This window comes from Vibrio sp. SCSIO 43133, from assembly GCF_023716845.1.
GTDB lineage: Bacteria > Pseudomonadota > Gammaproteobacteria > Enterobacterales > Vibrionaceae > Vibrio > Vibrio mediterranei.
On record NZ_CP068024.1, the window covers coordinates 1,730,148 to 1,960,833 of the forward strand.

A 230,686-nucleotide genomic window follows, 5' to 3' on the forward strand; every position below is an offset into this window, starting at 1 on the left:
CATTGAACGTGCTTGGCCAACTGGTAGTCCTGCCCACTGTTTTGGTAAGCCTTGCTCATAACGAGCATGACCGGTTTCGTGGACAATTCCCATTAAAGATTGAACAAAGTCAGATTCATCGTAGCGTGTTGTGATCCTGACATCTTGAGGCACACCACCACAGAAAGGATGCGAACTGATATCCAGACGACCATGGGCAAAGTCGAACTGAAGAAGTTTCATCACTTCCAATCCAAGCGCATTTTGACCTTTGGTACTGTATGACTCTTCAGTGGTATAAACCGACTCTGTTTTTTGCTTTTCAATGACCTGTTGAGTTAATTCTGGCAACCAAGATACCAAGTCACCAAAGATTGAATCGAGTTGCTGTGAGTTTACCCCCGGTTCATAGATATCCAGCATCGCATCATAAGGAGTTAAGCCTGATTGTTCCGCTCTAATTTGGGCCTCTTCTTGCGATAGTTTCACTACCTCTTCGAAGTTTTTACAAAAGCCATCCCAATCATTGTCACCACGCTGTGTACGCCAAGCGTGTTCGCACTTGGATCCAGCAAGAGACTTTGCTTTCACTAATTCTTCTGGAACGACAGTGGTAAGCTGCCATTGTCGTTTCATTTCCCCTAAGCTGGCTCGTTGTGAAGGGTCGAGTTCGTCACTCTGAGCTTGTTCGAACCATTCTGCTAGCTGCGGCGCGGTCGATAGTTGATGGATATGAAGTGACAGTTGAGCCATAGCTTCTGAGCGAGCTTGGTTACCTCCAGATGGCATCATTGCCGCTGCATCCCAACCACATATAGCGGATAAATGGCTGAAATTAGAAATTGTTTTATAGTGTTCAACCAGTTTGTTGTAGTTTTCCATGTCTTATGACCTTTTGCGTGAACGATTGTCCTAACTTAACACTAACAAGGAGTTACGGAAAGTAGCCGATAAAATCTGGAGAGGAAATCCAAATTAACCATGGATTTTTAATCGGAGTTACCTCAGAATTCGAACTCTGATGTTTTAGAAAGATGACAGTGGACGTTATGCATATTCTTAATCTTGAAGCCTTCCTTATTGCTATTACTATTCTTACGCTAACACCGGGACTCGATACGGCGTTGGTAATTCGTAACACTTCTAGAGGTGGGTTCAATGATGGTGCAATGACCAGTTTTGGCATTTGCTTGGGACTATTTGTTCACGCAACATTCTCAGCTCTAGGTATATCAGTGATACTTACGCAGTCAGCGGAATTGTTTGCATTAGTAAAGACATTGGGGGCTGCTTATCTAATTTGGTTGGGTATCTCAAGTTTACGAGCGTTAAAATCAAATCAGGCCATAGCACTAGAGAAAGGAGAGGTGAATACCGTAGCAGCATCGCGTTCACTAAGAGAAGGATTCTTGTCTAATGTGTTGAACCCAAAAACGGCCGTATTCTACTTAGCGTTTTTACCTCAGTTTATTAACCCAGAGTACTCGCCATTTTTGCAATCATTGTTAATGGCCGCGATTCACTTTGTTATCGCTATGGTGTGGCAATGTGGACTATCGGGCATGCTTAATTCCGCTAAATCACTTCTTAACAATGGAAATTTTGTTCGTTGGATGGAAGGTACGACCGGTGCAGTACTGATCATTCTCGGTATTAAACTGTTGGTTGAAGAGCCGCCGATGAGTTCTTAGCTTTTTCCAATGAACGTTGCGCGGTATAGAATTGATTTAGTGTGACGGTAGGGGACTTCAATAGAAATTTATCGAAACACTGATAGTATGCTTTGGAGTCACTTATTTGCTTGCAGTAATTACGAGCTTCTAGATTGTGGTTGTATAGTTGAGTTTCGCTCGCAAACTCGTTGTACGAGGCGCACCCACCTAAAATCATCAAAGTTGCTACTAAAGAAATTACCTTAATCATATTCACTCTATCGCTGTTTTTGTTGTAATGAATATTACGAGTCTGCTGATAGAGTTAGTTACCATTTCATGCCATTAGTTCCACTCAACAATAAAATTTTCATATGGTAAACGTTTGGTTTCTGGTCGGGTGAATAAAAAAACACCGAGTCAATCGACTCGGTGTCCTGGTTATCGAATTCAGTAACTATATCGGCTTTTTGCCGACTCCGAAGTTCTCTTTAGGCATGAGAGTTATTTTTCCAAAGCCCAATTTCTTAAAATGATTATCGCGATAATTGCGAACAGCCTTGGTATCCGAAACGGCTTCGATTTGCTGTTCCATTCTTAAGAAATCAGAAAGGTCGATGCCCTCTGCTTCAGCGACAGCCTCATGAATATTGCGATGCTGTTGGTAAGAAAACGTCAGTGTTTTCTCTTCATTCTTGTATTCGTAAATGATGGTACGAGCCATGATTTTCTACCTGCTGATAATTTAGCGCTAGATTCTGCCTTGTAGCGGGATAATTGTCACGCTTTCGCCTGCTTTTACTGTATCGATATGTGGTGCAATCTCTATTAGGCAGTTTGCTTCACTCATCGAACGTAGAATACCCGAGCCTTGTTTCCCCGTCGTGCGAACCATTAATTGTCCTGATTCTTCATCAAGCTCGTAGAATCCTCGGCTAAACTCTGTTCTTCCCTGACGAGAGCGCAGTGGCTCAGAGGCAATGGCGACGGCTTTGTGTGGTACAAACTGTCCAACACCTTGCATCTTCTTAATCGCGGGTTCAACAAAGTTAATAAACGACACCATTACGGCGACTGGATTTCCAGGAAGTCCAAAGAAGGGTGTTCCATTAATGTCACCAAAAGCGAGAGGGCGTCCCGGGCGCATATTAATACGCCAAAAATCAACGTTACCGTGCTTTTCAAGAACGTTCTTAATAAAGTCAGCATCACCGACAGAGACACCACCTGAGGTAATAACCAAATCCGCGCTGCGACTCGCTTCAGTGATCGCATTCTCCATAACGGACTCATCATCTTCAAGAATGCCAAGATCTATAATTTCACAACCTAATTTCTGCAACATCGCCATGATGGTAAAACGATTAGAATCATAAATAGAGTGAGCACGCAGAGGCGTACCAGGGGCTTGAACTTCATCACCTGTAGAAAATACCGCGACTTTTAGGCTACGATTCACTTTTACGCTATCTAGTCCAAGTGAGGCGATCATGCCCATCTCAGGTGCCTGCAACAATGTGCCGGTATCAAATACCGATTGGTTGATCGCAAGATCTTCTCCAGCTTGACGAACATTCTGTCCGGTTTTAATACCGGCATCACCAAAGCTCACTCTATCGCCATCAACGTTAGCCTGTTCACGCATTATAACGGTATCAGCGCCAGCTGGCATTGGTGCTCCAGTCATGATTTGTACTGACTCACCAGAGCGAAGTTCTTGGTCGTAGCCATAACCTGCCATCACACACGCGACGACATTGAATTGTTTTAGTCCAGCATCGGCACCAATGATGGCATAACCGTCCATTGCTGAGTTGGTAAACGCTGGCACATTAATAGGAGACGAAATATTCTCTGCTAGCGTGCGGCCATAAGCATTGGTTAGTGGGATAGTTTCAGATGCAGACAAAGCATTTACGGCGTTAAGAATTTGCTCTTGGCCTTGTTTCACTGATAAGAAAGCGGGTGATAGCGTATCGCAGCACGCTGCCTCTTTCTTAGGGCTAGAGGTATCTGGGCTAACATAATTTAGGATGAACCTTGTGATGGCGTCTAAATCATTGATGCTCATTGTCGGTAGTGACACATCCAACTCACTATCACTAGCGATAGCAATAATATTCTCATCACTTGGGTGTAGCCAAGGTTTGCCGACTTCTTTACGGTTGAGCTCAATCTTAGGGAAAGCGATGTTCTTGCAACCTTCAACTAAAATCAAATCCAGCGCTTGATGATCAAAGCGCGTCAACAAGTATTCAAAATTTGCTTCAGCCTCAGGAGTTTCCGTCATCAATGCATGTCGATATCGAGAAGAGATCAACATTTGGCTCGCACCAGCTTTACGAAGGCGATAGCTGTCTTTTCCTGGTTTATCTACATCAAAGTTATGATGCGCATGCTTTAACACACCAATTCTTAGCCCGGTAGCGGTTAGTTTTGGAAGTAAGGCTTCCAATAATGTTGTTTTACCAGTACCGCTATAAGCAGCGAAACCCAGAAGCGGGACATTATTAATGGATTTGATGGTCATAGAGTGCTCTTCTGTGAATGCTCAATGGTTGCTGATAGTTTCGACAGCTCTTCTGGTGTATTTAGATTAACAAAACAATCGGGATTATCTGAAAAATCAACGTACTTGGTATTGCACTCTTTGTATAACAAAATGATTTTTCTATCGCCACGCTCTAAAAATGCTTCCAATTTAGGTAGAACTCGCTTGTGAAACATGGTGAAAACAGGCTGATGAAAATCGCCATCATGTGCCACAAGAATGTCGGTCGAGTCTTCGACAGCATGACAAAAACGTTCAACAATACGTTCATCAATAAACGGACTATCACATGGGACAAAGCCAACCCAGTCAGTTGACGAAGCGGCTAAGCCAGCGTGCATTCCACCAAGAGGTCCCGGATAATCTTTATACGTATCGCTAATAACGGGAGCATATCGACCATATTGGTCTACATTGCGGTTGGCGTTAATGGTAATGGATGAAGTTTGTGTGGTGAGCCGTTGTAAAACATACTCGATTAAGGGCTTACCATTAAATTCTACTAAGCCCTTGTCATTTCCGCCCATACGAGACGCTTGGCCTCCGGCGAGGATAACCCAACTAGTCTGAGTTGGATGCAACATAATCACTCTCTTGATCGGTTTGTTTTTTATCAATAATTTGTAACAGTGGAGATTCTATCAAGGTGCAGTCTTTTATCCACCATTGTTTTCGACACAACTTAGTTAACGCATTGGATTGATGGCTCGTAACTACAATACTAGAACCGTGCTTTAACAGATCCTCAGCCATGAAAACCAAACGTTCTATTGACTCCTGGTCAAGGGAAGCGCTTGGTTCGTCCATCAACAAAATAGAAGGTTTTAGAACCCAAGCGCGAGCCATAGCAACTCGCTGTTTTTCACCACCGGATAACACTGATACATGCTCGTCAGCGAGCGTTTCAAGCCCGACTAATCGCAACGCCGCAATCACTTCTGCGCGCTTATCATGAGCTTCAAGTCGCTTATGCTTAATGCCATACGCGACATTTTGATAGACCGAGCCATCAAAAAGGTAAGGGGATTGGTGAAGATAGATAACATCTTTACGACCAGAACCACCAAACAAGCGCGACATTATACTTTGGCAACTAGGAAACACCTCACCTGACGTAGGTTTTAATAAGCCAGCCAATATCTTCAGTAGTGTAGTTTTACCGACGCCATTATCGCCTTTCAAGTAGACGGCTTCGTTTGGTCCGATCGTTAACGATGGTATATGGAATAAGACACGGTCTTTGAACCGCATGGAAACCTGCTTTGCCTTAAGCTGTATTGTCATTATTGTCCCTCAAGCAGAGTCTTGAATTAATTATAGTGTTTGAAACAAAAAACGTTGAGCAAGTTAAGTTCTTAGAACGCCTTTACCACGCATTGATGACAGCATAAAGTTGAGCACTAATGCCAATACCAATAGGACTATTCCTAAGGCGACGCCTTGTGCAAAAGCTCCTTTGTGACTTTCCATAGCAATCGCTGTAGGGATATTTCTGGTAAGGCCCATGATATTGCCACCAACCATCATTGAGCAGCCCACTTCAGTTACGATTCGAGAAAAACCTGCAATCACAGCAGCCATTAACGGAAAACGCGACTCCCAAATGAGTGTCATAAGTGTTCTAAAACGAGATACACCTAATGTTACAGAGGTTTCCATTGCTCTTCGGTCGGTGCTTTGTAACGCGCCATGCATCATTGACACCAAAACTGGAAAACAGATCAATATTTGACCCACAATCATGGCTCGTTGAGTAAACAGCATTTCCCAGTCACCTAAAGGTCCCGAGCGTGATAGCAGCATATACAAAAGCAAGCCAATCACAACGGTGGGAATCGCTTGCATGGTGTTCACCAATGAGAGCAGAAACCACTTGCCGGGGAAATTGCTGTAGGCCAGAAGATATGAGGCAATAATAGCGGGCAAAACAACCAGTGATACAGCTGATATAGAGACGCTGAACGAGACGGCTACGATACGCCATAGGTCTTTATCGAGGCTAAATAGGAGGCTTAACGCCTCCATAGTGGTTTCAGTGATGCTCATTAACTGTTCGTTTTCTTCGCATCAGCGACAAACAATTGTTCGCCCATTTTACGATAGCTATTGATCATAGATTGTCCCTTATCTGATACCAACCAATCACTCAGTACGCGAGCGCCTTTGGTATTAAGAGTAGGGTAACGTTCTGGGTTTACAATAATGACTTGGTACGGGTTGAAGAGTTGCTTGTCACCTTGGAACAAGATTTCAAGGTCTAGCTTAGCTTGATAGGCAAGCCAAGTCCCTCTGTCTGTCATTGTATAGCCTTGCATTTCTGAGGCCATATTAAGTGTTGGCCCCATACCTTGACCTACAGAACGATAGCCGCCGAAGTTAGGTTCAATCTTGGTTTGTTTCCAGATTTGCAGTTCTTTTTTATGAGTACCAGAGTCATCACCTCGAGAGATAAAAATGGCGTTAGTTTTAGCGATATGCGAGAACACTTCTTCTATGGTTTTCTGATCGTGTACGTCAGCGCTGTCTTTCTCTGGTCCTACGATTACGAAGTCGTTATACATGACGCTACGCGGTTCTATGCCATAGCCGGCATCGACAAAGTTCTGTTCCGCTTTAGGAGCGTGTGTCATCACGACATCAACATCACCATTTTCTCCCATTTTCAGAGATTTACCCGTACCAGCTGCAATAATATCAACTTGATAGCCAGTATCAGTAGTAAATTCTGGGAGTAGGTAGTCTAGAAGACCTGAATGATAGGTACTGGTTGTAGTTGCGAGGCGGATGCGAGATTGGTCGGTATCTGTATTATCTGCATAAGCCGTTGCAGATAGTGCTGCTAGAGACACAGCAGAAACCATTAATCTTGAGAATGTCATAGTATTGTCCATTTTGGTTATTTTTATCATTAATCTACGTAAACGCATGATAGTTTGGTGAAGAACAACGCCACCAACACGATTCATGCACTAGATACCCTTCGTTATGTTTATGGTACCTGTTTCTATACGCGTGGTACCCATAAGCAAAGACAATGCCATAATTTCCTTAGAAAAAAAGCGGCAAAGTGCGACATTTTGCTAATATTTCTCGCAGTTAAACTACAATTAGTTTGAGCTGGGACAAAATGTCGCAATTTAACCCATGATGTTTTGTAGCAGATTGGTACACTCTGTCTCAAATAGGAACGAATACAAATATTTATGACTTTTTTTCAAACCTCTGAAATTACCAACCAATTGACGTCACCATATCTCGCATTCTCTGTACTGGTCGTTGATGATGAAGTCGGCATGCAAGCCATTCTTAAAAAAGCATTGAGTAAAGGGTTTGGACAAGTAGACACTGCAGGAAGTGTTGAAGAAGCCGAACAGCTTAGGATCAACCATCACTATGACCTTATCATTTTGGATATCAACTTACCTGGTAGGTCTGGGATTGAGTGGGAAGAAGCGTTTAACGACTTAGATCGTAAAGCCGACGTGATATTTATGACTGGTTACGCCGACTTGGAGGTCGCGATCAGTGCGTTAAAATTAGGAGCGTCTGATTTTATCCTAAAGCCCTTCAACCTAGACCAAATGCTGCAAGCCGTTAAACGCTGTATGGATAAGCGACTGGCTGAAAGAATTAATGTCGCTTTGAGTCATGACATTAGCCGACGTGTTAGTAAAGAAATTATCGGCCTTTCTGAAAAGACGAAGAACTTAAAACAGCTCATTGGTCAATTTGCGCCATCTAGAGCGTCAGTGTTGATAGAAGGTGAGTCGGGTACGGGTAAGGAGTTAGTTGCGAGAGGTATTCATACAGCCAGTAAACGCCAGGGGCCATTTGTTGCCATAAATTGTGGTGCATTAGCTCCAGAGCTATTAGAAAGTGAATTGTTTGGTCACGCCGCAGGTGCTTTTACAGGTGCTAAAAAGAATCGAGAAGGGCTTTTTCGGGTAGCCAGCGGTGGAACATTATTCCTAGATGAAATAGGTGAAATGCCTCTAGCTATGCAGGCATCGCTACTGCGTGTACTGGAGCAGAGAACGGTTAGGCCTGTGGGTACAGAAAAAGAGATCAGTATTGATGTTCGAGTCGTTGCCGCAACTAATCGCAACTTACAAGAAGAGGTCGATCAAGGGAAGTTTCGACAGGATCTTTATTACCGTTTAAATGTTTTGAAAATAGAAGTGCCGGCGTTAAGAGAACGCCTTGCTGACTTATCAGACTTGGTACCTTTCTTTACTCGATCACTTGCCAAAGAGCTTGGTGTTTCAGAACCAAAATGGGCTCATGAAGATATGCACTCTATGCAAGATTACGATTGGCCAGGTAATGTGCGTGAACTTAAGAACTTGTTAGAACGCTGCATTCTTCTCAATAAACCGCCAGCTCACTACTTTAATGAGTTAAAAGGAGCACCGGTTAACACTTCTATCACCATGTCTGTCAACGATTTGACCACGATGCCCGCGAATTCGATGATTCAAGATGGTCAGTTTGGCTACCCTAATTCATGGTCTCTAAAAGATGTCGAAAAATCTCACATTCAACAAGTGGTAGAAGCACATTCCGGCAATAAATCGGCAGCATCGCGAGATCTAGGTGTAGCACGAAAGACGTTGGAGCGTAAGTACAAAGAGTGGGACGAAGGCTGCGTAGATGAATAAATTGATGCGCCTATGGAGCAAATGGCGCTACAGAACCAAATCAATGGTTCGATACCGCCTATTGTTTTTAACGTCAGCGCCTATTTTCCTCACTCTAATCGCACTATTTGGAATAACGGCATACTGGTCTATTCACTATACATGGCAGAGTGCGCTGATCGACGTATCCGAGCGCTTGAGCATCGTGGGCGACAAAATCGATAGCTTGCAAGATGAACAATTCGACCACATCCAAGCTTTCTCTGAATCGTATGAATTTCGGACTCGCTTGAATCATATTCAAACCAATAACGAATTTGATGTGTGGGTGAGTTCCCAACGCGAGCGTTATCAACTGGACTTCTTGCGTTGGATGCCGGCCAACAAAATTAGTCAGTCAGAATACCGAAAAATGGCACAGCAACGCTCTTTCTTTGATGTGTTGTCGAGATCTGCTGCTTTTGAAATGGAACCGTCACTGGCGGAACACTCAGAAGTTTGGCAGCAAGAAAATCACGTGCTTGAGGAGCGCTCTTTGGTGAGCCGTTCTATCATCGCTGTGTTTGACGACAACAGTCACCTGTTAGGTTATTTGGATGGTGGCGTCCTGATGAACAACAACTTGGCGTTGGTGGATCGAATTCGTGACACTATTTATCCAGTGAGCAATCTTGAACGTCATATACAAGGGACGGTGACCTTGTTCTTGGACGATTTACGAATCGCGACTAATGTACCGATGGATGAGTCATACACGGGTAGACGAGCACTTGGTACCTTAGTGTCTCAAGAGGTTAGCAATGCAGTGTTAATCAAGGGAGAGAGTTGGATAGATAAAGCGTACGTTTACGACACGTGGTACATCGCTGGTTATAAGCCTATTCGTGATATCGATAATAACATTGTGGGCATTGCTTACACTGGATATCTAGTTTGGCCATTGATTAAAACTTATATCACTAATATTGGTGAGGTAAGCGTCATCATCATTGGCTTGCTATTGGTTTCGGGCTTTATTGTCTATCGTGGTGCTCGCGATCTATTTAGACCCATAGAACAGATCCACCGTGTGGTGAAAATGGTTCAGTTAGGCAAAGATGAAGAACGCATTGGTGAGTTAGGGCTGGATGATAAACACGAACTAAGTCAACTCGCTAAGCAGTTTGACAACATGCTTAATCAGCTACAGTTCCGCAATGAACAGATTCAAGAAGCGGCCCATGAACTTGAAGGTAAAGTGCATTCTCGTACCGCTAGCCTAAAAGAGAAAACGGAGCAACTTGAGTTACATATCAAGCTGCTAAACCAAACTCGAAATAAACTGGTTACCAATGAAAAGCTGGCCGCTTTAGGGGAGCTAACTGCGGGCATTGCCCATGAGATTAACAACCCAACGGCAGTTATTCTGGGTAATGTTGAGCTTATGCGCTTCGAATTGGGATCCGATGTATCTCGCGTTGAAGAAGAAATTGATGTCATATTGGCTCAAATCGACCGTATTCGAAACATTACTCGAAGTCTACTGCAATACAGTCGCCAAGGTGGTGTGCAAGATGAAGTAACATGGCAGCACGTGAACCCAATTGTGGATGAAAGCGTCACTTTGGTAAGAACTGGAGCGAAGAAACGCGACGTGGAGTTCATCGTAGACCTTAATGCGAAAACGCCAGTTGAAGTGAATAGACATCAACTCCTGCAAATACTAGTCAACCTACAAATGAATGCCATTCATGCTATGCAAGGTAAGGGGCGTTTAACCGTCTTAACAGAAGATTGGGTAGAAGCAGGGCAAAGCATCGGTTCGCTTATTCATGTTATCGATGAAGGCTGTGGCATTTCTGATGCCAATATCAAACGAATTTTCGATCCATTTTTCACCACTAAGCGAGATGGTACCGGATTAGGTCTTTCTGTATCTCAGAGTATTCTGAGTCAAACGGGAGGTGAGATCCGTGTTAAGTCGAAACTTGGTGAGGGTAGCCAGTTTACACTCTATTTGCCGCAAAAAGCAGATCATCATTTACTGGTTAGCGCATAACGTAATAAATATGAGTGGAGTATATAAAGCGTATTACCACCAAGGACGTTCCTAACGATTGCTTAAGTTCCAAAGCTAAGGGATTGGTTCTCAGATTAGACGTTCTTGTATCACAAGGTAGTAATCTAAGCTATTTACGCTATACCACTTACAAGGAAGTAAAGTTCATCATCTGTATAAACGTCATTCTTTCGCTACCATTAGAGAGGATGAGCACTTTGTCTATATGAAGAGGGAACGAGATGAAATCAATGACTTGTAGACAGCTTGGTGGGGCTTGCGATGTGGTGTTTGAAGCAGAAACATTCGAACAAATTGCTGAGTTAAGTAAGCGGCACGGGATGGAAATGTATCAGAAACAAGACCCAGCACACCTTGATGCAATGAATAAGATTCAGGCGATGATGCAAAATCCTGAGGAAATGAAAGCGTGGTATGAAGAAAAGAAACGTGAGTTTGACGCTCTGTAATATGAGAGATGCTTGTAACTATTCACAATAGATATCTCGATGTATATCGAGATATCTTTGCAAACGGTCGATGTTAATGTGGCTTGAAGCTACATACAGATAGCGACAGTTCCAGCAACCATTAAAGTGATAATGGCATACCACACAAATTGTGTTTTCTGATCCGCTACATTGATTCGAATGTAGTTAATTTCGTCTTTTGCCATTGCTTCGAAATCACTAAAGCTAACTTGAAAGTCACGGCTTGCGTTTACAACGTCGTTTTGCAATTTGTTAAACGTCGCTTCAATAAAATTCTTTGCTTCTCCCAGTGGTGCAGAAGAAAGTGCCATGCGGTCCCATACCGCCATTCTTGATTCAAACTCACTGTCACTAACACAGTTCAGCTTTAATAAATCATGTTCACGCTTGATGCGTTCTTTACCCATTTTATCGTAATTCAGATTCTGAAATTTGTTCACGACAATTACTCCAAAGGTTTCAGATAGGTAGTAAGCGTTATCACGCCTACTACCGTAACTGCCCGGAATAGTAGATAGGTCGTTGTGGCACATCAACTTGCAGTTTTTATCTAAACGACAAATTTCATTTGCTTAGTATGATCGTGCGGACGTTGTTAGCTTGACCTGACAGCGATTTGTGGTGGGTTAATACCATGCTTTTTAAATTCTTCCATAACTCTCAGAGTAATATCAGTTTCAAATAGTTTCTCGTAGGCGGTATCAACAACATACGCCTTACAAGTCAACTGAATCGCTAGATAATTGTCAGTGATGGTCTGTTTCACCAGAACGGTAACAGGTTTAGGCAGGTGAATGTAACGACTAGAGGAGGCCGCTTCTTGAATCAAGTTTCTCGCCAAGACGATATCTTCATTCATTCCAATATAGAACGGAATCACAACTTGCATATCGAGTGCACCGTAGTTTCCGCTAACCGTCACCTCATTAAGGAACTTGTTGTTTGGAATGGTAATGATGTCATCATTTAAGGTTCTCATACGCACAGAACGCAGCCCTATAGTCAAAATGTCGCCATAGTTACCTTCAAATGTGACGCGGTCACCTACTTGGAAAGGTCGGTCAATCATCACTGTTAGGCCTGCAATAAAGGAGGCTGCAAGGTCTTTCATCGCGAAACCTACCGAAACGGCAAGCGTGCCACCTATAAGGGCAAGAATGTGATCGTTAATTCTAAAGCTCAACATGAAAACTACGATACCAGCGGTCATGTAGATGAAGAATTGCAAGAAGGACTGTAGCTTTTGCAATAGCATTCGATATTGCACGAACTGACTACCAATGCTGTCCACCAAGGAGTTCATAAACTTAATCAGCAACCAAGTTGCCATTATGATGATGACACTGAGAACGACACCGGACCAACGAATCAAGGTGGCAAATTGAGTAATACTGTCCACAGAAGCTACTTCTTCATTGGCAAAGCTGACAGAAGGCAGTAATAACAAAACAATGATGTAGATAAGCTGTTTCATGTAACCTCCTATTTAACCAGCAAATGTTGGCGATCCAACACGTTAGTAATGTGTCTAAACCAGTGATCGGAAATACGAGCCTTGTCCTCTTTCCACTCTATGTAACCTCGGCTTTGAAAATAACGCAATGTGCCAATAACTTCAGAGATAGTAAGTTGGGTGCAGTCGGACACATCCTCAGGAGAAGCCGCTTCCAGTTGAACGATGGAGCGTAGTATGGCCAGCATCGGTTTTGGCATTTTATCGAGTTCTTCGGATTCAGGCGCATGAAAAAGGCGGACGACTACGGAATCGGTGTCTTTATTTCGTCGTAGTGAGAACCTAAAGAAACGCAAAGCAACCGTCGGGTTGCCATCGGAGTAATGCCACAAAATACGGTAGAAACCTTGTTTCGCTCGATCTTCTTCAGACTCACTATCGTTATCCCATTGCTTAGGCACAACAAGACCTTCAAAGCCAACCTTATGCTCGGGGCCTTGGTTAATTCGGCTATCTAACAAAGCGCCAATTTGCTCTTCTGACCATTTAGGAAGAAATGCAACCCAATCGAAAAGCAGACGCTCACCTCTGGCTCTATCAACAAATCGCCAACTAGCCTTCTCAATGGAAAACACCGCTCTATGGCTCTTTTTGGAACGACGCAGTAAATTGGTAAAGCGGATGAGATCGTTGAGTCCGCCCACCTTGGGCTTTACGAGTCTTTGGCAGTTATCAATTGCGATAAGATAATTGGTATTGCTTTTACGCAAATGACTGAGGATTTTCATTTCGCTTGCGTCTTCTTCCAATCCAATGCTTACAGCAAAGTGAATTAATAGCTGGTTATAACCTGCTAGAGGGCAGTTTACATAAACTGGCTCAGCGTTTTTTACTTTATGCAATACCTGCTTCAGAAGCCTAGTTGCCCCAACACCTCGTTCGCCAGTGATGACGCATATAGCAGGGCTATTGGTGAGCAGGTATTTTGACAGTTGTTGAAATTCATCTTTGGCGTATTCTACTAAAGGACTGAAATCATCGCCGGGTAGGACATAATCAAACGCAGAATCTCCTTTAATTCGAACTAGGTTACTGTCTGCGCTGCTACCGGTTTGTTTTGCGACCTCTATTTTAAACAGGTAGGTGAGTCCCTGATTGAATACCGTATATTGAGATAAGAGCCCAATAAGGCGGTTTTTAAGGTGATGCAGTGCAATCCATAACGTCGCGAGTGAGGTGGCGATGAGGCCGACTATAAATATATCTTTTTTACCTGTCGCCCATGTCACCCATAGTGGCTTCTCGGAGATCTTCTCTAACGAGCTAAAAACAGTATCTTTCCACATTACGATTACCGTGATGGTAATCAACGCGAACCACAAAGAAAAAAAGCTCGATATCCAGTAATAAATTGTTCCTTTGCCAAGAGTTTGAGCCGCTATTTGCAATACAAGACCCGCAACGATAAAGCTCCAAACGTAACGTCTAACAGTGGAAAGTCGTAGTGCAACGATCTCTTTACTGGTCGCGAAGCTATTGCGATGAACAAACTCCAAAATAAAGGAGATCGCAATAGAGCCTCCAAGTATCCACCAAGTAAATAACTCTAGATATGACAGTTGAGATAACACTTCGATGCTACTAAGAACACGTAAAGAGACGGTAATAGCGATCAACCAAGCAATTGCTATACTTGCACGACCAAGATACCAGATAAATCGAACCCAAATCGGTGGCTTGCCTACCACAGATGCAACATGTGATTTTAGTTGATCAAATAATCGCCTTTGATTAGTCAGCCACCACATTAGAACGCAATAAATAAAGAATACCTTGATACCTACCCAAATAACGGGGACAGGGGAGATAAATATCTCCGTCACCAGGGTCTTCAAACTTCTTAACTGAAAGAAGATAAAGTATTCGGCGTTCAGAGTGGTAATACGCCACTCTTGTTTAAACTGAGTTACGCCATCTGGACCGAACCCGGTGAGTTGATCGAATGTCTTGTCTGAGGCGAGTTCTAACAAAGTTTGTTTACTATGGCTCAAACTGTTAAGTGTGAGATATTGCGTTTCAACGTCAAACCAATGTTCGTCAGTTACATCATCGCGAAACACCGCAAGTGCTTCATCGTAAGACAAGATTTCACGATCTTGTTGATCTAACGTATAAGCGAGTAGACGTCTTACCTTATTGTTGTCTTGAGGCGTTAAGAATAACTTCGCAGGTAACGCAGCGATTTCAGTAGCCAGTGATTGGGCGTCTTCAGAGGGGACAGGATTATCGTCATCTTGGTAATCCCATCGTGCAGAGGCTGGAAAGCTAAGGCAAAGCGTTAACACTGCTATCCAGAGAGATTTATTGATCATTATTAGCACACCACTGTTCGTAACTAGTTGTAACTATTTAAATTCTTAATTTAGTGTAGTTAGCGTCGCCACACTCTGCACGTGACAGCCGATAAAAAGATAGAGAATATTGCTTCACAGCTAAAAAGATGCACGTCTAGTCACCAGAATCCTACGCATCAATAGGGCGGGAATGCAGTTGTCACTTGCATCTGAAGGCAAGAGACTGTAGGGTTGCGCAGTTTTGTTTAATCTCAAAGGTAACGCTTGTGCTATCAACCGCAAATATCACTCAACAGTTTGGTGCTAAACCACTGTTTGAAAACATTTCTATCAAGTTTGGCGAAGGTAACCGTTATGGTCTGATCGGCGCGAATGGCTGTGGTAAGTCTACATTCATGAAAATCTTGAGCGGCGAGTTGGAGCCAACAAGCGGTAACGTTTCTTACGACCCTAACGAGCGAGTAGCAAAACTAAACCAGGACCAATTCGCCTATGAAGAGTTCACGGTTGTAGACACTGTTATTATGGGTCACAAAGAACTTTGGGCCATCAAGCAAGAACGTGATCGTATTTATTCTTTGGCTGAAATGAGCGAAGAAGATGGGATGAAAGTTGCGGACCTTGAAGTTCAGTTTGCTGAGCTTGATGGTTATATGGCGGAAGCAAAAGCAGGAGAACTGCTACTTGCGGTTGGTATTCCTGAAGAACAACACTTTGGATTAATGAGTGAAGTTGCTCCAGGTTGGAAGTTGCGTGTTCTATTGGCGCAAGTGCTGTTTGCAGACCCACACATCATGCTACTTGACGAACCAACCAATAACTTGGATATGGATACGATTCGTTGGCTAGAGCAGGTACTTAACCAACGTAATTGCACCATGATTATCATTTCGCACGACCGTCACTTCTTAAACAGCGTGTGTACACATATGGCTGATTTGGATTACGGTGAGCTACGTGTTTATCCGGGTAACTATGATGAATACATGTTTGCAGCTACACAAGCTCGTGAACGTCTGTTAGCTGATAACGCTAAGAAGAAGGCTCAAATTGCTGATTTACAAACGTTTGTTTCTCGTTTCTCAGCTAACGCATCGAAAGCGAAGCAAGCAACTTCTCGTGCTAAGCAAATCGATAAGATTCAGTTAGAAGAAGTGAAAGCGTCAAGCCGTCAAAACCCATTTATCCGCTTTGATCAAGAAAAAGAGCTGTTCAGAAATGCTTTGAACGTGGAAAACCTATCTAATGGTTTTGAAGAGGTATTGTGGTCTGACTTTAACGCTATCTTTGAAGTTGGCGAGCGTGTTGCAATCATCGGTGAGAATGGTGTAGGTAAAACAACGCTACTTAACACGTTAGCCGGTGAACTTGAACCGAAAACGGGTGAGTTTAAATGGTCAGAAAATGCCAATATCGGTTACTACGCCCAAGACCATGCTCATGATTTTGAAGAAGACATGAACCTGACTGATTGGATGGGTCAGTGGCGCCAAGAAGGCGATGATGAACAAGTGGTACGTAGTTTCTTAGGACGGATGTTGTTTGGCCAGGATGATATTAAAAAGTCAGTAAAAGTGCTGTCTGGTGGTGAGCAAGGTCGTATGCTTCTAGGTAAACTTATGATGCATAAGCCGAACATGTTGTTGATGGATGAACCAACTAACCACATGGATATGGAATCTATCGAATCCTTAAACTTGGCATTAGAAAACTATAAAGGTACGCTGTTTTTCGTATCACATGACCGTCAGTTTGTATCGTCAATCGCGACACGTATTCTCGAAATCAAAGACAACAAGATCTCGGATTTCAAAGGCACATACGAAGAGTTCTTAAAAGCTCGCGGTGTTTAATCATCTAGAGTACTGACCTCAGAGTCGCAATTCCTAAGTAAAACAGGAACCTCTTATAGCGCCATTCGAACCAAACAAAAAGGAGTCCTCGGACTCCTTTTTTAATATCTCAAGCAACTATTATGCTTGCTCACCTTTCACATCAAACTCAATCTTCTCCGCCCCAGTAAACACTTGGAAGCGTAATCCCTTAGCTCGAGCAATGGTGGTAATACCAAATTGTTTAGCAAGGTCTAAGCCCATTTGAGTAACGCCAGAGCGAGATAACAGGACTGGAATACCCATCTGTGCCACTTTGATAACCATCTCTGAGGTCAAACGTCCTGTGGTGTAAAAAATCTTATCCTCACCGGTTTCTTGGTTTATCCACATTTCTCCGGCAAGTGTGTCTACGGCATTGTGTCGACCAACATCTTCCACGAATGACAGTACTTTATCTTGTTGGCAAATAGCACATCCGTGAACGGCCCCCGCTTTTTTGTAGGTGTCGTTGTAGTGCGTTAGTGCTTCTAAAGTCGCATAGATTTGAGACTGTTTTAGAGGCGTTTGCGGAACTTGATAACCTTCGAGCTGTTTCATCACATTGCCGTACATTGTGCCTTGACCACAACCTGAAGTGACGGTTTTTTTCTTCAACGCTTCGTCGAGGAAATCGGTATTTTCTTTGGTAATGACGGCAGCAGAGTGAGTTTCCCAGTCGATTATCAATGATTCAATGGCATCAGGGTCAGACAAGAAACCTTGGTTTTTCAGATACCCCAGAACTAATGAGTCTGGTCTTGAGCCAAGAGTCATAAGAGTGACGATCTCTTTCCAGTTCAGCATAACGGTAAGAGGTCGTTCACAGGCAATCTGTTTGGTTAGCTTTTCTCCATATTCGTCATAGACATCGACTTCAATGGTCTGTAGGGGATTTTCGCTTGTTCTAATAATGTTGGGTTTAACCACGCGTTTATCCTTTTTGTTGGTCGCTAGCATGAGGCTATTGGCTTGATTATTGCTAAGATTGATTAAGTAAGCAAATACCAAACGCTAAAATTAGGGACATGAAATGCATCCAGAATCACCTGAATCCATTCCTAACAAAGATTCTTTGGTAGACGGTCTGATTGTCGAGAAAAACGAGCATCAATGGCCGCTACAATTCGATCTTTCCATCGTTGAAAAACAAGTGGGTCGCTGGACGACAACACAGCGAGAACTCGATGGATTTAAATTAGAAGTTACAGATATCAGCAAGCCTCATGCCACTTTGGAGCTTTATCGCGACGAGCGTACTGATTACCGATTTAACTTGAGCTCGCAAAATCCAATGTTGTTCGTTGTTTTAGATTCACATGAGGAAACCAGTTTAACGCCAATTATGGTTACGGCTTCACAGGCAGTTGCTGGCTCATTTATGGACGGTGATTATCTTGTGTTGTCAAAACCAATACCATTACCCATTCAAGCTTGGATGGAGGCTTTCATAGGTCGTCATGGAGAGTTATTGGAAGTGAGACGTAAAAAGCGTAAAGGAGCGGGGCGTTCAAGTGGCCAGTAGTTTTCTATCACGTTGGTCGCAGCGCAAGCTCGACGAGAATAAAGACGAATTAGAGCTCGACGCATTGCCAGAAAGCAATGAAGCTGATGCGGTCGCTGAGGGTAACGCAGAGTCAGAAGTTGAGCGAGAGCAAGCAGAACATGAAGAGTGCAGTTCGGAAGGTGAAAAGTCGCTCGATTCTGAGGTTCCTGAGAAACCCGAAGAGCTTTCAGTCTCTCAATTACTGGCTAATCCAGAGGTAGATAAAGCTGTCAAAAAGGCAGCACTGCGTAAGATGTTCATGAGTCCTGAATATAATGTTGTAGATGGACTCAACGATTATGACCATGATTATTCAGCGGTAAAACCGTTGGCGTCTGATGTGGCTGAAACATTGCGTGGCTGGATAAAAAATGTGGCGGATGAGACAGAACCGCAAGAACCAGTTGCTTCAGCTCAACCTGAACAAGACCACAAAGACATCGAAACTCTACACACAGAAACTGAAGGGCAGGATGATATAGAGAAGTCTGAGGCGGATGCAGATTATTTCGACAACCAAGGTTTTGATGACCACGAACCAAATGACAAGACTTCGTAATCAATTGATTATGAGACAAAATTTACCACACAAAATATAGGTACATTTTGTCTCATAATATTTTCTCACCAAATGAGACATTTTGTCTCACGCGACATTTCTCCCTAATTTTCCCAATGGTATTTAAGCTAATTTACTAATAAATCAGTAAATTTGGCTTTTGTACGACTTGGAACAGATATTGCAGGCAGTGATATATGGTTCATATAAAACCAATAGCTATGGAGCGTCAAGACTCCTGCACTGGAAGCAAGCAATGATAAAACAACTATTACAACAATCGACGACTCAAAATGGGCGCGCCAGAAGTTTCGCGTTTGAAAATACCGTTGAATTGTCGAATCTCATACCACCCACTGTGAGTTATGAAAGTCACGGTGATACATTAATCGTTGGTCCTACTGCCATCATAACAAGTACCGCTGAGCAGCTGTCTACTATGCATTCAGTCACTTTGTTATCGACAGATGGAGAACCATCGGACAACGGTAATCTCTATTACGCCGATAGTATCGAAATTTCCGGGTTTCTCGGAACCTTCAGTGTCCACATTCAAAATAATCAATCAGCGGTTAATCTTGCTGAAGTCTCCATTGGCCGTAATGTGTTTGATGTGGTTCTGGACTTATCTCTGAATGGTTGTATGTCGGAAGAAGTGCCTGTTCCGGGTTATTATCCAGTGGGGCGCGGGTATCCTAAACTTGCTGATGCTCTGGAGGAAATACCAGGGCTAATGGGTACGTTCGATAAGCCAAAGTTCTTTCGACTTAATACGGATTTGTGCGCGCATAGCTCTCGAGGCGTTAAAGGCTGCGAGCGTTGCGTGGATGCATGTCCAGCAGGTGCATTAAGTAGTGAAGGTAATGATAAGATCGGCCATAAGATCGAAATTAACCCTTACCTTTGCCAAGGCGTTGGAACTTGTGCAACCGCTTGTCCAACCGAAGCCATTCACTATGCGCTGCCAACCCCTCAGGAGACGCAGAAGTTTATCGAACGAACACTCGCTAACTACCATAACCAAGGTGGGGAGAAAGCGATTGTCCTTATCTGCAGCTCTCGCCACGAATCTTACAACGTTATGGCCTTGAATGTCCTTCCTGACAATGTAATTCCCGTTGTTGTCGAAGAATTACCTTCTGTGGGTATAGATACTTGGTTTGCAGCCTTGGTAAATGGCGCAACACAAGTGCTGTTTGCTGCTAGTAAGCATATGCCGGAAACGATTCAAACGGTGTTAAATCGCGAAGTGGGTATGGCTCAGCAACTGCTTGATAGTTTGGGTTTGGCCCGTGAAACCATCGACATTCTTTATCTTGAGTCTTTAAGAGAAGGGCTTCCGACTCTTACTGAAGAAGACCTTGGTCTTAGACTCGGTGATATTCAAGGTGATAAAAGGGCACGTTTGTACCACGCTCTTGATGCCTTAGTAGAACAGCGCCAAGTTGAACAGAGCATCTTGCCACTACCAACGACCGCACCATACGGCACTGTAGAGTGTGCCACGGACAAATGTACGTTATGTATGGCCTGTGTGGCCGTGTGTCCAACCAAAGCATTACACAACGATGGTGATCGACCAGCCTTAGACTTTATAGAACAAGATTGTATTCAGTGTGGCATGTGTGAAAAAGCCTGTCCTGAATCTGCTTTGTCGTTAACCCAACGTATCAATTGGGACAGTGAATCCCGCCGCTCAGCTGTGGCGCTTCATGAAGAAAAAGCGGCCGAATGCCTGCGCTGCGGTAAACCATTTGCTCCTCAATCCATGATAACAATGCTACAAGATAAGTTACGCGGTCACTCACATTTTGATAATGAAGAGTCACTAAGACGTATCGCTATGTGTGAAGACTGTCGAGTGGTGGATGTGTTTGAAAGCATGGCAGAAAACCCATCTGAGCAACTGAAATACTAGGAAGAAATGTCAATGGATAACGAATACAACGAGCTTAGAAGTGACATTTATTTGCTTATCTCAACGCTTTGTCGTGGAGCACCAGAACGTGAAACGATCGATTTTCTATCGTCCTTAGAAATCGAAGTTGGGATCAATCAAATGACGGCGGCTTGGGAACTGCTTTCTAAAGCAGCTCAAAAAGCTGAAGTCAGTGCTTTAGAAGATGAATATCAAGATTTGTTTATAGGAGTAGGAAGAGGTGAAGTTGTCCCTTTCGCTTCTTGGCACCTGACAGGTTCTTTGATGGAGAAGCCTTTAGCACTAATTAGACACGACCTAAATCAACTGGGTTTGGAGCGAGATGAATCCGTCAAAGAGCCGGAAGATCATATCTCAGCAATCAGTGAAGTGATGGCGTATTTGATCAGTCAAAACCAAGAAGAGCAAGCGAAGGCGTTTTTCAATAAACACCTTTCTCCTTGGTATCAAGATTTGTGTAGACAGATTGATTGCGCAAAAAGTGCGCAGTTTTACCGAGCTGTTTCTACACTTATGGAAGCGTTTTTCGATGTGGAGCAGGTGAAATATGCTGAAAGCATAAGCTCTACGCAGACGAAAATGAAGATAGACGTTAAGAACATAACCACGAAGTAATGTCCGCGAACTAGAGATGCCATCTCACGGATAGGCATCCACTCAGGGAGCAATATATGAGCAAAGCAAAACAAAACGGCGAACAGCCACAACTTAATGAAGGTCGCAGAAATCTCTTAAAGGGGTTAACGACAGCGGCTGTAGCCGGAGCCGTAATTTCTGGCACTGCGAAAGCAGCAACAAATACTGAACTTGTTGATGTTAAGCAGGATGACCAAGACAAAAGTGGTTATCGTGAAACGCAACACGTCAAAGACTATTACGACACACTCTAGGAGCATCTCATGAAATTGACCAAACGCTCCGAGAGCGTCAGCAAAAATGAAAACAAGTTAGGTCTAAGCCGCCGAGCTTTCATGCGTAATTCATCCATTGCCGCTGGTGGTTTAGCGGCAGGTGCCTATACGTTTGCACCAGGAATGATTAAAAAAGCCGAAGCGAAAGAAGTGCCAATCGATGCGAAAACAGAAGTAAAACGTACTATCTGTTCTCACTGCTCGGTAGGTTGCGGTGTATACGCAGAAGTTCAAAATGGCGTTTGGACCGGCCAAGAACCCGCTTTTGATCACCCTTTTAACGCCGGCGGTCACTGTGCGAAAGGCGCTGCTTTGCGTGAGCACGGACATGGCGAACGTCGTCTAAAATACCCGATGGTATTGGAAGGTGGTAAGTGGAAAAAGCTCTCTTGGGACGAAGCTATCGAACAGATTGGTAACAAGGTCCTTGAAATCCGCAAAGAGTCGGGCCCTGATTCGGTTTATTGGTTGGGCAGTGCTAAGCACAACAATGAACAAGCCTATATGTTCAGAAAGATGGCATCGCTTTGGGGTACGAATAACGTCGACCACCAAGCCCGTATTTGTCACTCTACAACCGTATCAGGTGTTGCAAACACTTGGGGTTACGGTGCGATGACGAACTCTTTCAATGACATGCATAACTGTAAATCCATGCTGTTCATTGGTTCTAACCCAGCAGAAGCGCACCCTGTTGCAATGCAGCACATTCTGATCGCTAAAGAAAAGAATGGATGTAAGATTGTTGTTGCGGACCCTCGTCGAACCCGCACAGCTGCAAAATCTGATCATTTTTGCTCACTGCGTCCGGGTACCGACGTAGCGTTCATCTGGGGTATTTTGTGGCATGTCTTTGAGAACAACTGGGAAGACAAAGAGTTTATTCGCCAACGTGTATTTGGTATGGACGAAATCCGTACGGAAGTCGCGAAATGGAATCCGAAAGAAGTCGAGCGTGTAACAGGTGTGAGTGAAGCAGATGTCTACAAAGCTGCGAAGATCCTGTCTGAAAACCGTCCAGGAAGCATCATTTGGTGTATGGGTGGTACTCAACATACGACGGGTAACAACAATACTCGTGCTTACTGTGTTCTGGAGTTAGCGTTAGGTAATATTGGCCGTTCTGGCGGTGGTGCTAATATCTTCCGTGGTCACGATAACGTTCAAGGTGCAACAGACCTTGGTGTGCTATCTCATACGCTACCAGGATATTACGGTCTAGCAGACGGCTCATGGAAACACTGGGCTAAAGTATGGGACGTTGATTACGAATGGATCAAAGAACGTTTTGACCAAAACGAGTATCGCGGCAAGAAACCGATGAACAACATGGGTATTCCTGTTTCTCGTTGGATTGATGGAGTTCTTGAAAATAAAGACAACATCGAGCAAAACGATAATATTCGCGCAATGTTCTACTGGGGTCATGCGGTTAACTCGCAAACTCGTGGTGTTGAGATGCAAAAAGCAATGCAAAAGCTCGACATGATGGTTATTGTTGACCCATATCCAACACACGCTGCGGTTATGAACAACCGTACTGATGGTGTGTATCTTCTGCCAGCAACGACTCAGTTTGAAACTCACGGCTCTGTAACAGCTTCAAACCGTTCACTTCAGTGGCGTGACCAAGTCATTGAACCTTTGTTCGACTCAAAACCTGACCACGAGATCATGTACCTTCTGACTAAGAAGCTTGGTTTTGAACAGCAGTTGTTCAAGAACATTAAAGTCGAAAATAACCAGCCAAACATTGAAGACATTACTCGTGAATTCAATAAAGGCATGTGGACCATTGGCTATACCGGTCAAAGCCCAGAGCGTTTGAAACTGCATCAACAAAACTGGCATACGTTCCACAAAACTTCACTGGAAGCCGAGGGCGGTCCTATCAATGGTGAAACCTACGGTCTTCCATGGCCATGTTGGGGTACACCTGAGATGAAACACCCAGGTACTCATATTCTTTATGATACTTCGAAACCTGTGGCGCAAGGTGGTGGTAACTTCCGTGCTCGCTTTGGTGTGGAATTCGAAGGTAAGAGCTTGCTTGCAGAAGACAGCTACTCGCTAGGCTGTGAACTTGAGGATGGCTATCCAGAGTTCAGCGACAAGCTCATTAAACAATTGGGTTGGTGGGGCGATCTAACACCAGAAGAGCAAGCAGCTGCAGAAGGCAAGAACTGGAAGACCGACCTATCAGGTGGTATCCAGCGCGTCGCGATTAAGCATGGTTGCATGCCATTTGGTAATGCTAAAGCTCGTACAATTGTCTGGACGTTCCCTGACCGTGTTCCTTTACACCGTGAGCCGCTTTATACGCCAAGACGTGATCTTGTTGTTGACTACCCAACATGGGATGACAGCGAATCAATTTACCGTCTACCAACCATGTATAAGTCGATTCAGGATCAGGACAAATCGGAAGAGTATCCAATCGTACTGACTTCTGGGCGTCTGGTTGAATACGAAGGTGGTGGTGAAGAAACACGTTCAAACCCTTGGCTAGCTGAACTACAACGTGAAATGTTTGTTGAAGTTAACCCTAAAGATGCCAATGACATCGGTTTTAAAGATGGTGACATGGTATGGGTTGAAGGTGCAGAGAAAGGACGAATCAAAGTCAAGGCGATGGTGACACCTCGTGTGAAACCAGGCTTGGCGTTTATTCCTTTCCACTTCGGCGGTAAGTTCCAAGGTGAAGATCTTCGTTCTAAATACCCAGAAGGTTGTGACCCTTACGTCATAGGTGAAGCAGCGAATACTGCAACAACCTATGGTTATGATCCGGTGACTCAGATGCAAGAAACTAAAGTCACTCTCTGTAACATCACGAAAGCGTAAGGAGTCATAAAATGGCTAGAATGAAATTCCTATGTGACACCAAGCGTTGTATTGAATGTAACGGCTGTGTCACTGCATGTAAAAACGAAAACGATGATGCGCTTGAGTGGGGCATCCAACGTAGACGTGTTGTAACATTAAACGACGGCCTACCTGGTGAAAACTCAATTTCGGTTGCTTGTATGCACTGTACAGACGCGCCATGTATGGCGGTGTGTCCAGCAGACTGTTTTGAGCATACTGAAGATGGCATCGTGCTTCACAACAAAGACCTTTGTATCGGTTGTGGCTATTGCTTATTTGCATGTCCATTTGGTGCTCCGCAATTCCCGAAACAAGCAGCATTTGGCGAACGCGGTAAGATGGACAAATGTACATTCTGCGCTGGCGGTCCTGAAACAGAAGACAACTCTGAAGAGGAACGTGCAAAATACGGAGCTAACCGTATAGCAGAAGGCAAGCTGCCAATGTGTGCTGAATTGTGCTCAACAAAAGCATTGTTAGCGGGTGATGCAGAAAAAGTGTCTGATATCTTCCGTCAACGTGTTGTAGAGCGCGGTGCTAAGAATGCTGGCTGGACTGACGGCAATGATCTGGCTTACGACGCAACGAAAAGCTAATGGAGAGCTCTATGCCTATTTTGTTTAAAGAACAAGGTTTGCTTAGAAAATTGGCTCTCTCACTGCTGCCTTTATTGGCAGCAGTGATGCTTGTACTGTCGTTTGGAGTAAGAGCAGAAGAGAGTAAAAGCAATCAAGTCGTTAGAGGTGAGATGACGCAACTCGCGGGTGCGGATTATTGGCGTCATGTGAAAGAAGGGGTGGAAGGTACAACAACGTCTGCTTCTCCTGAACATGGTGTGTTAATCAGTACACCAGGGGAAACGTGGTTTATCCTCAAAGAGAAATGGATGTCACCTGCTGCAGCTGTCGCAATCTTTGGCAGCATCAGTATGGTGGTATTGATGTACTTCTTAGTTGGCCCTTTGAAACTAAGCGGGGCTCGCACCGGCAAAAAGCTACGTCGTTGGTCAAGAATGGACCGTGCTCTCCACTGGAGTATGGCGTTTACCTTTCTTACGTTGGCATTTAGTGGCTTAATGCTTGTTTATGGCAAACACTTTATGAAGCCTTATGTACCGACCGAGCTTTGGGGTTGGACGGTGTATCTTGCTAAGCAGTATCACAACTACATGGGACCAATATTCTTTATTCTGCTATTTGCTGTTCTATTTAAATGGTGGAGAAAGTCCATCTTTAATAAGACAGACATGCAATGGTTCATGAAACTTGGTGGGATGGTTGGTAAACATAAAGGTTCGCACCCATCTGCTGGATTCTCTAATGGTGGTGAAAAAGCGATTTACTGGTTGCTTATCTTCTTTGGAGCTATCGCGGCAGTGAGTGGTCTTATTCTCGATTTCCCTATCTTTGGACAAACGAGAAAAGATATGGAGCTATCTAACTTAGTTCACATGTTCTCAGCTCTTATACTGATTTGTGGATTCGTATTCCATATCTATATCGGTCTATTCGGTATGGAAGGGGCGTTAGAAGGTATGGTTACAGGTGACGTTGACGAAACTTGGGCAAAAGAACACCATGATCTTTGGTACGAGGAAATGAAGCAAGGTCAAAGTGGTGAAGGTACAGCGACGACAAACGAAGCCAAACCTGATTCCGTCAAACCAGAGCAGAAATTAACGTAAAGGGGTAGAGGACTTTATGCACCAACATCATAAAGGTATTTGGGTGGCGTATATCTTAAGTTTGTTTACGCCGTTTACTTTGTTACTGTCTGGCGTGATTGCCATCATTTATGCAGGTTACCGTTTAGACAAAGGTGAAGATAGCGAAGTAGTAAACTCTCACTATTATGGTTTAATTCGCACGTTCTTTTTAAACCTAACTTTCTTTGTTGTTTTAATCGTAACGGTAGCAACATCGAACGGGCTATTAAAAGGAGTGACTAACTACTGGTACAAAGCCAGTTGGATAGACCAAATTGCAAATATTATTCCTTACATTGGGATGTTATTTGCTGCTGTCGCGATTGTTATGTGGATCATTCGCATGTTCATGGGAATGAGCAAGCTGAATCAAAATATCGCGATGACATTTGGTAATACCGAACAGCCTATACAACACTTACCATAACGTCGAAAAGCTCCTTTTAAGGAGCTTTTCTTTTATCCCCTATTTCTTGGTATAACAACATTGCTACATAGTAGTGCGTACCATTTTGGTGCTATTTCACTATATTGGTGCGATTTTAAAGCCCGCGCGTCCTACCTTACTGATTAGCAAACATGTATTTATCCAAATATTCAATAACTTAGTGATTATCTTGTGTTTGGACAATAAGTGGAATGCTAATTGCCTTATACAACGTTCGATTTTAGCGCTCCCTATTTTGGTGTGCTTAAAGAATCAGAAGCACAGATATTGTGCATTACATGGATTGAATCGTTGCAAAGGAGTAATTAGTACATGACCACTTCGGTAGAGCAGGTACATGGAGCCGTACAAACACTAACGCAAAGCTCAGACACACTATTTTTACTATTGGGCGCCATCATGGTGTTTTTAATGCACGCAGGCTTTGCGTTCCTAGAAGTGGGAACCGTTCGCCATAAAAACCAAGTAAACGCTTTGGTAAAGATACTCGCCGATTTTGGTGTCTCGGCAATCGCTTACTTTTTTATCGGTTATTGGGTTGCATACGGGGGCACTTTCTTTGCAGATGCGGAGACATTGTCACAAGGCAACGGATATGAGCTAGTGAAGTTCTTTTTCTTACTGACATTTGCCGCAGCAATCCCCGCCATTGTTTCTGGTGGTATTGCTGAGCGAGCTCGTTTTTACCCAATTCTTCTTGCCACTTTTTTTACGGTTGGTATCGTCTATCCACTATTCGAAGGTATGATTTGGAACGGTAACTTCGGATTTCAAAACTGGTTAGAACAGAGCTTTGGCGCCGGATTTCATGACTTTGCTGGTTCAGTCGTTGTACATGGCGTTGGCGGTTGGATCGCGCTAGTCGCGGTTATCTTTTTAGGAATGCGCAAAGGACGAGTTCGTGCGGGCAAGCATACTAACTTTGCACCTTCTAATATTCCTTTCTTAGCATTAGGTGCTTGGATTCTTAGTGTCGGCTGGTTTGGCTTTAACGTGATGTCAGCGCAAACTTTGGAAGGCATCAGTGGCCTTGTTGCTATGAATTCGCTGATGGCGATGGTGGGCGGTATTTTGGCGTCGCTAATTGTCGGAAGAAATGACCCTGGCTTTATCCATAATGGTCCGTTAGCTGGTTTAGTGGCTATTTGTGCAGGTTCCGATTTGATGCATCCAATTGGCGCACTAGTTACTGGTTCAGTTGCTGGAGCATTGTTTGTTTGGGTGTTCACCTACTTACAGAATAAAACTAAGATCGACGATGTATTAGGCGTGTGGCCTTTGCATGGGCTTTGCGGCGTATGGGGTGGTATTGCTGCCGGGATATTTGGACAGCAAGCTTTGGGCGGGTTAGGGGGCGTTAGTTTCGCTTCTCAGCTTATTGGCACGGTCACGGGCGTGGTGGTTGCGGTAATCGGTGCAGGGACAGTATATGGCATTCTGGATAAAGTAGCCGGATTACGACTCTCTGAAGAAGATGAATTTAACGGAGCGGATCTGGCGATCCATAGAATATCCGCCACTAACGAAGACTAAGTACGTAAGAGCACCCGAAGAAATACTTGGGTGCTCATCATATTCCCACTATCTAACTTACTGAATCTAAGTAAATTTAGACTATGGTCTAATCCCCAAAACTACTGTTGTTATTGCTTCCGTGTTACTCTTATTAAAACAACGATAAGTCAGCACAAGGAGTGTTTATGAAGTTTCCCTATAAAAATGTTGTCGTTTTAACCGGGGCAGGTATTTCGGCAGAATCAGGAATACAGACTTTTCGTGCACAAGATGGACTTTGGGAAAATCATCGCATCGAAGATGTAGCGACCCCTGAAGGATTTGCGAGAAACCCAGAGTTAGTCCAAAGCTTCTACAATCAACGACGTCAGAAGCTTCAACAAACCGATATCCGACCTAATGCGGCTCATATTGCTCTTGGGGACCTAGAAAGGCAGTTAGAGGGGACAGTAACGGTTATCACACAAAACATCGATAACCTTCATGAGCGTGGCGGTAGTGAGAATATCATCCATATGCACGGAGAGTTGCTTCGTGCTCGCTGCTCTGAGTCAGGACAGGTCGTCGAAATGGTGAATGACATCGAAACGGGTGATTTGTGCCATTGTTGCCAGATTCCATCACAAATGCGCCCTCATATAGTTTGGTTTGGCGAAATGCCGTTAAAAATGGGTGATATCTATGCGGCATTAGAAAAAGCAGACTTGTTCATATCTATAGGTACCTCTGGGGTAGTTTATCCTGCAGCAGGTTTTGTCCATGACGCAAAAATGCATGGCGCGCATACGATTGAAATTAACTTAGAACCTAGTGCGGTTCAAAGTGAGTTTGAAGAGAAGCGCTATGGCAAGGCAAGCATAGAAGTGCCAAAACTGGTCAGAGAGATTTTAGCGTTACAGACCGAAGATAAGGCAGCTTCATAAGGTCATCGATTGTCGACTTAAATAAAAATAGCCCTCGTACTTGAGGGCTATTTTATTATTCATTGAAAAAACTGTGCTTAGTTGTCTACTTTTAGCTTTTGGAAGTACTCTTCGTACAGCGCACCAGCTTCGCCAACTTCATCTTGCCATGTACCTGAATCCATCACTTCTTGTGGTGGGAACACGTTTGGATCGTTAGCAAACTCTTTTGGAAGTAGAGGATAAGCCGTCTTAACTGGAGTCGGATAGCCAATCTCTAAAGCAATTTTCGCTGCATTTTCTGGACGCAATAAGAAGTCGATCATCTTGTGTGCAGCATCAACGTTTTTGGCACCTGAAGGGATAGCAAGACTGTCCATCCAGAAAATTGCACCTTTCTCAGGCCAAACAATATCAATTGACGCACCTTCTTGACGGGCCATGTACGCTGAACCGTTCCATAGCATGCCAAGTGACACTTCACCAGCAAGGTACGGGTTAGCAGGGAAATCAGAGTTAAACACCAAAACGTTTGGTACTAGCTTTCTTAGTTCTTCATACGCTGCTTTGATTTCGTCTGGATTTGTAGTATTCGGTGAATAACCTAATTTAGTCAATGCAATATGGAATACTTCACGAGAGTCATCCATCATCATCAACTGGCCTTCCCACTGAGGATCCCAAAGGTCATCCCAAGAGCTTACTGCTGATTTATCAAGCATGTCAGTATTGATACCAATACCGGTTGCACCCCAGATATAAGGGATTGAGTATTTGTTATCTGGATCAAAAGGTTTGTCTAAATAATTAGGATCCAAATCTTTAAAGTGAGTAAGTTTTTCTTTATCAATCTCTTGAAGCATGCCTTCTTTACGCATCTTAGACACGAAGTAGGTCGATGGTACGACAAGATCGTAACCTGAACCTTGGGTCTTTAGCTTAGCGTACATGCTTTCGTTGGATTCATAAGTAGAGTAGATGACTTTGATACCAGTTTCTTTGGTAAAGTCTTCTAGTACTTCGCTAGGAATGTATTCAGACCAGTTGTAGAAGTAAAGTTCTTCGTTGGCTGCAAACGCCGGGGTAGTGAGAAGAGTCGCCGCACAAAGTGCGCCTGCATACAATTTGCTTTTCATTACTTTTCCGTTTGTATTGGTAGACAAAGAGTCTCTAGGAGACATGACAATATAGGAAAGTAGGGGTTCCTATATTACTTTGCACGCCATCATTATTTGATGTGCATCACAACATTATATCAGTCAATGATTGAATACTCTATGTAGGAATTTACAAAAATTAAACGTTTAGAATGATATAGCAGCTCAATCATGAAAAAAGGTGGCAAATGCCACCTTTTTATCAATTTCGCTATGAGTTACTGACCAGCTTTGAGCTTCAAGAAATAATCTTCATAAACCACAGTTTTATCACCAACAGCGTCTTGCCATTCAACGCGATCTAAGTCTTCTTGAGAAGGGAATAGAGCAGGGCTGTCCTTGAACTTTTCATTTGATGCTTTAACGGCTGTTAAGTAACCAGTATCTCGAGAAATTTGTTCAGCAATTTCAGGACGCAGCAAGAAATCTATCATCTTATGAGCCGCTTCGACGTTTCTCGCTCCAGAGCTAATTGCGAAATTGTCTACCCAACCAATGCCACCTTCTTTAGGGAATACAAGCTTGATTGGAAGTCCTTCGTTTTGCGCTGCAGCGGCTGAACCGTTCCAAAGCATACCAACACCAACTTCGCCAGACATGTATGGTGCACCTGGGTTATCAGAGTTAAATACCAATACGTTTGGCATCAGTTTTTGTAATTCGGTGTACGCCTCGTCGATCTGTGCTTTATCCGTGGTGTTACCCGAGTAACCAAGTTTACGTAAAGCAATATGGAATACTTCACGAGTATCATCCATAAGCATCAATTGACCTTCTAGCTCCGGTTTCCAAAGGTCAGCCCAGCTAGTAAACTCTTCTGGGTCATACATGTCTGTATTGACGGCTAAACCTGTAATCGCAACGACGTGTGGAATAGAGTAGTCATTGTTAGGATCGTATGGCTTATCCAAGTAGTTAGAATCTAGGTTGCTGAAATTCGACAGCTTTGATTTGTCAATTTTCTGTAGCATACCTTCATCGCGCATTTTCGCCACGAAGTAGGTTGAAGGAACAACTAAGTCGTAACCCTTGTTATGCGTTTTTAGCTTTGCATATAAAGTTTCGTTCGACTCATAAGTTGAGTAGATCACTTTAATGCCAGTTTCTTTAGTAAATTGTTCTAGGATGCTGCTATTGATATACGGCCCCCAGTTCATAAATACTAATTCTTGATCATCTTTAGCACTCGCTGCTCCTGAAAGTAGAGAGAGTGCACATGCACTACCAGCTAATAAAGTAGCCCATTTTTTCATTGACGTTAGCTCCAAAACAAACGCTGCCCGAAGGCATAGATAGAAAAAGAGCAGAATGTCGACGCCATTCTGCTCCCGCAAATAAAATAGCGATTTTACTGATTTATTTCACTTTCTCTCTAGCAAGCAGTTGCGAGGCAACAACAAGAATTAGAGAGACAATTAACATAATGGTGGCCAGTGCATTCACCTCTGGCGAAATACCCACTTTTACCATTGAGTAGATCTTTAACGGTAGGATTTCGTATGTCGGGCCTGTTACAAACGAGCTGACAATAACGTCATCCAATGAAAGCGTAAATGACAACAGCCAACCAGCGGCAACAGCAGGTTTAGCAAGAGGCAGGATTATCTGTTTCAGGATTGTCCATTCACCCGCACCTAAGTCTTTCGCAGCTTCAAGCATTTTTACATCGAATCCCTTTAGTCGGCTGTAAACAGTGACAACAACAAAAGGAAGACAGAATGTAATATGCGCAATTAACAAGCTAAAGAAGCCAAGTTGTGCCCCCAATACTAGGAAAATAGCCAACAATGAGATTGCCATAACAATGTCAGGAGACATCATGACAATGAACAGCAGTCCGCTAACCGCACCTTTACCTTTAAACTGGTAACGGAAGAGGGCAACTGCGGTTAAGCTACCAATTATCGTAGCTGCAGTTGCAGAAAACACAGCCACATTAAGTGAATGCCATGCTGCCTGCATTAAGCTGTCGTTGTTGACTAAAGCGTGATACCACTTTGTTGTCCAACCTCCCCATTTCATACCAAATTTATTGGCATTGAACGAGTTGGCAATCAATACGATGATCGGTAGATATAAGAACGCATAAACTACCGACATAAAACTAAATCTAACTACGCGTCCCATTATTCTAGCTCCACTTTACGATTCAAGAGCTTGCCTGCTCGGTAGTAGGCATACAACATTACTGCCATAGCAGCGGTAAGAGCGATACTCGTCGCAGCACCAAACGGCCAATCACGTGCATTCAAAATCTGACTCTTAATAACGTTACCAATTAGTAAGTTCTTCGCACCGCCAAGTAGGTCAGCGATATAGAACATACCAAGTGCTGGCAACAGAACTAGCAAGCAGCCACCAATAATGCCAGGCATAGTGAGCGGCAAAATAACTTTCGTTAGCGTTTGCCATTTGTTAGCACCTAAATCTTTTGCAGCCTCAATGTATGTACCATCGAGTTTTTCGATTGCGGAGTAGAGCGGCAAAATCATAAATGGCAACAGAATATATACTAGGCCGATCATCACTGCTGTTTCGGTGTACATGATGCGTAGCGGTTTGTCGATAATATCTAATGCCAATAAGCTTTTGTTCAAGATACCTTGTGTACCGAGCACAATCTTCAAGCCGTAAGTACGGATCAAAGAGTTAGTCCAAAAAGGTACGATGACCAGGAACAACATAAACGGACGCCATTTCTCAGGCATCTTTGCGACGATATACGCGAACGGATAGCCAATGACTAAGCAAATCAAAGTTGCAACTATCGCCATGTAGAATGAATGGAACAACACCTTGGCATAAAGTGGGTCCAACAGTCTTGCGTAGTTGTCTAACGTAAACGTCATCTCAATGAGGTTGGCTTCGTCTCGGGTTAAGAAACTGGTGCCAATGATCATCACGTTAGGAATGAGTACAAACAGTACCAACCAGCTAACGATCAGAGTGATGATGGCGTTTTGTAAATTAAATCTCTTGCTCATCTTTTAGCACCACTTCCCAGCTCTCTACCCAAGTTACCGCCACTTTTTGACCTAACGAGTGGTCAACATCAGGATCATCTTCGTTAAAGAATTCGCTGACCATGACACGCATACTTGATTCTAGTTCGATAACTGAATCTAAAGTCATACCTTTATAAGTACGTTCTGCAACGTGACCAACGATACCTTTATTCTCAGATTCTTTGATCTCTTCAATGCGCAAATCTTCAGGACGCAAAAGAACTTGAAGCTTTTCTCCTGCTTCAAACGCTTTGTCGTAATAGACGATGCTCTCTTGACCTTCGATCTCTGCTTTGATGCGCTTGTCATCAATTCTCTCGCGAGCAATAGCGTTAAACACGTTAATTTCGCCAATGAAGCGCGCTACGAACAGGTTTTTAGGCTCTTCATAGATTTCGCGAGGCGAACCGTCTTGTTCAATCACACCATCACGCATTACGATAATACGGTCAGACATTGACAACGCTTCTTCTTGGTCGTGGGTAACGAAAATAAAGGTAATACCTAATTGACGTTGTAGCTGTTTAAGCTCGATCTGCATTTGCTTACGCAGTTTGTAATCAAGAGCAGATAACGATTCGTCGAGAAGCAATACTTTTGGTTTGTTAACAACTGCTCGAGCTATAGCGATACGCTGTTGCTGTCCACCAGATAGCTGATGCGGCTTACGTTGTGCCATCTTTTCAAGACGTACCATTTTTAGCGCTTCGAGAACACGTGGTTCAACTTCTGCGTTAGGTACTTTCTGCATGCGCAAACCAAATGCCACGTTTTCAAACACGGTCATATGAGGGAATAGGGCATAGCTCTGAAAAACGGTGTTTACATGCCTCTGTTCAGCAGGGACGTCCGTTACATCTTGGTCAGCTAGGGTAATTCGGCCATTATCAACCGTTTCAAAACCAGCAATCATTCGAAGTACGGTAGTTTTACCACAGCCCGAAGGACCCAAAATAGTGAGAAACTCACCATGATTAACGTTTAAGTTAAGATTCGCGATGATTTCCTTACCATCGAAACTTTTACTTACACCTGATAGCTGTACTACTGGTGTTCCTACTGAATGTTTAGCGTTCAACGTCTGTTTTTCTCCACCTTGGCCGAAATTTTATAATTGGCCGGTTGCTATACACATTTAAGGCGCGCATCATAATCACCAATTGAGTGAATTCAAAGCATTTTCTTACCTCGAAACAGAAAAAATTTTGCAGGTAAAACTAAAGATTATTTACCATACTAAGTTAAGAACTTACTGAGTCGAAATTTTCGCCTTATCAAGTGGTTAATTATCATCCAAAAAGACAAGAAAGCAAGGTTATAACAGTGATAATACATTGTTGTTCCCGCTATAATGGCGCAGCCTTTTCAACGAAGAAATTACACATTCGCGATGTGGATGTAACTTGGAAATACTATGAAAAACGATTTTGAAAGAGACTTCAATCTAGGTGGAAGCATTGAGCGCGCGGTGTCCGGCCAGTATGAACTTAAAGCCGGAGCGGTGTTTCAAGAAGCTTGGAAGCAAACCACCAAGCATTTTATGTCTTTCTCTCCTGCTATTATCGCACTGATTTTTGTGCAGTTAGGAATCTTCTATATAGCGCTGCAATTGCAACTTGGCGACCCGTCAGTGATCTTACAAGCGTTCCAAGATCCATCTCTTTTGAACGAACAAATTTTTCAAGCTATATTTGTCGCCAACTTCAGTTATGAAGTAGTAAGTGCACCGGTTTATGCAGGTATCTCGTTGATGGCAATGAGCCACGCTGCTGGACTCACTACAAAGCCACGTCATATTGCAAAAGGTCTGCAGTTTACTGTCCCAGTGATTATTGCAACTCTGTTTAGCCTTGTACTACAAGGGATGGTTAGTATGATCCTGCCGTTCTTGTCTATGTATTTATCGTTAGCTTTTAGCCAATCGATTCTGCTTATTTGTGAAAAGAAAGTTCCGCCATTGCAGTCGCTTTTACTTTCATTACGAGCAGTAAATAAAAAGATATTCGTACTAGCAGGAATTTACATTCTGTTAGTATTGATGTTTATTGCTGGGGCCATGTTCTACGGAATCGGTCTAATTTTTGTGTTGCCATTCTTCTTCCATGTAAAGGGAATCCTTTACCGAGAGATGTTTGGCATCAAACTGAAAATTGTGGCGTCTCAAGATGACAGCGGCTCAAATGACGACTCGGATCATCGTGATAACGATGACAATACGCCACCACCTCCGAGAAACGATGACAAGCCAAATAAGAATCCAGAGGTATTTGATGCGTAAGTCACGCAAAATTCTTTCAATTATCGCTCTCCTGTCGGGGAGCGCTTTTTTATTTTTCTATGAAAAACAGGATGACACTGAGCAACTAGATTCGACGTTAACGCCGATTTCTGAATCCAAACCTGACACAGCTACAATTACCGATACGCGTACCAAAAAGAAAACCTTCTTTGATTACTTGCGTCCGGGTGTCGAAATAGAAAATGCACGTGTACAGAAAGAGCGCAAACGATTATTGGATATGAAAACGGCTCTACAACATGAGAATTCACTAAGCTCAGAACAAATTGAGACCGCTAAACGATTAGGAAAACTGTATTCGCTCGAACCCACAGAAGTGACTTTAGAATGGCTTGAAGATATGTTGCACAGGGTCGATGTCCTTCCTGAAGCTCTTGTACTTACTCAAGCGGCAAATGAATCAGCTTGGGGCACTTCTCGATTTGCTAAAGAGGCCAATAATTACTTTGGTCAGTGGTGCTATAGCAAAGGTTGTGGGCTGGTTCCTTTACAAAGAAGTGAAGGTAAAACACACGAAGTTGCAAAGTTTGATTCCCCGCAAGGGTCAATTCATGGTTACTTTATGAACGTTAACCGTAATCGTGCTTACCAAGAATTGAGAGAGATTCGTGCCAACATAAGAGACAAAGAGCAAGATCCGCGAACGGAAGCCGCTGCATTGGAAATGACGAACGGATTATTGCGTTACTCAGAGCGAGGTGAGGCATACGTCAAAGACCTGCAAGCAATGATTCGTCATAATGAAGAATTCTGGACACAAAAACAATAACTTATGAAAGTAATAAATCTAGCCCTGTTGGGATTGGCGGCGAGTACATTTACGCTGCCTACGTTAGCTCAAGAATACATGTTTACCTACTCAAAGCTTTATTCGCAAATGAAGAATAATGCCAAAGAAGGCCATGAAGACGTGAAAGTCGGTTTTTTCTTTGTTGATGCAGACAACAAATCACTTTGTACAATCGAAAAAGCCTGGATGGAGAAAGAAGAACATTATGAAGATCTTCAAACGAGCGCTGCGAATGAATTACTCGTTCCTCTAGACAGTAATCTAAAGCAAGCCAACCCGTTGGTATTTGTACATACGCCGCAGGACAAGCGATGTGATTTCTCTATGGTAGTACTGACCAAACAGCCTTTATCGGGAGAAGTCTCTTACAGTGAAATAAACAACTTACTGCCTCAAATGCAGACTATGTTAGAAGACTTAGGTGGCATGTTTGCAAGTTGGTTTACTCCTGACGTAGAAGGAGTGACACTTGAGTTTGCATCTGACGTATCTGGCTCAATCGCTTTTTCTAATGGTAAAGTACAACCGATCGAGAATGGAAAAGCACAAGTCAAACTAGCGGATATTGGCGAAAATGGCTATATCACGCTTCCAGCACAGACACTGCGTGTACTGCCATATCTACCAGCAGCTAAATAAGCTTCTAAACATTCAATCCTCTTTACCTGAGAGGATTGAATCCTTCTTTATGCTACAAACCCACTTGTAAATCCGCTCACTACAACTCAACTTGAAACAACCATTTAATAATGGCAAAAAAGCTCGTATAATCCACGCCCCAGATAAACCCTTGATAGGAAATCCAACCGTCGACATCTGTCGGCAATGTGAGAGCCCGCGATGACCCAAATAGATACAAGAAAAGAAACCCTAGAATTCAACAAACTTCAAAAGCGCCTTAGAAGAAATGTTGGAAACGCGATCATAGATTACAACATGATAGAAGAGAACGATGTTGTAATGGCGTGTATTAGTGGTGGTAAAGACTCATTTGCGATGCTCGATATCCTGCTTAATCTTCAAAAAGCAGCGCCTATCAAGTTTGATGTTGTGGCCGTAAACTTAGATCAAAAACAGCCAGGGTTCCCTGAGCATATTTTGCCTGACTACTTCGAGACACTAAACATTCCATATTACATTGTGGATAAAGACACCTACTCAGTAGTGAAAGAGAAGATCCCTGAGGGCAAAACAACATGTGGTTTATGCTCTCGATTACGTCGCGGCACGCTATACTCTTTCGCTGAGAAGATTGGCGCAACGAAAATAGCATTGGGTCACCATTTAGATGACATTGTAGAAACCATGTTCCTAAATATGTTCCATGGTTCCCGTCTCAAAGCAATGCCACCAAAACTGCGTTCAGACGACGGTCGTAACGTTGTTATTCGTCCGTTGACGTACTGCCGTGAGAAAGATCTGATTCGCTACGCAGAGCATAAAGAGTTCCCTATTATTCCTTGTAACCTATGTGGGTCGCAAGAAAACTTACAGCGTCAATCAATCAAGGCCATGCTGATCGATTGGGATAAGAAAACTCCAGGGCGTGTAGAGAGCATCTTCAAATCGATTCAAAACGTTAGCCCAAGCCAGTTAGCTGATCGTGAATTATTTGACTTCGTCAACCTCCCACTTGATCGTGAAGGGGAACGAGAAGCTTATGACTTTAGCGAAGCGACAGTTTCTTCAACTAATATCGATGAATCGATGTTTATTGATGTGACCAATGTTTAATTACGAAATCTAATAAAGAAAGCGCCCCTCGTTAGAGGGGCGCTTTCTTTTCTGTAGTAGGCATTCTGAATTTATATCTTTATACATTCCCAATCCAGAATCATGTTAAGGATTCAATGTCCTGTTCAAGTCTATTCCTGCCTGCATAGGGGAAACGTACTTATCAGGCTTGGCTTGGGTCTAATGGGCTGATGTAACCTTCAGGTTTTAATGCCATTACGTCGCAGTTTATCTTATCAATCACATGTTCAGCCGTATTGCCGATGAACACCGCCGATAAACCCGTACGTCCAGTAGTACCAAGTATGACCATACCTGCATCAAGCTGACGTGATACATCAGGGATGATATCTTCCGGCAAGCCTTGTTCAACAATAGTATGCTCTTCTGAATAACCGTGTTTTTGTCTTAGGGCTTTCATCGCTGTCAAATGATGGCCACGAACTGCATCGGTATAGGTTGCAGGATCGAACTCAGGAAGCTCAATGGTAATATTTGCTGGGGTGACAGGGTAGGCGTTAACCAAATAACCCGTTGCGCCAAGGCGTTCAGTTAAACTATCAAGCTGTTTGACCATACAGTCATTAAGATCGATGTGGGTTGGGTTTTCAGAGCCAACATGCACTGATGCAATAATGTTAGCGTGTTCTGGCCAGTCTGAATTTTTAACCAGTAATACAGGCACTGGGCATTTTCTTAACAAATGCCAATCTGTCGGGGTGAAAATGACAGACTCTAAGATGTCGTGCTTGCGCGTCGCTTTAATGACAATATCGTGCTTCCCTTCAAACACTTCTTCTACGATGGCGACATAAGGGCGATTGTGCCAAACAACTTTTACATCGAAATCAAAACTGTCATCGATAAACGGTTTGGCAACATTGCGCATCCACTCTTCACGTTGCTGAATCACACCGCGTCGCATTGCGTCACGCTCTTCATGCGAAAGCATAGATGTCATATCGTAGGAAAAGTCGTAGATAGATAAGAAGAACGAAATATGGCTTCTGGATTTACTCTTCTTAGCAAGTTGAACCGCACGAGCAAGGGCAGGTTGCTCATCGCTATTGAGGTTCGCAACGACGAGGATTTTACTGTAAATGCTCATAGATACTCCCTACCTATTTGGGCTATAACCTAAATTAACTTTAGCGCAAATCTATGAATTTTTTTAGAAAAATCGGAGAACAGGTAGGTAGAAATTTGAAGTGGCTCATCATAGAGCCACTTTTTGAAAGGTTGTAGAGTTCTGATAAAAACGTCAGTTTACTCTTTGGTAACGCCAGCCATTTCCATCAAAGCATCGTGATCGATAATGGTAATGTATTTACCTTTTACACTTAATACTTCAGATTTTTGGAAGCGACCCAATAGGCGACTGATTGTTTCGACAGTCAGACCAAGGTAGTTACCAATGTCACCACGAGTCATAGTGAGACGGAATTCTCTAGGACTAAAGCCTCGTTGAGAAAAGCGTGTCGACAAATTATATAAGAAAGCGGCCAAACGCTCCTCTGCGTTCTTTTTAGAAAGCAGTAGAATCATTTCTTGGTCGCCTTTGATCTCGTTCGACATCAAACGCATAATTTGTTGACGAAGCTTAGGCATTTTTCCTGACAAATCATCTAGAATTTCGTAAGGAATCTCGCAAACCATTGATGTTTCAAGTGCTTGTGCAAAACTAGGGTGTTCATCACCCGTAATTGCGTCAAAACCTACAAGATCACCAGCAAGGTGGAATGCTGTAATTTGCTCGTCACCTTGTTCTGTGATGGTATAGCTCTTGATTGTGCCAGAGCGAATAGCATAGAGAGACTTAAGTTCATCACCCGCTTTAAAAAGCTCTTGGCCTTTTTGAATCGGCTTTTTACGTTCAATGATTTGGTCGAGTTGATCGAGCTCAGATTCATTCAAAGTAAAGGGGATACACAGCTGACTAATACTACAATCTTGACAATGGATGGCACAGCCACCGGACTGAATACGTTTTGCTACAGGTTTTTCAGAAATCATAACAACCTTTCACTATTTGATGTACATCAAGATTTTATCATTCATTACCCCTTAAGGGTAGCTAAAAAATCAATGATAAAACAATCATCTATTAGTTTGCGTTAAAAATCATCACCGATTCATAACCTGTATACAGGCCATATACAAGTATAGAAATCGCTGCGATATTACGGAATATGAGCGAATTTTGCAGGTTTTTTAATTTTGTTGCGCTCGTTCCAACAAGTAGCATCGCTGGCAGTGTACCTAGTCCAAACGCTAACATGGTGGCGGCGCCTCCCAATGCGCTTCCAGAAACCGCTGCCCACGTTAATGTTGAATAAACAAGTCCACAAGGCAACCAGCCCCAAAGAAAACCAAAGGGGATAGCATAGCTGCTGTGCTTTAAAGGAAGTAATTGGTTTGCGAAAGGTGAAATTCGTTTCCATAACGACTGACCCAGCTTTTCAACAATTAACAAGCCATTCCACCAACGCCCTACGTAGAAGGCAAGCAACACCATAAAGGCGGCTGCAATGATGCGCAGAATAGCAAGTGCATGATTAAACTGGGAAAGCGACGCAATCCCTGCAATCGTTCCACCTACAACACTACCTATCAATGCATAACTGATCAAACGGCCAAGATTGTAATTGACGATAAGAGTGGTAGGGGTTTTATTCGGTTGTCCGATAGAAAGGAGGGAGGCTATGCCACCACACATTCCCATGCAGTGGCCGGCGCCGAGTAAGCCGATAGTAAAGGCGCCTAAAAGATCCAATGTCACTCTTTTGAATCCTTCTTGGTATCCTTTTTCTGCTCTACATCTTCATCAAACAGAATATTGTGACCTTGTCTTTCAAGATCTTCAAACTGCTCACTCTTTACTGCCCATAGGAAGATACCAACTGCGACACAAACTAAGACAATAGCAATTGGGATCAATATGTAGATGCTTTCCATGTTACTTACCTTCTTCTTTGAGCAAGCGCAGCGAGTTTGAAACAACGATGATAGAACTCGCTGACATTCCTACTACTGCGATGTAAGGCGCGACAAGACCTGCAACCGCGAGAGGTAGGATGAGAAGATTATACCCTAAAGACCAAGCTAGGTTCTCTCTAATAATCTTTCTTGTTCTTATCGCTAACTCTCGAGCAGTCAAGATCTTATTAAGTCGGTCTCCTAGCAACACTAAATCTGCCGAAGCTTTAGCAACGTCCGTACCGCCACCCATAGCAATAGACAGGTGAGCGCCCGCCAGAGTTGGTGCATCATTAATACCATCGCCGATCATCATAGATACATCATTACTACCCAGAGATTTAAGATAGTCTAGCTTATCACTTGGTGAAGCACTGGCGACCACGTCATCGATACCCACTTCTTTTGCAACTACTTCGGCATTTGCCATCGTATCGCCAGTTAACAATGTGGTTTTTACACCTGCCGCACGCATCTTATCAATGAACTCAGCAGCTTCTTTTCGAATCGGATCTCGGTATATAAATGTCGCTACATGTTCACCATTGATAGACATATATACGCTGTTACGAGCATTATCGGTTCTACCAAGTACAAAAGAAGCATTGCCTATTTTTACTAAGGAATCACCGAAATACCCCGTCAGCCCAGAGCCGATAACGTTTTCGACGCTGTTCACCACTAATTCACGGTTTAAGTATGGTTTAAACGCGCGAGCAATAGGATGGTTGGCATGACTTTCTAGAGCGGCTGCTAACTCCAACGCTTGCTGCTCTGATAAATCACCAAACAAATTGGTTTTAGCAATTTCGATGTCGCCATGTGTCAACGTTCCCGTTTTATCGACAACAAGATGATTTACCTTACATAAGGTCTCAAAGACATGACCTCTACGAGACAAAATACCAAGAGTGCCCATTCTTGAACTAGAGCAAGTAATCGCTGTAGGAGTCGCCAGCGAAAGAGCACAAGGGCAGGTTGCAACAAGGACAGACAACATGATCCAGAATGCGTCGTCTGGCTTAGTCTGATGCCAATAGAACCATGTTCCTGCAGCGATAATTAATATAATTGCCACAAAATAGCGTGCAACGATATCGGCTATTTCAGCTATCTTGGGCTTAGTTAACTGCGCTTCATCTTGCAACCTCACAATGCTTGAGATCATGGAGTCAGCTTTGGTCGAGCGCACTTCTAAGTCGAAAGCTTCATCGCCATTCAACGTACCTGCATACACAAAGTCGTCTTTGCTTTTAACTACAGGCAGAGGTTCACCAGTCAGCATCGACTCATCGATATGAATACGACCACTTAGCACGATCCCATCTGCTGGGATATGTTCACCTGGTAGTACTTTGATCTGGTCACCGATTTGTAGTGATTTTACTGGTACTTGGTCGCCATCTAATTTGTTGGCTATCGCAGGAACAAGCTTAAGCAGGTTACCGCTTGCTGCAGCTGCCTTACGACGAGCACGCATCTCTAGATACCGTCCAACGAGCAAGAAGAAGGTGAACATAGAGATCGATTCAAAGAACACCTCACCTTTTTCTGCCACGGTAGCAACTAAACTGGCCACGTATGCAAGAATGAGAGCGATGGAGACAGGAACATCCATCCCTAGTGTTCGACCTCTAATACTTCTCCAAGCATTGATATAAAACGGTAGGGCGGAATATAGAAGAACAGGCGTTGCGAATATCAAACTGACCCATCGGAAATAGTTTTTAAATTCCGGTTCTAAATCACCAAACACCTCTAGATACAATGCCACTGCAAGCATCATAACTTGCATGGTGGCGAGGCCAGCAATACCCAGACGATATAGATACTGCTTCATGGTAGCGTGGTAAGCAGCCTCTTGTTTATCGGCCTCAAAAGGTGCTGCTTTGTAGCCTAAAGAATGGATAGAAGAGAGCAGTTGGCTGAGTTGTGTTTTGGTTTTGTCCCACTTAAGCAGAGCACGGTTGGTGGTTGTATTAACGCGAATAGACAGCACACCAGGCTCGACAGCCATACGTTTTTCTATTAACCACGCACAAGCCGCGCAGGATACACCATCAAGTGACAATGTCACCTCTTTGGTATCTTCGTTGTTCCGTACAAATTCAGCTTGTACATCTTCATTGTCATAATGAATTAGCGACCGCAATTGTTCTGGGACGAGATCGGCTTTCTCTGCCGGTGCTGTTCGATACTGATAGTAGGAGACTAATCCGCTATCCACGATGGTTTGAGCCACGCTTTCACAGCCGGGACAACACATGTCCCGTTCTGCACCTAATATGTCTACGCTGAAGTTCGTGTTGGCTGGTACATCTTCACCGCAGTGATAACACGTCTTACACATAATCTAATCTAACAACACTACATCAGTTTCAGTTGGAAAAGTGACTCGACCTTGAACCATCCACGCTTGGTCATGTGGCTGTAGTTCAACGAACCAAGGTCCTTGCACATCATGGTCCAATACAAGGCGATAAGTGCCTTTAGCATCGGCAGTTAAGAGTTTTTCAAAGTCTCTATCCGGCAGAGTACGGTGAGTAAAAGTAGCAGTGAGAGCTGGAAAGTGGGGCAGTTGACCTTTCTGAAGCGTAATCAGAATAGTGTCTCCAGCAGACGAAACCGTAGCATTTAGCCCCAATTCTTTAGCGACATTAATCTTGGTTAGATCAACGTTAATTCCCTTGCCTTTTTTATAGTAATCCTCAGCAACCAGATTGACTTTGTTGTCTAATAACAGTGAAATTCTGTAGACAGTTGCAATCACAACGATAAGCGGCAACGCGATTAGAAACCACGGCCAGAATTGTTTATACCAAGGCTTTACCATAAAAAAGTTCTCAACAGCTAACTAAGAAAGAAATTATAATTTATCTAGAAAAGACAGCCCCTTACAAGGGGCTGTTATTGAAATGTTACTTATTTGTCGGAATTACTTAGGCTCCAAACGTACGCTGAAACCAGCTGTACTTTTTCTTCACCTAGAATGTCTTTCCATGCTGGCATAACACCAGAACGACCATTCATGACTGTTTCAGTCACAGCAGCACGAGAATCACCAAATAGCCAAACTTGGTCAGTCAGATCAGGAGCACCTACAGCAGGGTTACCCTTACCGTCTGTACCGTGACACGCTGCACAGACTACAAAACGAGCTTTGCCTGCTTCTGCTTCACGTGCGTTAACTTTACGACCTGATAGGCTCAGTGTGTAGCTGACTACTTCACGAACGCCATCTTCGCCCAACGCGTCTTTCCACGCTGGCATTTGACCGATACGACCCTGCATAACAGTAGTTACGATAGCTTCTGGTTCACCACCATATAGCCACGCATCGTCCGTTAGATTAGGGAAGCCAGTTTGACCACGCGCATCTGAGCCGTGACATTGAGAGCAGTTTTGTAGGAACAAACGTTGACCTACTTTGATTGCTTCACTGTCTGCTGCGATTTCTGGGATAGGGCGCAACGCACCATCCGAAGACTTCGCTAGACGGTTGAATGCCTCACCAAAGTGAGTTTCTGCGTCATCTAGCTCTTTTGCATACTGTACAAGAGACTTGTTGCTCTGTGCAGCGGCAATCGATGCTTTTGACTCTTCAATCGAACGTACTGTTTGGTCCGAACTTTGCCAGCCTAGAAGGCCTTTATAACTACCTAGACCCGGATATAGCGCAAGGTAGATTGCTGCAAATACGAACGTACCGACGAACAAATAAGTCCACCACTTAGGCAGTGGGTTGTTTAGTTCACGAATACCATCGTACTCGTGTCCCATATCTTCGCCTTCTTCGACACCCATTTTGTCGCGAACACACCAATACAGGATAGCTGCGCAACCAAGCAACGTGCCGACAGTGATGACAATAATCCATAGACTCCAGAATGTAGTCATTACTTAGTCACTCCTTTTTCTTCGGAGGTGGGTTTTTGCTCGTCAGCGAATACTAGGTTTGCATCTTCTTCGAATCGTGATTTACGACTTTTACCGAAAGCCCACCACACAACACCGATAAAGCTCGCGAACAAAACTATGGTCCAAATACTGTGAATAGTACCGATATCCATAAGCCCCTCCTTATTTCATCGCATGGCCTAAAGATTGAAGATAAGCAATGATGGCGTCCATCTCTGTTTTACCTTCTACGTCTTTAGATGCATTTGCGATTTGCTCGTCCGTGTATGGAACACCAAATTGATTGCGGAAGATCTCAAGTTTCTTCTGCGTCAGTTTGCCATCCAGTACGTTTTCCTCAAGCCAAGGGAAGCCTGGCATGTTTGATTCTGGAACCAATTCACGAGGATCAATTAGGTGAACACGATGCCACTCATCTGAGTAACGTCCACCAACACGAGCTAGATCTGGGCCAGTACGCTTAGAACCCCATAGGAATGGGTGTTCCCAAACGCTTTCACCAGCGACAGAGTAGTGACCGTAACGCTCAGTCTCTGAACGGAATGGGCGAATCATTTGGCTGTGACAAACGTTACAACCTTCACGAATATAGATATCGCGACCTTCCATTTCTAGTGCACTGTACGCACGTAGGTTTTTCACAGGTTCAGTCGTTTGCTTTTGGAAAATCAGTGGTGTGATTTCAACAAGTGCGCCCAAGCTGATTGCGAATACGATTAGGATAGCCAGTAAGCCAACGTTACGTTCAACGACTTCATGGCGATTGTTAGAGTTTGAGCTCATTTTTAATCTCCTTAAGCCGGTTGAGGGATAGCTTTCAAGCTACCTTTCGTTGCAGTGATTGTCTTATAAGCGTTGTATGCCATTAGGAACATACCTGCTAGGAAGATGAAACCACCAATGAAACGAACGGTATAGAATGGGTAAGACGCTTGTACAGATTCTACGAAGCTGTAAGTCAGCGTACCGTCTGAGTTAACTGCACGCCACATTAGACCTTGCATTACACCTGAGATCCACATTGCTACGATGTAGAGCACCGTACCAATTGTAGCCAACCAGAAGTGAGCATTAATAAGACCTACAGAGTACATGCGCTCTTGGCCGAATAGGCGAGGGATTAGGTGGTATACCGAACCGATAGATACCATCGCAACCCAACCTAGAGCACCAGAGTGTACGTGACCGATAGTCCAGTCAGTGTAGTGAGACAATGCGTTAACTGTCTTAATAGACATCATCGGGCCTTCGAACGTTGACATACCGTAGAACGACAGAGAAACGATCAAGAAACGAAGAATTGGGTCGTAACGCAGCTTATGCCAAGCACCAGACAGCGTCATGATACCGTTGATCATACCACCCCAAGAAGGCGCGAATAGAACCAAAGACATCACCATACCTAAAGACTGAGTCCAGTCAGGTAGAGCTGTATAGTGTAGGTGGTGAGGACCAGCCCAGATATACAGAGAAACAAGCGCCCAGAAGTGAACGATCGATAGACGGTAAGAGTAAACAGGACGTTCAGCTTGCTTTGGTACGAAGTAGTACATCATACCTAAGAAACCTGCCGTAAGAAGGAAACCTACCGCGTTGTGACCATACCACCATTGAACCATCGCATCGACGGCACCAGAGTACACAGAGTAAGATTTACCCATTGATACTGGAATTGCCATACTGTTCACGATATGAAGTACCGCGACGGTAATGATGAACGCTCCAAAGAACCAGTTCGCTACATAGATATGCGATGTCTTTCGCTTGATAAGTGTTCCAAAGAACACAATCGCGTAAGATACCCATACCACTGCAATAGCGATATCGATTGGCCATTCTAATTCTGCGTATTCTTTACCAGAGGTGAAACCCAACGGTAAAGTAATTGCAGCGGCTAAAATAATTGCTTGCCATCCCCAAAAGGTGAATGCGACAAGAGGGCCCCCAAATAATCTCGTTTGACACGTACGCTGCACAACATAATAAGACGTTGCAAACAGAGCACTAGTACCAAACGCAAAGATTACCGCATTAGTATGCAAAGGACGTAAACGACTGTACGTCAACCACGGCGTATCAAAGTTGAGCTGTGGCCAAACTAATTGAGCGGCAATCAAAACACCTACTGCCATACCAACAATACCCCAAAGAATCGTCACTAAAGTGAACTGGCGTACGACGGTATAGTTGTAGACTTGTTCAAGCTGCTTTTCTTGGCTCATTAACATGCTTCCAATTTTCTAATTAACTACACTTTACTTCCAACACGACACATGTCGTAATGCTACCCAACCCTTCAGAAGAACTAACGCCTAATCAAAACGTTACTCAGCTTTCGGGATTTAACAAAAAGTAGCATTTTCAGCCAACAATAATACTTCAATTAACAAATCAAAAACAGGGTAGTAACCTTATGGTTGGTCGGGTTTTTGACCATTTATTTCAAAACTTTGAAGTTTGTTACACGGAGAACACGTAAATATGCCAGCACAGAAGTTAACAAAAGGTAGGCTTGTTCAAATTATCATCATGATGGTGGTGCTAATTGCAGCATTTACATACAGAACCATTAGCCATAAGGAGTCTAGCGAGGTTGTTTGTCAATCTTCACAACCATGTGAGGTCAAATTTCAAGACAAAAATGTCCGTTTTCTGTATCAAGATTCAACAAACACGCTCGCGGTCACAAAATCAGAAGATTTAACGATTAAAGGCTCAAAAAGTGACGGTTCAGCGTTAAATGTGACCGCCACTATGAACATAAGTAAAGATGAAATGCCGGTAACATTCGTGATCTCAGACGATAGTGATAATTCTGTTAAGGTAGATATTCTGCCAAGATAGAAATTGTGTAGTAGAGATTTTAAGTTCCCATTGCGTTCATTACTTTATCAGGCGTACCGAAGTATTTCTGAGAGCCATCTTTATCCAAAAGTAAACAATGTGTTGCGCTAGAAATTAATGTAGGCGCTACGGTTGTATAGATGACAGTTTTGTCTCTTAACACACCAGCGAACAGCTGATTAATATAAGTCGCATGTTCAATTTCAACGCCTATCAGGGGCTCATCAATCAGAATGATCTTTTGACTCATATCTGCGAGCCCTATGGCCAACCTCAACCTTTGTAGTAATCCAGAAGGTAGATGAGCAAGCTTCTCTGTATTTATATGTGTCTCTAGGCCTTGCTCAAAGAATTTCTCTAGCCCGAGCAAAGTAAAGGATCTCATCATTTGTTCTTTTGAAATTACGCCATTATGCAGGATGTAATTCGACTCCAGTGAACCTTCATAAAGATGGAGGTCAAATGGAATATAGCTAATGCCTTTTCTATATCGATAGTTGTTGAACTGTTTAATATTATAACCGTCCAGTAGCACACTGCCTTGATATCTAGGCTCCAAGCCAGCAATAAGAGTCAACAAGGTCGTCTTACCACAACCTGCTGGTCCTGAGATTGCAACTTTGCTCCCAGGGGTAATATGTAGGCTCAAGTTCGTTAGACCTGTCGTCGCACCTTGATAGCGATGAACCAAGCCACTCACCGCCACTTCACCATTAAACTGTCTAATTGGAGGACTTTTCTCAATCGACGTTTTGTCATCATCAAGTGACATCAAGGCATTAATCTGTGCAGTGGAAGATTGAATAGTTTTGAATTTAGCCAAAGAGTTGTAGATCCCCATAATTGGCCCTAGAGCTTTCCAGACTAAGATAACGGTTGCTAGCATTGCGCCAGCACTTGCTGTGCCGTCAATTACCCCTATGACTGCGGTAACAATTGCTGCCGTGCCAACGGCTTGGATTAAGCCGCCACCAATAGCTTGAATCTTAGCATTTACCTTAGCGACAAATGCAGCATCGTTGGAGCTTTGCTCATGTGCGGCTCTGAATCTAGATTGAATAACTCGCAACAAAGGTAGTCCTTGTAGGGTAGTAATGCCTCTAAGGATTTCATTCCATTGATATGACACCATCGCGTTAGCACGCGAACTTTGTGACGTTGCTTGAGTATAGATATAGCGAGCGTACAAACAGAATACGATCATAACAAAGATGCCTGCGATGACAGTCAGCGCAGCCGAGCCAGATAGAATAGTGATAGCGAGAATAAATAGCGCAACAAAAGGCAAGTCGAAATAGCTCAACGTAGATTCCGCGGTGACTAGCTTTCTGAATTGGTCGATATCTCGCAGCCTTGCTAATTGGGATGACACCCCAGCGCTGGAAGTCATTGAATAAGGCAGCCAAAGCAGTTTGGCGATGACATTTCTAGAGATATGGACAGCTAAATCTTGCCCTGATGTAGAAAGAATACGCATACGAACACGTCGAAATAAGAACTCGGCCATTGCGAGAAATATCGCAAACACTGTCAGCCAATACAGGGTCGACACAGAACTGGAAGAGAGCGCAAAATTATAGACACCCATAATAAAGAATGGCTGCAATGCACTGAGAATGTTAATGATCAAAGAAAGGAACACTAAGCTTTTGAATTCATTATTGTAGCGATAGAAAGTGTATTTCACCCAATTGCTTTTATCTTGAGTCTCAGGAGGCGGCTCTCGGAATAGCTTCGAGTATTCTGAGATGATGGTTAAAGAGAAGTTCAAACCATCTATAGGAATTGAGATAGTATTGTTGTTGCGATAATCGAATAACACCGCATTATTGCCTTCCACTTCAAGCAAGACCGCTGATAGCTTATCCAATTCAATGAAGCAAGGAAGCCTAGCCGCTTTGAGATCCTCAACGACAGCACGCTTAAACTCAGTCGTTCGGCACTGATAACCAAGCCTTGAGAGTGTTAATTCAAAGCCATGCTGGTCGTTATCACCGGGAGTAAAGGCATCGGATAAAATACTTGGTGTGCCTTCCCATTCTAAAGAAATCAATGTGTAAGCAAGACCACGTAGCAAAGGGGACTCTTGATATCTGAATTCAAACCCTTCAGCTTCAAAATCCTTTAGTCGCTGGGAAACATTATTGAAATCGACCAGTATCGTCATAAGTGAGCTCTCTCTTTAGAAAGTTTGATCGACTTCAACCCATACGATTCCGGTCGGATTTTATTACTTACGATAATAAGAAACTGACCAGAAGACTTAGGGACGAGCATAGACACGACTCGCTGTGCAAAGTCTGGGTCGAAAACCGTATCGATATCGTCAAGAATCACCAATTTCTTCTGACTAAGCATGGCGCGAATGATCAGCAAGGCATATTGCACTTGCCTAGATAGTGGGATAGTTTTGTTTCCCTTCAGTTGGGTATAGAACCCTTGCTCTAAGGCATCAATTTCGTTTTTAACTGCAAGTCCTTTGCACAAAGTAAACGCGACACCGTTTAACATAGGTCTAAAGCAGGTTAAATTATCTATGATTGAGCCTTCAACAAAGCCACTGTTACGATCGATTCGGTGAACTTGTTCGCGCCATGAATGGTAAGGTAGCTCAGACAACAATAAATCACCTATACGAATCACTGTATCGCCACATTCGTTATCGCAAGTTAGACTTCGAGTCAGATGACTTTTACCTGAACCCGAAGGACCCTGAAGTAGGATAGGCTCTCCACGATTGATAATGATTCGCTGTTTTTCATCGAGTTGAATCGTAATGTCATCAAAACTATGAATCGCATGAACTTCATGTGATTTTTCAAAATTTTCTAATGCTAAGATCTCCGATATCTCAATGATCTGCACTCTATTTAGCTTCCAACGTCCAATAGTCCTCATTACTTGCTGATAGGGTGAGAAATAACGGTTGGTAAGCATAATGATGGCGGCCATCACGCCTTGTGTTGCCTCTAAGTTAATGACAGATATTGCAAGCAACACCACTACGACGGCTATCGATAGTTGTTGAATCAAGGTCAAGATTAGATTGAAGTGCGATTCGAGGTTTTCGTACTCAATGCTCTTTTTCTCACGTGCTTTAATCATATCGGTCATTAAACTTTCAAGTCGATATTCCATGGTACGGCTCTTGTTATCTAACGGGCTCGATACAATCTCAATGATTTTTGAGTTAGTCAGTCCTTCAATCTCTGATTTGGTTTGCTGGGCAGAAACTTTACGATTTGAAATGCGAAATGCGGCGATAGCTAGGACTAGAGAAGCGACTAAGAGCGCAATTCCAGCCCATAAATTAATGATGGTGATAACCGCTATGGTAATAACGCTAACGGCCGAATTGATAATTGCACGAACAACTTCACCACCGAAAAAATTCTTTAACTCTGGAATCGCAGCAATGCGCTCCAAATACTGGCCGGGCTCCAAGCGGCTAAACTCAGGGATTTGAGCCAGACAAATAGCTCTAAACACTTTGTTGGTAAGCCGTTGTTCGAAACTCTTCATCAAAGAAGCGGTAATGACTTCTTCTTGCATACGAAGCAAGTAATCTAAATAGATAGCCACAAGAATAATGGCGAAAAGAGCAAACAGGGTATCCGTTGCTTGATTTGGCAATACTCGGTCAAAAATGATCAAGATTGAAAATGGCAAGACTAGCGCAAAAAGCGTCGACATTATTGTCGAGAAGGTTAGATAAAGTTTATCCATCCAAGATATTTTCTGAGAGAAGTACGCTGTGTCCATTCTAAATTCTCACTTTGATAAGTCGCTGGCCATCACTCTGGCTAGTTGTCTTTTAAATGCTCTGGGATAACGTCTTGATAGCGAATACTGGAGGCTTCATCCATCATCTGCATGATTTTTTCAATGGTTAAAGGCGACAAGTTACCTACAAGTCGATCGAGCTTAATAGACTCGATGACATAGTCATATTTAGCACTCTCGTAATCTCTAATACTGTTAAACAACTTACTTTCAGCAGAGAGCAAGTCTGTGATTGTTCGCGTGCCTAAACTATGGGCGCGCTTAATACCTTTGTATGAGGAGTAGTTAGCTTTAATAATGGTCTCGTAAGTAAAAACTGACTGGGAAAAGTCATTCAAGTTGAGAATAGAGGTTTCCACATCATTGCGAACTGTGTTTTGACTGTCCGTTAATAGCAGTTCGTTACGCTCAATGGTCTTTTTATTTTTTTGATACGAGTAATAGTCTGAACCACCAGAGGTTATTGGCACAGAAAGCACAAGCCCAACAGATTTATCGTCCGATATCCCTGTTGAGTTCGGGTTAGTCGACAGGTCGAAGTTATTCGTATCGTTATGTCGGTAACTTGCGTTTGCCGATAGATTAGGAGCAAAATTCGAGCCCGTTTCCTTTAATGTACGATAACTTCGCTCCACGGTTTTTTGGGACAAGATGATATCGTTGTTAAACTTCATCGCTTGTCCCAACAAGTCTTGTTGTTGATCTAACGGGATTTCACTAAGCAGTACTTGACCTTTTAGGTCCTGAGAGGGAATTACTGGATACTGGGTTAACAAGGCAAGACGGTTTAATATAACGTCTTTGTCTTTCTGTAAACTTCTTAGCCGGTTAACAATGCCTTCCTTTTGCGCTATCACCTCATAAACTTCACTTGCTGCGACATTACCAAGCGACACATTTCGATTCATCTGTTTGAGGCGAGCCATCGACGAATCGAGTTCAGCTTTCGTCGCGCGGATTTTCGCGCCGTTTTTTAAGAACTCGAAATACTGCTCAGTAATCTGTTGAATGACTTCTTGAGTTTTTGCCTCGTTTCTTACTTCTTCAATGCTGAAATCCAGTTTACTGGTTCCGTATTCATAGATATCGCGAAGATTAAACAAACTCTGAGTCAGAGACAGACCATAACCATGATCGTTGTAGCTTGCATTGGTATCACTTACCCCGCTTAAACGAGTCGTAGTAGAGTTCCAGGTCGTTTTTACATCCGCTGAGATCGTTGGTAAGAAACTGGAGCGGCTAACGTCAATATCGTAGGCACTTTCTTCAACGCCTTTACGACTGGCGATAAGAGACACGTTGTTATTTAGCCCAATCTCTACCGCTTCCAATACGGTTGCAGAATGTACTGTCATAGTGACGGTCATACCAACTAAAAGGCTAATTAAGCTTCTGAAATGCCACATACTTCTTAATCACCTTGATAATTTCATCACTCTTGTATGGTTTGCTAATGACATAGTCCATACCTGCTTCAATACACGCTTTGTGCTCAGCAACACTGGTAAGTGCAGTGGCTCCTATAATCGTTGAAGGTGTTGTAGAGCCATTATCACTTTCATGTTTTCTGATGAGCTTGGTCGCTTCAATGCCTCCCATGCCTGGCATTATGCAGTCCATAAAAATAATGTCAGCGCGCTGAGCTTTGACCCAATCTACCGCTTCAGTTCCATCCCCAACCGTGTCGGCTTTATATTCTTGTTTCATCAAAATTCTCTTGAGCAAGAACTGCTGCACTTTGTCATCTTCAACAATCAAGAATGAGCTATTTTCCAATGTTTCCTCAACGGACTCTGCGTTCAACGCCTCAGTTAGGTTAGGAATAAACTCATAAGGGAGAGCAGGGGTAAAGAAGACTTTGTCTACATACTCAAAAGCGCTTTGCATGCCCTCAGCATGATGTGCCAAGAGAAACAACTTGGTCTCATTTTGTTTTAATCGGGCGCTTAGTGTTTTGGCAAACGCGTCCATTTGGATACCTTCTATCGTGTCTGAAATGAGAATCGCATCAATACTGGTGCTATTGGCTGACACTCTAAATAGGTCATTGGGATCTTCACATAGTGTCACTTGAGCTCCCTGAGAGGTAAGCAAGTTGGTTAACAGATCTAAAGAGAGCCTACCTTGGCTACAAAGAACAAAATGTCGATTGTTAAGTTGCTGTGATTTGAAGGTAAAGAAGTTCTGAGCTTCCATATCAAATTCAATGACATAACGTCTTTGTTGTCCCGATTCATACCAACGAGAATCAAAATAACTGACATTACTCAAAATAGATTCTGTCCATTCATCATTAGAAGCGGTTATATCACTGCGTTCTGACCAATGAAGTGAATCAATCTTGCTACGTTCAACATTCAAGTGAGTAAGAAAGGTAACTGATAACGACATTCGTGTTTTGTCGACGTTGTCCGAGCTTTTTATCTCTACTTGAAACAGGACTTGTTTGTCATTTTGAATTTGTACTGCGCTTGAAAGTTTGAGGAACAGAATCCAAAAAAGGCTAGTTTGGTGACCGACAATGGTATTGGGAAGGTTGGTATTGAAATCACATTCAATATCTCGCTCTTCTCGATGCAGTTTACTTTTGAGATGAACAGTCAACTCAGACAAAGTGTTAAGAAAAGAGAAATGGCTATTACCTTTGTCTCTTCCTTGGGATAACAGTCGGTTGTAATTTTCAGCGAGTTCCGACAAGGTGTCTGCAGCAGAAGTAATGTCTTGTGCCAATACCGCACGACTATCTTCTGAGTCTTGAACTAAATATTGGATACCACCTTTGATCGTACTGGTAATTCCCCGTATCTCATATCCGATTAATCCATAGAGTTGTTGATTTAGGTCCGCATCTTTTTGTTGCTGATCCATCCTTTCAAATACCAATCGAAGTTTAGAGTATATATTGCGTTCGATAGGGTCTAGGTGAGCGCTATTCAAAATATCGTCGATTGATTTGGAGTCGAGAGAATCCAACCTTGATGATAGAGATTGAAAACTCTCATTGATAGAGTGTCTGTTTCTCGCCGTCTTCTTAAGTCGATACCATCCACCTAATACAACAAAAATGGCGATTAATGCTATAGCCGGAAATAGCAGAAAGAGTTTATCAATACTAGATCTAAGCTCGTTAATGGCTTGTTGATGCTCCACATAGAAGAGGTCATCAAATCGATTACGAATCTCTACATAATCTCTACTAAGCGCTTCCCTCAGTCTTTGATAATCATCTAGTGAAGTATCGTCTATCGCTTGAAACCTCAAACTCGCAAGTTCTAGGTGACTATACTCAACAGCACCGACCAAACTCACCTGAGATTTATCACTTGAAGCTAGCGATTTAAACTCCGAAAGTGCCCCCATCAGAAGGGTTAAACTTGAGTTAACACCCTCACAACGGCCACCATTAATACATGTATCTAAGTTTAATATTGTGGTCTCTAATTGTTGGTTTAAGAGTCGACTTTGCGAAATTAACGGGGTAGTAAAGTCCTGTTTAGAAGGGTGGGACAAATAGAACTGTAACGTCAACCAAATGCCGAACAAGGACAGGATCATCAACGACGCAATCCCGAGTTTAATGATTGGAAAGGTGTAAATTTGATGCCTTGGTCTCATACTGATTTCACTCCCGCTATCGCTCGTCAAACGCGTCATCAATCGCGGACATGACAGGCTTCATGGCGTACTCGATTACTCGGCGGTCTCCGGTTTTTATGTCTGCGGTGAACTCCATATAAGGTGACAGGCTGTATTTAGTGCCAGAGCGCTCTAGATAATCGTGGTCAATCAGAATCTTAGCGAGATAATATTCTGATTCTTCTTCTTCGTAAGAAGATCGACTTATGGAGGTAATGGTTCCAGAAAGAAAACCGTATTTAGAAAAATTGTAAGTATCAAACTTAAGCTTTACCTGTTGACCTACTTCAACGAACCCCATCTCTTTTCTTGGGATTTTTGCTTCACCATGAAGCTGATTATTTAGCGGTGCGATATCAGCAATACTTTCACCTGGCGGAATCACTGCGGAACGGAAATTGAAATGCACTTTATCAACAACACCATCTACAGGTGCATATACGACTAATCGGTCAACTTTATCCGACAATTGTGGCCTTTGAATCCGCTTTATACTGAGCTCTTTTTCTATTTGAGTAATCTGCGCTTGATACTCTGAGTTTCGATTGGCTACCAGATCTGCAAGTTGCTTATCTAAGCGCTCCAGTTGGAATCTCTCATTCATGATAGATTCGTCGAGATTCTCAATCTCACGAATCATATTCGACTCTTGTACTTGCATATTCAGGACATCGACATATGAGGCCATCTCTTCCTTGTATAAGGTCTGTTTAATCCCCAATTGCTTGCGAATTAACTTGAGTTGATTGTTGGAGCTCTGTTTTCTGCGCTTCATAGAATCCACGAGGGTTTTCTTGTGCTCTATGTCATGTTCAATAAGCGTCTCACTGGATTGATTTTTACTGTTTTCTTGAGTCCAAGCTTGGACGTTTAGGCTGACTAATTTCGGAACATCACTAAACTCAGAAAAATCGGGCTCTTGACCTAAGATCAACCCTTGATAGCGAAGACGATCCATTTCTAATTGAGTGACTTCAGAGTCATTAGTGGACAGTAACGAATTCCGGTCTAGCGACTTTAGTTTAGCGATAGGTTGACCTTCGTAAACAACGTCTCCTGGCTTAACCAATAACTCATCAAGAATGCCACCTTCAAGATGCTGCACACGCTCGATATCGGAGTCGAGAAGCAATTCTCCCCGAGAAGAGACGACGATATCTATTCGTGCTTGTGACGCTATCACAAGTAAAACCATGGATACGAGAAACGTCAGTAGCAGAGCTTTATGAACTGGAGTCATTGCACTTTTAATCTTTACTTCATCCAAATGTGCTTCATCTGTCACTGACGAGTTTTGGATTAACGCATTTCTGATGTGCTTCTCGATACTATTCTTACTCACGATCCCACCCTTGTTTTATGCCTCGACGAAAAGGCTAGGTTGAGTTAATGCTGATTCATTTCCTTGAATGAACTAGACCGTTTGCAAAATAGCTAAGGATATAAGCGAATAATTTTCAAAGATAAATTTTCATTATGAGTACTGTGTTTGGAATCAATGAGATTTGAGCTGAACAGCTAAACTTTACTACTAATCCGGAATTCATCTACTAATCTGTTGACGAATCAACAATGGATCGTGTGTTTTGGAGGCGGCAATGGCAACGAACAATGAAAACAATCCACTTAATGATGCGGTGGAGCAAGTATCTACAGTAGATACCAATACAGACCAACAGCAAGCACAGCAAAATCAACAAAATACCATTGCCACTACTATTGCGACTGGAGCAGATAATGCCGATGCTTCGGATGAAATAAACCAAGCTCTCAGCGATAGCCCGACTAGTGCAGGAGCAGAGCAAGATGATTCTAATGCTGCATCAGAACAATCCACACAATCAGGAAATGACGGAGCTGCACAGCAACAGGACAGCCAATCAAATATTGTCGATTCACAAGATTCAAACGTTAGTGAGTCAGAACCGCAAGCCGATAATGGCGCGGCTAGTGGGGCGGGCGCGCAAGCGGTAGGTGGAGAGCAAACTCAACCTGATACTCAAGCTGGTGGTTCTTCCACTCCAAGTGATGCAGTTACACAAGCACAACAGTCCGTTTCGCCTTCGGTTCGAGCCGCTCAGGAGGAAATCAGCGATACCGCAACAACAGAAGAAACATTTGAGGTAAATGTCTTAAGCGATGAACAATTTGTTCAATCGCAACAGGATGACGCTTTTGATTCTGAGACAACTGAAACGTCATTTGAAGTCCAAGTCGATAACGTAAATGATGCCGCTGTTGTCAGTGGTATGGATTATGAAATTCAGGAAGATGGTCTTTTAACTTTTACTGATACGGATTTGCTCAACAGTGCCAGTGACATAGATGGCGATGAGCTTTTCATCGATAACGTGACTTATGAAGGTGATCAAGGTGTGCTGACTCATCTTGGTAATGGTAATTACACTTTTGCTCCCAATGAGAACTTTAATGGTGATATTTCATTAAGTTATGGTGTATCCGATGGCACAGCAATAACTACGGCATCTATCGATGTACTAGTGGAGTCAGTCAATGATCTCCCAGTCTTTGGTACCGCGTCTTACACCGTCGATGAAGACAATGTATTAATCTTTAATGAAACTCAGTTGCTCTCTAGCGCTTCCGATGTAGAGGGCGATGTGTCTTTGGTCGAGGTCAGCTACTCTGGTAATGATGGCATCTTCACCGTCAACAACGATGGAACCTGCAGTTTTGCGCCTAATGAGAATTTTAACGGAACGGTTACGCTTGATATTGTCATCGCCGATGAAGATGGCGCACAGGTCGAAGCTACGTTTGACGTAAATGTTCTTGCGGTTAATGATGCTCCAGTCAGCGGTGACATTGCTTATACGCTGGATGAAGATGGAAACATTACACTGTCACAAAACCAGCTGTTATCACAAGCCAATGATGTTGATGGTGATGACTTAACCGCGACCAATGTAACCGTAGGCGGTAATGCAAGTGTCAGTGAAAATCCAGATGGGTCATTTACCGTTACGCCTGATGCCAACTTTAACGGAGACCTCAACCTTGCCTTTGATGTCTCTGACGGACTGGAAACCATCCAAGCGGCAGGGACTCTAACGGTTAACCCTGTGAACGATTTACCAACCACTTCCGATGTCTCCGCCAACGTTGATGAAGACACCAGTATTACGGTCAATCAAGCTCAGCTTCTTGCGAATGCCGCGGACATTGATGGCGACCAGCTCACCGCTTCAAATCTGTCTGCTGCTAATGCATCGATTCAAGATAATGGCGACGGTACCTTTACCATCACACCTGATGCGAACTTCAATGGATTAATTGATATTGCTTACGATATTAGTGATGGGTCAACACCGGTAGCAGGGAATCTTGCTCTCACCGTTGACCCAGTCAATGATGCACCGATTATTTCAGCTGATGTGCCCATTACCATTGAAGAAGACGGTTCATACACCGTGACCCAAGCTGAATTGCTTCAATTTGCCACCGACATCGAAAATGATGATATGACCGCCGTCATTGGTGAACAGGGTGAATCGACCACCGTTTCTGGTACCGTTCTCAACGCGGAAAACGGTCAACCCGTCGTGGGTGCAGAAGTTACGCTAAGTGATGACGTAGGGAATTCAACAACCGCGGTCACCAACGCCCAGGGTCAATATACAGTGACAGGCAATGTATTTGAGCAAGGCAGTGTCACTATTGAGCAAGAGGGTGCTATTACCAATACCTTCCTCGTTCCAGCCGGCGAAACCACTGATAGTGGCGTTATTTCGCTAAGTGAGGTATTGGAAGCTACCGACATGCGAATCGTAGTGACATGGGGTGCAACGCCAAGAGATATGGACAATCACTTGTGGCTTTATGACACCGACACCGGTGCAGAATTAGATCATATCTATTATCGCGATATGAACCATCAACTTGGCGATGGTATGGTTCAGCAGGATGTTGATGACACCAATGGCCACGGACCAGAAACCATTACTATACCTAACTATCAAGATGCCAATATGCATTATTCGGTGCATAACTACAGTAATCGCAGTTGGGATGCGGATGGGGTTGAGAATGTTCAAGTTCAGGTATTTGTCGGAGATACATTAGTTCAAACCTTCGCGCCGGAGTTGCCAGAGAACATCAGTGGTGACCATTGGCATGTGTTCGATATCGTAGATGGCATTGTCGTGCCAAGTCAGGAAGTGGGAAGTCAGAACAACTTCACCTTACCGACCAGTGAAGAAGCGGTGAACGCAGACAACGGAATTGATATTGCGTCGTTGTTTAACGTCGATGAAGGTAATACTGACAACGGCTCAGATGGTAGTGACAATGTCACAATTAGTGATATTTCCATACCAAATGGTGTGATTACCGACAATGGTGATGGCACATATACCATCACTCCGAATGCGGATTTTAACGGTGAGTTCGAAATTAACTATACCGTTGACGATGGCAATGGTGGTGTATCTCCAGCGCAACTCGACGTGACGGTGACAGCTGTCAATGATGCCGCTGTGATTTACGATCAGAGCTTTAGCATGGATGAAGATGGCACCTTAACCTTTACGGACGCTGAACTGCTGCAGGGTGCGAGTGATATTGAAGGTGATGATTTAACGGTTACCGGTGTCCACTATGAAGGTACCGACGGTGTACTTACGTCACTAGGTAACGGTACTCACACTTTCACTCCAAATGAAAACTACAATGGCGAACTTCAATTAACTTTCGATGTGTCAGATGGCACAGATACCAGCAGTGCGGTGATAGATATAGCAGTAGCTGCCGTTAATGACGCGCCAATTGCGGGTTCTACATCCTATTCAGTCAATGAAGAAGGGGTAATTGACATCACAGTAGAGCAACTGTTGGCAAATTCGAGCGATGTTGATGGGGAAGCCATCTCACTAGATTCGGTGACGTATAGTGGCAGCGATGGTATTTTAGCCCTTCATGAAAATGGAACATACTACTTCTCGCCAAATGAAAACTTTGATGGCGAAGTCGTTTTACAAGTAGTGGTTTCTGATGAGTCAGGATTAACGTCTCCAACCACCGCGACTATTGATGTACTCTCCGTCAATGATACTCCAGCCGTTTCAGGTCCAATTGCTTATCAAGTTAACGAAGATAATTCTATTACTTTATCTCAGGAACAGTTGCTCATCCACGCATCCGATGTTGACGGTGACCAACTCTCAGCTGAAAACCTATACCTAGAAGCATTTGGCACGGTGACTGATGATGGCAACGGAAATTTCACTATCACTCCGGCCGAGAACTTTCATGGGCCTTTGTCACTCACATTCGATGTGACTGATGGACAAGAAACCGTCGCAACCGCGTTAAACTTAACAGTTGATCCTGTAAACGACCTTGTTATTGCTCGTGATGACGTCAATTTGTCTAGTGCTGAACCTATGATCCGCTTAGACGTCGCACCAGAGCATGGGGCGGTACAATATCTCGATGAAAACGGTGATTGGGCGGATATGGTTATTGGATTGGAATATCCCGCTGACACCGAAGTTCAATTTGTACCAAATACTGTTGAGATTCAATCGGACACTCGTGATATCCGAGTGGGCAGCTTCGACAACGATCCAAACAGCCAAGGCTTTGATGGGACTGCATCGACATCCGATTGGGGTAACGTCGATGGAGACACCGCGACGTACGTTGAAGATGGTATTGTCGTTACAACGGTTGTTAGTGAGGGTGCTTTAGCGGCGTGGAATGGCCCCAATAGTCATGTCGGTGCTGGAATAGGTAATCAGTCATCCAATGGACTCAGCGACGATGAAACTCTCACGGTTACAGTTGAAGGAGAAGACGTCAATCAAATTACGTTCCAGCTTGATGGACTCGGCGGGTATTTTGATGAAACTAGCTCCCACGCAACGCAGGTGAACATTACTGCCTATGACGCTGAAGGAAACATTATCAGCACCCAAGGTGGTTATCGTGAATCTGGGGAATACGAAGATACGTATTCCTTCACAACCGATGTTCCAGTCCATCATTTTGAACTAGGAACGACAGGTGGAAATGGAACCTACGTAGTACAAAACATGGTTGTCTCGAGAACCATGGCAGAAGAAATTCAGATCACCACCATCCAAGGAGATGGAAGCGAAGTAACAAACACTCTGCAGCTGAACTTAAATCACAGCACTGCTGAGGATACTCTGAATGTCACAGAGCAACTTATCGAAATTGATGGCACTATCACTTCAAGAGCAATTGAGGTCGAAGAAGATGGAGTCTTGACGCTCCAAGCAAGCGATCTTTTAGTAAACGACTCAGATATTGATGGTGATGAGCTGACTTTAGTGAGCGTAACTTCTACTGACGACTCACACGGAACTGTCAGTCTAGATGAAAACGGACAGATCCAATTCACGCCTGATGCCAACTACAATGGACAAGCTTCATTCGAATATACCGTGACCGACGGGAATGGCTCTTTTGATACCGCAACCGTTTTTGTCAATGTTACACCAGTCAACGATGGACCTGTCGCCACAGATCTACCATTTACTATTCAAGAAGATGGAACGCTTCTGTTTACCAATGACGATATTTTGTCTGCAACCTCTGATATCGATAATGACGACTTGTCTATAGAGCAAGTGACTTACGATGGCACGTCGGGTGTATTAGACAGCCATGGTGATGGTACGTATACCTTTACGCCTAATGAAAATTTCCATGGGGACCTCGAACTGAGTTATTCCGTCACAGATGGATTAGAGTCAAGCTCGGCAAATATCAACGTGACGGTAGAGTCGGTTAATGATCTCCCGGTCTTTGGTACCGCGTCTTACAACGTCGATGAAGACAATGTATTGATCTTCAATGAAACTCAGTTGCTCTCTAGCGCTTCCGATGTAGAAGGCGATGTGTCTTTGGTCGAGGTCAACTACTCTGGTAATGATGGCATCTTCACCGTCAATAACGATGGAACCTGCAGTTTTGCGCCTAATGAGAATTTCAACGGAACGGTTACGCTTGATATTGTCATCGCCGATGAAGATGGCGCACAGGTCGAAGCTACGTTTGACGTAAATGTTCTTGCGGTTAATGATGCTCCAGTCAGCGGTGACATTGCTTATACGCTGGATGAAGATGGAAACATTACACTGTCACAAAACCAGCTGTTATCACAAGCCAATGATGTTGATGGTGATGACTTAACCGCGACCAATGTAACCGTAGGCGGTAATGCAAGCGTTAGCGAGAATCCAGATGGGTCGTTTACCGTTACGCCTGATGACAACTTTAACGGAGACCTCAACCTTGCCTTTGATGTCTCTGACGGACTGGAAACCATCCAAGCGGCAGGGACTCTAACGGTTAACCCTGTGAACGATTTACCGACCACTTCCGATGTCTCCGCCAACGTTGATGAAGACACCAGTATTACGGTCAATCAAGCTCAGCTTCTTGCGAATGCTGCAGACATTGATGGCGACCAGCTCACCGCTTCAAATCTGTCGGCTGCTAATGCATCGATTCAAGATAATGGTGACGGTACTTTTACCATCACACCTGATGCGAACTTCAATGGCTTAATTGATATTGCTTACGATATTAGCGATGGGTCAACACCGGTGGCTGGGAATCTTGCTCTCACCGTTGACCCAGTCAATGATGCACCGATTATTTCAGCTGATGTGCCCATTACCATTGAAGAAGACGGTTCATACACCGTAACCCAAGCTGAATTGCTTCAATTTGCCACCGACATCGAAAATGATGATATGACCGCCGTCATTGGTGAGCAGGGTGAATCGACCACCGTGTCCGGTACTGTTCTCAACGCCGAAAACGGTCAACCCGTAGTGGGTGCAGAAGTTACGTTAAGTGATGACGTAGGGAATTCAACAACCGCGGTCACCAACGCCCAGGGTCAATATACAGTGACAGGCAATGTATTTGAGCAAGGCAGTGTCACTATTGAGCAAGAGGGTGCTATTACCAATACCTTCCTCGTTCCAGCCGGCGAAACCACTGATAGTGGCGTTATTTCGCTAAGTGAGGTATTGGAAGCTACCGACATGCGAATCGTAGTGACATGGGGTGCAACGCCAAGAGATATGGACAATCACTTGTGGCTTTATGACACCGACACCGGTGCAGAATTAGATCATATCTATTATCGCGATATGAACCATCAACTTGGCGATGGTATGGTTCAGCAGGATGTTGATGACACCAATGGCCACGGACCAGAAACCATTACTATACCTAACTATCAAGATGCCAATATGCATTATTCGGTGCATAACTACAGTAATCGCAGTTGGGATGCGGATGGGGTTGAGAATGTTCAAGTTCAGGTATTTGTCGGAGATACATTAGTTCAAACCTTCGCGCCGGAGTTGCCAGAGAACATCAGTGGTGACCATTGGCATGTGTTCGATATCGTAGATGGCATTGTCGTGCCAAGTCAGGAAGTGGGAAGTCAGAACAACTTCACCTTACCGACCAGTGAAGAAGCGGTGAACGCAGACAACGGAATTGATATTGCGTCGTTGTTTAACGTCGATGAAGGTAGTACTGACAACGGCTCAGATGGTAGTGACAATGTCACAATTAGTGATATTTCCATACCAAATGGTGTGATTACCGACAATGGTGATGGCACATATACCATCACTCCGAATGCGGATTTTAACGGTGAGTTCGAAATTAACTATACCGTTGACGATGGCAATGGTGGTGTATCTCCAGCGCAACTCGACGTGACGGTGACAGCTGTCAATGATGCCGCTGTGATTTACGATCAGAGCTTTAGCATGGATGAAGATGGCACCTTAACCTTTACGGACGCTGAACTGCTGCAGGGTGCGAGTGATATTGAAGGTGATGATTTAACGGTTACCGGTGTCCACTATGAAGGTACCGACGGTGTACTTACGTCACTAGGTAACGGTACTCACACATTCACTCCAAACGAAAATTATAATGGTGCGTTGAATCTTAGCTTTGATGTGTCTGATGGTACCGATACCTCTAGTGCCTCAATCGCTATAGCGGTAGCTGCCATTAATGATGCTCCCGATACGACACAAGTGGATCTCAACGTTGATGAAGACAATACGATTACGATTACACGAGAACAACTTCTTGAAAGTGTAACAGATATCGATAGCACTGAACTGCATATTACCGATGTAAGTTACTCTGGAAATGATGGTGTATTAGTTGAGAATAGTGATGGTAGCTTTAGCTTTACACCATCTAATGATTTCAACGGCGAGATTCCTCTAACATATACAGCATCGGACGGTGAATTAACCGCAACAGAAACGATCTCATTAACTGTCAACGCCGTCGCCGACGACCCTCAGTTGAATGTAACCGATGAACTGGGTGCTGAAATTGGCGTAGATGGGCTCAAAGTTGACCCTGATAATATTGTTGAATTAAATGTTTCAGCTCAAGTGACTGATTTGGATGGGTCTGAATCAGTTACCGTTCAAGCAAGTGGTATTCCTGAAGGCTCAGTGCTCCGCTATGATAGTCAAACCGTTCTCGATGACCAAGATAATGGACTCACAAGTTATGTTGATAGTGAAATTACCGTTACTTTCGAAGGTGAGGGGGCTGGATACTATAATGCAGTCGGATACTATAAGGTTGACCAAAACGGACAGATTAACGACGTTGAAATCGTCTACGAAAATGCGTCTCAGGTAGGAGGAGGAGGAGATTTAGTACCCGGACAGTCCGCATTTAGTTTTGATCTAGAAGAAGGTGAGAGCTTTAATCTATTTGTCGTGCCAAATGGTTTTAATCATAACAACTTCTCTTCGTTCAGCGATGGCCATTACGAGTTTCAAGACGTCAATGGTGGGCTAGCTACTACTGATTCTATTGACCCGCAACTGGTATTTGTTAGCAGCAATGGAGGAGAGACTGTAATCCGAAGTCAGAATGGTGATGCTATCTTCCATGGGGGAACAAGCCCCAATCTAAATCAAGATAACATTAATCATACTCGTACCTATTTCAACAACGAAAATGAGCTAGTCTACGGTATTGAAGACATGTACAACGGAGGGGATCGTGACTTTGACGATTTCCTATTTACCATTGATTTAGGTGAGGTAAATACCAGCATCTATCAAGGTGAGGTAAATATTGACTCTTCCGAACCTATCACACTTCCAACAGTAGCACTACTGGAACCAATTTCGATAGAGTTGCCCGTTGATTACAGTGGTGAGTTTGACCTCAACATTGAAGCGACATCAACAGAACAATCCAATGGAGATACATCGACCACTTCACAAACCATCCATATTGATGCAAGAGAGCATGCACCTGAATCAACCCCAGTCTCTGCGACGATGCAAGAAGATGGAAGCTTATTGGTTTACCAGGAAATGCTATTAGCTAATGCTGTCGATTTAAACAACGATGCGTTGACGGCGTTCGAGCTAGCCACCAACGATGAAAATACCATTATTGCAGACAATAATGACGGTACATTCACTATTACACTGAACGAAGACTTTAATGGTGATCTCGAACTCAGCTATAAGATTACAGACGGAGACTTCGTTACTCCTAACACTCTGAATCTATCCGTTGAAGCTGTGAATGATGCACCGATCTCCGAAAGTGTTGAACTTTCTGGTGTTGAAGACGAGAGTATCGTTATCTCTCAAGAAGACTTACTGGCTTATGCCAGTGATGTTGACGGTGACACGTTGACGGCGAAGGACCTTCAGATAGACGCTTCATTTGGGTCGCTTGTCGATAATCTGGATGGAACATGGACATTCTCTCCGGTGGAGAACTTCAATGGTGATGTTCCATTCACTTTTAAAGTAGACGACGGACAGCTTGATACCGAAGCAAGCGGTCATCTCAATCTCTTAGAGGTCAATGATGCGCCTGATGCACCTGCAATTTCACTATCCACAGATGAAGACCAAATCTTAGTCATCGATCCAGCGTATATTCTTGCGCAAGCGTCAGATGTAGATGGAGATACGCTAACTCTCGATCAATTAAGCGTAAGAGCACCGGAAAATGCAACGTTGCAAGCCCAGCCAGACGGTATGTACCACCTCATAACCAGTCAAGATTTTAATGGATTGATTGAGCTTGACTATGCTGTTTCAGACGATGCTTTAGAGGCTCAAGGTACTGTTAGTATCGACGTAATCCCCGTTAATGATGAACCATTTGCTGTCGGCAACGCATCTTTGATTACCAATGAGGACGGTGCCTTTACATTTGATGCATCAGATCTCGTGGATCTCTTTGATGACATAGATACCGATGAGCTGGTCGTTTCACGGGTCATCGTACCTGATTCCGAAGATGGTGGTGAAATTGCCCAAAATGAAGACGGCACTTGGACATTTAGTCCAACCGCTGATTTTGCAGGCATCTCCGAACTGCAAGTTATTGTCTCTGACGGAGAATTTGAAACATCACTAGATGTGCCCGTATACATTCGTCCCGTAGCTGACGGCGCTGTTATCACAACCGCACATGATGGGCCATTAGTGTTCTCAGAAGATACGACCGGCTACTTAAACCTAGATGTATCGTTAGTTGATAGCTCTGAGTTACTAAGTCAACTCGTGATGACAGGTTATCCCGTAGGATTCCAAATCACCGACGGGACTCATACCGTAGTAATTGAGGAAGCAGGTCAGCAGATCGTCATTACCGATTGGGATATCAATAATCTGCAAATGACGCCACCGCAAGATTTTCACGGCAACTTCTTTGTGACCGTTTCGGCAACAACAGTCGACTATGGTGATGAAACTACAAGTCAGGACGATAGCGTCTTTGCTGGTGATGTTAACGTTATCTCAGGTAATGAGCTCATTATTAGTACTGACGAGCTCATTAACCTAGCTCAAAATGTGGAGGCAGAGCAGGGTGATGCAGTAAGACTCGTTCATTTAGTTGATAATACTCAGGGAGAATTAGTCACCAACTCAGATGGAACTTGGACTTTTATACCAGCACCTGACTTTTATGGGAATGTAGACCTAGCATACATAATTGAAAAAGATGGGATTATCCATGATGAGCAGTTGAGCATCGGCGTTTATGAATCAGGAAGTTCATTACCTAATACTTTAGAAATTGATGGTATTGGTCAGGCAGACGTTAACCCAAGTGAAACGCTCTATTTTTCAGATAGTGATATGTTAGCAACGATCAGCTCTGATGATCATCAAGATCTTAGTATCGAATCAGTTTCTTTACTTGGTGGTGAAGGTATTATTGAATCAGACGGGCAGGGTGGCTATCAATTCACTCCGGCTGAAGGTTATAGTGGCCCCGCTCAGATTGGTTTCGTCGCTAGTGATGGTGACAATAGCGTGCAAAGCCACTTCAATGTAGGTGTAGAAGAAAGCTCGGCTGATAGCGGCCTACTAGTTCAATCCGCTGATTCTTCTATCGAAATCTCAGAGTCACACATACTTCAAAATTTAGGTTTGACTGATGAATCCGACGTTACCGCTTTAGCCTATACGGGTGATAGCGGCGCGTTGATTTCAACTGGTGAAGATAGTTGGACGTTTTGGCCAGATGATACGTTCGATGGTGATATCAGTCTAGCAACTACAATCACTACTAACGGAGATGAACAAAACATACCTTTGAATCTGAGCGTTGAAGCAATGGAAGCCTCAGAGCAGCAAACAACAGTTTTAGAGACCGTTGTGCCAGATAATACTGAAACAGATGACAGCTTTGATGTGACCGTCGCACCAGGTGATGTTATCAATCTGGAAACACCAGAAGCGGCGTCTTCATCTAATGAAGTTGACCACATTGTGGTTACTGGACTTCCAAATGATGCTGAAGTAACAGGAGGCCTAGACAATGGTGATGGCAGTTACACAATATCAGGAGATCTCACACAGCCATTGACCGTTTCGTTCAGTGATGCATTTGAAGGACAAGTAGATGTCAATTATCAAGGTGTAGATGAACTTGATGCACCGATTGAAGGAGCAAGTGAGACATTACAGATCGATGTCAGTGAACAATACGCACTGCAATCAACACAAAGCGGGCAGACAGTTTCTACTGAACAACAACAAGGAACAGACTGGACGCAAAGTGACAACACCCAGGTTAATGTTGACTTCACAGACGACTCGGGCAGCTTTGACACTGATGACAATACAGGTGGCGGCGCTCAACAAGACCTTGATGACAATTTAATGTAGTGAAACAAACATGAGCAACTACAACTTGAGAACGAGTCTATAAGCGTAATTATCGTAATAAACACATAATCGTAATCGTCAGATTAAGTTTATGTGTTTATTAGGTATTTTATGGTAAATATCGATTATGGTTAAATCTGGGCTAAAACAAGGTTAGTAGAGCGGTTCAAGGTAAGGATTTTAAGCTCATGCATATCTTATTTAACATAATATACATAATGCGCACTAAGGTATGGTTTTTTAACATTTGGTGATAATGGCAATCTTGCCCGTTTTAATATTAAGAATTTCAATCAGTTAAAGCCTTTGGCTTGTTCTGGCACACGTTTCACGTTGATACGTTTAGTTCTGCTTTGGAAATTGATGATTATACAAAATGCACCGCACCGCTTCGGCTATCGACGGTAACTATCAATAAAAACAAAGCAATAGAAATTAACGTTTGTTGTATCAGGATTTTTGTGAGGCTTATCACCATGATATTAGAGTCATTTGCCATTTTGTACTGGCAAGAATTTGAAACCATTCGCGCTGGCGCTGAGTTTTTTCACGTCAACAAAGTCACCATTTCACGCTGGCTTAACGGCACTGTTCCTATCAATCCCATGGCCGAAAAACTGCTATTAATTAAAGCCCTTGGCTATCTGCCTAATGATATGCGCTGGTATGGGTTTCGAATTGATGAAAAACGCGCGGTGTTTATCACACCTTCTGGCCGTGAATTTAGCCCTAAAGAGCTGGAAAGCTTTGTGCATTGGCGTGATGAATACACTCAATTGGTCGAACTGCATGGCCACATTGAATACCCTAAGGTCTATCCGGCCAAAGAGAATTTGCTGCCTTTTCGTGGTGGCCGCCGTATGACGGCAGCCCCTTGGATACCAACAAAGTTCAAATAAAAAAAAGGCTGCACCTACTAAATGCAGCCATTTTCATTACATCATATTTCATTCGTGGTCAGTATCAGTTTTCCCTAAGGCATACGACTTCTTATCCACTTCAAAGGCTTTAACTAGCTCTTGCTTAACCAGCTGTTGAACCAATTCGTCGTCGCTGGGTTTTGTAATTTGCACCCCTAGTACACCCAACGTTATCAAGGAATACACAACTAGTATCCAAAATCTAAAATCGGTTCGATACTCTGTCGTCCTGCCATCGTTAAATAGTGTCAACGTACCAATAAACAACACCAAAATTAACCCAACTGATATCAATGTCAACACACTATTAATGCCACTTGACGAAAAAGAAGCCGTGGCAGCGGTAATAATAAGAGCAATGACGGCGCTAAAAAGCCCCAACTGTTCAATGCTTTTTTTATTTTGCTTGTCATTCTCTTCGGCTATCACTTGTGTAACTGCTGACTTAATTGATTCAGCCTTATCCTCCGTGTACTTTCTGTCTTTCAGTCTATCCCTGTAAACAAATACAAGGTTATGAAAATGTGGGTCATCGTTGAATGGTTTGAAATTTTGCATTTCAATGAGTTCTTCTTCTGCCTCATCGAATCTACTATCAAGAATAGCTTCTTGCACATAAGCCAATCGTTTACCAAAGTAGCTGGTGATTGAGCTCGGTGGCGTTTTAACTCCCCAACATTCGAAGCACTGTTCGTACTTACTTTTACACTCCTGAAACCTATTGGGGTACTTAGCTAAAACGTGCCCCAAACAATGGATAAATTCGATGTTGTATGGATAGCGCTCTAGATGATCTTTTACAGCTTTTTCTAGTGGTTTGTAATCATCTAGAGTTCGACACGTGCCCCATTTCAGCTCTACCTCCAAATAATGGAGTGGTTCTAATTCGCTCAATACTGTGGTTTTATCTATGCGCGAGCGAAGCTCACCTAGTAAAGCCCCGATGTGCCGCGACTTTGCTACTTGGTCGAACATATACCACCATGGCCGAGTTTCTGTAATCGGCCATGTTGCAGTGTCATAGTGTCCAATTTCAATAAATGCGTCTAAAAAACTGGTAAAGCTAATGAGTAAATTATCTACAGACTCATCGTCCTTTAGTTGAATTACTTGGTTCAACTTTTCGTTTATGTTTTGATGCACTTCGAGTCTAACAGGCTGACCTATTGCCATGGGGCCTCCCTTTAATCTGCAGAATTCTCTTCAATCATTGGATTAGAAATGTTGCTAGGTAGCTCTTCGGTTCGAGCCTGAGTCTTCCACGTAATTGAAGCTATTTCTCGAATCCGGTCAACGAATGGTTTTGCGTCAGTTCCAAATTTGCCAATTGCAACTCCTGCATCTCCCACTAAACCCCAGAACTTATCCAAATCTGCCACACGCTTATGTAATTCACTCTGTAGTTTCTCTAGTCTCTTAAGAAGCCTTGCTCTGTGCTGCTCTTCGAAGCCCTCGTAACCAGTAATCTGTTCGCGCAATTCGTTTAGTATCTCTTGGATTCGTTTGACATCACCGTCAGTAAATTCATAAGCAAATGTTGAACCTAAAGCAGATTCGTAACGACTTTTCAGTTCATCTAATGTATTCGACCTATTGTGGTTAGAACACGCTACGGAGATTGAATTTAAGTAGTTATTCAATTTTTTATTATTTTCCCACGTATCAGACTCTGCTTTAGGTAGAGGATCAATTGTAACGTTATGAGAGGAAAGCAATGTATGTAGAAAAACAGCCCCTTCCCAAAGGATAAACTCTTCATCTTCTGGGTGAGCTTTCTTAGCCTGTTCAGAAATAATATCTATTGCTTCTAAACTCGCTCTGATTGGAGACTCATTTGCAAATTCAATAAAATCGCTTTTAAACAACATAGCTTGTTAGCTTCCTTTTATATACAAGATGGTTATATGCGAAATATATCATATGTATGAACACAAGCTTATGTAAGATAATAGTTTTTAAATATGTCATCAGTGACAATGTGATGAAAACCGCAGAACATGCAAAAAGCCGAGCTCCCTGATAGAGCTCGGCTTATTCCTACGATAGCAAGCGTAAGGCATCTTAGGAGTATTGAGTGTATCAAAAATGGTGAGCCTAAATAGTTAAGGTTTATTGTCTCTTGAAGTTACATGCGCCCTTTCCTACTGACTTTACATGCGTCACCAGTGACGGCGTGAAGAAGCTCGCAGAATCGCTTGCTTTATTGATGCTTTGTTTCGAGTGCTTTAATGCGTTCTGCGTGGTCTTTGAGAATATCTCGCATCCACTTGATATCAACCTTAAGAGCAATGACGGTTGCCATGGCTGACGCACCGCCAGTCAGCGCCGATAACACAAGCGCTTCTACTATGCCCATTATTGACCTTTGAACTCATTGCGAAGCGTTTCCCACAACCCAATTACCGCAGGAACAGCCGCACCAATGATGCCACCCGCTTGCACACCATCAGGTGTCACAGTTGCGGTAAGAAGCTCGGGACGACCTGCAAGTAAGGCCGCAGCGCTGCCCAACAACACTAAGCCTTTCTTTGTTGATGGTTGTGATAAATCAATACCTAGAAATTTCATATAACACCCCTACTTTTTCGATAATTTGTAATACAGCCATGCGCTTAACAATGTTGTGAACACGGCAATGACGGCTTGTAATGCGACATCTTTCTGGTTCATGCGATAGCTACTCCTTCGGCAGCATCTTGCATGCTGTAATAACGGCCAACTTCCATAATCGACATGGCATGAACTAAACGAGTCATCAACGCATCGTCATACAGGTTCAGTGTGTCGTTTGGTGCAACACCGATATTGCTTGCGACAAATTGCGTGTAATTGGCAGTATCATTTTCATGGGACGGAGCCCAACGACGAATAATGCCCGACAGCGTGTTAAGCCCATATAGATTCTGATAATTGCGAATCAATCGAGTAGCCGCACGAAAGCCATACTTAGGATTGCTAAAGGTTTCAAATGCCTTATCTTGTGACGGCGTAACCTTACCAACCCAAGCATTGTTACTAATGCGAATGTTTAGCGGGTTATTGTTGCGAATCCCGCGATTAAGCTGTGATTTCAAGACCTTTTGCCCCTGATACATGATGAAAACAATGATAATAAAAGCGAACCAGCGAAACATGACGCCCCCTGATTAGATGGAGGTGGATGACACGCCTAGCCCGACTAAAGTCACCTCACCGACTTGAAACTGTGCATGTTCCAACACATCGCGATTACTCACGCTTTGAGTCATTTGATAAGTCGGGTCAGCGCGAACCACCACACGAGCAATCACTTTCTCTTTGTCATGGACATTAAGCTTATCGACGGACAACACGACGGTTTCATTTGCCGTGATACGCTGCCCTTGCTCAGACATAGCGCCGTGCATGGTGGTGCTGTTTAAGCCAATGCCTATAGGCGTATTAAGACCGTCAAGAATCGGTTCACCGCGCTCATTGACTAGCAGAATGGTGTAAGCAAGCTCACCCGTAAAACCGGATAACATGGCGCTCAGTGACACGCTAAAACACAGCGTGACTAACGGCTCATCGTGTTCAAGCTCTGGCGTAATGAACGGTTTTAAATCCAAATCATTACTCCACCCATTGGCGAAGGTTGGGGCAAACGGCTTTAGGACAAATCCATCCAAATCATCATTCCACCCCGTATCTTCGGACGGGAAGAAGTTCGTTTTGATAATCGGTAGCGTGCTGCCGCCACCTAAACCTGCCATTTGCTCATAAAGAAATTCAATTTTGTTTCGACTGCTACCCGTTGGTAACGGTGCTAAACCTGACATGATTAATACTCCAATACTTGCGCTTTATCGGGCGCTGAACCTGTTAACGTAAACGCCGCCGCGCTTTCTATGGTGAGCTTTTCCCCTGCCACCAACTCAAAGCCGTTAAGACTCACAAGACCTGTGTTGCTTGAAGGGGCTTTGATGATGACGCCTTTACGATTGGCATTAGCGGGAATGTCTAATGGCAGTTCCCCACTGTGCGCCGTGAGTGTGCTTCCCGCTTGAACTCGGATTGCCTGACCCGCTTCAATGCGCACTTTGGGTAAGCTCGTCACCCCGATGTTTTGATTAGCCGCCAGTTGAACGGCGGGTAAAGCGCTGACTTCGATGCTTTGCCCGTTGTCGATTTTCATCTTTGGCATGGAACTCACGTCAACACTTTGCCCGCTTTCAATCTCTACTTTGGGTAGCTCGCTGACCTTCATACTTTGACCAGGCAACAATTCCACTTGAGGCATGGTTTGAATATCGAGCTTTTGCCCTTCAATCGGTGGCGTGAAATCCCCACTACCATGCTCAATAGACAAAGCGCCTTGACCGCTTAATAGGATGCGTCCCAAGGGTTTGCCATAGCGAAGCACTGAACCACTGGGCAAGGTGAACTCTTCACCCGTTGAATCAATACGTACCGACAACTTGCCGTGATAGGACTCAATAAAAAGCCAGCTCGACTCCACGGTTAACGGCATCACTTGCCCTTGAATCAGGTTGAAGTTCATTTGTTCACCGCCTTAAACAGTACAAAGCCAAGTACGAGCACAATGATTGCCATGAGAATCAATTGCTGTTTGTTCAATGCGCTTTGTCCGTTATCTTGTTTGAACTTGGCAAGCTCCGTCAGCTTGTCTAAATTCTTCGTGTTTTGGGCTGCTTGATTACCCGCAAGCCCCGCTATCATTTGAAGGTTTTCACTGCTGCTAGAGCTGAATTTATCCAGCGCACCAGAGGCAAACTTCATACTGTTTTCTGTGTTTTGGTCTACCAGATTGAGCGATTCACTCATTGCGCCTTTGGCAAACTCATACGATTCATCAAGCGCATCACCCGCAAAATCAAACGACTTGCCTACGCTCCCGTGGTCGGTCACGGTGGCATTAATCGTTGAGCCTTCAATACCACTTAACGCAACCCCAAGGTTGTCGCCGCTAATGGCATTTTGACTACTGGTATTCTTCGTACTGGTGCTATTGCGTGAACTGGAACTGCCGCCCATGCGCTACACCTCCCATCGTAATAATTGGTGGTCGCCTTGCTTTATGGTGGAGACATTGCCTAGCCGTTTGAGAAGTCGAGCCACCAAAGGAAAATAGGTTTTTGTGGTAATCGCTTTCAGACCGCTATTTTTAACGTAGGTCGCCAGTTCACGAGTGGCTTGCACCGCGCCCGTTCCCTCCACTGCCCACACAAAATAGTCATCACCGACCACCTCACCCGCGACAGCAAGGTGATAGTCATCGCCTTGTATCTGGTAGATGCTCACAAGGTCATCATTGATAGCTTGTTGCATCAGTGCGAAGTCGTCAGGGCAAGCGCGAAAAGCATCACGCAAACGCGCTTGCACACTTTCGTTTTGCGTTACCACTTGAATCATTTGAGTACCTTTAAGGCAACGACGACGGTAATAGCGATAGCAACGATAAGCCAAGGACTCACGCCGCCACCCATATTGATGCCGCCAATGGATTGCCCTGATTGGTTGCTACTCTTTGCCGAAGATGGTCCAGCGCTACCGCCCTTAAGACCACCACCGCCCGTTAAACTGGTCATTGCTCCAAACATATCACCCCATTTTCAGCCATAGAATCAGCGCGAGAATCACCACAATGAGCCACGCTGATTTATTAATTTCCTTGGCGGTCACAAACCCAAGGGTCAGACCCGCCAAGCCTAGATAGACAATCGGCATTACTTGCCCCCTTTGAGCGCGAACGCCAAGCCGCCTACAACCAAAATCAGCAACACCGCGATAATGGCGATGGTTTGCCACTGGACACCGTGCCCCGTGTTCACGGGTTGACCGTTAGCTTGCTGATAGTCGTTATTGTTGGCGCGGTTTTCGTCTGGACTGGCAGATTTAGCGCGGTCTAGCTCGTTACCCATCTTGATACCGAGCCAGTCACCACTAAAGTCACCCACCACATCGACAGCGCCACCAATGAGTTCACCCGCACCCTCAAGGATGCCGTCAAACCAACCGCCAGAGCTGGCGGTGGTTTTCGGTTCGTCAGGGAAGGACATTGCTTACCCCCTTAGTTCGCTTTGATAACACCCACTTGCTCAATGGCTTCAATCAGCACTGGCACACTGCCCGTTTGAGACTTATCAAGCTCGAATTGAAGCTGTTTAGCAGCATTGGTAGGTAAACGACCTTCCACACCAAAACCAGTACGAACAAAATCTAGGCTGAACCAACCCGCGTTTTGCTCTAAACCAGAGATAGCAAGGTCAAAAGCGTTATCGGCTTTGTTGACGTTGATTTCTTCCACGCTATCACGAAGGACGCGAACGCGGTCAATAGACGAGTCTTTGAAGTGAATTCGCTTCAATGACAACAGTGGTGAACGCTCAGAAAAATCAAACGGAGTACGACCTGATGCACTGGCGAACCAAGACAGTGAATAGATGCGAGGCAAATAAACACGCTGTGATTGCGCTTGTGTGGTGTGAGAGCGAGCGCGGATACTTGGCGCAGCCGTACCACCCGCTTTAGAGGCTAACTGGATATACACAAACCAGATTTCACCTTGCAGGGTAACGAGCTCACCAGTACGAACACCGCCTTTAGTGCGAAGCGTTAAATCCGCAAATGGAATGACATAGCGACCCGCCGCAGTAAACTGCTTACGGTGCTCTTGAAGATCTACCAAATCTTGACCTGTCAGGTTGTACACTTCCTTGCCGTTTAGCGTGATACGCACACGCTCAATATCGGCAGGGTCAGTAATACTCGTGACCAGTTCAATGGATTGGTACGTTGGACCACTCACCAAGCGCAGACTTGCTTGGTTGCCCCAATTCACACCCTCAACAGGGTCTAAATCAAGTGGACGCGGGTTAAATGGTGTGTTGAGTAGTTCCATAGCTTAAAACCACCCTGAATCACCGTTAACTTGCTGTTTAAGCGGCTTAAGCGCGCTCACGTTGTTGATGATTGCCAATGCAACAAGAACCGCAAATACGGTCATCAACATAGTTTTGTGTTTTGCTTGCATGGTTTCCCCTGTTTCGCAACGTTAGAAATAAATGTGCAAGCTCAAGCTATAAGGGAATGGGGAAAGAAAAAAGGATGAAAAACCTATAGGTTACACACTAACCTATAGGTTTAAAGAGGCTTAGATTATGGTTGATTTAGTGAATCACTCTCACTAACCAAATTTAGGTGCTCGATTAAGTTTTCCATACTTCGCTCAAATGTTTCAGTATCAATGTCATTATTCTTAGCGTTAAGTATTTGGAGGCCGCTAGGTCCAACTTGTTTTTCTCCTGAAGGTTTACAAGCTTTACCATAAGCAATAAGAAGGTCTTGTAGTACTGCAAGCTTCGGTGAGTTTATGGTGCTATCGAAGATAAGCAATTCTATCAATGTAGAGAATTTGCCAACCAGAGCACGAACAAGCGCTTTCGAGTTTTCAAAATTGTCACCTTGATCTTTATAGTTTGGTATTTTTACGTCACCTACTTCTCCCGTCAGTTTCGATATTGTTTTCAAACCATTGAGCGTTTTTTGGTAAGCCTTTTTTTCATTTTCACCGGACACTTCATTATAGTAAGTAAGAATTAGAGAGATGTTGTTGGCAACGCTCTTACAAAGGTGTTTTAGGGTTTCTCTAGGTGCATAATAGTTTGCTTCCCCCATACAATTTGGAAATATCGCATGATGCGCGAGTCGTACATCAACACCAGAACACTTTATATTCGATTTAAGTTTTACAACGTACTTGTCGAACTCCTCTAAGTGCTTAAAATAATTCATAAATCTATTTTGTTCCGAGCCTAATTCGATTTGACGACTAGCGAGTTGAATTTGGCGATTAGAGATATCGATTTGCTGTTTGGTTTGGCCAGAACGATGATTGAGGCCAATTAGACCAATAACCGCTAGATAAGCCGCTCCAACTTTGGCAGGGAATTCATAAAGACGTAGAAATGTAACCCACCCATCTATACCAAAATTAAAGCTGACCCCCATTTTTATATAGTACTCGTGAGTGATTGCCAGAACTGGAAGTATGAAAGCCGCTCCAAAGACAATTGATGCCCAGCGAAACTCCTTCGTTTCTGTGATTTTTTTATTATCTTGTAACATGTAGCCTCCTGATATATTTTTCATTATATCAGGAGGTTGCTAGCAAATGTTATCGGTATTTTCTGGTGACTTTTTTACCAGTTGAACAGTTTAAAGCAGCTTTCTCAATGTTACCGATACCGTCTCGAATCACTATATATTCAGCAATAGGTTTACCAATACGAACTTTGTTAACCTTGGCTGATTTGAGCGTGGTGATTTCATCAATCCTCACACTTTTTCGCTCCGCTACCCACTTTGCATCGTTCACTGAGTTTACCGAGCCCACCCACCACACACTTGATTGGTCGGTAATGGTTTTCGGGACTTCTTGACCACGTTGAAACACGGTATGAATCACTAAACCATATTGACGGCCACCGCGAAGCAGCTCGCCCGTTTTACCTTTGAGTTTCGCTGAGGTTTCCGCGCAACTGGCTAACTCTTCAATCACAATATAGAGCTTATGTGCAAGGCCATTCCCTAGCGCCCATGCCACCGCAGAGAAGAATTCCAGTTCATTCATGCAAGCACCTTGCTTAGGAACGTAAGCTACTTTAAAGGGTTTGCCACTCTTACGAGCGTTCACCGCAGCGCGGATAAACTCAGACCGAACCGAGTAGCCATGGCATAGCTGGCCGTGAAACTTCGCCCCTGCGTAGTTGCGGTACGGGTCAAAGAATAAGGCTTGCGCCCCTTTTGGCACTAAGCCTAAGTATTTAACGGCTGAGGTTTTGCCGCCACCCGTGCCCGCTAGGTAAAGCGTATGCTCGGCATCCAGTGACGGATTTGAGTTAGTGGGATTTGGAAAGCGCGGTAGCGGTTGTGCTTTCATTCGGCTTGCCCTCCACTGATTTCAATCGTTTCACTTGAGTAACCGACACGGCCAATAAGGTCATTAAGGTGATAATGAGCGTAGCTTCTTCAACGTAACCACCAAATAACGCGCCCTTATCTTGTTTCGCCAGTACTGGATACGCTGCTTCAACTACCGCATCTTTGCAACTTGGCTCAAACTGAAAAGGTACGCCAGCAATCGCAGCCGTCATTTGCTCTAGACCCGCAAACAAAGCATTAAGCAGCATCGCACTTGATACTTTTTCCCCTTCAATTTGCTCGGGTGTTTTGGTTTCGTATGAGTCATCAGAAGTTTGACCAGGCAACGAAGATTCACCCTCAAGCGGCTGTGATAGCGCGTCCTTTTCTGCTTGTTCTATAGCTTGTGTTTGCTTAAGCGAGTCTGACCATGCATCAATATCAATCGAATCAAAGCTTGCGGCACTTTCAACATTACTCATGTGCGTTAGCCTCCTGTTGCTCCGCTTTGGTCTTAAGCGCTACATGCAGACCAATAATGATGAGTAACACCACCACAAAACCAATGGCGAGTTTCATTCCTAGCTTTGTCGGTACAGGTTTCGGCGCGATTGCTTTTGGTGCTTCAGGCACAACGGCTTCGTCATTGGCCGCAACGCGTAACGGGCTTAAATCATCGTTAGCAGCGCTGATTAATGGCGCTTCAATAGCGCTTATCGCGTTATCATCAATAACGGCTTGAGCCTTATCAGTACGGGTTTCGAGCGTTTCCGATGTGCTTACCGTTTCGGGCTCATCCTCGCTCATATGGTCGGTAATGTATTGGTTAACGCTTTTCGACATTTGACTGTTACCGCAGTTCGGGCAACGGTAATACAGCAAGCCAAGATTGCGCGGGTTTTTAGGCGGTTCACCTTCAGCTAAGAGTTTTCCTTCACCAATCATATGAACCGTTGCGGTTTCACTGCATACAGGACAAGTGACATAACCGCGCACAGGGTTAGGCACTTTGCTCATCGCTCATGACCTCCGCGTTTTCGATTTCATCGACGAGTGAGGCTTTTTCTTCCATCACAAACGCTCGGCACTTATCACGAGCGATACGATTAAGCATGGTAAGCCGTTCAACTTGCTCGAATAACTTAGGGTCTAAACCTAATGCCGCGAACGGGTCACCACCACCGAGCAATAAACGCGGTAAAGTGGACGCGATTTTACTCAAGTCCATATCTTTAATTTTCGTAATAGCCTCAGTGACCTGTTTTTCTAGGTTTTCAGCAAGGTCGAGTGCTTTTAAATCGCTGTTACACGCAGCTTCGTTGCGTTTCATAATGTGTTACCCCTGTTTCTCAACGTTGGTGTGGTTTAGTTAGTGTGTTTAAGCGCCCTTTTCCAAACGCTCTAAACGTTCATCTAGATTCTTGAGTGTGACTAATAGCATTCGAAAGAATGCCAACGGCTTTTTGAGTGCGTTTCCGTTTTTCACTTCACTCTGCATTTCCGAAATGATTTTGTTGTCCATTGTTTCCCCCTAGCCATGGCGTTAAATAAACTCATGCGTCATAGCGCATGAACTGACAAAACTCTAAGCGTTCGGCCATTGCCTCACTGCGTACATAATCCAAGTCATAATCAATAAACTCATGTTGGAGCAACGCTCGCCAGTAACAGCGCTTATCAAGGTAAGCCTGATACGCATCGCTGTATTTATCTTTGGCGTAGTCTCTTAGCTCATTGATTCCGTCAATGTCTTTGCTTTGCATAAACCAACCGCGAGCGCCAGCCGCCCACACTAAGAAACTATCAAGACGCGTAGCCGCATCGTCACCACTGAACGTGAGAGCAAAGTGTTGGCGCGAACTGGCAAACAAACCGCGCTCTTTGATTTTGGTTTTAGCTTCGCGGATTTCTAGCGACAACTTATCAATAAGACGCTTAAGTTTGATTTGCTTAACGGCCTGCTGGTTATTCTTGGCAATATCAAGGCCGCGTATCGCTTGCTGTTTAGCCTGTTGCTTTCTTCGTATCATTCGCTCGATGGGTTTTCGCCATTGTTCTAACTTGTAGCCACACTCTTTGATAATGGCGTGCATGTTATCGGTATCGAATGACGCTAAGACTTCCCAATTTGGCGCACGCGAAGCGCGAGCAATGTTGTAGCGGTTACCGCGTATGAGCCCTTGATTGGCGTTACCACCTTTAGCCGCGTAACCCACCGCTTTGATAATGTATGAGCTGGCCGCTTCGGAATACTTGATTCGCTGTAGGTTCGCCATGCCATGACCCCATAAACTTTCTATGCGTTTTGCCCACGTATCAAACGCCCAGCGAGGCACAGACCAATTAAGCAATACATGCACATGGGGATTAGGTTCACCGTCTTCGTTAGCGGGACATTCAGCCACCCAAATGTAATGAAATGGCGTGTCATGCCCTTCAATTTCACGGCACTCGGTGAATTCATCAATGTGACCCTGTAACGAATTAGTACTTTCACTTTCAACAACCACATCAAAGCCGCGCTGATACAGTTTCTTAGCACCACTCAAAAAGCGTGACACTTCACTACCAATCGTAATCTCGCCCGTAAAAAGTTGCGCTCGCAGCTCTGGCGAAAACGTTAAGGTCAAAAACGTAGTAAACCCACCATGCACCGCCGCCACATACGCCCCCGACTCAAAGATTTTTTTGACCGCTCTTGGCGTAAGATTGTCGGTATAGCGCTCGCCGTCATTGGCGTTCGGTGCTTCACTCGGTGCAGGTTTATACACGGTTTGCACCTTGTATTCGTTTGACCAATCTCTTTGCATCAAATACACACGAGATTGACCGTTATCATGCAGCCCTGACACGTCGAATAACTGGCCGCTTTGCGTCACATGGTCTTGCTCACCGACTTCCACTACTGAGCGCGTGCGTCGAGTATGGTTCGCCAGCACGCCATTTAAGCGGTCAATCCGGTGTTTACCTGTTGTCCGACTTTTGCGCCCTTTGACGAGCCTAGTACTTTCGGCTTGCGCCGCCGCTTCGCGCCCGATTTCTCGAAGGTGTTTAGTGCGAGCCACGTGAGCCTGTTCGAAATTCTTAAGCTTTCGTTGTTCGTCGTGTAGCCATTCGTTATCAACCGAACCAAAAAAACCGCTATTAAGAGCGGCGATATTGTTTCTTGTTTTGTCAGCGCCCTGAACCACGGACGCTGCAAAGATAATGTCTTTGTCAGTAATCATAAGCGCTCAAGGGAAACGTACTTCCCGCTTTGGGTGTCGCGAAGCGTGTTAAACGTCAAATGACGAAACTCACAACACGCGTCAGCTAACATTTTGAACTCGGATTCTCTGGAATCTGGCACCCAAAGCGTCACCTTGACTAAGCCTTGAGCGCGTTTCCTTGCCTCATAGCGTTTGTTGCGACTCATACAAACACCTTTGCACCCGATACGACACGTTTTGCCGCTTCGCTTTGGCAATCATCACAACCACACAATTGACCACCACAAGTGCAAAACTCATCTTCGTTGTGGCGCTCATACGTATAGTGCATGACCTTTAAGCAGTCTTGGCAAAGTACAAACGCTTTCATTGAAGAATCCGCGCCCATTTTGGGCGCTTCATCTTGCTTGCGGATTTGTTCGATACCACCTTGAATCCAATCAAACGAAAATACGATGTGATTATCGGTTTGTGCGTAGTCCGTGATGTACTTAATGCGGACAATGACAAATCGGTCTCCGTCTGACATACGGACTCGGTCACCAACTCGGTAGCTTCGGTCGTTTTTCCTAATTTCAAAGTTCTTTTTGCCATCAATAACAGCATTCAAATACTCTGGCTTAATCTTTACGTTGTGTAGCTTTGGTGTTTGCAGTGTCGTACTCATGCTTCGCCCCCTTCAACGTCGTGACCGAGTGCTTTAACTTCATCACGGCTACACGCTTGATGGAAACGAGAAGGAATAGTGGTTTTTCGCTTTTTGGGGAAAGATGGTGCGAACTTAGCTTTAAGCTTTGCGACCATGTCGAGAGAGTTTTTGGTTAGATTTGGGTCTGGATTCACACACCCTGCCATATCAGGACAAGGCAAATGAATGGGGTCAGTAATTAGTCTTTCCATGGTCTAGCCTCCGCAAGCCGTTTCACATCAATTCGTAAATTACAATAATCTAGGCTTTTTGAACGTTCAAGCTGCCAAAACTAGTGACCGATGCATTATGTTCGCCTAAAATTTAACAACTAGCGGATTGGGAAATAGGTCAACATGAACTACACAAATGCACTTTTGGATAGAGTCAAAGCTAAGTATGGCCTAACCTCAGACTACCAATTAGCCAAGAAAATCGACGTTAGCCGTGGCGGAGTCAGCAATTACAGAGCAGGAAGAAGTGTTCTTGATTGGGATGTAGCTTTTAAAATTGCCGACCTTCTTGAAGAAGATGACCAAAATGTTGTGTACGGTTTAATCGAAGATAAATATAAAAACCCTCGCCTTATCAGTGCGTTACACTCTGGTGCACCATCCTAATAAAGATTTACCGCTTTATACATAATGCGCACTAAGATATAGGATTAGGTAGGAATATGCTGAGACTTCTTCCCGTGGGAAACTTATGTATCTTGGCACTCACATCCTTTTGATTTATGGTTAGTTAACCCTTATACCGAAAATTAATTTAACTCGTCTAAATGTCTTGGCAGTTTCTATGTTGTGAGATGCCTGCTTCCACATCCATACGCATTATGCAGCGTTCAGCAAATGACGGTTCTTATAGCCGTAAATCTTGTAGAAAGTTTGGATGCTGTATGACTGCGCCACCTTGAATACCAAAAACGTTTAAATAGTAAAAAGCCCGTTATTTCTTTGTTTAAGTTGCTAGATCGCAATATCTATCTCACGAGAACCATTAAGTCGAGTTTCATTGTTAGTGCTCCTAGCCATTCGTGCCCCCTGATATAGGCGTTAATTAAACAACGTGCGTAGTTATCTGAGTCATTTTCGTTCTTTGGTGCAAAACACTAAATCATTTCATGAACGGCGTTGAGTTTTACATAAGTACTTTGATAGCTTCGAAGCATCTTAGCGCCTGTTGGAAAGCCTTATTTATTAAGCGAAAAGGTTTCGACGCGAGATAAACACCGCACCTTGCCGGTTGTTTCCCACACGAATGTTCAAGGGATTGTTATTGCGTGTTCTGCATACTAATCATTGTGGTATCAAAGGTTCGTGTTAGTATCAACCACAGAAAAATCATTACGCCAATACTGAGAAAATCGGTAATCTATTGATATGGAATTGGGAAAAGATAGAACCCAAACTAAAGTTTATCTTGTACTTACCAAGGAGGTATATATGAACTGGCTAGAACTGCTTATAGCATTCGTCTATCTACTAACAGCGATCGTTAACGCCATTTTTAACTAACTGAATACGGTCTCCTAGCGACTGCAACACAAAGAGGATCGAATCAAGTACAATATTTATACATTAATAGTCAATAGGTGCTTTACATTTAATTTAAATCATTAGTACTAGATATATACGATACCATTATTAATCTAGTTTATATTCACACCACGAAAATTGATAGAAATTAGTAATAGTAAAGGAAGATTGTAAATACACATTTATACTTCACACCACTTCCAGTTAACTGCTGCCCACAGGTTTACAAACAAAGGAAAGAACAAGTTATTGACTGTATCAATCTTGATATTAATAGCAATAATAAAAAACGAAAAAATAATATATAACACTACCATTATAAATAGAATATGATTATGAATTTAGATATTTATAAACTTTTATTGTGTTTTTCTAAGATATTCTCTTTACAAAATGAGTTAGATGTTTAATTCTAATTTCACCAACGAGAACAACAAGAATTATTAGAAAAGGAATATTCTATGTCTTTACCTATTGAGTGGTTTACAACTAGCTATACACGAATTCAAAAATGGGATATCGAAGGGTTGTCATTATTGGAGGCAGAAGCAGCTTTAGAAACCTATTTAACAGATAACAACCCTGTCTCACTAGAGATGGCTGATTACATTGCCGAGAACTGGACTTGTCGCCGGATACAAATGCTGGATTCTGAATCAAGGCGTACCCTAATGAAAATCTGGGATGAACGAGAAATAGCGGCGCACGGATAGTTGTTTATCTTATCGAGTCAATTAATTTAGTTATAGTGCATTAGGTATATTAAAAAAGGCGCTTCTTACAGCGCCTACACTTCTAAACTAATTGGAACTCATCGAGATTTCTTTTTGCCTTTTGACTTGAATCCTTGATGTGGGAATACATTTCGAATACGTTGTTGGCATGCTTTCGCTACTGAGTTGCTAAATTTTAGCTTCATACCGGTACGGGTTTGGTAAACTTTTAAAACACCTGTCGCTTTATCACGCTCAACAATATCTTTAAGATTATGTCGAAAAGATGGAGGAATATGACCTTTAACGTTACCTAGTTCACCGTTATCAAATTTTACAGTTAAAACTGGACGGTCAACGGCAACAAGCCAAAAAACAACAAGTGCACCTATCAGAACAACGTATAACATCGCAACTACTCCCTATTCCCTGGCTAATCAGACAGTAACTTACTTAAGTCCTCTTTTAGGCTGCTCACTGTCTTGGTCGCTTTCTCACTGCGCGACGCTTCACTTAACAAGTATTCGATCGCTTCGGATAATGTACATCCGAGTTCGTTTGCTCGGTAAGACAGCTTTTCCCAAACTCGGTAGTCAAGATCGATAGACTTTTTCTTTGTATGAACTTGTTCTGCATTATAGTGACGCTTGCGCTTGGCACGAATTGCCTGCTTGAGTTTATTATCAAGCTCTGCAGACATATGCTCATCAATCCAATCAAGAACCAGAGTAGGCTCGTGTTCTAATGATTTAAAAGTCGCAACGGCCTGATCGATTTCACTGGTATCAATATAGCGAGTGATATTCTCCCCCTCGCGCCACTTTTTAGATAAATACTGCCACTTCCAACCACATTCTAGGTTTTCAAGCTGTTGGTATTTCATTGGTTTGCGTCCCTACTCTGTTTACAGTGACAGCGTAACCCAAGTCACGTAACAACTCAATAAAAGAACACAAAATCTGAGAATCTGCTCCCGATTAACCGTGCTCTATTACTAACGTTACTTCTGGTTTCGTTGTATACTCCATCCAAATTTTAAATAAGTAGCACCTTAATGAATCTAGTCCCTTGGCAAGACGTTTGTCCGCAGTACAACAACTATCAAACCACTATTGAACAAGCACCGAATATTGCACCAGCATCGCTGCTTGATTTGCAACCTCGTATACAAGCCGCTCTTAAGTTTTTCACATCAAAAGCTTGTAAATCTAAAGTGTTAGTTGTTAAAGATGGTGACAACCTAAAGTACCGTGAACTAATAGCTGATTCACTCAAAGCATTAGGAAAACATGTTGTCGTGACAAAGGATACAAGCTCTGCGCTACTGTTTGATCATTACGCTAAGGTTGATAACCAACTTGAAGTTTCCGCTGGATTAATTTCACAAGCTAATAACGGATTTCTTGTGGCTTCAACTCAAGCGGCATTAAGTACGTTAAGCGCTTGGGGAAATATTAAGGCTTTGCTTTCAGGAGCGTCACTAAACAGTGTGGCTATTGATAAGCAGTCCACTGTTTTATCTCCGCCACAATTCCAATCAGATTTTAAATTGATAATTCTTGGTGACCGAGACCAACTCGCTGAATTTGATTATGCTGACAATGATTTCCGCTCTGGTTTTATGCAGTATACGGAACTGGAGAGTGACCTAAAGGTCTCCGACAAAACTATCTCGACTTACTTTGGTTTTGTAAATGGTCTACTAGAGAAGCTGCTTCCCGAATATAATCTAGATAGTTCAGCCTACCTGCGCCTTCTCCAAGCCGGAGCTCGTGAAACTGAGGATAAGCAGTATCTTCCTCTGTCCATCGATTGGCATTCGGCACTTCTTGGTGAAGCATCATCTTTTAGTCATGACAAAGTAATAACATCCGCTCATATTGAGGAAGCAATTTGTGCGAAACGAAGCAGAGAAGCGTATCTTCCTGAACGCGCAATTGACGATATTCTCGAGGGGCAAGTTGTTATTGAAACTCAGGGACAACAGGTTGGCCAGGTCAACGGATTAACTGTTATAGATATTCCCGGGCACCCAGTTTCCTACGGAGAACCCGCTCGAATTTCCTGCGTAGTGCACTTTGGTGATGGTGATGTCTCTGATGTCGAGCGAAAAGTTGATCTTGGCGGTAACATCCATGCGAAAGGCATGATGATTATGCAGGCGTTCGTTTCTTCCGAGTTGGACCTTGATGCCCCGCTCCCTTATTCTGCCTCTATTGTGTTTGAGCAATCTTATTGCGAGGTTGATGGTGACAGTGCGTCGCTAGCTGAGTTGTGTTCTCTCGTAAGTGCATTATCTGGCTATCCTATCGACCAACAAATTGCGGTCACAGGTGCTGTCGACCAATTTGGCCGCGTTCAAGCCGTCGGTGGCCTCAATGAGAAAGTCGAAGGTTTCTACAGCGTATGCAAACACCAAGGTTTTACTGGTAAACAAGGTGTTGTACTCCCAAAAACTAATCTTCAACACCTAGCACTCAGTACTGAGGTAGTCGAAAGCATTAAGAAAGGTGAGTTCCATATCTGGTCAGCGACACACGTTGACGAAGTGGTTCCTCTACTTCTTAATAAACCGTTCAAGAGTGAAGACGAAGATAGCGTTATTGGAAAGATAGCCGAACGTATTGAAAATTTTGAAAAACTTGAACTGCCGGAAACTTTGTTAGAAAGGGTTAAAAACTGGTTTGTCTAGTCGTGGTCGGACTTGTCTAGCGTACACCTGTTCACTAAGATGCTCATACCAAAATTTGGAGTAATTTAATAATGCAAAACAGACGTGAATCTTATAGCCGTGAAGATCTTCTAGCCTCTAGCCGTGGTGAATTATTTGGCGAAGGCTACCCTCAGTTACCAGCACCAAACATGCTGATGATGGATCGTGTAACTAAAATGTCAGAAACCGAGGGTGACTTTGGTAAAGGTTTAATTGTTGCAGAATTAGATATCACCCCTGACCTATGGTTCTTTGATTGTCACTTTATTGGTGACCCAGTCATGCCAGGTTGTCTTGGTCTAGATGCAATGTGGCAGCTAGTTGGCTTCTACCTTGGTTGGATTGGTGGTGAAGGCAAAGGTCGTGCTCTTGGTGTAGGTGAACTAAAATTCACTGGTCAAATCCTCCCTACTGCGAAAAAAGTAACGTATGAGCTACACATGAAGCGCGTAGTAAATCGCAAGCTTGTTATGGGTATCGCTGACGGACGTGTTTTAGTAGATGGTAAAGAAATCTATGTTGCTAAAGACCTAAAAGTCGGCCTCTTTAAAGACACATCAACTTTCTAAATCGAAGCTTTCAATAAACGACTCTCCGGAGTCGTTTATTTTACTCACACATATTTAGTTATAGTGCATTAGAAGCGAAAACCACAAAAAAGACCTCAAGATGAGGCCTTAAAATACTTCAATTTTGCTCCCGACTTACTTGAAGAGTCCTGAATGTTTGTCATCTCGGGCATCACGCCAACCGCCTAGCCAATAAGACTTAGCATCCATTTGTTGATAGGGACAGGTTTCCATCGATCGACCATTCAATCCAGCTTTATAACCCTGTGATTGAGCTCGCTCTAGACGATCACGTTTTTGTCTCTTCATAGTACGGTCCTCATTATACAAAGCCAGTCTCCCAGCTTTCTACCATTAAAGATTTGTGGAGCTTTTGTTACTCCTCTTTAATAATTGCGCATTATTCCGCTGATCACAAGGCACAAAAAATCCCAGATTCAGAAGTGTGAACCTGGGATTTTTGTCACTTGTGACTATTTGTTACGGCGTAACCCTAAGAACCCTAGGAAAATCATTGCCATCCATCCGAGACTACCACCCTTACGCTCTACGGGTGCAGCTTCTAATGCGCGAGTCTGGATATCAGCAGATGTTGCATTTGCGATCGGGATCAACTTAACTGCTACTACTTTCTCACGTTTTTGACCATTGCCGCAATATGAGTTGTGGCTAGTTGTATCATAGCCACCTTCACATTTTAGTGCCGTACCAGAAATAATACCATCATCATTGATATCAGTGGCGTCAACAACTCTATACTGGTTATTTCCCTCTTTTTTTCCATCATTAGTCAAATCATCTAGTAACCAGGGTTTACCATCAAATACATCTAGGCGAGATTGCTTGCTCCCATATTCGAGGTTATCGTATGGGTAAATAAAACCTCTTTGACGACGCTGTTTACCAAAATACTCTGTCGATTGTTCGGCATCTACACGGCCAACGATTTCGTTATAGTTGTTTATAGCGCCTGTTACACCACCAGCACCTCGGAAGAATATGCCATTGTTATTGTTCAGCTCATCGAAATACGAAGCGGAAGCTTTACCGTCTGAATCAACGGTCGCAAGGAACATTCGGTTTGGAGCTGCACCGTTTTCTCGTTTATCTCCTCGCCTTTTTGCCTCACCGATTAACACTAGATTTTTGTTTATCCCTGTCGCTAAAGAGTTGCTATAAACGAAGTCATCGCCACTTTTTATCGTAGCGCGTGCAATTGTTTCACTTTTCCAGTCATCTGGGTTAGTCAGACTAGGGTTTTGGTTGGTAGGTGTAAATACTGTAGCTTGTAGAAACGAGTTTGAACTTCCATCTTTAGTGGTATTTATTCCAACGAATACAGGCAAGTTTTTAAAACTAGTTGTATCTGACACTACTCCCGCTCTAAAACTACCTTGTCGAGCCTTTTTATCGATATTGCTTTCATCAAAACTATTTTTCCAGTTAAGCACCATCGAAGGATTAATTTGTTCCATCGCACCTGTTGTATCCCAGATTGCAGCTTTGGTTGCAAAGCCGAAGTTTTGGCAATCAGCGTACGCTGCTGGATCTGCGCTTATTGTTGAATCTTTTAGGCAGTTCGATACTGATCCTCTGTAATTCTTATCAGAATCGGTATCAAAAGGAGCAACAGAGGCACTTCCAAATACATAAGTCGTACCTTGATAGAGCAACGAACCATATGCCATCGTCCGGCCCATCAGCTTGGTAATGTTGTAAGTATCACTTACATTTGTTTGTAATGGGTTTAAGATGATTGGGTTATTATCATTACCCCAGAAACCTCTTTGGCGATATACAAGCGCACTATTTTCACCATTCTCGTAGTATCCACTGCTAGTTATACCTATGGCGTTTCCAGATACAGCATCAAAAGCAGTAACCACCGCGTTACTAGAGGTATTCTGATAGCTAAAACCATTCGGTTTATAGTCAGTACTAGGTTGACCTAGGGCAATCATACTTGAGTTTATAAAACTTTGTGCGTTTGAACGGTACTCAGGAAAAAGCCAAGCATCTCGCTCACGCTCGAGTCCACCATGATCACTGTAGCTTAACCACATTTTATCTATCCAACCAGGTGAGCAAGTTTGATAACCAAGTTGACCTGAGCAATAATCTTTATTTCTGTTTTTATTCGTCAGGTAAAAGCTTTGATCATAATTAAAAGGCACTTCTTGCGTATATGAATGACCTTCGGATCCTGCTCTAGTATCACCAGCTAAGACATAGTTGCCACTATTACACACTTCACCAAAGCAACCTTTCTCATTAGAGGTTTCGGTGTTGTGACTAATAGCCGCCCCATAAAACTCGGTGACGTCTACGTTATTGGCAAACCCTTTTTCATACCCACTAGCAGGCCCAATCTCAACAACCTTATACAACGCTGCCTGACTTGAAGTTGCAGCCATAACACCGGCTGCAATTAATGAAATTTTGAAATTAATACGACTCATGAAGACTAACTTTCCTGTTGCATTGCTTCGAGCTCTTCCCATCGCTCAAAGGCAATTTCCAGTTCCTGCTCTTTGGCAGACAAACTATCTAAAATTGGTTGTGTCTCAGTGACAGGTTTAGTGAAAAAATCAGGGTTATTCACGGTTTCCTGCAACTGTTCTAATTCTTGCTCTAGCTGCTCAAGTAACGCAGGTAGTGCCTCTAATTCCCTTTGCAGCTTATACGACAGCTTTTTAGGTTTAGAGTTCACAGCAGTTGCTTTCTTTTCTGGTTCAACTGCTTGCTTTTTAGTCTCTTTCACAGGTTCGTAAGCTTTTCTTGCTTCGATGACCTGCATTCGTTGTTGTTGGGCATCATGATAACCACCAACAAACTCTTCTATAACCCCTTCACCTTCAAAAATCCAGCTCGTAGTCACAGTATTATCAACAAATTGACGATCGTGACTCACTAAGAGCAGCGTGCCCTGATAGTTAGCAAGTAATTCCTCGAGTAACTCTAACGTTTCGATATCTAGATCGTTGGTTGGTTCGTCAAGCACCAATAAGTTGTTCGACTTAAGGAAGATACGCGCCAATAATAAGCGGTTTTTCTCGCCGCCAGATAATGCCTTAACCGGAGTTCTGGCACGTTTTGGGGCGAATAAAAAGTCTTGAAGATAGCTCAACGCGTGTCGTTCTCGACCGCCTACCATGACTTCTTGCTTACCGTCAGCAAGGTTATCAATCACCGTCTTCTCTGGGTCAAGAGCTTCACGATATTGATCGAAATAAGCCACTTCTAGCTTAGTACCACATTTCAACTTTCCAGATGTCGGCTGTAATTCGTCGAGGAGAAGCTTGATTAGAGTACTCTTGCCGCAACCATTAGGACCAATAAGCGCAATTCTGTCGCCACGCTGGATGTTAAAGGAAAAGTTCTTAACTATGGTTTTGCCTTCAATCTGATAATTGAGGTCATTAGCTTCGAAAACGATTTTTCCGCTACGAGCGCTATCATCCAATTTAAGATTCACTTTACCCTGAACTTCGCGACGACCTTGGCGTTCCTCACGCAGCTTTTTAAGCGCTCTTACTCGTCCTTCATTACGCGTTCTACGTGCTTTAATTCCTTGACGAATCCATACTTCTTCTTGCGCAAGCTTTTTATCAAATTCAGCATTTTGCATTTCTTCAACACGTAATGCTTCCTCTTTCTCAACCAAATAGGTTTCATAACTACCTGGATAAGAAACTAATTGACCACGGTCAAGGTCGACAATGCGAGTTGCCATCGAGCGAATAAAGGCGCGGTCGTGCGAGATAAAGATAATTGAGCCACGAAAATCTTTTAGGAAAGTTTCCAGCCACTCGATTGTGGTTACATCTAGATGGTTGGTAGGCTCATCGAGTAGTAAAACATCAGGATCACAAACAAGAGCACGAGCTAACGCAGCTTTACGCTGCCATCCACCAGATAAGTCAGTTAACAGTGTGTTGCCATCTAACTTCAAAGCCCCAAGAATATTCTTAATACGGTCTTCAAAGCGCCATGCTCCGGCAACTTCTAAGCTCTCTTGAGTTTTCGCCAATCGATTTATGTTTCGCTCAGACGGGTCTTGCGCGACCAAATCTAGTTGAGCATGATAAGTTTTTAATAACTCACCAACTTCTGCCAGTCCTTCAGCGACGTAATCAGCTACCGTACCAGCCTGATCACGCGGAGGATCCTGTTCAAGCCGTGATACCACGACATCTTGAGTGATCTGCAGTTTGCCATCGTCCATGACGATTTCTCCCGCAAGCACTTTCATTAATGTTGATTTGCCCGCACCATTGCGGCCAACCAAACACACACGTTCGTTTTCTTGAAGTGCGAAATCAGATTTGTCTAGCAATGGATGATCACCAAATGCTAGTTGCCCATTATGAATGGTAAGTAATGCCATTAGCTGTTAACCATTGTTTCAGTTGAGAAAGGTCAAAAGGCCAGTTAATTTCAGATTGTTCGCTTTTTACAACTGGTATAGTGACGCCGTAACGAGAAAATAGCTCATCATCAAATGCAATATCAATCACTTGTAATTGCTCAGTTAATCCAACCTGAGATATGAGCTCAAATGCCATCTCACAGAGATGGCATCCTTCAGTACTGTATAGAATAAGTTCCTTTTCCATAATCCTTTACTTTTGGTGAGTAATAACCCAACAGTTATGAATATGTTTGTTACGAGTAAAATCAAGTGGCAGAGTTTTATCTGAAATGTTCTCGGCTTTAAGGCCAAGTTCTTCCAGCGCTTTCAAGTCCATCTTGAAGTGTCGTTTGTTGTTCGAAAATACTATCGTACCTTCTTCGCGCAGTAGTCGTTTCAAGTTCGTCATTAGCGTTACGTGGTCACGCTGAACATCAAATGATTGTTCCATTCGCTTAGAGTTCGAGAAAGTCGGTGGATCAATAAAGATAAGGTCGTAACTACCGTTGGCTTTTTCTAACCATTGTAAGCAGTCTGCTTGAATATATTGATGCTGACGGCCAACTTGGCCATTGAGTTTCATGTTCTCTTTCGCCCACTCTAAGTAGGTATTTGACATATCAACTGTTGTCGTTGATTTCGCGCTACCCAATGCTGCGTGAACAGTTGCAGATCCTGTATAAGCAAATAGGTTTAAAAAATCTTTGTTGCTCGCCATTTCACCAAGCTTACGGCGAGTGATTTTATGGTCAAGGAACAGGCCAGTGTCTAAGTAGTCGTAAAGATTAACGATTAGCTGAGCCCCGTATTCATTTACGTGAAGCTTTGATGACTTAGCCGCCAGTTTGTTGTACTGCGATGAGCCTTTTTTCTTTTCACGTACTTTAAGAACCACGTTGTTGGTACCAACACCGGTTACCTTGATACTGGCACGAATAACATCCGTTAATCGACGCTTTGCTGTCTCTTCAGGAATGCTTTTGGGAGCTGCGTATTCTTGAATAACCAGATAGTCTTGATAAACGTCAACAGCAACATTGTAGTCAGGTAGATCAGCATCATATATGCGATAGCAATCTAAGCCTTCCTTTTTGGCCCACTTTCCAATCTTTCCAATGTTCTTCTTGAGACGGTTAGAAAAGTCCGGAGCTACAACTTGTGCGTCCTTATTGCCGACTAACTCGTCTTCGGAGCGTTGAGAAATTGAATAGTTTTTTTGGTGACACTGTAACGCACCATTGTTCAGTTTAAATTGTTTTTCTGCTCGCATACGTAAGCAACTTAACAAATCGTCTGAACTAGAGAAGATAGAGGCTTGGCAACCGCCAAATTGAGTTTTTAGTTGGTTGCCAAATTCGGTATAAAGTGCGATAAGCCCTGGTTCCGTGCCCAAGCGCTCGCCGTATGGAGGGTTACACACCACAACACCTTCTCCGAACTCGGCAGGTTTAGTCACTTGGCTCGCATCGCCAAGCTCAAAGTTAATCAACTCTTCAACGCCTGCACGTTTGGCATTTTCTTTAGCGGTTCTCAACACTTTAGGGTCGTTATCGAATCCCCAAAATCTGCTGTCAGTCTTTTTGACACCGCGTCGAGCTTGGACATTAGCTTCTGATTTAACCTCTGCCCATACCTCCGGTTCAAAATCTTCAAGTGCTTCAAAACACCATGTTTGACGCTTAACACCAGGAGCCATATTTGCAGCAAGCATGGCCGCTTCTATCAGCAGCGTACCAGAACCGCACATAGGATCGAGCATGTTTTGCCCTTCTTTCCAGCCGCTACGAGCAACAATGGCAGCGGCCAATGTTTCTCTTAAAGGCGCTCGGCCTGCTTCTGTTCTATAGCCACGTTGGTGTAAGCCTGAGCCAACCATATCTAAGCCAATAAGCGCTTTATCTCTATGTAGGCGCACATGAACACGCACATCCGCGCGGTCTTTACTGATATTTGGGCGAGGCAAATTCTTCTTATTGAAGCAATCTACTACGGCGTCTTTGACTTTCATCGCGCCATACTGGCTATTGCGAATCTCACGGTTGGTACCGTTAAAGTCTACGATAAATTTCTTTGAGCTATGGAAGTGATTAATCCAGTTAATGGAAGACGCAGCCAGATATAAGTCCATATCATCTTGGCAAGTAAACTCCGAAAGCACTTTAACAAAGCGAGAAGCATATCTGCTCCATAAACAAGCTCGATAAATCTGCTCATTTGACGCTTTAAACTTCACTCCCGCTTGTACAGGTTTTACTGAAGTTAAACCCAATTGCTCAAGCTCTTGAGCCAGTAGGTTTTCGAGTCCATTAGAAGTAACGGCAAGATATTGGTTCATAGTGTTCATCTGACTGTGAAAAATGGTGTTGATTATACCTGACAAACGGCCTTCTCACTAAACAAACCTACTCGAATCCCTTAGTTATTCGTTTGTTCGAACAAGCTTTAACCGAATGAAACTCATAAACACCGTCACCATCATTACATTAGCCGTTAATGATATACCAGTCGTATTTATTGACCAAGGGACGAAGTGAATACTTATTTACATTAGTTTTGGTCTATACCAATGAGTATTTTGATGCGTAATTTTATTACATTTTTAGCTAAAGGAGGAATTTATAGCGGTAAAACACCCTGTTTTAAGCAGAAAAAGAGTCACTATTTAGAAAAAAAAATATGCGAAATATCACCAGATAGGACTCAAAGGTATAGGTTTCTTAAAAACAAGATAGGAAGATGGTGGCAAATACGAGGTGTATCCTCTAGGATTGAGGCAAAAAAAAATCGGCCATGAAGGCCGATAAATTTCTACGAGGAACGTTTTTGGAATCGTTGTGTACTACTAAAAGCTGCCACTGCTTTTTCTATTTGGCGCATTTTGCGCTCGAATTACCCTACTAAGCTCTTAACCGACAAGAGCAATGGGCTGGTTAATTCTCATAAATTGGTGCGCACAAGCCATTCTGTCATGCATGACTTTAATGCTCTGGCCAAATTGAACACCTTTACTTGGAGTCAAACTAAATGACTCTAAATCTACTAAGGCACATAAGCTAGCGCTCTCACCGACTTCTAGGACAATAAAGAAACCTTCCGAATGTTGATTAACTAATCGGACTAAATCGCCTTCTTGGGGTTGATAGCTGCCATTTTGATGGTCAAAGAACCAACTCTTTGGCTGAACGGGCTTATGGAAGCGCTTGGCTGCAACACAATAGAGTGTGAGTTCAGCCTGTCGAGGCTCAGATAGCCCCAATATGCTTATTTGGTCTTTAAAGGTTTGGAACGCGGATGCGTCATCTACAGTAAAGTTGTTCTGACCCATCGCGCAGTCGACAAGGAGCTTTCGGGAAAGATTGGTTCTAAAAACCATCTCATCTCCCAAATCCAGCATGAGAGAACCTTCGTCCTCATCCATATACCAGATCCATGTATCGCTGGGTTTAAGCATCGTTCCGTCTCTTATATTTAAAGAATAATCAGACTGTTAGGTAAAACGCTTAATTACCTTTTTTGTCAGTTGAATATAATTCTACAAACGATTACGCAAAAAAAAAGGGGAAAACAATTTTCCCCTTCTCTTATGTTAGACCCAGTAACTTTTCAGTAATTACAGGTTTTTAACGATGTCTTTAACAAGTTTTGGACCATGGTAAATGAATCCGGAGTAAACTTGGACGAGTGTTGCACCTGCCATCAACTTCTCTTTCGCAGAAACATAGGAATCAATGCCGCCAACACCGATAATTGGCAGCTTACCTTGCAAATTCTCAGCAAGTAGACGCACTACTTCGGTACTACGTGATTGAACTGGACGACCACTTAAGCCACCAGCTTCATTCGCATGCTTCATTCCTTCTACGATAGAACGATCCAACGTAGTATTCGTTGCAATCACACCATCAATTTTATTTTTGATCAACGATTCACAGATTTGGCCAATCTCGTCGTCACTAAGATCCGGAGCGATCTTCAATGCCAAAGGTACATATTTATTATGTTTTTCAGCAAGTTCCGCTTGTTTCGTCTTCAGTTCTTCTAACAGCTCATCAAGTGCTTCACCATATTGAAGGCTGCGCAGTCCCGGAGTATTTGGAGAGGAAATGTTTACGGCAATATAACCAGCGTGCTCGTATACCTTTTCCATGCAGATAATGTAGTCTTCAGCACCCTTTTCGATCGGAGTGTCTTTGTTCTTGCCGATATTAATACCTAGAATACCGTCAAATTTTGCTTTCTTTACGTTCTCTACAAGGTTATCGACACCTAGGTTATTGAAACCCATTCGATTAATAATCCCTTCAGCTTCAACTAAACGGAAAAGACGAGGTTTGTCGTTACCTGGTTGAGGACGAGGTGTCACAGTCCCTACTTCCACAAAACCAAAGCCCATAGCACCAAACGCTTCGATGCATTCGCCATTCTTATCAAGACCTGCAGCAAGACCTACAGGGTTCTTAAAAGTCAGCCCCATACATTCAACAGGACGATTAGGAAGTTGTTGACGATATGCTAGATCAAGAGGAGTGCCAGTAAAACGTTTGAAGTTCTGAATAGCGAGATCATGAGCCTTTTCGGCATCAAGTTGGAAAAAGCCAGTTCTGGCAAGACGGTAAAGCATTGTGCCTCCGATAGAAAACCCGTGTAAACGGGGTGGTATTATTTACTTATTTGTTTGAACATGCAATGAAGTTTTTAGTTTTCTCGCGAAAACGCAAACGATTAGGCGAATAAAGACACAAATTATGTGACATTGTCACTCATTATTCTCTCGACAATAAAAAAGCGCCTATAAAAGGCGCTTATCACTTAATAAAACCGGTTAGCAGTATCTATTTATTGTGTGTTTGCACAATTTAAATTTAACAAGCTCAATTCTCGGAGTGCTACAGAGAACTTAGCAAACTCATGAACATTACCTACTTTGAACTCGTTGAGTATATTTTCCCAACGAAGCAAACTACTCGCATTAGTTTCCATCCAATTATTAAGTGACAGGATAACGTCTTCGTTATCGCCACCACAGCCACATTTAAGGACTTGCGCTGTCAACAAACGTTGCTGCCAGTCTAGATCTTCGCGGAATGCTGCCCTAGCAAGAGCTTGCCAATTATTGTCAACGCCTTGACTGTTTATTTGGTTTAAGAACCAATGCAATGATAGACGATCACCGAGATGGAAATAGAGTTTAGAGGCTTGCTCAACACTAAAGTTAGCTTCTGCAGCGATTTCCGAAATATCAACAGCGGATAGTAAGCTAGATAAACGAGCTACATAATTGGCCAGCTCTTTTCCTACTCCTTGCACCACCCAGTTTTCAGCTTGTAGACGATGTTCCGCTACTTCTTCAGCTACAAGGCAAGTTTCAAGTGTTTCCTCTACTTTCATAACGTCATCACGGTAGCGAGCAACGAGTTGCTCAACCGACTGTTTGCCAGGTCGATTTCTCAAGATCCAACGAGCAAGTCTGCGTAATGTGCGGCGTACAATAAACAGCAGCTCATATTGCGCTTCTGAACTGGCAATATTATCAAGTTTACGTATTTGCTCGAAAGTATATGCAAAACCATAGATTTCTCTAGATGCTGCGTATGCGTTGGCAATATCAACTACTGTGGCACCCGTCTCTTCTTGTAGACGAGTCACGAAATTACATCCCATTTCGTTAACCATCTGATTTGCAAGCATTGTAGAGATGATTTCAGCCTTCAGAGGATGCGTTGACATACTTTCTATGTAGTTACGGCGTAACTCAGATGGGAAGTATTGTGTCAGTTGCTGCTGATGATACGCATCGGTCGCGATCTCATCAGTCACCAGTTCTTCTTTCAATACCATCTTACCGTAAGCCACCAGCACTGAGAGCTCAGGTCTTGTCATTCCAATGCCTTGTTTCTCGCGCTCAATCAGCTCTTCATCAGATGGAATATATTCCAAACCACGATCCAAATGACCTGCTTTTTCTAGCGTATGTATGAAACGAATCTGTTCTTTGACTAGCGATACGCCTTGGAATTCTGTTACTGAGATAGACTCTGACTGGCAATAGGCATCATCTAGAACAATTTCGCCAACCTCATCTTCCATAGACTCAAGGATTTCATTGCGTTGTTTGACTGTCAGATCACCGTTAGACACAAGACCATTCAAGAAGATCTTAATATTAACTTCGTTATCGGAGCAATCTACACCACCTACATTGTCAACAAAGTCAGTATTAACACGACCACCAGTTAAAGCGTACTCAATACGCCCCAGTTGAGTCATACCTAAGTTACCGCCCTCACCAACTACCTTGGCTTTCAATTCGTTGCCGTTGATGCGTAGTACGTCATTAGCGCGATCACCTACATCAGTATGCGTTTCAGCGCTAGACTTGACGTAGGTACCGATACCGCCGTTCCAAAGTAGATCGACTTCCATGGAGAGAATCATCTTGATAAGATCATTTGGTGCCATGGATGCTTTCTTGGTCCCAAGCATTTTTTGGATCTCAGGAGTTAACGTGATCGATTTTGCCTTGCGAGCAAAAACACCACCGCCCTTTGAGATTAATTTCGGATCATAGTCTTCCCAACTCGAGCGTGGGAGATCAAATAATCGTTTACGCTCTTCCCAACTTTTCGCTGAAGATTGTGGGTTTGGATCAATGAAGATATGCATGTGGTTAAACGCAGCTTGAAGTTTGATGTGCTTCGATAACAACATACCGTTACCAAATACATCCCCTGCCATGTCACCAACACCAATAGCAGTAAAGTCTTCGTTCTGACAATCAATGCCCATTTCACGGAAGTGACGTTTAACTGACTCCCAACCGCCCTTAGCGGTAATGCCCATTGCTTTATGGTCGTATCCGTTAGAACCACCGGAAGCAAACGCATCACCCAACCAGAAGTTATATTCATCTGATACCGAGTTGGCCAAGTCAGAGAACGTCGCAGTCCCCTTATCCGCAGCTACTACTAAATACGGATCGTCTTCATCATGTCGAACAACACTCTTCGGTGGAATAATTTCACCTTCGATAATGTTGTCGGATACATCTAATAACGCTCTGATGAACTGTTTATAGCAGCGTTGACCTTCAGCAAATATCTCATCACGTGATGATAGTTGAGGTTGACGTTTACAAACAAAACCACCTTTTGCCCCTACAGGTACGATCACCGTGTTCTTAACTTGCTGCGCTTTCACCAACCCAAGTATTTCAGTACGAAAATCTTCTTGGCGATCTGACCAACGCAAACCTCCACGAGCAACTTTACCACCACGTAGGTGTACACCCTCAATGTCCGGCGCATAAACGAAAATTTCAAACGCAGGTACTGGAGCTGGAATTTCTGGAATGTTCTTTGGCTCAAGCTTTAAAGATAACCAAGGCTTGTTAACACCATTGTTATCTTTCTGATAGTAGTTTGTACGCAGCGTAGCCGAAATCATTTCGACATAGCGACGGATAATACGGTCATCATCCAAGCTTTCTACTTTATCTAACTGTTTGTGGATCTTATCAATTACACGTTGTTGCCCTTTCTTGCTTCCTTTTAGAGAAGGCATAAAGCGCTGTGCAAATAACTCAACTAGGTCTTTTGCTAGATCTGGGTAATGATTCAGAGTGTCTTCAATATAGTGCTGGCTGAATGGGAAACCGACTTGACGCATATAACGCGCATACGCCCTTAAGATTGACACTTCACGACCAGTTAAACCGGAACCAAGTACCAGACGGTTGAAACCATCACTTTCCAAACCACCAGACCAAATTGCAGCGAATGCTTGTTGGAATCGATCGCGAGCTTCTCGAAGATCGACAACCGCATCACTCTTATGTAGCATCGCAAAATCTAGGATCCAGTATGTTCCGCCGTCTGACTTAACAATCTCATACGGTGATTCACCGATCACTCGCAGACCAAGATTTTCGAGCATTGGCATTACATCGGATAAGTGTATTGGTTCATCACGATGATATAGTTTCAGTTTAACTTCTTTGGAATCCGCCGCCGCTTCTTGTGGTCGGTAGAACAACATGCCCAACTTATTATCTTCATCAAGGGATTCAAGTCGCTCAATATCCGCCACAGCAGAGGTCGGCATCATGTCTTCTTTATATGAACGAGGGAATGCTCTTGAATACACTTTCGATAACGGTAGTCCTTTGCTCTCACCAAAATTGGCAACAATAGCTTCCGAAAGACGATCATCCCAAGACGCTGATACTTCCATTAGGTTTCTTTCTATCGCCTTCACATCCATATCCATATTATTGTTATCAACCCTTACGATGTAATGGGTTCTAGCCAGAGGGCTTTCGGAGAAATAAGTCGTAAACTCAACCTCTTGCTCACAGCCAAAGTAGTTTTGAAGTATCCGTTGTGTATCTTTTCGAAGCTGAGTGTTATAACGATCTTTGCTAACATACACCATGCAGCTAAAGAAACGACCAAACGGATCTTTACGAACAAACAAGCGGATCAAGTCACGATCCTGCATTTGAACCACACCCATACCTATCTCAAGCAATTCTTCTTCTTTTGCTTGAAGTAGCTCATCGCGCGGATAGTTTTCTAATATATTGCGAAGCGCTTTGTATGAATAAGATCCATTTCGGTATCCACTAGCATCCAAGATACGATCAACTTTTTCGCGAATTAGTGGAATGGTGGATACGCTTTGGTTGTACACGGCTGATGTATACAGGCCAGTAAATCGATGTTCTCCCACAACCTTTCCATTTTCATCGAATTTCTTGATTCCGATGTAATCTGTATACGCGGGCCTATGGATACGACTTGCTTTATTACCTTTGGTAAGAATAAGTAGGAAAGGCTTTTTCGCTTCTAGACGTGCCGAGTCGGAAAACTCAGAAATTTTTACCGAACGAACACGTTCTTCACTAGCGAACAGGCCTAAGCCTTTATCTTCAGTAGGTTTGAGTATGGAGTCACCCTCTTCATTGATGAGATCAAACTCTTTGTAGCCCATAAAGGTAAAATTGTGGTTACCAACCCAATCTAAAAACGCGATGGTTTCATCAAAACGATCGGCTTCCATTGGAAGTTTCTTTTTGTTCTTAACCAGATCTTTTGTGATTTGCTTAAGCTTATCCGACATCGCCTCCCACTCGTTAACGACCAAACTAGTGTCTTCGAATATAGAAACCAACTCATCCTTAAGCGCTGACATTTCAGCTTTGTCACTTAAACGGTCGATTTCGATATGGAAAATCGATTGTAAGTGCCCTTTCCCTTCATTAACTGATGTTATCTGCCCTTGTTCATCGCGTTCAAATTGAGTCGGACCATGAAGCATGATGTGACAAGTCAAATCTACTCGATTAAGAGCCATCTTGACTGAGTCAACTAAGAACGGAGAATCTGGAACGGCGATTTCTAAAATAGTGTGAGTTGATTGCCACCCATGACGACTGACCGCCGGGTTGAATACCCGAACCGACACTTCATCGTATTTTTTCTCATTGAGATGATGCCATAAACTAACAACAGCACCGTATAGATCTGATTCATTTCTTTGTAGCAAATCATCGGGGGAAACATTGCTAAAAATATGTTTGGCGAGTTTAGTTACTAAAGGCTGATTGCTCCCTTCAACTTTGGATTCAATCAACTTGTATACTTTCTCCAGTAGAACCGGAACAACTGGTTCGCGCGTGGTCATAGAAACGCTCCACTTTTTGTTTTTATGAGGGATGTAGGCTTGTTCTATATTGTAAAAGTTTTATTGAGAAAGAGTTAATAAAAAATGGAAGAAGTTTCAGGGAAATGTTTGATAGTGTGACTAATGCACTTATTCATATCACTATAATTTGGAGCGGTTACAGTGATTCTAACCGTATAAACTTATTGTTCTGGTCAGTTATCAATCTAAAGCGACCTTTAATGCCTAATTGTGTCAAAAACGGTCGAAAGCGACTTGCGGGAAGCTGCAGTTTTAAACGCTCATCGGTCACCACCAAAATACTGGATGCATGACCAGTGTAATGGGCAAGGTAATTCTGATACGAAATATTGAGATTAAAGCAGTACTGTTTCATATTGTTTAAATATTGCGCAATTTAAGTAATTTTCCTTAGGTTTATTTAAGAAAAAGCCAATACTGTTCATATATACAGTATTGGCTATTTATCGATTATGACTCTAGTGCTTTTGTGACTTTCTCAAATAAGTCTTTAGCTAAGTTGTCCAAACTGCGTAACTTATTCAATTCGACTTTGATAAGTTCCTGACGTTTTGCGTCGTACTTCTTCAGCTTGAGCAACGGATCAATTAAACGTGACGCTACTTGCGGATTTGATTCATTTAACTGAGTCAATATCTCACCAGCAAACTGATAGCCCTCACCCGAGATATCATGGAAGCGACGTGGGTTCATGTTCAAGAAAGAACCTATCAAACTGCGAGTACGATTTGGATTGCTTAAACTAAACGCTTTATGTGACATACAATGCTTAACATTCTCTAGAGCGTTGATTGATGGATTGGCCCCTTGTAAGGCAAACCATTTATCCATAACCAGTCCATCATGACTCCATTTCTCACTATAATCATCCATCAATAGCTGACGACACGAAAGTGAAGCACTATTTGCGGCAGTCATAGCGGCGATAGTGTCCGTCATATTGTTGGCATCACGATATTGGTGCTCGGCCAAGTATTGGTACTCATCAACGTTCACCAAGTACTGTAGACAAAGGTTTCTTAACGAGCGTTTACCAATTGCGTCATGCTCAATCGAATAATCGGCTTGAGTTAACGTGTGGTATAACGCAGACAATTCATCTTGTAACGCATCTGCTAGCAGTGACTTAATCTCTTTCAACACGTCGCAAACTGCATCGACATCTACAGTTTTATACCAGCCGGCTACTTCATTAAAGCTTGGCAAAGATAATGCTTCAGCAATGAACGCCTCTTCTAAACCTTTGTTCAGTAGTACGCCTCGAAATGCATCAATCACCAAGCTCGGTAGTTCTACACTAATGCCACTTTGAACAGAATTAACATTCGACTTAATGTACTTTGCCAACAACATTTGCCCAGCATCCCACTTAGCAAAATCGTTTTTCGCATTGATCATTAAAAAGGCTAATTGCTCATCGCTGTAATCGAATTCGAGACGAACCGGAGCTGAAAACTCGCGAAGCATTGAAGGCACAGGTTTCGAAGATATGTTCTCAAAGACAAATTCTTGTTCACTCTGAGTCACATTTAACACGTTATTTAACTCAACTCCGTTACAACGTAACTCTAGAGAATTTCCTTTTTCATCATACAGTTCTACGTCAAACGGAATGTGTAACGCTTGCTTTTCGGCTTGATCTTGAGTTGGCTGAGTTTGTTGAGAAACGTTAAGCGTATAAGTCTTCGCAGATTCATCGTAACTATCGGTAACCGTTAATGTTGGCGTACCCGATTGACTATACCAAAGACGGAATTGCTTCAGATCGATTCCCGATGCATCTTCCATTGCGGAAACAAAATCTTCACACGTAGCAGCAGTACCATCATGCCTTTCAAAGTACAATCTCATACCTGCTTGGAATTTGTCTTCACCCAGCAACGTATGCATCATTCGAATAACTTCACTTCCCTTTTCGTAAACCGTCAAAGTGTAGAAGTTATTCATTTCAATGACTTTGTCAGGTCTTATCGGATGTGACATTGGGCTAGCATCTTCAGCAAACTGAGGGCCACGAATAATACGAACATTATTAATGCGGTTAACAGAGCGAGAGCCTAAATCCGAAGAAAATTCTTGGTCACGGAATACCGTTAAACCTTCTTTTAAACTCAACTGGAACCAATCGCGACAAGTCACTCGGTTACCTGTCCAGTTATGAAAATACTCATGACCAATAACAGCTTCGATTCCCAAGTAGTCAGTATCTGTGGCGGTTTGGTCGTTAGCCAAAACAAACTTAGAGTTAAAGACATTGAGGCCTTTATTCTCCATTGCACCCATATTGAAGAAATCGACCGCAACGATCATATAAATGTCTAGGTCATACTCAAGACCGAACCGTTCTTCATCCCACTTCATCGAATTAATTAGTGAAACCATCGCATGATTAGCACGATCGAGATTGCCTTTGTCTACAAATATTTCCAGTGCGACATCTCTACCTGAACGTGTTTTAAATGTATCTCGCAATACATCAAAATCACCGGCGACAAGAGCAAAGAGATAAGAAGGCTTTGGATGTGGATCTTCCCAGGTAACAAAATGTTTACCACTTTCTAATTCACCTTCTTCGATTTTGTTGCCATTACTTAGGAGGTATGGGAAAGCTGTCTTGTCTGCGATGACTTTCGTTGTGTATTTAGCAAGAACGTCTGGTCGATCTAAAAAATAAGTAATACGTCGGAAACCTTCGGCTTCACATTGAGTGCAGTAAGCACCATCAGAAATATATAAACCTTCAAGAGCAGTATTCGTTGACGGAGAAATGTGGTTTTCAATCACCAATTCGAATTCTTTTGGCAGATTAGAAATCTGCAAACCGGAATCATTAATAATGAAATCACTCCAAGCTTCTCCATTCACTCTGACTTGAATAAGTTCGATATTCTCTCCATCAAGTACCAAGGTTGTTCCCTCACCAAGTTGCTTAACTTGGGAAACAGCGGTCACTTTAGTTTGGGTTTCATGAAGGTCGAAAGTAAGATTTACATCTGTGATAGTATGCGACGGTGTTTGATAGTCGCTACGGTATTTGGCTTTAGGTGCTGACTCGGTCATCCTTTGTCCTTATATTATTATCGTTAGCATAGTTAGCTTAATCCTCGACGATTATATACCTTAGAACTGTTACTGTGCAGAATTGGATACAAAAAAAGCGTCAAACTAAGTTGACGCTTTTGAGTAACTGCCTGTGTTGCTAGCGAATACGGTTAAGGACAGCAAACATATCACCGTCTTCTACCTCTAAAGTCAGTTCATCCTGATTTAATGTATAAGTTGCATCGTGTTCACCGTCTTTATAAAGCAACACGATGTGATCATTTTCGGTGTAGTAGACGCCACTATGAATCGCTTCATCCCCATCGCTTGAACTTACACGAAACGTAAACACAAAATCTGGCTGAAGGATTAAATCCATTCTCGCAATTTCTTGAGCGTGCTTGTCATCACCACTCACACTAACTGAAGACCAGATACCAGCGAGTGCATTGGGCAACGCTTTAGTAAAGACGACTCCATTAAGATTAAGCATATTATGGTTACCACTATAGTTATAGACCTGTGGTTCATCACTGTTTAGACCGAGAATGATCGTATCATCATTGGCGGTAAACAACCCTTCCCAATGTTCAATACTGTAATCTTGTTTTTGAATGTCTATCGAAAAAGTGTAGTTGGAACCCAGCGATAACTTGATTGCTAAAAAGGTGTCCGGGCCTTCTTCTGGACTCGGGTTTACTAAATACCAATCTCCCAACAGAAACGGTTGGTCAAACTGAGTTAAGTCATTGTTATCTTTACGTGTATCAGACAGCACCCCAAACGACAAAACACATAAAAGTAGTGTAATCCATCTCATATGTATCCCCCTCACAGTTATAATAAGCTTAGGTGGATTAATACGAGATTGCGAAATTTTTTGATCTAAATCACGATTTTTAATTTTAAGTATCAAATCTGAGGCAAGCGAGGACAAGCATTAAAAAAGCGAGCACTAGGCTCGCTTTTGTTTAGTTTGAACAGGTTAAGATTTGGCGTTTACCATGTCGACCATAATAGCCACGGCTTCATCTAAGTAAGCGTCTGGAACTTCATAATCTTTCGGGATGTCATCCAAAGTTTTGTATGGCTCTTCTCCCGCCGCTTTTTGACGCAAGTTGACACGCTCTAATCTAAGCTCATCATTGTTATCGCTTTCCGCTTTACGTGCAGCTTCATTCAAAGATAACGTTTTGTCGTCTTTTTCAGCTTTGTACTTAGCGATGTCTTCTGCGATAAATCCAAATTCCATATCCGATTTAATGCGTTCTTCATGCTTAGTCGTAAGCGATGCGATCATTTCATCGTTACGTTGTAACTCACTGTATTTCGCTTTATCTATGCTATCCCATGGTAGTGCGTTATCTTCAACACTCTCACCAGTTTCAGCAGGATCGATTGGCGTTGGGAAGGCGATATCTGGCACTACGCCTTTGTTCTGCGTACTACCACCATTAATTCTGTAGAATTTCTGGATAGTATATTGTACGTAACCTAACTCTTTATCGAATAGATCATAGATATGGTTTAGTGAGCGGTGTTGCTGAACTGTACCTTTACCGAATGAGTTTTCGCCTAATACAATTGCACGACCATAGTCTTGCATTGCAGCTGCGAAAATTTCTGAGGCAGAGGCGCTATAACGATTAACGAGTACAGTCAATGGGCCTTGATAGCTGATTTTACCGTCAGTATCACTGTTTACATTGACTCGACCATAGCTGTCTCGTACTTGTACAACCGGGCCACTTTCAATAAAAAGCCCCGACATTGCAGTGGCTTCCGTCAAGGCACCACCACCATTGTTGCGTAAATCAACAATGATGCCGTCGACACCTTTTTCTTTCAGCTCGGTAATTAGTTTGTCTGTGTCTTTAGATAAACCAACGTAGAAACTCGGTACCTCTAGAACACCAATTTTCTTACCGTCTTTCTCGATAACTTCAGACTTAACGGCTCTGTCTTCTAAACGAATCTTGTCACGAACGATTTCAACAACTGTCGCCTTCGCATCTTTGCCATCAGGTAAAATCTGTAATTTAACCTTGGTGCCTTTTGGACCTTTGATAAGCTGTACTACATCATCAAGTCGCCATCCGATGACATCTACGATCTCTTCACCATCTTGTCCAACACCGATGATCTTATCGCCTTCGCCTAATTGCTTACTCTTAGATGCCGGACCACCTGCTACTAGAGAACGAATAACAGTATAGTCATCAGTGAGTTGGAGAACGGCACCAATACCTTCCAGAGACAGATTCATCTCTGACTGGAACTGTTCTGCAGAACGAGGAGATAAATAACTAGTATGAGGATCAACTTCTCTTGCAAACGCATTCATATAAATTTGGAATGCATCTTCGTTGTGTGATTGAGTTAGGCGTTTGATTGCGTTGTTGTAACGTTTACCAAGCGTTTCTTTTATCTCATCCCAATTCTTGCCAGCCAACTTCAGATTCAACGCATCATACTTAACGCGTTTACGCCAAAGCTCATTAAGCTCCGCTTCATCCTTTGGCCAAGCGGCCTCTGAACGATCTAACGTAATGCTCTCATCGACATCGAATTTCATCTCTTTGTCTAACAGAGATAACGCGTATGCAAATCTGTCATAACGCTTCTGCATCGAAAGGTTATACACATCAAATGCAATTTGGTTATTACCAGCTTTGAGTTGATCATCAAGCTGAGTCGACCAAGAGTTGAACTTGTCTATGTCGGCTTGTGTGAAGATATTTCGGTTGTAGTCGAGCATTTCCAAATAACGTGCAAAAATCGCTTTTGAAAATTCGTCGTCTAGAGTGAAGTGTTTGTAGTGAGAACGAGTAAAACGAGAAGTTACGCGTTTACTGGCTGTTTCATGTTGTACTTCGGGAGCCAAGGTAGGAATATCTGATTTTTCAAATTTCGCTTCCAAAGCGTGAGCTGATGAAGCTGCTAGCCAAAGGCTAGCAGCAACTATCGATAATTTTGAACGGCACTTCATGCGTAGGAATTTCTCCTTTATGCGCGCAGGTGCTCCGCTTTAACAACCATTTGTAGGCCATTTACTAGCTGAACGCGCACATCTTCCTTATTGATTTCAACAATGGTCGCAGCCATGTTCCCTTTGCCCATGTTTACGTTTACTTGTTTACCGATGATCATTTCATCTGCATTCAAAGCGCGCGTTTCAACTGGCGTATTTACTTTCGCTGGTTTCTTAGTATTGTTTTGTGGCTTACGTGCTTGAGGCTTTTTAGCTTTAGGTTTTGCCTTGCCTTCTTCACGAGCTTTCTGAGCTTGTTCTTTACGACGAGCTGCAACTTTAGCTTTACTTTCAGCCAGTGTAGCTTGCGCGTGTTCAACATGCTCAGCTTCTAGCTCACCACATTCATTGCCATCTAGGTCAACACGCACTGCACCCGGTTTTACACCGTGTAGATAACGCCAAGAAGAAGTGTATTGTCTTAACGCTGCACGTAGCTGAGTCTTGCTGACTTTCTCGTCATCTTTTAAACGTTCAGCAAGATCTTGAAAGATACCAATTTTAAGTGGTTTTGCTTCACCTTCTACAGTAAAGCATTTAGGGAAACATTCAGCAATATACGCGATAATTTCTTTGCTGTTCTTCAACTTCTCAGTGTTTTCCATGTGGGTTCCTGGTTAATGCGGTTATCCGCGAAGCATTAAGAAAAATATTCTTGGTATTATAGTGACCTGCACTAGAAAAACCACAGGCAAATTTCATTTTAAGCCGCGTTTGTATGTGAATTGAGCACCTTTTCTACCGAATTCATGAAGTTTTTTAGTCCCTCTTCGTCGATTTCACTGAATCGACCAATTGTTGGGCTATCAATATCTAAGACGCCGACTACTTCACCACCGATAGAAAATGGAATCACAATCTCTGAATTGCTTGCAGCATCACATGCAATGTGACCTTCAAACGCGTGTACATCGTATACACGTTGTATGGTGTTGGTTTCTGCCGCAGTGCCACAGACACCACGGCCGACTGGAATGCGGACGCACGCTGGTTTTCCTTGGAAAGGTCCTAACACTAACTCGCCCTGTTTCATTAAATAAAAGCCGGCCCAGTTAAGATCATCTAACTCCATAAAAAGAAGTGCACTAATATTAGATAGGTTAGCAATAAAATCCGTTTCGGATTCAATGAGTGCTGTGGCCTGTTTCGCCAAGCGTTCATAGTTTTCTAGATTCATGATATGTCCATCAATAACACTTTCAATATCTTACAATACCAGTACAATGCCTCAAAATCGTAATAGGAACTATTCTCAAAAGCATGACAAGTACGAAAGACACTATTAGCCGTTCCTGGTTAATAACTCAAGTAAAAAATCATAAGTCTCGGCTTATTGCGGCGAATATTATCGCTCTTATTGCTACACTCATTAGCGTCCCTATCCCACTATTGATGCCACTGATGGTCGACGAAGTTCTGCTTAACCAACCTTCCACTGGTTTGCAGTATATGAATATGATCATGTTAGATAGTTGGCAGACACCTATCGGCTACATCGCTCTTACCTTAGTACTCGTCGTTCTTATGCGTACTGTCAGCCAAGGTCTAAATATTCTGCAAGGTCGCCAGTTTACGCTGGTTTCTAAAACCATTACCTATAAAATCCGATGCAAGATGATAGATAAGCTCGGTCGTATCAGCATCAAACAATATGAGACTCGCGGTAGTGGCGGCATTAATGCGCATTTAATTACTGATATTGAAACCATTGACCAATTTATTGGCTCAACGTTAAGCAAATTTATTATTAGTTTCCTAACCGTTTTAGGCACCGCTATCGTCTTGCTATGGTTAGAGTGGCGACTAGGCCTGTTTATCCTATTGGTCAACCCAATCGTCGTCTATTTCTCCCGAAAATTGGGCGGAATGGTTAAGCATCTAAAAAAACAAGAAAACCAAGCGTTCGAAAAGTTTCAAAATCGCCTAGTTGAAACACTTGATGGTATTTATCAACTTAGAGCTGCTAATCGAGAGCGAGATTTCTTACAACAGCTCAAAGAACAAGCCGATGAAGTTCGCAGTAACGCCGATAAATACGCGTGGCAGTCTGAAGCCGCAGGTAGATTGTCGTTTCTTCTTTTCTTAATTGGATTTGAGCTTTTCAGAGCCATCGCAATGGTTATGGTGTTATTCAGCGATCTCACCATAGGGCAAATCTTCGCGGTCTTCGGCTATTTGTGGTTCATGTTAGGCCCTGTTCAGGAATTATTAGGTATTCAGTTCTCTTGGTATAGCGCAAAAGCCGCACTAATAAGAATCAACAGTTTACTCGAATTGGAAGAAGAGCCGCGCGCCATTAGTAAAGTCAATCCATTCAAAGCTGATCGCGAGGTAGATGTTGCTGTTGAAAACGTCTCTTTCTCTTATGATCAAGACAAAGACGTACTCAATAAACTGGACTTGCATATCCCAGCGGGTAAGAAGGTCGCACTGGTGGGAGCAAGTGGTGGGGGCAAGTCAACGCTCATTCAGTTACTTATCGGTGTTTATAAACAACGCAGTGGCATCATTCGCTTCAATGGTGTTAACACTGACGACATAGGTTTCGACATAATTCGAGATAAAATTGCTGTTGTTTTACAGCAACCTATACTTTTTAATGACAGCTTGAGGCATAATCTGACACTTGGCAGAGAGTATGACGACTTCTCCATTTGGAATGCGCTCAAAGTTGCTCAGCTACAAGACGTCACTGACAAGTTAGTCGACGGTCTAGAAACACAAATTGGTCGCAATGGTATTCGGTTGTCCGGAGGACAACGTCAACGACTCGCTATTGCTAGAATGATATTAAGCGATCCGCAGTTCGTCATCCTTGATGAAGCGACGTCTGCACTCGATACTGCTACCGAAGCGGCTTTACACACCGCATTGACTGAGTTTTTGAAAGGCCGCACCACATTGATCGTCGCTCACCGACTTTCAGCAGTAAAACAGGCCGATCTCATCTATGTTCTGGAAGATGGACAAGTCACTCAATCAGGAACGCACGTCGAATTGGTCGAAGCAGAAGGACTGTATCAGACACTTTATGGCTCAGTGCAATCAGCAAGTTAGCTCCACAGCAACACACTCATCTTTGATAGGTCATGAAAGATGAGTGCCTGTTCTCACGCGCGAACACCTACCCAAGTTCGTTTATGCCAATGCTGTGAATTGCCTGTTGACATCGTCGACCTAAAAAAAGGCTACAGTGCTGATTGCCCTCGTTGCGGTACCCAACTCTATCGCAGCGAAAGTTACTCAATTGGTGGCAACCTTGCGCTAGCAATAACCTGCCTACTTCTGTTTATACCTTCTCATTATTTCGACTTTATAACTATCCGACTTGTAGGAATGATGATTGAAGGCACCTTAATGGAAGGGGTTTATGCCCTCATTAAGGAAGGCTACCCAGGGCTTGCTTTGTTAACCCTGTTTTGTCACACCATTGCCCCACTCGCTATGTGTGCCACAGTGATAACTGCTCATGTCGCACTGAAGTATCGTTGGTTCAATACGCTTAAAATATCGCTCAGCATTCTCTCACACAGTAAGCACTGGGTAATGTTGGATGTCTTCCTGATCAGTGTCGCTATTTCATGCTTTAAGCTCCAAGATTATTCGGATATTTACGTTGGGAATGCACTATATAGCTTGGTGATTCTACAAGTACTTACTATTGTTCTAGTGAACCGAGTAAGCACAAGACGTTATTGGGAAAGTTGGCAAGCAGAAAGCTCATTGCCAGTAGAAGCGAAAGAGATCCACTGCCACACATGCCATTTATCACAACCTGAAGCTAAGTTTTGCGTTCGTTGCCACAATCCACTGCACCATCGCAAGCCCAACTCCATGCAGAAGACATGGGCGCTGCTTATTGCCGCTACCGTTGCAATATTCCCAGCCAACCTTGTGCCTATTTCAATTTTAATTACCAATGGACAACGCCTAGAAGATACCATTTTTTCTGGGGTCGCATCGCTTATTAACAATGACATGCTGGGTATTGCCATTATTATCTTTGTCGCGAGTATCGTAGTACCCGTAGCTAAGATTATTGGCCTCAGCTATCTGATGTTTTGCATTCAATTCGACAAGGTTAAAAATCACAAAGTCGAAATGAGTATTTACCGAGCGATTAAATGGATCGGCAAATGGTCGATGACTGATTTGTTCGTCATTTCAATCATGCTTACCTTAGTAGACCGTGGCCAGATTTTGAACTTCACCCCAGGGTTTGGTGCCGTTGCCTTCGGTATAGTGGTTGTATTAACCATGTTTGCGGCCGAAACATTGGACCCACGATTACTGTGGGACAGACATAATTCGAAACCTTCCTTGCAACCTGAAACCAAAGTTGAGTAGTAGCTTTAATGAGTAACGAGAATCAACAGCAACCATCCTATAGCCCAGAGATTAAGAAAGATCGACGCATATCTCCTCTCTGGATCTTGCCTGTTTTGACCATCGCCTTGGCGGGTTGGTTATTAGCAAAAGCCGTTCATGATGCCGGTCAACGAGTGCAAATCTACTTCTCTGATGCTCAAGGATTAATCGCAGGTAGAACGACTATTCGCTATCAAGGTTTAGAGGTGGGTATGGTGCGAGACATCAATCTGTCAGAAGACCTGAGTAACATCTATGTCGATGCTGATATATATCCTGAAGCAACCAAATTACTGGGTGAAGACACGAAATTTTGGTTGGTAAAACCTTCCGCGTCGCTATCTGGCATTTCTGGATTAGATGCTCTGGTATCCGGTAACTACATATCGATTTTCCCTGCTACCGAATCCGATAGCGCGAAATCCAAATATGTGGCTCTTGAGTCAGTACCAACAGAACTCGCCGTCAACGACGGGTTAACTGTTACTTTAAAGGCAAGAGACTTAGGGGGCATTTCAGTAGGCTCAAAAATTGTCTACAAGAAAATTCCAATAGGTGAAGTCTATAGCTTCAAACTTGATAATGATGCTGAAACCGTAATTATAAAAGCATCTATTCAAGACGAGTTTCGTCACATCATCACTGACAAGAGCCGCTTTTGGAATGTGAGTGGCATCGGAGCTAATGTTGGTTTTCAAGGTGTCGACATTCGTCTTGAAAGCTTGAGTGCTATTCTCGCAGGCGCCATTGCCGTAGACTCTCCCGACGGTGGTGAACCGGTAAAAGCTGGGACAGATTTTAGACTGTACAAAGATCTTAAAACCGCTGGTCGCGGTATTCCAATTCGCATCGCCCTACCCGATAACAGCAACCTGAAGGCCAATGGGTCACCGATTATGTATCGCGGCCTTGAGATCGGCCGTATCAACAATTTGGCATTAAGCGGCGAACGAGACTCTATCATTGCTTCAGCATCTATCGAGCCAGCCTTCAGTGATATGCTCAATCAGGGCACATTGTTCTTATTGGAAGAAGCCAAAGTGTCATTGTCTGGGGTTGAAAACCTATCAAATCTGATTACTGGAAACTTTTTAACGCTCGTTCCTGGAAGTGGCGAACAAGCCCGTGACTTTGTAGCAGTTAAACAAGACGAACTCGACCGCGTTCAAGCGAAATCTATCGCTATACGTCTACTTTCTGAGAACTCATTTGGTCTTGAGCCTGGCAGCAGCGTCCTTTATAGAGGTATTCCTGTCGGTACGCTAAATAGCGTGGAACTGGTGGACGACCAAGTGGCAATGGATATCTCCATTGATATTGAGTACAAAGATCTGATTCGCTCGCAAAACCGCTTTTTCGTAACAGGCAGTGCTACCGCTGAGTTAACTAAAGCGGGACTCAACGTTACTGTCCCACCAGCAAAACAACTTCTAACAGGCTCTATCAGTTTTGTCAGTGAAGGTGCGAAAACAGACCGCGCAGAATTTGCCTTGTTCCAAACCAAATCGTTGGCTGAGTTAGCAAAACATGACCAAACTGGTTCAATGCGCCTGACACTATTCGCTAATGAGCTTCCTCCAATCCAAGAAGGTAGTCCTGTTCTATATCGAAATATGCAGGTAGGTAGCGTATCAAACTATTCATTGACCGATGGCGGAGTCTATATTCAAACGAGCATCGATAACAAATACAAGCACCTCGTTACACCGCAAACGGTATTTTGGAACCGCTCTGGTGTTGAAGTTGAAGCCTCTTTATCTGGGATCAGTGTTAAAGCTGCGCCACTCAAAACACTTATCGACGGCGGTATCGCATTTGATAGCATGCCGGGTATCGACAACAAAACTGGCAAGAACTGGAAACTATATCAGGACTTCAACTCAGCTCGTAAATTTGGTCAGTCTATTACTCTCTATACCACGACATCAGACCAACAAGTCAGTAAAGGTATGCCGCTAAAATACCAAGGGGTAAAAGTTGGTGAAGTGATGCTTACCGTTCCAGATTTCGATAAAGAGCGTGTTGAAGTAATCGCAAGAATTCTGCCGGAGTATGTCAATCAATTAACTACATCAGGCACCTATTATTGGATGGTGAAACCGCAAATCGGTCTTAACGGTGTGAAGAACCTAGGCGCTATTGTTAGTCAATATATAGCCGTAGAGCCGGGTAAAGGAAAAGCCTCTAAGGTTTTCGATCTTAACGATTTTCCTAAAGTAGAAAACGGCGTTGAGTTTACGCTACAAAGTGAAACTCGTGGCTCAATTAAGCCTGGAACACCAATCCTCTATCGAGACATTGAAGTGGGTCGTGTCACTGACGTCGAGCTTGGCACATTCGCTGACCGTGTCATCTCCACCATTCAAATTGATCCGCACTATGCGTATTTAGTCCGTTCTAATAGCGTGTTTTGGAATGTGTCTGGTTTAGATGTGCAAATTGGCCTCTCGGGCGCTAACATCAAGGCAGGTACTGTTGATAGCCTGATTCGAGGAGGGATTACGTTCTCTACTCCAGAAGGGAAACAGCTTCAACCTCAAGCAGAGGCCGGACAGTCGTTTTATTTAAACACCTCTGCAGAAGAAAACTGGAAAAAATGGCGCACGCCAATCCCTACTCCTTAATCGAACAAAAGACGCCTTTCCTAAGCCCGCAATAGCGGGCTTTTATTTGCTTTGATTACCGCTGGGTATATAATTCGCTGCTAAATAAACACAGCTATCGAAAGGCATCATTTTGCACGCCAATGTTTACCTCCCAGAAGACTTCTTAAGACATGTTGAAAATTTTCTCCCTAGCACTCTCAACATGGAAGACTTCATCGCAGCTTGTCAAAGACCCTTAAGAAAGAGTATTCGCGTTAATACCCTTAAGATTTCAATTGATGACTTTTTAAACAAAGCACTGGCAAATGGGTGGGAATTAACGACCATCCCTTGGTGTGAAGAAGGATTTTGGATTGATGCAGACGAAAGCACCGTACCACTTGGCAACACCGCAGAGCATATGGCCGGGTTATTCTATATTCAAGAAGCCAGTTCTATGCTGCCGCCTAGCGCTTTATTTTGTGGTGATGACAAATTTGAGGCCGTCTTGGACATGGCCGCCGCTCCCGGCTCAAAAACGACTCAGATTGCCGCATTAATGAATAACGAAGGGGTTTTGGTAGCGAATGAGTTTGCCGCTAGCCGCGTTAAAGTATTGCACGCCAATATCGAACGCTGCGGAGTCAGTAATGTTGCAATGAGTAACTACGATGCTCGCGTGTTTGGCGGATGGTTGCCCGAACAGTTTGATGCCATTCTCTTAGATGCACCATGCTCAGGGGAAGGAACCGTTCGTAAAGATGCCGATGCGATGAAAAACTGGAGCCTAGCGTCTACCAAAGATATTGCACAAACCCAGAAAGACCTTATTGAAAGTGCATTTCACGCCCTAAAAGTAGGTGGGTCCTTGGTCTATTCTACTTGTGCTTTAAGTCCAGAAGAAAACCAACAGGTTGCTCTTCATCTCACACAAACTTTTGGAAATGCTGTTGAAATCACGTCATTGCAACAGCTGTTCCCTGATGCAGAGAAAGCGACAACACAAGAAGGGTTTCTGCACGTTTTCCCGCAAACTTACGACAGTGAAGGCTTCTTTATTGCCAAATTTAAGAAAACAGCAGCTTACCCTGCTCCAACAGTAAAGAAGCGACTAGGTAAGTTTCCTTTTCAACCATTAACTCGAAAAGAATCAAGTGACGTTGTCACTCAACTACAGCAAACTATGGGAACCTCTCTTCCACAACACAGCACGTTATGGAAGCGTGACAATGACATTTGGTTATTCCCAGAAGCGCTAGAACCAATGTTGGGAGAGTTTCGTTTCTCGCGCATGGGTATCAAAATCGCAGAACAACATAAAAAAGGTTATCGCTGGCAACATCAAGTCGCTACTGCTCTGACTAATACTGAAACAGCCGCTGTTCCCCTATCTAAAGAGGACGCAAGAGAGTGGTTTATGGGTCGAGACGTAAGGCCTGAGGGCTTATCTGGCAAAGGCGAAGTGTTCGTTAGTTATAACGGCTTTATTATTGGTTTGGGTAAATGGGTTGGAAATAGAGTAAAGAATGGCCTTCCAAGAGAGTTGGTGCGCGACAAAAACCTGTTTTAAGCCAAATACATAGCGGTTTTAGCTAGCTAAAACCGCTTGTCACATCGCTTTTTTCCTGTTCTGTACTACACTTTAAAGGTTATCAACACATAGGCAATTAAACGCAATAGCCGTTTAAAGTAAAGATTCTAAGCACTGACATAAAGAAGCATAGCGACGCATTATTGAATGCAGGTTTGTTTAAAACAGTTAGCGTAGGCTCTCCATGAGCCATTCCCCTAGGCCCAAATCAGGATCAGTTTTGGGCCTCTTTTTGGTCTGAAGTTTTATCGTTAGTTTTGATTAGTCTTGAATCAGACGAATACCATCTTTATCAATACTGATCTTACCTTGCTTATATAGACCACCGATACTCTTCTTATATGTACCTTTACTGGTTTTGAAGGTGGCAAAAATCGCTTCAGGCGTAGATTTGTCGCTCAATGGTAAGAAGCCACCTTTCTTCTCTAGTAGACTTAGGATTTTTTCACTTAAATCATCCATTTTTGCAACGCCCACTTTTTGAAGCGTCAAGTCTATCTTACCATCAGAACGAACTTGTTTGATAAAGCCCTTCAACTGCTTACCGATAAACAACTTACCAAATACATCCGAAGGGAAAATCATTCCCCAGTGTTCACCATTAATGATCGCTTTGTAGCCCAAGTCACTGCGTTCAGCGATGAGCAAATCAACTTGCTGGTTCTTTGTATATTGTGCAGGTGTATTGTCTAAAATCTTGTTGAATTTCGTGGTACCAACGATACGGCCGGATGCTTTGTCGGTGTACACGTAAACCAGGATCGTTTGTCCTGCTGACAGGCGACCACGCTGTTCGCTAAAAGGAATAAGTAAGTCTTTCTCTTTAATTCCCCAACTGGCAAATGCGCCGATGCTATTTACGCCTTCAACTTTCATCAGGCCCCACTCGCCAACTTGTGCAACTGGTTTTTCTGTGGTTGCAGCAATTTGGTTGTCCGCATCAAAATAGAGAAAAACATCAACAACATCACCAACCGCTACACCCTCAGGAGCGTGCTTCTTGGTTAATAAAATTGAACCGTAATCTTTTCCGTCTAAAAACCAACCAAAATCCGCTTCTTTTGTTACTTCTAGCTGGTTGATACGACCTACGTTAATCATTGTGTTTATCTCTATTGGGGTAATTGGCGCGATTATACCTGACTCGCTTTAAGATGCTAGTTTACCTTGGTTCTGATATGCTTAACGTTATCAAAGTACACGGAGAAGTTGTTTGATCACCGTCGACAAGCAAGACGCCATTACACTCAAAATTGCACACGTGATGGCAAATTCAAAAAGATTAGATTTAGATGTTTACTTATTCATCCCAAACGAACTAGGGATGAAGTCACATCTAGTATCCGAAACAGATTTCTACTACGATTCAATTTCGCAAAAGCGAGCTTACTACAGTAATGAAACACTTCTGCCACTCGTTCACTCGCGATTAGCAAAGCGAGGACGCCTTTCTAATACTCAATACCGCGTCAGTTTGAGTCTATTCGCCTACCAATATGTTATTGCCCTCGATAAAGCAGTTGCAACCTTAAAAGAAACGGCGAAGGAAGATGTCACCGCAGATGAAATAGATGAAGTCATTGAACTCGCTCTCGATATTCTTAAGAAGATGCGCCGTTCGATTCCTTATGAAGAAAGCCTTAAACGTCACTATGCCAACATTGATAACTATTTATCTTGGTATACCGGGCAGAAGTTTCTCGAACTCGTCGTCTATATCCCTAACGGTAAGGCATATACCCCTTTAAAAGATCGGCTTATTACCATTGTCGAAAAAGAACAGGCACATCGAAATCTTAACAACTACAACTCTGAAAAAGTTCGTAAAGACCCTACTCGTCTTAGCAACAAGATGAGATTATTGCGCCGCTTGATTGAACACCCTGTAGTACTGCAAGAAAAGTCAACGTCCGTCGGCAGTAATACTAAACGAGTTATCAAAGGTACTGCGACTGGACTGGTGATGTTATTCGTAACGTCCGCGGTCATATTGGCACGCGATTATCTGGGCGAGATTACCGCTTCATTTATTCTTGTACTATCTGTTATCTACGCATTGCGTGAAGTATTTAAAGATGACCTACGCGATATTATGTGGCGCTGGATACAAAGAGGAAAACCTAAGTGGCGCAGACGTTATATCGATGCAACTACAAAGAAAGACGTGGGCAGGAAAATTGAGTGGTTGGACTACACAACGTTCGAAAAGATGCCAGATAGAATTAAGTCTATTCGCAAGAAGCGTGTGGTTCAAAGAGAAGAAGAAATCTTGCACTATCGCTCACTAACCGACATGGCGACCTCTAAATTTACCAGTGGTTATGATCAGACTCGTGAAGTCATTAATATTAACTTCCGAGCGCTGACGCGATTGATGGATAAATCCAACAACCGCTTTTATAAGCTTCAAGACGGTCAAGTAGTGAAAGAATCGTTAGAAAAACGTCACTTGCTCAATCTGATTGTGAAGGAGCACAACCATGGTAACGAACCCATTTACTATCGTTGGAAAATTGTGCTCAGCCGTTCGAAAATTGTCGATATAGAACAAATCCCACTGTAGTACTAAAAGTTTGAGTACACAGTTTGGTTTGCTAGGTTACGCTGCCTTAGCTTTTAATGACAAGACCAAAGAAAACTCCGCCATTGGTTCGTCACCATGTAGTGATGGACAGATGGCGGTAATCTTTACCGGTCTGTTCACACGCTCTCCCGTTCTTATCGTCTCGTCCAACATTTCATCAATAAGCCTTCCGTCAGAGCAAACAAATTGAACATCAGCTTCTGGCCGTTTTAGAAATTTGCCTTCGACCTCTTTGAATGCCAACGACACTTTATTACCGCGTTTTTGCGCTTTGTTCATCGCCATAAATCCGCCGGCAACATCAGCACCAACCGCAAGCACGCCAAAATACATACTGTTTAAGTGGTTCTTCGTACGTCGCCTTAATGGAATATTAATTACGACCTTTTCTTCGTTCAGTTCCAGTAATTTTGGACGGCATAACCAAATTAACGGCACCTTCATAAACCCAAACGCGTTAAGGTAAAAATTAGCCTTTTGTAACGGCGATAACATACGACTTCCCTCATTCATACTTGTCTGACCAGTAAACTAGAAAGCTACGAAGATGTCAAAATTTTGTTAATAAAAAGCTCCTAACTTCGTAAGAAGACAGGAGCTTTCACTGTAGCGCCGCCGTAATTAAGCTGCAGTGGAATATACGTCGATTCTACCCAGTTCAGAAATGAAGTCTTTAAGGGCTGGATAATCGTCGAGTGATCCAATTGTCAGTAGAGCCGGTTTTCGCGCTTCTTTTGAGGCGGCAACCGCTTCTTTAATTAGCTTTAGTACCGCTTCGTTTTGGGGGTCGTATAGATGAACTAGTTCTTCTTGATTGATGTCAACACCTAAAGTCAATTGAGTCAAGCTCTCAACTTTAATTACCAATCCATCGAAATACTGAAGCAAACGCTCAGACAGCAGCACTGCAGAAGGAGTGTCACAAGCAAACAATACTTTTAGACCATTAAGGCCTCGTGGCAAACCCTGCTCAGCGAGTCGATCAATGATTTTAGCGGCATCACTCAAGGCACGTACGCAAGGCACAACGATTTCGACATTAATACCGTCAGCTCTCAAACGCTTTATCACTTCGCATTCAAGCGCAAAGCACGCTTTATAAGCGTCAGAAGCAAATCGAGAGACACCACGAAGTCCCAGACAAGGGTTCACCTCATCAGGTTCCGCGCCTCCACCTAGTAGAGCACTCATCTCGTAGCTATTTGCATCATTGAGTTCAAGACGTACGGTGTCGTAAGAAGCAATATTCGCCGCTTTAATTGCATTCACTAACGTCTCAACAAAAAACTCCGAAGCACTTTGCTCACCTAAGATAGCATTTATTGCCTCGAGCTCTACGGTATCGAGAGAGTCAACCATTGAGGCATAGTTGGGGTGAAAGAATATCTTTTCCATAATGAGCTCAGAAATAGATACATAAAGATGGGTAGCAGGTTGCTGCTGCTCGCCAAAACTAGGCAGTACATTTCCAAGGTTCAGGTTGGTTGTTGATTCGGCTTCTTCTTGGCCAGTTTGGATAGTGTCGTACCCCATTGCTGCTCCGTGCTGTTGTTATTTGCTTTAAAGGAAAAATACCGACTCCCGCCAATGAATACAAGGGATTCCTTTTAATTAAATGTGACCACTATTTTTGTAGCACGAGGATAAAGCCAAACTTTGATTCTAATTTAACCAATGTGTGTTTTATGAAGGGCGAATCAATGCAAATGATACGGTTATCTCCGGATTAGAGGTTTATTCTAACTGTCATTTCGTTTATCTTTACCGCTTCGTAATAAATTTGCAGGCTGCACCATGCCATTAAAGACAGATGAACTAAGAACACAGGCATTAGGTCCAATGCCGACTCCGTCAGAATTGAGTACGAATCACCCAATCACGGATGACGTTGCAGAGCGCATTGCTAATTCTCGCCGTCAAATTGAAAGTATTTTAAGCGGAGAAGACAATCGTCTTCTTTGCATCGTAGGACCTTGTTCAGTCCACGATACTGAAGCTGCACTAGACTACGCTAAGCGTTTAAGTGCAATTCAAGACAAGTATAAAGACGAACTATTTATCGTCATGCGTACCTACTTTGAAAAACCACGCACTGTTGTTGGCTGGAAAGGCTTAATTACTGATCCCAATCTTGATGGTTCTTATGCTCTTGAGACTGGCTTAAACAAAGCTCGTGGTTTGCTTCTAGATATCAACAAACTTGGTTTGGCTACAGCAACTGAGTTTTTAGATATGATTACGGGCCAATACATCGCCGACCTTATCACTTGGGGCGCAATTGGCGCACGTACTACTGAGTCGCAAATTCACCGAGAAATGGCCTCAGCTTTATCTTGCCCTGTTGGTTTCAAAAACGGTACCAACGGCAGCATCAAAATTGCAATTGATGCGATTCGCGCCGCGAGAGCACAGCACTATTTCTACTCACCAGATAAACATGGCCGTATGACAGTATACCGCACCAGTGGTAACCCATATGGCCACGTGATTCTACGTGGTGGAGACACAGGACCAAACTTCGATCAAGCGTCTATCGAGAAAGCATGCGAGCAGTTAGCATCATTTGACTTGCCAGCTCGCCTAGTTGTTGACTTCAGTCATGCAAACTGCCAAAAACAACATCGTAAGCAACTCGACGTTGCGAAAGACATCGCTGGTCAAATCATCTCTGGTTCCAATAAGATTTCAGGCATCATGGCTGAGAGCTTCATAGAAGAAGGTAACCAGAGCATGGAAGATCTCCATAACCTTACTTATGGACAATCAATCACAGATCCTTGCCTTAGTTGGAATGATACCGTTCAAATGCTAGACATTCTTGCTGATGCTGTAAAACAACGTAACGAGAAGGAAGGTTAACATGCCGTCATTTGATATTGTTTCAGAAATCGACACAGTAGAACTGCGTAATGCTGTAGACAATGCAAACCGTGAACTGGCGACGCGTTTTGATTTTAGGAACGTCGAAGCATCGTTCTCTCAAAACGATGAATCCGTAAAACTTTCATGTGAAGGCGATTTCCAGCTTAAGCAAATGCGCGATATTTTGCGTGGTAACTTGACTAAGCGCGGCGTTGATGTAAACGCGATGGAATCGCAAACGGCTGAACAATCAGGTAAACAATGGCACCAAACCGTATTGTTCAAGCAAGGTATCGAAACCAACGTTGCAAAGAAAATCGTGAAACTTGTAAAAGACTCGAAAATTAAAGTTCAAGTCGCGATTCAAGGTGACAAAGTCCGCGTAACAGGTAAGAAACGCGATGACCTGCAAGCAACTATGCAGTTAGTTAAGACTGGCGAACTAGGTCAACCATTCCAGTTTAATAACTTCCGCGACTAACTCGAGTTAGTCGTTTTGATTAAAAGGGCGTTAACGCCCTTTTATTTTATCTGCGCCAAGCCAATTTCCTCATCGCCCTCTTTTAGAAGCCTATGTGATGAAGATTGCGGGTCTACAAACACTACTATACGTTCTTTGTTTGCTTTGCGTTTCTGAATGTCTTGAGAGACTTGTGCGATATCTTGAAACTCGATGCGCTCTGCGTCCCGTCGAACTAAATCAACAAATCCGAATGGACAACTCTTGTCAAAGAACACCACTTCAGCCTCTTGCATAATCCTTAGTGCTTTAATAGGCAGGAGTTCAGGGTCAACACCAAACTTGATCCACGTACAGGCATTGGAAAACTCTGCGTCACTGTTTATGAGCTGTTGATAGGCGAGCTCAAGTTCATGATTATTCTTACATTCCACTACCCTAGGTTCGTTGAAAAACAACTCCCAGAACTTGCGTCGCTCATCAACGGTAGCGAAATGCTGTTTAATATCACCACGTTTGCTTGCGGCAAAATCCGCCAGCTGAGCCGTATTCATGGGAAGTATGGATTCAAGCTTTTCTCGAATACCTCTAATTAAAACTGGCGAGGCACCACCACTTGATATGGCAATTTGAACGCGGCCGCGATTGATTATCGATGGAGTAATGAAGTCGCAATACGGGGTATCATCAACGACATTTACCAAAATACCCATTTTTTTAGCATCTTTATGCACCTGATGGTTAAGTTCTGGGTTATCAGTTGTCGCCCAAACTTGCACAAAGTCCTGATGCATTAACTCAGCTTCGTAGAAACGCTTTACCCATAAACATTTACCTTGCTCGACTAAATCATCAAGGTAAGGCTCTAGTTGAGGTGATACTATCGTTACGCGAGCCCCTGCTCTCGTTAAAGTATCCACTTTTCGGCACGCGACCTCTCCGCCCCCTACGACCAAAACTGGTCGATCTAGTAAATCCATAAACAGTGGAAAGTAACGCATAAATTTCCTTTTCTAAACGAAATAACTATTCATTCATATTCACCATTACGGTGCATATTTGTCACCGAGACATTGGTCACAAAACAATTTTTCACTGAATTTTTAATGTTTATTAGTCAAAAATTTGAACCAAAATCAATAAAACGACTGATTATGTTAATTTAACACAAATATAACATACCACTCTCTGAAGCACCCTTTTGGTGCCAAGCTGCACTATTTACAAAATCATCACATTTCGTCATTCTAACTACTGTTTAGACGTATGTGGCAACTCAAAACACTATTTAAATTAATAATTTGAGAAATCACAAATCATTATCTACGCTTTAAACGGTCGTTACAAATTGCACCAAATCAGTTCAATTTTAACGACTTATGATGCAACACAACAATAACTAGCACATTGTATTCAGGCTGGACCTGATTTACACGGAAATAACAGGAAGGATACACAATGGCAAAGAAACTCACTCTTATTGCTTCTTTAGTAGCGGCATCTGCTGCAATGATGAGTACATCAGCATCTGCTGCTGACGGCACTCTCGACAAAGTCACTAAAGCTGGCGTTTTAACCTGTGGCGTTAGTACTGGTCTTCCAGGCTTCTCTAACCCTAACTCAAAAGGTGAGTGGGAAGGTATTGACGTAGAATACTGCCAAGCTCTTGCTGCTGCGGTATTGGGTGACAAATCCAAAGTTAAATACGTTCCATTGACTGCGAAAGAACGTTTTACTGCACTTCAATCTGGTGAGATTGATGTACTATCACGTAACACTACATGGACTCTACACCGTGACTCTGCACTAGGTCTAAACTTCGTTGGTGTTAACTACTACGATGGTCAAGGCTTTATGGTTAAGAAAGATCTAGGTCTTTCTAGCGCTAAAGAACTTGACGGCGCGTCTGTTTGTGTTCAATCAGGTACCACTACTGAGCTGAACCTAGCTGATTACTTCCGTAACAATGGTATGGAATACAAGCCAGTAGTATTCGATACTGCAGCTCAAACGTCAAAAGGTTTCGACTCAGGTCGTTGTGATGTGTTAACAACTGACCAATCTGGTCTGTATGCACTTCGTCTAAACCTTCAAGATCCAAGTTCAGCGGTCGTTCTTCCAGAAATCATTTCTAAAGAGCCTCTTGGCCCAGTAGTACGTCAAGGCGACGACCAATGGTTCAACATCGCTAAGTGGACACTAGCAGCAATGGTGAACGCTGAAGAATATGGCATCACGTCAAAGAACGCAGATGAAATGCTGAAGTCTAAAGATCCAAACATCAAGCGCATTCTTGGTGTTGATGGTCCTAAAGGTAAAGGCCTAGGTATACGTGATGATTGGGGCTACCAAATCATTAAACAAGTAGGTAACTACGGCGAGAGTTTTGAGCGTACAGTTGGTGAAGGTTCACCACTTCAAATCTCACGTGGCGTAAACGCACTATGGAATGCTGGCGGCTTCATGTACGCGCCACCAATCCGCTAATAACTATTAAGTGCTCAAATAAGGGCGGTTCATCCGCCCTTTTTTTAAAAGGATTTGAGGTTATAGCTGTATGAAACCTACTACGACTCAAGTCGCACCGCAGAACAAACCTGCGAAAAGCGCAAATCTACTATACAACCCCACCTTCCGCTCTATTGTTTTCCAAGTTATCGCCGTTCTCGCTTTAGGACTCTTTTTCTATACGATCGTTAACAATGCGTTAAACAATCTAGCTGCTCGAGGTATCGCAACGGGTTTTGATTTCTTAAACCAAGAAGCAGGCTTTGGAATTGGTCTTACTCTTATCGAGTATGACGAAACCTTTTCTTATGGCCGAACCTTTTTTGTGGGGCTTTTAAACACGGCGCTAGTCTCTGTGCTAGGCATTGTGTTAGCTACTGTTCTCGGATTTGTCATCGGTATTGCTCGACTTTCTTCTAACTGGCTAGTTAGTCGATTTGCTGCAGTGTATATCGAGATTTTCCGAAACATTCCTTTATTGTTACAGATCTTCTTCTGGTACTTTGCGGTCCTTCAAGCCTTACCTTCCGCTCGTCAAAGTATGAGCCTAGGTGAAGCTATTTTCTTAAATGTTCGCGGCCTTTACTTCCCTGCTCCAGTGTTTGGAGAAGGCAGTAGCGTGGTGATCGGCGCTTTTATACTCGGTATTATTGCGACCATCATTATTAATATTTGGGCTAAGAACAAACAAAAGCTTACTGGTCAACAAACACCAATGTTTCGCATTGGTTTGGGTTTAATCGTTGTCCTTCCTGTTGTTGTATTTTTTGTTATGGGCATGCCTATCACGGCAGACTACCCCGTTCTTAAAGGCTTCAACTTTAAAGGTGGTATCAGTATTATTCCTGAGCTTGCGGCTTTGACTCTTGCTTTAAGTATCTATACCGCTTCCTTCATTGCTGAAATCGTTCGTTCAGGCATTAATGCTGTAAACCACGGTCAAACCGAGGCAGCAATGTCTCTTGGATTACCTAAATCTCGCACATTAAAACTGGTCGTTATTCCTCAGGCAATGAGGATCATCATTCCACCACTTACCAGTCAATACCTTAACCTGACAAAGAACTCTTCTTTAGCTATGGCGATAGGTTACCCAGATTTAGTATCTGTGTTCGCTGGTACTACGTTAAACCAAGTTGGACAAGCCATTGAAATCATCGCAATGACTATGGCCGTTTACCTAACCTTGAGTTTGGTGACGTCTGCATTGATGAACTTGTACAACAAGAAAGTTGCATTGGTGGAGAGGTAATATGTCACAACATCAATTTCAACCGGACCTTCCGCCGCCAGCCAATACTGTTGGTGTGGTAGGTTGGTTACGAAAGAATCTATTTAATGGCCCAGTTAACTCTCTACTAACGATTGTTTTAGGCTACTTTGCTATCTCTCTACTTTGGTATGTGTTCGATTGGGCTATTCTCAAAGCAGATTGGGTTGGTACCACTCGCGACGCTTGTTCGAGAGAAGGCGCGTGCTGGGTGTTTATCAGCGTTCGCTGGGAACAGTTCATGTATGGCTTCTATCCTCAAGCTGAGTTATGGCGCCCTCGCCTGTTCTACGCAACTCTGGCAATTTTCGTTGCTTTGCTTGCTTATGAACGAACGCCTAAACGTTTATGGATTTGGTTGTTCTTCGTCAACATCTATCCTTTCATCGCCGCTGGCCTCTTATACGGTGGTGTGTTTGGGCTTGAAGTCGTAGAAACACACAAATGGGGTGGTCTACTTGTCACACTGATCATTGCTCTTGTGGGTATTATCGTCTCTCTACCTATTGGTGTAGCGTTAGCATTAGGTCGACGTTCAGAGATGCCGATTATTCGCAGTATCTGTACTGTTTATATCGAAGTATGGCGTGGCGTTCCGCTTATCACTGTTCTGTTTATGGCGTCGGTAATGCTGCCGTTATTTTTCTCAGAAGGTGTAGAAACTGACAAGCTGATTAGAGCATTGATTGGTGTTGTCATGTTCAGTGCGGCTTATATGGCGGAAGTTATTCGTGGTGGTCTACAGGCTATTCCAAAGGGCCAATATGAAGCAGCAGACGCGTTAGGTCTTACTTATTGGAAAAAAATGGGGCTTATTGTGCTACCGCAGGCACTTAAGATTACCATTCCTTCAATCGTAAACACCTTCATTGGTTTATTTAAAGATACCAGTCTAGTACTCATCATTGGTATGTTTGATGTACTGGGTATTGGTCAAGCCGCAAACACCGACCCCGAGTGGCTTGGTTTTGCTACGGAAAGTTATGTATTTGTCGCGTTAGTGTTCTGGGTGTTCTGTTTTGGCATGTCGAGATACTCGATTTGGCTAGAGAACAAGCTGCATACCGGTCACAAACGATAAACGGAAATTCGAGGACGTATTATGACGCAACAAGAAGATTACATGATCCAATTAAAGGACATGAACAAGTGGTACGGCGAGTTTCACGTACTGAAAAATATCAACCTTGACGTTAAAAAGGGTGAAAAAATCGTAATTTGTGGCCCTTCCGGTTCAGGTAAGTCAACGATGATTCGTTGTATTAACCGATTAGAAGAGCATCAAGCAGGACACATTTTTGTCTCTGGTAACGAATTGACTGAAGACCTGAAAAACATCGAAGCGGTGAGACGTGAAGTGGGCATGTGCTTCCAACACTTTAACTTGTTCCCTCACCTCACGGTGCTGGAGAACTGCACGCTTGCTCCTATTTGGGTCAAAAAGATGCCAAAAGAAGAAGCGGAAGCCATTGCGATGAAATATCTTGAGCGCGTTAAAATCCCAGATCAAGCTGACAAATATCCTGGTCAGCTATCTGGTGGACAGCAGCAACGCGTAGCTATCGCTCGCTCATTGTGTATGAACCCGCAGGTTATGTTGTTCGACGAGCCAACGTCAGCTCTCGACCCAGAAATGGTTAGAGAAGTACTGGACGTAATGGTAGAACTCGCAGAGGAAGGAATGACCATGCTGTGTGTAACGCACGAAATGGGTTTTGCAAAAGAGGTTGCCGACCGAGTGATATTTATGGATGCCGGGGAGATAATCGAAGAGAACAATCCTGTTGATTTCTTTGAAAATCCGCAATCAGATCGAACGCAAAACTTCCTAAGTCAGATACTTCATCACTGATTGCTCTGGATGAGAAATGGCGACTTTTTTAAGTCGCCATTTTTACATTGTTTTGCCATTTGCAACGTAGAAATATCGTGTTACAACTTACTACACACTTAACCAATTATTTTTATTATGATTTTGTTCAATGACTTGTATTTGTGGACTTGATTTTTCGAACAAACAGCCCCATAAATAGTCATATAAGTAAAGACAATCATCTATGAGGAAGATTATGAACGATCCTATGGTATCTCGCAGTTCATCTCAAGCGAGTGTACTGCAAACTAACAAAGTATTGCGAAATACTTACGCGCTGCTATCTATGACGCTACTTTGGTCTGCGGTCGTTGCAGCATTTTCTATGGCTATGAACCTGCCTCGCCCAGGTTTGATTATTATGCTGGTTGGCTTCTACGGTTTGCTTTTCCTTACTGAAAAGAACCGCAACAACAGCATGGGCTTGGTATTTACGTTCCTATTTACTGGCTTCCTAGGTTACACAATCGGTCCTATCCTTAACGCTTATGTTGGCGCTGGTATGGGCGATGTTATTGTGACCGCTTTAGGTGGTACTGCTCTAGCGTTCTTAAGCGCGTCGGCTTACGCACTAACAACCAAACGTGACCTATCGTTCCTTAACGGTATGCTTCTAGCTGGTTTCGTTGTGCTGTTGGTAGGTATGGTTGCAAACATCTTCCTACAAATGCCAATGCTATACCTAGCGATGAGCGGAATGTTTATCCTGTTCTCAACAGGCGTTATCTTGCTTACAACTCAGCAAATTGTTCGCGGCGGTGAGACTAACTACATCTCTGCAACTGTAAGCTTGTATGTCTCTATCTACAACATCTTCATCAGCCTACTATCTATCCTAGGTATTATGAACGACGACTAATCAAGTCGCTGGATGTTAAGGAAAGCCCAAGACACGTTCTTGGGCTTTTTTTGTATCTAAATACTGATTAAAACCACCCTACCACTCTTGAAAAAAAGCGTGTAACTAAGCTAACCTTGCCACGTGTTTCAATTACAAGATCAAAAACATGTTTGAATTTAACGGTAAAACCATCGAAACTGACGCCGAAGGGTATTTGCTCAATCATCAAGATTGGGAGCCTGCGATGATCGAAACTCTAGCACAAGAGGAAGGTATTGAACTGACCGATGCACATCTAGAGGTTGTAATGTTTGTTCGCGACTTTTATGTGGAGTTTAACACCTCACCAGCGGTACGAATGCTGGTAAAAGCAATGGAAAAGGCACATGGTCCGGAAAAAGGAAACAGTAAATATCTTTTCAAGCTGTTCAAAAAAGGCCCGGCAAAGCAAGCTACAAAACTTGCAGGTTTACCAAAGCCTGCAAAGTGCTTATAAGTACTCAGAGAATTTTAAAACCACTGTAAACAGTACTTTGTTCACAAGGCTCTTTGGTCACCGAATCAACCGTTGCGGTCCTTGGGCCTTGCATTAGCCATTCACACAAAGCTTCAACTTTAGTTTGATCACCACATGCAACCACCTCAACCGAGCCATCATATAAGTTTTTAGCATACCCAGTCAGTCCCAATTTTAACCCTTCATGACAAGTGTGGTAACGAAACCCTACTCCTTGAACCATGCCTTTCACAACAACCTTCTGACAAATTTGAGTCATATCTTCTCTCCTGCATGAACAGCGTGCTAAGCTGATTTTAGTTCATCTATACAGTTTCTAAATCAGGTTAACGGAACTCTATTTGCATTTGTTTGAATCTTCACACAAAATAGCCAACCTTTTCTCTGTTTCAACTTCGTAAGGCATCCCATGGCTCCAGCTATTCATCTTGTTAAAGGTCGCGACAAATCACTTCGACGCAAACATCCTTGGATTTTCTCTAGAGGTATTTCTCATGTTGACGGCCAGCCGTCACTTGGCGAAACAGTCGACGTGTTCGCTAGCAATGGCGAGTGGCTAGCTAAGGCTGCATACTCCCCTAACTCTCAGATTCGAGCACGTGTATGGAGCTTTGAAAAGCAAGATATTGACGTTAGCTTTTTTGTCAGCCGTATCAAGCAAGCGCAGTTACTAAGGGAAGACATAATTGAACGAGATGGCTTGACCGGATATCGCTTGATAGCTGCAGAGTCTGATGGTTTACCGGGTATTACCATCGACCGCTATGAAAACTTCCTAGTTTGCCAATTGCTCAGTGCTGGAGCAGAATTCCAAAAGGATGCCCTTGTAGAAGCACTTACGCAGTGCTTCCCAGAATGCTCTATTTACGAGCGTTCTGATGTATCGGTTCGTAAAAAAGAGGGATTAAAAGAACGCACTGGTGTATTGCATGGAGAAACACCATCAAAGCCAGTCGTCATTGAAGAAAATGGCGTAAAAATTAGCGTCGATATCATTAACGGACACAAAACGGGGTTCTACTTGGATCAGCGCGATAGCCGTTATCAAGCACAGAAGTATGTAAAAGATAAAGAAGTACTAAACTGCTTCAGTTATACCGGTGGATTTGGACTTTATGCATTAAAAGGCGGTGCCAAGCGTGTCATTAACGCCGATGTTTCTCAACTGGCTCTTGATACCGCGAAACACAATGCCGAGTTGAATGGTTTCACTGAGAAGAAAAAAGCGGTGTTCCTCAATGCAGATGTCTTCAAGTTATTGCGTGAATACCGAGATCAAGGAACCAAGTTTGATGTAGTTATCATGGATCCGCCAAAGTTTGCCGAATCGAAAGCTCAACTCAATGGCGCTTGTCGCGGCTACAAGGATATCAATATGCTAGCAATGCAGATCTTGAAGCCCGGTGGTACCCTTTTGACTTACTCTTGCTCAGGATTAATGGACGGCGCATTATTCCAAAAAATAATCGCAGACGCCGCTGTAGATGCTAACCGTTCTGTTAAGTTTGTAGAACGATTTGAACAAGCCGCAGACCACCCAACAGATACCGCTTACCCGGAAGGCTTCTACTTGAAAGGGTTTGCTTGTAAAGTCCTCTAGACCTAAAGCACTTTAGAGTCAAGACTCTACATCATTTTCTAAGCCATTCTTTTTTCGAAAAGAATGGCTTTTTTGATTGAGCTGTCTCAAAAATAAGACATTTTTTCATTTCCTTAATTGAATTAACGAATTTCTCTACTATTTTCAATAGTATGTGGCAATGTATAACAAAGCCAACATCTAGCCTGTACCTACCCCTCTTTAGGTTCAAGGTGTGATCGAGCTAGGTTGAAAGAACAAGGTTGTGCGCTATAGTAATTCTATAGCGTGTTACCTAAGTTTATGACTTAACTCGAATAAATAGTAGTGAGTAGAAGTGATGAATTTGCAAGCTCAAAACCAAAAATCAGCAATTCGTCTAGCCAAGGATTAAGGAGAATAACATTGAACAGGTTCACTCTAACAGCAGCCGCTTGTTTTGTAGCCCTTAGCCTTCCGGTTAGCAGTCAAACATTAGAGCAAGCAGTGGCAAACACACTTGCTACTAACCCTGATATTAAAGCCGCATATAATGAATACGTTAGTAAACGATATGACGCAGAAGCTTCTGTGGGGGCGTATCGACCTAAAGTCGACTTGGACGGTGGTATCGGCTACGAAAGAACGGATTATGACCGTGAAAACTCTTTAAATAGTCGAAACGAGAACTTAACTCGAAAGGAAGTTGGTATTAGTCTTACTCAATTGATTTGGGATGGTAACGAGACATTAAACGATATGGATCGAACTGCTGCGGAAGCAGAGTCTGTGAGATACCAATTACTTGCGGATGCCTCAGACATTGCGCTTGAAGTTGCTCAGATTTATCTCGACGCGACCAAAGCCTACGAGATATTGGCTCTCTCTGAAGCTAATCTAGAAGTACACAAGAAAATATATAAAGACATTAAAAAGCGTGTTGACTCAGGTATTGGTTCAACCGCAGACCTTTCACAAGTCGAAGCTCGTATTGCAAAAGCTCATGGTAACTTACTCGCCGCGCAGAACAACCTTTTCGATACACATACGCAGTTTAAACGCCTAGTAGGGCAAGCCCCTTTGGGCCTCAAATATCCTAGAGCTGATGAAGTCGCTATTCCACCAACCGTAGATGACGCACTAAAAATCGCCATGGAACATCACCCTGTAATCAAAGTCTCTCAGGTGGATGTAGACTCTGCTCGTTTTCAATACCAACAAACTAAAGGGGTTAACTACCCTACCTTCTATATCGATGCGGGCCATAACTGGCGTGACGATGCCGGTGGTAATATCGGTACCGATAATGAAACTCGCGCTATGCTTCGAATGCGTTACAACTTATATAATGGCGGCTCAGACTCCGATCGTACTGAAGCTGCAGCGTACCAACTCAATAAAGCCAAAGACTTCCGTGACAGAACCTACCGCATGGTTGAAGAAGGATTAAAACTCTCTTGGACAGGTTTAGAGTTCACCATTCAACAACGTGAATTTTTGTCCGATCACGTAGACTCTGCTTCTGACACTGTTGTTGCTTACCAAAAACAATACAAGATAGGCAAACGTACTCTTCTTGATGTTCTTAACACCGAAAACGAACTGTTCGAGGCTCGTAAAGGATATTTAGACGCTAAATACGCTGAGCAATTTGCTCGCTATCGAGTGATGAATGCTACTGGCGATTTACTTGCAGCATTACGAGTTGACACTCCAAAAGAGTGGAACGAGAAGGTGGAGTATTAATATGAAACTACAGACCAAATTACTACTATGTGGCCTTGTTTCTCTGCCGCTTTTTGCATCAGCAACAACGCCTGAAAATGATAAATACGACTACATCGCAACTCCTCTTGCCGATCAAAAAGCCGATTTAATCGACGATGATGGTGATGGCGTTATTAATGCCCGTGACTTGTGTATTGCAACTCCGGAAGGCGCTGCGTTAGATAACGATGGTTGTGAACAATATGTCGACGTGTCGAATACGATGGCGTTGAGAATTTTGTTTGATAACGCGTCAACATATATCAAACCAGTATTCCAAACACAAATCAGCCAAATGGCAGACTTCTTAAAGGAATACCCAGATACCACTATTGAAATTCAAGGCTATGCGAGTGTAGTTGGTAACCCAGAGAAGAACTTGGTACTTTCGAAGAATCGCGCTGAGGTTGTTCGTGAAGCGATCATCAACAACGGTATCGCCCCAGAACGCCTAACTATTGTGGGCTATGGCGATACCCAGCCAGAAGAGCTTGGTGATACCGAGTTTGCACATGCGATGAACAGAAAAGTGGTTGCTTCCGTTGTTGGTTATAAAGGTGAAGTAGAAAAAGAATGGACTATCTTTACTACTATCGGTAAATAGTTCACTCTTCACTCAGTTAAACTAAGAGCGCTATGTATTAGCGCTCTTTTTGTTTTATTTCATTTAGATATTCGGTATCTCATGCTAACCTTGTAGCAATTCTTATTAAGAGTATAAAGTGATGAGTAAATTAACTTCAGATATCGAACAAAACCTTAACCTGTTTATTGAGGAAACCACCCAAAACCAGCTTGTTTGGGGCCTGCGTAATGAAGATGGTTGGTTAGCGTGCGATTCTACTGAGTTCGAAAACACAGAAGTTATGCCGTTTTGGTCGTCTGAGGAAGACGCAAAAACACACAACGTTGAAGAGTGGGCTGATTTTGAAGTGTTACACATCCCACTTGATATCTTTGTAGAAGATTGGCTACTAACTCTCGATGAAGATGGTGTGCTAATCGGTACCAACTGGAACAGTCAGCTAGACGGTAAGGAAATGGAACCATCAGCTATCGCTAAGTTGTACTTAAACGCTAAGTAAACGAAAAAAATAGAGGCGTTCAGCCTCTATTTTTTATTCTGACTTCTCGTTCAGAGAAGCCATCACTTCGGACTTATTCTCTAAATAATGATTCAGTCCGTTCGCTCGAAGATCACAAGATGGACAATCTCCACAACCGTCGCCAATAACGCCGTTATAGCAGGTTAACGTTTCTTCTCGGATTAACGATAGCGCATTAAACTTATCAGCCAGCGCCCAAGTCTCTGCCTTATCTAACCACATAAGTGGCGTAACAATATCAAACTCTCTGTCCATCCCTTGCACCAAAGCGCTATTCATAGCTTTGATAAAGTCATTTCGACAGTCAGGGTAGCCAGAAAAGTCCGTTTCACATACACCGGTAATGACAGCTTGCGCGCCGATTTGATAGGCGTAAATACCCGCCAGTGTCAGAAACAGTATATTGCGACCCGGCACGAATGAATTCGGCAGACCATTTTCTTGAAGCTCGTGCGAGACAGGAATATCGTCACGAGTTAATGAGCTAATCGCAAGCTCGTTGAGCAAGCTAACGTCCATAACTTTGTGTGCTTTCACGTTGAGCTTGTTTGCCAATGCTTCCGCTACTTCAATCTCTAGCTTATGGCGTTGGCCATAATCAAACGTAATTGCATGTACTTCATCGTACTGCTCAAGTGCTTGGACCAAGCAAGTTGTTGAATCTTGTCCACCACTAAAAACGACTACTGCCTTTTTCATCAATATCTCCTCGCCCTTTAAGCAATACTTAAATATTTATGTGTTTGAACTGATAAACGCCAATTTCTCTGAATACAAGTTTCAATACACAACTCAGTTGCACGTGGCTTCTGGCTGATTGGCTGAAGCGCAATAACCACATCACTCTTTAACTCTACACCCTGTAAAAGCTCATCTAATTGGTCGACGTTTTTTTGCGTCGCAACTGGGTGCTTGATTTCATCAGCACGTTCTAACGACGAGGAAAGTACAGGAAGCTTTCCCTTCATTGCCACTTTTGGTGACACCGTAACCCAGGTTACTGGCGTGACTCTTATTTCTGAAGTACCGCTGGTTTCGATTTGGCAACGACACCCAATGGCTTCAAAGGCTTCACATAACGCGGTTAGATCATACTCACAAGGCTCGCCTCCAGTAATCACAATGTGCTTTGCGTTAAACTGCTGCGATTGATACATAGCCACAATTTCCGCTGCGTCGACATCGCTCCACGTAGGGCTATCACCTTGTTTAGTTATGATTTCTCCAAACGAACGCTGGTCTTCATTATTCGCATCCCATGTCTGCTTCGTATCACACCACGAACAGCCTACGTTACAAATTTGAAGTCGGATAAATACCGCCGGGACGCCGGTAAACATGCCCTCACCTTGGATGGTTTCAAACATCTCGTTGATTTTAAATCGAGTATTACTCATCAAATCATGCCAATTATATAAGATGAGCAGACCTTAAAGGATGCGACCAAGAAATTCAATACAAAGTGTCATACTAAATCTCTGGTAGTGTAACGCGCTTTTTCATATCCTAGAGGCGTTTGATTTATTTCTTTTTTAGGTAAGTAACGTGTATAAACTCATTGCCATCGATATGGATGGAACCCTACTAACATCTGATAAAAAAATCTCTCCGCGTACTAAACAAGCTATCCAATCTGCCAAACAACAAGGCGTCCAAGTGGTGCTTGCATCTGGTCGCCCTCTCAACGGTATGTTAGATGCCCTTAATGAGCTTGGTTTGAACGGTGAAGAAGATTATGTCATCCATTTCAATGGTACCTTTGTACAGAAGGTAGTATCAGGTGACATACTTCATCAACAAATCATCGATGGTCGTCGCGCTAAAGAAGTAGCGAACCTAGCGAAACAGCTCGGCCTACATTGCCATGCCTTTAGCCGCGAATTGGGTTTGATTGCTACAGAAGCGAATCCTTACACCGACCACGAAGCTGAGATCAATAAGCTAGATATCACCATCTATGATTTTAATAAGCTAGAGGATGATCACGAGATCATCAAAGCGATGATTGTTGGTGAGCCAGCTCAACTAACTGAGGGCATCGGTAAAATCCCAGCGCGCTACCACGACGACTATACCATTGTACAAAGCGCCCCATTCTTCCTTGAGTTTTTGAACCCTTTAAGCAACAAAGGTGAAGGTGTCAAAGTTATTGCCGATCACTTAAATATCCCGTACGAACAAACCATGTGTTTTGGTGATGCAGAAAATGACCATCATATGATCAAATTCGCTGGTAAAGGTGTTGCGATGGCGAACGCCATGCCAGAAACTAAATCCATTGCCGACTATATTACTGACAGTAATGACGATGACGGTGTAGCTAAAGCCATTGAAAAGTTTGTGCTATAGTTTTCATTGTGTTGACTAGATAACATACTGTTTTAAGGAAGAAATATGACTTATCGCCTCCTACTTAACGGAAAGAAAGCTGCTCAAGATGATATTAGAGAAGCCATCTATCAACTCCGTGGTGAAGGTTACCCTATAGAAGTCCGTGTGACTTGGGAAGGAGGCGATATTGAAAGATTAGTACAAGAAGCGGCGGATCAAGGCGTCTCTAGGCTCATTGCTGGAGGTGGCGACGGAACCATAAACGAAGTAGTTGATGCACTTTTAAAAAACAATATCACCACAATGGAAGTTGCGGTTTTGCCACTTGGAACCGCTAACGACTTTGCGACCGCCTGCTCCATCCCAACCAATTCTGCTTACGATGCCTTGCTATTAGCTGTTTCGGGAACGTCTAAGCCAGTTGATGCAGCGAGAGCGAATGACCGTCACTTTGTGAATATCGCTACAGCTGGGTTTGGTGCGCAAGTTACAGCAAACACACCTATTGCCCTAAAAAACTTCCTTGGCGGAGGAGCCTACACGCTCGCAGGCCTCGTTCAAGCCATCAACTTCCAACCTTTTAAAGGCACGGTGAAGTTTGATGGTCAAACTGTCACAAGCAATGTGGTTGTCGGCGCTATTTGCAATGGCAGAATGGCCGGTGGTGGCCAAGCGCTCTCTCCAACCTCCTTTATCAACGACGGCTATTTAGATGTGGTGTCGCTTGAGGAATTCACTCCCAGCGATATCCCTGCCGTAATTGAGGAGTTGATGCAAGATGATGGTTATAGTGGAACGTTCGTTAAACGTAATCAGGTAAAAACCATTGAATGGATTTCCGATGGTATCATGCCTGTAAATTTAGATGGTGAACCTATCGAAGCTACCAATATCGAGTTTTGTGTGCTGCCGAACACAATCCAATTGGTTTTACCAGAGCACTGCCCAATGCTAGTTAGTCACTGATTTTCAGCTTAATGCAAGTAACAAAAAAGCGACCATTTCTGGTCGCTTTTTTCAATCCAATCAACACTACTTGATGTTAAGGAATGCAGCACCACGAACACCACCAGAATCTCCGTGCTTCGCTTTGACGATTTTCGGACACTTCGCCACAGACATTAGATATTTAGGGATACGCTTAGGCATTTCTTCATAAATAAGGTCGTAGTTAGATAGACCACCGCCTAACGTAACCACATGCGGATCGTTGCCCGTGAAGATGTTAGCGAAACAAATAGCCAAAAGTTCCATGAACATATCAACGAACTCAATAGCATCGGCGTCACCGGCTTCACGTGCTTTAATTATGTCGATAGCTTTCTTCTTTTCGCCGTAATAATTTGCATAAAGTAGCTCGAATCCACGTCCAGATAGGTAGTTATCTAAGCACCCTTTCTTACCACAGCCACAATCAAGAAGCGGCGCTTTTTCACCAAGGTGGAACCAAGCATCAATAGGCAGTCGCATATGGCCTAGTTCACCGGCTACGTGGTTACGACCAGAGAACACTTTGCCTTCGTAGATCAACCCACCACCAAAGCCAGTTCCAAGAATTAGACCCATTACAGATGGAGCATCTTTCAGTTCGTCATCCCATGCTTCAGACAATGCAAAGCAGTTTGCATCATTCTCAAGTTTCACTTCGCGACCAATCTTCGCTTCTAAGTCACTACGCAGAGGTTTGCCTTTCGCACATGCAATGTTTACGGTGAGTACAGTTCCGTCGTCAGCGTCTTCCATACCAGGCAGACCAAGACCTACTTTACCTTCGGTTCCAAGTTCTGCATCGTACTTAGCCACTAAATCTGCTAGGGTCTCTACTAGTAGCGGATAATCATCGCCTGGTGTAGGTACACGTTCTGTCGCAACGCGTTCAAGTTTTTCATTAAATGCACCAAATTCAATTTTAGTGCCACCGACATCAAAGCCGTAATACATGCAACTCTCCTTGCTAACCTCAACTTGAGGCAAAAAATAGATAACTGTTGGCATTATCCATATCCCTACCCCCTCAAACCGTGACGTAGAGCGGATTTATGCCCTTGTTCGAACTGCTTGTTCAACAAGCCATCACATTAGAACTGGAACTTTAGAGCGAGTTCTCGTTTTTTATTAGACCTATGAAATTATTCAGTGCTGGTCGCGACAAATCTGGAGAGAGACGCGTTTTGCTCAACATGTAACTTTCGCGGAAAACCGCGAACCATTCTCTCAATATCATCGAATGACGCAATGACCCGAATTGCTCAAAGACAATACTCGCAACTTCTGCGGTAGCAAGGTGATCTTCGTTCTCTGACTTTCGCATCATATAGTTAGACATAGCATCAGGCTTAATCGAACACACAGGGAACTGATTGAGATATGGTGACTTTCTAAACATACGTCTAGCCTCACGCCAACTGCCATCCAAAAGGATAAACAAGAGTTTCTTAGTTCCCTCTACTTCGAACTGGTTTTGGTCGATTAAACGCTTTTTATCATCAACATAATCTTCTGGAAAGATTATGACGGGTTGATAGGTCTCATCTTTTAGCAGTGCAAGGAGTTCTGGTTGAGTTTCAGTTCGATGCCAAGGAAACGCATAACCTTCTTCGACCGTATCAAGTATCAGGCGGCCTGTATTACTAGGCTTCAGAATTTCCGCATCAGAAACCAACAGCAACACTGCAAAGTCATTGCTCGGTTTTGGCTGGTACTCACAAATACAATACTGTTGCGCAATTTGGCAGCTTTTACAACGTATGACTTTCGCTCCACGAGCATTAAATGGTTTAGTTGCCGCGGCTAGGCGCTCATCGTACATTTTATGGAAGGCGTGACGTCTCATTTTCATGGTATTCTAGCGAAAGGTGGCGGGATTCTACTCTGGTACACTTTGTAAGTAAAAGGAAACCCTATTCAATGGAACACAGTGACTCTATTCGATTGTCGATCTTTCTCTCTGTACTCATAATTTGTGCGGTGTGGGAATGGTGTGTACCTAGAAAACAACGTACAAGGACACGACGTTTGCGTTGGACCAACAATCTCAGCCTAGTTGGCCTTAACTCTCTAATTCTCGCCTTAGTCATGCCACTTCTTGCCATAGAAGCTGCACTCTTTGCTCAGAAACATAGTATTGGGCTTTTTAACCAGTTCGAAGTGAGCACATGGTTAATTGCCCCACTTTGTGTAGTGCTGTTGGATGCAGCAATCTACTTTCAACATATAGTCTTTCATCGCGTTCCAATCCTTTGGCGATTGCATAGAATGCATCACGCTGATCGGGATATCGACGTCACCACAGGCTCTCGATTCCACCCTATTGAAATCATCCTCTCCATGTGGATAAAAATAGTGATCGTGATTGCCTTAGGCGTACCTCCAATCGCAGTGCTTATTTTCGAAATTGTACTCAATGCCAGTGCGATGTTTAATCATAGCAACGGCAAGTTGCCTTTGAAGTTTGATGCCTTGCTGAGAAAAGTTATCGTAACACCGGATTTTCACCGTGTTCATCACTCGGAGATCGTCAAAGAAACTCATTCCAACTTTGGCTTCTTTCTATCCATCTGGGACATCTTGTTTGGAACTTATCGTGCTCAACCTAAGTTAGGGCATGATGGCGTAGTAATCGGTATTCCAGCATTTGTCGAGCCAAGAGAACAAAGGTTGGACAAACTGCTTACCCAACCTTTTAGGAACGATAAGAACGACGCTAGCCATTCTCAGTAGAACTAAGCTTGGTTCAATTGATATTTATGTAACATCGATTGCTGGTGGCCCGCAATTTCCGCTACTTGCTCAGCACTTTCTACCATGGACTCCAACTGCATGCTCGAATGTTCACCTTGCTCAGTAACCTGAACGATTGAGCGGCCCACGTCTGCCGTGGCACGCTCTTGTTGTTCAGTAGCCACAGAAACTTGCTCTGCCCTGTTACGGATCTGATTCACTGAATGGGCGATGTCAGTAAAAGACGTTTTTACTCGGTCGCTGGATTCCAAAGCAAAAGACATTTCTTTGCGTGACTCGACAACCGATTGACGTGAGTCTTGGGCTGCTTGGATGAGCTCCGACATCATTTGTCGAATGTTTGTGGTTTGTGCAGAAGTATCACTAGCGAGTTTACGAACTTCGTCTGCCACAACAGCAAAGCCTCTGCCCTTCTCGCCAGCCCTTGCAGCTTCAATAGCCGCATTTAATGCTAATAGATTAGTGTTATCTGCAATCCCACTGATCATATCCACCATCTCTTGTATCTGCTTCACTTTGCCATCTAGCTCAGTCATTGACGCTTCATTGTTGCCTAACGTCGTATCCAACATATGAAGCCGTTCTTGGTTGTCAGATACCGCTTCCAAACCAAGGTTGGCATAACTATCCGCTTGTTGAGAATCGTTAAACGACGCAGTCGTCACTTGAGCTATCTCCTTAATCGATGCTTCCAGTTCTGTAACCGTTGTCACCATGCTATCTAGGGAGGCGTTTTGTGAACGCAAACTCAGACGAGTTTCCTCTGCCGCGCCGTGACTTATCTCCGCCGTTTGATAGAGTGTTTCACAGTTTCTCGTTACCACCTCAATCGAATCATGAGTCGACTCGATAACTTGGTTCAACTTTCTGGCGATATCTTGCATTTCAGCAGGACCCGCTAGCATCACTTTGCCCGTTAGTTCGTATTCTGTGAGCCCTTTCAATTGAGAGATGATGTTCTTTAAAGGTCGATTTATCCATCGACGCAGAGAGAAGAAGATTACGACGATTGTTGCAATTAGAAATGTTGTAGCAGCAATTAACCATTGTGAGGTTGTATCAAGAGTATGATTCACTACGGATTGACTATCTTTTATTAGTGTCGAGGCAGTATCAGAGATTTGCTGTAGGAGTTGTACCGTGTCATCGGCTATCACAACAGCACGTTCCAACTCCACTTTTTGCTTTTCAACCACTTCTAGCCTGTCGAGTATTTGACTTAGTACACCACTTTGTTTAAATCCGTCCTGAACCATTTCATATGGTGCAATAAGACTGGCAAACTCTTTGACTTCAGGGTGCCAATCAGAGAAGTCTGCAAATGCTAGGTTGATTCCAGCGATTCGATTACGCATTTCACGATATTCACTTTTCGCTTTACTCAGTTCTTCTTGCATCATCATGACTAAGAACGTGCTCTCCATTGAGCTAGCACTCGCAATAAATCGACTCGCCGCATCTGAAGACAATGGATTGTCTTGAGACAGAATTAGGCTAATACGATTCATTTCAGGGCCAATAGAACTTAACCCATAACGGAATCCCGTCACTTGCTTATCTATACGACCTTTCATTGCAATGAGTTGAGACTGAAACGCCAATACGGACTCAGTAACGGATTGCAATTCAGCTATTTTTTCCCTGAGTTGAGCTCTTTGATCTTGAGTCACGGCACTATCTATCTTTTTTGCAATCTCGAACAGACTATTGACCCGGATTTCACTAAGGCTAGTCAGCAGCGCGATACGTTCCTGGATAGCATTTAACTCTGCCTCAGAAGATAACTGGCTTCCATAGTTCAGTAACTTTACTTGTTCCAACGTATCTTGTGTTAAGGCTGCATTATTCATTGCCAGAGGGAGTACGCGATCCGATAAATTATCGAATTGATGTTTTACTTGTGTTAATCCACTTGAACTTAGCCAACTTAGAGCAATAAAGAAGATACAGATTAAAATGAATATTGCGCTGAGTGAATGAATTATTGAGGTTGGACGTTTTCGTTGTGTTGACGATGTCATAGCGATTCCGTTGCATCAATCGTAAAATTGCGACCAAATTTTGCGGATAAATAGTACAAACCGTTAATTTGGTATAAAATTATTCGGAAATGGTAGAGGCCGTTAATGACATATTTATTACACATAAATGTAAGCAGTGTGACAGATGAAAATTGTTAAATTATTGATTCCATACGGTATAGTGGCATTATTGACGGCTTGTTCAAGCCAACCAAGCCAAGCACCACACACACAAGTTAATTATAGAAGTGCTGAAAATGCACCATTTTTAGCTGAATACAAGAAATGGCAAGGCGTTCCTTATCGACTTGGTGGCACCAATTATTCTGGAGTCGATTGCTCGGCATTTGTACAGGCTGTCTATCAAGATGCTTATGCTGTTAGCTTACCCAGAACCACTGCGCAGCAAGTTAAAATAGGTCACAAAGTAGCTTACAATAATGCTCAAAGTGGAGATTTAGTGTTTTTTAAAACGGGAAGAAAAACTAGACACGTAGGTATTTATTTAGGTGGGAATACATTTATGCATGCCTCAACATCTAAAGGTGTGGTCCTTTCTCGACTCGACAATCCTTATTGGGCATCAACATTTTGGCATTTTAGAAATATTCAGTAATAGAATGCCTCCCTCTCAAAGAAATAAAATACCCTGAGAGGGAACGATCCTTTTGTTAATTTCTTTAATCATATATTGCAACAGCAGTATCAAAAAGATTTTTGACTAACGCTATATACTCTTCAAGAAATGCAACCTGCTCATTGGTGGCCGGCTTGTTCCAAACTCCAGCCAATACTTCTTCTAAGTCTTGAATCACTAAATCTACTTCTTTTAGCAACTTAAATCGCACACTTGAATGAAGTTCTGGGTTTTGTTCAAACAACACCATAATGTTGGACGCGACCATGTCCGTGGACACATCTTCTATTGTTTCTTCGCCCGTATCTCCAGAAGTTGAAGTGAATACATCAAGATTCATGGCGAGATGTTCGATTAATGCCTGATAGCCGTCAGTATCTACAACCACGACTGAACTCCTAGCAATTGTTTAAATGACAAGAACTTAAACATAGCAAACCTAGTTCACGTTTGTAAGAACTAGTACGAAAAATCGCGCTGCACGTCAATGATTCTGTGCGCTGGCAGTATGTTATGTAGTCAATATTGTTCTACACTAGCCATAGATTGGCAGACGGGAGTAACTTATGTGGCAAGCGATTTCAGATCAGCTATCCGATGCACTCATGTTCAACTTTTCTATCAAAGAACGTGTCAAAATGAGCGGTGGCGATATTAACCAATGCTATATGATTAGCGATGGTGATCAGCGTTACTTCGTGAAAACCAATCACAAAGACTTCCTTGCTAAATTTGAGATTGAGGCGGATAACCTCAAAGCGCTCCGTGACACTAATACGGTTCATGTACCCGAGGTGGTGTTAATTAGCAAAACTAAAGAATGTGCGTTCATCATTCTTAATTACATCCCTGTCAAACCTTTAGACGTGAGTACTGCCAGTCATCAGTTTGGAATTGAGTTAGCAAAACTGCATAAATGGGGTGAACAAGCCGAATTTGGCTTTGATCAAGACAACTATATTGGTGCTACTTTACAACCTAATCAGTGGCATAAAAAATGGTCCCGCTTTTTCTCTGAACAACGTATAGGCTGGCAACTACAGCTACTTAAAGAGAAACAAATCAGCTTTACCGATATCGACCAGTTTGTCTCCCTTATCAACGAGCACCTCTCTGGCCATAACCCTAAACCTTCTTTGCTGCATGGCGACCTTTGGAACGGCAATGTGGCTAACTCAGCCTTTGGGCCTATCTGTTATGATCCCGCTAGCTATTGGGGAGATCGAGAGTGCGATCTCGCTATGACAGAACTCTTTGGTGGTTTCAGGCAGGAATTTTATGACGGTTATGAAAGTGTACTGCCCATTGAGCCTATGTTCGAGTATAGAAAACACATCTATAATCTCTATCATGTGCTCAATCACTGCAACCTTTTTGGGGGCAGCTACCTCGACCAAGCTGAAGAGCTAATCTCAACGATTCAAGCCTCTTAGAGGTTTACTCGACCTTCACCTCTTTATCTAATATCTCAAGCAACGAGGCGAAGCCAACATCATACGGGTCGGACACACCACTCGAATTAAGCCAGTTGGTGACTAAACCAACGGATTTAGCGGGTACTATGTCCTTGTCCCTTTGATCGCCGGTCATCGTCAACTTGTTTGCCGGGATACCTAACTTGCCTGCGATGAGCCGATAGAATTCTGGGTTATTTTTAGAAACGCCAAGATTGTTAAAACAGAAGTAGCCTGTGATGTATTGAGCTAAACCACCACGTTCAAATGCCTGTTTTATATCGATTTCATTAGAATCTTGTGCATTGGTCGCAACATAAATGGGATACTGCTTAGAAAGCGCTGACAACAACTCCACGGCACCAGAAACTACTTCAACATTTGACCAATCACACATTTTTCCAGTTTGTGTAGGGTCATCGACCATTAGAGTGTCACCCCAATCAAACAAGTAAACTCGGTCTCGACTCAACCAACGCTTGTAGAGGTCTTGCCACTCTTCACGCAAGACACCGTACTTTATCGAATCAAAGTACTCACCTAAGTAATAGCGAACTTTGCGCAGCCTTGCCTCTTGCGTCATTCCAAGCTTCTCGGCACATCGCATCATTCCAGGGTTTCCAGACCAAGTAGTAAAGCCTACTCGCTCGATCTCCAATGTTGCAAAAAGATGCTCCACCCATGGAATCAGCGCTTTCAACCCAATGCCCCTACCCCAAAGTGATGAGTCGTAAATGGCCACACCAGCTTCAAGCCAACGCGTGTTTTTATCTTCCCAATAGTAGCTAACACTGCCTATTGCTCGCCCCAAATAATCTATGACCAAGCCTGTGTTACCATCTAGGAACTTTTGGAACTGTTGCTGCTTAAATTCGGATAGTGTTGGCCGAGCATAACCGAAGTAAGGGCCGTTGTATTTCGTCCACTCTTCGTCAGCCGTCATAAGTTGATAAAGCGGCTCTAGATCTTCGGTTGATGCCTTGCGTAAGGTAATATCCTGAAACCTTAGTTTGGTATTATGCATCGAATATCCTTGTCTAATCATTAAGATACTTCCAACTGTCTGCACCATCAAAATAGCGAATGTGTATGGTACTTGTCTCTTCTGGGGTCACCATTTTGAAATTGATAGCAACTTTCTGGGTTGGCGATTTATCCGTTGAAGTGTAATGCGTCACGCATCCGCATTCTGGACAGTGGTGAAAGTCGATAAAACCATCACCCCATTGATACGCCTTTGTCGGTTGACGTAATACTGAAACTGTCACCGAATCAGGCTCATAATAGCCCCACAATGTTCCATAACGACGACATACAGAGCAGTTGCAACTTGTTAAATTCGCCGGCCAGTTGGCAAAACTGAGAGTTATATTTCCGCAATGACATTGCGCGTTATGGTGAGACATTATTTTTTCCCTATTTACATTAACGATATCTAGCTAGGTTATAAAATTAAGTTAAGGGCGATGGATAACATAATAGCACCAACAAAGAGCTCCAATACTTTCCATGATATTGGTTTATGAAAGATAGGCGTTAGCAGTCGAGCACCGTACCCCAAGGAGAAAAAGAACACAAAGGAAGCCATCACAGCACCGAGCCCGAAAGAGAACTGATTCGGAGCATATTGGGTGGAAATAGAGCCTAGCAAAACAACGGTATCTAGATAGACATGTGGGTTTAGCCAAGTTAGCGCTAAGCAAATCAGAATGGTTTTTAGCAAACTTGCACTTGAATCACCTTCAGGGTCGAGTTGATGCTTGCTTTTGAAAGCAGAACGCAAACTTTGGATCCCGTATACAGTAAGAAAAGCAGCCCCCGCATAACGAGCTACTATTTCGATTTGAGGAAACCGTTCAATAATGACACCGAAGCCGCCGACACCCGCAGAAATGAGAATGGCATCAGAAACTGCACATACAGAACACACTGCAAATACATAGTGTTTCTTTAGCCCTTGTTTTAGAACAAACGCATTTTGAGCACCAATTGCAAGTATCAACGACAGACCCAAGGAAAAGCCTGTCAAAAAAGTCGTTACATCCAAGTAAACCTCACAATCCTTTATCGAGGAGAGATTATCTTGTAACGCGTAATTAATTGAATTTCAAGCTATGTTTCGTTCTCGTGTCTTACTGTTACAAACACATCATCACTGTCTAATGTGACCTCAAACAAGATTGGTCGACAACATACATAGCAGTCTTCAATATACTCTTGCTCATCAACGGAACAGTCAATTGATGTTTCAAAAGCCTCCCCACAATACGGGCAGTTTACTCGCCACTCTTTTAATGCTTCCATCGATTACACTCATGGTAGGTTTTATCAAAGTGTAGAATCGTAAAAAGAGATACTCAAATATGGCAGTCAGAGATATTTGTCGTCCAAGGTGCTCAATACTAACGCAGTGCTGCTACTCATATCTTAGCGTTGATAAAACTAACGACGCCTTTTTGTATGCCACGCCTTTTTTGTAAAATATGTCTCCTTCAATAACCATTCCAAATCTCTTATAGAAATCCAGCGCAGACTCCCTTGCATCGCACCAAAATACCTCAATATTTTGCCTTTCAAGCATGTTCAAGACAAACTCGATGACCTGTGAGCCAATACCCTGACCTTGGTAATCAGGAAGCGTTGCAAATTTACGCAACCTACCTTGATTACCATCGATAAATATCGAAGCAACGCAGACCAACTTATTACTCACAGATGCGCCGATATGTATCGCTCGGTTATCTCCTTCTACCAGCGAGCTCTCTATTGGTAAATCGGGCCACAGAACGTACTGACGAATAGGTAGGACCTGTTCGAGTTCGACTAAAGATATTTTCACCACGTTATTATTACCTACTTCTTAATTTAACCAAGTCAGAACTACAGAAAGGAGCAAAGGAAAAACGCCTGCAACAAACAAAGAAAAACCAAAAGAATAGTTTTGTCGATAGTGCTTATGTTTTTCAGCTTCAAGATTATGCTCTTTAACCATTGCTCTCATCTTTTGTGACACAACATCGACGTCATAGGTTCGACTAATTCTTCCGCCATCCCACGCCAAACCAGCCACGCCCCATAACACGATAGCGACGTAAAATGAGAAATCAGAAAGTTCGGATGTTTTCAACATAGGGAAAATGTAGCCAGCTAGGCAGACCACAATCCCCGAACTTATATTCGCTATGAGAACGAAGCGAAATAGAGAGCCCATACTCAAAAGGCTTCCTTCAACCCGATGATGCTCATCTTGTCAGCGATTTCGTCATAAACACGCTATTAGGGTCAAGCGAGTAGCTAGCAAATGGTTCACATTCTACAAAGCCATTTCTTTGATATAGGTTCCTTGCTGGTTCGAAAAAAGCTTCCGTTCCTGTCTCTAAACTCAGTCGCGTCAAACCGTTTTCTGCGGCCTTACTGGTCAAATGAGCAAGCAGTTTTCTTGCTACTCCCTTGCCACGAGCACTCTCTGTCGTGCGCATCGATTTTATTTCACCATGTCCCGACTCAATGGTTTTTAAGGCTATACATCCTGCCAAATCATCTTCAAACCATGCAGTCCAGAACGTAATCTCTGGCTGACGAAGAGCATCAATATCAAGAGCATGAACACTTTCTGGAGGAGAAGTCGCGTACATGTCATCCAAATGAGCTTGTAAAAGGGCTTTTATTTCTGGACCCGTCAAATCATCCTTAATTATTTTCACTTTCTCTCCTTAACTAGATTTACAATATTGGCTTTCCACGTAGGGACTTCTTCTGCCCTTGCTTCTTCTTATTATCCACGCGTCTTATTTGCGATGAACGAGTTGGCTTTGTTGCACGACGTTTCTTTTGCACGACCATCACTGACCGAATCAAATCAGCTAGCCTCGCAAGTGCGTCTTCCCGGTTTTTCTCTTGAGTACGATGTGATTGCGCTTTAATCACAATGACACCTTCCTTAGAGATTCTAGAGTCGTTGCTTGCAAGTAAACGTTCTTTATATATAGCGGGTAGTGTCGAGCGTCTTATATCAAAACGTAGATGGATAGCAGAGGAAACCTTGTTAACATTCTGACCACCGCTCCCCATCGAACGAATTGCATTTAGCTCGATTTCCCAATCTGCCAACGTTACCGTATTAGAAATCTGTAACATGCTGAATTTAAACTGAGTAATCGAATACGATAATGTCGTCTAAAATCGGTCTGAACACCGATTTTAGAGCATCATGTTCGGGGTGAGGCAGATAGTTCTGTCGACCACTTTCATCCTTGAATGTCATCATTACGCTGTGCGTATAGGATTTATTTTTACCTTCTGGGCTATCGTTCACACCCCACTCTACCGCTTCCACTCCTGCTATTTTTTTAGGCATAGCCTCAAACAAAGCCATAAGTTCGTTAATGCTTTGCTCTGTTGCTTTTTCGTTGAATCGAATCAACAAGATATGTCTAATCATTACTAGAGTTCTACTTAGCGAATCAATCACTCGATACTACAGAAATTCAACCACAGTGACTAGACAAGGACATTTTAGTAGTGCCCCATTCCGCCATGAAAGCCGCTAAAAATGCCACCAAATATCATACCAAAGAGGCTAAATATCAACCCAAGGATGATCATAGCTGGTATTGATGCGATGGCGAACTTGACCATAAATATCACCATAGATAGAAATGGCATTTTGATGTCTACGACTGTCACTTCGCTATTCTTTGTATTTTCTTCCGTCATAATCGTACCTCTGAGCTTTTATATTCAACTTATTTAATAACTAATATTACAGATAATAAAAAGGCTCTAATTTATGAAATTAGAGCCCTATCAATGAATAATTGTGTTGATACTAAGCGTTAGACTCAGACTTCAATTTATCCACCATATGTAAATGCACGTCTTGTTGAGGGAAAGGTATAGAAATGCCCTCTTTATCAAAGCGTAATTTAACCTCTTTAGTCACATCCCAATACACATCCCAGTAATCATCTGTTTTTACCCATGGTCGAACGATGAAGTCTACTGATGAGGTATTCAGTGTATGAACTCGAATGTTAGGCTCTGGTGATTTAAGAACCGCAGGATGCGCCTCGATAATCTCATGTAAAACAGATTCAGCTTTGAGCAAGTCATCTCCATAACCAATACCAAACACCATATCTACTCGACGAGTACGCTCGTGAGTAACGTTTTTGATAACGTCTCCCCAGATCTTACTGTTAGGAACAATGATAATTTGGTTATCAAAGGTGCGAATCGTGGTATTAACCAAACTCATATGACTTACCTTACCATCTACACCACCAGCAAAAACAAAATCACCAACATCAAATGGGCGGTAGATAAGAAGCATCATACCCGCTGCGAAGTTAGATAATGTATCTTGTAGCGCAAAACCAATAATCACACCTGCGATACCGAAACCCGTCAAGATAGGCGCTAAGTTAAGCCCTATCTGTGACAGCCCAACCATGATACCGATAATCCAAACAATATTTCCCGACATAGACACAAAGAAGTTTTGCATCAAGTGAGAGAGCTTCAAGTTCTTGTTATGAACTGCTTTTGTCACAATCTTGCGTACCAGTTTTACAACGGCGCGTGTAACAAAAAGAATAAGAATGAAAATAAACACTTGGAATAGTTGCTGTGGTGCGTTATCGCCTAGCCAATCAACGGCGGCACTCCACCAATAACTCAACAGCGAAATCAACACTTTTGAATCTAAAATGTCTTGTGTGATATTCCCAGTTACAGAGAATACTTGTCTTTTATATTCAGACGTTTCTAAACCAACGTCATCACCTAGAACGATCAAATTACGAAGACTTTCTGTTTCAATACCAATACGCTGCTTAAGCACTAACTGACTAGTTTGAAGTGCAGCTTTGTCTCCTTCTGGCGCCGATGCCAACTGAGAATTGATCGCCTCCACCTGTTGGTTGAAATATTCAATCGACGCTGACGTTAACCTCAGGTTTTTCGCGACTAGTACTTCAAACTGCGCTTCACCACTCTCATCCTGAACTCCAAGTTTGTTCAGCCACATCAGGTTTTGCCATGCCGCATTAAAGGTGGCGTTCAAATAGTCTTGAACTTCACTATAAGTATTTAAAATGGACAGTTTATTCTCAGCTTTAGCGCTATTGAACTGCTCTCCAACCGTTTTTAACTTATCTTCTAGATAAGTTTTCGCGCCTTCTGTATATTTTTGCTGGAACCGTACCTGTTCAATGAGCATATCTTTTGGTAAATCATTAGATTCAACCGCGCTACCGATGACATCTCTTAGCTCATTGTTTTTATTGAAGAGGCGGAATTGAATAGCGTCTTTTTGATCTCCACTAGAAGCTTTGAGTGATTCCGAAAGATCTCTTATCTCCGCGTTAATTTTGTCTAAGGCTACTTGAGCCTTTGGAGGTGGTACCCTAGTAGGAGTATCATCTTGAGCTAAGGCAATGCCACTCATCATCGACATTACGAATACAACAAATACTGCAATAGCATTAGTCTTTAAAAATTGAGGGAAACAAACACTCATTCACAACTCCCTGAAGGTGTTAAGTTTAGATTAATTGCTTTAATGATAGGTCATAAAACCATTTGTACACGCATCTCTAGATAGAGATTGATGACATGATCACCCTTGCCATAGTCTTCGGTGTCATCTGTATGAAAACTATCGACTATGCTTAGGTAGATTCTGACAACACGCCTATGTGATTTGAGGCCAATGCGCTTTATCCTTCTCATATTATAAAATGCCATGATTTTACCTGACGGCCATTGTTATCACCTAGTGTTCTACCCTATTATGCGTGCCACAGATTAGTTCGATTCAATTCATCACATTAAGATGAGGATGTAACATGAAGTTTCGCCGATTATTATTCCTAGCTATTATTCTCATCGCCAGTGGATGTTCATCATTGAGTGAACAGCAAAAATTAGCCGAGCGGAATGAACTCGACACTATGGCGCAAACCACTATATCGGAGTTACTAAAAAAAGAACCACACTTGCAAGCTCAAATGAATGAAGCATTAGCGTACGGTGTTGCAAACATGAAAGTGACCAAAGTCCCTGTTGTGGGTGTCGGAGGCGGCGAAGGTGTTATGGTAATAAAAGGTGCTGAGCCACATATCTACTTTACGGTTAAAAGACTCGATTTCGGTGCTGGCTGGGGTGCACGTTCATACAAAGTATTGATTCTTCTAAACACACAAGAGTTGGTCGATGATTGGAAAGACGGTGAATGGAAATTTGAAATTGGAGCGGAAGCCTCTGCAGGCAGCGCCGCAGCACAAGGATCTTCTGGTGATATGAACCCCGAGTTCACTCTGCATGTGTTGTCTGACGGCGGAGCTTCAGCAACTGTCACAGCCAGAGTTATTCGCGCTAAAGTTAACCAGTCACTTACTGACTAGAATAAGCCTATCGAATGCCACGAGTAATCTCATCATAGTTGAGTAGCAGATAATCAATATCGTTGAGGTAGCTGCGCCTATGACCTTCCTCTATGCATTGCTGCATACCTTGATCCCCCTTATTGGCCTTGTCTTCCATAAAACTGACGAGATACCTTAAACGAGACACCATCGTTTCAACCAATTTAAATCGGCTTACTGTATCTATTTCATACGCATCCAGATATGCTTTTGCCCGACGTACTTGTTGAACGATATCACCAAGTTTATCTACCGAGTTGGTTTTGAAAGGTGCCCAGCAATAGACAGAATACGATAAATCCCACAACCTTGAGCCTGGATGAACGGTATCAAAATCAAATACCCCGACAACATTATTCGCCTCTAATGCTACGTTGTAGGGTGCAAAGTCCCCATGACACATAACTTCAGATTCGGTGTCTGAGCTCAGCATCCAATCTAAACGTGCGACGTCATACTGCTCAATAAATCCCACACTCGCGTCATGAAGCCGCCTTTGCAGTCTCGCCGCTGTTTCCAGTGCCTGTAGACTGGCTATTTCCTCAAGTAATGGATAGTTAAATGTTTTGCCTTGTACCAATGAAAGTATCTCATTATCGTTATCCAGAGCAAGTACTTTAGGAACGTCATGGATGCCTTGCTGCTCTAAAAACTTAAGGAAAATATGTACAGAACGAGACCATGGACTTGCAGGCCTGATAACCGTGTCGGTCTTTACTACAATGGGGCTCATTGGTTTCACTCATTAAGGTTAAAATTAAATATCGACGTTTGCAGAGGCATTGAATGAATACATTTTGACTTCTTTTCGCACTTCCCACCCCATAGAACGATAAAACTCTTGTGCAGCCTCGTTGTCAGCTTTAACAAATAAGTGCGTTTTCTCGATACCAATTTGAGCAAAAGAGTCCGTCACTTTCTCCACCAATGTTTTACCTATTCGCTTTCCACGATGCTGGGATGCAACCGCCAAATGCTGCAGGTAGCCACGCCTCCCATCTGTTCCTGCTAAGACAGCACCCACTACTTCTCCATGTAGGATGGCCACAAAACTCATATTCGGATTTTTATCTAGATAAGCAATGATGTTGTCGCGGTTATCCGCCTCTCGAATCACCATATGATCAGTTTGTCGCCACAAAGTCATCACGTTATCGTAGTCGGCGATTTGCATCTCGCGGAAAGTTACGCTCACTTGAGTTACTCCTTTTTACTCAGGTCATTCTTTTTGTCTAGAGCCTGCTTTCAGGTACAAGGATATTTAGACTCCATTTCTGCTACTGCTTTTACAAGCAGTAACTCTAAAGCTTTCAGGTCGATTTTTGATAGGTTATTTATGTAAAGACATGACTTTGCCGTTCTGAACTGGCCAAGTTTCTCCAGTTCGGATTGGAGATTGTCAAAGCCTTGCATGATATAAAGGGTCAAGTTCTGTTTCCGTGGCGAAAAGCCCGTCATCATCCAAGAATACGTTCCACGAGTGTTAGTGTAACGGTATTCGCCAAAGCCGATAATGCTTTCTCCCCACATAACAGGTTGCCGCCCAGTCACTTTGGTAAACATTGTGAGCAAAGTCTCAGCATCTCTCCTTCTTTGCTCATTCTTAACTGATTCAATAAAAGCACTGGGGTCTTCTGTTGTGGGACGAGTTTTTAGCGTGGTCATCGTTATTCCTTATCAGATGGTCCCGCGTGTTCTCACATTGCGCGAACTACATGAATTTATGCTTGTGGTCATAAAAATTCATAATGTGTTTCAATGCCCAATCTCGATAGCGATCCGCTTCAATGAGCACATCGTGCCTTGCGTGAGGTATGGTCAATAGTCGAGAGCTCGTACACTTTTCATTAAACGAATCTTGTGCCGATAGGGAAACGACATTGTCACCTTCTGGTTGAATAATTAAGATTGGCGTTTTGATGTTTTTCGCTTGGGAAATACATGTTTTACCCGCAGCCATCGCTTCCGTAATCCACTTGGGGCTCACTCCACCAAGTCTTAGTTTGGGGTGATTATTCAATAGATCACTGTATGCTTTAAAACGCGTTGGACTACTTGTATGATCATTTCCTTCAAACGTTTTGGTTACAAACGCAGTTTGCTTGGGTGCAAAGTGCGGCGTTTTCTGCAGCTGACTGATCATCTTAATCGTTGCGGTTTGTATGCCACCTACCACCTTAGGTAGCTTGATTCCAAACATTGGACTCGTCAACGCACACGCTTTAATCGTGTCAGGGTATTTTGCAATAAATTGCGTCGCAATCGCTCCGCCCATTGAGTGCGCCAACATCATCACTTCATCGCTGTCTTTGTTGCGAACCACATTCTCGACAAACTGCGCTAAATCATCTACATAATGGACAAACTGATCAATATGACCCAACTCGCTATTTTCAACCAATCGTTCTGACTCGCCTTGCCCTCGGTGATCAAAAGAGTAAACACTAAAATGCTGGCTGAGTTCATACATTAACTCTTTATATTTCCAACACGACTCATTGCGGCCTTGTACTAAAACCAACGCTCGATTCAGGTTTTGTGGGTTGACATTGACCCAAGCAATATCACAATCCATCGCGCCTTTAAAATGACCGCGAGTTCGATTCTCCCAAACCTCATCGATTTTTTGGTGATAAGCATCATCATTGGCAAATTCTGATGTCACGATTTTATGCCGTTTATATGGTGTATAGGGAATATCGAGTTTTCTGCCAACGCTTTCCACAAATAAGCGCCCTAAACGCACACCATGCATATAATCCGCATCAAGTTGTTTTTTAGTACTGCCAATAACTGAAGACTTAAGATTTATTGCCGGCGAGATTTCGTAAATGTTAACGTCATCAGGTGGTGATGCGAGAAAACGCTGTGTTTTACGATAGCTTTCCTCATGCTTGATAAGAATTGCTGATAGTTCACTCATCGTTTTAGTTGGCGCTCGTTTTAAAATCGCTTCCAACAGCGGATGATGGTCGTCAAAATCGATAGGCATAGTACGAACGACCACAATATGTTTGTAGCCTCGACGATAAGCCTCCTCTACCGGGATTGGAGCTGAAACACCACCATCCAGCCACCGTGCATCATCAAACACAACGGGGTTTTTATGCAATGCGGGAATAGCACATGACGCCCTTAGCACATTTTTCCAGTTATCAACCGTGACATCAAAGCACTCTGAGGTCAGCTTTTGAGCATGAGTGGCGACCGCTATAACCTGTTTAGTCTTCAACAGGTCCGAGCCCTTATCCCAATTCAGTGGAATATTGACTTCCGCACTATCGACCAAAAAGTCTAAATCCAACCCCTCGCCGCTTAAGAGGTATTTAGTGAGCTTGAAAAACTCGGGATGGCGAGTTGCTTCAGCTATGACTTTATAGGCATGACCTTGGTGTCCACAGATATAGGAAGCGAGATTCAACGAACCAGCGGACGTACCAATAAGCAAATCAAATGGATTGAAGTCGGCACGTAAAAAAGCGTCAAGAACACCTGCGGTAAAGATTCCTCTTTGCCCTCCACCTTCGGTCACCAAGGCTATTTTATCTACATGTTGTTGGCGCAACATAAAGTTGTCGTGATGTTTGCTGCTTATGATGTATCGCTTGCCCATGATGATTCCAAAATCTATTAAACGCTAAAATCACTCAGTTCAGAATGTGTTGCCTAAAAAAAAGTGCGAACTAAGGATAATATGGGGACAGTACCAAAATAAATTCAAGAAAATTTATAGGGCGTTAATCAATCTAAAACCTTTTGCCAATAGCCCACATCCAACCACTGCTCAAACTTAAATCCGATTTGCTTAAAGTGACCGACCTGCTGCATTCCCATCTTGTCATGAAACTTTACGCTGGCGTCATTTGGTAAGGTGATAACGCTCATAATATTCTTAACACCACGTGTCTGTAAGTCATTAAACAGTGCATCGTATAATCTGGAACCTACACCTTTTATTGGTGTTTCATGGTCAACATACACAGAGGACTCAACTGTAAATCGGTAAGCACTGCGTGCATTCCATCTTTTTGCATAACAATAGCCAACCACTTGTCCTTGATGCTCATACACCAACCAAGGTAGAGCGGAATCAACAACAACGCGAATACGCTCAGCCATGTCTGCATCGGTTACAGGGTGTTCCTCAAACGTACATGTCGAATGAGCAATATAGTGATTGTAGATCCTAGCAATAGCTATACTGTCTGTCTCTTGAACATTTCTTATCACTTTACTCTCCTCTCTTCGTCACATTGCGCTGATAAATAATATCGTCGTACGTTTTTCCTCCGATAACATACGCCTCTTTCTCTATCGCTTTAATGTGGAATCCACATTTCTCTAGCACTCGTTCGGAGCCATGATTACCTTGAGTTACGACAGCATTATACTTTGAGACGTCGAGTTGCGATATTCCCCAATCTAGAACGCATTTTAGCGACTCTGTAGCAATACCCATCCCTTGATATTCGGTGAGCATGAGGTAACCGACTTCTGCAACACGATTTGATACCTTGAACCCTGTAACACCGACTTTAGCTTGATTACTTTTTAACACAATTGTCATGCATAACCACTGATCGCTACCTGGCTGCCAAACCGGTAGTCGCTCTTCGAATCGTTGTTTAATTTCGTCCATCGAAGGGGCATCAAAACACAAACGGATAATCTCTGGATCTTGGTGTAATAGTCGGAAAAGCTTGAAGTCACTACGACCAATTTGTCTCAGCTGCAATCGAGGTGTCTCTAGAGTAAGCATGGTTAATTACCTCGGAAACACTTTTTCAAAACGCTCAAGCACCAAGTCATCATACTCACTAAATGTGATGTTCAGTTCGTTCGCGTACCATTCAAAGAAACGTAGATGCGCTTGCTTCCACCATTGATAGGTCCTGTCTCCTTCGCCTTCCGCATAAGCAAACGCTTCAGATACCTGATTAAACGGACAAACCTCAACCGATGTCAATTTGATGATACATATAGGATTTTGGTCCCAGTCCAAAACAACAGACAACCGCCCAACTTTAGGCAATGGCTCTTGTTCAATCTCATACCCCGATTTTAGGCTACATGAAGCGGTTTTAATACCTTCATTAATTAGCTTCGCGCATTGGTTGGCATTGTATTCATCGCCACAAAAATGCTCGGCAATCACATCTTTTATGCTTGCTCGCTCTGAGGTAGTTAACTGTTCTAAGTACTGGTTTAGAAATGTTTGCTGTTTAGGCGTCACTGCTTAACTCCTTTGCCATGACGATGACTTCAACACCCTTATTATTGAGTTGATGCCGTTTCTCCCACCCTAGTTTGGCGTAGAGCCCACCTGTCAGGATCTCTGTTTGAAGGTAGAGTGTCTCGATACCGAGCTGTTTGGCTTCTGCTATCATTTGCTTCACTAACTGCGAGGCTACCCCTGACGCTCGACGCGATGGATGCACATAAACGCCACCCAACCAAAACTCGTAATTCTCGAAACTTGGAATTTCATTTCGTCTTAAGTGTGCGGTCGCAACCAATTCACCATCTTGCACACCGACGACACTAACAGGGATGCCGCCATTCTCAAGTAAATCATCAAGCTTGGTCGTATAGCTTTCAAGTGAATTGTTAGGATCTCTTTTCCCCCACTGATGATAATACCAATCAACAATGGTAGCCTTAAACTCAGGGTGTTCAGAGATAGTGTCGAACGTGACAGCAGATTTAGTCATATATCGCAGGATTCCATTTTTGCATTAAGATTTGCGGGTTACTAACCTCTTGATAACCAAACTGCCGATACAATCCATGAGCGTCGCTTGTCGCGAGCATGATACGTCTTAACCCTTGCAGCTCTGGGTGTTCGTCAATGGCTTTAATGAGTTGCTTACCCAACCCCTCTCCTTTTGCTTTTTCAACTACAAATACATCACTTAAATAAGCAAACGTCGCTCTATCAGTTATCATTCGAGCGAAGCCAACTTGCTCGTTAGAGGCGGTATACACACCAAAACAAAGAGAATGTTCGATGGATTTTTCGACCACGTCGAGAGGAATGCCTTTAGCCCAATAGCTGTTAGCTAACTCTCTATGGATGAGAGGAATATCTAATAAACGTTTGTCCGAGGAAATGAAATATGACATGTACAACCGTCCCTACTTGTACCAATAGGGTTAAAGGAATATACAATTACCGTTGAAAGATCAACTAGATATTATTGAGACTTTCGTTTTAAATTAACAAAGATAACCACGACAAGCCCCAGTGCAAACATGATAGGCGCTCCCCATAGCAACGCATTGTGACGACTCATGGATGGTCGATAAAGAACATGTTCACCGTAACGAGCAACCATAAAGTCCTTCACTTCTTGGTTTGTTTTCCCTTGTTTGATTAATTCGAACACTTTTAGACGAATGTCTTTCGCGACCGGAGAATTTGACTCAATTAAGTTCTGATTTTGACACATTGGGCAACGTAGTGTTTTAGCCAGTTCTATCGCTTGTTTTTGCTGCTTAGGTGAATCAAATTCAAACAGTTCCACGAATTGGCTCTCCGAACTATGAACAACTGGCGCTAGGATTGAACATAATAAGAGGAAGCCAGTGATTACGATATTCCTAAACAACATTAGCGTCTCCTACACTATTTTCACATTGCACACGCTTAATAGAGAATAACTGAGACAAGAGCATCCAAACTCCAGATAAACAAACCAACAACGCCCCAAACCATATCCATCGCACAAAAGCTTTAAACTGGATGCGAACCGCGTAGTGCTCAGCATCCACTTTATCACCCAATGATATGTATATATCGCCATCCCATTTTGGCGTCATAGAAGGCTCTGTCATGTTCATCACGCGTACGGGATAGTGCCTCTTCTCAGGATAAGCACGTTGTATTTTTGAAGGATTCGATAGTGGAGTAATTTCAATCTCGGCTTGTTCTGAACTGAACGAGCGAGCAACATAGAGGTGGGTATCAAGATAGCGCACGTTAAAATCACCAAACTCTACACTAGAACCCGGTCCTAGCTTTCTTGTCATTTCATACGAATACTCAGCATTCATCGCAGAGCCAAATGCGGCCACCGCAATTCCAACATGTGCCAATATTACTGCATACAGGCCACGATTCATCTTATGACTGTGCAATAGCCGCAGATGAGACAGCATCACCCACACACTGCCCCAGACCGTCATAAATGCCCAAAACGACCACTCTGCACCAACATGTGCGTTATGTTGTGAGTAATACAATACGACGGCAAATGCGGCGATTAAACTGGCAACAAACAAGACCGCCATGAGTGGGGTAAGCACTCGTTTCTCATCAGATTTCCACCGACAAAACGGTACAAAACCCATGACAAATAAAGCAAAAATTGAGAGTGGACCAAACAACAAATTGAAATATGGCGCACCCACAGAAATATTGCCTAAGCCCAAAAGCTCATACACCATAGGATAAAACGTACCAAATACCACAACCATAGTCGCCAACGTAAAGAGGTTTGCAGCAATAAGTATCAGAAAAGGTTTGGTTCGAATGTCAGTGATAGCCTTAGAATGAAGGCTATCCGAACGTAATATCAAAGAAACAAAAGCCAGAACAAAGATGATGGTTAAGATCGCCAACAAACTGAAACCTTTGGTTGGGTCGACCGCAAATGCATGAACAGAAGTCAATACGCCTGAGCGAACAATAAAGGTGCCTAGGATACTCAAGCAGAACGTAATGAATGCAAGAGAATAGGTCCAGAACACCAACTGACGGTGTTTAGCAAGCATCATAGTGTGTATTAGCGCGCAACTGGTTAACCAAGGTAGCAATGAGGCATTCTCCACAGGATCCCAGAACCACCAGCCTCCCCAACCGAGTTCGTAATACGCCCACCAAGAGCCGACAGCGATACCCGCAGTCAAAAATAGCCACGCAACTACGGCGCACACTCTTGCGCTTACCACCCACTGGGTTGAACTGGCCGAAGTTCCCAAAGACGAAGTAAACAGTGAACCCAACGCTAGCGCTAATACCGATGCAAACCCGACATAGCCGACGTACAACAATGGCGGGTGAATGATAAGACCAATGTCTTGAAGCATGGGGTTTAAGTCTCTGCCTTGAGTTGGTATTACGGCATTTAATTCAAATGGATTAGACGCAAGCAATGTAAACCAAGCAAATATGGCGACGATAAGCTGCATTAACCACATAGCATGTCGCCTGACAGAGTCTTGAACGAAAGAAAGAGCCGCACCCCAAAGCGACAGCGTCACCACCCAGAATAGCATCGATCCCTGATGGCCACCCCAGGTGGCAGCAATCTTGTAACCAAGATGAAGTTGACTGTTTGAATTGTCTGAAACGTATTTTATTGAGTAATCATCAACAGCGAAGGCGACAGCAAGTACCACGATAGCAGCAACCGCAAATAGCATGCTTAGTAATGTCAGTAACTGCACTACTTTATCTAGGTGCAGTCTGTGTTGCAGCGGCAGTCGATAGGAGACGACTCCACTCATGCTCGCTAAACTACTCGTGACAGCAACGACTATCAAAGTGAATAATCCAATGTACCCGATCATGTAACCTCTATGTTGTTGCCAAGAGTGAAAACGACTCTGTTACTCTTCTAAAACACACTCGATATAGATTTGTGCAGAGAGTGCTTTAGAAGATCCCCGCTTTCACGGGGATAGTATATTTAGACTATCGTCATTTGGCCTGCATAAAGCACAAACGTACGTAGCATCAAAACACCGATTAAGCTAAGGCTTGTGACGACTAGGATAAAGCCGTGGTTATGCTTTGCCTTTTCAGAACTAAAGAAGTTCATTGCCAAAGGTAACAACATACCCATACCGATAACGCCATACCAGAACCAGTTAGACCAGAATCCACCGCCGATAGCATTCCAAGCGGCCGCTTCGTTTTGACCACCACTAAAGATAAGACCGGTAAAGAAGGTAACGATGACAAACAGTTCGAACAAAACGACAGGACGTTCAAAGCTGTGTACCCATTTGACACTTGGGCTATGCGCATCTTCTTTAAACACCAAAATCCCAAACAATAGACTTGCAGCGGCACCCGACGACAGACTTGAGAACAAGAACAAAATCGGAAGCACGGGGTTGTTAAGCATTGGATAGGTTTTCAGTGCCGATAATAAGAAGCCAGTATAAGCCGCTAATACGATAGCTAAGAAACCTAAAAACAACTCCAAACCATTCTCAATTTTCTCGAACTTAATCAGAATGTTCTCTACAAAATCGAACTTGCTTCCCAAAACATCCATAATTGGCTTTCTGAAAATCATGCCAATCCACACAAACAAGACAACCATGTAGACTTGGAATAAGATCACACCCATCGACATCACTGACGTTGGGTTGAAGTAAATCATAATTTTCCAAAACTCGAGTGGCTTGGTTAAGTGGAATACCAAGATCAACAGACCAACAATAATGCCAAATGGCGCCAACCAGGCCATAGCCTTCAGGATGCCATTTTGCGCTGGATCGCCTTCTATGACTTTTCGCTTAAGATAAATCGCTATCAGTGCAGAACCCGCGGACATACCAGCCAAAAATAGATAGATCGCAATAATCCAATCCCACACAAGAGAGTCGAAATGAAAGGCAGTTTCCCAAGTACTCATACTATACCTCCCCCTTATGGAACGGAACTTTGAACAGTTTAGGCTTAGTCCCTAATTGTTCTTTATCACGGTATATCACCTTGATACTCTTCATCTTATTAATATCGCTGTTTGGATCATTCAAATCACCAAACACCAAAGCGTTAGTTGGACAACTTTCCACACACGCCGGTAACTTGCCTTCGGCTAAATTGGTGTCACGACAGAAGTTACATTTATCTGCAGAGCGAGTTTCCGGATTGAAGAAGCGCACTTGGTAAGGACATGCTGCTAAGCAATAACCACAACCTACGCATTTTTCATTGTGTACATCGATGATGCCTGTTTCTTCATCTTTATAAGCTGCACCTGTTGGGCACACATAAACACAAGGAGGGTTTTCACAATGTTGGCAGGAATCACGAGTAAATCGATACTCCACATCTGGAAACTCACCAATAGGCTCTGAGCGGTGAATTTCCAAGCGGGAAACACCTTCCGGTACTTTGTTGACTTCACGACAAGCGTCTGTACAAGCGGTACAACCAATACAGGCATTTTCATCATGCAACATGCCATAGCGCACCGCTTTTTTGGTGTCATCACTCGCTACCGACTGTCGAGAAGTTAACACTGAAGTTGTTGCCACCCCCGTGGTAAAGATGACAGCGCCTGTGCCAGCGAGAAAATTTCGTCTTGAACAACTCATATTACTTGCCCTCCTCTTCACGTTTTTCGTTGAAGTCTTTGTGGCAATCGACACACATCTTAATGGTTGCTTTGTGGTCGTAAGAAAGTACTTTCGCTTTCTCGGCATGCACTGAGTGGCAATTGGTGCAGGTTAGGTTTTTCGCATGCACATCATGAGTCCAGCTATCTTCGCGCAAATATTGCGGCTGATGACATTCGGTGCATCGGCTATTTGCTTTGAGGATAGCTTCAGGGTCTAACCATGTTTTATCGGAACCCGGCTGAGACTGCGCAGGATGATATTTAATGACCGTAGAACCACCGTCACGGTGATCTGGACCGATATTACTGTGGCATTGAGTACAATTAACTTCGCTGCCAGTGATTTCGATTGCGTCCTCTCCGTGAGAGCCAGCAAGTGTCTGTTTGGAGTCTTTGTGACACTGAACGCATTTATAGTCCTTGTCACGAATCAACTCCACCTTATGCCGTTGAGATACCCCTTCTTTTTCGAGGGCTGCTTCATCAGCTAAGGCATTGAGTGAATAACCATAGAGAGTAAATGCTAGGAGGGCCTGAAGCATTATCACCATGGTCAATTTAACATTGCCCATTGTATCCTTTCCTTAAACCCAATATTGAAGGTAAAACCTACAAAGTCAGATTAATAATTAATAACTTTCCTCTAGTAATTACTTGAATTAAGTCATTACCAACGAAATGTAATCAATTCTTATTTAGGATGAGCCACAACGCTTCACATGACGATCATAGTTTCCGATGTGTTATTTGCCTATCACTTTAGAGGTAATTAGTGAGCAATATCACTAATGTTTGTGTGTGAATTTTTACATAACTTCCATTTAAAAATGATAATTAATATCATCACAAATAAGGACACATACCCCTTTAGGGTTAGTTGAAAATAGATGTGAACTCAATCACTTAGATAAATTGATCTAAAACAGTAAACGCCCCGACATGTAATTAAGTATTAATGGATATGAGCTAATATTAACAGGTCTTAATAAGATAAGACGTCTCCAAATCTTATTTAGGGAAATAGCCCCACAACGCATTTCAAAAATTAGAATATGGAGATAACACTGTGAAAAAGCACTGGATTCTAAGTTCCGTTGCTGCAATAGCTCTATTAGGCGCCGCGAGTGTGCCAGCTTATGCAGCATCAGAAGAAGGGTTGATTGACCCTCGAAATCAAGCCTACGAAAAAGATCATCCCGATCAATATAAAACGTGGAAAGAAACAAGTGAAAGTGAAGAAATAGAAGATGCGTTAGCGCATGACCCTAATATGGTCATCCTATGGGCAGGCTATGGCTTTGCTAAAGACTATAATAAGGCGCGCGGTCACTTTTATGCGTTAGACGATGTAAGACAAACACTGAGAACAGGCGGTCCAACAGATCCTAAATCAGGCCCTATGCCGATGGCATGTTGGAGCTGTAAAAGCCCAGATGTTGGTCGTGTGATCGATGAACGTGGCGAAGATGGCTACTTTGAAGGCAAATGGGCAAGACTAGGTGCAGAAATCTCTAACCCTATAGGCTGCGCTGACTGTCACGATACTCGCAGTGACGCGTTTAAAAACGGCGAGCCTGCATTGGCAATCGCAAAGCCGTATGTAGAACGTGCATTCGAAGCTATTGGCAAGAAGTTTGACGAACAATCTCGCTTAGACCAGCAAGCATCTGTCTGTGCTCAGTGTCACGTAGAGTACTACTTCACAGGCCCAACGAAAGCGGTTAAGTTCCCGTGGGATATGGGAACAACTGTTGGTGAAATGGAAGAGTACTACGATGCATTGAACTTCAAAGATTGGCAACATGCAGTTTCTAAAGCGCCAATGCTAAAAGCTCAACACCCAGGATACGAAACTTGGCGTGATGGTATCCACGGTAAGAACGGTGTAGTTTGTGTTGACTGTCATATGCCTAAAGTGACCAAAGAAGATGGTACGGTCTTTACTGACCACAAAGTTGGTAACCCATTTGATCGCTTCGAAGATACTTGTGCTAATTGTCACACTCAAACGAAAGAGCAATTACAAGGCATCGTTTCAACGCGCAAAGCTCAGGTTCTTAATATGAAGCTTACCGCTGAAAAGCAAATCGTTGCCGCTCACTTTGAAGCTGGTGCTGCATGGGATGCAGGTGCAACAGAAGAAGAGATGAAACCTATCTTGATGGATATTCGTCATGCACAATGGCGCTGGGACTATGCCATCGCTTCTCATGGTGTGCATATGCACGCTCCAGAAGTGGCACTTGAGGTGCTTGGTACATCAGTAGACAAAGCAGCAGATGCACGTGCGAAACTTATCCGACTGCTTGCTAAGAAAGGCATCACTGATCCGGTAGAAATACCTGATATCTCAACTAAAGAGAAAGCTCAAGCAGCATTAGGTATGGATATGGATAAGATGAACGCTGAGAAACAGCACTTCTTAGAAACCGTCGTACCTGAGTGGGACAAAGAAGCAGAAGCAAGAGAAGCGAAGTACTAATATTTCACTAATATGATTCTGTGATCTATTCGATTATTAGTTAAAGCCCCAACCACTTAGTTGGGGCTTTTTGCTACCATTAAGTCTATGACTATCAGACACCTAAATTGGCGCTCTATGAAAAAGCATCTCGCATTTGTTCTCTGCGTAGTAAGCTCTCCCCTACTTGCAGGCACTTACAACAGCGTTTCTGTCGGCACAACTAGTGACGGTGGTTTTGGCGTAGGTCTTTATCACGATCGTAATTTAAGCTTCGGCTTTTACAGCAACTTGGCTGGTGGAACGGGCCCTAACAATGATGATTTCGCTCTTAATGTGGGTCTAGTAAAATCTTTGAGTGAGAATTTTGTCGGTTATGTTGGTGCCGGAATTGCCAACCGAAGCGAAGAGCAGTTCAATGGTTCTCCAATCAAAACTTATGACTCATCACTCCGTTTTAATGGCAATATTGGATTGTTGTTTAAAACTGGCGTCACCGGTTTCACCGCTGATGTAGGTTATAACACCGGTCTTGAGGCTGCTTACTTTGGTGTAGGCTACACCTATTAGCGGCTACCAGTAATTTTCACTCGCAAAATTACCCGGCTTACGACGCAGATGTTTAGTAAGTCCTAGCTCTAGCAGTGTCTCATTTGTATCTTTGACCATTGCAGGATTTCCACAAATATATACAAAGCTGTCTGGCGCACTCAGCGCTAAGCCCACCTGTTTCTGAACCTCCCTATTAAGTAGTAACTCGGGAATTCGACCTCTAAGACTAGTGGGATGCGCTTCTCTTGACACCACAGAAACGAAATGAAACTTGTCGCCCAACGCGTTTTTCGCGCATTCGATAGAGTCTGAGTATACTAATTCACTTTGGGTTCGGACGGCGTGGACAAGAACGATGCTATCAAAGCGTTTGGCAATCGAGTCATCTTCTAAAATAGAGAGAAAGGGACCAATCGCCGTACCGGTAGAGAGCATCCAAAGCGCTTTGGCATAATCCGGTATTTCTTCTAGAGTCATAAAACCCGAAGGCTGTTTACCGACAAACAGTTTGTCTCCCACCTCTAGGTCGTTTAATTTCGGCGACAGTTGACCGTTGTCATCGGCAATGATGAGAAACTCCAGATGATCTTTGCCATAAGGATGTTTCGGGTGATTCACCATAGAATAAGCTCGACGAACCCATTCGCCGTCTGAGTTCAGTAAACCCAATTTAGTAAACTGACCAGCGACATAAGTCTCTATCGATGCTGCCACTTCAAGGCTGAAGAGCTTTTCTGTCCACTGCTTCTTAGCGAGTACACGCCCTTCAACCAAACCGTTAGGAACCAACACATTATCTATGTTCGCCATACTTTACCTCCGATGAAGAAAACATAAGCTTCTGTTCATCATAGAGCTAAATCCGACAAAATTTAAACTACAGTTTATGAGGAAATTAGGACTTTCGAACCATTTCATCATAGATTTAAATAACAGATGAAAGAAATTCTCAACTTTCCGGTCTAACTATATTGTGTGTCGTAAAAAGGATGTGTTAGTGACCATGAAACCTTGTTTTCCAGCTGTGCCACTAGATGTGCCTAGCGAAAGTCCAGTTCGCTACTGGTTGCACGAGTACCAACATCGACTACTTGAATTTACCGACATGGAACGCAAGGCACTTTCACGCCTTTTGCCATTGCTAGTATGTGGTGAACAATCTTCTCAATGGGTGTTTTACAACGAATCAGTGAGGCAAAAAGAAAGTCCCTTAGCAATTGCCGCCAACGATTTTGAGCGTATCGTTGCCGATGAGAAATACCATGAAGAGGCTCTAGAGTGGGTTCGTCATCAAATTGAAGAACCTGCAGATATACTTGCAATAAAAAGACGCAGCCAGCGATTCTTTGCCTCATTGGGAGCAAGAAAAACATTCGAAGAGCACTTTGCTCAAATCGCTTGTTTGGATGCCCTAGTGTGTAAGTTGATGCTGTTTATTGAGAAAGGCTCTTTGGGACCACATCATCCTTTTACTCTCCTTTGCCGCGCCATCAAACAGGATGAGGCCAGGCATGTCTCTGTATCGAAGCTTCACGCCATAGAACTTGGATACGATAAATCTCGATGGCGTGAGCTGAACACCAACATCTCAGACAAGCTATATGAGCTACTCAATACCGAACGTGACGCGTTTGAAGTACTTGGAGTAAATCTAGACATGATTTTCGAGACTAAAGAGGGATAATTTATGACTGCAACTTTTCTACCCGGGCGCGTTTCACTGCTTGCCGCCAGCCATCAATTTCCCGAACAACACTTATCAAATGGGGAACTACTCGGAGCACTTGAGCAACTTTCCGGAAAACGCTTTGCCAGAGTGGCAGCGAGGATAGTGCCTTTTCTAGGCATTGAAGGTCGTCATTTTTCACGCAGCATTCAGACTCATACTAGCGAGCCAAATCCGAGCAACTCTGATCTTGCAGTTCATACCATTAAAGATTTGCTCGCAAACTCTCAACATACTCTCTCTGATATTGATTATCTTATTGGCCATACGACAACGCCAGACACTCAGCTTCCTCCCAACATCGCATGGGTAGCCGAAAAACTTCGATACCAAGGTCCGTTTATGGAACTGCGACAAGCTTGTACAGGTTTCGCAAGTGCTTTACAAATCGCCATTCCGCGCCTTGCTATGCTCAACAAACCCATCGCCATCGTGGGTAGTGAAACAGGGTCAGTGTATTTCGATTACGACAAAGGTTTTCTCGACCAGTCTCAGTTGGTGAATTACATGCAAATGGGAGACGGTGCTGGAGGGGTCATTATTGGACCTGAGACAAGCGAAGGAATAGGTACGATATCGCGCTGTTTCACTGGTCAAATTGGTATAGATAAGTCACCGGGTTTATCTCTCGACGGCGGCTCTGCATCTGTTTACACTCAAACGGGAAAGGCGCGCTTTCATCATAGCGCAACCGATGTCCGTAAAAGTGGCGAAGCCTTGTTTCAAGCGAGTATTCTCGCGCTGAGAGAGCAAGGTTTTGAGTTGGACGATTTTGACTACATCATCCCCCACCAAGCAAGTGGGCGAATCGATAGTATGCTGGCTGAAGCTTTGGATATAGACTCGAATAAGATCGTCAATGATGCTAAACATTGGGGAAATCTAGGCTCTGCTGCAATTTGGTGTAGTTTTTCGAATCTAGTTCGTAGCGACAAGCTTAGGGCGGGAAGTAAGGTCGCTATTCTAGGCGCAGAAGCCACCAAATACATGTATGGTGGCTTTATCTATACGCACAAAAATTGAGGCTCTAAAGATTACTAGTAAGCATTTAGTTGCCGCTCATGCGTTTCACTTGATTAATTTTCTCAATAATAGCCGCTCTATCAATCCCCGGTCGATTGGAATCAAGGATTTTCGTCCAAATTTCAATCGCTTTGTTGTGTTCTGAATGTAGAAAATAGTCAGACGCAACAAGTAGCAATGCGGTGTCGTTGTACTCATCCATTTCGAGTGCTTTATCAAGAAACTGCTGCACTTCAGGGGTGATCGTTTGCGACTCATCAAAGTACTTCGCCGTCGCTATTGCCGCATACTGACCAGCGTAAGGGGTCTCAGACAGTCGAATTGAGTAGTCAAAACAAGTAATCGCCGCATCAAACTCAGAGCTTTGCATATAAAGCTGCCCTAACCTAAACCAATCTTTCGCATCATTAGGGTTCTGTTTTAGTGCTTGCTGCAGTTCTTGCATCATGGATTCACCATTTTTAAATGGTGCAGCAAGTTCGAGCTCAGGGAGTGTATTGCGCATTTGTGACCAAATACCCAAAGAAATACCACAGACGAGGACGCTAGCGACAGCCGAAAACAAAAAGCGTTGTTTACCGCTAGCTATGCTTTTTAGACTCAGCAACGCGATAATGAAAACGACAATGCCGCAAAGTAAAGCAAACAGATAGATATTGAAGGACAATGCTTGTTACTCAAGATAAAAAAAGAACCGACATTATATCGGTTCCCGTTAAGATTCACTGTGAGTTCGTGGTCGTTTTCTAGAACACTCGGCGTTTTAGCCCAGCTCTTTCGAGGATTCTGGTTGAAATTTCTTCAACGGATAATGAAGACGTATTGATGTACGGAATTGCTTCTCGTCTAAATAAAGACTCCACACTTGCCAGCTCTTGAAGACACTGCTCAGTACTTGCGTAATCACTGCCTGCCAATCGATTTTCTCGTATTTCAGTTAAACGCTCAGGATCAATGGTTAAACCAAACAGTTTGTGACGATGAATTTCAAATTCAGGCATCAATCGAAGACGCTTAATATCGTCATCGATAAAAGGATAATTCACCACACGCAAACCGAATTGCATGGCTAGATAAAGACTTGTTGGTGTTTTGCCGCTACGAGAGACACCGAGCAGTATTATATCAGCTTGATCAAGGTTCTTGAGTGAAATCCCATCGTCGTGAGCAAGGGTATATTCAATTGCTGCAATACGATCAAAGTACTTATCCGTATCCTTCCCCACGCTGTGAGAACGTTGCAATTTAGGTTTCGGTTCTAGCTGCAAATCGTCCTTCACTTGCGCCACTATACTTTCCAACACATCGTAGCAATACGCAGAAGACTGCATAAGACCTGTGCGAATTTCAGGTACAACAATGGAGAAAAACACTAACGGTTTTACACCGTTGCGTTCATAAGATTGATTAATTTCCCTAATGAGTTCATCAAGCTTATGTGCGCTTTCGACAAATGGAAACGTTTTCTCATTCGCAGTGAACGGAAACTGTCCTAAAACCACGTGTCCCAATGTCTCGCAAGTAATCGCTGTTCCGTCAGAAACGTAGAACACGTCACGACTTTGACCATTATTTTTCATTTTTTATTTAATTTTTCAAAAAAATTTAAGTAGGATGCATTACATAATATCGATAACAAACCCTAGCATTCAATAACGTTCCCCCACAGTTTTGAAAAATAGTTAACTATTTTTTTACTGAATACGTAATCGATTGCTATATCCTACAGCTGCAATGTTTCTGGAGATAGACATGCAACAAAACAACACCCTTTGGTTCAATGGCCTGTCCATGGACGATGTCGATAAGGTCGGCGGTAAGAATGCTTCACTGGGCGAGATGGTTTCCAATCTTGCTAATGCGGGAGTGTCAGTACCGAATGGCTTTGCGACGACGTCTTATGCCTTCAACCAGTTCCTCGATTTCGAAGGATTGGATGAGCGCATTCATGGCCTACTAGACGAACTTGATGTTGATGATGTTGACGCACTGCGTAAGACAGGCGCGACCATCCGTCAATGGGTATTAGAAGCCCCATTCCCTGCTGACCTAGAGCAGGACATTAGAGAAAATTACCAAGAACTCATTGAAGGTAACACAGAGCTATCTGTAGCAGTTCGCTCTTCTGCGACTGCGGAAGACTTACCAGATGCCTCATTTGCTGGCCAGCAAGAAACATTCTTAAATGTAAAAGGCATCGAGGCCGTTCTTGAAGCCACTAAACACGTATACGCTTCGCTATTTAATGACCGTGCGATTTCGTATCGTGTCCATCAAGGTTTTGACCACCGCGGTATCTCACTATCGGCTGGTATTCAGCGTATGGTGCGTTCTGATCAAGCCTCATCCGGCGTGATGTTCACCTTAGATACTGAATCTGGCTTTGACCAAGTCGTGTTCATTACATCGGCTTGGGGTCTAGGTGAGATGGTCGTTCAAGGCGCCGTTAACCCAGATGAGTTTTACGTCCACAAACCGCTTCTTGAACAAGGACAAGCACCGATTGTTAAAAAGACCTTCGGCTCCAAACTCATTAAAATGGTGTACTCCAACAATCAAGAAATTGGTAAACAGGTCGACATCATTGACACGTCTGATGCAGAGCGTAACCAGTTCTCGCTAACTGATGAAGAAATCAAAGAACTTGCTAAACAAGCGATGATCATCGAAAAGCACTACCAGCGTCCAATGGACATTGAATGGGCAAAAGATGGCATTGATGGCAAGCTCTACATCGTTCAGGCACGCCCAGAAACAGTATGCTCTCAAAGTGAACAAAATGTCATCGAACGTTTCCAACTGAACAACAAAGCAGACGTGTTAGTCGAAGGCCGTGCTATTGGCCAACGCATCGGTACAGGTCCAGTTAGATTGGTAGATTCACTTGACCAGATGTCACTGGTTCAAGAAGGAGACGTGCTAGTGACTGACATGACCGACCCTGACTGGGAACCTGTCATGAAAAAGGCCTCGGCAATTGTCACCAACCGAGGCGGCCGTACTTGCCACGCTGCAATCATCGCTCGTGAACTAGGTATCCCAGCTATCGTTGGTTGTGGTAACGCAACAGATAGCCTTGCCAATGGCGCGACCGTAACTGTTTCTTGTTCAGAAGGCGAAACGGGCTACGTTTATCAGGGAGAGCTTGAGTTTGAAGTACGACGCTCAGCCGTTGACGAATTGCCTCTTCTACCGACTAAAGTAATGATGAACGTTGGTAACCCAGATCGTGCCTTTGACTTCGCTCAAATCCCTAATGAGGGCGTAGGTCTAGCACGTCTTGAGTTTATCATTAACAAAATGATAGGGATTCACCCGAAAGCCCTACTTAACTTCGACCAGCAATCTCCAGAGCTACAAGCTGAAATTACTCAGCGCATTCGCGGCTACGATGACCCGATCGATTTCTATGTGAGCAAACTCACTGAAGGTATTGCTACGATTGCCGCTGCTTTCTGGCCTAAACGTGTGATTGTTCGTATGTCTGACTTTAAGTCGAATGAATACAGCAACCTCGTCGGTGGTAAAGCATTTGAACCACACGAAGAAAACCCTATGCTTGGCTTCCGCGGTGCGTCTCGCTACATTTCACCGGTATTCGAAGATTGCTTTGAGTTAGAAACTCGCGCATTAAAACGTGTACGCAATGAAATGGGCCTGAAGAACGTTGAAATCATGATTCCATTCGTGCGAACACCAAGCGAAGCTGCCCAAGTTATCGACTTACTGGCTAAGTTTGAACTGCGCCGTGGAGAACAAGGTCTTAAGGTCATTATGATGTGTGAACTGCCTTCAAACGCAGTTTTAGCTGACGAATTCCTTAAGTATTTTGACGGCTTCTCCATCGGGTCAAACGATATGACACAATTAACACTTGGCTTAGACCGAGATTCTGGAGACGTGGCACATCTGTTTGACGAACGTAACCCAGCAGTCAAAGCGATGTTGAAAATGGCTATCGATGCAGCAACACAAGCAGGCAAATATGTCGGCATCTGTGGTCAAGGCCCTTCCGACCATGACGATTTAGCAGAATGGCTAATGGAACAAGGCATCAGCTCAGTATCCCTGAACCCAGATACTGTTATTGATACCTGGTTGAAATTGGGTAATGTTGCTAAGCAATAAATAGCTACACGTTATGACTAAGCCAGAGCTGTTTGCTCTGGCTTTTTTGTTAGCAGAACGCCTGTTTTAGATAGTTTTGAGCACGTTAGTCACGTGTTTTAACCAAAGGTTCCGTTTTATTTTTGCAATAATACTTGTCGACTTTTTCACTTTTTAATTGCGCTATCTCAAGCCTATTCTGGATAGGCAGACCAAAGCTCTACATATGAGGTAACGCTATGAGAAAATCCATTGCAATTGTTGCGGGTGTACTTACCTGTGTATCTGTTGGTGCTTATGCCACCGAGTCAACTGCCCAAGATACTGAAAATTCCGTTGACTACGTTCAAGTTAGAAACGGTATCGCTTACCAAGTAAACGAAACCACACCTTTCACCGGTGAACTTACACGCAAATATAACTCCGGGCAAAACGCACTTCATGTCCGATTTGCTAACGGTAAAGCCGTAGGTGCAGAAACCACTTACTATCCAAATGGTCAGGTCTCTTCTACCATCAATTACAAGGACGGTCTCGCAGACGGAGATTGGAAACAGTGGTATGAAAATGGACAGTTGAAAGTCGATGCAGAATATAAAGGAGGCGTATTAAATGGCGCTTTCGATGAGTGGTCCTATAATGGTCAAAAACTTGTCTCAGCGAAGTATGATGATGGCGAACTGCAAGGTAAGTTATCTTCTTGGTATGAGAATGGCCAACCACGATCAGTTGAAAACTATGATTCAGGCAAGAAAGACGGTCTAGCCATTAGCTACTATCCAAATGGAAACAAAGCTTACGAAGCAACTTACGATCAAGGTGACATCAATGATGGCATCGTGACCAAATACGCACCTGATGGACAGAAACAATATGAAGTAACCGTCAAAGATAACAAGATGGTCTCTGAACAGCATTGGTTTGATAATAAATCCTAGTCCATCAGTTTAGCCTTTCGGAGGAGATGCTTATGTTTACTACCCTACCATCACCACGCCCAGATATACTGGTCATTGAATTTGATGACAACGTCGATTTAGTGCAAGAAAAACACATTATCGCTGAGGTAGACAAGCTATTGGCAGAACATGAAAGAATAAGTGTGATGGCAATACTTGATGAAAGTGCTAACTGGTCGCTTGCGGCAGGATTTAAGGACATTGTCTGGACACTGACAAATCTAAAACGAATCGAAAAAGTAGCAATCGTTGCTGACAGCAAGGTTATTACTTGGCTGGTGAATGCGGATGCTATTATCGCTCGAATGTTTGATATTCAAGAAAAAGCATTCGCCTCAGCCGACTTTGAACAAGCTTGGAATTGGATTCAAGCTCCCAAGTAGTCGCATTCAACGTAAGATCATTGAAAGTCCACAGACAGTAAATAAGAAAGCCAGATCCTTAGGGTCTGGCTTTCTTGGTCAGGCTAAGCTGCTTGCACTCATTAATCTAGGTGCTCAATAAGCCAAACCTCTTCAGCAAATCGAGTTAAGCCTTGTTTTATGCGACGATGATTATCGTCTGCCTCATCCCGTTCCAACAACGTTAAACGGTATTCTTCACCAAAGTATGCCTTTACTTCACTCGACGGAACACTAAACGGAGGCCCGGACATTTCAGCTTGGACATAATCAAGTGTAATCAATAGGATTCGACCACCCGGCATTAGAGAGCGCTTCAAGTTCTCGACGTATAAAGCTCTTAGTTCTTCCGGCATCGCGATGAGTGCAGCACGGTCATAGATAAGCTCTACAGGTCGTATAGGAGCTGTGAAATAGTCACCTACGTAAATATCTAACTCGTCAAACTGATACAACTCAAATTGGCCATTAATTGGAGTGACCATTGGCGTATAGAAATGCTCGGCAAAAAAGGCACGTACAGCGATCTGACTGAGCTCTACACCTTGAACGCTATCGTGGCGCTGTGCTAGCCAAACAAGGTCCTCAGATTTACCACAAAGCGGCACAAAAACACCATCAGTGCGGTTTGGTTTTACTTGGTTCCAGTATTTGATAAGTAACGGGTTCACATCTTCCAGATGAAAGCCAATTTTATTCGATGCCCATTTATCATGCCACAATTCAAAATCGTTCATTTATCGTTCATATTCGGTGTGGATAATCATTAACGTAGAGTTTACAGAATGAGGACAAAAAGTCATGCCTCTGAAGGTAACTTTATTGCGAGACTTAGGTCACACATCAAACACTGTTTCGTGTTTTTAGGTTGGGTTCGGTAAGTTAGTCCCCATACTATAGGTAGTGCAACTCCTGAACGTTATCGTCCTTTTTGCATACCGTTTTCGTAACGTAACTAGGAGAGAGAATGAGCATGTTTCTTCGTACCGCAGCACTAATGCTATTGGTACTCAGCCGCGCACCTGCATTTGCGGCAACGCTTAATCAATCCGATTCAACTACTTCAAAAGGAAACCAAGAACAGAACGAAGTTTGTCCATCTGTATTCAAACATAGCCTAAGTGGCTTATATGGCATTGATGCTGTTAACAGCAACGCACTTCAACCGCATTCTGACTTTGATATCTTGTATAGCAAAGCCCACCAAGCTCAGCACGAATTAGAGTCGCTGTGTAAAACTACCGCCCTACTTACTGGTACTGACGCTTATTTCGCAGGCGTGAAATCTTATGACCGTGCACAGGAAAAAATCCGTACTGAACTTAATGGTGAAGTAAATCAAATCACCGACTTAGCTCGTGGCACAATCGTAGCTGATGATGTTGAAGGTCTTGTAGGTGCTTATGAAACTCTCAATCGCGAAGCCAAAGTCGTTCGTGTTAAAAACCGCTTCAAGAGTCCTGCGCCTTCTGGCTACCGTGACTTGAATATTTTGGTTCAACTTCCTAAGACCGGAATCATTGCAGAAGTTCAGCTTCACTTGAAAGCCATTGCCGACGTGAAAAGCGGTCCAGAGCATGATCTTTATGAGATAATTCAAGGCATCGAGCGCAACGCAGCCTCACAAGATCGTAGCTTAAACGATATTGAAACTGCGCAAATCACCAGCTTAAGAAGACAATCTCTAGAGCTTTATCAAAATGCGTGGCAGCCATACATTACTACCAATATTAAAGCGGCATAGTGTCGCTTTAGTCTTGACTCTTTAACGAGTAAATTCATCGACAAAAAAACAAAAAGACCACATATTGTGGTCTTTTTGTTTTCTAAAGTAAGAACTTAATCTACTTTGATGTTCTCGACTCGTGCCTTCAGTTTTTGGCCGGGACGGAATGTAACTACGCGTCGAGCAGAAATTGGAATATCTTCACCAGTCTTAGGATTTCGACCAGGACGTTCATTCTTGTCTCTCAAGTCAAAATTACCAAAACCCGACAGTTTTACCTGTTCGCCACTTTCGAGTGATTTTCTGATTTCTTCAAAAAATACTTCTACCGTTTCCTTGGCATCCCTTTTACTGAATCCGAGTTTCTCAAATAGGTTCTCAGCCAGATCGGCTTTTGTGAGCGCCATAAAACTCCCCTCAAAGCTAATTTAAACCTTACTATCACAGCGATAGCGCTAAACATTTCGTTTGACCAATCAACAACATAACGGTCTAACTTTGAAAAGTGTAAGCCAACCTTCTGATTTTCGCCAACTTTTTTATATCATGGAAATGTCAGGATATTTTCTTATCTATTAGCAAGTTACCGTTTTAATAGCACAAAACAAAAGTTTCAACAGCACACAGAGCCCAACCACAGTCATATATTTCAATTATCTTCGATATATCAGATATAAATAAAATAACAACAAATTACAAAATACCTAACGCAGACCACAGTTTTACAGCATTTATCTTATAAAAACAGTAAGTTGCAGATGCCAGTCAATATGAAACACGTTTAACCCGCTCGACAGAAAGTTATACAATCTAGTGTATAAAGAGCTATATTTTTAGGTTGCATCAGTTCTATGTGATTAAACAAAAAAAAGCGAGCCAATTAAATTGACTCGCTTTTCGAACACTTAGCTAAGTGAATAACTAATAATTAGTCACGCAGTGAAGCACCAAACTTCTCAGATACGTGAGCAACGATTGTATCCACCGCACCAGCGATATCTGCGTCTTCTAGAGTACGTTCAACTGATTGCAACGTTAGTGCGATGGCAAGACTCTTCTTGCCTTCTTCAACACCTTTACCGACGTATACATCGAACAGTTTCGCGTCTTTCAAGAACTCACCACCCTGTTCTAGACACGCAGCAACGATGTCACCTGAAGCTACAGCTTCATCAACAACAACTGCAATATCTCGACGGTTTGAAGGGAACTTAGAAAGCTGTACCGCTTCTGGAATCACTTTAGAGTTAATTGCAGACCATTCAATTTCGAACACGATAGTACGGCCATTAAGACCAAACTTACGCTCAAGCTCTGGGTGAACAGTACCAATTACACCAACTTCTTTGCCATCTACGACGATTGCCGCAGACTGACCTGGGTGAAGCGCTGGGTGTTTCGCTGCAGCAAATGAGTATGCTTTCTCGTTTGCTGACAGTTCTAGGATCGCTTCTAGGTCGCCTTTAAGGTCAAAGAAGTCAACTGTGTTAGTTTCAATATCCCAATGCTCTTCGCTGCGTGTACCAGCAATAACACCAGCAAGCATTGGCTCTTGGCGCATACCGTTTTCTGCAGTTTCACAAGGGATGAAACGTAAACCGTACTCAAATAGGCGAACACGTGGCTGTTGACGCTTCTGGTTGTGAACAACCGTGTTAAGTAGGCCCTGAATCAACCCAAGACGCATTGCTGACATTTCCGCAGAAATTGGGAATGGCAAGACGAGTGGCTCAACGTCAGGAACGATTAGCTTTTGCTGCTCTGGTTCAACGAAGCTATAAGTGATGGCTTCTTGATAACCGCGGTCAACAAGCAGGTTACGAACACGCTTAAGAGGCAGATCCGCTTCAACATGGTTGTGCATCTTAAGTGCTGCTGCTGGGTGCTGGTTTGGAATATTATCGTAGCCGTAGATACGACCAACTTCTTCAATCAGGTCCTGCTCGATAGCGATATCGAAACGCCATGTTGGTGCTGTCGCCGTCCAACCAGACTCTGATGCCTCAACAGTCAAGCCTAAGCGCTCAAGGATTTCAACAACGTCCGCATCTTCAATGTGATGGCCAAGTAGCGCATCTAGCTTAGTGCGACGCAGTGCTACTGTGTTTGCTTTTGGCAGGTCAGCTTCTGACTCTACACCAACAACTGGTGCTACTTCACCGCCACAGATTTCAACAAGAAGTTCTGTTGCACGCTCCATTGCACCTGTCTGAAGTGCGAAATCCACACCACGTTCAAAACGCATTGAAGAATCGGTGTGAAGACCGTAGCTACGAGCACGACCACGGATGTGGTCAGGTGCGAAGAATGCACATTCTAGCAGAACGTCTTTAGTCTCAGTGGTAACACCAGACTCTTCACCACCAAAGATACCAGCAATTGCCAGTGCTTTATTGTGATCAGCAACAACTAGAGTATCTGCGTTAAGCTCTGCTTCAGTACCGTCTAAAAGTGTTAGCTTCTCACCTTGTTCCGCCATACGTACCACGATGCCACCTTCGATCTTCGCTAGATCGAATGCATGCATTGGTTGGCCTTGCTCTAGTAGAACGTAGTTAGTGATGTCAACGACTGGATCGATTGAACGAATACCACAACGGCGCAGTTTTTCTTGCATCCACAGTGGCGTTTCAGCTTGAACGTTCACGTTCTTAACGATACGACCTAGGTAGCGAGGACACGCTGCTGGCGCTTTCACTTCGATAGAAGCAACATCTGCAATAGACGCTTCAACCGCGTTTACTGCTGGCTCTGTCACATCAGCACGATTTAGAACACCTACTTCACGAGCTAAACCACGAATGCTGAAGCAGTCTGCACGGTTAGCTGTTAGGTCTACGTCTACCGTTACGTCATCAAGACCTAGGAAGTCGCGGAAATCAGTACCGATAACAGCGTCTTCTGCAAGTTCCATGATACCGTCAGACTCAACGTCGATTTCCAACTCAGTGAATGAGCAAAGCATGCCGTGTGAAGGCTGACCACGTAATTTCGCTTTCTTGATTTTAAAATCGCCTGGAAGGACAGCACCAACGGTTGCTACTGCTACTTTAAGACCTTCACGACAGTTAGGAGCGCCACAAACGATGTCTAGCAGTTCTTCTGCGCCAACATCAACTTTTGTTACACGTAGTTTATCTGCGTCTGGGTGTTGACCACACTCAACCACTTTACCTACTTTAACGCCAGTGAAAGAGCCAGCTACTGGTAGTACGTCGTCTACCTCAAGACCAGCCATTGTAATTTGGTGCGTAAGCTCGTCAGTCGTAACCGAAGGACTTACCCACTCACGAAGCCATGATTCGCTGAATTTCATTGTGATGAACCCTCTGGATTACTTGAACTGTTTTAGGAAACGAAGGTCGTTCTCGAAGAACGCACGCAGGTCATTTACGCCGTAACGTAACATTGTCAGACGCTCTACGCCCATACCAAACGCGAAGCCAGAGTATTTCTCAGGGTCAATGCCAACAGCACGAAGTACGTTCGGGTGAACCATGCCGCAGCCAAGAACTTCAAGCCACTTGCCGTTCTTGCCTTTTACATCTACTTCAGCAGAAGGCTCGGTGAATGGGAAATAAGATGGACGGAAACGAACTTCAACTTCCTCTTCGAAGAAGTTACATAGGAAGTCATGCAGAATGCCCTTTAGCTGAGCGAAGTTTACATTCTCGTCAACTAGCATCCCTTCCACTTGGTGGAACATTGGTGTATGAGTTTGGTCATAGTCGTTACGATAAACACGGCCAGGTGCGATGAAGCGGAATGGTGGTTTACCATTTTCCATCGTACGAATTTGAACGCCTGACGTGTGAGTACGTAGCATCAAATCTGGGTTGAAGAAGAAAGTATCGTGGTCAGTACGAGCTGGGTGGTCTTCTGCGATGTTTAGTGCATCGAAGTTGTGGAATGCATCTTCGATTTCTGGACCAGACTCAGTGTTAAAGCCTAGCTCACCAAAGAACTGTTCAATACGCTCAACAGTACGAGTAACTGGGTGTAGACCACCGTTCTCGATACGACGACCTGGTAGTGTAACGTCGATTGTCTCTGCTGCAAGTTTTGCTTCAAGTTCAGCACGTTGTAGTGCATCTTTACGAGCAGCGATCGTTTGTTGAACTACGCCTTTTGCTTTGTTGATCTCTTGACCAGCACTGCGGCGTTCTTCTGGTGGTAGTTTACCTAGGCTTTGAAGTTGAGCGGTTAGCTCACCTTTCTTACCTAGATACTGAACACGCACTTCGTCAAGTGCGACTAGCGAGTTTGCAGCTTCAATCGCTGCGCTCGCGTTAGCAATGATCTCTTCTAGATGTTGCATCGTTTCCTCGTCTACCGTCCGGTAGTATCCATAAGGGTGTTTTTTGATAGCTGTACATACTAATAAAACCCGCCGCTAATGCCAAATTGATTTGTAATTTGAACGGGTTATTGGGCAAAAAAAACTCGTTTTTTGCCCTTTTAGCAGAAATCACACCGGAAACGATGGCCATTTGCCGATATTCGGCAATGGTTAATTCGCGTTTGCGCGAATAAAAATGAAGTTTGGACGACGTGAAAGTTTATTGAATGTCTCAGGTGATACTTCTTTCATCGCGGGATCAGGTTGACCTTCGGAAAACTTGTCGAGAGTAAAACCACTTTCAGCTAAGCTATCAAACAAGTTAGTAAACGAACGTCTAAAGAATGAAACCTCTACGGGTTCGCCAACGGTATTCCAATCTTCGATGATACGCTCTACTGCAAAATAGTTGTTAAAAGCGTTATCTTCAAAATCAACAAGTGGGTGATGGGTAGAGAAAATGAACTGTCCACCTTGTTTGAGTACACGATGTACCTCTTTAAAAAGAGGTACCAAATCTTCAAGGTAGTGCACCATTAAAGGGCAAACAACAAAATCATAACTATCGTCGGCTTCTTTAGGAAGTCCATCAGATAGATCTTGCGCATAGCATGTTACAGCGTCACCTAGTTTTTGTTTAGTAATTTGAACCATTTGTTCCGAGAGATCGACAGCGGTTACTTTCGCCCCCTGATTAACAAAGTGCTGCGCATAAACACCAGGACCACACCCTAGGTCCAATACCGCTTTGTTGTTTACCTCACCCACCAAAGCTAGTGTTGAAGGACGCTCATAAAGGCCGTTATACGCGTTATTTTCAATCGCATCTGCGTACTTTTCTGCATGTTTTGTATACATTTCACCCATATAAATACCTCCAACTATCAAACCATTAATTCCACATTCGGGTCGCGCAATCTACCGTTACTATGACTACTCGTCAATCTCTTCTGCTCGCCAAACTAGGCGTAACATGTCTTTGTGTTGAATACCGTGTTCGAAGATCGGTTCATCATAATTATCGAGAAAGAAGTCTTTAATCACTCTCTCTACTCGAAAACCATGCTTTTGATAAAACGAGAGTTGATAACCAAATGTACCTGTTCCTAATTCGACAATTCTAATACCTCGGCTCGCTAACTTCGCTAATGTTTCATCAAGTAGAACTCCGCCAAATCCTTTGCCATGGTACTCTGGGTAGGTTGCGATATTGAACAGTTCAGCTTTACCATTAACCTTATCCACTTCAATTAACGTTGCCCCAATCAACCTATCTTGCATAAACACAGCAAAAGCATGACATCGGCCTCGATAAACGTTAATCGCGGCTTCCTCTGGGTCAGCCAATAACAAAATATCCAACGGTAACTGTTCTTGAGCAATCTCTTTCACTTCAAACATCGAGTTATTCATCTTTTAATACTCTTTCCATCAGGTAGTTATCTAACACGACGCCACGAATGTCTGCTTGGTTTGGTCGCACTACGTTAAAGCCAAAATGAAGGAAAAACGGCTTTGCTGTAATGCTCACATAGGAGTACAGCCTACAAATATCAGCTTCTCGCGCTTTATTCATAATGGTCTGCATTAACACACTCCCTACCCCTTGCCTCTGTGCTTGGTGGTGACAATAGAAATGATCTATTAGTCCATTGGCTTGTAAATCACTATAACCCAGTATTTGAGTTTGGTTTGTCACCACAAAAGGCTTACATCGAGCAATATACGCTTCAAAAGCGGATGTCTCTAACTCATCACGAGCCCATGCTCTAATCTGCATCTCATTGTAATCATTGCGATTTACAGTGCGAATTGTTTGCCGATATAATTCCAATAACTCATTTGCATCGTCTTGCGTCGCTGCTCTAACCGACAATCGCATATCTAGACTCCTTTATGTGACCGTTAATTCTCGCAATTAATAGTAGCAAGCTAAAGATGTTTAACGGGGTTCAATGTTAAGGTTACTAGACGGTAACCAATTGAAAAATATCTTTTTGTGTACTAGATATTAAAACTCATAGATGAAGCTATCCGGAAGCCATTATGCCCGAAAAAAATAACAAAGTGCTGGTGCTGTACGCACATCCATCTCAGAGACGCTCAGAGGTCAATGCTCCCATGTTTAGAGATGCCCAATCCATTAAAGGAGTCACCGCGGTCGATCTGTATTATGAGTACCCAACTTACAACATTAATATCGATAGAGAGCAACAACGATTAATTGATCACGATATTGTTATTTTTCAATTCCCTCTCTATTGGTACTCAACGCCTTCTATCCTTAAAGAATGGCAAGACTTGGTATTAGAGTATGGGTTTGCTTATGGGCAAGATGGCACAGCACTGCATGGTAAGACTTTTTTATGTGCAATCTCTGCTGGCGGTAAGGCAGATGCTTATCAAACAGAAGGCTACAACCATTTCACTATTAGAGAACTACTCCAACCATTAGAACAGACTGCTAGTTTGACGGGCATGACCTATTTACCGCCTTTCTGCCTTTTTGGTTCACGTACAGCTCAAGAAGAGCGACGTATACCGGAGCATAGAGAGCGTTGGAAAACGCTTTTAAACCTGCTTGTTACCAGCTCGTTCGATATCGAACGAGCAAAACCTCTCGAAAAACTAAACCATTATTGGCCACAAGAACAGGCTATCGAATCAGATAAGGACGCATCATGACCGGTTACTTTCTCCAGGCTTTCGTTTATCTTATAGCCGCCGTCATCGCAGTACCTATTGCTAAGCGCTTAGGTTTGGGATCTGTACTTGGTTACCTCATTGCTGGGGTGGTTATTGGACCTATTATTGGCCTCGTGGGCGAAGAAACTACTACCATTCAACATTTCGCTGAGTTTGGTGTCGTTATGATGCTGTTCTTAGTTGGCCTAGAACTAGAACCTAAGATGCTTTGGGGCATGCGTCATAAACTTATCGGTCTTGGCGGCATTCAAGTTGGTGGCACAGCAGCAGCGGTTATGGGAATAGCACTGATGCTCGGACAAAGCTGGAGCGTTGCGCTGACTATTGGCCTTATTTTTGCTCTTTCTTCGACTGCAATTGTTCTGCAAACCTTTAATGAAAAAGGACTGTCGAAAACAGAAGGTGGCCAGAGTGCATTTTCAGTCTTGCTATTTCAAGACATTGCCGTAATTCCAATGTTGGCGTTTATCCCCTTACTCGCCTTGCCAGAACTAGTTGAACAAGCGCAAAATGCCGCGGCGCAGGCGGCTGAGCATCATGACGAATTAAGCTTGGTAGCTGGACTTCCAGGGTGGGCTTATGGATTAGTCATTACTGCGTCAATTGCGGTGGTCGTCGTTGGTGGTCATTATCTTAGTAGACCTTTGTTTAGGTTCGTCGCATCATCTGGATTAAGAGAAATCTTTACAGCTACTGCGCTTATGCTTGTTATTGGTATTGCAGCCTTAATGAGCTTGGTCGGTCTATCTCCTGCCCTTGGTACATTTTTGGCAGGTGTCGTATTGGCCAACAGCGAGTTTAGACATGAGCTGGAGTCAAATATTGACCCTTTTAAAGGGCTTCTCCTAGGCTTGTTCTTTATTACCGTTGGCGCTGGTATTAACTTCGGTATCCTATTTGACGATTTCTTTGTCATTATCGGTTTAACTTTGGGCGTAATGCTCCTAAAGGCAGCAGTGCTGTACGTACTCGCGATGATTTTCAAAATCAAAGATAGTGCCCGATGGTTATTTACCTTGAGTCTTGCTCAAGCCGGTGAGTTTGGTTTTGTTCTGTTAAGCTTCTCGGTTCAGAATCATGTATTGCCTACCGATATCGCCCAAACACTATCACTGGTTGTTGCTTTATCTATGTTCTTAACTCCTGGTCTGTTTATTCTGTTTGATAAAGTCATCTTGCCTAAATTTGAGAAAGACAGTAATGACCGTGAGGCCGACACAGTTGAAGAGCGAGGCACTGTCTTGATTGCGGGTATTGGCCGCTTTGGGCAAATCGTCAATCGTCTTTTGGTCGCCAATGATGTGAAGACGGTGGTACTAGACGTACGTGCTGAACAAGTCGATAACATGCGCCAAATTGGCACCAAAGCTTATTTTGGTGACGCGTCCAAGCCAGATATCCTGCATACTGCAGGAATCGAAGATGTGAAACTGCTTGTTATTGCTATTGATAATCAAGAAACCAATGTTGAGCTTGTAAAATACGTTAAACATACGTACCCTCACGTCAAAATTCTTACTCGAGCATTCGACAGAGGGCACGGTTACCAACTAAGGCAAGCCGGCGCAGATTATATAGAGTCTGAAACCTACCATTCAGCTTTAGAGCTTGGTGCTAAAACCATGAAATGTCTTGGCTTTCACCCATTCTTTATTGAACAGCAGAAATCCATCTATAAGACGATTGAAGACAAACAATCCGACCGACTATATAAAGCTTGGGCAGACGGTGCTGATGGTGAAGAACGCTACGATAACAACTACCGTGACTTATTCATTGAATTGGAAGGCTTCATAAAGGATGCCATGCAAGTCGATCGAAATGACAAACATTCTCGCGAGCGTGGATGGACACCACCTCCAAAAGGTTATGCGGATAAGTTCGAGGAATAAAGCGTAAGTAACATTAATCTTTGCTTTGTTTAGCCCCCTGTAACTAATGGGCTCATAAGCTATGATGTTAACAGAGACGGGCATTTAGTCCGTCTCTCCTTTTTCGCAAGTACACAATGATAAGTAAATAGGCACAAATAAAGAGAACAACGTGGATAAAGATTCAAAACAGTTAGCCAAACAATTGTTCAACATGACCCTTCCTATGGTGCTGGGTGTGTTGTCCCTTATGAGCTTTCAATTAGTCGATAGTGCCTTTATCGGACAACTAGGCGTATTACCTCTCGCTGCTCAAGGTTTTACATTGCCGATGCAAATGGTCATTATTGGTATCCAAGTAGGCCTTGGTATCGCTACAACGGCAATCATTTCTCGTGCTTTGGGGGCCAATGACGAGTCTTACGCGAAACAATTAGGGGGGTTGATCCTTGTTTTCGGTAGCTTAGGCGTTGCGGCAATTGGCGTACTCATTTGGCTAATTCGACACCCAATCCTCGCCTTGTTAAGTGCACCCGAATCTGTCTATCCAGTAATTGACAGCTATTGGCCTTATTGGCTTCTAAGCTCTTGGGTTGGTGCGGTGCTGTACTTCTACTACAGCGTCTGTCGCGCTAATGGGAATACGGTTCTACCAGGAATGATGATGGTCGCCACGAGTATCATTAACTTAATTCTCGATCCACTGTTTATCTTTACCTTTGATTTGGGTATCAATGGCGCGGCAATCGCGACTATCGTCGCCTTTGGTATTGGTATCGCTTTCGTCGCACCGAAAGTGGTCAATAAGAATTGGGCATCGTTTGATTGGAAAGATGTCAATGTAGTAAACAGTTTGAAGTCGATATGGAAAATTATGGCACCCGCGATGGTCAGTCAATTACTTCCCCCGCTTTCCTCGATGTTGGCTACTAAACTACTCGCAACATTTGGTACTGCTGCAGTAGCTGCATGGGCACTGGGCTCTCGTTACGAGTTTTTTGCCATTGTAACCGTATTAGCTTTGACCATGTCTATGCCGCCTATGGTCGGTAAGCTATTGGGGGCTAAAAACCTTACAGATATCAAAAAACTCGTCAACCTTGCCGTAAGTTATATTCTTGCGTTCCAACTCTTAGTCGCCATTATCACTTACTTGTTTGCAGGTCACTTATCAATACTGATGACCAGCGAAGACAATGTACAACAGATCCTCAATTATCATCTTATTTTAGTCCCTTTCAGCCTTGGGCCTTTGGGCATCTGTATGTTAATGGTGTCTATATCCAATGCGCTTGGCAAAGCAAAAACCGCTTTGACCATTTCAGCGCTTCGTTTATTTGCGTTCTTCTTGCCTTGCTTGTGGTTAGGGTCACAGTTTGGAGGAATCGAAGGACTCTTTTGGGGCGCTTTGGTCGGAAATGTCCTTGCGGGTCTAAGCGCTTGGTTCACATACAGTTATTCTTTAACGCAATTAGAAAAGTCCCTTTCTAAATAAGGCTCAATTTCTATTCCATTTGTACTAACTATTTTTGTCAAAATAGCCCTCCTTTGCTACGTTTAAAAGACGTAGTGAAAGGAGAGGTACAATTAATGAAAATAAACGTTCAGACCCACCACGTTTCAATTGGCGAAGAGTCTCGTCAAGAGATTGAAAACAAATTTGACAAAGTATCAGCTCACTTTCCTCAGTTGATCAGCTGTGACATCATTATCAAGAAAGAGCATGGCCAACACGAAGTGGAAATTTTCACCAATTATGAGGGTGTGAGAGTATCAGCTAAAGCCACCCACGATATTATGTACCCAGCCATTTCCGCAGCGTTGAAGAAGCTTGAAGCAGGTTTGCGAAACCGAAAAGGACAACTAAAAACTGACTTGCACGCCAAACCGACGAGCACCAAACCAGAGATCGCGTCAGACATCATTCAAGAAATGAAACTCACTTAGCCTACTCTTTAAATACAACCTAAAAAGCCGGCTCTTAGCCGGCTTTAACTCGAAAACTTATTGCAGCTCAATAACTTATCCATTCCCATTCATAAATTCTTACACTGACTTTTCTATTCTAAATATCTGCTTTATTGCCAACAATATCGAACCCAGCTCAGCATTTCTCTAAAGTTCGCTCCTTTCTGACCACAATGGCGCAAAATGACAAATTCAATAATGCGTTGTCATTACTATGTGCTTAACGCTTTAGGAGGCACGATATGACATATAGAGAATTTCAACACACTGACACTTACAAACTGATGGTTGGCACAGGGGAGTTAATCTCATCTATTGCTTCCTTTCTTTTTACGCTAATCACAGCGATAGCCAAAGCCGGAGTATGGCTTGCTAAAAAAACCTACTCATGGATCGCTAAGCGATAATCCAACATCAACTCAACCAGAGACAGCGAATGAAAAGCAAATTAACTCTTGTTTTAGCATTGGCAATTGGATGTGCCTCTCCTGTTACGCTAGCCGAAGATAGACATGCCACATCTGTAGGTACTGCAAGCCCACTCTTCGCGCAAATGGATGCACTTCAACAGGACATAAATACATTACAAAAGCAGGCTGAACTTAACCGTTTCGAAGAGAGTATTATCGACAGAAAAAACGACGCGTTGAGACAATCACTTGCGGAACAGTTGCAACATAAAAACCAAGTAGATGAGAACAAGCAGCTTGTTACACAACAAATTCACCTCTTACAAACATTACTCGCGGCAAACGACCAAGACCTTAAACGACTTTCCGACGCATCCAAAATTGCGAGCGACACTGAAAAAGATGCCGTTCAGTTTGCAATGCAAAAACGTATTACCGCGATGGATGAGTATTATGCTGATCTGTCCACCACGTTATCTTGGGCCGCTGAATTAGGGGTAGACATTTCAAAAGCGGAAACTCAATTAGAGCAAGACTTACAGAAACGTGCTGACTTTTTATATAACTCTGTTCTTTTCTTAGATAGCCAACTAAGTGACATTAATGACCGACTTGCTTACGTACCGGAAGACGGTAAAGCAGGATTGCAAGAAGATGGGATCCGAATTTCTGGTCAGATTAATTTACTTATTCTTAGCTTAGAGTCCAGTATTACCCTGTTGGAAAACTACGGTGTTGACACTACAGAGTATAAACAGCTGTTATTCACTGTAACGGGGGATATTAGCACGGACGTTCTCGATTTCAGCGTAATTGTCGGGCTCATGAAAGAGTGGTTAGGCGCATTTAAAGATTGGGCGATGGAGCATACTCCGTCACTAATTGTGAAGATATTCGTCTTTGGTGTCATACTCTGGTTGTCACGTTCGTTCGCTAAAATTGTTGGTAAGGCGGTTAGGAAGAGCGTTAGCCATTCAACAATGAAATTCAGTGTTTTGATGCAAGATTTCTTTGTTTCAATGGCACAAAAAGGAGTAACGGCTCTAGGGCTGCTTATAGCCTTATCACAGCTTGGTATAGAGTTAGGACCGCTATTGACTGGTTTTGGAGTGGCGGGTGTAATTATTGGTTTTGCACTACAAGATACCTTGTCTAACTTTGCGTCTGGCATGATGATACTCATCTATCGTCCTTTTGATGTAGGAGATCTGGTCAAGGTTGCCGGCATATCAGGAACAGTGAGCCATATGAGCTTAGTATCAACGACCATACGGACTGTTGATAATCAAAGATTAGTCATTCCGAATAATAAGATTTGGGGCGATACTATCAATAATATTACCGCAGAGAAAACTCGACGTGTTGATATGACCTTTGGTATTGGCTACGGCGACGATATAGATCATGCGAAACAGGTCTTTTCTGACATCTTGCAGCAGCACCCGAAAGTACTTAAATCTCCAGAGCCGATGATCTATGTACATACACTTAATGAAAGCTCTGTCGATTTTATTGTTCGACCGTGGGTACGAACAGAAGACTATTGGGATGTATATTGGGAAGTGACCGAAGAGGTGAAGAAACAACTGGACCGCAATGGGATCAGTATTCCTTTCCCACAAAGAGACGTTCACGTATATCAACATGACCTCGCTCAAAACACAACACTAGACCTGGTCACTCAAGTCGCAAGCAAATAACCACCAATGCGAACTTCAACCGAAGTTCGCATTAGTTTTAGTTATGGAAAATCAAAATATTTATCGTGATTGCCATCACACTTTTCTATTGATTGATTCTATTTCAAACTCTAATATCTGCGCCCTACCGCCCACAGTGGCGAATTTGAACAACAAAAAGCACGAACCACGCAGAGACGAGACAAAAACGAAATGGCATCCAAATACCCATTAGCTAGGCTGACCTTTTTAATCGCAATTTTGACTGCCGTTGGCCAAATGACCCAGACAATGTACGTACCGTCAATTGGGCAAATGGCGCAAGAGTTCCGCGTTAATCCAGCGATGCTGCAGGCAGTAATGGCGTGTTACTTAATTCCCTATGGTTTGTCCCAGTTCATCTATGGTCCACTGTCGGATCGATTAGGTCGCAAGCCAATAATTATCGTTGGTCTTGTTATCTATCTAATTGGAGCGCTCGTAAGCTTATTTGCACATTCTTTTGAACTCTTTCTACTAGGCAGCTTCATTCAAGGAGCGGGAATTGGTAGTGGCGGCGCAATGTCACGAACTCTTTCTCGTGACTGCTTTTCAGGCGAAGAATTACACAGAGCCAACAGCATCATTAGTATGTGCGTGATCTTTTCACCGCTGCTCGCCCCCGTTCTTGGTGGCGTGTTAACTGAAACTATGGGTTGGCGCTCTAGCTACCTTTTTCTGACTCTGTTTGCTGTTGCAGTAGTCATAGTCATGGCTTCCAAACTGGTCGAAACTCTACCAGTTGAGAGACGTAGCCAAAGTTCGGCGATGGATAACTACCGATTTGTGCTTTCTGACAAGCGTTTTCAGGGCTATGTCATTTGCTTAGTTGCTACCTTTGCAGGTGTTGCCGTGTTTGAAGCCGCTGCTGGTGTGTTGTTTGGTGGTGTTTTAAAGCTTTCGGCACTGACGGTAAGCATCCTGTTTGTATTACCAATTCCAGGTTATTTACTTGGTGCTGGGTTCTCTTCCATTATCGCAAAACGGTATGGTAACAACGCAGCATTTAAGTTTGGTTTGGTTTCGATACTTGTAGGCTCAGCGGTCGTCCTTGTGCCTGGATTACAAGGCTCGACCGACGCTTGGACACTTACCATCGGCTCTACCGTTTACTTCCTTGGCGCAGGTGTTTTGTTCCCTGCTGCAACTACAGGTGCCTTAACCCCTTTCCCAAACCACGCGGGAACAGGTGGAGCTGTGTTAGGGGGTATGCAAAATCTCGGTGCTGGTTTAGCAACCTTAGGCGCATCTGTTATACCCGCTACTAGCCAGCTACCACTGGGCGTAATCATGTTGATCATGGCGTTGTTAGCTATGTGGGGTTTGCATATCGCCAAGCGCGACAATGGTCCAGATAACGCCGACGATGCGGTAATGGTTTAAATTAGAAAAGAAACAAAGGCTACCTCAGTCTAAGGTAGCCTTTTTAAGAGCCTTCGTCCGTCGCTTTGCCCCTCATAAGAGCACTTACTCAAACTTCAACTTTCTTTTAATCATGCGCTATTCATTCAAAGAGCAACACGCCCTTCTCAGTTTTCGAAAATAAACCAGCTTTTATTTTTAATTCAGCCAGTTAACGTTGTATTCTTCATATCTATTATTAAACTATGTCTGTACCTCTGATTCACCCCAAGGAAGGAGTTATTGGAGTTGAAACTTAAATGTGTGCTCACTCTTAAAACCATGCTCACTCGCATGGTTGTTTTGATCGTATTACTAGGAGCCACGCACGTTACTCTAGCTCAGTCTGATACCTATATTGTCGCGGCTCATGAACGAGACTTTATCGCCCGTTTTATTTTTTCTACTATTGAAAAACAATCCAATTTCTCTTTTCAGTACGCAGACTATCCTGTATTTGGTGAGCGATTAGATGCTGTTGAAGACGGTAAAATAGACTTTGTCGCTAATATTACCTATACCAAGAGTCGAGCTTCACGATTCATCTTCTCTGAGCCAATCAACATTGAGCCAACCTATTTATTTAACAAAGGTGGCGAGTCGTTTGATGAAATGCATGTCATTGGAACAACAATGGGAACAGCGTTTAACGACATAATTCAGAGATACTATCCAGACAAACGTGTATTGGGGTTCAATGACAATGACGTTGCATTTGAGAGCTTATTGGCTGGTAATATAGATGGCTATATTGGCACTTTCCTACAATTAGAGAGCTTTTTATCTGCGGGGTTTAAAGCAACCTCGATCAACGACCAAGTCTCCATTCCACCTGTATCCATTATTACCAACAAACAACAGAACAAACCACTATTGGCGGCTTTTAGCGACATTATTGCAAAAGACTCTGTCCAGAAAGAAATTCGTCGTTACATCGACAGTTACATTACCGAAATTGCCATTAAACAACTGAGACACAAAGTTAACTCCAGTGGGTTAGACCTAGACTCTATTATTGAGATCTATCTTAACCCTCGCCCACCTTATGTGTTTTCAGGAGCGAATGGACAACCAGAGGGTATTTCTGTTGAGTTTGCAAAGCAAATTTGCAAACTCAATCAACTAAAATGCCGAATGGTCTACGATCCTACAGAATCGTGGTCAGCATCTTTGCAAAAGCTCACTTTGGGTGAACGTGACGTGACGACTCCTATTGCTGACATAAAACACCGTCAACGTATACTAAACTTCAGTCGTCCCTACGCTTCTATTCATGGTGCCATCGCCAAGCGTGTTGGTTACAAAGAAGAAGTCTACCGACATATTTCCGAACTGTTCGCGGAAAAAGTCGGTGTAGTGGAAAACGATGTGTTTGCCTCCATCACTCGACGTTCATTGCCCAACAAAACTCTGGTTTACTATAGCAATACTGAAAAGCTCATTAACGCGCTCACTACCGGAGAGGTCGATTACGCCATTACCAGTCAAGTTACGTTAGACACATTATTGTACGAACACAATATAACCAACGTGACACAAGACCGTTACTTTCGCCCTTTTTATCAATCTGAGTTGAGTTTTGGGTTTCCTAAAACTGAGCGTGGCGAGATTCTCGCTCAGTTGTTTAATAGAACCTTAGACTTTATCGACGCCAACTCAATCAACCGCCGTTATCAGCCACCAGCAAACTGGCGTGAACTGAATGAAAAAGAGAGTGACAAACGTCGATTAAATATCATCAATACACTGTTAGCGCTGCTAGTGCTAGTGACCTTTTTCTTCGGTTACATAACTAATCATCGCGCCAATCATGATGCACTGACTAAACTTAAAAATCGTCATGCTTTAAACCGTATCCGTAAACAGGCTCTAGAAAAAGGCCACGGACTAATTTACATCGACCTTAATCGCTTTAAACACATTAACGACACTTATGGTCATACGGTCGGTGACCAAGTATTACGTTGCTACGCCAAACGTTTGAAAGAAACCATTGATGGTCAAATTTACCGGATCGGTGGTGACGAGTTCGTTGCCATCACTGAATTCGACCCTAATGAACTCAGAACAATATTAGACCAACTAGAAAGCTATCCGTTTATAGTGCGCGGTTCCGGGGTTGTATTGACGCTGTATGCCTCTGTTGGAGTCTTCTTACCAGACACTAGTGAGTTAAGTATCAAGCAGTTGCTTATCTATACAGACTTCGCTATGTACGAAGCTAAGCGTAATGACAAGATCCGAAGTGTCATTATTGATGAGGCTAAACTCAGAGATCTTGCTATCGTTCATGACCCCAAAAAACGCTCACATCGTGATGTTCCCAAAGGATAAGTAAAACTGCTTAACCTTTATTCCAACATGCTTCTTAGAAAAGACTCCCCCCTCAAAAAAACACAATTGCTAACAGAAAACCTCTCTCATAACTCCCTGATTTGAAGCAATTTATGACACCTAGCAAGAGATTGCGAATATAATAGTTTTAGTGAAATAAACAAAACAGGAGACTTTATGACTGCAAAACAAAATGCTAGCCAATTCGTGTCCATTATCTCAACCATACTTGTTATCGGACTCGCTATCTATCTTGGTACTCTAGTGAAGTCTGTTGATACGATAGAAGAGAAGCTTAGCCATCAGGCACAACAAATAGAAAGAACTTCTCTAAAAGCAACAAATGGTAGTCTTGGTGATACCGCTCGCTCTTATGTTCCTGTCTATTCACATATTTATACCGATGGTGGTAAACCCGTATTGCTGGAAAGCACCTTAGTTGTACGTAACACTGACCCTAACTCAAGTATTAATATCCATAGCATCAATTACTATGACACCAACGGCCAACTTGTTCGTCAGTTTGTCTCCGAAGGTTACAAACTTGAGGCAATGTCCAGTTCTGAATACTTGGTTGAAAAGCGTGAAGTCAGTGGAGGCGCAGGGGCTAATTTCTTAATCGAATGGTCGAACCCAAACCAAGCGTCAGCCCCTATTTTTGAAGCGGTCATGATTGGCTCTGGCCATGGAAAGGATATTTCATTCACTAGTCGAGCTCCTCTATAAAAAAACACCCCGCATAATGCGGGGTGTTTTTTCAATATAACCACTGTAACTAGTTGGCCTGTTCGTTTAGATAAGCTTGAAGTGAGATGTTCGTCCATTCACGCATCTTCACTAGATAATTGGCTTGTGAATCGAGAATCTCTTTCGCCAATTTATCGTTAGCCGCCTGCTGCTGAAGTAGTTCCTCATTTGCTGCTTTTAGGGCATTGATTACTTCTGGCGGGAAAGAACGGACTTTAATATTCGGATACTCTGAACTCATCTTAGACCAACTGTTCGCGTTCTCATGCAAAGCTTGGGTGTACATATCAAACGCGGCAACGCGGAACGAAGTTTCTAAAATGATTTGGAGATCTGCTGGCAGAGATTCCCACACTTTCTTGTTGACCAAGAACTGAGTTTCAGAGCCTGGTTCATGCCATGCTGTGTAGTAATAAGGTGCGATTTTTTGAAAACCCATTCGTAAATCAAAGGCAGGCCCCACCCACTCTAATGCGTCAATTGTTCCTCGCTCTAATGAGGTATACAGTTCGCCCGGCGCGATGTTGGTTGGTTTCGCGCCAACTTTCGCTAACACCTCACCTGCAAAGCCAGGGATACGCATCTTCAAACCTTGCAGATCCTCAACGGTGTTGATCTCTTTTTTAAACCAACCACCCATCTGTATATCTGAGTTGCCGCCAGGAAACGACAACAAATTATGCGGTGAATAGACTTGCTGCATGAGTTCTAGACCCCCACCATGATAGAACCACGAATACTGCTCCATCGTTGTCATACCAAATGGCATCGATGAGAAATACAGAGTATTAGGGACCTTACCTTTCCAATAGTATGAACTTGAATGACCAAGGTCATATTGACCAGACTTAACCATATCAAACACACCTAAAGGAGCTTTGTGTTTGTTAGCAGAGTCGACTCGAATAATTAAACGTCCATTCGACATTTCTTTGGCTAACTTTGCCATATTCTTACTCGCGTCACCCAGAATTGGTGTATTAGGCCCCCAGGTTTCTGCCAGTTTTAAACGGTAAACTTTATCGTCAGCTTGCACTTGAAAGGTTGCCACAGCAGTGAGGGATGCAATGACGATAGTACTCAGTCGACGAATGGTTTTTGTGAATTCCATTTCTTAGATTCCTATGTACGTTATTGGATAGCTCAACAACAATGGATGTAAACACTATGTATGTCAAAGTGTTACCGTTTGGGTGTATTTTTCTTAAGCAGTCATTACGCCTAATATTTAACCGTTTATCCCTATTTTATACTTCACATCGTCTAACGACTCTATTTAACTCCAACCTTTCACTAGCCAAAAATATTCCATTCTGTTTAACAAATTGATAGTTCTGTCACGAAATCTCTGTTATTAATAGCTAAATTGTTAAATATTCTAATAAGCATCATTATGGACTGGGCAACACTCTCAATATTCATCCCCACATTTTTCTTTGTTTCTATCACCCCAGGAATGTGCATGACACTGGCGCTTACAATGGGCATGAGTATTGGCTACCGACGTACGTTGTGGATGATGGTCGGTGAATTGCTCGGTGTTGCCGCCGTTTCTCTTGCTGCTATCTTAGGTATTGCTGCCGTCATGTTGAAATACCCAGAAGTATTCACTGTCTTTAAGGCCGTCGGCGCAACTTATCTGTTCTATCTTGGCATCCAAATGTGGCGCTCACGTGGTAAACTAGCCATCACCTCTGACGTTGAACAACAAACCGAACACAAAGATTGGGATCTAGTCGTTCAAGGCTTTGTTACCGCTATTGCCAATCCCAAAGGTTGGGCATTTATGATTTCGCTTCTTCCCCCATTTATCGACCAGTCAAAGCCAATGTTTGGACAAGTATCGATCATGCTCGGAATTATTTTGGTCAGTGAGTTTGTTTGTATGACTATCTACGCGACTGGCGGAAAAGGATTGAAACGAACATTGGGTAATGCAAACAACGTACGGACCATGAACCGCATTGCGGGAACACTCATGTGTGGTGTTGGGGTTTGGTTGTTTATTGGGTAAAAATGGGCTCCGATTTGGAGCCCATTTATTTTATTGTGTTACACCTGCAATCACTGAAGGCTCTCCCGTCACTTCAGGCATACTACCGATATCGGCACTACCCGTGACAGAAGTTGGTACCGCAACGGCAGGGTCTTGCAAGGTTAATACGTCGCACTCAGACGTTGCCAAAGGTTTCATCAACTCTTCAATTTCACGAGCTTTTATAACGTATTGACTGCTTCCTCCCATAACTACACCATCGCCGATTGAAAAGGCAGCACGATAATGGTCGTCCTCGTCATTTTTGATACTTGGAATGCCCCATAGATCACCATTCCCTCCGTAGTTAAGCATAAAGGTCTGGTTCGCATAGTCACCAGCATCACCATTTCGATCATTGTTAGTGGTATGAACATAGCTAAACTGAATTGGACGGTCGAAGCTCACGATATCCCCCGATTCATTGCGAACTGTAGTCAATCGATTCCACTCATTGACCCCTGTTTCCCACACATAAAATTCTTGCACAACATTAGGATCGTAAATTTCCCATGGATTAGAAATAGACTGCGACGATAGAACCATTGGTCCTGTTCTCAATCCCCAATGGTGAGGTGTAGATTCAAGGCTTGATGAGGTAACAGACGAATCGAAATGAACCGCTTCGCCACTGGTTACGCTAACGAGCGTCAGTGCGTTAACACCATCAATCGAGAACGTAAATTGATAAGCAGTGCCATGCACAGTTTCAAATGGGCTATTCTCTCCCCAATACTGGGCGATATGCTGGTCATCAATGGTACCGATCGGACAATTATCGTAACAAGTTAGTGTAATGGTGCCGTTGTTAGGAAGTGCAGCATCACCGTTTTGTGACCCATCAATAAAGGTTTGGACATAATAAGTTATGCTATCCTCTCCGTTAAGATACTTCACCTCTCCGCCGAGCTGCTCAGAATACATATATAGACTGTCGTAATCGCTAAGCGATATTACGATTGGAGTTTCTAGCTGAGTCACACTAGGACCATTATCCGTCCAAGACAGCTTACCAACTTTAATGAACTGTTGATTGCTATAGTTCACGACCCACTGATCGAAAGAGTTGTCTTGATAGACATCATCATCCCAATAGTTAAAGTCTATCCCTGCTAATTCAGTGAGCGCTAACGTATTCACTGTGTTCTTGATTAAACGGCCCGGCGCTGTCACGATAGTCAAAGTTTCCTGTTGTTCGTTGTTATCCTTCACTACGGTGTCACCATTACTGAACTGATGACCGCTTTCGGTCCAAAGCCCCCAATAACCTATAAAGCCGTAGTTATCGTTATTGCCATTGCCCGTAGAGTCATAACGAATAGGAAAGCCACTATTGAGTTCGACAGCAGCCCCTGTCGATATATCAAATAAATCATATCGATGAACGTGCGATGTAAATTCTGTCCGACTCAAACATTGAGAGCCAGTTGCAAAGTCTCCTGACTTGTAAGGCAAATCATCAAAACCGCCATTGGTACTCTGAACTAATACACGATTCTCATTGAATGCTAGTGCAAACGTCTGTCCTCCACTACCATATTGACCAGAGTATTCCATGCCCGTTAACGCAACGCCTGTAGTTCTATCTTCAGACATCACAACACTGGCACATTGTTTGTAGCTTTGGTTACCGCCGTGGCTTCCCTGCTCATATAATGTGAAACCAATTTGTCCATCAAGATCAGAGATCGTTTTGACTTCACCTCCTCCTGATTGATTGTTTTGGTCAAAATTATCAAAGAAGTCAAAGTTAAAGGTGAAGTCGCCAAATGGATTGGCATCAGTAGCGCCATTACGAATTTCCGCTTTGAACTTAATCGCTTGTTCCCCCTCATCACTTTGTCCCATATCTGGAAGCCATACACTAACGCGTAAAGGGTCGGAATCAGACTCTCGAACAACAGTACTTACCGCTTTCATCAACTGGGTTTGATTACTCGCGCCTGATGATTGCCCGCTATCACCTGATTTATCTTCATCAAAACACACCGACTCATCAGCTAACACTAAGTAAGGCCCTTGGTTAGCAAACTCGACGCTGTTGAACTGCGCCGTAAAGCACAGAATGCTGTTCACGAGTTCAATAGGTTCTAAAGCTTCGTTCCAGACATGTGTCCGCTGCTCTGCGAGCGTATAGTCTGTGCCCGCGTCATTGTATGCGGCTTGAATAGTGAAAGGGGCTAGCGCCAAGACAAGTGGAATTAGTTTAGTCGTTTTCATTGGTCACTACCTCCAATTGTTCAGGCAGCGAAAGCTGAGATGTCGGAATGGTTTGAGTCTGATTACCTGAGCTGGAGTCTCCTCCACTTCCATTACAACCGAAGAGTATTCCTAGGACAAAGGTAGCGATTACTGCTTGGATATGAAGTCGTTTCATATCTCCTCCTTGTAATTCAACTTACGAACGTAATTCGCGCCAACTAACCTTATTTATAATGTGGTTATAAATACCCTAGGATAATGGATACATAAGTTTATAGAACAAAATCCCATATACATATGGCATTTGCTTATAAACCATACAATTTACATGGTTTATGTAGGTAAATTACAATATATGTAAAAACAGCACTATTGTATGACAAATACATCTATGCTAATCTGCGTTCACCCTTGCGGCAAAACGATTGCTATGCTTTTCCCCTATAAATAGCTTCTTCTACTATTAACTTGTTGATTAGTTAATCACCCCAACTACCACTTTAGAGTAGTTTAAAAGTGTAATTGATTTACATCATGTTTTAATTTTCTTTCACATTTAACAATGCGCGAAGATTCGAAGAACTAACACTTAGGTATTAATATGAGCAAGATGAAGCTTGTCGTGATAGGAAACGGCATGGTTGGTCATCGTTATCTCGAGGACTTAGTCGAGAAAACCGATATGGCTAACTATGACGTCACCGTTTTCTGCGAAGAACCACGCGTCGCGTATGACCGTGTCCACCTCTCCTCTTACTTTTCACACCACACTGCAGACGAACTTTCCCTAGTTAAAGAAGGTTTCTACGAAAAGCACGGCATCAATGTCCTTATTGGTGAACGCGCAATCAACGTTAACCGCGAAAACAAAATCGTTTATTCAAGTACTGGTCGTGAAATTAAGTACGACAAGCTTATTCTCGCAACAGGCTCCTACCCATTTGTACCACCTATTAAAGGTAACGAGAGCAAAGACTGTTTTGTTTATCGTACTATCGAAGACCTAAAAGCTATTGAAGCAACGGCGAAAAAGAGTAAACGCGGTGTTGTTGTTGGTGGCGGTCTACTTGGTTTAGAAGCAGCCGGAGCACTTAAAGCACTGGGCGTCGAGACACACGTTGTGGAATTCGCTCCAGTATTAATGGCGGAACAGTTAGACCTTCAAGGTGGTTTGCAACTTCGCAACAAGATTGAACGTATGGGCGTTCAGGTTCACACAAGCAAAAATACACTTGAAATCAAAGCCGAGGGTAATGAAGCCCGCAACACTATGGTGTTTGCTGACGGTACTGATCTTGAAGTAGATTTCATCGTGTTCTCTGCGGGTATCCGCCCACAAGACAAACTTGCTCGTCAGATGGGCTTAGGTGTTGCACCTCGTGGCGGTATCGAAATTAACAACTTCGCTCAAACTACTGACCAAGATATTTATGCCATTGGTGAGTGCGCTTCGTGGAACCGTACTTTCTACGGGTTAGTTGCTCCTGGTTATAAAATGGCGACAGTTGCTGTTGACCACTTGGTAGGTAACGACAGTCAGTTTGAAGGCGCAGATATGAGCGCTAAGTTAAAGCTACTTGGCGTAAAAGTGGGCTCTATTGGCGATGCAAATGGCCGTACTCCTGGTTGTAAGAGCTTCGTATACCAAAACGAAGAACAAGAAGTTTACAAGCGTTTGATTGTTTCTGAAGATGGCAAGAAGTTGCTTGGTGCAGTAATGGTTGGCGATACTTCTGATTACGGCGATCTACTTCAGCTTAAGCTCAATGAAATCGAACTTCCAGAGCACCCTGATACTTTGATTCTACCTGCGCATGCTGGTGCTGAAAAGCCGACACTAGGTGCAGATTCTCTACCTGAATCAGCCGTTATCTGTTCTTGTTTTGATGTCACTAAAGGCAAGATTGCACAAGCTGTTGCTGACGGTCACCACACGATTGGCGATATTAAAGCAGTGACGGGCGCAGGTACGGGCTGTGGCGGTTGTATCCCTCTTGTTACCTCGGTCCTTAATGCTGAACTAGCAAAATCAGGCATCGAAGTTAAAAACGACGTTTGTGAACACTTTGCTTACTCTCGCCAAGAGCTGTTCCACTTAATTCGTATCGAAGAAATCAAGACGTTCGAAGAACTACTTGAGAAACACGGTAAAGGTTACGGCTGTGAAGTGTGTAAACCTCTTGCAGGCTCTATTTTAGCGTCTTGCTGGGGCGAGCATATTCTTAAGCCTGAGCTTGTGAAACTGCACGATACCAACGACAACTTCCTAGGTAACATTCAAAAAGACGGTACTTACTCTGTCATTCCTCGTATGGCGGGTGGTGAAGTTACTCCTGAAGCACTGAAAGTGCTTGCTGAAGTGGCAGCAGAGTACAGCTTATATACGAAAGTCACGGGTGCTCAACGTATTGGTCTATTTGGTGCGCAAAAAGACGACCTTCCTGCTATCTGGAAAAAACTGATTGCGGCTGGCTACGAGACTGGTCAAGCGTATGCCAAAGCACTTCGCATGGCCAAGACTTGCGTGGGTTCAACATGGTGTCGTTATGGTGTTCAAGATTCTGTTGGTCTGGGGTCACGCATCGAGAACCGTTACAAAGGTATTCGTACTCCTCATAAGATGAAGTTTGGCGTTTCTGGCTGTACTCGTGAGTGTGCTGAGGCTCAAGGTAAAGACCTGGGTATTATCGCGACGGATGCTGGCTGGAACATGTATGTATGTGGTAACGGTGGTATGAAGCCACGTCACGCTGACCTACTTGCTTCTGACTTAGACGAAGCAACGCTAATTCAATATATCGACCGTTTCATGATGTTCTATATCCGTACTGCTGCACCGCTACAACGTACTTCAGTTTGGATGGAAAACATGGAAGGCGGCGTCGACTATCTACGTGAGGTGATCGTTGATAACAAACTTGGTATCAACGAACAGTTAGAAGCCGATGTACAACGTCTAGTGGGTGATTACAGCTGCGAATGGAAGAACACAATTGAAGATGAGTCTCAGCTTAAACGCTTCTCTCACTTCATCAACAGCGATCTTCGCGATGACAATGTTGTTTTCGTTCAAGAGCGTGAGCAACACCGTCCAGCGACATTTACAGAGAAACACCCAGAAGCTAAAGGTGACATCCTACACGTTGAGTTGGAGAAGTAATCATGGCATTTCAAAAAGTATGTGATATCCAAGACATCATCCCTGGCACTGGCGTATGTGCATTGGTGGATGGCCAACAGGTTGCTATTTTCCGCCCAACGGCCGCTGAAGAAGTGATGGCGATCAGCAACATGGACCCGTTCTACCAATCTAACGTGCTATCACGTGGATTAATTGTTGAGCACCAAGGCGAGCTTTGGGTAGCAAGCCCTCTTAAGAAACAACGCTTTAACCTAGCAACAGGTACTTGTATGGAAGATGAGCGCTTTAGCGTGAAAGCATACAAAACTCGTATTGCCAAAGGTGCAGTAGAAGTTTCGGCGTAAGCCAAGAGACTGAATAGCCTATAGGGGTTGGAAGCTCTAGCCCCTATCACTATTCAATCTTAACTTTTTAACTTTAACTTTTAATAGGTACAATTCTATGTCTGCTGATTTTAAACCTGCGCAGTTTGTGCAAACCATGATCGACGTTGGCGAAGCGAAAACAAAAACAAGCACTCGCGACCTACTCCTTCGTGGCACAATGGCCGGTATCATCCTGTCTTTAGCGGTAGTTGTTGCAATCACAACAATCGTCCAAACGGGTATCGGTATCGTAGGCGCACTCGTCTTCCCTGTTGGCTTCGTTATTCTAAGTGTGATGGGCTATGACCTTGTAACGGGTGTATTCGGTCTTGCGCCACTGGCTAAATTTGCTAACCGTCCGGGTATTACTTGGAACCGTATTTTCCGCTGTTGGGGACTCGTAGGTTTGGGCAACCTAATTGGTTCTCTTATCGTTGCTTACCTTGTAGCAGTTTCACTAACTGGTAACTTCTCTCTGGAACTTAATGCGGTTGCTAAAAAGTTTGTAGCGGTATCGACAGCTCGTAGCCTTGGTTTTGAGAACATGGGCATGGACGGATGGATCACCTGTTTCGTACGCGGTATCTTCTGTAACCTTATGGTATGTCTTGGCGTTATCGGCAACATGACAGCACGTTCTGTATCAGGTCGTGTGGCGATGATGTGGTTCCCTATCTTCATCTTCTTCGCACTAGTATTTGAGCATACTGTGGTAAACATGTTCCTATTCCCACTAGGTATGATTCTTGGTGCTGATTTTGGTATTGCAACTTGGTTGAACTTCAACCTAATCCCTACCATTCTTGGTAACATCGTTGGCGGTCTTATCATGACTTGTCTCCCGCTTTACCTAACTCACGCTAAAACTGCACCATCTCTAGATGCAGACGCAGAAGTGTCAGTGAACGCTGAACCAGCACTGAGCAAATAAGCTTATTGGGCCTCGTACTATGTGCGAGGCCTTGTTGATAGCTTCTTTGGCTATAAACAGTATTAACTTTGCCATTATCTGAGTTTTACTTTTTATATCCAAAATTTGAAATTGATAGGCATAACTATGACCACTCATCAAACATCTTTAAACACTGGCTTCGTTTCTCTAGTCGGTGCAGGGCCGGGAGACCCTGATTTGTTGACAGTGAAAGGATATCGCGTAATTCAATCGGCTGATGTTGTCGTTTTTGACCGTTTAGTCTCTAAAGAAATTCTTGCACTTGCCAAACCAGATGCTGAGATGATTTATGTGGGCAAAAAGCTCGATTACCACTGTGTGCCTCAAGATCAAATCAACCAGATCTTAGTTGAACAAGCACAGTTAGGACTCAAAGTGGTGCGCCTCAAAGGCGGCGACTCCTTCATATTTGGTCGTGGCGGCGAGGAGCTAGAAACACTGGCAGAAAATGGCATTAGTTTTGAAGTGGTTCCAGGAATTACCGCAGCGGCTGGTGCCACAGCCTATGCTGGCATCCCCCTCACCCACCGCGACCACGCTCAAAGCGTACAGTTTATTACCGGACATGTTCAAAAGGACGGCCGAGAAATTGAGTGGAGTTCACTGGCTCAATCAAACAATACACTTGTGTTCTACATGGGTCTGAAGCAAAGCGGCCGTATCACTGATAAACTAATTACCCATGGTCTTGACGAAAATACGCCATGCGCAGTGATTGAAAACGGTACACGCAAAGAACAGCGCGTTTTCCAAGGGCCACTTAACACGCTGCCTACAATGGCAAGTGAGGCTGAAAGTCCTGCATTGATCGTGGTTGGAAGTGTTACGCAACTGCATGATAAGTTGAAATGGTTCTGATATAAAAAAGCCCAGCTATCTCGCTGGGCTTTATTTATTGATTATCTACTTTCGAGTCCAACGGTATATAAACATCAGAACGTCGATTTTGAGATCGCCCATCCGCTGTTTTATTCGAAGCTAATGGCTCAGATTCACCAAATGTTTTTAACGTTGTATTCTCTTTCCTCACCCCGTTACTGGCTAGTTCATTAGCCGTTGCCGTTGCACGTCTCATCCCCAATGCTTGGTTGTACTCATCAGAACCTACCCAGTCTGTATGCCCTTCTACAGTCACCTCAAAATTGTTAGCCGCTAACTGCTTGGCGACTCCAGTTAAGGTTTTGTGAGCCAAAGGCGTGAGATTGTATTTATCAAAGGCAAAATGTACCCGCGCAACCAAGTATCCCTTTTCAGTCGGTTCACCAAACTTAGCAATGCCCAAATTCGATATGTAAGTCAAACATTCCTCGGGATTGGTAATGAGTGCAGACATCTTAAGTAACTGCCATTTAAGCTCATCATCCGTGCTGGTTTCCGTTACCTGCATATAACCTTGTCGATGTGTTCCCACACCTTCGATATCACCAATGGTTATATTATGTGAATACTCATAGTGCTTAGCTCCACAATACTCTGTAATGTGAGCACTTTCTTCATTAGCGACGGCATTGAAACTGCTAACGACTGCGATTGCTAGTATAGCTTGTAATTTCGACATCCTAATCACCCATATAAACGTGTCTCGCCTGTTCCTTGTGAGCCTTTTTGAATTAGCTCTTCGATTTTTTCTATAAACTCTTCGGTATCCGTTACATCTGTGATGTCTTCATCCGGATTTAACACACAATCTTGGAATCCACTTTGCTCCGACGCCGCAAAGTCGATGCCGATCACCGCAATATACAACCCTGGTATTTCTTCTCGAGCTTTGTCACACATACCTGCATCAACAAGCCCTTTTAGAATACCGTTGTTTGGACTTTCTACCCCATCGCTAAGCACCAAAACCATTTTGATTTTGTCATTGTACTCAGCCAACTCGTCTTCATCCGAAGTATCAGGTTTACCGGCAAGCATATGTTGAAAACCGCGTAGCATACCTTGAAATGAGGCAGTACTCCCATCAGCCCACATATCATCTATGACATCAATTTCTGTTCGATCGCTGGTAAGGTCAATAGAATAAAACTGATTCTCGTTAGAACTTCCATAACCTCTATAAAGCTCTAAACTGTCTAGACGATACTCGGTACGCGCATCTGGAAATTTGTTGATGAACATTTCAGCCACACTCAAATCAAAGTCAACATAGTCATAAACTTCAACATGATACGACCGGTCATTATCATCTTCATCAATATCAAAAACACTAACTAGCCTTTGTGCTTGTCGCCTTTCACCATTCCGGCCATTGGGACAATCATCTCGATCCTGAGAGCAATCGTATACTTCGCCAGATGTATACTCTCGCCATTTGTTCCAGTTAACGTCTTCATACGTCCGAGGAGAATCGTCTTCATCGACATCGTCTCGGTAGCGCAATTGAGTCACAGTAAACACATTGCTACCATTAGACTCTCTAGTTCTAATATTAAACGGCACAACCGCTACACGATTATCCAACTTACTTGTGAGTTCAGGCTGGTCATCGTCAGCGCAATAGTCTTCGTTAGTTGCTGGATCAGTTTGTATGTCACTACAGAGCAACTTATCAGCAATCTCTTTAACCGCGACTTTTAAGTCAGCGATCTTGCAGTTCGTCGCGGTACACGGGTCACTTGAATTCCCACCCCATTGCCAACTCATAGAGCCTGAAAAGTCTGAAACAAAAACGATATCTATATTCTTATCGCCTAGGTTGAACGGGTATTTTTTGGCAACAGCGACCCCTTTTAGATCTTGGGTTTCTCCAAACACTGGTATCAGGTTGCTAGCAAACCAAGAATTATGATTAGTCGTTGCTTCAACCGTATATTGGATAAACTCATCCACATCATTTTCTGGGTCAGGGGCTTGATAAAAACGCGTAGCTACTACTGTTTCACTGTTAATGTCTCTGACGTAATCTCGGATATAGTCTTTTGCCATTTCATTCGCGTTAGCAGATTGGTCCTCTATTGTTACTGCTGAAGCAGCGGCTTGTGCTGCATCTCGTAAGCGATTCGTTTCTTGGATGTATCGCGTACCTTCGACAGCAAAAAACGTCATTCCAAGTACTGGAATAAGTGTAAATGCCATCCAAACGGCTGCAATGCCTCGTTGTCGCCGTGCACACTGTCTACATATACTACTCATGCTACCTCCCCGCCACGACTGAGCTAGATGTGATGGTTAAAGTAGGCGATCCAGTGTTTCCCCAAAACCGCGCGAACCAAGAGTCTCTTTGCTCACACAGTGATACTTGATATAAGGAATAAACCGTTTCATCCTCGGTGGGAACAAGGTCCGACTTTTGGTCAATCGATGTAGTTTCACAGCCCATCGCTCCATATTGGACACTGGTGTAACTATCCACCGTCGCGGTGTTATGCAACGCTTCTATCTTTATCGCTATGTCTGCTTCTGCCGTATCAAGCATCCTAGATGCTAAGGCATGCATGTCATCTCTATCACCGTCACTAAGAACCAGGCGATCATTATAGAAACGAGCGCGCTCTTTAAGGATGTTAGCAAGAGCAAAACTCGCCCTATCTAACTGAGCTCTTACTAAAAGTTTATGACTGATATCCGTCGTAAAAAGGAAAATTCCAATTAAAACAATAACAACTAAAGTAAGCTCAATAATGAACGTGCCTCGTTGGTTTTTATGAGAGTACTTCATTATTCTCCCTCCCACCCCTCGTGCTCTAGTGTCAACACAGTTGTTCTGGAAATAGTTTTTTCAGATGCACCGAGGACATTGAGTATTGGGGTGTATTGATAATCCAAGGTTATCTCCGCCAAAGCGTAGCCCTCTTGAAAACCATCATCGTCTTCCGAAAAGCCTACATCATCGACAAAGTCCCTATATGAATTGAAATATTTCCCTGTAATTTGAAAATTCTCCTGTGGCGCTAGATAACTCCATAGCTTGCCATCAGATGTAATCAGTTCATCAAGCCTATTTTTATAATTGTCATGGACACTAGAACCTTCATAGACCTTAGCATTTCTTACTGTTTCTCGAAGCGAATACTCCACCAAATTGGTTACGTATATTTGATAGCTTGCTTCAATAATCAACAACGTCGTTAATATCAGCGCAACCGCTCCTACAGCAAACTCAACAGTTGAAGTTCCTTTTTGACGAGAAATCCGAATAAACATAACTACTACCCATCAGATTTGTAGAGCTGTCGTGATATCTTCGACACTTGGCTGTCGCTATACTCATCGTTTAACAGCTCTCTGGCTTGATCAATTCTTCCCAGTTTAAAGAACGCTATAGCCAAGTTTGCTTTCACCACTTGATTGCTTGGATTTTCTTTAAATACCGGTGTGAGTAACTGAGTTACTCTGAAGTAATCACCTTTTGCTAAATACACTACTGCTAAATTGTTTTTTATTATTAGATCATTATGACCTTTCAGTCTTGCTGTATTAAATTCTTGCTCGGCTTGATTAAACTTGTCCTGCTTACTATAAGTAATACCTAAAAGTACGTGAATATCACTCGATGTATTACCCAACTTCAGTGATTGCTTGTAACGAGTTTCAGCATAGCTGTTCTCACCCATCTTATCGTGGATCTGGCCACGCAGTTGGGCAAGCTGCCAATTCTGCACTCCGTCATTTAATAAATGATCTGTATAGAATTGTGCCGACTCAATATCACCTTTATCAAAATACACTTTCGCAAGTTCTTGGGTAATTTGATTATCTTCAGGTTTATTTTGCAAATGCCCCTTATAGTGCTGAATAAGTCCGTCATGATTGTCAACACGCTCCATGCTGTTAACAATGTCTTGATTACTAGGCGTTGAGCTTGACACACAACCGAATAGAAAAATGGTTACTATACAAACCAAGATACCTCGAATATCCATATCATTTCCTTAGGTCCGTGAAGTCTAGTTGCATCACTCCAGGTGCAAGAATTAAAATTACGATTGGAAACATAATGAGAAGTATTAAAGGAACGCTCATTTTGGCAGAGAGTTTCCCAACCTTCTCTTCAACTTTTAACAATTGAATCCGACGCATATCTTCAGCTAAATCACTCAAAATATTGGCAACCGATGTACCGTATTGAAGGTTTTGAATTATGGTTAAAACAAAGCTCTGGACCTCTGGCGCCGGCAAGCGATTGTTTAGGTCATTAAGTGCTTTTTCAATGCCATGGATTTTTCCTGCATCTGATGTTTTCTTGATTTGATAGCTAAGATCACTATCAAATGCCGCCAATTCTTTATGCAAGTAATCAAAAGAAGCTTCGATTGTCATACCCGTTTGAACGCATACAGACATGATATCTAATACGTACGGTAAGTTTCGTGAAATCTTTCTGACCATTAACTTCTTTTTGATATCGAGAATTATATCTGGAAGAATTATTACCGTTATCATAACAACGACAACTGCAACTACTTTATAAAGCACTGCTATATTTAAGAATAATATTGCTAACGATATACATACTGCGACAGCAAATTTAGTGGGTAGATAGTACTTTGCCAGATTTTTGTTGTAATAACCTGCATCAAGTAACTTCTGCTCTAGTTCCTTTCGCTGTTCTTTCGCAAAGCCAATAATTATACGATTACTCTTTACTGGGCTTAGTGTTTGTGACTTAGAAATAAATGACTTGATTTTTTTCTGTCTGCCATTGACCTTTACCATTTCAAAAACTAAAAAGGTAATGGTTAAAGTAATCACTAATAAGCTCATCAAAATGATCATAATCTTACCGCCTTAACCAATAACCAAACGATAAACAGGCCAACAAGCTCACTACCTACAACGTAATACAATACCCAAACACCTTTGGGATCATGGAGGATGTAGTTAATGTTATCGGGATTCACGTTATAGAGTATGACTGCAAAAATAACAGGAATTGCTGCGACAACTTTGGCAGAGATCCTTGCCTCAGAGGTCATCGCCATTTTCTTAGTCTCCATTGTTCTCGCGTCGACTAAGACTCGAATCAGGCGCGCTAAGACCCCTCTCAACTGACCTCCTCGGCTCATATTCGCTCTGATAGCAATAGTAAAGAAGATAAACTCAGGATAAGGAAAACGCTTAGCGGCACGCTGCAACACTTGGTCTGGCGACTCACCGAGCTTGAGCCGATCCCCCATATTTTTGAATTCCCTACCTACCTCATTATCAAGATTCTGACCGACAAAACTGACGGCTTGCATTAGGCTTTCACCCGCGGTCACCGCACTCATTAACACATTAAGTGCATCCGGAAACGTTTGTTGAAACTGAACTCGACGACGATTTGATAGCCATTGGTATCCTAGAAACCAAAACACTAACAGTGCGACGACAAAGACAACAATCTGATTAGCACTCAGTACTTCAAACGCAATGTACCAAGCAGCAACCACACTAGCCACAACGAACAGCCCGACCATGATGTTGGCACGTGGTCCCAATGTTTGAACTGAGAATTTAAATGACTCTTGAGCTTGCTTGATCCCTTTTTTAGGCACTAATGTACCTAAGTTAATCGCAGAGGTTAGTTCTTCTTGCGTGCCTGTGTCAGGGAAATACTGCGCGACCTTGTCCTTCTTGCCCATGGCCAAAAGCATTGCTACGACACCGAGTAATATGAACGAGATCCAAATAAGCATTATCTTACTCCATTAAAAGACATCATCAGCTCTTCGTATAAACCGTAGAACTGTGACTTTTTCACCAACTCAGAACGCTGCATAATCCCTTGAGTAAGAAACGATCCTTTGACATTTTCACCATAGCCTGACTCTTCATACTTAAAGCGATAGATTTCTTCCATCACCACATTCTCGCCCTCTAGGCCAACAACTTCTGAAATGCTAGTGACTTTTCGAGAACCGTCTCTCAATCGATTTACTTGCACAATAAGTTGGACTGCGCTGACAATAGAACGCCTTATGGCATCTAAAGGTTGGTTGAGGTTAGCCATCATTATCATAGATTCAACACGACTAATGGCATCTCGAGGAGAGTTAGCATGAAGCGTCGACATTGAGCCATCATGGCCTGTATTCATGGCCTGCAACATCTCAAACGCTTCAGGGCCACGACACTCCCCAAGTATGATCCGATCCGGTCTCATCCGCAGCGCATTTATCACCAAATCCCGCTGCGTCACTACGCCCGTTTCCTCAATACTGGCTGAGCGAGTTTCTAGTCTCACCAAATTAGGCTGTTGTAATCGTAGCTCCGCTGCATCTTCTATCGTTACGATGCGTTCATCGTCTTCGACATAATGCGATAAGGCGTTAAGTAACGTCGTTTTCCCAGAACCCGTACCACCTGAAATGAGAATATTCATCCGACAACGTGAGGCTATAGATAGTACTCTCGCCATGTCTAATGACATCGAACCTATCTCGACAAGCTCTTCGACGCCAAAGTTCTGTTCTCTGAATTTTCGAATGGAGATAGAAGTGCCATCAAGGGCAATAGGAGGAATAACAATGTTTACACGGCTCCCATCTTCCAGTCGAGCATCGACGGTTGGAGAGAGCTCATCAACGCGTCGACCAACCCTAGCAGCAATAAGTTTCGCAATGGCTAAAACCTGTTCTTCACTCACAAATGAAATATCAGAGCGGTGTAGTTTGCCGTTTTTCTCGAAAAACACATCTGTTGCACTGTTGACCAATATATCGGTTACGGTTGGGTCATCAACTAACGATTGAATGGGCCCAAGTCCAAACAACTCGTCCATCATGCTTTTAACGAGGCCACTTTTCATCATCGCTGTAATCGGACGTTCGAAGTTGTTCGCAAGCACATCCACAGCATTGCGAATTTGATTCTCAACCTCTTTTTGACTTAGCGTTTGTATTGCTTCAGGATCCAATGCTTCAAAGATTTGCGACCGAAACGCTACGTAGACTTCCTTGTTTGAACTCATCTCCATCCCAACCTTTGTAAAATGCCCCTATTAGTGTTAATTGGTTGGCCGTTAACTAAACGCGCCAGCTGGTCAATGGATCGATTCACAGAACGATCATGCTTGTACACACGCTTGCCATCGATTTGAAGATGAGCAAGTTGTTTACAGTATTCGACGTCCAAATCGACGCTTGCGCCCAGAAATTTTGTGACATCATCATGTGCGATTGGGAAGTTATTATTAGGTCGGTGATGATTTACCACAGTAACAATTCGAGTCCGTTTCTTGGTTAGGTCTCGCGAGGTATCAATATCTGAAATAAGTGCTTTAGCTTTTCTAACTGCGGTAACTGTCGGCTCGATGACAATGGCGATAACATCGTAATTTCTTACTAACATGTCGCAATCGAGTGGGAAATCAACGCTGCCCGAATAATCCTCTACAATGAAGTTAGTGTTATGAACTAAAAGTTCACAAAGTGTTTGGTTGTAATTCAACAAATCCTTTTGGTCTGCACTTCCTTGAAGCGACAACAACCGAAGCTCAGGAGATACCGAAGTTAGGTAGCTTAACGCTCCTTCCAAATCAAGCTCGTGGAGAGGGACAGATAGCTCATCGACCTGTCTCGCAGAAAACTCTGTAAGACCTAATAAGACATCGGTTCCACTTCCATTGTACTGATGGTCAACTAATATAGTGTCTACGCCTTCGCCAGCCAGTTTGTTCCCAAGCTCCGTAGCAATAAACGACGTACCTACTCCACCCTTGCTACCTACAACCGCTACTCGCTTCGCTCTCCTTTCTTTACTCACCCCTTTTTGAGCTTTCAAGTCATTGTTAACATGCATTACAAACTCAGCGAACTCATACTTGTTAATAGGCCAAAAAAGATAGTAGAAGCCCATCTCTTTCAAGCTTCTCAGCGTCGAGATGGCATCTTCTTTACCTATAACGATCACGCCTTTATGGGTTGGAAGTTTAGCCGCTACCGCTTGCGCATCCGAGACAACATTCGATGATTCATTTAGCTCCAAGAGAATTAAGTTACTCTCTTGTTTCGAATAGAACTCGCTGTCTGCTTTATGTTGTTGTATACCAGTGGGGCAATCCCACCCTTCAAACTCAAACAGCTCTTCCACCAAATTTCGACATTCATCCGTTTGATAAACTAACGAGCAAGTAATATTGGAACTCGACGTTCCAACTTGCGGTTTGTTTGACTCCGGAAGTTTTTTAGTGATATCGAACATTAGATTCCCTCCACCAGACGTTCTTTATGAGCCACCTGCTGAACTCTTGCCGCTTCTGAAAAACAATTCCTGCTGCTATTCTGAGTTTCGATTTCAATCGGTTTGCATTTGGCTTTAGCTAAATTATGAAATGTCACTATCACCTTGATATCTGAGCTGAGAGCACCGTTCTTGGTCATTGAAAACGCGTCCGCTCGATAAGGTAGATATTTGAGGTCTTTCATCGAATCCTTCAAGATCGACTTTGCAGTATTATTTTTGTATTCAATGACATAAGTTGGACCAGTATCAATGTCGTCGATCGTGTCAAAGATTTGAGCCAGTTTTTTCGTTGCTTCAACCTTGTCTCTAGCCGTAAACTCGTACACATGGGTCTCTGGATAAACAAGATACTCCGCCCCTTTTCCGTTGTAGTAACGTTCACTGCATCCCAGAAGTAGCAACAAAGGCAGTAACCAAACTGAGGTATTTATTGAAATATTCATTGGATAAACCCTCCTTTGGATAAGAGCTCAATCGTAGGGCTTGACCCTTCATTCGTTTCTTCAGGCTCAGAGATATTCAACCAACGGCGTAAAGTATTGGTTTTGGTGATGTACGGAAGTTGGATGTCTTTTCTTTTCATTGGCTTAACTAAGTTCACCGTTGCGACAATGATCAGTTCTGTTCGACGTCTGTCTGTGGAAGACTTTCTAAACGCCGCACCAAGTACTGGTATATCGCCAATGAGGGGAGTTTTTTGAATCTCTTCAAAGTCTGCACTACTCATAAGACCACCGAGCACAAAGCTATCACCATCACCTAGCTCTATGGTGGTCATAGCTCTGCGTGTCGCTAATTGAGGCACCTCAATACCCGCGGCTCTGATATAACGCTCAATTTCACTTACTTCTGGAAAAAGCTGCATTCGTATCTTTTCTTCAGTTAGCACTTTTGCGGTAAGGTCGAGTTTGATACCAAACTCTTTAAAGGTGATATTTACGTTGTTATTGGTAGAGACAATCACCGGGACTTCCCCACCTACGAGGAAACTTGCTGATTCGCCTGAGATAACAGTTAGATTGGGCTCAGCAAGTACTTGTGCGACGTTTTCATTGCCAAGCGCAGTAATGAGAGTTGTTAAGTCTGCAGCTTCAAATTGCTGGAACAAGAACTGGCCAACGTTGGCACCAAACGAAGACCAATCGACACCTACCGTCTCAGCGAAACGCTCAGTCACTTGGGCTACGGATATTTTTACATTGACTTGTTGCACGGTCGCCACTTCAAGTCGTTCTATTATCCCATCCCACGTCATGTTCCTCTCAAAGATCATACTCTCTGGTTCTTCGATAGAAATATTGTCGTTCTGGAACTTTAGCTTCTGGACTTTATCCCATTTCTCTAGTTTTTCTCGACCGAGTAAAGTTGCAACAAGTCGATAAATATCGTCTCTTTCTCTTTCAGAGTTTACGATACCACTCACTGCAACTTGGTTACCTACGGACTCAATTTTCACACTAGTATCAGGGAACAATAGCGCGACTTGGCGACGCACTTGACTCAGGTCTATGTCAGCTATGATGCGTTCGGAATAGAGCAATTTTTCTGATTCGCCATAAATCATCAACCTTGCCTGACCGACAGCTTTTGAGAATATTACGATGGAGTTTTCATTAATAACGTTGTAGTCCACAATATCGGGATCACTTACAAAAACTTTAGTGATTCTCTCACTAAGCTCTATATTTTTAGCATCATTTACAGTTATGTAAGTTTCACCCGAATAAGCCATTGATGATAAGAAGAAACTCAGTAAAATTACGGTAAGACGATATCCATACCTCATTATTTTGTAGTCCATTACAAATCCCCTCCAAAACGGTCGTTTCCTGAGGGCGAGCCCCTTAGCTCCTCTACGCCAATATAGTTGTCCATAACATTTCTGACATCCGCATATACAGGCTCTTGATATTCACGGCTTCGATAAACTTCGAGATGCATCGTTCGTTGCGCAAGAGCTAACCGAGCCACTTCCTCTGGTGGGATTTCAATAATAATGGTGGTGAAACCATCCTCTTTGTTTTCTGATACTGGTTTAACACTTTGCTCTTCTTCCGAACCGCCCATGTTTAACACTTTTATATTTTGCAAAAATAGGGTTGCTGTGACGCCTCTAAATTTAATTGGTTTCTCACGCTTTCCTGATAAGTTATCTTTAGGAGAGCTTACTGTAAGAATATCAATATGTTCTCCAGGGCGAATAAAGTCGCTGATAAGGTTTTTACTGCTCACCACAAGTGGGTAAAGTGTCATTCCTTCGGTAACAAGAAGATCAATATACCCTGGGGCATCTTTTTTAGTGAGCATCTCGGGAAGAATAAGCTGACCCGACGAAATGGGGGTATTGAATAATGTTGTAGGGTCAAAATCCAATTCAACATCAGATCGAATACCTTCATCAAGAGCAGAAGTGAGTAATAATTGCTCTCGCTTGATCTTGGATGAATTAATTGGCTCGCCTCTAGAAATAGATTCGGTAGACCTCCAAACGGTCACATATTCTGCTTTTGGTTCGATGGTAGGAGTCGCTGCTTGTTTTTCTTCTACCACTGGCTGTTGTAGGGGCTTATTCATGCTTGAATAAACGCCAAGAACCCCAATTAATATTGCTAGAAATGCGACAGCAAATATTATCTTCGACTTCATAATGTTTACCTATATATAAATATATATCAGTGGTAAGCAGAAACCCATAGATATTGCAACTCCATAGGGTAATCCGCGTTGATCTTTCTTCGCTGAAATTAGGCTAAAGCGGTATTGCGATAATCGAACGACGGCTAATACACCACCAAATATCATCGTTAACCAAAGTGCTACTACTGTTATAACACTAGGTAATGCCAACGCTAATATTGCTATTAACTTAACGTCACCACCACCCATCCAGCCAAAATAGAAAGTCGTTAGCAGAATGGTAATTAGAAGAAAGTAATTGAAAAGATATTCTGGTGAATAATACTGAAACCCAAGTGATAGTGACAATACTGCTAGCATCGCGATGTAAGAGTTTGGTATTGTTCTTTTCCTAATATCAGAAACTGAAATCAGTACCAATAGAACAACGATTGATGCTAGCAGAATGCTATTAAACACTAGATCACCACTGTGCAACTAAGGGGCGGTTAAACCAGTAGTGGTGTTAATGTCGCCTGATATTGCATCAAACGCTTGTTGAAGCTCTCCGAGCATATTACCTTCACCAAACACCAAAACTGCAGACAAGAGTACAGCCATAGCCACCGCTATCAACCCATACTCAATTGCGGTAACACCGCGTTCATCATTCTTAAGCGTGGTCAAAAATGACAAAGCTTTTACGTATAATGTCATCAACATAATCCTATTCCTTTTATGACTGTTTGCCCTTGGCATTAGTAAAGGTAGGCATTGGATCACCGTCTCAAAAGTGAACGCTATCGGAATTACCGATAGCGTTTGAGAAACATAAATAAACTATTTTTAGTAATTTATAATTAGGAATAACTAAACCTTCGCAATTTTCAATATCTTACTTTTCAATTTCTTAATTCTCATTAAAAATTAAAATCTCAAATCGCCCATCTATAGTGTGACGCAAATCACACTATTCTCAATATGACATTCTATTTGCAAATAGACTGTTACGCTTAAATCGTTACTTTACCTTATCGTAGAGCGTATGTATGAAACTACCTTTCGACAATTTGCTATCGTTTCACTCCGTTGTTACTAATGGTTCATTTAGCAAGGCCGCCAGAAAACTTGCTAAATCTCAGTCAACTATTAGTGGCGCCGTCAAAAACCTAGAGAATGAGCTTGGTTATGACTTATTAGAGAGAAAAAACAACTCTATTGAACTGACTTCTCGAGGAAAGAAAATCTTTCAATTAGCAACACCGATTGTGTCAAAATATATGGAGCTTATTAATGTTGCAGAAGCACTGAGCTTTAAAGATGAAAGTAAATTAAGGATAGGTATCGACCCACTCGTGTTTGACCATAATGTCAAGCACACACTGATGGAATTTTCTGAAATATATCCTGATACGGAACTTACAGTTGTCACAAAACCGAGCTATATCCTTGGGCAATATATTAACAACCATCAAATAGATATCGCCATAGGAAACCCTTACCATAAGACAGAGTTTGACTTCAACGTCGATGAGTTATTCTTGGTTAATTGTCATTGGATTGCACATAAGGATTTCTCTGAAACCAATAGCTATATATCCGCAAGGCTTTTGCTCATCGACGGTAGCGAAGACATCATTGATATCTCCAGTATTGCTCGGCACAATATTTGGGTTCTGGATGATACCTCTACAATTCTAGAGCTATGTTTAGCAAAAAAAGGAATAGCGTTTCTTCCTCAGCACCTTGTTGAAAATCATATAAAAAGAGATTCAATTATGATGATTAACGATCAAACATTACTATTTGGCCGACAGATATATGCATCACTAATTTGGTCTCAACATGGTGATTACAGCATTCACCATCAATGGCTACATGATCGATTAAGAAAGAAATAACATGTTTCCTTAGTAGTATCAAAACCAATACACTCCATTTTTCAAAAGAACGCTAAGCTTAAATTTTAGGTTTCTTGCTTGCTATTCTCTTATGCTAATAATTTCACGTAGTATCCTGTACCTATTGTTAACGGTAGTTTTTCTACTATATCAAAATAAAGTGTATGGAAAGCAATACATAGAGGTTGTCTCGGACAACAGTTCTTCTTCAGAGAAACTCAAGAGTCAAAGCTCAGCTAAATCAAGATTGACTACAATTAATCCATCTCAGTCTAATCATAATATTATCCAACTTCGTGGAGGCAGGAGTCAAAATCAACCTCTCCCCTCGCCCAATATCACAGCGGGTGGTGTTAAGAGCACTTTGTATCAACCAATTATCCGCGCTTCTTCAGAAAAATGGAACGTTGATGCCAGTTTGATTTATGCTGTAATCCATGTCGAAAGTTATTTTAATCCTACAGCACAAAGCCCTGCTTATGCGTACGGACTAATGCAGATAACAGAAGATGGAGCGGCGCAAGAAGTCGCAAAAAGATACAGAGGGGGTGTGAGCTATTCCATTCAGCAAATCTTTGACCCTACAACTAACATCGATATCGGAACTGCTTACCTTAGTATTCTTGATACCGTGTACCTTCGCAATATAAGAGATCGAAACTCTAGAAAGCTACTCGTCATAGCAGCTTACAACTGCGGCCTTAGCAATCTGATGAAATATGGATTCGATACCCAATCTTTATCACACCTTACTTTTAGAGTCAGTCAACTCACTACTGAGCAACTTTATGTTAAGCTGACTAAAGAGTTTCCAATAAAAGAAACGCGCAACTATGTTGCGCGTGTCGTAGAAATGCAAAGTCGATATCTAAACCGATAAGGTTAGTTCATACTTACCATGCAAATAAACCTATTAGTATCAAAAGCTTTATCTAGTTCTTCATGTTTTTCCGAAGAATACACCTTACCTTTTTGAGTCCAATAATCTCCAGGTGCAAGGTCCGTATATAGCTCTAAATACTGATAAGCGGCTTGCGTTGGTAGTTTAGAAGACAAACGTTGCTCACAATATTGAATAGCGTCTTCACGATTTAGGAATAGATCATGAGACTTTTTGTTCCCCTGAAATCTCGGTGATAAATAGGTAAATGCCTGATCTTTATAAATTACCTTATTAGTATAATGCGTTTCATTTTTTGAACTAGCTGATGTCGCTTCCTTAATCTTGCTTGGATTTAGAACGCTTTTAGTAAACTTTGTTTTATGACTGCTGGGTATGGTACGACTGATCGCATTGCTCGTTTCCTTTAAAACAAGCTTGTCCGAGCTTGTTTTGCTAGCAAATGGGAAGAAATAATCTCCACCATTCTTTAAGTTGAGTTTTAGCGACTGTGCTTTTCCATTATTTACAGCACGCACGCTGTAGACTCCAACATAATTACCAGTTACATCAACACGTTCACCAGAACCGACCTTCTGGTCGTTAATATAAAAACTTGTTTTAGAGGAGTTAGATCGAAACACAAAACGCACATTATCCAAGTTTAGTGCTTTCCTAAGCTCAACTTCAGTGTTAGTGCTGTAACTGTGTTTATAACTCGCATCAGCAATGAAGCTTAAATCACCATTTAACCTTTGTGTTGCATCGACCACTCTGAATCCAGTGAGTTTAATACGAGATAAACCACCTTTGCTAATTACAAATGCATTTTTTATCGACGGTAGATTTCGGTTTACACAAGTCGATAGGCTCTCCGCCACATTACATTGCAAACTACCCTCATATGTATCTTTAACTACTTGCTTAGCTTCATTCATATGACGGCTTTTTATTTGCTCATATAGAGCGAGAATTGCATCATTCTTAACCCTTTCAACCTGAGCGGCTTGTTGCTGGCCATGAGACAGTTCTTTTTTAGTTTCAGCAAGTTGCTTTCCTGCAGTCTCTATCTGATGCTTCATTGAGTTGACTTTCGCTGATAAGTTACGAAGAGTCAGAATCAACGATTCGTCGTAGACGCCTTCCACCAGTTTATCCTTAAGCCTAGACGTCTCTGATTTTATCATTTCTATATTGTTGTCGAGCTTGATCTTGGTTGATTCAATGTCTGCATTCAACTTATTAAATCGAGCTATATTCTCATCGATTCTCAACTCACTGTATTGCTGCTCATACGAAGAGTTAATGTTGTTTAACTTGTCTCGTTCTTCAAAATCAATAAGCTCCGACGCTGCAACGACACCACTCCAAGTCATCACAACCATAATGGCGATCATTCTTTTGTATCTATCCACTGCCACTCTATTGCTATCCACCATGACTCCATTCAGTTTGATGTGGCAACTTCCCTAAACAGACAAGATGACCACTTAGTTATTGAATCATTTGTTCACTGATTTAACCGTGCTACCGGAAGAAACCCATATCTCCGAACGTCGATTTTGCGCTCGCCCTTCTGTCGTCGAGTTGGTCGCAATCGGCTTGGTTTCGCCAAAGGAACGCACAACAATATGATTCTTATCCACGCCTTTTGAGATTAGGCCATCTGAGGTTGTTAACGCTCTTTTCAGCCCAAGTGCTTGGTTATACCCTTCGGGTCCAGTACTGTCGGTGTGCCCGTCTATAGTGATATTACTAGCCTGTTTCCCTAGCGTATCTGCTAAACGATTTAATGCTTCATCGCCCATGGGAGTGAGATTGGCTTGGTCAAAACCAAAATGAAGACGTGCCACTAAGCCTCCTTGTTTAGCCTTTCCGTGCTCATCACCTATCCAAGTGGTGCAGCCTGACTGACTTAAAGCAAGACTAGATTTCCCGGCCAACAGCTTTTTTAAGTCACTGTCATCTGACTTTTGTTCTATTTGCAAAAAGCCTTTTCGATGCTGCGCAATACCTGTGATATTCCCTACTGTCACACTGTGCTGAAATTCATTAAAAGTGTTATCGCAATAAACGCTTTGCCCCTCTCCTGCACTCGCGGCCAAACTGTATGGCAACATCGACATGACAAGTGCACCAATCACTAACTTCTTCATATTTTCCTCTAGTACAACTTAGTTATTCCGCTTGTTTTAGAGCCCTTGCGGATGAGTTCTTCTATCTTCTTAATCAATTCATCGAGGTTGGATACGTCGATAATGTCTTCGTTGGGGTCAACTACACAGTCTTGAAAACCACTTTGTTGAGACGCTTGAAAGTTAATACCTATCACGCCTATGTATAAACCGGGTATTTGCTGTCTTGCTTTATTACACATGCCAGCATTCACCAGTCCCCTCAAAATGCCGTTGTTAGGGCTCTCTTGACCATCACTTAATATGAGCAGCATTTTTATTTTCTTTGTATAGGCTTGCTGCTTATCTTGATCGGAACTATTGGGATCGCCTTGCTTAAGAATTTGCGCTCCCCTCAAGATTCCTTGGAATGCAGCGGTGCTTCCGTTCGCCCACATTGGTGAAATGGCATTGAGATCGGATAGTTTGTTAGTTAACGCAATATTGTGAAACTGTGTGGAGCTTTGGTCACCAAAACCCGCGAACAATTGGACGCCGTTAATTCGATAATAGTTAGATGACAACCCTGACTTGTCGCTAAACATAGTGGATACTGTCTGATTGAAGTCAACATAATTGTAATCATCTGGATAGTAGTAACTTCTCGACAGAACATCATTTATTCGTTTTGCATATTGCTGGTTATTCAGCGCCTCTTGTGGGCAACGGGCATTGTAGTAGCAGTTTTGACGACGATTCCAACTCCAGTTTCTAACAGGTTTACAGTTCCCCGGATTATTGGCACAGCTTGATACTTGATTCCACGACTCACCGCGCCAGGCATCCCATGGTACTTGGTTGTAAGTGTATGTAGAACGATTAGCGTGAGTATCGTTTCTGTAGCTAAGTTGACTCGTTGACCTAGCATTTTGAGAAGATATGACTTCTCTAGTGCGAATGTTGAACGGAACGAAACCTACACGGTTAAGCAGTTTATTTGCTGTCGAGTCTTGTCCTTGTTCATCGCATACATCTTCCACATTACCGTTTACTTGGTCACGGCGAATTGATGTACAAAGAATTTTGTCTGATATCTGATTAATGGCTGTTTTTAGGTCATCGATCTTTCTATTTCGATTAGTACCCCATCGGCTATTCATTGAACCAGAAAAGTCGGAAACAAACACGATATCGATATTATTATCCCCCAGATAGACTGGGTATTTTCTCGCCAAGGAGCGTCCTGCTAGATCTTGCTGGTCACCGAATGATGGAATAAAGCTGCTCGCAAACCAAGAATCATGTGTCGTTTTAGCGTTAACTGTATATTGGATATACTCCAGAACACCTGCATTTTGGTTCTCTGCCTGATGAAATCGCTGCGCGGTCAGTGCCGTTGACTTGATATCGCGCACGTAGTTTTCAATATATTTAGTCGCAAGATTGTTAGCGAGCGTTGGTTGATCTTCAATGGTTACCGCTAAAGCAGCAGCTTCAGAAGCGTCCCTTAGACGGCTGGTTTCCTGAACATAACGCGTCCCTTCGACTGCCCAAAATGTAAATCCCATTATGGGTACAAGCATCAATCCCATCCAAATTGCGGCGACTCCTTTCTGGCGACGGAGACTTCGATGCTGATAACGCTGCATTCTCATTACACTATCTCCCGGGCAATATTGAGGATGAAACAATTTTGACGGTGGTACTAGTACCGCCATTTATAAAGGGTTCAAACCAAGAGTGTTGTTGCTGACATATGCTCACTCGATACAGCGGATAGATAACCCCTTTTTCCACCGGAGCTAAATCAGCGTGATCTTGGAGTGAGTCAGTCTGACAATTTAAGCTATTAAATTTGTTACTAGTAAACCCAACCACAGTCGTTTTATTGGTCAGCGATTCAATTTTAAGTGCTACGTTTCCAGGCGCTGTATTTAGCATTCGACTCGCAACTTGAGTAAGGTTGACCAAATCAGAGCTGGTTACTGCTAGATTCTTTCCGGCAGCAACATCAGCATCGAAATAGCGAGTACGTTCTTTGATCACGTTGGCGAGCGCGAAGCTAGACCGATCCAACTTGGCTCGAACTAGAAGCTGATGACTCAAATCTGTCGAAAAGAGATAGACAGCGCACAGAGCCATCATGACGAACGCTAATTCGATCGCGAAGGACCCTTTTTGGCGATGTTTGGAACGTACACCGTGGTTATGGAGCGTCATCTTTCCACCCCTCATGTTCTAAATTGAGCACCATAGTACGAGAGATGGTGCTATCAGACGTTCCCCAAAACTTGAGCATTGGAGAGTAATGATAAGTAACTGTGATTTCTGCCAAATCATAATTGAAATTCAACCCTTGGCTCGAATGCCCTCGGTTAGCAATGAAATCGTCATAGGTTTTGAAGTACTTGCCATCTATAGAAAATCTCGAGCTATCGATTAAGAAGTGCCATAAGTTTTTATCGTCTTCGATAAGCGTCTTAAACTTTGCTTCGTATTGCTGATTGATGCCCTTTCCTTCATAGATTTTGGTGTTCCTAATCGTTTCTCTCAGCGAATACTCGGTCATATTGACGACGTAGATTTGGTAACTCGATTCGAAAATAGCAAATGTAGCGAAGATGAGTACGATGGCTCCCAAAGCAAACTCAACCGTTGTAACTCCTTTTTGCTTGTACAGGCGATTCATTGTTAACTCCGGTACTGAGTGAGTTCGGCGCTAATATCACGCAATTCTTGGTCAGAAAACTCACCTTTTAGCAGTTTTCTCGCGGCATCCACCTGCTGCACTTTCATAAGTGCAATGGCTAAGTTTGCTTTTACGATCTTATTACTCGGGTTTTCTTTGAGGATTGGAGTGAGCATTTCTACCGCCTTTTGGTAATCACCATTTGCCATATGAATCATCGCTAGATTGTTCTTAATGACAACGTCGTCATAACCTCGTAATCTTGCTTCATTCAACTGCTTGTAGGCTTCTTTGTAGCTCCCAGCCTTGGTATACGACACGCCCAACAAGACATGAACTTGACCGGATTGATTACCCGATTTAATAGAGTCTAAATAGGCATTAATCGCATTATCAGTGTCGTCTTTAGCGTCAAAAACCTGCCCCTCTAGCTGGTACAAACTAGGATTTTTGACACCTTCTTTCTGTAAGTGCTGGACGTAAAAATCGGCAGATTCTAGGTCACCTTTATGAAAGTAGGCCCAAGCCAACTTTTCTTTGACTTGAGGATCTTTCGATCCTTTTTCTAACTCAGACTTGTAGTAACTAATCAAACCATCATAGTTTTTTACCTTTTCCATACTGGCAATTTCGTCCTGTTGCTCACGCTCTGGAGATGGAGCTGACTGACATCCGACTAGCGAAATCAGTAAAACTAAGACGATATAGAACGGTTTTCTAATCACTCGTTACCCTCCTATATTTATGGACATTTGCATAATTCCCGGTGCGAGAATAAGAATCACGATGGGAAACATAATGAACAAAATCAATGGGATACTCATTTTTGCGGACAATTTCCCCACTTTTTCTTCCACAGTTAGAATTTGTACTTTTCGCATATCTTCTGCCAAATCACTCAGTACCTGCGCCACGGAAGTACCGTATTGCAGATTTTGAATAATAGTCAGTACAAAACTTCGCACTGCAGGCGTAGGTATGCGATCACTGAGGTCATTCAGTGCTTTTTCTAAACCATGTATTTTGGCAGAATCAGAAGTGCGCTTAACCTGATAGCAAAGATCAGAATCAAACTCTGCAAGCTCTTTACCTAAATAGATCAATGCTGCTTCGATGGTCATACCGGTTTGTACACACACTGACATCATGTCCAGTAGATAAGGAAGTTGAGCGGACGTTTTTCCAATGAGTATCTTGCGTCGCATCTGCAACAGCATGTCAGGCACGACAATCACCGCAACAAGAGACAACACCACGGCTAACAACTTGTTACTGGCCGTCATATCCGTCACTAAAACTAAAACCGACAATACGGCAAGTACCACTAACTTAGCTGGGAAGTAAAATCTTGCCCATTCAGTGTTGTAATAGCCTGCTTCGATTAGCTTCTGCTCGAGCTCGTGTCGGTGTTCTTTACCAAATCGAACAAAAAAGCGATTAACACGAGAAGAAGAGTTTAAAGTCTGCCCACCAATATAGTCCTCTACCTTCTTACGCCTCTGCTCTGCTCGCAAAGATTCAAAAATCAGAAATAACAGGGAAACAAACAGGACGATAAGCGCCGTCAATAACATCATGCGCGCACCCCCCTTACCAGTAGCCAAACAATAGACAAGCCGATGAGTTCGCTACCAAGGACGTAAAACAAGACGTACTGACCTTGTGGATCATTTAAAACAAAGTCGACATTCGCTGGATTTACGTAATTTAGAATAACGGTAAAGATAAGCGGAATAGCCGCGACGATTTTCGCAGAAATCCTCGCCTCTGAAGTCATGGCCATTTTCTTTTTCTCTAGCGTCCTAGAATCAACCAATACTCTTATAAGGCGAGCTAATACTCCTTTGAGCTGTCCTCCACGAGCAATGTTTGCCCTAATAGTCACTGTGAAAAATAAAAACTCAGGATAAGGGTAATTTTTGCAAGAACGCTGCAAGACGACTTCCGGTGATTCGCCCAACCTCAACCGATCGCCCATTAACTTAAATTCACGGCCTATCGGATTGTTCATTGCTTCACCGACATAACTAATTGCTTGCATCAAGCTATCACCCGCCGTTACTGCGCTCATCAGAATATTCAGAGCATCAGGAAAGGTGTTTTCAAAATCACGTCGCCGTCTTCCCACCAAAAAGCGATAACCGAAAACAGTGAAAATGAGAGAAAGACTGAGCACTAACCAAGAATTGGTCATGGATAATAATTCAATAACGATATACCACGACGCGATAATGCTGCCTGTAATATAAAGAGCTATATAAAGCGAAGAACGCGGCCCCAAGATGGTAAGCGTCGGTGAAATCGACTCCTTAAATTTCTGCCAGTTCTGCTTTCTCACCAACGATTTAACGTTAATAGCATTTAAGTTTTCCGCTTCAGCTTCTTCTATGTTGAAAAACTGATCGACTTTTTTGACTTTAGAGTCTCTCAAAAGAATGATGACCAAGGCAAAGAGGACTAACGACAACCAAAGCATGTTATAGCCCCTTAAACGATGCCATTAAGTCATCATATAAGCCGAAAAACTGTGCTTTTTTCACCAGTTCCGAGCGCTGCATGATACCGTTAGTGACGAAATCACCCTTCACTGCCTCGCCGTAATGCGCATCGTCATAGCGAAAGCGGTAGATTTCCTCCATCACCACGCTGTCGCCTTCAAGCCCGACAATCTCTGAAATGCTGGTAACTTTACGGGAACCGTCACGTAAACGGTTAACCTGTACCACCATTTGAACCGCACTGACTATGGTTCTCCTAATAGCATCCAAAGGCTGATTTAAGTTCGCCATCATGACCATGGATTCAACACGAGCAATAGCATCGCGTGGTGTGTTGGCGTGCAACGTTGACATCGAACCGTCGTGTCCCGTGTTCATCGCTTGTAGCATTTCAAACGCTTCCGAGCCACGACACTCACCGAGAATAATACGATCTGGTCTCATACGAAGTGCGTTGATCACCAAGTCGCGTTGCGTGACGGCTCCGGTTTGCTCAATACTCGAAGTTCTTGTTTCCAATCGAACTAAGTTAGGCTGTTGAAGGCGCAGTTCAGCGGCATCTTCTATGGTTATAATGCGTTCATCTTCGGCAATGTACTGAGACAAGGCATTGAGTAAGGTAGTTTTGCCTGAGCCCGTACCACCAGAAATCAACACATTGATTCGACAACGAGAAGCAATCATCAACACCCGCGCCATGTCTAAAGACATAGAGCCAAAACCAATCAAATCCTCAAAACCAATGTTCTGCTCGCGGAATTTACGTATTGAAATAGACGTGCCGTCTAGTGCAATTGGAGGAATAACAATGTTTACACGACTGCCATCTTCTAGCCTGGCATCGACCGTAGGAGAAAGTTCATCAACGCGACGCCCGACACGCGATGCAATACGTTTTGCAATTGCCAACACCTGCTCTTCGTTGACAAACGTCACCTCAGACTTTTGCACTTTGCCGTGTCTTTCAAAAAAGATGTTATTAGGACCGTTCACCATAATGTCGGTAATCGACTGATCCTCTACCAAAGGTTGCAAAGGACCTAGGCCAAACAACTCATCCATTAAGCTCTTTACTAAGCCTGACTTCATCATGGATGTGATAGGCCTTTGATAGCTATTAGCAAGAAGATCCACAGCACTTTGTATCTGAGACTCTAGGTCTCGACGACTCATTTTCTGAACCGCTTCTGCGTCCAAGGCTTCAAAAATCTGACCACGAAATGCGAGATATAAGTCTTTGTTAGAACTCATTTAGCGCGCACCTTCTTTAACCAAGAGCCCATGCTTTTAGTATCCACTGGCTGACCATTAATTAGTTTCACCAGTTGTTCTATCGAACGACTGATGTGGCGGTCGTGTTTGTGTCCACGTTTGCCGTCAATAATGATGTGAGACAATGACTTACAGTAGGCCACTTCCAAGTCGATATCCGCTCCTAAATATTTCTTAAGATCTGGCCTTTGCAACACATATGCATTTTCAGGTCGATGATAGTTCACCACCGTAATAACGCGCGTACGCGAAGATAGCGTGAGTTGTAAGTTAGCGACTTTCTCAAACAGTCGCTTTGCACTACGGACCGATGATACCGAGGCGTCTAGTACCAATACGACGACGTCAAAGTTTTCAACAAGCAACTGAGGTTCCACTTTAAAATCGACGCTTCCGGAGAAGTCTTCGATAATAAAGTTGGTATTTCGTGCTAGTAACTCACAAAGCGTCTGGTTGTAGGTGAGAATATCGTTTTGATTCATATCACCATCAATGGCCAACAAGCGCAGGTTTTTTCTAGCACTAAACAGATAACTTAGCGCCCCCTCTTCATCCATCTCATGCAAAGGTGCGGTAAACTCGTCAATCGCTCGAGGCTTAAAATCCTTGAGAGCGAGCAAAACATCTATATTGGTACCGGAGTATTGGTGGTCCACAAGGATGGTGTCGGTCCCATGAGTAGAAAGTAGAGAACTCAGTTCTGTCGCCAAAAATGATGCGCCTACACCACCTTTGGAGCCGACTACAGCCACGCGCTTAGCTTTTCGCTTTTGACTAACCCCAGAAAAGGTTTTGAGGTTCTTGCTCACGTGAGTTAAAAAATCAGCAAATTCTTGCTTGTTCACTGGCCAAAAAACGTAGTAAAAGCCCATGTCTTTAAGTGAACGTAAAGTAGAGATAGCATCTTCTTTACCAATAACTATCACACCTTTATGAGTAGGCAGCTTGCTAGCAAACGCTCTAGCATCTTCGACGACATTATTCGATTCATTAAGCTCAAGAATAACGATGTGACTACTTTGCTGCTCAGTTAATTTCGTCAGTCCCGCCGTGGTTTTCACACATGCTGGATCATTCCAGCCTTCAAATCGGAACACTTCCTGTAGAAGACTCAAACACTCCTGCGATTGATAAAACAATGTACAACCCGCGACCCCTGTTGGTGTTTTCGGAACCGGCTTTGCCTTTGTGGTTAGTGCTTTAGTAAGGTCAAACATTTTATTCTCCTACCAATCGAGACTTGTAGGACACTTGCTTCAAACGCATTGACTCAACAAAACAGTCAGGCTGTCCAATCTGGTGTTGTATCTGCGCGGGTGCGCATTGTTGCGTTTTCAGTCGAGTTAATGTGACTTGAATATTGAGATCATTACGCATGGTGTGAACGTGTTTGAACTCCACTCGTTGCGGTGCGACTTTGTGAGACGGATACTGGTCAAAGATCTTCTCTAACATCTTTTTGCTGCGAGTGTTCTTATAGTCGATAACGTAAGTCGCCTCTTTATCGGTCGACTCAATGTCCTTTACCAATGCGCTAATTTGCTTAGCCGTTTCATCATAATTCTTAATTGCAAAGTCGAAGCTATGATGTTCTTGATAGGTAATAGCCTCTGCACCATTCCCACGAAAGTAGCGTTCGGAAGCACAGCCTAATAAAGTTGAAACAAGGAAAACAATTATGATTAGCTTCTTCATTGAATGAATCCTCCTTGCGATAACAGACGAATAGTGGCATCTGAGGACGCTACAGGTTTTCCATCTGAGTCAACATTTAGCCAACGCGACAAGGTAGAGGTTTTCTTAATGTATGGCAGTTGGATATCCTTTGGTTTCATAGGCTCTACCAAGTTCACGGTAGCAACAATGATAAGTTCGGTTCGTTTTCGTTGAGTGGTTGCTTTTCGAAACGCAGCTCCGAGTACAGGCACATCACCGATAAATGGAATTTTCTGCATTTTTTCTAGGTCACTACTACTCATCAGCCCACCTAAAATGAAGCTATCACCGTCCGCTAACTCAACCGTAGTCATAGCACGTCTGGACGCTAATTGAGGTACCTTGACACCGGCCGCTTCAACATAACTTTCCACTTCACTAACTTCTGGAGAAAGCTGCATACGAATTTTGTCTTGGCTGAGCACCTTTGCGGTTAGATCGAGCTTGATACCAAACTCTTTAAACGTAATGTTCACGTTGTTGCTTGTTGACACTATTACGGGAACTTCTCCACCAACGAGAAAACTCGCAGACTCTCCAGACAATACGGTTAGATTCGGTTCTGCTAGCACTTCTGCAATGCTGTCATTACCTAATGCAGTGATGAGCGTACTAAGATTTGCGGCATCAAATTGGTCAAAGACGAACTCTCCCACACTTGAGCCTACTGAGCTCCAGTCTACACCGACCGTTTTACCAAACGACTCCGTTACCTGAGCAACGGATATTTTGACGTTAACCTGTTGAGTTGTGGCGACCTCAATACGTTCAAGAATCCCTTCCCAAGTCATATTGCGGGCAAAGACCATACTTTCCGGCTCTTTACGTTCCATATGTTCAGATTTAAATTCCAACTTTTCCGTTTTATCCCACTTCTCAATTTTTTCACGTCCAAGAAGCGTTGCCACTAGGCGGTAGATATCGTCTCGAGTTTGCTCCGAGTCCACAACACCACTCACCGCAACCTGCTCACCTACCGACTGAACCTTGACCTTCGCGTCGGGAAAGTGAAACTTAAGCTGACGGCGTACCTCGGTTAAATCGAGATCAACAATAATGCGGTCTGAAAGCAGAACATCATTGTTTGTCCCGTAGACAATAAGCCTTGATTGCCCGACACCATTGGCAAACACCACAAGCGTGTTGTCATTGATAATTTTGTAGTCTGCGATGGCAGGATTACTTATAAAAACCTTACCAATAGGCATCTTCAATTGAATATGCTGGCCATCGTTAAGAGTAATTGAGCGATCCGCTGCGTAAGCGTGTTTCACCCAAAGTAAGCCTATGAGCAAGGATGTAATGTAAATCCACAGTGCTTGCTTGAGTCGGTGTTGCATGATCATTACAAGGCCTCTCTCGGATTCGTTTCGTTACCACGTAACTCTTCAATTCCTGTATAGTTGTCAATAATGTTACGTACTTCAGCGTATTCCGGCTGCTTATAGGTTTGGCTTCGATAGATTTCGATATGCATGGTTCGTTGCGCTAGCGCAAGCTTTGCTAAATCGTCAGGCTTTACTTCGATCACCACGGTAGTAAGCCCATTTTCCTTGGTGGGAGACCGAGCGGTAACAGAGCTGTTATCACCTTTGTCATCACCCACGTTAAGTACTTTGACATGTTTGAGAAACATTGAGGCTTTCACTCCTCTGAAGCGTTTTGGCTTATCAACATTTCCAGCTAAGTTATCGTTAGGCGAACTCACGGTTAGAACATCAATGAACGAACCAGGGCGAATGTAATCATTGATAAGGTTTTTATCACTTACTTCGAGTGGATATAACGTCATTCCCTCAGTAACAAGCAAGTCGATATAACCCGATTGTCCTGGGGAAACTTGATATTCGGGCAGAACGATCGCCCCCGGTGTAAGACTTCGGTTTAATAGCACAGATGGTGAAAAACTAATTTTCGCGTCCTCTCGAACACCAAGGCTTAGTGCCTCACTTAAAGGTAGTTGCTTTTTAACCACCCCTTGAGCAGTGATTGCATGACCCTTTTCGTATGATTCTGTGGTCATCCAAACAGCAACATGCTCTTCATCTTTGTTTTCCGTCACTTCAGTGACAGTAGTCGGTTGAGGTTTACTTTTGAATAAGTCGACAACGCCTAACGCCCCTACTACCAACGCTACAACAGCGACAAGTAATACCAGTCGAGATCTCATAATTTTCCCACTCTTCGAGATTTAAATATGCAGCGCACTTTGTGTAAAAATGACTAAATAAAATCCGACACTAATTGCTATCCCATAAGGGATACCTTCTTGGCTATGATATGGGTTGCTTAATAATTTTTGGCTTAACCAGTAGATTACCGCAATAATCCCCCCAACAAAGCCCGTAATAACATATGCCCAAGGTAGAAGATTAAGCGGAATCGTCAGTGACAAAATAGCAGCGTATTTAATATCACCTGCACCAATCCATATAAGAGCATAAATTAACAGCCCCATACTTAACACCAACAAAAAGGTCGTTATATGAATATCCGTCGGTGACAAAAAACACTGCACTAGGAGCAATACGATCAATATGGAGTTATGTATTGTTCTGTAACGAAAATCAGTAATAGTGATTACTAAACACATTATTGCCAATACCAATAAATACATTGTATTACTCGAGCTACTATTCTTTTTTATTTAGTGAGTTTTACATCAACCGATACACCCTAGATATACTTAATAACTCGCGCCAGACCAATGAAAATCATAGGTCTGGCGTAGATATCTAGAGATATTGTCTACAATAACCCACATAAGGTTAATGTAAGTATTTACGATTACTGAGTAGATGTTTCGATCGTGTCACCAATCTTAGTAAAGGCTTGTTTTAGTTCATTGATAAAACCGTCAGAGCCCGAAGTGCTTAGCGCAACGCTCAACGCAACAGCCATAGCTACACCAATAAGTCCATACTCAATTGCAGTTACACCGCGTTGGTCATTTTTAAATTGTGATAAAAACAAGCTTGTTTTTACATATAGTTTGGTAATCATTTTAACTTCCTTTAAGGTCGATTTACAAAAGCTTGCTCATTCTAATTAATACTTACATTCAACGAAAAATACCCCCTATCGATACAGTCGATAGGCTTAACAAACAATGTTCAAAATGAGAAATCAAACAACAACACAAAAATCATACAAACACTTATATAACATATACTTAAGAAGAAATGTTATACTTTTATTACACATTTAAGTACAGATAACATATTTCATACTGTGAGATATAGATCATTAATAGAGCCATTACTTTATTGTTAGCTATAATTATTCTTAGCACAAAAAGAGATAGATGCGATGATAATTTATGCAATATAGGAATATATCCACCCAGAAGTTAATATTATTAATTACTAATGCTTTATAAAACGAGTTGAAATACTAGTATCATCACGCTATTGTGTTGCAAATATACAATTTACATAATTATAATCTGCTTGCTTTATAAAGGTTGGTTGAATCATGAAACTACAATTCGAAAATATTGTTTCGTTCGTAGCTGTAGTTGACGAAGGTTCATTTAGCTCCGCTGCTCGTAAGCTTGGTAAATCCCAATCTACTGTTAGCACTGCTGTTCAGAATCTAGAGTCAGACTTAGGCTTCAATTTATTTAATAGACAACACTCTAAAGTCTGGTTAACTGAAAAAGGGAAACGCCTGTTCCATTTATCGACACCTGTTGTGTCGAAGTATCGTGAGTTGATCACAACTGCGAAGCAAATGAATATATCAGAGCAAATTGTCTACCGTGTGGGTATTGATCCTTTAGTGTTCAATAAAGAAGTGAAGAAAACACTGTTGGACTTCTCTGAAGCATTTCCCAACGTCGATTTGGTCGTTGTTACTAAACCAAGTTTCGTTTTAGGGAACTACATTAATGAGGGGAAAATAGATCTTGCGTTAGGGAACCCTTATCACAAGACTGATAATGACTTTAACATAGACGAACTATTTCACGTTAACTGTTGGTGGGTCGCTCATGAAGACTTAAAATCCGTTAAAAGTCATCCCGCCCAACGAGTGCTGTTAATGGATGGCATTGAGGAGTTACTCAATCTCTCAAATATAGCCTCATACAACCTATGGAGGCTAGATGACTTAGGAACTATTATCGATCTGTGCAAAGCTCAACGTGGCATTGCATTTTTGCCTGAGTTCCTTATCGACAAAAACATGAAAGACAGCAAACTAAAAGTAATTACCGACCACCCCGATTTCTTTGGCAAAAAAGTCGTTGCCTCCCTTTTCTGGCCGGTACATTCTGACTTCAGTTTGTTTAATCAATGGATCAAAGGAAAACTGCAAACTAGTGTAAGTAGAAAACAATCATTCATTGCAGATTTAGCCCAATAGGTCCTGCGCTCAGTATACATCACACTCAGGTCAGCAGCGTAGCGTGCCCAGAGTGAGATAATTACGCATTGTTCCCTCAAGCCTTAGAGTCACGGCAAAGATAAAGCTTTAGGCATAAAAAAGCCGTCACCTAGCGATGACGGCAATATCTAGCAGTGGATGTCGGATTTACACAACAGCTGGGTAGGTTTTGTATTTCACGCCCATCATCTGTTCCATGCAATGTACAACTTGGCAACTGTAGCCAAATTCATTGTCGTACC

Annotated in this window: 225 protein-coding genes and 3 pseudogenes (2 of these 228 only partly in view); 77 read left to right on the top strand and 151 right to left on the bottom strand. The window is 43.1% G+C overall.

All coding sequences use genetic code 11. The annotated features are described in order from the left end of the window. Positions 1–861: the 5' portion of a carboxypeptidase M32 gene (locus tag JKJ11_RS08260; RefSeq protein WP_252039062.1), read on the bottom strand. Its footprint begins 621 nt before the window's first position; the window shows 861 of its 1,482 coding nt (coding positions 1–861); its start codon is at positions 859–861; the stop codon falls past the left edge of the window. 167 nt (positions 862–1,028) lie between these two features. Here JKJ11_RS08260 and JKJ11_RS08265 point away from each other — a divergent pair, with 167 nt between their 5' ends. Continuing rightward, positions 1,029–1,670, top strand: coding sequence for a LysE family translocator (locus JKJ11_RS08265; protein ID WP_240205883.1), 642 nt, complete (start codon positions 1,029–1,031; stop codon positions 1,668–1,670). Positions 1,671–2,088: 418 nt separating this feature from the next. On the opposite strand, the gene JKJ11_RS08270 is transcribed toward JKJ11_RS08265, so the two are convergent. From JKJ11_RS08270 to JKJ11_RS08295, 6 genes are all read right to left on the bottom strand, one after another. Continuing rightward, positions 2,089–2,355 (bottom strand): DUF2960 domain-containing protein, encoded by a 267-nt coding sequence (locus JKJ11_RS08270; RefSeq protein ID WP_038230574.1) that lies wholly within the window; start codon positions 2,353–2,355, stop codon positions 2,089–2,091. A gap of 27 nt (positions 2,356–2,382) precedes the next feature. Then, the gene (locus tag JKJ11_RS08275) at positions 2,383–4,155 is read right to left on the bottom strand and encodes a bifunctional molybdopterin-guanine dinucleotide biosynthesis adaptor protein MobB/molybdopterin molybdotransferase MoeA (RefSeq protein WP_252039106.1); all 1,773 of its coding nucleotides are present in this window, start codon (positions 4,153–4,155) and stop codon (positions 2,383–2,385) included. Between the two features lie 2 nt (positions 4,156–4,157). Continuing rightward, complete coding sequence (gene mobA, locus JKJ11_RS08280) at positions 4,158–4,766, bottom strand: molybdenum cofactor guanylyltransferase MobA (protein WP_240205884.1); 609 nt, start codon at positions 4,764–4,766, stop codon at positions 4,158–4,160. After that, positions 4,744–5,466: an energy-coupling factor ABC transporter ATP-binding protein gene (locus JKJ11_RS08285; RefSeq protein ID WP_031494333.1), complete on the bottom strand. Its 723-nt coding sequence runs from the start codon at positions 5,464–5,466 to the stop codon at positions 4,744–4,746. Before JKJ11_RS08285 ends, mobA begins: the two co-directional genes overlap by 23 nt. A 63-nt stretch (positions 5,467–5,529) precedes the next feature. After that, entirely contained in the window at positions 5,530–6,228 is a 699-nt protein-coding gene (locus JKJ11_RS08290) for an ABC transporter permease (protein ID WP_006071480.1), read from the bottom strand. Then, positions 6,228–7,061: an ABC transporter substrate-binding protein gene (locus JKJ11_RS08295; RefSeq protein WP_252039063.1), complete on the bottom strand. Its 834-nt coding sequence runs from the start codon at positions 7,059–7,061 to the stop codon at positions 6,228–6,230. Before JKJ11_RS08295 ends, JKJ11_RS08290 begins: the two co-directional genes overlap by 1 nt. A 324-nt stretch (positions 7,062–7,385) precedes the next feature. Here JKJ11_RS08295 and JKJ11_RS08300 point away from each other — a divergent pair, with 324 nt between their 5' ends. The 3 genes from JKJ11_RS08300 to JKJ11_RS08310 all read left to right on the top strand — a co-directional run bounded on the left by JKJ11_RS08300 (position 7,386) and on the right by JKJ11_RS08310 (position 11,327). Next, positions 7,386–8,840: a sigma-54-dependent transcriptional regulator gene (locus JKJ11_RS08300; RefSeq protein ID WP_252039064.1), complete on the top strand. Its 1,455-nt coding sequence runs from the start codon at positions 7,386–7,388 to the stop codon at positions 8,838–8,840. Beyond that, positions 8,833–10,857 (top strand): sensor histidine kinase, encoded by a 2,025-nt coding sequence (locus JKJ11_RS08305; protein WP_006071483.1) that lies wholly within the window; start codon positions 8,833–8,835, stop codon positions 10,855–10,857. Before JKJ11_RS08300 ends, JKJ11_RS08305 begins: the two co-directional genes overlap by 8 nt. Before the next feature lie 242 nt (positions 10,858–11,099). After that, complete coding sequence (locus tag JKJ11_RS08310) at positions 11,100–11,327, top strand: DUF1059 domain-containing protein (RefSeq protein WP_252039065.1); 228 nt, start codon at positions 11,100–11,102, stop codon at positions 11,325–11,327. A gap of 89 nt (positions 11,328–11,416) precedes the next feature. Here JKJ11_RS08310 and JKJ11_RS08315 read toward each other — a convergent pair whose 3' ends face one another. The 3 genes from JKJ11_RS08315 to JKJ11_RS08325 form a co-directional block, all read right to left on the bottom strand. Then, positions 11,417–11,755: a hypothetical protein gene (locus JKJ11_RS08315; protein ID WP_038222382.1), complete on the bottom strand. Its 339-nt coding sequence runs from the start codon at positions 11,753–11,755 to the stop codon at positions 11,417–11,419. A gap of 188 nt (positions 11,756–11,943) precedes the next feature. Beyond that, positions 11,944–12,822: a mechanosensitive ion channel family protein gene (locus tag JKJ11_RS08320; RefSeq protein WP_062460461.1), complete on the bottom strand. Its 879-nt coding sequence runs from the start codon at positions 12,820–12,822 to the stop codon at positions 11,944–11,946. 8 nt (positions 12,823–12,830) lie between these two features. After that, a complete protein-coding gene (locus JKJ11_RS08325) occupies positions 12,831–15,173 on the bottom strand; it encodes an ATP-binding protein (protein ID WP_252039066.1) in 2,343 nt (780 codons plus the stop codon). Between the two features lie 248 nt (positions 15,174–15,421). On the opposite strand from JKJ11_RS08325, the gene JKJ11_RS08330 reads away from it, so the two are divergent. Continuing rightward, a complete protein-coding gene (locus tag JKJ11_RS08330; protein ID WP_038230565.1) occupies positions 15,422–17,008 on the top strand; it encodes an ABC-F family ATPase in 1,587 nt (528 codons plus the stop codon). A 120-nt stretch (positions 17,009–17,128) separates the two neighbouring features. Here JKJ11_RS08330 and JKJ11_RS08335 read toward each other — a convergent pair whose 3' ends face one another. Further along, complete coding sequence (locus JKJ11_RS08335; RefSeq protein ID WP_038223221.1) at positions 17,129–17,956, bottom strand: formate dehydrogenase accessory sulfurtransferase FdhD; 828 nt, start codon at positions 17,954–17,956, stop codon at positions 17,129–17,131. A 103-nt stretch (positions 17,957–18,059) separates the two neighbouring features. Here JKJ11_RS08335 and JKJ11_RS08340 point away from each other — a divergent pair, with 103 nt between their 5' ends. The 11 genes from JKJ11_RS08340 to cobB all read left to right on the top strand — a co-directional run bounded on the left by JKJ11_RS08340 (position 18,060) and on the right by cobB (position 29,440). Beyond that, positions 18,060–18,551: a DUF3305 domain-containing protein gene (locus JKJ11_RS08340; protein WP_252039067.1), complete on the top strand. Its 492-nt coding sequence runs from the start codon at positions 18,060–18,062 to the stop codon at positions 18,549–18,551. Then, on the top strand, positions 18,541–19,131 hold the full coding sequence (locus JKJ11_RS08345) for a DUF3306 domain-containing protein (RefSeq protein WP_252039068.1): 591 nt from the start codon (positions 18,541–18,543) through the stop codon (positions 19,129–19,131). Before JKJ11_RS08340 ends, JKJ11_RS08345 begins: the two co-directional genes overlap by 11 nt. Positions 19,132–19,387: 256 nt before the next feature. Next, positions 19,388–21,049 carry a 4Fe-4S dicluster domain-containing protein gene (locus tag JKJ11_RS08350; RefSeq protein ID WP_252039069.1) on the top strand — a complete coding sequence of 554 codons (1,662 nt, stop codon included), beginning with the start codon at positions 19,388–19,390 and terminating at the stop codon, positions 21,047–21,049. A 12-nt stretch (positions 21,050–21,061) separates the two neighbouring features. After that, a complete protein-coding gene (locus JKJ11_RS08355; protein WP_006075144.1) occupies positions 21,062–21,685 on the top strand; it encodes a TorD/DmsD family molecular chaperone in 624 nt (207 codons plus the stop codon). Between the two features lie 56 nt (positions 21,686–21,741). Next, positions 21,742–21,960: a transcriptional initiation protein Tat gene (locus JKJ11_RS08360; RefSeq protein ID WP_006075145.1), complete on the top strand. Its 219-nt coding sequence runs from the start codon at positions 21,742–21,744 to the stop codon at positions 21,958–21,960. Between the two features lie 9 nt (positions 21,961–21,969). Further along, on the top strand, positions 21,970–24,825 hold the full coding sequence (locus JKJ11_RS08365; protein ID WP_006075146.1) for a formate dehydrogenase subunit alpha: 2,856 nt from the start codon (positions 21,970–21,972) through the stop codon (positions 24,823–24,825). An 11-nt stretch (positions 24,826–24,836) separates the two neighbouring features. Then, a complete protein-coding gene (fdh3B, locus tag JKJ11_RS08370; protein ID WP_006075147.1) occupies positions 24,837–25,445 on the top strand; it encodes a formate dehydrogenase FDH3 subunit beta in 609 nt (202 codons plus the stop codon). An 86-nt stretch (positions 25,446–25,531) separates the two neighbouring features. Continuing rightward, positions 25,532–26,533: a formate dehydrogenase subunit gamma gene (locus JKJ11_RS08375; RefSeq protein ID WP_370736779.1), complete on the top strand. Its 1,002-nt coding sequence runs from the start codon at positions 25,532–25,534 to the stop codon at positions 26,531–26,533. 16 nt (positions 26,534–26,549) lie between these two features. After that, positions 26,550–26,981: a hypothetical protein gene (locus JKJ11_RS08380; RefSeq protein WP_006075149.1), complete on the top strand. Its 432-nt coding sequence runs from the start codon at positions 26,550–26,552 to the stop codon at positions 26,979–26,981. A gap of 333 nt (positions 26,982–27,314) precedes the next feature. After that, positions 27,315–28,535 (top strand): ammonium transporter, encoded by a 1,221-nt coding sequence (locus tag JKJ11_RS08385; RefSeq protein ID WP_252039070.1) that lies wholly within the window; start codon positions 27,315–27,317, stop codon positions 28,533–28,535. Between the two features lie 167 nt (positions 28,536–28,702). After that, positions 28,703–29,440, top strand: coding sequence for a Sir2 family NAD+-dependent deacetylase (cobB, locus tag JKJ11_RS08390; RefSeq protein ID WP_006075151.1), 738 nt, complete (start codon positions 28,703–28,705; stop codon positions 29,438–29,440). Positions 29,441–29,517: 77 nt separating this feature from the next. On the opposite strand, the gene JKJ11_RS08395 is transcribed toward cobB, so the two are convergent. From JKJ11_RS08395 to potA, 5 genes are all read right to left on the bottom strand, one after another. Beyond that, positions 29,518–30,555, bottom strand: a complete 1,038-nt coding sequence (locus tag JKJ11_RS08395) for an extracellular solute-binding protein (RefSeq protein WP_006075152.1) — start codon at positions 30,553–30,555, stop codon at positions 29,518–29,520. 239 nt (positions 30,556–30,794) lie between these two features. Then, on the bottom strand, positions 30,795–31,829 hold the full coding sequence (locus JKJ11_RS08400) for an extracellular solute-binding protein (RefSeq protein WP_006075153.1): 1,035 nt from the start codon (positions 31,827–31,829) through the stop codon (positions 30,795–30,797). Positions 31,830–31,932: 103 nt separating this feature from the next. Continuing rightward, positions 31,933–32,703, bottom strand: a complete 771-nt coding sequence (gene potC / locus JKJ11_RS08405) for a spermidine/putrescine ABC transporter permease PotC (RefSeq protein WP_006075154.1) — start codon at positions 32,701–32,703, stop codon at positions 31,933–31,935. Further along, positions 32,703–33,560: a spermidine/putrescine ABC transporter permease PotB gene (gene potB, locus JKJ11_RS08410; protein WP_006075155.1), complete on the bottom strand. Its 858-nt coding sequence runs from the start codon at positions 33,558–33,560 to the stop codon at positions 32,703–32,705. Before potB ends, potC begins: the two co-directional genes overlap by 1 nt. After that, positions 33,544–34,659 carry a spermidine/putrescine ABC transporter ATP-binding protein PotA gene (potA, locus tag JKJ11_RS08415; RefSeq protein ID WP_252039071.1) on the bottom strand — a complete coding sequence of 372 codons (1,116 nt, stop codon included), beginning with the start codon at positions 34,657–34,659 and terminating at the stop codon, positions 33,544–33,546. Before potA ends, potB begins: the two co-directional genes overlap by 17 nt. 336 nt (positions 34,660–34,995) lie before the next feature. Between potA and JKJ11_RS08420 the strand changes: the two genes are divergently transcribed. The 4 genes from JKJ11_RS08420 to ttcA all read left to right on the top strand — a co-directional run bounded on the left by JKJ11_RS08420 (position 34,996) and on the right by ttcA (position 38,404). Then, positions 34,996–35,859, top strand: a complete 864-nt coding sequence (locus tag JKJ11_RS08420; RefSeq protein WP_006074477.1) for a hypothetical protein — start codon at positions 34,996–34,998, stop codon at positions 35,857–35,859. Next, positions 35,852–36,649 (top strand): glucosaminidase domain-containing protein, encoded by a 798-nt coding sequence (locus JKJ11_RS08425; RefSeq protein WP_252039072.1) that lies wholly within the window; start codon positions 35,852–35,854, stop codon positions 36,647–36,649. The genes JKJ11_RS08420 and JKJ11_RS08425 overlap by 8 nt, the downstream gene beginning before the upstream one ends. Positions 36,650–36,652: 3 nt before the next feature. Then, positions 36,653–37,309: a DUF2987 domain-containing protein gene (locus JKJ11_RS08430; RefSeq protein WP_236110652.1), complete on the top strand. Its 657-nt coding sequence runs from the start codon at positions 36,653–36,655 to the stop codon at positions 37,307–37,309. Positions 37,310–37,510: 201 nt separating this feature from the next. Next, entirely contained in the window at positions 37,511–38,404 is an 894-nt protein-coding gene (gene ttcA, locus JKJ11_RS08435) for a tRNA 2-thiocytidine(32) synthetase TtcA (RefSeq protein ID WP_006074480.1), read from the top strand. Between the two features lie 163 nt (positions 38,405–38,567). Here ttcA and uspE read toward each other — a convergent pair whose 3' ends face one another. The 10 genes from uspE to ccoN form a co-directional block, all read right to left on the bottom strand. After that, positions 38,568–39,512: a universal stress protein UspE gene (gene uspE, locus JKJ11_RS08440; protein WP_006074483.1), complete on the bottom strand. Its 945-nt coding sequence runs from the start codon at positions 39,510–39,512 to the stop codon at positions 38,568–38,570. A gap of 158 nt (positions 39,513–39,670) precedes the next feature. After that, on the bottom strand, positions 39,671–40,417 hold the full coding sequence (gene fnr / locus JKJ11_RS08445; RefSeq protein WP_006074485.1) for a fumarate/nitrate reduction transcriptional regulator Fnr: 747 nt from the start codon (positions 40,415–40,417) through the stop codon (positions 39,671–39,673). A 91-nt stretch (positions 40,418–40,508) separates the two neighbouring features. Continuing rightward, complete coding sequence (locus tag JKJ11_RS08450; RefSeq protein ID WP_006074486.1) at positions 40,509–41,183, bottom strand: sulfite exporter TauE/SafE family protein; 675 nt, start codon at positions 41,181–41,183, stop codon at positions 40,509–40,511. Further along, complete coding sequence (ccoS, locus tag JKJ11_RS08455; RefSeq protein WP_006074487.1) at positions 41,180–41,359, bottom strand: cbb3-type cytochrome oxidase assembly protein CcoS; 180 nt, start codon at positions 41,357–41,359, stop codon at positions 41,180–41,182. Before ccoS ends, JKJ11_RS08450 begins: the two co-directional genes overlap by 4 nt. A gap of 1 nt (position 41,360) precedes the next feature. Further along, the gene (locus tag JKJ11_RS08460) at positions 41,361–43,730 is read right to left on the bottom strand and encodes a heavy metal translocating P-type ATPase (RefSeq protein ID WP_252039074.1); all 2,370 of its coding nucleotides are present in this window, start codon (positions 43,728–43,730) and stop codon (positions 41,361–41,363) included. Between the two features lie 3 nt (positions 43,731–43,733). After that, positions 43,734–44,213 (bottom strand): FixH family protein, encoded by a 480-nt coding sequence (locus tag JKJ11_RS08465; protein ID WP_062460436.1) that lies wholly within the window; start codon positions 44,211–44,213, stop codon positions 43,734–43,736. A gap of 89 nt (positions 44,214–44,302) precedes the next feature. Further along, positions 44,303–45,277 carry a cytochrome-c oxidase, cbb3-type subunit III gene (gene ccoP, locus JKJ11_RS08470; protein WP_006074493.1) on the bottom strand — a complete coding sequence of 325 codons (975 nt, stop codon included), beginning with the start codon at positions 45,275–45,277 and terminating at the stop codon, positions 44,303–44,305. Then, positions 45,277–45,450, bottom strand: a complete 174-nt coding sequence (locus JKJ11_RS08475) for a cbb3-type cytochrome oxidase subunit 3 (protein ID WP_006074494.1) — start codon at positions 45,448–45,450, stop codon at positions 45,277–45,279. The genes ccoP and JKJ11_RS08475 overlap by 1 nt, the downstream gene beginning before the upstream one ends. 10 nt (positions 45,451–45,460) lie before the next feature. Beyond that, positions 45,461–46,081, bottom strand: a complete 621-nt coding sequence (gene ccoO / locus JKJ11_RS08480; protein ID WP_006074497.1) for a cytochrome-c oxidase, cbb3-type subunit II — start codon at positions 46,079–46,081, stop codon at positions 45,461–45,463. A gap of 11 nt (positions 46,082–46,092) precedes the next feature. Beyond that, a complete protein-coding gene (gene ccoN / locus JKJ11_RS08485; RefSeq protein ID WP_006074498.1) occupies positions 46,093–47,520 on the bottom strand; it encodes a cytochrome-c oxidase, cbb3-type subunit I in 1,428 nt (475 codons plus the stop codon). Between the two features lie 259 nt (positions 47,521–47,779). Here ccoN and JKJ11_RS08490 point away from each other — a divergent pair, with 259 nt between their 5' ends. After that, on the top strand, positions 47,780–48,142 hold the full coding sequence (locus tag JKJ11_RS08490; protein WP_006074499.1) for a hypothetical protein: 363 nt from the start codon (positions 47,780–47,782) through the stop codon (positions 48,140–48,142). 19 nt (positions 48,143–48,161) lie between these two features. On the opposite strand, the gene JKJ11_RS08495 is transcribed toward JKJ11_RS08490, so the two are convergent. From JKJ11_RS08495 to JKJ11_RS08515, 5 genes are read right to left on the bottom strand one after another with little or no spacing between them, the layout of a single operon-like run. Next, entirely contained in the window at positions 48,162–50,309 is a 2,148-nt protein-coding gene (locus JKJ11_RS08495) for an ATP-binding cassette domain-containing protein (protein WP_252039075.1), read from the bottom strand. Beyond that, a complete protein-coding gene (locus JKJ11_RS08500) occupies positions 50,306–51,904 on the bottom strand; it encodes an ABC transporter transmembrane domain-containing protein (protein WP_252039077.1) in 1,599 nt (532 codons plus the stop codon). Before JKJ11_RS08500 ends, JKJ11_RS08495 begins: the two co-directional genes overlap by 4 nt. Before the next feature lie 41 nt (positions 51,905–51,945). Next, positions 51,946–53,331 (bottom strand): TolC family protein, encoded by a 1,386-nt coding sequence (locus JKJ11_RS08505; RefSeq protein WP_240205893.1) that lies wholly within the window; start codon positions 53,329–53,331, stop codon positions 51,946–51,948. Then, positions 53,306–55,540 (bottom strand): response regulator, encoded by a 2,235-nt coding sequence (locus JKJ11_RS08510; protein ID WP_252039078.1) that lies wholly within the window; start codon positions 55,538–55,540, stop codon positions 53,306–53,308. The genes JKJ11_RS08505 and JKJ11_RS08510 overlap by 26 nt, the downstream gene beginning before the upstream one ends. Before the next feature lie 16 nt (positions 55,541–55,556). After that, complete coding sequence (locus tag JKJ11_RS08515) at positions 55,557–56,903, bottom strand: HlyD family type I secretion periplasmic adaptor subunit (RefSeq protein ID WP_252039079.1); 1,347 nt, start codon at positions 56,901–56,903, stop codon at positions 55,557–55,559. Positions 56,904–57,741: 838 nt separating this feature from the next. Between JKJ11_RS08515 and JKJ11_RS26155 the strand changes: the two are divergent. The 4 genes and pseudogenes from JKJ11_RS26155 to JKJ11_RS08525 all read left to right on the top strand — a co-directional run. Continuing rightward, positions 57,742–60,882: pseudogene (locus JKJ11_RS26155) on the top strand (tandem-95 repeat protein); the annotation flags it as partial. A gap of 897 nt (positions 60,883–61,779) precedes the next feature. Further along, a pseudogene (locus tag JKJ11_RS26160) lies at positions 61,780–64,884 on the top strand (tandem-95 repeat protein); the annotation flags it as partial. Positions 64,885–65,901: 1,017 nt separating this feature from the next. After that, positions 65,902–68,763: a tandem-95 repeat protein gene (locus tag JKJ11_RS26165; RefSeq protein WP_503060921.1), complete on the top strand. Its 2,862-nt coding sequence runs from the start codon at positions 65,902–65,904 to the stop codon at positions 68,761–68,763. Between the two features lie 476 nt (positions 68,764–69,239). Continuing rightward, complete coding sequence (locus tag JKJ11_RS08525; RefSeq protein WP_252037990.1) at positions 69,240–69,662, top strand: phage protein; 423 nt, start codon at positions 69,240–69,242, stop codon at positions 69,660–69,662. 48 nt (positions 69,663–69,710) lie between these two features. Here JKJ11_RS08525 and JKJ11_RS08530 read toward each other — a convergent pair whose 3' ends face one another. The 24 genes from JKJ11_RS08530 to JKJ11_RS08635 form a co-directional block, all read right to left on the bottom strand. Next, a complete protein-coding gene (locus tag JKJ11_RS08530) occupies positions 69,711–70,856 on the bottom strand; it encodes a hypothetical protein (RefSeq protein ID WP_252037991.1) in 1,146 nt (381 codons plus the stop codon). Between the two features lie 11 nt (positions 70,857–70,867). Next, a complete protein-coding gene (locus JKJ11_RS08535; protein ID WP_252037992.1) occupies positions 70,868–71,551 on the bottom strand; it encodes a hypothetical protein in 684 nt (227 codons plus the stop codon). A gap of 332 nt (positions 71,552–71,883) precedes the next feature. Beyond that, positions 71,884–72,039: a hypothetical protein gene (locus tag JKJ11_RS08540; protein WP_252037993.1), complete on the bottom strand. Its 156-nt coding sequence runs from the start codon at positions 72,037–72,039 to the stop codon at positions 71,884–71,886. Further along, complete coding sequence (locus JKJ11_RS08545; RefSeq protein WP_252037994.1) at positions 72,039–72,251, bottom strand: hypothetical protein; 213 nt, start codon at positions 72,249–72,251, stop codon at positions 72,039–72,041. Before JKJ11_RS08545 ends, JKJ11_RS08540 begins: the two co-directional genes overlap by 1 nt. Positions 72,252–72,349: 98 nt before the next feature. Further along, entirely contained in the window at positions 72,350–72,817 is a 468-nt protein-coding gene (locus JKJ11_RS08550; protein ID WP_252037995.1) for a structural protein, read from the bottom strand. A 12-nt stretch (positions 72,818–72,829) separates the two neighbouring features. Then, a complete protein-coding gene (locus JKJ11_RS08555; RefSeq protein WP_252037996.1) occupies positions 72,830–73,480 on the bottom strand; it encodes a hypothetical protein in 651 nt (216 codons plus the stop codon). 2 nt (positions 73,481–73,482) lie between these two features. Continuing rightward, positions 73,483–74,202 carry a hypothetical protein gene (locus tag JKJ11_RS08560; protein ID WP_252037997.1) on the bottom strand — a complete coding sequence of 240 codons (720 nt, stop codon included), beginning with the start codon at positions 74,200–74,202 and terminating at the stop codon, positions 73,483–73,485. Beyond that, a complete protein-coding gene (locus JKJ11_RS08565; protein WP_252037998.1) occupies positions 74,199–74,696 on the bottom strand; it encodes a chemotaxis protein in 498 nt (165 codons plus the stop codon). Before JKJ11_RS08565 ends, JKJ11_RS08560 begins: the two co-directional genes overlap by 4 nt. A 3-nt stretch (positions 74,697–74,699) precedes the next feature. Continuing rightward, entirely contained in the window at positions 74,700–75,074 is a 375-nt protein-coding gene (locus JKJ11_RS08570; protein WP_252037999.1) for a DNAase, read from the bottom strand. After that, positions 75,071–75,262 (bottom strand): hypothetical protein, encoded by a 192-nt coding sequence (locus JKJ11_RS08575; RefSeq protein WP_063605846.1) that lies wholly within the window; start codon positions 75,260–75,262, stop codon positions 75,071–75,073. The genes JKJ11_RS08570 and JKJ11_RS08575 overlap by 4 nt, the downstream gene beginning before the upstream one ends. 1 nt (position 75,263) lies before the next feature. Continuing rightward, entirely contained in the window at positions 75,264–75,389 is a 126-nt protein-coding gene (locus JKJ11_RS26030) for a hypothetical protein (RefSeq protein WP_256200733.1), read from the bottom strand. After that, a complete protein-coding gene (locus tag JKJ11_RS08580; RefSeq protein ID WP_252038000.1) occupies positions 75,389–75,721 on the bottom strand; it encodes a hypothetical protein in 333 nt (110 codons plus the stop codon). Before JKJ11_RS08580 ends, JKJ11_RS26030 begins: the two co-directional genes overlap by 1 nt. An 11-nt stretch (positions 75,722–75,732) precedes the next feature. Continuing rightward, on the bottom strand, positions 75,733–76,563 hold the full coding sequence (locus JKJ11_RS08585; RefSeq protein ID WP_252038001.1) for a major capsid protein P2: 831 nt from the start codon (positions 76,561–76,563) through the stop codon (positions 75,733–75,735). A 3-nt stretch (positions 76,564–76,566) separates the two neighbouring features. Beyond that, positions 76,567–76,695, bottom strand: a complete 129-nt coding sequence (locus JKJ11_RS26035; protein ID WP_286036697.1) for a hypothetical protein — start codon at positions 76,693–76,695, stop codon at positions 76,567–76,569. 125 nt (positions 76,696–76,820) lie between these two features. Continuing rightward, complete coding sequence (locus tag JKJ11_RS08590; RefSeq protein WP_252038002.1) at positions 76,821–77,789, bottom strand: hypothetical protein; 969 nt, start codon at positions 77,787–77,789, stop codon at positions 76,821–76,823. Positions 77,790–77,838: 49 nt separating this feature from the next. After that, entirely contained in the window at positions 77,839–78,603 is a 765-nt protein-coding gene (locus JKJ11_RS08595) for a hypothetical protein (RefSeq protein WP_252038003.1), read from the bottom strand. Further along, positions 78,563–79,066: a hypothetical protein gene (locus tag JKJ11_RS08600; protein WP_252038004.1), complete on the bottom strand. Its 504-nt coding sequence runs from the start codon at positions 79,064–79,066 to the stop codon at positions 78,563–78,565. Before JKJ11_RS08600 ends, JKJ11_RS08595 begins: the two co-directional genes overlap by 41 nt. Continuing rightward, positions 79,059–79,601, bottom strand: coding sequence for a hypothetical protein (locus JKJ11_RS08605; RefSeq protein WP_252038005.1), 543 nt, complete (start codon positions 79,599–79,601; stop codon positions 79,059–79,061). The genes JKJ11_RS08600 and JKJ11_RS08605 overlap by 8 nt, the downstream gene beginning before the upstream one ends. Continuing rightward, a complete protein-coding gene (locus JKJ11_RS08610; protein ID WP_252038006.1) occupies positions 79,585–79,914 on the bottom strand; it encodes a hypothetical protein in 330 nt (109 codons plus the stop codon). Before JKJ11_RS08610 ends, JKJ11_RS08605 begins: the two co-directional genes overlap by 17 nt. A 48-nt stretch (positions 79,915–79,962) precedes the next feature. Next, complete coding sequence (locus tag JKJ11_RS08615; protein ID WP_161493958.1) at positions 79,963–80,106, bottom strand: hypothetical protein; 144 nt, start codon at positions 80,104–80,106, stop codon at positions 79,963–79,965. 31 nt (positions 80,107–80,137) lie between these two features. Further along, positions 80,138–81,811, bottom strand: a complete 1,674-nt coding sequence (locus JKJ11_RS08620; protein ID WP_252038007.1) for a rolling circle replication-associated protein — start codon at positions 81,809–81,811, stop codon at positions 80,138–80,140. Continuing rightward, a complete protein-coding gene (locus tag JKJ11_RS08625) occupies positions 81,808–81,999 on the bottom strand; it encodes an antitoxin MazE-like protein (RefSeq protein WP_063606386.1) in 192 nt (63 codons plus the stop codon). The genes JKJ11_RS08620 and JKJ11_RS08625 overlap by 4 nt, the downstream gene beginning before the upstream one ends. Continuing rightward, positions 81,996–82,460 carry a DUF3850 domain-containing protein gene (locus JKJ11_RS08630; protein WP_252038008.1) on the bottom strand — a complete coding sequence of 155 codons (465 nt, stop codon included), beginning with the start codon at positions 82,458–82,460 and terminating at the stop codon, positions 81,996–81,998. The genes JKJ11_RS08625 and JKJ11_RS08630 overlap by 4 nt, the downstream gene beginning before the upstream one ends. Next, positions 82,457–82,693 (bottom strand): hypothetical protein, encoded by a 237-nt coding sequence (locus JKJ11_RS08635; protein ID WP_252038009.1) that lies wholly within the window; start codon positions 82,691–82,693, stop codon positions 82,457–82,459. The genes JKJ11_RS08630 and JKJ11_RS08635 overlap by 4 nt, the downstream gene beginning before the upstream one ends. A gap of 144 nt (positions 82,694–82,837) precedes the next feature. Between JKJ11_RS08635 and JKJ11_RS08640 the strand changes: the two genes are divergently transcribed. After that, positions 82,838–83,101 carry a helix-turn-helix domain-containing protein gene (locus JKJ11_RS08640; protein WP_252038010.1) on the top strand — a complete coding sequence of 88 codons (264 nt, stop codon included), beginning with the start codon at positions 82,838–82,840 and terminating at the stop codon, positions 83,099–83,101. 1,379 nt (positions 83,102–84,480) lie between these two features. After that, positions 84,481–84,732 (top strand): hypothetical protein, encoded by a 252-nt coding sequence (locus JKJ11_RS08645; RefSeq protein ID WP_252038011.1) that lies wholly within the window; start codon positions 84,481–84,483, stop codon positions 84,730–84,732. Positions 84,733–84,830: 98 nt separating this feature from the next. Here the strand turns inward: JKJ11_RS08645 and JKJ11_RS08650 are convergent, their stop codons facing one another. Together JKJ11_RS08650 and matP are read right to left on the bottom strand one after the other, a co-directional pair. Next, positions 84,831–85,142, bottom strand: coding sequence for a DUF3634 family protein (locus tag JKJ11_RS08650; RefSeq protein WP_006075456.1), 312 nt, complete (start codon positions 85,140–85,142; stop codon positions 84,831–84,833). A 23-nt stretch (positions 85,143–85,165) separates the two neighbouring features. Continuing rightward, positions 85,166–85,615, bottom strand: coding sequence for a macrodomain Ter protein MatP (matP, locus tag JKJ11_RS08655; RefSeq protein ID WP_124939722.1), 450 nt, complete (start codon positions 85,613–85,615; stop codon positions 85,166–85,168). 171 nt (positions 85,616–85,786) lie between these two features. Between matP and JKJ11_RS08660 the strand changes: the two genes are divergently transcribed. Further along, positions 85,787–87,424, top strand: coding sequence for a S16 family serine protease (locus tag JKJ11_RS08660; RefSeq protein ID WP_252038012.1), 1,638 nt, complete (start codon positions 85,787–85,789; stop codon positions 87,422–87,424). A gap of 71 nt (positions 87,425–87,495) precedes the next feature. Continuing rightward, on the top strand, positions 87,496–88,014 hold the full coding sequence (fabA, locus tag JKJ11_RS08665) for a bifunctional 3-hydroxydecanoyl-ACP dehydratase/trans-2-decenoyl-ACP isomerase (RefSeq protein ID WP_038230501.1): 519 nt from the start codon (positions 87,496–87,498) through the stop codon (positions 88,012–88,014). A 135-nt stretch (positions 88,015–88,149) separates the two neighbouring features. On the opposite strand, the gene rmf is transcribed toward fabA, so the two are convergent. The 14 genes from rmf to msrC form a co-directional block, all read right to left on the bottom strand. Beyond that, positions 88,150–88,323, bottom strand: coding sequence for a ribosome modulation factor (rmf, locus tag JKJ11_RS08670; protein WP_006075701.1), 174 nt, complete (start codon positions 88,321–88,323; stop codon positions 88,150–88,152). Between the two features lie 164 nt (positions 88,324–88,487). After that, on the bottom strand, positions 88,488–90,473 hold the full coding sequence (locus tag JKJ11_RS08675) for a DUF3466 family protein (protein ID WP_252038013.1): 1,986 nt from the start codon (positions 90,471–90,473) through the stop codon (positions 88,488–88,490). A 5-nt stretch (positions 90,474–90,478) separates the two neighbouring features. After that, positions 90,479–92,401: an ABC transporter ATP-binding protein gene (locus JKJ11_RS08680; protein WP_240205908.1), complete on the bottom strand. Its 1,923-nt coding sequence runs from the start codon at positions 92,399–92,401 to the stop codon at positions 90,479–90,481. After that, positions 92,379–92,630 carry a glutaredoxin family protein gene (locus tag JKJ11_RS08685; protein ID WP_081411582.1) on the bottom strand — a complete coding sequence of 84 codons (252 nt, stop codon included), beginning with the start codon at positions 92,628–92,630 and terminating at the stop codon, positions 92,379–92,381. Before JKJ11_RS08685 ends, JKJ11_RS08680 begins: the two co-directional genes overlap by 23 nt. Before the next feature lie 6 nt (positions 92,631–92,636). Beyond that, positions 92,637–94,760: a bifunctional 23S rRNA (guanine(2069)-N(7))-methyltransferase RlmK/23S rRNA (guanine(2445)-N(2))-methyltransferase RlmL gene (rlmKL, locus tag JKJ11_RS08690; RefSeq protein ID WP_124939726.1), complete on the bottom strand. Its 2,124-nt coding sequence runs from the start codon at positions 94,758–94,760 to the stop codon at positions 92,637–92,639. A gap of 570 nt (positions 94,761–95,330) precedes the next feature. After that, positions 95,331–95,876: a cell division protein ZapC gene (locus JKJ11_RS08695; protein WP_006074525.1), complete on the bottom strand. Its 546-nt coding sequence runs from the start codon at positions 95,874–95,876 to the stop codon at positions 95,331–95,333. 159 nt (positions 95,877–96,035) lie between these two features. After that, on the bottom strand, positions 96,036–97,046 hold the full coding sequence (gene pyrD / locus JKJ11_RS08700; RefSeq protein WP_006074530.1) for a quinone-dependent dihydroorotate dehydrogenase: 1,011 nt from the start codon (positions 97,044–97,046) through the stop codon (positions 96,036–96,038). A gap of 215 nt (positions 97,047–97,261) precedes the next feature. Further along, entirely contained in the window at positions 97,262–102,106 is a 4,845-nt protein-coding gene (locus JKJ11_RS08705; protein WP_252038014.1) for an NAD-glutamate dehydrogenase, read from the bottom strand. Positions 102,107–102,263: 157 nt separating this feature from the next. After that, positions 102,264–102,482 carry a DUF2835 domain-containing protein gene (locus JKJ11_RS08710; protein ID WP_006074533.1) on the bottom strand — a complete coding sequence of 73 codons (219 nt, stop codon included), beginning with the start codon at positions 102,480–102,482 and terminating at the stop codon, positions 102,264–102,266. Positions 102,483–102,577: 95 nt separating this feature from the next. Further along, a complete protein-coding gene (gene pepN / locus JKJ11_RS08715) occupies positions 102,578–105,187 on the bottom strand; it encodes an aminopeptidase N (protein ID WP_252038015.1) in 2,610 nt (869 codons plus the stop codon). Between the two features lie 139 nt (positions 105,188–105,326). Then, positions 105,327–105,989, bottom strand: a complete 663-nt coding sequence (locus JKJ11_RS08720) for a hypothetical protein (RefSeq protein ID WP_006074536.1) — start codon at positions 105,987–105,989, stop codon at positions 105,327–105,329. A 165-nt stretch (positions 105,990–106,154) separates the two neighbouring features. Further along, positions 106,155–108,158, bottom strand: a complete 2,004-nt coding sequence (prc, locus tag JKJ11_RS08725; RefSeq protein WP_006074538.1) for a carboxy terminal-processing peptidase — start codon at positions 108,156–108,158, stop codon at positions 106,155–106,157. Between the two features lie 17 nt (positions 108,159–108,175). Further along, positions 108,176–108,805: an RNA chaperone ProQ gene (proQ, locus tag JKJ11_RS08730; RefSeq protein ID WP_006074539.1), complete on the bottom strand. Its 630-nt coding sequence runs from the start codon at positions 108,803–108,805 to the stop codon at positions 108,176–108,178. Between the two features lie 98 nt (positions 108,806–108,903). Then, entirely contained in the window at positions 108,904–109,377 is a 474-nt protein-coding gene (msrC, locus tag JKJ11_RS08735) for a free L-methionine (R)-S-oxide reductase MsrC (RefSeq protein ID WP_006074540.1), read from the bottom strand. An 83-nt stretch (positions 109,378–109,460) separates the two neighbouring features. Here msrC and JKJ11_RS08740 point away from each other — a divergent pair, with 83 nt between their 5' ends. The 4 genes from JKJ11_RS08740 (at position 109,461) to rsmF (ending at position 116,723) form a co-directional block, all read left to right on the top strand. After that, positions 109,461–111,257 (top strand): ABC transporter ATP-binding protein, encoded by a 1,797-nt coding sequence (locus JKJ11_RS08740; RefSeq protein WP_006074541.1) that lies wholly within the window; start codon positions 109,461–109,463, stop codon positions 111,255–111,257. Positions 111,258–111,296: 39 nt separating this feature from the next. Further along, positions 111,297–112,547: a paraquat-inducible protein A gene (locus JKJ11_RS08745; RefSeq protein ID WP_252038016.1), complete on the top strand. Its 1,251-nt coding sequence runs from the start codon at positions 111,297–111,299 to the stop codon at positions 112,545–112,547. Positions 112,548–112,555: 8 nt separating this feature from the next. Next, a complete protein-coding gene (locus JKJ11_RS08750; protein ID WP_198557843.1) occupies positions 112,556–115,192 on the top strand; it encodes a PqiB family protein in 2,637 nt (878 codons plus the stop codon). Positions 115,193–115,304: 112 nt separating this feature from the next. Next, positions 115,305–116,723: a 16S rRNA (cytosine(1407)-C(5))-methyltransferase RsmF gene (gene rsmF / locus JKJ11_RS08755; RefSeq protein WP_252038017.1), complete on the top strand. Its 1,419-nt coding sequence runs from the start codon at positions 115,305–115,307 to the stop codon at positions 116,721–116,723. Positions 116,724–117,005: 282 nt separating this feature from the next. On the opposite strand, the gene JKJ11_RS08760 is transcribed toward rsmF, so the two are convergent. Continuing rightward, positions 117,006–117,845, bottom strand: a complete 840-nt coding sequence (locus JKJ11_RS08760) for a CvfB family protein (protein WP_006074547.1) — start codon at positions 117,843–117,845, stop codon at positions 117,006–117,008. A gap of 112 nt (positions 117,846–117,957) precedes the next feature. Between JKJ11_RS08760 and JKJ11_RS08765 the strand changes: the two genes are divergently transcribed. Beyond that, positions 117,958–119,307: a hypothetical protein gene (locus JKJ11_RS08765; protein ID WP_252038018.1), complete on the top strand. Its 1,350-nt coding sequence runs from the start codon at positions 117,958–117,960 to the stop codon at positions 119,305–119,307. A 36-nt stretch (positions 119,308–119,343) separates the two neighbouring features. Here JKJ11_RS08765 and JKJ11_RS08770 read toward each other — a convergent pair whose 3' ends face one another. Both JKJ11_RS08770 and JKJ11_RS08775 read right to left on the bottom strand, forming a co-directional pair. After that, a complete protein-coding gene (locus tag JKJ11_RS08770; RefSeq protein ID WP_006074551.1) occupies positions 119,344–119,823 on the bottom strand; it encodes a PaaI family thioesterase in 480 nt (159 codons plus the stop codon). Between the two features lie 126 nt (positions 119,824–119,949). Further along, the gene (locus JKJ11_RS08775) at positions 119,950–120,861 is read right to left on the bottom strand and encodes a putative PEP-binding protein (RefSeq protein ID WP_006074553.1); all 912 of its coding nucleotides are present in this window, start codon (positions 120,859–120,861) and stop codon (positions 119,950–119,952) included. Between the two features lie 261 nt (positions 120,862–121,122). Here JKJ11_RS08775 and JKJ11_RS08780 point away from each other — a divergent pair, with 261 nt between their 5' ends. After that, positions 121,123–122,187 (top strand): 3-deoxy-7-phosphoheptulonate synthase, encoded by a 1,065-nt coding sequence (locus JKJ11_RS08780; RefSeq protein ID WP_006074554.1) that lies wholly within the window; start codon positions 121,123–121,125, stop codon positions 122,185–122,187. A 1-nt stretch (position 122,188) separates the two neighbouring features. Then, positions 122,189–122,671 carry a YajQ family cyclic di-GMP-binding protein gene (locus tag JKJ11_RS08785; RefSeq protein WP_006074555.1) on the top strand — a complete coding sequence of 161 codons (483 nt, stop codon included), beginning with the start codon at positions 122,189–122,191 and terminating at the stop codon, positions 122,669–122,671. Positions 122,672–122,712: 41 nt separating this feature from the next. On the opposite strand, the gene JKJ11_RS08790 is transcribed toward JKJ11_RS08785, so the two are convergent. Next, positions 122,713–123,651, bottom strand: a complete 939-nt coding sequence (locus JKJ11_RS08790) for a siroheme synthase (RefSeq protein WP_006074556.1) — start codon at positions 123,649–123,651, stop codon at positions 122,713–122,715. A 457-nt stretch (positions 123,652–124,108) separates the two neighbouring features. Here JKJ11_RS08790 and JKJ11_RS08795 point away from each other — a divergent pair, with 457 nt between their 5' ends. The 6 genes from JKJ11_RS08795 to JKJ11_RS08820 all read left to right on the top strand — a co-directional run bounded on the left by JKJ11_RS08795 (position 124,109) and on the right by JKJ11_RS08820 (position 129,638). Then, on the top strand, positions 124,109–125,137 hold the full coding sequence (locus JKJ11_RS08795; RefSeq protein WP_006074559.1) for an amino acid ABC transporter substrate-binding protein: 1,029 nt from the start codon (positions 124,109–124,111) through the stop codon (positions 125,135–125,137). A gap of 70 nt (positions 125,138–125,207) precedes the next feature. Beyond that, the gene (locus JKJ11_RS08800; RefSeq protein ID WP_124939736.1) at positions 125,208–126,410 is read left to right on the top strand and encodes an amino acid ABC transporter permease; all 1,203 of its coding nucleotides are present in this window, start codon (positions 125,208–125,210) and stop codon (positions 126,408–126,410) included. Between the two features lies 1 nt (position 126,411). Next, positions 126,412–127,509, top strand: a complete 1,098-nt coding sequence (locus JKJ11_RS08805) for an amino acid ABC transporter permease (protein ID WP_006074563.1) — start codon at positions 126,412–126,414, stop codon at positions 127,507–127,509. A 21-nt stretch (positions 127,510–127,530) separates the two neighbouring features. Next, complete coding sequence (locus JKJ11_RS08810; protein WP_031496112.1) at positions 127,531–128,280, top strand: amino acid ABC transporter ATP-binding protein; 750 nt, start codon at positions 127,531–127,533, stop codon at positions 128,278–128,280. A 217-nt stretch (positions 128,281–128,497) separates the two neighbouring features. Then, entirely contained in the window at positions 128,498–129,160 is a 663-nt protein-coding gene (locus JKJ11_RS08815; RefSeq protein WP_038230452.1) for a Bax inhibitor-1 family protein, read from the top strand. 148 nt (positions 129,161–129,308) lie between these two features. Further along, entirely contained in the window at positions 129,309–129,638 is a 330-nt protein-coding gene (locus tag JKJ11_RS08820) for a TusE/DsrC/DsvC family sulfur relay protein (RefSeq protein WP_124939737.1), read from the top strand. A gap of 4 nt (positions 129,639–129,642) precedes the next feature. On the opposite strand, the gene yccX is transcribed toward JKJ11_RS08820, so the two are convergent. Then, a complete protein-coding gene (gene yccX, locus JKJ11_RS08825) occupies positions 129,643–129,918 on the bottom strand; it encodes an acylphosphatase (RefSeq protein WP_236109869.1) in 276 nt (91 codons plus the stop codon). A 150-nt stretch (positions 129,919–130,068) separates the two neighbouring features. Here yccX and JKJ11_RS08830 point away from each other — a divergent pair, with 150 nt between their 5' ends. The 4 genes from JKJ11_RS08830 to JKJ11_RS08845 all read left to right on the top strand — a co-directional run bounded on the left by JKJ11_RS08830 (position 130,069) and on the right by JKJ11_RS08845 (position 134,069). Next, the gene (locus JKJ11_RS08830) at positions 130,069–131,259 is read left to right on the top strand and encodes a class I SAM-dependent methyltransferase (protein ID WP_252038019.1); all 1,191 of its coding nucleotides are present in this window, start codon (positions 130,069–130,071) and stop codon (positions 131,257–131,259) included. 384 nt (positions 131,260–131,643) lie between these two features. Next, the gene (locus tag JKJ11_RS08835) at positions 131,644–132,963 is read left to right on the top strand and encodes a TolC family outer membrane protein (RefSeq protein WP_006074156.1); all 1,320 of its coding nucleotides are present in this window, start codon (positions 131,644–131,646) and stop codon (positions 132,961–132,963) included. A gap of 1 nt (position 132,964) precedes the next feature. Beyond that, positions 132,965–133,588: an OmpA family protein gene (locus JKJ11_RS08840; protein WP_006074157.1), complete on the top strand. Its 624-nt coding sequence runs from the start codon at positions 132,965–132,967 to the stop codon at positions 133,586–133,588. Positions 133,589–133,709: 121 nt separating this feature from the next. Continuing rightward, complete coding sequence (locus tag JKJ11_RS08845) at positions 133,710–134,069, top strand: DUF2750 domain-containing protein (protein ID WP_006074158.1); 360 nt, start codon at positions 133,710–133,712, stop codon at positions 134,067–134,069. 33 nt (positions 134,070–134,102) lie between these two features. Here JKJ11_RS08845 and queC read toward each other — a convergent pair whose 3' ends face one another. Further along, positions 134,103–134,789: a 7-cyano-7-deazaguanine synthase QueC gene (gene queC / locus JKJ11_RS08850; RefSeq protein ID WP_124939739.1), complete on the bottom strand. Its 687-nt coding sequence runs from the start codon at positions 134,787–134,789 to the stop codon at positions 134,103–134,105. A 17-nt stretch (positions 134,790–134,806) separates the two neighbouring features. Then, complete coding sequence (gene queE, locus JKJ11_RS08855; RefSeq protein ID WP_006074162.1) at positions 134,807–135,487, bottom strand: 7-carboxy-7-deazaguanine synthase QueE; 681 nt, start codon at positions 135,485–135,487, stop codon at positions 134,807–134,809. A gap of 148 nt (positions 135,488–135,635) precedes the next feature. Between queE and JKJ11_RS08860 the strand changes: the two genes are divergently transcribed. Together JKJ11_RS08860 and yegS are read left to right on the top strand one after the other, a co-directional pair. Beyond that, on the top strand, positions 135,636–136,439 hold the full coding sequence (locus tag JKJ11_RS08860; protein WP_006074164.1) for a Cof-type HAD-IIB family hydrolase: 804 nt from the start codon (positions 135,636–135,638) through the stop codon (positions 136,437–136,439). Between the two features lie 45 nt (positions 136,440–136,484). Continuing rightward, positions 136,485–137,387, top strand: coding sequence for a lipid kinase YegS (gene yegS / locus JKJ11_RS08865; RefSeq protein WP_038230439.1), 903 nt, complete (start codon positions 136,485–136,487; stop codon positions 137,385–137,387). Positions 137,388–137,453: 66 nt separating this feature from the next. Here the strand turns inward: yegS and nagK are convergent, their stop codons facing one another. Further along, complete coding sequence (gene nagK, locus JKJ11_RS08870) at positions 137,454–138,362, bottom strand: N-acetylglucosamine kinase (RefSeq protein ID WP_252038020.1); 909 nt, start codon at positions 138,360–138,362, stop codon at positions 137,454–137,456. Between the two features lie 151 nt (positions 138,363–138,513). Beyond that, positions 138,514–139,260, bottom strand: a complete 747-nt coding sequence (locus JKJ11_RS08875; protein WP_206379137.1) for a tRNA-uridine aminocarboxypropyltransferase — start codon at positions 139,258–139,260, stop codon at positions 138,514–138,516. A gap of 68 nt (positions 139,261–139,328) precedes the next feature. On the opposite strand from JKJ11_RS08875, the gene JKJ11_RS08880 reads away from it, so the two are divergent. Continuing rightward, complete coding sequence (locus JKJ11_RS08880) at positions 139,329–140,141, top strand: sterol desaturase family protein (RefSeq protein WP_124939742.1); 813 nt, start codon at positions 139,329–139,331, stop codon at positions 140,139–140,141. Between the two features lie 2 nt (positions 140,142–140,143). Here the strand turns inward: JKJ11_RS08880 and JKJ11_RS08885 are convergent, their stop codons facing one another. Beyond that, the gene (locus JKJ11_RS08885; protein ID WP_252038021.1) at positions 140,144–142,183 is read right to left on the bottom strand and encodes a methyl-accepting chemotaxis protein; all 2,040 of its coding nucleotides are present in this window, start codon (positions 142,181–142,183) and stop codon (positions 140,144–140,146) included. A 145-nt stretch (positions 142,184–142,328) separates the two neighbouring features. On the opposite strand from JKJ11_RS08885, the gene JKJ11_RS08890 reads away from it, so the two are divergent. Continuing rightward, on the top strand, positions 142,329–142,799 hold the full coding sequence (locus tag JKJ11_RS08890; RefSeq protein WP_006074175.1) for an NlpC/P60 family protein: 471 nt from the start codon (positions 142,329–142,331) through the stop codon (positions 142,797–142,799). Positions 142,800–142,863: 64 nt separating this feature from the next. Here JKJ11_RS08890 and JKJ11_RS08895 read toward each other — a convergent pair whose 3' ends face one another. After that, positions 142,864–143,208 (bottom strand): DUF3802 family protein, encoded by a 345-nt coding sequence (locus JKJ11_RS08895; protein WP_006074176.1) that lies wholly within the window; start codon positions 143,206–143,208, stop codon positions 142,864–142,866. Positions 143,209–143,386: 178 nt separating this feature from the next. Here JKJ11_RS08895 and JKJ11_RS08900 point away from each other — a divergent pair, with 178 nt between their 5' ends. Then, positions 143,387–144,253, top strand: a complete 867-nt coding sequence (locus JKJ11_RS08900) for a fructosamine kinase family protein (protein ID WP_252038022.1) — start codon at positions 143,387–143,389, stop codon at positions 144,251–144,253. Between the two features lie 4 nt (positions 144,254–144,257). Here JKJ11_RS08900 and JKJ11_RS08905 read toward each other — a convergent pair whose 3' ends face one another. From JKJ11_RS08905 to JKJ11_RS08960, 12 genes and pseudogenes are all read right to left on the bottom strand, one after another. Further along, the gene (locus JKJ11_RS08905) at positions 144,258–144,701 is read right to left on the bottom strand and encodes an HAD family hydrolase (RefSeq protein ID WP_306345522.1); all 444 of its coding nucleotides are present in this window, start codon (positions 144,699–144,701) and stop codon (positions 144,258–144,260) included. Positions 144,702–144,731: 30 nt separating this feature from the next. Beyond that, positions 144,732–145,298: pseudogene (locus tag JKJ11_RS08910) on the bottom strand (GNAT family N-acetyltransferase); the annotation flags it as partial. Positions 145,299–145,311: 13 nt separating this feature from the next. Then, positions 145,312–145,680: a GFA family protein gene (locus JKJ11_RS08915; protein WP_038230429.1), complete on the bottom strand. Its 369-nt coding sequence runs from the start codon at positions 145,678–145,680 to the stop codon at positions 145,312–145,314. A gap of 38 nt (positions 145,681–145,718) precedes the next feature. After that, positions 145,719–146,321 (bottom strand): LysE/ArgO family amino acid transporter, encoded by a 603-nt coding sequence (locus tag JKJ11_RS08920; protein ID WP_171392738.1) that lies wholly within the window; start codon positions 146,319–146,321, stop codon positions 145,719–145,721. 65 nt (positions 146,322–146,386) lie between these two features. Next, on the bottom strand, positions 146,387–146,578 hold the full coding sequence (locus JKJ11_RS08925) for a CPXCG motif-containing cysteine-rich protein (protein WP_006074186.1): 192 nt from the start codon (positions 146,576–146,578) through the stop codon (positions 146,387–146,389). 112 nt (positions 146,579–146,690) lie between these two features. Beyond that, positions 146,691–147,113: a GNAT family N-acetyltransferase gene (locus tag JKJ11_RS08930; RefSeq protein ID WP_420883075.1), complete on the bottom strand. Its 423-nt coding sequence runs from the start codon at positions 147,111–147,113 to the stop codon at positions 146,691–146,693. A 21-nt stretch (positions 147,114–147,134) separates the two neighbouring features. Next, positions 147,135–147,485 (bottom strand): hypothetical protein, encoded by a 351-nt coding sequence (locus JKJ11_RS08935; protein ID WP_252038023.1) that lies wholly within the window; start codon positions 147,483–147,485, stop codon positions 147,135–147,137. 31 nt (positions 147,486–147,516) lie between these two features. Next, a complete protein-coding gene (locus tag JKJ11_RS08940) occupies positions 147,517–147,978 on the bottom strand; it encodes a GNAT family N-acetyltransferase (protein WP_124939750.1) in 462 nt (153 codons plus the stop codon). 19 nt (positions 147,979–147,997) lie between these two features. Beyond that, positions 147,998–148,411, bottom strand: a complete 414-nt coding sequence (arfB, locus tag JKJ11_RS08945; protein ID WP_006074195.1) for an alternative ribosome rescue aminoacyl-tRNA hydrolase ArfB — start codon at positions 148,409–148,411, stop codon at positions 147,998–148,000. 7 nt (positions 148,412–148,418) lie between these two features. Beyond that, positions 148,419–148,715: a Dabb family protein gene (locus JKJ11_RS08950; protein WP_096443295.1), complete on the bottom strand. Its 297-nt coding sequence runs from the start codon at positions 148,713–148,715 to the stop codon at positions 148,419–148,421. Between the two features lie 74 nt (positions 148,716–148,789). Further along, entirely contained in the window at positions 148,790–148,990 is a 201-nt protein-coding gene (locus JKJ11_RS08955; protein WP_063606343.1) for a hypothetical protein, read from the bottom strand. A gap of 112 nt (positions 148,991–149,102) precedes the next feature. Next, the gene (locus JKJ11_RS08960; protein ID WP_006074200.1) at positions 149,103–150,794 is read right to left on the bottom strand and encodes a mechanosensitive ion channel family protein; all 1,692 of its coding nucleotides are present in this window, start codon (positions 150,792–150,794) and stop codon (positions 149,103–149,105) included. Positions 150,795–151,122: 328 nt separating this feature from the next. On the opposite strand from JKJ11_RS08960, the gene JKJ11_RS08965 reads away from it, so the two are divergent. After that, positions 151,123–151,680, top strand: coding sequence for a lipid-binding SYLF domain-containing protein (locus JKJ11_RS08965; RefSeq protein ID WP_062459678.1), 558 nt, complete (start codon positions 151,123–151,125; stop codon positions 151,678–151,680). Positions 151,681–151,687: 7 nt separating this feature from the next. Here JKJ11_RS08965 and JKJ11_RS08970 read toward each other — a convergent pair whose 3' ends face one another. The 14 genes from JKJ11_RS08970 to nrfB all read right to left on the bottom strand — a co-directional run bounded on the left by JKJ11_RS08970 (position 151,688) and on the right by nrfB (position 162,631). Further along, a complete protein-coding gene (locus JKJ11_RS08970; protein WP_124939752.1) occupies positions 151,688–152,434 on the bottom strand; it encodes a phosphotransferase enzyme family protein in 747 nt (248 codons plus the stop codon). Between the two features lie 24 nt (positions 152,435–152,458). Further along, the gene (locus JKJ11_RS08975) at positions 152,459–152,875 is read right to left on the bottom strand and encodes a GNAT family N-acetyltransferase (RefSeq protein WP_038230407.1); all 417 of its coding nucleotides are present in this window, start codon (positions 152,873–152,875) and stop codon (positions 152,459–152,461) included. A gap of 71 nt (positions 152,876–152,946) precedes the next feature. Then, on the bottom strand, positions 152,947–153,366 hold the full coding sequence (locus tag JKJ11_RS08980) for a DUF1801 domain-containing protein (RefSeq protein ID WP_006074207.1): 420 nt from the start codon (positions 153,364–153,366) through the stop codon (positions 152,947–152,949). A 46-nt stretch (positions 153,367–153,412) separates the two neighbouring features. Continuing rightward, positions 153,413–155,314 carry an alpha/beta fold hydrolase gene (locus JKJ11_RS08985; RefSeq protein WP_006074209.1) on the bottom strand — a complete coding sequence of 634 codons (1,902 nt, stop codon included), beginning with the start codon at positions 155,312–155,314 and terminating at the stop codon, positions 153,413–153,415. 128 nt (positions 155,315–155,442) lie between these two features. Beyond that, on the bottom strand, positions 155,443–155,931 hold the full coding sequence (locus JKJ11_RS08990) for a GNAT family N-acetyltransferase (RefSeq protein ID WP_006074211.1): 489 nt from the start codon (positions 155,929–155,931) through the stop codon (positions 155,443–155,445). 1 nt (position 155,932) lies between these two features. Beyond that, positions 155,933–156,460 carry a GNAT family N-acetyltransferase gene (locus JKJ11_RS08995; protein WP_252038024.1) on the bottom strand — a complete coding sequence of 176 codons (528 nt, stop codon included), beginning with the start codon at positions 156,458–156,460 and terminating at the stop codon, positions 155,933–155,935. A gap of 6 nt (positions 156,461–156,466) precedes the next feature. Continuing rightward, positions 156,467–156,934, bottom strand: coding sequence for an ASCH domain-containing protein (locus JKJ11_RS09000; RefSeq protein ID WP_252038025.1), 468 nt, complete (start codon positions 156,932–156,934; stop codon positions 156,467–156,469). Then, positions 156,924–157,412, bottom strand: a complete 489-nt coding sequence (locus JKJ11_RS09005; RefSeq protein ID WP_171389104.1) for a GNAT family N-acetyltransferase — start codon at positions 157,410–157,412, stop codon at positions 156,924–156,926. The genes JKJ11_RS09000 and JKJ11_RS09005 overlap by 11 nt, the downstream gene beginning before the upstream one ends. Then, the gene (locus JKJ11_RS09010; RefSeq protein WP_006074218.1) at positions 157,405–157,824 is read right to left on the bottom strand and encodes a GNAT family N-acetyltransferase; all 420 of its coding nucleotides are present in this window, start codon (positions 157,822–157,824) and stop codon (positions 157,405–157,407) included. The genes JKJ11_RS09005 and JKJ11_RS09010 overlap by 8 nt, the downstream gene beginning before the upstream one ends. A 71-nt stretch (positions 157,825–157,895) precedes the next feature. Next, positions 157,896–158,312 (bottom strand): cytochrome c-type biogenesis protein, encoded by a 417-nt coding sequence (locus tag JKJ11_RS09015; protein WP_252038026.1) that lies wholly within the window; start codon positions 158,310–158,312, stop codon positions 157,896–157,898. Next, a complete protein-coding gene (locus tag JKJ11_RS09020; protein ID WP_252038027.1) occupies positions 158,302–160,272 on the bottom strand; it encodes a heme lyase CcmF/NrfE family subunit in 1,971 nt (656 codons plus the stop codon). The genes JKJ11_RS09015 and JKJ11_RS09020 overlap by 11 nt, the downstream gene beginning before the upstream one ends. A 119-nt stretch (positions 160,273–160,391) precedes the next feature. Continuing rightward, the gene (gene nrfD / locus JKJ11_RS09025; protein ID WP_252038028.1) at positions 160,392–161,348 is read right to left on the bottom strand and encodes a cytochrome c nitrite reductase subunit NrfD; all 957 of its coding nucleotides are present in this window, start codon (positions 161,346–161,348) and stop codon (positions 160,392–160,394) included. A 1-nt stretch (position 161,349) separates the two neighbouring features. Next, entirely contained in the window at positions 161,350–162,036 is a 687-nt protein-coding gene (gene nrfC, locus JKJ11_RS09030) for a cytochrome c nitrite reductase Fe-S protein (protein ID WP_006074225.1), read from the bottom strand. A gap of 1 nt (position 162,037) precedes the next feature. Beyond that, complete coding sequence (gene nrfB / locus JKJ11_RS09035; protein WP_252038029.1) at positions 162,038–162,631, bottom strand: cytochrome c nitrite reductase pentaheme subunit; 594 nt, start codon at positions 162,629–162,631, stop codon at positions 162,038–162,040. Positions 162,632–163,125: 494 nt separating this feature from the next. Between nrfB and nrfA the strand changes: the two genes are divergently transcribed. Next, positions 163,126–164,541, top strand: coding sequence for an ammonia-forming nitrite reductase cytochrome c552 subunit (gene nrfA, locus JKJ11_RS09040; RefSeq protein WP_006074229.1), 1,416 nt, complete (start codon positions 163,126–163,128; stop codon positions 164,539–164,541). A gap of 117 nt (positions 164,542–164,658) precedes the next feature. Further along, a complete protein-coding gene (locus JKJ11_RS09045) occupies positions 164,659–165,090 on the top strand; it encodes a hypothetical protein (protein WP_252038030.1) in 432 nt (143 codons plus the stop codon). 3 nt (positions 165,091–165,093) lie between these two features. On the opposite strand, the gene JKJ11_RS09050 is transcribed toward JKJ11_RS09045, so the two are convergent. Further along, positions 165,094–165,882, bottom strand: coding sequence for a ferredoxin--NADP reductase (locus JKJ11_RS09050; RefSeq protein WP_252038031.1), 789 nt, complete (start codon positions 165,880–165,882; stop codon positions 165,094–165,096). A 187-nt stretch (positions 165,883–166,069) separates the two neighbouring features. Here JKJ11_RS09050 and JKJ11_RS09055 point away from each other — a divergent pair, with 187 nt between their 5' ends. Further along, on the top strand, positions 166,070–166,756 hold the full coding sequence (locus JKJ11_RS09055; protein ID WP_038222907.1) for a hypothetical protein: 687 nt from the start codon (positions 166,070–166,072) through the stop codon (positions 166,754–166,756). Between the two features lie 3 nt (positions 166,757–166,759). Further along, positions 166,760–167,821 (top strand): 3-oxoacyl-ACP synthase III family protein, encoded by a 1,062-nt coding sequence (locus JKJ11_RS09060; protein WP_124939761.1) that lies wholly within the window; start codon positions 166,760–166,762, stop codon positions 167,819–167,821. A 25-nt stretch (positions 167,822–167,846) separates the two neighbouring features. On the opposite strand, the gene JKJ11_RS09065 is transcribed toward JKJ11_RS09060, so the two are convergent. Next, on the bottom strand, positions 167,847–168,488 hold the full coding sequence (locus tag JKJ11_RS09065; RefSeq protein WP_124939762.1) for a TPR domain-containing protein: 642 nt from the start codon (positions 168,486–168,488) through the stop codon (positions 167,847–167,849). 79 nt (positions 168,489–168,567) lie between these two features. After that, complete coding sequence (ppsR, locus tag JKJ11_RS09070; protein ID WP_006074241.1) at positions 168,568–169,401, bottom strand: posphoenolpyruvate synthetase regulatory kinase/phosphorylase PpsR; 834 nt, start codon at positions 169,399–169,401, stop codon at positions 168,568–168,570. Between the two features lie 154 nt (positions 169,402–169,555). Between ppsR and ppsA the strand changes: the two genes are divergently transcribed. The 3 genes from ppsA to JKJ11_RS09085 all read left to right on the top strand — a co-directional run bounded on the left by ppsA (position 169,556) and on the right by JKJ11_RS09085 (position 173,270). Further along, complete coding sequence (gene ppsA, locus JKJ11_RS09075; protein WP_038222910.1) at positions 169,556–171,949, top strand: phosphoenolpyruvate synthase; 2,394 nt, start codon at positions 169,556–169,558, stop codon at positions 171,947–171,949. A gap of 218 nt (positions 171,950–172,167) precedes the next feature. After that, on the top strand, positions 172,168–172,866 hold the full coding sequence (locus tag JKJ11_RS09080; RefSeq protein WP_006074245.1) for a toxin-antitoxin system YwqK family antitoxin: 699 nt from the start codon (positions 172,168–172,170) through the stop codon (positions 172,864–172,866). Between the two features lie 32 nt (positions 172,867–172,898). Continuing rightward, on the top strand, positions 172,899–173,270 hold the full coding sequence (locus JKJ11_RS09085; RefSeq protein WP_062459627.1) for a SpoIIAA family protein: 372 nt from the start codon (positions 172,899–172,901) through the stop codon (positions 173,268–173,270). A gap of 101 nt (positions 173,271–173,371) precedes the next feature. Here the strand turns inward: JKJ11_RS09085 and JKJ11_RS09090 are convergent, their stop codons facing one another. Then, on the bottom strand, positions 173,372–174,025 hold the full coding sequence (locus JKJ11_RS09090; RefSeq protein ID WP_038230379.1) for a thiopurine S-methyltransferase: 654 nt from the start codon (positions 174,023–174,025) through the stop codon (positions 173,372–173,374). A gap of 230 nt (positions 174,026–174,255) precedes the next feature. Between JKJ11_RS09090 and JKJ11_RS09095 the strand changes: the two genes are divergently transcribed. Next, on the top strand, positions 174,256–175,032 hold the full coding sequence (locus JKJ11_RS09095; protein ID WP_006074249.1) for a RelA/SpoT domain-containing protein: 777 nt from the start codon (positions 174,256–174,258) through the stop codon (positions 175,030–175,032). Positions 175,033–175,127: 95 nt separating this feature from the next. On the opposite strand, the gene ihfA is transcribed toward JKJ11_RS09095, so the two are convergent. The 6 genes from ihfA to JKJ11_RS09125 form a co-directional block, all read right to left on the bottom strand. Further along, positions 175,128–175,421 carry an integration host factor subunit alpha gene (gene ihfA, locus JKJ11_RS09100; protein WP_006074250.1) on the bottom strand — a complete coding sequence of 98 codons (294 nt, stop codon included), beginning with the start codon at positions 175,419–175,421 and terminating at the stop codon, positions 175,128–175,130. A gap of 521 nt (positions 175,422–175,942) precedes the next feature. Then, a complete protein-coding gene (gene pheT / locus JKJ11_RS09105) occupies positions 175,943–178,330 on the bottom strand; it encodes a phenylalanine--tRNA ligase subunit beta (protein ID WP_252038032.1) in 2,388 nt (795 codons plus the stop codon). A gap of 18 nt (positions 178,331–178,348) precedes the next feature. Next, the gene (pheS, locus tag JKJ11_RS09110) at positions 178,349–179,332 is read right to left on the bottom strand and encodes a phenylalanine--tRNA ligase subunit alpha (RefSeq protein ID WP_252038033.1); all 984 of its coding nucleotides are present in this window, start codon (positions 179,330–179,332) and stop codon (positions 178,349–178,351) included. Positions 179,333–179,524: 192 nt separating this feature from the next. Next, positions 179,525–180,220 carry a class I SAM-dependent DNA methyltransferase gene (locus JKJ11_RS09115; RefSeq protein ID WP_252038034.1) on the bottom strand — a complete coding sequence of 232 codons (696 nt, stop codon included), beginning with the start codon at positions 180,218–180,220 and terminating at the stop codon, positions 179,525–179,527. A 66-nt stretch (positions 180,221–180,286) separates the two neighbouring features. Then, positions 180,287–180,766 (bottom strand): GNAT family N-acetyltransferase, encoded by a 480-nt coding sequence (locus tag JKJ11_RS09120; protein WP_081836378.1) that lies wholly within the window; start codon positions 180,764–180,766, stop codon positions 180,287–180,289. Beyond that, the gene (locus JKJ11_RS09125; RefSeq protein WP_124939766.1) at positions 180,759–181,235 is read right to left on the bottom strand and encodes a GNAT family N-acetyltransferase; all 477 of its coding nucleotides are present in this window, start codon (positions 181,233–181,235) and stop codon (positions 180,759–180,761) included. Before JKJ11_RS09125 ends, JKJ11_RS09120 begins: the two co-directional genes overlap by 8 nt. Positions 181,236–181,399: 164 nt before the next feature. On the opposite strand from JKJ11_RS09125, the gene JKJ11_RS09130 reads away from it, so the two are divergent. The 9 genes from JKJ11_RS09130 (at position 181,400) to JKJ11_RS09170 (ending at position 192,487) form a co-directional block, all read left to right on the top strand. Further along, positions 181,400–182,038, top strand: a complete 639-nt coding sequence (locus tag JKJ11_RS09130) for an NAD(P)H-dependent oxidoreductase (protein WP_198557871.1) — start codon at positions 181,400–181,402, stop codon at positions 182,036–182,038. Then, positions 182,035–183,951: a monovalent cation:proton antiporter-2 (CPA2) family protein gene (locus tag JKJ11_RS09135; protein ID WP_006070689.1), complete on the top strand. Its 1,917-nt coding sequence runs from the start codon at positions 182,035–182,037 to the stop codon at positions 183,949–183,951. Before JKJ11_RS09130 ends, JKJ11_RS09135 begins: the two co-directional genes overlap by 4 nt. Before the next feature lie 193 nt (positions 183,952–184,144). Beyond that, a complete protein-coding gene (locus tag JKJ11_RS09140; protein ID WP_198558271.1) occupies positions 184,145–185,425 on the top strand; it encodes an MATE family efflux transporter in 1,281 nt (426 codons plus the stop codon). 95 nt (positions 185,426–185,520) lie between these two features. Further along, positions 185,521–185,877 (top strand): ribosome hibernation-promoting factor, HPF/YfiA family, encoded by a 357-nt coding sequence (gene hpf / locus JKJ11_RS09145; protein WP_006070691.1) that lies wholly within the window; start codon positions 185,521–185,523, stop codon positions 185,875–185,877. 263 nt (positions 185,878–186,140) lie between these two features. Then, entirely contained in the window at positions 186,141–186,305 is a 165-nt protein-coding gene (locus JKJ11_RS09150; protein ID WP_006070692.1) for a hypothetical protein, read from the top strand. Positions 186,306–186,334: 29 nt separating this feature from the next. Continuing rightward, positions 186,335–188,008 carry a mechanosensitive ion channel domain-containing protein gene (locus JKJ11_RS09155; protein ID WP_252038035.1) on the top strand — a complete coding sequence of 558 codons (1,674 nt, stop codon included), beginning with the start codon at positions 186,335–186,337 and terminating at the stop codon, positions 188,006–188,008. Positions 188,009–188,200: 192 nt separating this feature from the next. Next, the gene (emrD, locus tag JKJ11_RS09160) at positions 188,201–189,409 is read left to right on the top strand and encodes a multidrug efflux MFS transporter EmrD (protein WP_124939770.1); all 1,209 of its coding nucleotides are present in this window, start codon (positions 188,201–188,203) and stop codon (positions 189,407–189,409) included. A 267-nt stretch (positions 189,410–189,676) separates the two neighbouring features. Further along, positions 189,677–191,761: a transporter substrate-binding domain-containing diguanylate cyclase gene (locus JKJ11_RS09165; RefSeq protein WP_252038036.1), complete on the top strand. Its 2,085-nt coding sequence runs from the start codon at positions 189,677–189,679 to the stop codon at positions 191,759–191,761. 177 nt (positions 191,762–191,938) lie between these two features. Further along, positions 191,939–192,487, top strand: a complete 549-nt coding sequence (locus JKJ11_RS09170) for a DUF3124 domain-containing protein (RefSeq protein ID WP_006070696.1) — start codon at positions 191,939–191,941, stop codon at positions 192,485–192,487. Between the two features lie 49 nt (positions 192,488–192,536). On the opposite strand, the gene JKJ11_RS09175 is transcribed toward JKJ11_RS09170, so the two are convergent. Continuing rightward, positions 192,537–193,619 carry a TRAP transporter substrate-binding protein gene (locus tag JKJ11_RS09175; RefSeq protein ID WP_252038037.1) on the bottom strand — a complete coding sequence of 361 codons (1,083 nt, stop codon included), beginning with the start codon at positions 193,617–193,619 and terminating at the stop codon, positions 192,537–192,539. A 282-nt stretch (positions 193,620–193,901) separates the two neighbouring features. On the opposite strand from JKJ11_RS09175, the gene JKJ11_RS09180 reads away from it, so the two are divergent. Further along, positions 193,902–194,522, top strand: coding sequence for a LysE family translocator (locus JKJ11_RS09180; protein WP_038222142.1), 621 nt, complete (start codon positions 193,902–193,904; stop codon positions 194,520–194,522). A 30-nt stretch (positions 194,523–194,552) separates the two neighbouring features. Here the strand turns inward: JKJ11_RS09180 and JKJ11_RS09185 are convergent, their stop codons facing one another. After that, positions 194,553–196,763 carry a hypothetical protein gene (locus JKJ11_RS09185; RefSeq protein ID WP_252038038.1) on the bottom strand — a complete coding sequence of 737 codons (2,211 nt, stop codon included), beginning with the start codon at positions 196,761–196,763 and terminating at the stop codon, positions 194,553–194,555. Next, entirely contained in the window at positions 196,750–196,920 is a 171-nt protein-coding gene (locus tag JKJ11_RS09190) for a hypothetical protein (RefSeq protein WP_006070701.1), read from the bottom strand. Before JKJ11_RS09190 ends, JKJ11_RS09185 begins: the two co-directional genes overlap by 14 nt. 426 nt (positions 196,921–197,346) lie before the next feature. Between JKJ11_RS09190 and nirB the strand changes: the two genes are divergently transcribed. The 4 genes from nirB to cobA all read left to right on the top strand — a co-directional run bounded on the left by nirB (position 197,347) and on the right by cobA (position 202,062). Beyond that, positions 197,347–199,905: a nitrite reductase large subunit NirB gene (gene nirB, locus JKJ11_RS09195; RefSeq protein WP_006070702.1), complete on the top strand. Its 2,559-nt coding sequence runs from the start codon at positions 197,347–197,349 to the stop codon at positions 199,903–199,905. A 2-nt stretch (positions 199,906–199,907) separates the two neighbouring features. Continuing rightward, complete coding sequence (gene nirD, locus JKJ11_RS09200) at positions 199,908–200,231, top strand: nitrite reductase small subunit NirD (RefSeq protein WP_006070703.1); 324 nt, start codon at positions 199,908–199,910, stop codon at positions 200,229–200,231. 97 nt (positions 200,232–200,328) lie between these two features. Next, positions 200,329–201,183 (top strand): formate/nitrite transporter family protein, encoded by an 855-nt coding sequence (locus tag JKJ11_RS09205; RefSeq protein ID WP_124939773.1) that lies wholly within the window; start codon positions 200,329–200,331, stop codon positions 201,181–201,183. A 126-nt stretch (positions 201,184–201,309) separates the two neighbouring features. Continuing rightward, on the top strand, positions 201,310–202,062 hold the full coding sequence (gene cobA, locus JKJ11_RS09210) for a uroporphyrinogen-III C-methyltransferase (RefSeq protein WP_006070705.1): 753 nt from the start codon (positions 201,310–201,312) through the stop codon (positions 202,060–202,062). Positions 202,063–202,096: 34 nt separating this feature from the next. Here cobA and JKJ11_RS09215 read toward each other — a convergent pair whose 3' ends face one another. The 14 genes from JKJ11_RS09215 to JKJ11_RS09280 all read right to left on the bottom strand — a co-directional run bounded on the left by JKJ11_RS09215 (position 202,097) and on the right by JKJ11_RS09280 (position 213,711). Then, the gene (locus tag JKJ11_RS09215; protein ID WP_062459588.1) at positions 202,097–202,762 is read right to left on the bottom strand and encodes an OmpA family protein; all 666 of its coding nucleotides are present in this window, start codon (positions 202,760–202,762) and stop codon (positions 202,097–202,099) included. A gap of 5 nt (positions 202,763–202,767) precedes the next feature. Then, positions 202,768–204,339, bottom strand: coding sequence for a TadE/TadG family type IV pilus assembly protein (locus tag JKJ11_RS09220; protein WP_124939775.1), 1,572 nt, complete (start codon positions 204,337–204,339; stop codon positions 202,768–202,770). 1 nt (position 204,340) lies between these two features. Then, a complete protein-coding gene (gene tadF, locus JKJ11_RS09225; RefSeq protein WP_006070708.1) occupies positions 204,341–204,865 on the bottom strand; it encodes a tight adherence pilus pseudopilin TadF in 525 nt (174 codons plus the stop codon). After that, positions 204,865–205,350, bottom strand: a complete 486-nt coding sequence (locus tag JKJ11_RS09230; protein WP_006070709.1) for a TadE family protein — start codon at positions 205,348–205,350, stop codon at positions 204,865–204,867. Before JKJ11_RS09230 ends, tadF (JKJ11_RS09225) begins: the two co-directional genes overlap by 1 nt. A gap of 5 nt (positions 205,351–205,355) precedes the next feature. Continuing rightward, a complete protein-coding gene (locus tag JKJ11_RS09235) occupies positions 205,356–206,069 on the bottom strand; it encodes a tetratricopeptide repeat protein (protein ID WP_031494400.1) in 714 nt (237 codons plus the stop codon). Between the two features lies 1 nt (position 206,070). Next, a complete protein-coding gene (locus JKJ11_RS09240; RefSeq protein ID WP_006070711.1) occupies positions 206,071–206,922 on the bottom strand; it encodes a type II secretion system F family protein in 852 nt (283 codons plus the stop codon). Next, positions 206,919–207,824 carry a type II secretion system F family protein gene (locus JKJ11_RS09245; protein WP_006070712.1) on the bottom strand — a complete coding sequence of 302 codons (906 nt, stop codon included), beginning with the start codon at positions 207,822–207,824 and terminating at the stop codon, positions 206,919–206,921. The genes JKJ11_RS09240 and JKJ11_RS09245 overlap by 4 nt, the downstream gene beginning before the upstream one ends. Continuing rightward, complete coding sequence (locus JKJ11_RS09250) at positions 207,824–209,098, bottom strand: TadA family conjugal transfer-associated ATPase (protein WP_006070713.1); 1,275 nt, start codon at positions 209,096–209,098, stop codon at positions 207,824–207,826. The genes JKJ11_RS09245 and JKJ11_RS09250 overlap by 1 nt, the downstream gene beginning before the upstream one ends. Beyond that, a complete protein-coding gene (locus tag JKJ11_RS09255) occupies positions 209,095–210,330 on the bottom strand; it encodes a CpaE/TadZ family protein (RefSeq protein WP_006070714.1) in 1,236 nt (411 codons plus the stop codon). Before JKJ11_RS09255 ends, JKJ11_RS09250 begins: the two co-directional genes overlap by 4 nt. Then, positions 210,330–210,815 carry a hypothetical protein gene (locus JKJ11_RS09260; RefSeq protein ID WP_252038039.1) on the bottom strand — a complete coding sequence of 162 codons (486 nt, stop codon included), beginning with the start codon at positions 210,813–210,815 and terminating at the stop codon, positions 210,330–210,332. The genes JKJ11_RS09255 and JKJ11_RS09260 overlap by 1 nt, the downstream gene beginning before the upstream one ends. Then, the gene (locus JKJ11_RS09265; protein ID WP_420883076.1) at positions 210,812–212,104 is read right to left on the bottom strand and encodes a type II and III secretion system protein family protein; all 1,293 of its coding nucleotides are present in this window, start codon (positions 212,102–212,104) and stop codon (positions 210,812–210,814) included. The genes JKJ11_RS09260 and JKJ11_RS09265 overlap by 4 nt, the downstream gene beginning before the upstream one ends. 68 nt (positions 212,105–212,172) lie before the next feature. Next, entirely contained in the window at positions 212,173–213,018 is an 846-nt protein-coding gene (cpaB, locus tag JKJ11_RS09270) for a Flp pilus assembly protein CpaB (RefSeq protein WP_198557887.1), read from the bottom strand. A gap of 9 nt (positions 213,019–213,027) precedes the next feature. Continuing rightward, a complete protein-coding gene (locus JKJ11_RS09275) occupies positions 213,028–213,468 on the bottom strand; it encodes an A24 family peptidase (protein ID WP_164491408.1) in 441 nt (146 codons plus the stop codon). Between the two features lie 18 nt (positions 213,469–213,486). Then, on the bottom strand, positions 213,487–213,711 hold the full coding sequence (locus JKJ11_RS09280; protein ID WP_124939778.1) for a Flp family type IVb pilin: 225 nt from the start codon (positions 213,709–213,711) through the stop codon (positions 213,487–213,489). Between the two features lie 326 nt (positions 213,712–214,037). Here JKJ11_RS09280 and JKJ11_RS09285 point away from each other — a divergent pair, with 326 nt between their 5' ends. Then, the gene (locus tag JKJ11_RS09285; protein WP_252038040.1) at positions 214,038–214,889 is read left to right on the top strand and encodes a LysR family transcriptional regulator; all 852 of its coding nucleotides are present in this window, start codon (positions 214,038–214,040) and stop codon (positions 214,887–214,889) included. Between the two features lie 364 nt (positions 214,890–215,253). Next, positions 215,254–215,769, top strand: a complete 516-nt coding sequence (locus tag JKJ11_RS09290; protein ID WP_165483436.1) for a transglycosylase SLT domain-containing protein — start codon at positions 215,254–215,256, stop codon at positions 215,767–215,769. 2 nt (positions 215,770–215,771) lie between these two features. On the opposite strand, the gene JKJ11_RS09295 is transcribed toward JKJ11_RS09290, so the two are convergent. The 15 genes from JKJ11_RS09295 to JKJ11_RS09365 all read right to left on the bottom strand — a co-directional run bounded on the left by JKJ11_RS09295 (position 215,772) and on the right by JKJ11_RS09365 (position 229,061). Beyond that, a complete protein-coding gene (locus JKJ11_RS09295; RefSeq protein WP_124939780.1) occupies positions 215,772–217,166 on the bottom strand; it encodes a hypothetical protein in 1,395 nt (464 codons plus the stop codon). 105 nt (positions 217,167–217,271) lie between these two features. Next, positions 217,272–217,925, bottom strand: a complete 654-nt coding sequence (locus JKJ11_RS09300) for an OmpA family protein (protein WP_240205956.1) — start codon at positions 217,923–217,925, stop codon at positions 217,272–217,274. A gap of 8 nt (positions 217,926–217,933) precedes the next feature. Next, entirely contained in the window at positions 217,934–219,538 is a 1,605-nt protein-coding gene (locus tag JKJ11_RS09305) for a pilus assembly protein (protein ID WP_038222150.1), read from the bottom strand. Between the two features lie 4 nt (positions 219,539–219,542). Further along, on the bottom strand, positions 219,543–220,103 hold the full coding sequence (gene tadF, locus JKJ11_RS09310) for a tight adherence pilus pseudopilin TadF (RefSeq protein ID WP_252038041.1): 561 nt from the start codon (positions 220,101–220,103) through the stop codon (positions 219,543–219,545). Next, entirely contained in the window at positions 220,090–220,572 is a 483-nt protein-coding gene (locus tag JKJ11_RS09315; protein ID WP_063606277.1) for a TadE/TadG family type IV pilus assembly protein, read from the bottom strand. The genes tadF (JKJ11_RS09310) and JKJ11_RS09315 overlap by 14 nt, the downstream gene beginning before the upstream one ends. A gap of 2 nt (positions 220,573–220,574) precedes the next feature. Beyond that, the gene (locus JKJ11_RS09320) at positions 220,575–221,297 is read right to left on the bottom strand and encodes a tetratricopeptide repeat protein (protein WP_006070727.1); all 723 of its coding nucleotides are present in this window, start codon (positions 221,295–221,297) and stop codon (positions 220,575–220,577) included. Positions 221,298–221,300: 3 nt separating this feature from the next. After that, a complete protein-coding gene (locus JKJ11_RS09325) occupies positions 221,301–222,149 on the bottom strand; it encodes a type II secretion system F family protein (RefSeq protein WP_038230335.1) in 849 nt (282 codons plus the stop codon). Further along, positions 222,146–223,048, bottom strand: coding sequence for a type II secretion system F family protein (locus JKJ11_RS09330; RefSeq protein WP_252038042.1), 903 nt, complete (start codon positions 223,046–223,048; stop codon positions 222,146–222,148). The genes JKJ11_RS09325 and JKJ11_RS09330 overlap by 4 nt, the downstream gene beginning before the upstream one ends. 1 nt (position 223,049) lies before the next feature. Then, the gene (locus JKJ11_RS09335) at positions 223,050–224,321 is read right to left on the bottom strand and encodes a TadA family conjugal transfer-associated ATPase (RefSeq protein ID WP_006070730.1); all 1,272 of its coding nucleotides are present in this window, start codon (positions 224,319–224,321) and stop codon (positions 223,050–223,052) included. Beyond that, on the bottom strand, positions 224,318–225,559 hold the full coding sequence (locus JKJ11_RS09340; protein ID WP_252038043.1) for a CpaE/TadZ family protein: 1,242 nt from the start codon (positions 225,557–225,559) through the stop codon (positions 224,318–224,320). Before JKJ11_RS09340 ends, JKJ11_RS09335 begins: the two co-directional genes overlap by 4 nt. A gap of 1 nt (position 225,560) precedes the next feature. Next, positions 225,561–226,037 carry a hypothetical protein gene (locus tag JKJ11_RS09345; protein ID WP_252038044.1) on the bottom strand — a complete coding sequence of 159 codons (477 nt, stop codon included), beginning with the start codon at positions 226,035–226,037 and terminating at the stop codon, positions 225,561–225,563. Then, positions 226,034–227,404, bottom strand: a complete 1,371-nt coding sequence (locus JKJ11_RS09350; RefSeq protein WP_252038045.1) for a type II and III secretion system protein family protein — start codon at positions 227,402–227,404, stop codon at positions 226,034–226,036. The genes JKJ11_RS09345 and JKJ11_RS09350 overlap by 4 nt, the downstream gene beginning before the upstream one ends. Continuing rightward, a complete protein-coding gene (gene cpaB, locus JKJ11_RS09355) occupies positions 227,404–228,228 on the bottom strand; it encodes a Flp pilus assembly protein CpaB (protein WP_252038046.1) in 825 nt (274 codons plus the stop codon). Before cpaB (JKJ11_RS09355) ends, JKJ11_RS09350 begins: the two co-directional genes overlap by 1 nt. Before the next feature lie 21 nt (positions 228,229–228,249). Continuing rightward, complete coding sequence (locus JKJ11_RS09360; RefSeq protein WP_236109833.1) at positions 228,250–228,675, bottom strand: A24 family peptidase; 426 nt, start codon at positions 228,673–228,675, stop codon at positions 228,250–228,252. 170 nt (positions 228,676–228,845) lie between these two features. Then, a complete protein-coding gene (locus JKJ11_RS09365; protein WP_088877449.1) occupies positions 228,846–229,061 on the bottom strand; it encodes a Flp family type IVb pilin in 216 nt (71 codons plus the stop codon). A 471-nt stretch (positions 229,062–229,532) separates the two neighbouring features. On the opposite strand from JKJ11_RS09365, the gene JKJ11_RS09370 reads away from it, so the two are divergent. Continuing rightward, positions 229,533–230,423, top strand: a complete 891-nt coding sequence (locus tag JKJ11_RS09370) for a LysR family transcriptional regulator (protein WP_252038047.1) — start codon at positions 229,533–229,535, stop codon at positions 230,421–230,423. 168 nt (positions 230,424–230,591) lie between these two features. On the opposite strand, the gene JKJ11_RS09375 is transcribed toward JKJ11_RS09370, so the two are convergent. Further along, positions 230,592–230,686, bottom strand: the 3' end of a protein-coding gene (locus JKJ11_RS09375; protein ID WP_252038048.1) for a glyceraldehyde-3-phosphate dehydrogenase. It continues 1,363 nt past the right edge of the window; 95 of the gene's 1,458 nt are visible here — the last part of the coding sequence; its start codon lies off the right edge, out of view — the gene reads right to left on this strand; its stop codon occupies positions 230,592–230,594.

Excerpts from the sequence above, each read along its gene's own strand:
- JKJ11_RS08890 (WP_006074175.1), top strand. The coding sequence starts at position 142,329 with ATGAAAATTGTTAAATTATTGATTCCATACGGTATAGTGGCATTATTG.
- JKJ11_RS08900 (WP_252038022.1), top strand. The coding sequence starts at position 143,387 with ATGTGGCAAGCGATTTCAGATCAGCTATCCGATGCACTCATGTTCAAC.
- prc (WP_006074538.1), bottom strand. The coding sequence starts at position 108,158 with ATGAAGTGCCGTTCAAAATTATCGATAGTTGCTGCTAGCCTTTGGCTA.
- JKJ11_RS08570 (WP_252037999.1), bottom strand. The coding sequence starts at position 75,074 with ATGATTCAAGTGGTAACGCAAAACGAAAGTGTGCAAGCGCGTTTGCGT.
- JKJ11_RS08790 (WP_006074556.1), bottom strand. The coding sequence starts at position 123,651 with ATGCGTTACTTTCCACTGTTTATGGATTTACTAGATCGACCAGTTTTG.
- matP (WP_124939722.1), bottom strand. The coding sequence starts at position 85,615 with ATGAAATACCAACAGCTTGAAAACCTAGAATGTGGTTGGAAGTGGCAG.
- JKJ11_RS08625 (WP_063606386.1), bottom strand. The coding sequence starts at position 81,999 with ATGAGTCGCAACAAACGCTATGAGGCAAGGAAACGCGCTCAAGGCTTA.
- JKJ11_RS08760 (WP_006074547.1), bottom strand. The coding sequence starts at position 117,845 with ATGATTAACGTAGGTCGTATCAACCAGCTAGAAGTAACAAAAGAAGCG.
- JKJ11_RS08815 (WP_038230452.1), top strand. The coding sequence starts at position 128,498 with ATGAACGATCCTATGGTATCTCGCAGTTCATCTCAAGCGAGTGTACTG.
- fnr (WP_006074485.1), bottom strand. The coding sequence starts at position 40,417 with ATGATTTCTGAAAAACCTGTAGCAAAACGTATTCAGTCCGGTGGCTGT.
- JKJ11_RS08595 (WP_252038003.1), bottom strand. The coding sequence starts at position 78,603 with ATGAAAGCACAACCGCTACCGCGCTTTCCAAATCCCACTAACTCAAAT.
- JKJ11_RS09325 (WP_038230335.1), bottom strand. The coding sequence starts at position 222,149 with ATGATGTTATTGACGGCGCTTATCGTCCTGTTTGTTTCCCTGTTATTT.
- JKJ11_RS09170 (WP_006070696.1), top strand. The coding sequence starts at position 191,939 with ATGACTGCAAAACAAAATGCTAGCCAATTCGTGTCCATTATCTCAACC.
- msrC (WP_006074540.1), bottom strand. The coding sequence starts at position 109,377 with ATGAATCTAGAAAACTATGAACGCTTGGCGAAACAGGCCACAGCACTC.
- JKJ11_RS08430 (WP_236110652.1), top strand. The coding sequence starts at position 36,653 with ATGAAAGTAATAAATCTAGCCCTGTTGGGATTGGCGGCGAGTACATTT.
- queE (WP_006074162.1), bottom strand. The coding sequence starts at position 135,487 with ATGAGTAATACTCGATTTAAAATCAACGAGATGTTTGAAACCATCCAA.
- JKJ11_RS09115 (WP_252038034.1), bottom strand. The coding sequence starts at position 180,220 with ATGGGTGAAATGTATACAAAACATGCAGAAAAGTACGCAGATGCGATT.
- JKJ11_RS08970 (WP_124939752.1), bottom strand. The coding sequence starts at position 152,434 with ATGAGCCCCATTGTAGTAAAGACCGACACGGTTATCAGGCCTGCAAGT.
- JKJ11_RS08675 (WP_252038013.1), bottom strand. The coding sequence starts at position 90,473 with ATGAGTCGTATTAATTTCAAAATTTCATTAATTGCAGCCGGTGTTATG.
- JKJ11_RS08960 (WP_006074200.1), bottom strand. The coding sequence starts at position 150,794 with ATGAGTGTTTGTTTCCCTCAATTTTTAAAGACTAATGCTATTGCAGTA.
- JKJ11_RS09125 (WP_124939766.1), bottom strand. The coding sequence starts at position 181,235 with ATGCGATTGTCGGTTAGAGCAGCGACGCAAGACGATGCAAATGAGTTA.
- JKJ11_RS08580 (WP_252038000.1), bottom strand. The coding sequence starts at position 75,721 with ATGTCCTTCCCTGACGAACCGAAAACCACCGCCAGCTCTGGCGGTTGG.
- emrD (WP_124939770.1), top strand. The coding sequence starts at position 188,201 with ATGGCATCCAAATACCCATTAGCTAGGCTGACCTTTTTAATCGCAATT.
- JKJ11_RS09235 (WP_031494400.1), bottom strand. The coding sequence starts at position 206,069 with ATGGATATTCGAGGTATCTTGGTTTGTATAGTAACCATTTTTCTATTC.
- JKJ11_RS08770 (WP_006074551.1), bottom strand. The coding sequence starts at position 119,823 with ATGTTATCGCCGTTACAAAAGGCTAATTTTTACCTTAACGCGTTTGGG.
- JKJ11_RS09300 (WP_240205956.1), bottom strand. The coding sequence starts at position 217,925 with ATGAAGAAGTTAGTGATTGGTGCACTTGTCATGTCGATGTTGCCATAC.
- JKJ11_RS09005 (WP_171389104.1), bottom strand. The coding sequence starts at position 157,412 with ATGACTAAATCTGCTGTCACGTTCGACACTATCTCTGAACACCCTGAG.
- JKJ11_RS08305 (WP_006071483.1), top strand. The coding sequence starts at position 8,833 with ATGAATAAATTGATGCGCCTATGGAGCAAATGGCGCTACAGAACCAAA.
- JKJ11_RS09245 (WP_006070712.1), bottom strand. The coding sequence starts at position 207,824 with ATGCTTATTTGGATCTCGTTCATATTACTCGGTGTCGTAGCAATGCTT.
- JKJ11_RS08985 (WP_006074209.1), bottom strand. The coding sequence starts at position 155,314 with ATGGGCAAGCGATACATCATAAGCAGCAAACATCACGACAACTTTATG.
- pheS (WP_252038033.1), bottom strand. The coding sequence starts at position 179,332 with ATGCAACATCTAGAAGAGATCATTGCTAACGCGAGCGCAGCGATTGAA.
- JKJ11_RS09260 (WP_252038039.1), bottom strand. The coding sequence starts at position 210,815 with ATGAATATTTCAATAAATACCTCAGTTTGGTTACTGCCTTTGTTGCTA.
- arfB (WP_006074195.1), bottom strand. The coding sequence starts at position 148,411 with ATGTTACAGATTTCTAATACGGTAACGTTGGCAGATTGGGAAATCGAG.
- JKJ11_RS08950 (WP_096443295.1), bottom strand. The coding sequence starts at position 148,715 with ATGATTAGACATATCTTGTTGATTCGATTCAACGAAAAAGCAACAGAG.
- JKJ11_RS26165 (WP_503060921.1), top strand. The coding sequence starts at position 65,902 with ATGCAAGAAGATGGAAGCTTATTGGTTTACCAGGAAATGCTATTAGCT.
- JKJ11_RS08400 (WP_006075153.1), bottom strand. The coding sequence starts at position 31,829 with ATGAAAAAATGGGCTACTTTATTAGCTGGTAGTGCATGTGCACTCTCT.
- JKJ11_RS08780 (WP_006074554.1), top strand. The coding sequence starts at position 121,123 with ATGCCATTAAAGACAGATGAACTAAGAACACAGGCATTAGGTCCAATG.
- JKJ11_RS09015 (WP_252038026.1), bottom strand. The coding sequence starts at position 158,312 with ATGTTGTTTAGGAATATCGTAATCACTGGCTTCCTCTTATTATGTTCA.
- JKJ11_RS08550 (WP_252037995.1), bottom strand. The coding sequence starts at position 72,817 with ATGTTTCGCTGGTTCGCTTTTATTATCATTGTTTTCATCATGTATCAG.
- rlmKL (WP_124939726.1), bottom strand. The coding sequence starts at position 94,760 with ATGAACCAATATCTTGCCGTTACTTCTAATGGACTCGAAAACCTACTG.
- JKJ11_RS09190 (WP_006070701.1), bottom strand. The coding sequence starts at position 196,920 with ATGAAACGACTTCATATCCAAGCAGTAATCGCTACCTTTGTCCTAGGA.
- JKJ11_RS09345 (WP_252038044.1), bottom strand. The coding sequence starts at position 226,037 with ATGAAGAAGCTAATCATAATTGTTTTCCTTGTTTCAACTTTATTAGGC.
- ihfA (WP_006074250.1), bottom strand. The coding sequence starts at position 175,421 with ATGGCGCTCACAAAAGCCGATCTGGCTGAGAACCTATTTGAGAAACTC.
- JKJ11_RS08575 (WP_063605846.1), bottom strand. The coding sequence starts at position 75,262 with ATGTTTGGAGCAATGACCAGTTTAACGGGCGGTGGTGGTCTTAAGGGC.
- JKJ11_RS08310 (WP_252039065.1), top strand. The coding sequence starts at position 11,100 with ATGAAATCAATGACTTGTAGACAGCTTGGTGGGGCTTGCGATGTGGTG.
- potB (WP_006075155.1), bottom strand. The coding sequence starts at position 33,560 with ATGAGCAAGAGATTTAATTTACAAAACGCCATCATCACTCTGATCGTT.
- JKJ11_RS09155 (WP_252038035.1), top strand. The coding sequence starts at position 186,335 with ATGAAAAGCAAATTAACTCTTGTTTTAGCATTGGCAATTGGATGTGCC.
- JKJ11_RS08800 (WP_124939736.1), top strand. The coding sequence starts at position 125,208 with ATGAAACCTACTACGACTCAAGTCGCACCGCAGAACAAACCTGCGAAA.
- pepN (WP_252038015.1), bottom strand. The coding sequence starts at position 105,187 with ATGACCGAGTCAGCACCTAAAGCCAAATACCGTAGCGACTATCAAACA.
- JKJ11_RS08955 (WP_063606343.1), bottom strand. The coding sequence starts at position 148,990 with ATGACGGAAGAAAATACAAAGAATAGCGAAGTGACAGTCGTAGACATC.
- mobA (WP_240205884.1), bottom strand. The coding sequence starts at position 4,766 with ATGTTGCATCCAACTCAGACTAGTTGGGTTATCCTCGCCGGAGGCCAA.
- JKJ11_RS08925 (WP_006074186.1), bottom strand. The coding sequence starts at position 146,578 with ATGGAAGCATTAAAAGAGTGGCGAGTAAACTGCCCGTATTGTGGGGAG.
- JKJ11_RS08425 (WP_252039072.1), top strand. The coding sequence starts at position 35,852 with ATGCGTAAGTCACGCAAAATTCTTTCAATTATCGCTCTCCTGTCGGGG.
- JKJ11_RS08340 (WP_252039067.1), top strand. The coding sequence starts at position 18,060 with ATGCATCCAGAATCACCTGAATCCATTCCTAACAAAGATTCTTTGGTA.
- JKJ11_RS08840 (WP_006074157.1), top strand. The coding sequence starts at position 132,965 with ATGAAACTACAGACCAAATTACTACTATGTGGCCTTGTTTCTCTGCCG.
- JKJ11_RS08720 (WP_006074536.1), bottom strand. The coding sequence starts at position 105,989 with ATGAGATGGATTACACTACTTTTATGTGTTTTGTCGTTTGGGGTGCTG.
- hpf (WP_006070691.1), top strand. The coding sequence starts at position 185,521 with ATGAAAATAAACGTTCAGACCCACCACGTTTCAATTGGCGAAGAGTCT.
- JKJ11_RS08820 (WP_124939737.1), top strand. The coding sequence starts at position 129,309 with ATGTTTGAATTTAACGGTAAAACCATCGAAACTGACGCCGAAGGGTAT.
- fdh3B (WP_006075147.1), top strand. The coding sequence starts at position 24,837 with ATGGCTAGAATGAAATTCCTATGTGACACCAAGCGTTGTATTGAATGT.
- JKJ11_RS08695 (WP_006074525.1), bottom strand. The coding sequence starts at position 95,876 with ATGCTTAAACCCAGCGATACATGGATCTGGTATATGGATGAGGACGAA.
- JKJ11_RS09180 (WP_038222142.1), top strand. The coding sequence starts at position 193,902 with ATGGACTGGGCAACACTCTCAATATTCATCCCCACATTTTTCTTTGTT.
- JKJ11_RS08650 (WP_006075456.1), bottom strand. The coding sequence starts at position 85,142 with ATGTTATACGTTGTTCTGATAGGTGCACTTGTTGTTTTTTGGCTTGTT.
- JKJ11_RS09255 (WP_006070714.1), bottom strand. The coding sequence starts at position 210,330 with ATGTTCGATATCACTAAAAAACTTCCGGAGTCAAACAAACCGCAAGTT.
- JKJ11_RS08290 (WP_006071480.1), bottom strand. The coding sequence starts at position 6,228 with ATGAGCATCACTGAAACCACTATGGAGGCGTTAAGCCTCCTATTTAGC.
- JKJ11_RS09280 (WP_124939778.1), bottom strand. The coding sequence starts at position 213,711 with ATGTTGATGACATTATACGTAAAAGCTTTGTCATTTTTGACCACGCTT.
- yccX (WP_236109869.1), bottom strand. The coding sequence starts at position 129,918 with ATGACTCAAATTTGTCAGAAGGTTGTTGTGAAAGGCATGGTTCAAGGA.
- JKJ11_RS08630 (WP_252038008.1), bottom strand. The coding sequence starts at position 82,460 with ATGAGTACGACACTGCAAACACCAAAGCTACACAACGTAAAGATTAAG.
- JKJ11_RS08505 (WP_240205893.1), bottom strand. The coding sequence starts at position 53,331 with ATGTGGCATTTCAGAAGCTTAATTAGCCTTTTAGTTGGTATGACCGTC.
- JKJ11_RS09350 (WP_252038045.1), bottom strand. The coding sequence starts at position 227,404 with ATGATCATGCAACACCGACTCAAGCAAGCACTGTGGATTTACATTACA.
- JKJ11_RS08615 (WP_161493958.1), bottom strand. The coding sequence starts at position 80,106 with ATGGACAACAAAATCATTTCGGAAATGCAGAGTGAAGTGAAAAACGGA.
- JKJ11_RS08560 (WP_252037997.1), bottom strand. The coding sequence starts at position 74,202 with ATGAACTTCAACCTGATTCAAGGGCAAGTGATGCCGTTAACCGTGGAG.
- JKJ11_RS08490 (WP_006074499.1), top strand. The coding sequence starts at position 47,780 with ATGCCAGCACAGAAGTTAACAAAAGGTAGGCTTGTTCAAATTATCATC.
- potC (WP_006075154.1), bottom strand. The coding sequence starts at position 32,703 with ATGGGACGCGTAGTTAGATTTAGTTTTATGTCGGTAGTTTATGCGTTC.
- rmf (WP_006075701.1), bottom strand. The coding sequence starts at position 88,323 with ATGAAGAGACAAAAACGTGATCGTCTAGAGCGAGCTCAATCACAGGGT.
- JKJ11_RS08745 (WP_252038016.1), top strand. The coding sequence starts at position 111,297 with ATGAGTGCCTGTTCTCACGCGCGAACACCTACCCAAGTTCGTTTATGC.
- JKJ11_RS08545 (WP_252037994.1), bottom strand. The coding sequence starts at position 72,251 with ATGAAATTTCTAGGTATTGATTTATCACAACCATCAACAAAGAAAGGC.
- JKJ11_RS09250 (WP_006070713.1), bottom strand. The coding sequence starts at position 209,098 with ATGAGTTCAAACAAGGAAGTCTACGTAGCGTTTCGGTCGCAAATCTTT.
- JKJ11_RS08880 (WP_124939742.1), top strand. The coding sequence starts at position 139,329 with ATGGAACACAGTGACTCTATTCGATTGTCGATCTTTCTCTCTGTACTC.
- JKJ11_RS08645 (WP_252038011.1), top strand. The coding sequence starts at position 84,481 with ATGTCTTTACCTATTGAGTGGTTTACAACTAGCTATACACGAATTCAA.
- JKJ11_RS09315 (WP_063606277.1), bottom strand. The coding sequence starts at position 220,572 with ATGAATCGCCTGTACAAGCAAAAAGGAGTTACAACGGTTGAGTTTGCT.
- JKJ11_RS08350 (WP_252039069.1), top strand. The coding sequence starts at position 19,388 with ATGATAAAACAACTATTACAACAATCGACGACTCAAAATGGGCGCGCC.
- JKJ11_RS08555 (WP_252037996.1), bottom strand. The coding sequence starts at position 73,480 with ATGTCAGGTTTAGCACCGTTACCAACGGGTAGCAGTCGAAACAAAATT.
- JKJ11_RS09285 (WP_252038040.1), top strand. The coding sequence starts at position 214,038 with ATGAAACTACCTTTCGACAATTTGCTATCGTTTCACTCCGTTGTTACT.
- JKJ11_RS09150 (WP_006070692.1), top strand. The coding sequence starts at position 186,141 with ATGACATATAGAGAATTTCAACACACTGACACTTACAAACTGATGGTT.
- JKJ11_RS08740 (WP_006074541.1), top strand. The coding sequence starts at position 109,461 with ATGACAAGTACGAAAGACACTATTAGCCGTTCCTGGTTAATAACTCAA.
- JKJ11_RS08795 (WP_006074559.1), top strand. The coding sequence starts at position 124,109 with ATGGCAAAGAAACTCACTCTTATTGCTTCTTTAGTAGCGGCATCTGCT.
- cpaB (WP_198557887.1), bottom strand. The coding sequence starts at position 213,018 with ATGAAGTCGAAGATAATATTTGCTGTCGCATTTCTAGCAATATTAATT.
- JKJ11_RS08475 (WP_006074494.1), bottom strand. The coding sequence starts at position 45,450 with ATGGATATCGGTACTATTCACAGTATTTGGACCATAGTTTTGTTCGCG.
- JKJ11_RS09295 (WP_124939780.1), bottom strand. The coding sequence starts at position 217,166 with ATGATCGCCATTATGGTTGTGATGACTTGGAGTGGTGTCGTTGCAGCG.
- JKJ11_RS08395 (WP_006075152.1), bottom strand. The coding sequence starts at position 30,555 with ATGAAAAGCAAATTGTATGCAGGCGCACTTTGTGCGGCGACTCTTCTC.
- JKJ11_RS09365 (WP_088877449.1), bottom strand. The coding sequence starts at position 229,061 with ATGATTACCAAACTATATGTAAAAACAAGCTTGTTTTTATCACAATTT.
- tadF (WP_252038041.1), bottom strand. The coding sequence starts at position 220,103 with ATGACGCTCCATAACCACGGTGTACGTTCCAAACATCGCCAAAAAGGG.
- JKJ11_RS08385 (WP_252039070.1), top strand. The coding sequence starts at position 27,315 with ATGACCACTTCGGTAGAGCAGGTACATGGAGCCGTACAAACACTAACG.
- JKJ11_RS08495 (WP_252039075.1), bottom strand. The coding sequence starts at position 50,309 with ATGACGATACTGGTCGATTTCAATAATGTTTCCCAGCGACTAAAGGAT.
- ppsA (WP_038222910.1), top strand. The coding sequence starts at position 169,556 with ATGTTTCTGGAGATAGACATGCAACAAAACAACACCCTTTGGTTCAAT.
- JKJ11_RS08805 (WP_006074563.1), top strand. The coding sequence starts at position 126,412 with ATGTCACAACATCAATTTCAACCGGACCTTCCGCCGCCAGCCAATACT.
- JKJ11_RS09060 (WP_124939761.1), top strand. The coding sequence starts at position 166,760 with ATGACTGCAACTTTTCTACCCGGGCGCGTTTCACTGCTTGCCGCCAGC.
- nrfD (WP_252038028.1), bottom strand. The coding sequence starts at position 161,348 with ATGAGTACTTGGGAAACTGCCTTTCATTTCGACTCTCTTGTGTGGGAT.
- JKJ11_RS08605 (WP_252038005.1), bottom strand. The coding sequence starts at position 79,601 with ATGAGCAAAGTGCCTAACCCTGTGCGCGGTTATGTCACTTGTCCTGTA.
- JKJ11_RS08365 (WP_006075146.1), top strand. The coding sequence starts at position 21,970 with ATGAAATTGACCAAACGCTCCGAGAGCGTCAGCAAAAATGAAAACAAG.
- JKJ11_RS08420 (WP_006074477.1), top strand. The coding sequence starts at position 34,996 with ATGAAAAACGATTTTGAAAGAGACTTCAATCTAGGTGGAAGCATTGAG.
- JKJ11_RS09140 (WP_198558271.1), top strand. The coding sequence starts at position 184,145 with ATGACCCTTCCTATGGTGCTGGGTGTGTTGTCCCTTATGAGCTTTCAA.
- JKJ11_RS08590 (WP_252038002.1), bottom strand. The coding sequence starts at position 77,789 with ATGTTACAAGATAATAAAAAAATCACAGAAACGAAGGAGTTTCGCTGG.
- JKJ11_RS08500 (WP_252039077.1), bottom strand. The coding sequence starts at position 51,904 with ATGGACACAGCGTACTTCTCTCAGAAAATATCTTGGATGGATAAACTT.
- JKJ11_RS09360 (WP_236109833.1), bottom strand. The coding sequence starts at position 228,675 with ATGTATTTATTGGTATTGGCAATAATGTGTTTAGTAATCACTATTACT.
- JKJ11_RS09330 (WP_252038042.1), bottom strand. The coding sequence starts at position 223,048 with ATGCTTTGGTTGTCGTTAGTCCTCTTTGCCTTGGTCATCATTCTTTTG.
- JKJ11_RS09080 (WP_006074245.1), top strand. The coding sequence starts at position 172,168 with ATGAGAAAATCCATTGCAATTGTTGCGGGTGTACTTACCTGTGTATCT.
- uspE (WP_006074483.1), bottom strand. The coding sequence starts at position 39,512 with ATGAGCATTTACAGTAAAATCCTCGTCGTTGCGAACCTCAATAGCGAT.
- JKJ11_RS08465 (WP_062460436.1), bottom strand. The coding sequence starts at position 44,213 with ATGGTAAAGCCTTGGTATAAACAATTCTGGCCGTGGTTTCTAATCGCG.
- JKJ11_RS09090 (WP_038230379.1), bottom strand. The coding sequence starts at position 174,025 with ATGAACGATTTTGAATTGTGGCATGATAAATGGGCATCGAATAAAATT.
- JKJ11_RS08540 (WP_252037993.1), bottom strand. The coding sequence starts at position 72,039 with ATGGGCATAGTAGAAGCGCTTGTGTTATCGGCGCTGACTGGCGGTGCG.
- JKJ11_RS08585 (WP_252038001.1), bottom strand. The coding sequence starts at position 76,563 with ATGGAACTACTCAACACACCATTTAACCCGCGTCCACTTGATTTAGAC.
- yegS (WP_038230439.1), top strand. The coding sequence starts at position 136,485 with ATGACTTATCGCCTCCTACTTAACGGAAAGAAAGCTGCTCAAGATGAT.
- JKJ11_RS08635 (WP_252038009.1), bottom strand. The coding sequence starts at position 82,693 with ATGGAAAGACTAATTACTGACCCCATTCATTTGCCTTGTCCTGATATG.
- JKJ11_RS26035 (WP_286036697.1), bottom strand. The coding sequence starts at position 76,695 with ATGCAAGCAAAACACAAAACTATGTTGATGACCGTATTTGCGGTTCTT.
- JKJ11_RS08320 (WP_062460461.1), bottom strand. The coding sequence starts at position 12,822 with ATGAAACAGCTTATCTACATCATTGTTTTGTTATTACTGCCTTCTGTC.
- JKJ11_RS08460 (WP_252039074.1), bottom strand. The coding sequence starts at position 43,730 with ATGTGTAAGACGTGTTATCACTGCGGTGAAGATGTACCAGCCAACACG.
- JKJ11_RS08525 (WP_252037990.1), top strand. The coding sequence starts at position 69,240 with ATGATATTAGAGTCATTTGCCATTTTGTACTGGCAAGAATTTGAAACC.
- JKJ11_RS08610 (WP_252038006.1), bottom strand. The coding sequence starts at position 79,914 with ATGAAACGCAACGAAGCTGCGTGTAACAGCGATTTAAAAGCACTCGAC.
- JKJ11_RS08355 (WP_006075144.1), top strand. The coding sequence starts at position 21,062 with ATGGATAACGAATACAACGAGCTTAGAAGTGACATTTATTTGCTTATC.
- JKJ11_RS08295 (WP_252039063.1), bottom strand. The coding sequence starts at position 7,061 with ATGACATTCTCAAGATTAATGGTTTCTGCTGTGTCTCTAGCAGCACTA.
- JKJ11_RS09050 (WP_252038031.1), bottom strand. The coding sequence starts at position 165,882 with ATGGCGAACATAGATAATGTGTTGGTTCCTAACGGTTTGGTTGAAGGG.
- JKJ11_RS08995 (WP_252038024.1), bottom strand. The coding sequence starts at position 156,460 with ATGCTTACTCTAGAGACACCTCGATTGCAGCTGAGACAAATTGGTCGT.
- JKJ11_RS08980 (WP_006074207.1), bottom strand. The coding sequence starts at position 153,366 with ATGACCACGCTAAAAACTCGTCCCACAACAGAAGACCCCAGTGCTTTT.
- JKJ11_RS08530 (WP_252037991.1), bottom strand. The coding sequence starts at position 70,856 with ATGGCAATAGGTCAGCCTGTTAGACTCGAAGTGCATCAAAACATAAAC.
- JKJ11_RS08905 (WP_306345522.1), bottom strand. The coding sequence starts at position 144,701 with ATGGTCGATGACCCTACACAAACTGGAAAAATGTGTGATTGGTCAAAT.
- JKJ11_RS09175 (WP_252038037.1), bottom strand. The coding sequence starts at position 193,619 with ATGGAATTCACAAAAACCATTCGTCGACTGAGTACTATCGTCATTGCA.
- JKJ11_RS08915 (WP_038230429.1), bottom strand. The coding sequence starts at position 145,680 with ATGTCTCACCATAACGCGCAATGTCATTGCGGAAATATAACTCTCAGT.
- pyrD (WP_006074530.1), bottom strand. The coding sequence starts at position 97,046 with ATGCTTTACCGTCTTGCCAGAACTGGCTTTTTCCAACTTGATGCCGAA.
- JKJ11_RS08265 (WP_240205883.1), top strand. The coding sequence starts at position 1,029 with ATGCATATTCTTAATCTTGAAGCCTTCCTTATTGCTATTACTATTCTT.
- nrfB (WP_252038029.1), bottom strand. The coding sequence starts at position 162,631 with ATGGGCAATGTTAAATTGACCATGGTGATAATGCTTCAGGCCCTCCTA.
- JKJ11_RS08380 (WP_006075149.1), top strand. The coding sequence starts at position 26,550 with ATGCACCAACATCATAAAGGTATTTGGGTGGCGTATATCTTAAGTTTG.
- JKJ11_RS08325 (WP_252039066.1), bottom strand. The coding sequence starts at position 15,173 with ATGATCAATAAATCTCTCTGGATAGCAGTGTTAACGCTTTGCCTTAGC.
- JKJ11_RS09305 (WP_038222150.1), bottom strand. The coding sequence starts at position 219,538 with ATGAGAATGCAGCGTTATCAGCATCGAAGTCTCCGTCGCCAGAAAGGA.
- JKJ11_RS09205 (WP_124939773.1), top strand. The coding sequence starts at position 200,329 with ATGTCTGCTGATTTTAAACCTGCGCAGTTTGTGCAAACCATGATCGAC.
- JKJ11_RS09240 (WP_006070711.1), bottom strand. The coding sequence starts at position 206,922 with ATGATCATTTTGATGAGCTTATTAGTGATTACTTTAACCATTACCTTT.
- JKJ11_RS08775 (WP_006074553.1), bottom strand. The coding sequence starts at position 120,861 with ATGGGGTACGACACTATCCAAACTGGCCAAGAAGAAGCCGAATCAACA.
- nagK (WP_252038020.1), bottom strand. The coding sequence starts at position 138,362 with ATGTATTACGGCTTTGATGTCGGTGGCACTAAAATTGAATTTGGTGCA.
- JKJ11_RS08685 (WP_081411582.1), bottom strand. The coding sequence starts at position 92,630 with ATGGAAAAGGAACTTATTCTATACAGTACTGAAGGATGCCATCTCTGT.
- nirD (WP_006070703.1), top strand. The coding sequence starts at position 199,908 with ATGGCATTTCAAAAAGTATGTGATATCCAAGACATCATCCCTGGCACT.
- JKJ11_RS08710 (WP_006074533.1), bottom strand. The coding sequence starts at position 102,482 with ATGAAACAGTACTGCTTTAATCTCAATATTTCGTATCAGAATTACCTT.
- nirB (WP_006070702.1), top strand. The coding sequence starts at position 197,347 with ATGAGCAAGATGAAGCTTGTCGTGATAGGAAACGGCATGGTTGGTCAT.
- JKJ11_RS08845 (WP_006074158.1), top strand. The coding sequence starts at position 133,710 with ATGAGTAAATTAACTTCAGATATCGAACAAAACCTTAACCTGTTTATT.
- JKJ11_RS08565 (WP_252037998.1), bottom strand. The coding sequence starts at position 74,696 with ATGGGCGGCAGTTCCAGTTCACGCAATAGCACCAGTACGAAGAATACC.
- JKJ11_RS08535 (WP_252037992.1), bottom strand. The coding sequence starts at position 71,551 with ATGTTGTTTAAAAGCGATTTTATTGAATTTGCAAATGAGTCTCCAATC.
- JKJ11_RS09020 (WP_252038027.1), bottom strand. The coding sequence starts at position 160,272 with ATGATCGGGTACATTGGATTATTCACTTTGATAGTCGTTGCTGTCACG.
- cpaB (WP_252038046.1), bottom strand. The coding sequence starts at position 228,228 with ATGAGATCTCGACTGGTATTACTTGTCGCTGTTGTAGCGTTGGTAGTA.
- JKJ11_RS08785 (WP_006074555.1), top strand. The coding sequence starts at position 122,189 with ATGCCGTCATTTGATATTGTTTCAGAAATCGACACAGTAGAACTGCGT.
- JKJ11_RS08965 (WP_062459678.1), top strand. The coding sequence starts at position 151,123 with ATGAAGTTTCGCCGATTATTATTCCTAGCTATTATTCTCATCGCCAGT.
- JKJ11_RS08830 (WP_252038019.1), top strand. The coding sequence starts at position 130,069 with ATGGCTCCAGCTATTCATCTTGTTAAAGGTCGCGACAAATCACTTCGA.
- JKJ11_RS09215 (WP_062459588.1), bottom strand. The coding sequence starts at position 202,762 with ATGTCGAAATTACAAGCTATACTAGCAATCGCAGTCGTTAGCAGTTTC.
- JKJ11_RS08705 (WP_252038014.1), bottom strand. The coding sequence starts at position 102,106 with ATGACCACGCGCGAACCAGTTGTTCCGGTTCTACTGGAGAAAGTATAC.
- JKJ11_RS08600 (WP_252038004.1), bottom strand. The coding sequence starts at position 79,066 with ATGAGTAATGTTGAAAGTGCCGCAAGCTTTGATTCGATTGATATTGAT.
- JKJ11_RS09045 (WP_252038030.1), top strand. The coding sequence starts at position 164,659 with ATGAAAAAGCATCTCGCATTTGTTCTCTGCGTAGTAAGCTCTCCCCTA.
- JKJ11_RS09120 (WP_081836378.1), bottom strand. The coding sequence starts at position 180,766 with ATGAATAACTCGATGTTTGAAGTGAAAGAGATTGCTCAAGAACAGTTA.
- JKJ11_RS08975 (WP_038230407.1), bottom strand. The coding sequence starts at position 152,875 with ATGCAAATCGCCGACTACGATAACGTGATGACTTTGTGGCGACAAACT.
- JKJ11_RS09095 (WP_006074249.1), top strand. The coding sequence starts at position 174,256 with ATGAGCATGTTTCTTCGTACCGCAGCACTAATGCTATTGGTACTCAGC.
- nrfC (WP_006074225.1), bottom strand. The coding sequence starts at position 162,036 with ATGAGTTGTTCAAGACGAAATTTTCTCGCTGGCACAGGCGCTGTCATC.
- JKJ11_RS08360 (WP_006075145.1), top strand. The coding sequence starts at position 21,742 with ATGAGCAAAGCAAAACAAAACGGCGAACAGCCACAACTTAATGAAGGT.
- JKJ11_RS08750 (WP_198557843.1), top strand. The coding sequence starts at position 112,556 with ATGAGTAACGAGAATCAACAGCAACCATCCTATAGCCCAGAGATTAAG.
- JKJ11_RS08640 (WP_252038010.1), top strand. The coding sequence starts at position 82,838 with ATGAACTACACAAATGCACTTTTGGATAGAGTCAAAGCTAAGTATGGC.
- JKJ11_RS09230 (WP_006070709.1), bottom strand. The coding sequence starts at position 205,350 with ATGTTTATTCGGATTTCTCGTCAAAAAGGAACTTCAACTGTTGAGTTT.
- JKJ11_RS08620 (WP_252038007.1), bottom strand. The coding sequence starts at position 81,811 with ATGATTACTGACAAAGACATTATCTTTGCAGCGTCCGTGGTTCAGGGC.
- JKJ11_RS26030 (WP_256200733.1), bottom strand. The coding sequence starts at position 75,389 with ATGCCGATTGTCTATCTAGGCTTGGCGGGTCTGACCCTTGGGTTTGTG.
- ppsR (WP_006074241.1), bottom strand. The coding sequence starts at position 169,401 with ATGAAAAATAATGGTCAAAGTCGTGACGTGTTCTACGTTTCTGACGGA.
- JKJ11_RS09010 (WP_006074218.1), bottom strand. The coding sequence starts at position 157,824 with ATGTCATATTTCATTTCCTCGGACAAACGTTTATTAGATATTCCTCTC.
- JKJ11_RS08300 (WP_252039064.1), top strand. The coding sequence starts at position 7,386 with ATGACTTTTTTTCAAACCTCTGAAATTACCAACCAATTGACGTCACCA.
- JKJ11_RS09335 (WP_006070730.1), bottom strand. The coding sequence starts at position 224,321 with ATGAGTTCTAACAAAGACTTATATCTCGCATTTCGTGGTCAGATTTTT.
- JKJ11_RS09085 (WP_062459627.1), top strand. The coding sequence starts at position 172,899 with ATGTTTACTACCCTACCATCACCACGCCCAGATATACTGGTCATTGAA.
- JKJ11_RS08285 (WP_031494333.1), bottom strand. The coding sequence starts at position 5,466 with ATGACAATACAGCTTAAGGCAAAGCAGGTTTCCATGCGGTTCAAAGAC.
- ccoP (WP_006074493.1), bottom strand. The coding sequence starts at position 45,277 with ATGACTACATTCTGGAGTCTATGGATTATTGTCATCACTGTCGGCACG.
- JKJ11_RS08935 (WP_252038023.1), bottom strand. The coding sequence starts at position 147,485 with ATGGGCTCTCTATTTCGCTTCGTTCTCATAGCGAATATAAGTTCGGGG.
- JKJ11_RS09370 (WP_252038047.1), top strand. The coding sequence starts at position 229,533 with ATGAAACTACAATTCGAAAATATTGTTTCGTTCGTAGCTGTAGTTGAC.
- JKJ11_RS09135 (WP_006070689.1), top strand. The coding sequence starts at position 182,035 with ATGACCGGTTACTTTCTCCAGGCTTTCGTTTATCTTATAGCCGCCGTC.
- JKJ11_RS08270 (WP_038230574.1), bottom strand. The coding sequence starts at position 2,355 with ATGGCTCGTACCATCATTTACGAATACAAGAATGAAGAGAAAACACTG.
- JKJ11_RS08810 (WP_031496112.1), top strand. The coding sequence starts at position 127,531 with ATGACGCAACAAGAAGATTACATGATCCAATTAAAGGACATGAACAAG.
- tadF (WP_006070708.1), bottom strand. The coding sequence starts at position 204,865 with ATGAAGTACTCTCATAAAAACCAACGAGGCACGTTCATTATTGAGCTT.
- JKJ11_RS09220 (WP_124939775.1), bottom strand. The coding sequence starts at position 204,339 with ATGAGTAGTATATGTAGACAGTGTGCACGGCGACAACGAGGCATTGCA.
- JKJ11_RS08875 (WP_206379137.1), bottom strand. The coding sequence starts at position 139,260 with ATGAAAATGAGACGTCACGCCTTCCATAAAATGTACGATGAGCGCCTA.
- JKJ11_RS08375 (WP_370736779.1), top strand. The coding sequence starts at position 25,532 with ATGCTTGTACTGTCGTTTGGAGTAAGAGCAGAAGAGAGTAAAAGCAAT.
- cobA (WP_006070705.1), top strand. The coding sequence starts at position 201,310 with ATGACCACTCATCAAACATCTTTAAACACTGGCTTCGTTTCTCTAGTC.
- fabA (WP_038230501.1), top strand. The coding sequence starts at position 87,496 with ATGCAAAACAGACGTGAATCTTATAGCCGTGAAGATCTTCTAGCCTCT.
- JKJ11_RS09185 (WP_252038038.1), bottom strand. The coding sequence starts at position 196,763 with ATGAAAACGACTAAACTAATTCCACTTGTCTTGGCGCTAGCCCCTTTC.
- JKJ11_RS08680 (WP_240205908.1), bottom strand. The coding sequence starts at position 92,401 with ATGGCATTACTTACCATTCATAATGGGCAACTAGCATTTGGTGATCAT.
- proQ (WP_006074539.1), bottom strand. The coding sequence starts at position 108,805 with ATGGAAAACACTGAGAAGTTGAAGAACAGCAAAGAAATTATCGCGTAT.
- JKJ11_RS09265 (WP_420883076.1), bottom strand. The coding sequence starts at position 212,104 with ATGGCTTATTCGGGTGAAACTTACATAACTGTAAATGATGCTAAAAAT.
- JKJ11_RS08315 (WP_038222382.1), bottom strand. The coding sequence starts at position 11,755 with ATGGGTAAAGAACGCATCAAGCGTGAACATGATTTATTAAAGCTGAAC.
- JKJ11_RS09340 (WP_252038043.1), bottom strand. The coding sequence starts at position 225,559 with ATGTTTGACCTTACTAAAGCACTAACCACAAAGGCAAAGCCGGTTCCG.
- ccoN (WP_006074498.1), bottom strand. The coding sequence starts at position 47,520 with ATGAGCCAAGAAAAGCAGCTTGAACAAGTCTACAACTATACCGTCGTA.
- ttcA (WP_006074480.1), top strand. The coding sequence starts at position 37,511 with ATGACCCAAATAGATACAAGAAAAGAAACCCTAGAATTCAACAAACTT.
- ccoS (WP_006074487.1), bottom strand. The coding sequence starts at position 41,359 with ATGGAAAGCATCTACATATTGATCCCAATTGCTATTGTCTTAGTTTGT.
- JKJ11_RS08510 (WP_252039078.1), bottom strand. The coding sequence starts at position 55,540 with ATGAGACCAAGGCATCAAATTTACACCTTTCCAATCATTAAACTCGGG.
- ccoO (WP_006074497.1), bottom strand. The coding sequence starts at position 46,081 with ATGAGCTCAAACTCTAACAATCGCCATGAAGTCGTTGAACGTAACGTT.
- pheT (WP_252038032.1), bottom strand. The coding sequence starts at position 178,330 with ATGAAATTCAGCGAATCATGGCTTCGTGAGTGGGTAAGTCCTTCGGTT.
- JKJ11_RS09130 (WP_198557871.1), top strand. The coding sequence starts at position 181,400 with ATGCCCGAAAAAAATAACAAAGTGCTGGTGCTGTACGCACATCCATCT.
- JKJ11_RS08660 (WP_252038012.1), top strand. The coding sequence starts at position 85,787 with ATGAATCTAGTCCCTTGGCAAGACGTTTGTCCGCAGTACAACAACTAT.
- JKJ11_RS08885 (WP_252038021.1), bottom strand. The coding sequence starts at position 142,183 with ATGACATCGTCAACACAACGAAAACGTCCAACCTCAATAATTCATTCA.
- cobB (WP_006075151.1), top strand. The coding sequence starts at position 28,703 with ATGAAGTTTCCCTATAAAAATGTTGTCGTTTTAACCGGGGCAGGTATT.
- queC (WP_124939739.1), bottom strand. The coding sequence starts at position 134,789 with ATGAAAAAGGCAGTAGTCGTTTTTAGTGGTGGACAAGATTCAACAACT.